The sequence below is a fragment of the Algoriphagus sp. 4150 genome (genome assembly GCF_031457395.1).
In the GTDB taxonomy this organism is placed as follows: domain Bacteria; phylum Bacteroidota; class Bacteroidia; order Cytophagales; family Cyclobacteriaceae; genus Algoriphagus.
This window is the reverse complement of sequence record NZ_JAVDWS010000001.1, coordinates 57,672-288,357: the sequence shown is the minus strand read 5'-3', so window position 1 is coordinate 288,357 and position 230,686 is coordinate 57,672. Positions and strand designations below refer to the sequence as shown.

Genomic DNA, 230,686 nt, shown 5'->3' with positions numbered 1-230,686 from the left:
AGATCGAAAGTTGAGTAGTTTCCTTCTTGTCATACCCCATTACTTTACAAAACATTTCATTGGCATATACAACTTTCCCTATGGAGTCTAACCATATTACTTCATACGGTAATTTATCAATAACCAACTCCTTAACATCTCTATATATTTCCATAGTATAAATTTTAAACTGAAACCTTTGTATTTACCATCAGTAGTTGATGTTTTATTAGAAGATAATTATTGTGCATACATTTTTCGAAATGGGTTGTCTCACATTCTTTGTCATGTGTTTATAATTGTTTTTTAGCAGTCACATAGCCTGTCCCGTCCGCCGCGGCGGATCGGGAGAATCTCGCATAACGGATAATCATCCCTCTACCGAAGCAAGTTCGGGACAAGTTGTGTGTCGTCTTCGACATGCTCGATTTCAAGTGTTGTACCAATAGTGTAAAATGAAGTCCAAAACAGATAAAACTGTTTTAAAACACTTATAAAGAGGTTTTTCATTTGAAAAACCCTAGAGCCGGGTTACAAAAAGTTAGCTTAGACTCCAAGGACATGGAGATTTATATCATCAACCTCTACCCTGTTGGAGGTTAGCACTGTACGGGGAATTCTACGTTAATTAATACTTTTTACTTTCAATAGTATAGTTGAATGGAGGGCAAAGTTCATTTGTATTATGTATGCATTTATCCCATGGAGCAATGGATGTAGTAAAGAGAAATCAAAAATGGCTTAATTAAGGAGGCTAGGGTCTGGCACCGGGCGAACCTAAAATTACATCACCGGTTTCCTTAGAAAGTTCTATAAACAACCCCATGTCGTTGGGTATATCCGGTGGCTGGGTGGCATCTGAACCGGGAATTCCCACGGTACGGATCAACTTTGCAAACCCACTGGGAGAGGCAACGGTGAGGGCACGGTTTACTTTTTTATCGGAAGCCGCTACAACATGTGGCGTATTGGGGAGGATAAAGAGATGTTCGCCTGGGGCGAGTGTAATTTTCTCTTTGTTCAAATAAACGGTAAATTCTCCTTCCAGCACATAAAGCTGTTCTGCATATTTCGTGTGCAAATGTAAAGGAGTTTCCATGTTTGACGGAAATTGCCCTTCTATCAGATCATAAGCTGAATTTGTCTGATGTTCATCTGCCAGAACACGAAGGTAAGTGCCAAATAACCAAAATGCTTGAGACATATGTTTTTTTTTGTGTGGATTAATAGCATACTGCGGGCTAATCGTTCAAGAACAAGAATTAGATTCTATTGAAGCCAACATTATGTATGTCTGATTAGGTTATTAAAAAAAGTGCCAGACAATAAGGTAATTGCAATAGCCGAAAAAGATACTTTTAACAGTCTAAAAACTAATGTTTTGTGAGATATTTACTATTTTTCATGTACCACTTTTATATCGCCTTGACTCCAATATTATAGAGTTTTTTGGAGGAATCTCCATAGAAATGGATTTTTTTATGACATGGCTATGAAACATTTGCTGTTGAAAACAAAGCAAATGCATTCAGGAAAAATCATCGCAGATTTCTATCTTTACTAATCATCCCGTACACAAGAAAAAGAAGAATCACAATGCAACTGTACGGGCAATGCTTTGCAGATTTTTTTGCTTAAATTAATCATGCATATCCTTTCAAATGATCTTGAACCATGCCTGTTTTGCTTAATCAGGAGTTGGATTACTGATAAATAGCCCACCGGAATTAGAAATTAGTCAATCTTTTCCGCAATGTAGATCAATTAGGGGTATATCAGGAATGAATGCACATAGCCACTCCCCCACCTCTTTTCAAGAAATGGGGATTAAAATCTCCAATATATTGGAGATTCCAAGTAAAATTCTCCAACATATTGGATACTTTAGAGATAAGAAATAACAGCTACCCTGAATTCAGATGCCACGCAACTGCTATTTCTATACCAAATATTAGTCAGATGCCAGATGTAATCTTAACTAGTAGACTGTATAATCTGCGTATCATTAAAGCTGAGGGGGCAATAGGTAGACCATTTGACTCTGTTGAGTTTTCTGTCTTCAAAAAACTTCCGGGAGGTTTCTTCTTTTTTGACCTTCTGGTCTTCTGATTGCTAAACTATCGTGTTATGAGTTACTGCCAGCGTATACTTTTGCATCTATGTTTGCTGCTAATACCCTATATACTGCATTCACAACAAATCCCAAGAAGTGAAGCGGATAGTCTCTTGCAGCTGCTCGCGCAAAACAAGCCTGATACCAATCGGGTAAAAGTTTTGCTACGGCTGGGCGAGTACCAGCGCTACAAACCCGGTGAGTTTAAAGCTGATCTGGACTCTGCCCGCACCTATGCCGGGCAGGCTCGGACCTTGAGCCATAAACTGGCCGATTACCGGAGGGAAGCCAAAAGTCTCAACCTGCTTGGCTTTATCAACCTGGAATTAAGAGACTTTCACTTGGCCATTGCCTTCCATCAGGCGGCCACAAACCTCTTTTACCAGCCATGATGATTCCACGCTACCCGATAATGTTTGCCTTCCTGCTGATTCTGTTGGTCTTCCTCACCGGTTTCCAGGTCAGGGCTCAAACTTTCCATCCCTGGCTATCATCGGCCGCCGCTGACAGCGTGTATACGCTGCTCCAGCAGAGTAAGCCCGACACAAACCGGGTAAACTGGCTGCTGCAACTGGGGGAAGATTTAGTAAATAAAAGTCAGTCTCATCTCATTCCGGGTGATCTGGACAGCGCCGGCCGCTATTACCGGGAAGCCCTAGCCCTGAGCCAGTCACTGCACTTCAAGCAGGGGCAGATCCGCAGCGGGTACTTATCGGGCATACTCGCTTCCCATCAGGACAACTTTGCACAGGGCGTTTCGCTGGTTAAGCAAGCCCTGGCCCTGAGCCGTGACTTGGGCAACCTGCCCCTGGAAGCGGAAGGGTGGTACTACCTGGGAGAAGCCTATGAACGTTCGCCGGAAGGCTTACCCGAAAGAATCCGGTGCTACAAACAAGCGAGGAAACAATACCGGCAACTTGGGAACCGGGAGAAAGAAGCGTATCTGCTCAAATGCATTGCCGATATGCACCTCATACAGGGGGAATACGTGCAGGGATACAGTGAACTTCTGGAGGTACTCTCCCTGTACCGCTCGATTGGCTACCGCAAGCTCCATTACACGTATGACCTGCTGGGGGTGGCAAATCATTACCTTAACAACTATCAGGAAGCGATCCGGTACGGCCTGGCCAGTGTTGAAAGTGCCCGGGCCACTAAAGATACGGCCGGCATCAGTCTCTTTTACCGGCGGCTAGGGCTGCTACACGAAGAACTCAACCAGTGGGAAAAGGGACTGCACTTTTTACGCAAGGCACTGGACAATCGCCTGCAGGAAAAAGACCAAGTAGAGGTCATGCTCATCGCCCGGCTAATGGTCTCTAACCTGCTGGAGCAGGGGAAAGCGAGGGAAGCCTTCGATTTTTTCACAAAAATTGTAAAAGAACACCCCCCTACCAACAAGGACTCAAATTTGGAGATGGCTATTGCCCTGGCCGAGTGTCACCTGGCGCTGAAGCAATACCCGCTGGCGGAAAAATACTACCTGCAGATGATGGACATTGAAAAAATGATTCGTGAAAACGATTGGCGTAAAATAGAAAATTACCGGCGGATCGGAAATTTCTACCTCATCACCCGGCAGTATGGCACAGCGCGCCACTACCTGGACGAGGCCCTCCACCTCAACACCTTGAAAGGCTCAATGCAATATGCGGTGGACATTCATTTGCTGCTGTTCAGGGTAGACTCCGCCCAGGGCCGCTACCAGGAGGCCATTGCTCACTACCAACGGTACAAATCGCTTAATGATTCAATCTTCAACGAAAAGCAAAGCAGGCAAATCGCCAATCTGCAAATCCAGTACGAAACCAGGGAAAAGGAGCAAAACATTGCCCTGCTGACCCAGCAGAATGAGATTCAGCAGGCACGGCTGAAACAAAAAGATTTTCTGCAGCAGGTAATTGTTGCCGGGGGGGTTATGCTGCTGTTCCTGCTGGGCCTGGGCTACAACCGTTACCGGTTAAAACAACAGAGCAACAGGCTATTAGAAGCTCAGAAAAATGAATTACAGACTCAGCACAGAGAACTACAAACCCAGCAAGCCACGCTTCAGCAACAACAGCAACAGATTAACCAGAAGAACCAGGCATTAGAGCAATTATTAGTAGAGAAAGAACGATTGCTCAAAGAGATCCACCACAGAGTGAAAAACAACTTGCAGATTGTCATGAGCCTACTCAATTCTCAAGTAGCATCCCTGCAAGATAAAGTGGCTTTGTCTGCCATCCAAGATAGCCAGAACCGGGTACAGGCTATGGCACTCATTCATCAGAAATTGTATCAGGCAGAAGGAATAGCCCGTATCCCGATGAAAGCCTATATTGAAGAATTGGTGGCTTACCTTCGAGACTCTTATACTCTTTCCCGGAAGGTTAATTTCAAACTGTTTATCGGACAAATAGAACTGGATGTGAATATGGCTGTCCCTTTAGGTTTGATTATCAATGAAGCCATTACCAATGCATTCAAGTATGCTTTTCCGGGAGAAAATTCCGGTTCCGTACTTATAAGTCTGTTGCAAAAATCTGATACAAGCTGTGAATTAACAATTGAAGATGACGGGGTGGGTTTTCCCAAAGCGTTTGATCCTTCACAAAGCCGTACTTTAGGTATGACACTGATTCGTGGTTTTAGTGCCCAACTGGGCGCAGAGTTAAGCTTAGAAAGTAGGCAGGGGATAAAAATATCCCTGATATTTACTGATGAGAAATTAAGTCCCATTCATAATAAAGCAGGTTATGCCCATTAATACCACAAACCAGATACTGCCAACCCAGCAAACCATCCTGATAGTGGAAGACGAGTTCGCTGTTGCCAATGATCTACAGCAGATTCTCGAAAAAGCCGGCTATCGGATAAGTGGCATTGCCTTTACGGTAGCTAAAGCCATAGAACTCAAAAATCAGCTAAAGCCGGATCTGGTGTTACTTGATATTCTACTCAAGGGCGAGAAAACAGGCATTGACCTTGCCAGGATACTGGCAGAAGAGAATATTCCGTTTATCTATGTGTCGGCTAATACAAATTCAAGTATTCTAGAAGAAGTTAAGACCACCCAACCGTATGGATTTATTGTAAAGCCTTTCCGTGAAAAAGACGTACTGATTGCCCTGGAAATTGCCCATTATCGCCATGCCCATCGTATTGAAGTACGTGTAAGGCAAGAGCAAGCGCTGCAGATTGCTTTAACTGATGCATTCTCCGGAAATGATCCTTGGGAGGATCGCTTACTGAAAGTAACCAGTCTTTTCCAAGAGCATATTCCATTTGATTATTTCATTATAGGCTTTGAAAAAAATCACTTAGTTGATGCCTACCGTTCTTGTAGTTTCTTTCGTATAGGAAAAGAGGAGTACCAGACTATCTGGATAGAAAACTTCCTTCAGATGACTGGGCTTACGTTAGAAAAGTATCAGGCAATACAGGAACAGATACCTGATATTACAGAAGCTATCTATAATGGGAAAGAGTTTGAAGAACTCTGTCGGAGGAACCCCATCAAACAATTGATCTCCAAAACTTTTAATATGCAGTCTAACTTGATTATACCCCTTAAAACAGCAACAAACGGTACTTTCTTCCTTTCCTTTTTCAGTCGCCAGCCTTCTACCTTCCTGAAAGAACACCTCTATATATTGGAACGTTTAAGGCCTTCTCTGGCCTTAACAGTAGACCGCCTGATGGCATTTGACCAGATTCAGCTGCTGAGTGAGCAATTAGATCAGGAAAATAAGTGTCTGCAGGAGGAAGTGAAAACCGGAGCCAATTTTGAAGAAATGATCGGAGAAAGTTCTGCATTGGTGAATGTGTTTAAAAGTATAAGCCAAGTAGCTCCTACAGATTATACCGTACTGATCCTGGGGGAAACAGGCACAGGAAAGGAGCTCATTGCCCGTGCTGTGCATAACAGATCTACCCGCAAAGGCAAAACGTTGATTAAAGTAAATTGCGCAGCTTTACCTCCTCAGCTTATTGAGAGCGAATTATTCGGACATGAAAAGGGTAGTTTTACCGGAGCCATTGAAAAACGTATAGGAAAGTTTGAATTAGCACATGGAGGCACTATTTTTCTGGACGAAATTGGTGAGTTGCCAATTGAACTTCAGGCTAAATTGCTCAGGGTATTACAGGAAAAAGAAATTGAGCGTCTTGGGGGTAAAGGACCGATTTCTTTGGATGTAAGGATTATTGCTGCTACCAACCGAAACTTGCAAGAAGAGATTACCGCAGGCCGTTTCCGCTCTGATTTGTACTACCGGCTTAATGTATTCCCGATTAAACTCCCTCCTTTAAGGGAACGTAATGAAGACCTGATGCCCCTAGCCATGCATTTCCTGAAAAAGATTTCAAAGAAACTGGGGAAAAGTTTAACCGGAATTTCTGAATCTACGAAACAGCAGATGCTTAACTATCACTGGCCGGGAAACATACGCGAACTGGAACACTTACTTGAGCGCGCGGCAATTATGGCTACCTCACCGGTAATTTCACTGGTAGAACCATTATTATACGAGACTTCTTATGATGCAGACCTAGCTATAAGTGAACCCCCTTCTGTACAACTAGTAAAACCCCATATGAAGGCTGAGAAAGACAATATTCTGAAAGCATTAAACATATCAAACTTCCGCATACGCGGAAAAGGCGGAGCAGCTGAATTGCTAGATGTAAAGCCAACTACGTTAGAGGCTAAAATGGCAAGGCTCGGTATTCACCGCAACCGTTAACCTTGTAACAGCGCTTGATCTGAGATCCGGGTTTCTCTTTAGCTAAAATGTGAATTTCTCAAAAACCACAAAAAACAGAATCAACAAATTATTAATTACTGCTAAAGTTCCCTAAAGACTTCAAACCAATCTTCTTCTCAATGCCCAATCTTTTCATTTTAGCAAATAGGGTTTTATCTTTCATTTCCAAAATCGCAGCTGCACCGTCCGGCCCACTTACACGCCAATTGGTGTAATTAAGCACCTCAATAATGTAATCTCTTTGTTTTACTTCAAATGTTTGAAACTCATCCGAACAAGCAGTACTTTCCTTTTCGGGTATCCAGCTACCCGGTCCCAATGTAGGGCCATTCTCAACGATCACCGCCCGTTCAATCAAATTTTCCAGTTCCCTAATATTACCTGGAAAGTTATATTTCATCAAACAGTCAATGGTTCTGGTGGATAAGCCCTTAAAGTATTTTCCGGCTTTTGCAGCATACTTTTCCAAGAAAAACTGAGCCAGTAAAGGTATATCCTCCTTTCGTGACCGCAAAGGAATGTTAAAGATTGGGAACACATTTAAACGATAATAGAGATCCTCCCTAAAAAGCCCCTGTTGCATCATTTCCTTTAAATCCCTATTTGTTGCGGCGATTATCCGAACATCAGCTTTTAATGTTTTAGTACCTCCTAATTCATCATATTCGCCCTCTTGCAATACTCTTAACAGCTTTGGCTGAAGTTCCAGTGGTAGTTCACCAATTTCATCAAGAAAAATTGTTCCACCATCTGCAAGTGTAAACTTCCCCATTTTATTGGCAACAGCTCCCGTAAAGGCTCCCTTTTTATGACCGAATAATTCGCTTTCAATGAGTTCCTTGGGCAAGGTGGCACAATTAATTTTGATAAGGGGACGGTTCTTTCTTTTACTATTACTATGAATGGCACTAGCCAACAATTCCTTTCCGGTTCCGGATTCACCCGTGATTAGAACTGTTGTATCTGTTGAGGCTACTTGATCTACTTGTGTAAGTACTTTTTGGTATGAATCACTAGTATATATGATGTTATGATAATTATTTTTTTTACTGAGCTCCTCCTGTAGATATTCATTCTCACTTTCAAGACGATCTTTTAATAATTTAATTTCTTCCAATGCGGATTTAAGCCGTATCTCTTGATTTTTTTTGTCTGTAGTATCCCGCACAACTGAACAGATATAATCTTCATTTTTATACCTTAGATGGTTAGAAATGATATCTACAGGGAACTGAGTTCCGTCCTTTCGTTCAATAGACCATTCAAAATGGTGAGAACCAGTTTTAATAACATTCTCAAAGTGAGCTTCATAAAATTCCTCCGTAACCATGGTATCCAAGTCGAACATATTCATCTGATCTAGTTCCTTCTTACTAAATCCGAGTTTATAAACCAATGATTCACTATAGTGCAACAGTTCTCCTTTGATGTTATAGACATAGATCAAATCCTGGACATTATCAATGATTTTTTTATAAAGTAATAAATCATTCTCGCTTTGCTTAATATCAGTAACATCCTGATAGATTCCTGACACTTTATACACCCTATCACCTTTTAAAATAGGTTTTGCTATTGCCCGGATATACCTTGAGGCTAATCCCTTAGTTTCAAGAATTTCATCAAATGCGGTTGCATTCTTCGTTACCTGCTCAAATAAAGATTTAAGTTTATCACTATCTTCAAACCAATCTATGACATTGGCAGGTGATAAATCATCAGTATTTTCAGTGTTAAAAATATTTAAGGCACACGTAGTAGCAAAAATACTTCCATCCTGTAAGTTTAACTCCCAACCTCCCACACTTCCTATTTCTTCTGAGTTATCAATCAGGTTCTTATAAAAACTAGATTCTGATATTTCATTACAAATCCCACATATTAACTCTTGATCATTGTATATAAAATGCTGTGCAAAAACCTGAACAGTATAAAAATTACCTCCCTTTTTCGTATGTGTTGCGGTAAAATTAACACTTCCCTTTTCACAAACTTCCCGCCAATGGTTAGCCCAACTTTCAGGAGTTACCGTAATGTTAATATCTGAGATGGTAAGCTTTGTTATTTCATTTTTACTGTATCCCAACACATCACAAAACTTATCGTTGGCATAAACAACATTACCATTGCAATCTGACCATACTACTTCATAGGGCAATTCTTCGATCAATAACCCCTTGACATTTAATTCATCTCTATTATAATTATTCATTTTTCTCATCAAAAAAACATGGATTTTATAACTAAACTCTCAATAATTGAAGTTCAAAGCCCACTGTTTAACCTAGCGTACTCACTGAAAATTTTGCGACAATTCCTTACAATGCAGGGCTTCCCTGTGAACTCAGACGGAAATTCTCAGACAATACTATTCTAAAGAGAAGTTTGATCTATATTAAGCAAACTAACTTCCTAGAAAACAAGGTTTTGGGCTTTTGTATTCTCAGAATCAATTCTGATTACTTTAAACAAAAATGCAACAAATGAAAAGAAAAAACGATGATAAATGTCGACAAAAAACGACGAAAAAGTGCATTAAAAATCTAGTACAACTTATTTATTAAGAGATTTTTTACGAACTCGACTGAGCGTGTCTTTTGAAATCCCAAGATAAGAAGCAATGATATGCTGAGGGAATCGCTGGATAAAATATGGATGGCGTTCAACGAAGTCTGCAAAGCGATTTTCCGCGGTAAGACTGATCGACGAGGTTATTCTTTTCTGTGCAGCAATACTATTTCGCTCATCAAGTTTCAATATAAACTCATTAAAAACCGGACATTCCCTACACAATTTTAATGTATTTTCCCTTGAAATAAGAAGCAGTTCACAGTCTTCCCAGGCCTCTATATTGTACATACTAGGTACAGACGTAACGAAACTTTCCCGATCACCTGCCCACCAATTTTCTATATATAAATCAACGACATGATCCACACCTTTTTCATCTATAAAATATTTACGCATAGCACCTTTCACAATAAAGGACATATCCTTAAAAATCTCTCCCTGCACCAGCAAATGTTGTCTCCTTTTTAATTTTCTGTAAGTAAAATGACTAAGGATAAATTCAAATTCACGATCTGATATTAAAGTGGAAATATATCTATTAAAATAATTATGTAGCGACTTCATGTGAATAAAATGAGCTAATTCGAGATAATAATAGTTTTTATAGACGATAAAGGAGAATTCTTACAGGTTAAAGTGGATCAGTCTAGGGGGATTCTATATCACTATGAGGCAAATAAAGGAGTGAAAATTAGAAGTCATGCAGAACTATATTTCAAGAGTTAAACCCGCAATGCCGACATACAAACATTGACAATATCCTCAAACATTTCTTTATCAGCATCAAACTTTACCGTGACCCGCAGTCCGTTCAATGAATTAAAAACAAATCTTGCCAGCGAGCGGGCAGGATATTTAGTCGTAAAAACACCTTTATCCTGACCATTTTTAATGACGCTACACAAAGCCTCCTCAGTATCACGCATAATAGAATTGGAGATGGCTGCAATTTCTGAATCAACGGGAGCTAATTCAACGGCCGAATTTACCACAAAACATCCCTTAGAACTGTTATAGCCGATCGCTTCATCTTTGACTGATTCAAAAAATAACCTGATATAGGCCTCTACATCTTCTACTACGTTATGCGAACTGATGACAGGATCAACTCTCTCTTTGCGATATTGCTGTAAAGCTTTTACAAAAAGAGAATGTTTATCACCAAAAGTGTCGTATAAACTGGAACGGCTAATACCCAAACTGTCCACCAAATCCTGCGCTGAAGTGGCATTGTAGCCTTTTTCCCAGAACAACTTCATTGCTCTGTCCAATACCTCCTGCTCATCAAATACTTTTGTCCTGGCCATAAAATAAGATCTTTGTAGAGAAGCGAACTTCCCTACAAAGATACTGAATTCAGGAACGAATGTTCCGTTTATAGACAAATTTTTTATATCCGAACAGCGTTGACAGAAGCACCACTATCAATGGCGTGTTCGACACCTGAAATAAACGAAGCATCATCTGAAGAAAGGAATGCAATAAGCTTGGCTACTTCTTCAGGCTTACCAAACCGTTTGAAGGGCATAATTTTTTCTTTCAGGAAGTTGTGAACTTCCTCGCTTCCCAATTCGCCTCTGTAAATCATATCCGTTTCCGTCATGGCAGGTGCTACTGTGTTTACCCTGATTTTTCTGCCGGCCAACTCTACTGCTGCAGATTTGCTGTAAGCAGTCAGCGCTGCTTTACTTGCGGAATAAACACTGGTTCCTGTGGCATAGCTATAAGCACTGACAGAAGTCACATGAATGATGGAGGCTCCGTCATTAAGAATCGGAATAAACTTCTCGGTTGTAAATACCGCACCTTTGAAGTTTATGTCCGAAATCGTATCGAACGTCTCTTCGGTAAGCTGACCTACAGGTTCTTGCAGAGCCACCCCTGCATTGACAATCAACAGATCGACTTTGCCGTAAATTGACCTGACCTGTGCCGCCAAATTCTCAGTATCGACAAGACTTGTAACATCTGCACGTATTCCTATTGCATCGCTGCCTAATTTTTCTACCGCTTCATCAATAGTTTTTTGATTACGGCCTGTAATCACCACTTTGGCCCCTTGTGCAATAAATTCTACGGCAGTAGCATAACCAATTCCCGAATTTCCACCTGTAATTACTGCGACTTTGTTTTTTAGTTTACTCATGTTTTACTTATTTAAAATTTATAACGGAATGAATGTTCCGCAAAGATATAATTAACGGAACGAATGTTCCAAATAAATGTTCGGATTTCTGAGGAACATTCGCACTACACTTCCTCCAATAAATTTTATGCGTACACGCATGATGCATATACCTGAATGATTATATATTCCTCAGGCCTTGAAAAAATGCCCCTAGCCCTTCGCCGCGACGGAGGGAATCGCCAAATTTGAACCTCCAGCATCAATTCGAAGTACATACATGCAGATAAGCGGATACACATATAAAATTTTGTGATTATCCGCAACGATGCAAGTAGCCATACTCCCCTTGTTTTACTGGACGGAAGACCGAAGACGGGTGCCCCGCCACGGCGGCCAGGCCAAATTAGCCGCTCCGCTAGTGTTTTCCGAATATTATGACACCTTTCTTCCGTTACTTGTAGAAAAGCGAATACACAAATAAAATTTTGAACAATCCTACATTTAAAAAACAGCTAGCCGGATGATTCAAGAACTCAAAAGACACATAGAGGAGATTATCACCTTGACAGATGATGAATTTTCATCCATTTCCTCCTATTTTTTTCTGCAAAAATTCAAAAAGGGAGAATTTCTGATTCGCCAAGGGACGAATGTACCCTACACCTATTTTGTTATTTCCGGGCTTTTAAAACTAATTAGCACGGATGAATCGGGAAAAGAGCACATTCTCTCCTTTGCTATGGAAGATTGGTGGGAAACCGACTACTTAGCATTTTACACAAAGACCAAAGCCAAGATGTCCCTTCAATGTCTGGAAGACTCCGACATACTTTGCATCAGCCTGGAAAATTACCATAACTTATGCTCAGCATATCCCCTCATGGAGCATTTTTTTCTTCAAAAAGCCACCTCAGGACATATAGCCTCGCAACAGCGGATCTTGTCTCTGCTAAGTTCAGATGCAAAAGAACGATATGAGGGATTGCTGAAGCGCTACCCTTCCTTGATACAACGGGTTCCCAAAACACTGCTGGCAGCTTATCTTGGTGTTTCCCGCGAAACACTCAGCAGACTTTCTTCTTGAGCTATTTTGCGTAAAAGTCAGAAAGTGATGTATGTCACGGGAGGCAGAGATCAAGTCGCAATAAATTTGCTGATCAAAACCAAACTAATACAATTCAGATGGAAAAGAAAGTAATTAATCCCTGGAAGTGGCAAGATGCACGAAGCTATGTTCAGGCTGTCGAAGTAAAAAATGTGGAAGGCACACTGTATGTTTCCGGCCAGACGGCCATTAATGACGAAGGAATATCCAGCACTGCTGATATGAAAACCCAGTTGGAACTGGCAATTAAAAACCTTGAACGGGTGATTAACGAGGCTGGCTATGAATGTAAAAATATCGTCCGTCTGAACATATACACGACATCGACGGAAGAGCTTTGGCCACATTTTAATATTTTACAGGAGTGGGTAGCCAAACACGACATGAAGCAAGCACTGACATTCTTGGAGGTAGTCAGCCTATTTGAAACCCTCAGCGTGGAACTGGAAGCAACTGTTGTAAAATAAGCCGTAGTAATAGCGAATTGATAAGTTCAAATTTATGTTCTCCGTCAAAAAGTCCTGCAAAAAGCAAACGACCAAGCCAGTTTAATTCTTTGTTAGTTTCAACCTTAAGAACCTTTGGTTTAAACCAAAGGTTCTCATATTATACTATAAACAACTAGTTTACAATAGAATAAATTACCTATTGGAAAGAAAAAAAGAAATCTTTTATCTCACCTCCATAAACATCCGGTACTTCCATGGCTGCGAAATGGCCTCCTTTCCCAAGCTTGGAAAAGCTTGAGATGTTTGCCATCCTATCAGCCCATTCCTTTGGAAACTGCGCTTCTTTTGGGAATAAAGAAACTCCCGTGGGTGCTTCAACCCGCGCAGATGATTTCAGACCACCCATGTAAGCGGCTCTGGCATTCTCTGCATAAGTTCTAATAGAAGAATTGATCGATTGACTTACCCAGTAAATCATGATATTCGTAATCAACTCGTCTTTGGAGAAGCAAGATTCAAGATCTCCTCCATTATCACTCCAAGCATAAAACTTCTCTATAATCCAGGAAGCCAATCCCACGGGGCTGTCGTTGAGGCCATATCCCAAAGTTTGCGGTTTGGTGGATTGGACCATATTGAATGCCCCCTCGGTGAAAAACCATTGTTGGATTTCCTGTCCAAACTGCTGTTCGGCAGGCGTCATAGTGCTCCAGTCTTCACTTCCGTTGGGATATCCCACATCGGTTAAGTGAATTGCTTTTACATGTTGGGGAAACTGAACTGCCATAGACTTGGTAATAAGCGTGCCCATATCCCCTCCCGCGGCAAAGTAAGAGGAGTAGCCTAGCGTTTCGGTCATCAATTTATTGAATATCTCTGCTGTCCGATCACTGTTGACAGCTGTCTGTTGGGAAAAGCCAAACCCGGGTATGGAAGGAATAATCAGATCAAATGAAGCTCCACTCTCTGTCGGGCCGGTAAGTGTTGGAATTATCTTTAGAAACCTGTAAAAGGAATCAGGCCAGCCATGACTCAGAATAAGAGGCAGATTGTTTTCCCCTTTGCCTTTTACATAAATAAAATGAATGGCAATTCCATCAATTTCAGTTTTGTACTGTGGGTATTTATTGATCTCTGCCTCATGAATTCTCCAGTCGTACTGTGTTTGCCAGTAAGTTATCAGCTCACGCAAATAGTCAGGGTTTGTTCCAAAATTCCACCCCGCTCCTTCCGGTTCATCAGTCCATCTGGTCTGTCCTAATCTTGAGGATAAATCCTTCAATACTTCTTGCGGTACGTCAATTTTAAATGGTTTCATAGCTGTGTTTTTTTATGGTACAGTACAAAAATAGCTAGGCCCCCTCCCCCTTCATTGTAAAAAATTTACCTCTAGACACACTGAATTATTGTCCTTTTATTTTGGAGTCAGGCAATTGCAAAATCATATCAGGAACCAAAATATTCTTTTCGTTTGACAATTGAGAGGCGACGTACTCCATAGGTCTGATTCCCGCAAAATCCGTAAAGTCCCGAATAAGGTGGGCTTGATCATGGTAACCGTAGCGCTGGACAATAGAAAACCAATCCACATGTTCTTTATGTCTTTGCAGCTCATTCACCACAAGGCGAAACCGGTTGATACGCTGCAATAGTTTAGGGGTAAAGCCGGTGTGCTTTTTAAGCATGTGAATGACGTGTTTTTGGGAATAGCCGGTTTTGAAGATTAACCAATCAATGGGTTTGTCTATATTTTCATGCATAAATTTCACCACCTCCTGCTCCATACTTTCGTGGGCAGTATAGTGAAGAAAGTAATTTTCGAGAACCTGGAATTTATCCTCTATCCGTACAGTATTGAGCACCTGCTGATAGCACTGCCTAAATGAATTTCCCAAGATGGCTTCTGCTTCTATTCCTACATGAGCTATAGCGGTAATTGGGATTTTGGTCAATGAAAAAAAGCCTCCGGGAGTAAACCGTATACTGATGATGGTAGAATCCGGATTGTTTCGGTAAAGTACAGCCTGCTTCTGTATACCCGAAATCCACGCATGCTTCATCTCTATATTGCCCGTGGATTGTTCGGAAAGAAGAACTGAATTTTTGGTGTGCTCATTCAGCTCAATGACCAGATTAATCCCGCCTTCAGGCAATTCCTTGATGTATGGAATAGGTAAGGAACCACTCACATACACCATGTGCTGTATAAAGTTAGCTAGCGGATATCCGGGTGTATAGTGCTGAATGTGCATAGTTTACTTTAAAGGCTCCCTTCCCACAAACGATTCCTTCCCCAGTAAAAAATTAATAGCTCTTGCTACATTACGGTCGATGCTGATTTCGGTTTTGAGGAATGAAATGTACCTCACTATTTCGTTTTGTAAGGAAGGTGTCAATTCCTCAAATTTTGCCTTTGCCTTCAGGTTATTTTCCAATGCATCTTTCAGCTTAGGATGAGGCGCGATAGTCCGGTCAGCAGTGTCATAGCCAATGGTTACTTCTATCGTTTCCCCAATTCGTTCGGGAGATTTTTTGAGCATAGCGGTATTGATATAAAGTCTCCAAGCCCCACTGTATTTTACCAAGGTTTGTTGGTATGGCTTCCCATTAACTGTCCCCTGGATGGGAATGGGGCCTTTATCCTTTCCATGGATTGTAAAAAGCTCAAGCAGAATCTCATCCGGCACAAAAACAAACGGATTGATTCCAATAATTTTTATGTCTGCCTTGAATTCACTCATTTTAGCTTTTGTTAGACACTTTTCTTTTTCATCCTTCTTCTCATTTTTCGAAATAAAAATACTATTACAGCTGTCAAAATCACAAACGGCCAAAGGGAGGTTAAACCGAGCAGAAAGAATAGAAAACCTTGCCACCCATCATCTATTGCACTTAGTATTCGTGCACCAAACCCTTTTCGCTGGGAGGAATCATAGACATAAGGCAGGACTTCATAGAACGATAAGTGAATAGTACTATAATTTACCTGCTTGCTGAGGTAATTGAATTGTCCCTGGAGACGTTCGATGTCGGTCCGTACTTCGTTCAGATTCTTCTCAATCTCAAGAATATCTTTAATTGCAGAAGCCTTTTCAAGAAGCTCCATATACTTCTGTTCTAGAGCTTCTTTGCTTTTAATCCTAGTTCTTAAGTCATAGTAACGCTCCGTAACATCCTCTGTATTTGAGTAGCGGTTATCCAACCTAAACACATTTGCTGCTATCGAGGAGTATAATGTATCATAACTCGTCGAGGGAACTCGAACGGTTACGTTATACCTGATTTCATGAGTTGATTTCGACTGGTTTTCATTTTCAATATAGGCATTGAACCTAGGTAAGAGATTACGGATTTTTTTGTAATCTTCTTCTATATTCTCAGATTGAAAGTCAACACCACCGGTCTTAATTACCTTTTTTGTGATTTCCTCTGCATTGGTAGCATCATCCGGCGATGGGAGGTTAGCTGAAGGAATTTCATTAAAGCTTTGAAATTCACCACTGATATCCCCTGACGCCGCGACTCTATCGTGTGAATTCCCGCATGCACACACCATACATACTATTATAACTAAAAGCAGATTCTTCATAAAAATATCTTGTCTATACCATCCAAATATAGAAGGAAGTCCTAACTATTTTCTACTTTTTCTTCAATGCCAAATTCATCTGCCGGTATAACCCAATTGTTTGTTTTAACATCCCATCCATAAGGTCAGCCATAGATATGGAGTGAGTTCACCCGATTGGTCAGATATATTTGAGCTCTGTGGCTTTATGAATAAGTGCAGCCACATTTCCCACTTTGAATTTTTGTAATAAATTTCTTCGGTGGCTTTCTACAGTAAGCGGGCTAATGAAGATCTTCTCACCTATTTCTCCCGAATTCAATCCACTGGCCAGAAGAGAAAGGATTTCTTTTTCCCTTCTGGTGACTGCCGGAATATCTCCTTTGTCATGTGAGCGCATAATCTCTTTGATACTTTTACTCAATGCGACAGTTCCTTCCATAGCAAGGGTTATGCAGGAAATAACTTCTTCCTTGGAAGCGTTTTTCAGCAAATATCCGGATGCGCCGTTGGAAAGCATTCGCTGAATAATACTGTGCTCGTTGATGTTGCTTATTCCCACTACTTTGACATCAGGATATTTCTTTTTTATCACTTGGCAAGCCTCTATCCCATTTTGCCCGTTAAGATTTATGTCCATGAGCACCACATCCACTGCATTTGTCTGAAGAAATTCAATCGCCTTTTCTGCATCAGGAAAAGTTGCCTGAAGCTGGATTTCTTCATTGTCTTTGAACATATAGATAAATCCCTGCAAAACGATAGGATGATCATCGACCAGTATAATTTTGATTATTCCTTCAGACATGGCTAACGGGTATTTGAATATTTATAGTTGTTCCTTCTTCTTTGGCAGATAGGGTTTCGAAGGTACCACGCAATAAGGCAACCCGGTTGGTCACATTCTGCATTCCTATACCCTGCGACGGAGCATCATTGAGACCGAGACCTATGCCATTGTCTTCCACGGTAATAAACAGCCAATCTTCCAGTTGACTGCATTGTAAGATGATCTCAGTAGCTTCTGAATGCTTTAAGGCATTTGTGAGTAGCTCTTGGATTATCCGGTAGCAGTTGATCAATAGGGATCGGGTATAGGTAGGACTAAGATCAAATGATTGGAATTTAATTTCGGTGATCTCATTACTCATATACTTGCACAAATCAGCCAAAGCTGGCTTCAATCCCATAAGCAACAAAGATTCCGGCATCATATCGCGGGAAATCCGTCTCAGTTCATCCACTGAATAATCCAGCTGAAAGACCACCTCTTCAATAGCTTTTTGCTCCGTCCTTCCATCAAGGTGCTGCTTGGCCAGAATTGAGGAAAGCTTTAATTTACTTCCGGCCAGCAACCCGCCTAACCCATCGTGCAGATCCTTTGCAATCCGGTTTCTCTCCTGCTCCTGCCCTTGCATGATCGCATCGTAATTTGCCAACCGTTGCTCCTGTGCAATTGATTTGATTTCTTCTTGATGAAGCTTCTCTTGCTGGGCAAGCAACTTGAGATTTTTCTTGGCAAGTTTCCATACGAAATAAGTGATTGCCAGTACGAATAGTATCCCTCCGAAAAGTAAGTAAATCAGCCACCTATTCCGGATAAGTCTTGATTCATTCAGTGTATTTACCTCCCGCAGCTTTAGGATTTCATTTTCCTTTTCTATGCTCTGATACTTTTTCTCCAAGTCAAGGATCTTTAAAGCCATGTTCCTTTCCTGAAAGGCATCCTTTCCCAATGCATAAGCCTCCATTTGGATGTAAGCTTCTTTATAATTCCCGAGAGCAGCAAGTGTGTGTGACATCTCTCTGAGATAGAGCAGTTGATTTTGGCTGTTGGGTTCAGGCTCCATCTCCAGAAGCAAATCCAGAAACTTCTTTGCACTGGGGTATTCTGCAAAATCACGATAGGTGGCGAAAATCTCAAAATAGATATCCTTAATCGCATACGTATTCTCAAATTCCCCGGCCAACCCAAGTGCTTTCTCCAAATTGGCTATCGACTCATTTTTCTCTCCGCTATGTCGATAATAGGTTCCTTTAGCTCTATAAAATGTCGAGATTAAATCCGGGTAGTTTACGTGATCTAGAAGTAGTTCAGCATCCTTCAAATAAGCATCAGCCAAATCATACTGTTTGGAAAACATAGCATTTTTCCCTCTGTTTAGCAATATCTCGAATTTGGAATCATGGGACGTTTTCTGGGTGGAAATCGTATTCATGGCCTGCTCAAAATAGCTGTCAGCCATCTCATGGCTCTGAATATTCATTAGAAGCAAACCAATATTGAGCAGATAATTTGCTACCAGTGTGCTATCTCCACTTTTCCTTGCAAATGGCAGACTTTTTTCCACCAGCAAATCCATAAACTGGCTTGAGCTGTCCTGCTGCTGAAGCAGTGACCCATAATTATTCCACGCTTTGGCTCTGAACCCATAGGAAGATGGATCATTATATCCCGATAAGTAGCTGTCTGCCAATCTGTAATAATGCTTTGCCTTCTCTATATCGTGTATGTAAATAATATTTGCCCGATGATGGGCAGCTATCCCCAAATTATAAAGGCTTGGTTCAGCCCCCATATATGATTCTGCTTGCCGGAGATAGGTATATGCTTTGACAGTATCCATATCGCTCCAGTATCTGCTAAGATTGAGCAAATAGGAAATTCGTACACTGTCACTTTTAGCGTTTTGAATTAAGTTCAGAATACTGTCGTCATAGGTCTTTACCAGCTCGGAGCTCTGGGCAGAGAGTTGAAAATGAAACATCATACCCAGTATCACCGGAAGGTAGGCTGATCTGATCCAGGGGAGTGTCGGAATCCTTATAACCTTATTTTTAAGATGTTTGCCCAATTAGTAACGTAATAGAAGTGATGCTGAGAAAGTAATGGATAGAGCGCTTTGCATAGCTTTGAGAAGAAACTTAAGAAGGATAAAACTTAATACAGTTCGAAGTACCTCCATTTCTATCCAATCAAGGTTTCCACGTATTCTTTTCAAGATAAATTTTTCTTCCCACTTGCCAATTGAAAATTACATAAAGTATATCTAACGCCAATACATGGCTCCACTCGCTGCCTGTACTGAATTCTCTCCATTCGAAATCACGGGGATTACACCTTCACTGTTTGGATAGATGGGATCTACGTTATAGACTTTTCCATCAGCAGGAATGATTTTAAGGTACCAAAGTGCTCCAAACGGTCCTGTTTTGGTATAATCCGTACCTACGAGCAAATACTTTCCGTCCGGCGAAAAAACCGGCGCCACTTCCCTATCGTTGCTTTCTGTGACCTGCACAAAATCGCTTCCATCCATATTCATTAGGTAAATGTGGTTGTTTACCCTGACTGCAATTTTTTGTCCGGCTGGATCCACCGCCGGGTCACCCCAACTTTCGTAATTCATTTCCTTCACCAGTGTTCCGCTCTTATAAGGAGGATCTACCTTGATTAATAATTTTTTGTGCGTGATCAGCAGTGAGTTGCCCGGCAACCACTTCACTTGTTCATGCAACTCAATTTTCTCCCCATTGATGTCATATAAATGAGTTACAAGTTTACCGGAAGTGTCAATTATCACTACTCCTTCTTCATAGGTAGAAGAAATTACCACCAGAGTATTATCGGGAGAAAGTTCGCCGGATTTGAATTTCGAGCCTCCATTTAGGGGGAAATAACTGAATTCTTTCATGATTTGACCATCATCCACATTGGTCATGGTAAATAAAATTTCATCTGTCCAAATATCCGGATTCATGGAGGTCAATACTATCCGCCCATCCTGCGAAAGGCTCCAGCCATTCCTTTTCGTATCATAAGGAAGAAATTCACTTCTAACACCGGTCTGCGTATTAATTGCCAGTGCGCCTTCAGTAGCCCAGTCAAAGTAAAGACCTCCGGATAATTGTCCCCCACCGGGAAGAACAGGAGCTTCATCTTCATTCGAACAGCCGGATGACAATGCTATCATTAAGATAGCCGCGGAGAGTTGGATTAGCTTTTTCATGTGTTTATAATTGTTTTTCAATGGTCATAACCTGTCCCAAATCTGCCTTAGGCAGGCTAGTTTTCTGTGGAGTTAGTCGGTTTATACAAATTTAGGAGCTGTCTTCACCACGATCAATCCACGAAAACAAGGGTTTTATACCAATTGAAAAAGAGAATTAAGCTTCACTGACCTTTAATTTGCCCTCCATTGTTCCCGCATGGAAAACATCAATATGCATGAGTATAAAAAAGCTTGTGAAAGATCATCCTAGGTGAATTTCCCTTTCCTAAAAACCAACCTGCATTACTCATTTCTCCCAATCCAACCTAGATGGGTGTTTTTAAAATTATCGTTGAATTTCAGTCCATAGCCAAAAAGTCTATCCATTGCTGAATGTCCGAATAAAATAACACCGGCTAAAGTGAGGACAGGAATCGCCAACCAAATTCCCAAGATAAAAATAAGTATTGCGACCAGTTTATGGTGAAAAAAATTATAGCTCCAAGCACCTATTTTGGGATTGAGCAAATAGCCAATCATTGATAAATCAGGCAATATAATACAGACAAGAAAAATCCACCACGCGTAGTCTAATTGACTAAACAAGAAAATCGACAGCAAAAACTGACCTAACTCTTCTAGAACTAAAAGATTTTTCATTCCTCTCTTCATAACTATTGCTTTGTTTTATTAAGACACAAAAACCTTAAAATCCAGTCGGTTGCCTCCACACCGAAGACTAAAACCACCGATTTATGCCAGCTTATTCTGCCACAAGTTACGACTCTCACTCCCAATGTATAAAAAGACTCCAATACATACCGTTACCAATCAAGGCAATTCAATCACCTCATCAGACAAAACAGCATAAACCTTGGCTCCTGAAGTTTTCTTCAAAATTTGCAGTCCGGTCAATTTCCCGTATGCAGGTAAAAGCAAGCATTGGTCATGATAATAAAAGCAAGGCAGCCTATAGCTTTGCCTGCCTTTGGTCTTGATCATTACGCCGGGATGAATGTGGCCCGAAATATTCAATTTTTCTTCCTGTATAAAACTCAAAGGAGTGTGGGTAAAAAGTAGACGGGTTCCGATTTCATATTCCTCCACCACCTCAATGGCAGTATCTTCCATGACGGAAGAGGGTAGAATATCATGATTGCCTTTGGTCAATACAAAGCGGGTATCGGGATAGCGGAGGAGAAACTCCTTCAAAGCCAGCCATTCCATGTTCAAACTGCTATGGAACAAATCTCCCAAGAAAACCACCGTGTCAGGCTGAAGGAAATCCACCAGCATTTCCAGAGATTGCAAGTCAGGAGATATTTTCGGTATAGGGATCATAATCCCCTCTTTTCTAAAATGAGAGGCTTTTCCAAGATGGAGATCTGCAATCACCAGCGTTTTATGTGTTGGCAAAAAAGCTGCTTTTTGGGGCAGCAATTGAATTAATTCATTTTTGTAATAAAAATCCATGTCTAATCAAGAAGCTATCATTTCTCCAGTGTGGTTTTAAGTTTCCCCAATCTGGTTTGCCAATCTTCATTGCTATACCTTTCCCGGAAAGATTCCGCAAAAATAGGAAAAGAAAAGGGTGTGAGCCTTTCGGGAAAAGTAAGATTAATCGCATGGCTGCTGATCCTCACAAAGGCAGAATACATACGTGCAGATTCCAACTGAAAATCCATCACCTCATCGTATGCTTGCCTCAAAAGGAGGTTCCCCGGATCGTAGTCTTCAAAAACTGAAAAGAACAAAGAGGAATTGGCTTGCAGATGCCTCGTTTTGATAGGTTTGCCAGGATATCCCTGAAAGACCAATCCTGCGATGCTGGCAATATCCCTGAATCTTCTACGTGCCATCTCCGCAGTATTGATTCCGAGTTGAATATCGGAGATCAAATTTTCGGTATCAAACAATCCACTTCCCAAGGCCTCCTCAACAGGAATAGGCGAGTCGCTTAACAACTCAAACCCATATTCATTGGTAGCAATACTGAAAGTGGCTTTTCTGATCTTACTCAGGCGAAAAGCAATCACAGCCGCCATTCCTTCATGCACAAATTTCCCTTCAAAAGGGTAAACAAACAGGTGATGCCCGTATTTGGTCTGAATACTTTCCATCAAGAGCGTGCCTTCTGCAGGAAGAGCGGAAACCTCCTTTTGTCGTTGGAACAGCGGCTTCAAAAATTTCAACTCGGGGTTGTTCCTGCCGATGGGAAGATGGGCCAGATCCATAGAATGCCTCAGCGCCACGCCCAGATCTGCGGAAAGCGGTAATCTTCCTCCCATCCAGGATGGTACGGCACCTTTTTTCCCAGAATTATTTCTTACTATCGCCTGCATCTCCCGCACCATGATGAGTTCTAGATTCCTCCCGGAAAACCAAAAGGTATCTCCGGGCTTCATCCTGGAAATAAACCATTCTTCAATAGTCCCCAGGTATTTCCCCCCCATGTACTTCACCTGCATCATCGCATCACTCACTATTGTCCCGATGTTGAGCAAATGCCGATGGGCAATTCTCCTACTAGTCACCTTAAACACACCATCCTCGGCAACTACCTTGTGAAATTCATCATAGGCGCCGAGTGAACGTCCGCCTTTGGTGATCATCAAGAGACATTCGTTGAATTCTTCTTTGCTGATAGAGGCGAAACAATGCGTACTCTTGACCTCCAAGTAAGTTTCCTCAGCTTTAAATCCTTCAGAAATAGCCAGCGTGACCAAGTATTGGACCAGTACATCAAAGGAGCGGATGTAAGGAATGCGCTGTTCCATCATCTCTTCTTTAATGGCGTATTTCAACGAGGCCCCCTCCATAATCTCAAGGGAATGTGTAGGCAAGAAATAAACCCGGCTTAAAGCGCCCGGTTGATGTCCACTTCTCCCCGCACGTTGTAGAAAGCGGGCAATCCCCTTGGGTGATCCTATTTGGACCACGGTGTCCACAGGCCGAAAGTCCACGCCCAGATCCAAGCTGCTGGTGCAGATGACCGCCTTCAGGTTTCCTTCATGCAAAGCTGCTTCTACCCACACACGAATCTCATTGCTCAGTGAACCGTGATGGAGGGCAATAGCACCCGCCCAATCCGGTTTCATATCAAGCAACTGGCGATACCACATTTCCGCCTGCGAACGGGTATTGGTGAACAATAAGGTAGATTGACTCTGTTCTATAATTGGGATAACTTTTTCCGCCATATGGACACCCAAATGACCGGCCCAGGGAAAATGCTCTAGCACATCCGGCAAGAGCGTTTCGATCTGTATTCTCTTTTTTATAGTGGACTTGATCATTTCCCCTTTATTATCGGGGCCGAGTAAAATGACTTTTGCTTCTTCCAGATTGCCTATAGTCGCAGATATTCCCCAGATCTTCAATTTTGGATTCAGTGCTTTTAGACGACTTAAGGCAAGCTCCACCAGCACTCCTCTCTTACTCCCCATCAGCTCATGCCACTCGTCCACCACTACAAATTCCAGATCCGAGAAATAATCACTGTATCCTTTGCTTGCAAGCAGAATGTGTACGCTTTCAGGAGTGGTGATCAAAGCTTGAGGAGACTTTTTCTTCTGTTCTTGACGCAGTTTGGCAGAGGTGTCACCGGTACGTAAACCTATCTTATAATCCAAAGCCAAATCATCGCTGACCAGCGTGGTCGCTTGATAAATCTCGCTTGACAATGCCCTTAAAGGCGTAATCCAAAGACAATGGAGCTTAGGTATCTCCCTGACCTTTTTGACTTTTCTCCGGATGTAATAATGATGAAGCACGCCAAACCAGATGGCCATGGTTTTACCGTATCCTGTGGGAGCATTTAATAAACCCGAACGCCCTTTTGCGATAGCGGCCCATGTTTTTTTCTGAAAAGCATGGGCTGTCCATCCCTGATCTGAAAACCACGCATCCGCAAAAATATTCATGGGTTCACGGCTTCAATTAATTGCAGCAAATCGCTTTTGGTGTTTGCTGATTTGGGAGATTTATCCTTTCTCCACCTCAGGATTCGGGGGAATCTCAGTGCCACTCCTGATTTATGACGTGGACTCGCATTGATTCCTTCAAAAGCTATCTCGAATACATATTCAGGTTTTACACTCCTTACAGGCCCAAACTTCTCAAGCGTATTTCTTTTGATCCAATTATCCAAAACATTGATTTCCTTATCCGTCAAACCACTATAAGCTTTGGCAAAAGGTACCAGCACATCCCCATCCCATACTGCGAATGTATAGTCAGTAAATAGATTTGCCCTTCGCCCATGGCCACTTTGTGCATACAGAAGTACACCATCTACTGTCATTGGGTCTGTCTTCCATTTCCACCAGTTGCCCCGCCGTCTTCCGGTTTCATATAAACTGGATTTTCTTTTCAGCATAAGCCCTTCACAATAATAATCACGGCCATGTTGACGAAACTTTGCCACTTCACTCCATTTATCAAATTCCAATGTCTCAGAGAGCAGAAGTTTTTCTTCCGGGTGGAGGGCAATAAGCTTTTTCAGAAGTCCTCTCCTCTCAGTCAGAGGTTTTTGTCGTAAGTCCTTCCCATCCCATTCCAGTAGATCAAAGCAGACCATGACCAAAGGCGCGTCCTTCAGATACTTGAGAGAAATATTTTTTCTACCTATCCTTGTTTGCATCACATGAAATGGCAGCGGTCGACCATCTTTCCAAGGTATAATTTCTCCGTCAAGCACTGTCCCATCGGGAAGGGAATTTTTAAGGGACAAAAATTCGGGAAACTTATCTGTCAATAATTCTTCTCCCCTACTCCACACAAAAATTTCCTCATTTCGCACGATAATCTGCCCACGAATTCCATCAAGCTTTTTTTCTATAAACCAATCTTGGATGCCTCCCAAAGCCTCGGGTTCTGTATCTAATTGATAGGCTAGAAAAAACGGATAGGGAAGATATATCTTGTCCAAGTGACTATCCCCTGCAAACATGGAAGTCATGGTTTCCTGATACGGATCCCATTTCCCCATGAGCTGATGTGCGATGGAGGTCTGTTCCTGATCCAGGTATTTTGCAAGGGCTTTTATAACTAATTGACGGGATACTCCCATTCTGAAATTTCCCGTGATCAGCTTGTTAAAAACAAAGCGCTCCTGCACAGAAACACTCATCCAATAGTCTACAATAAGTGCTTTCTTTTCTTCGGAGGGTAGATCCGTCAGGCGGGAAAGAAGCGCTAACGTCTCTCTCAGACTATACTGCTGCTCCTTCCGCTGAGCAGGAAGCATCAAGGCAATGGCTTCTGCCAGATCTCCCACGATATAATATGATTCTTCAAAAAGCCACATGGGCAACCCTGCAATTTCAGTGGCCCATTCTTTTAACTCCGAGGTTTTTACCGGCCTTTTGGGTTTGTTTCCGATCAAAATGGAGACAGCAAAAATCTTATCTCCCTCCTCGGCATGGGTAAAATAATCGGCCATTGCCTGGATTTTCTGATTGGTCTTCGTAGTCTGATCAATGGCCGTAAACATCTCAGTGAACTCCTTCATAACTTATTCCAGATCTGCGGTGGCGGGTTCAAATTGCGTTTTTATTTCAATTGCATTGAGTTGGTAACGGTCCGTAAGCCACTTGGCAAATGTATTCTGGTATCCATGGGTGACATAGATATTCTCAGCACCGGTAGCCAATACAGCTTCGTTGAGTTGTGTCCAGTCGCAATGATCTGATAAGACAAATCCCCGATCTACTCCGGAACGCCTTCTTGCACCCCTCAGTTGCATCCATCCACTGCACAATGCTTTTCGGGAAGGCGGGAATTTACTGAGCCAAGGCGTGGACAAGGCAGAAGGCGGCGCTACGATTATAGCTCCCATCATTGATTTTCTGTCCATCTCAGGAGTTACTCTTATTCCCGGAAAATCATGTCCTTCAGCGTTGAATGCATCATTTACATTGGCAACCGCCCCATGTAAAAAAATATCCCCTATACCTAAATCCAAGTGATGGAGAATGGACTGGGATTTACCCAAAGCATACGCTATCACAACTGTATTTATACCTTCCGATGCATTTTGCTTCCACCATTGGTTGATGTCTGCATATACTTCTTCCGCAGGTGGAAAATTATAAATAGGTAATCCAAACGTGGATTCTGTAATAAAATGGTGACATCTAACCGGCTCAAAAGGGACACTGAGTCCATCGGACATTAACTTATAATCTCCTGACACCACCCATATTTCTCCCTTGTATTCCAATCTTACTTGGGCAGAGCCTACGATGTGTCCCGCAGGATGCAAGCTTATACGTACACCGTTTTTGGTAATTGTCTGATTGTAGTGTAATCCCTGAATAGATATATCCAAACCCAATCTTAATCTCAAAATAGGCATGGTCTCCGTATGGGAGATGTAATGGCCATTACCCATCCTTGCATGGTCACTGTGACCATGAGTGATTATAGCCGACTTAACGGGTTTCCATGGATCAATGTAAACATCTGCCCTTGGGCAAAAAATGCCTTTGTCGGTAAATTCCAGCATGATACTTTTCTTACACTAGTGAAAGTCACTACTGTGAAATACAACCATTATACCGGGCTGATAGTTTTACATGGAAAACCCTCCTGATTCCAACTTACCTATTCCCCATGTGTTTAGGGCTTGACCTTTTCCCAGTATTCGTAGAGACTTGTTTTAGGATAATTAGGTGTATCAGGAAAAATACTGAAAGAAATCTCATCTTTGAAATACCAATAATTACCTCTCAGTTCTCCGGTAGTCGTCTCTATATTCAAAGATTCTATATTTACTATGGCATAAGTACCCTCCTCTTCCACATAGTTCACCGCAAAATCTCTTAATTGCTCAGGAGTATCATATTTCAAATTAAGGCTTATGTCCAGCTTTTCATTTTCAGAATCACTTCTGATATCAAATGTTTTGCAAGCATAGGAGTTCAGTTCTTCCGCCCATAAGAAACTCTTTTCTTTTGCTGCAGGATTTCCTATCCTGAAGAGTTCTTCTGACACAGCTATACTGTCCTCTTCACTGACGATGATGGTATATACATTTTTCTGATAGATGTCGATGACATGGTTTTGAGTGTCGATTTTTACATCTGTCCGCTCAGCAATGATATAGCTGTCTTCTATCCCGAAGAAAGATCCAAACAGGAAGAATACTAGTTTGATTTGTTCCATTTATTTTTCTTTGATTTGCTTATTCTTTAATGAATCCGGTTTGAACCGCTAATGAAGTGAAATTACAGTGAACTTCTATAAGATCTGATCCCATCAAAAACTCATTCCTATTAATTTTTGAAATAATACCCGTTACGACTTGGAGAGAAGTATGGGATTCCCGACCCAACTAAACAAATATAGGAGATCAATTTGCACCTTAGCCCTTTCCTGTGTTCTACTATACGTAATCCAATAACTCCAATTCCTTAAATCAACCGGAATAATTCACCCACCCAATGGAATTATCTCCACGAAAAGGGCAAGCTATTCGCATCCCCACAATTAGAAAACTGGCTTTATTAAGCCCAATCGACACTATTCCTCTTGGCATAGATCTAGGGCTATAGTAAGTCAAATAATAAATTCACTAACCAACTATTACCATGAATACCACTCACAATTCCCAAATCAGTAGCTCAACAGCAATGTCTTGCGTAGTCAAAACTGCAAGAGATGAATCAGTCGGATCGATCAAAGACATCATAATCAACACCTCGACCGGCCAGGTAGATTATGTCGTTCTGAAAGTAGACGAAGGATTTCTCAATCTAGGTTCGAAACTTCTGGCCTTACCTTTTGAGTCCTTCGAATTTCACCCTTCACAAGAGGATGTTGTAATCGTAAAGGAAGTTAAAGAAACCTTGGAAAATGCCCCCGGTTTTGACAATGATAACTGGCCATCAGGACCGCAAACGGAATTTCTTCATGGCATGAGAACCTATTACAGTGAGGAAGCCCGCAGTCTTCACGGTCGATACGATCAAGAAAACGAATCATTTTTCAGCGATGAAGACAGATTCGACGTAGGTTCTGAGCGAATAAGAGATGCCCAATTTGGCGATGGCTTCCTAGAAAAAGACCACCGTGGAAACAGACAGTCAGATCATAGAAGAGGAGGAAATCCGCTATTATAATTTCTGATTGAACTACAATGCGAAAGGCTAATCCGGATGGATTAGCCTTTTTATTTGCCATTTGGTAAATCTAACCGGATAGTAAATCCCAGCCAATCGCTCTTCGCTTGATTATTCCTGCATTCTATTTAACTCTATTCCCAACTCGTCAAAACTGATTTGATAAATATTTCCGAACCCATTTTCTGTGCTGTTATAAAGCTGCTGCAATTCCTCAAAATTCCCGATTTTAGGAGTGACAGCGGTTACTCTTTCGCTAGTGAAGTATAGATTACGCTCTTCCCAGTCCACAAAAGGGCAAAAGTCCAAGAAAGGTGAATTGACTTTTGCACCTAGATTTCTCGCCTCCATCCATTTGCCTGATGCATCCTTTTGGCTGATGTATAAGTCCCCTCGTCCCAAATCATCCGCTCTGCCATATGAGCAGAATAAAATATAGTCTTCATTAGGACTGATAAATGCATTGAACTCATAAAAAGAGGTATTGATCTCCTCGGGAAGAGGTTCAGGAGACAGGTATTTCCCATCCACCAATTCCGACATGAATATATCTTCCTTACCTATTCCATTTGGTCTTGTAGCTGTAAAAAACAAATTCCCCTTGCTACTCAACGAGGGATAGAACTCATCCCCTGAGGTATTTATAATTGAGTCTAAGGGTACAGGCTCAGCCCAACCTGCATCAGCTCTATCTGAGTACCAAATATTAAAATCACTTCTTGAGCTATCACCATAAATCGGTCTATTGGAGGCGAAATAAAGCCTGTTCCCATCAGTGCCGAAAAAAGGTTCAATATCTTGAAAAACACCTGAAATATTCAGCACTTCAGGCTTGCCCCATTCTCCTTTTCTCTTTTTGATACTGATCAGAAACCTGTAATTCTGTTTATAATCACCACGTGTAAAAACAACCTCATCTCCTGCCGGAGAAATTGCCATATCCCTTTCATAAAATGGGGTGGAAACCAGCCCTTCGGCAAAAAGATGTGGAGTACTGGAAGTAACATGCAAATCAATACCCTTGATATCAGAGTCATTCTTAGTAGAACGGCAACTTAGTTGAGAGATAAGAAAAAGCAAGGAAAGAAATTTTATACACTTCATTTAAAAGGAGTTATAGTTTCTAGGTATCTGTCATTAAAAATCCAATGCTGAAAATCTCTCCCAAAGCGTTACGAAAGGGGAAAAATATTAGCTTTCTTGCCTTTGTTCCTCACGATATATAATACAGCTTTCCTCACTTCCGAAAACCTTTCAATATCCTAAGATTCTAGCATGGCACTGCCCAGCCCCACTTTCTAGTCCAAAGGCTAATTACCGAATTTCTCCCAATATTACCATAGTTTAATATGTCTATCCGCATTTCTACCAGTAAGGAAGCAAAAGCGACATAAGATTTGGTGAACTTTAGCGATGAAGGTCACTTCGGTCTTCCTTCTACTGTCTTCCCTCCCGTAAACCAAAGAGAAATATAGCTACTGGCATCATTGCGGATAATCACATAGTTTAATTTCCCTTACCGGAAAGGCAATTAGTCTTATCCTGAACAATCTGTTCAAAGGATGTTAGCACATAGTTGTGGAATGTCGTAGTCCATTAAAATTCCGCTTCTACCATTCCATTGTTTACCATCGCACCAACAAGACTTCCTGTTGCTACGGCATTGGCTACGGAACGCATTGGGCTTGTGTTGTCTCCACAGGCAAAGACATCCGGCACGCTTGTCTTCTGAAACATATCTACTTTGAGATGGCCCTGTTCGGTGAATTCACAACCCAACATTTCCGGAATTTTGCAATGTTGTTCAAATTCAGGACGTGAATAGATTGCTTTTAAGTCAAAGGTGGATTTATCCTTGAAAACGATCTGCCGAACATTCCCTTTTTCATGATTGAGGTAAGCAATTTCTTTCTCAACTACAGCAATATTGTTTTTTGCGATTTTGTCGGCTTGTTCTTGTGTAAGGGTAGACTTTCCGTTGGTGAAAACGGTTAAAGCTTTGGTCCAATTATGAATAAGCTGGGCATAATGAAAAGCAAAATCCCCATTGGCCACTATCCCTGTAGCTACATTCCTAACTTCGTATCCATGGCAATACGGGCAATGAATGACGGTAATCCCCCAACACTCAGAAAAACCCGGTATACTGGGCATTATATCCTTAACCCCTGTAGCAAAAACGAGTTTCTTTGCTTCAAATTCTTCTCCTGCTTGAGTCGTGATCGCAAAACCACCAACCTTGCCATCCTTCAGCTTATCGGTTTTCCTGCCACTGACGGCAAGCCCTTCATGAAATTTGACCGTGCTATAACTCAAAACTTGAGCTTTGGCTTTTTCCGCTATTGCACTGGGTTTTTCTCCGTCTTGGGTAATAAAATTATGAGAATGGGGAGTTTGCCTATTGCATGGCAGACCACTGTCAAGGATTAAAACATTGCGCATGGCACGACCCAACGCCATTGCTGCAGAAAGTCCTGCATAGCTCCCGCCAATGATTATTGCATCAAACTCTTTGTTGTCTGTCATATGATTGAAATTTATAAATGATGTTAATGAAAATGGTTGTGCCAGCACTGCTAAAGCCAATCCACCTTGCTGCATGATTTCTCTTCGGGTTATCTTAGTGTACATTTCCGCCGTTTGTGGTTTTTCGGCATTTGATCAAATAGAAAGGGTAGTTTTCAGATACTTCTGTAATTTGAAACAAACCTGCCTTTCCAAATTCCTCTTGTATACTTTCCCGATCGTAAAAGAACATTTTGACCCCTCCAAACATTTCAAACCGGTCTTTGCCGATGAGTTTACCTTGACCATACGTACTAGCTCCCTTTGTGATAGCAGTAAAGACCATATATCCATTTTCTGTTAGTTGATTATAACAATCGTCAATCAGCTTAACTCTTTCGGAACTGTCCAACAAATAAATTAATCCATAGCAAAATATCCCTTCGTAATGATCAGTGTCAAAGGGCATATCGCATACAGAACCGTGATAAATGGTCATGTCTGTCCCATAGTGTTTTCTTGCCAATTCAATGGCAGTTTTTGACAGTTCTATACCGGTGACATTTATACCATTGTCCCTGAATAGTTTTGCGTTTCGGCCATAACCTATGCCGGGAATAAGCATATTTCCCACACCCTTTTCCATAAAGAAAGCATTTGTTAATTCTGCTGACTTAGCAGGTTGAAAACCCCACATTTCCTGTTTATCCTTAAAAGCTTCCTCCCAAAATTCTGACATACTGTTTATGTTTGTTACCCTCAAGATCACTCAAAGTCCTAACCTGCTTATTATCGAAAGGATATTGGATTTTCAATGTTGGAAAACTGTTTTCAAGTGTTTTTAAAATGCGTTCTGCCAGAATTTCGCTTTGTATAGAGATGGTACACACCTCTATTAAAGCACCTAACCCACTATGACTTATGGTTCTTAGCTGTATCATTCTGCTCTAGAACTTTCAGCAAAGATAGGTAAAGCTGTTATTACTGCAACTTTGTCGCATTAAATTATTGCAATAATGTCGCAATAATCTTTTTTTTGTAAGTTTGTAATGTGAAAAGAAGAAATACCATAACCCAGGAAGCCGTATTGTCTGTTTTGACAAAGACAAGGAGGGCAATGAGTCAGGATGCTATTGTAAAGCAAATGAATGTGGATGCAGACAGGGCAACTGTATACAGGATATTAAACCGCTTCTGTGAGGATGAAATCGCCCATAAGATCGTAGCGGATGATGGCAAACAGTATTTTGCAGTGTGCATGAAATGTGACGAAAAAACGATAGCGGATAATCATTTTCATTTTCGCTGTACGAAATGCGAAACCATTGAGTGTCTGCCCGTCCTCGTAGAATTCTCCCTGCCAAAGAATTATAGTGTGCAGCGAATGAATTGTGTTCTTATTGGAGTTTGTAAGGATTGCGCTTAGTTGCCCCAATTTACCAGTCAGAAATATAGATCATCGAGACCCCTGCCCCTCTTCCCAGAGTACGGCAATTCCTTTTGCACGGGACACCACCGCTGCTTTAATTAGGATTTCCTTTTCCTTAGAGCGGATTTTTTTCAAATTAAGCCTATCCCTCAAAAGAATTGGAAACTGCTGCAATTACCTACTAATGCCCGTAGCAGATTTCGAAGTGACCCCGCTACGGACCTACATAGTATGAAGGCTTATCCCTCACCTACATCAAGCCTTTGGTAATTCACCATCCAGTTGATCCCATACTTGTCTTTAAAACTCCCATAGTATGCACCCCAAAACATATCCTGCAGAGGCATTTCAATTTCCCCATCGGCTGAAAGTTCATCAAAGAGGCGTTTTGCCTCTTCCCTTGATTCGGGTTCAAGGTTGATGTGCATATTGTTTCCATAATTGACAGTCATTCCAGATGGGTTTCTTCAGATGTACTATTCCCCTGCTCGATTGGAGATATCAAAAAGTCAGCATCAGTAGTTACCTCTTTCATTTTTCTTCTTTCCCCAGGCTATCACTTGCACCCCCTTAGAATAGCAGATTCGGTGTGGCCCGCCTTTGAGAAGTCGACTAAATCTGGGATAACTCACTTCTAAAAACTTTATTTTCAATTCATGCACCGTCCATGGTAAATGATGAATCTCAAATTCATTTATTGATTTTTTGGTGTCTTGAAATAGTGCATACCTCTCGATCAGCCATTTGTCCAACTCAGTTGTCGGTACTTCTTCCCTTCCGTGTTCATATTCAATTTTCAGCTTGTCGCCAAATTCTGAATTGGAAGATTCATAGAGATTTTCACTCCTTTTGATTGTCGAAAAACGATAAGGAAGTTCAGAAACCCCTTTTGCTATTTTACAGGACAATTTTGAGCCACCTTCTATGCTTAAAAAATAGACACCTGTTTTGCCATTTGATTTCACATACGTCCGAATATTAATTTCCTGAAAGTTAGAAACAGGAGAAAAGGCCGGAAGATTTTTTGGTCTTATCTTTTCCATTGTAAAAGCAACCACGGACACCCACGGCTTCCCTTCAAAGAGATCGATTTCCAGTTCTTGTGGAACAAATTCTCTTAAGTCTTCCAAATCTACTTGCCAATGCAGAAATATAGCGTCATTCCATTCTTGGTAAAATTTCCAGTTTTCATCAGGTAATTTCCAAGGTCGATGTTCGGTCGTATTTAATATTTCTCTGATTCTCAATCCTGCAATCGGCTATAATGATTTAAATATGTATCCACATTCGGTCAAAAAACAACCCTCCAAGAATGTCATACAGATTCTATTGGGCATAACGGATACAGGAGTCGATCTTGTACCTTTTCCTATCTAAACCAAGAGGTCAAATTTCTCGAGCACAGGGTTAGTGAATCGGTCTTCATGTTATTAGCCAGCCGCTCCCATTCAACCTCAAAGTTATAGTTATTTCACATTTAGCTATTGGCAAACTCACTGTTTTTACTGTCTCAGGTGACATACCCAGCCCAACAGCGGCATCATTATTGGAAATTTATTTATAAGCAAGCGCATCAGCTTAGTGGAAAACCTCTTAATTCTTTTGCTTTAGAGGTCAGAAGACCGAAGTGGACGTTCCTGTAGTTTGCGCTATTGGCAGATGCTGTAAAAACATATAAATAACTAATAATGAATTATTTAACAATACTTCTTATTTCAGTAATCATCCTCTTGCTCCTGGTAGGAGTGCTTATGCTGAATTCCAAAATCGGCCACAACATAAGCCAAGACAACAACAAACTCATTATAAAGCATCCTTTAAAAGAAGATGTAATAGACTTGAATGCAGACATTAGCAACTGGAAGCTTCAGCGGGCCAATTATTGGAGGCTAGGAAGAATTTATGCTTTAAATCTAGAACTGAAATCGGGAAAACACAAAAAAGTGTATTCCCGATCTGTGACAGGGAAATTTGGCAAGTTGGTTGAATACCTTCAAAGAACAAAAGAGAAGGAGCAAAAGTAGATTAGTGCTAGATTAAACACCTGAATTCATTATGGGTACCTTTCGCATTTAAAGAATTATTATTCTCAAACTGTAGAACAATTGCATCAAACTAGTTGGTTTTTTTTATGGATATCCTCATGAATGCATCTATTGGAATCATGTCTGATCTTAGCCAAAAAAATCTACACCGCGGTCATCAGAACAGGATTGGATTATTTATTCCCCGATTTATATCAATCACTAATAACCCTATTCTTCATAGTAAAAGGTTAGCATCGCCTAAAAATCACAAACCACTTAGGTATCTCTCAAGAAAATTCAGATATCTGACCTCACTGCTGAGACTTAGGAATTACCATGCCAATCCATCTTTATTTGACAGCCTTACTTTAGAAACAAAATGAATAAACTTGAAGTACAATCCCTGCCGCTGAAGGAGGTAATTGCTGATATAGCCAATGGCTTAAAAACAAACTATAGACATGATTGCGGCGAGTACATAGTCGAGATACCTGCCGCTTGGGGAGAAGGGAGCATCAAAGGGATAAATTTTGATGGAGGCTTGGGCCTTTTGATATACAAATGCACATTCCATACGGATATGGAAATAAGCTTTACCGTAAACCAGACCCACCCCTTAAAATTTCTTTTTTGTCTGGAAGGAAATCTCTTACACCATTTCGAACAAGATGAGCAACAACATTCCCTTCAGCGATATCAGAACATCATAGTTGCGAGCAAGGGACATAATGGTCATGTTCTACATTTCAAGAAAGACGTTTTCACCGAAATCTACAGCCTCGAGATAGACCGATGCAAATTCAAAGCGAGAATATCCTGTGAACTGGAAAAAACCAAACCAAACCTAAGGCAGATTTTCGAAGATGAACAAGCCTCCAATTCCTTTTATTACAATGGCCTTTACAGTTTGGTTTTGGGGGAGATTTTTGATGAAATGAAATCACAAAACTATGATCATCTCGTTAAAATATTATACTTGGAAAGTCAATCCTATCGGATGTTGGTACAGCAACTTATTCAGTATGACGATGATTCTGATGACAATTCTGAAACAAAGATTCTTCGAAAATCAGAAGCACATGCGATAAAAGAAGCCGTGGAAATTATGAAGTTGGAACTTGATTCCTTAAACTCTCTGAACTCAGTTGCCCAGAGAGTAGGACTAAGTTCTAAAAAATTTCAAAGTGGGTTTAGGCATTTCTTCGGAAAAAGTGCCAATGAATATCTGCAATCATTGAGATTGAGCCTTGCCCAAGATCTGCTGATAAACACCAATGATAGTATACAAGAAATAAAAGATAAAGTAGGGTTCAGCAGTCAAAGTTACTTTACGGAGTTATTTAAAAAAATGTACCATAACACTCCCTCAAATTATAGAAAAGAGCACAGAAAGAATCGGGGAAATAACTGATTGCTTGCTCATACGAAAGCCGGTCTAAATTGAATTTTCATATCCGTAAAAGAAGCCTAAGTTCATGAATTTTGTTAGCATGCCCTGCGTCCATACAGATTGTGCAGCTGCCACGGATACTTATTTAGGGCATGCTGAAAAACGCCGGTAATAGATCAAAAGTTATCATTTTGAATGGTTAACCCATTTTTCATACGAACGGTTTTTCAGTAAGTGCAAGTTCACAATAGGACGATACCGACAAGGTTGGGAATCTAGTGAATTTTTAAAAATCACTCTGACTGCCATTTTTTTGCATGCATTCTGACACACGGATGTAGGCTAGCTTACATGCATCAATAAAATCTCTTGCCCAAAAACTGCCAACAATATCCCCATTTTCACCCACTTCATAATTAAAAAGTTTATCCTCCGGAATCGCAATCACTTCTCCCAAGCTGATTTCGTTAATCTGCAAATTCTTGTTCATACGAACACTAAAAACCTGCATCTCATTTTCCTTTTGCCCAAATCCCGGATCAAAAGGAAGTTCCAGATAACTCAAAAGTGAATAAGGTTTGTCATAAGTATGCGACTTGATCCACTCATCACATTTTTCCGAACTGCTAAACACACCTTCGATTCTAAACACAGGCAAAGTTCCTTCTAACTGCTTGGAATTGACTCCCATCAAGAGATATTCCCCAGAAAAAACTACAAACACACTGGCCATTCTATTTTCTTCTTTATTAAAGGTCATGTAAAAAACACCGTATTTTAAGCGGAGACGCATATTACGGGCTTTACAGGCAAATCTTTATCGATTTAGGGTCAATTAATAACGGAATAAAACCCGATTGTGGAAAGCACTTGACAGCAACCTAGTTAAGTGCTATTTTATAACCACAAAAATTCAGCTTACTTACTATTTACCCACTCTCTAATCCTTTATCTATGTTCCTATTTCTTGCCTTTTAATGCACGTTTCCACCACGGCAACTGCACCTCTTCATGGTAGCCATAGGAATTGTTGCCATAGCCGTAACCATAGCCGTACCCGTACCCGTACCCGTAGCCTTTGTCTATATGGACATCATTGAGGATCCCGTAGATCTTGGACACTCCCCCCTTTTCCACCAGATTGTTCAATATTCGGGTATTGCCCTTCATGGAATATCCCTGACGGAACACGAAGAAGCTGATATCGGCAAACCCGAACAGCTCTTTGGTCTCAGAAACCAGTCCCACAGGGGGACAGTCAAAGATTACCACATCGTAGGCAGCCTTAAGTTCCTTCACTATTTCACCGAACTTATCCTGCAAAAGCAGTTCTGCCGGATTGGGGGGAATAGGCCCCGAAAGAATCACGTCCATGTCCTTGTGTCCGGTGGGTTTCACCACTTCCTGCCACGGGATGTCCGTGCTGAGACAGGTACTCATCCCCCTGTCGTTTGCCAAACCGAAATCCTCCGCAATCTTCGGCTTTCTCAAATCCAATCCTATCAGGATCGTTTTCTTGCCCATCAGGGCATACACAGACGCCACGTTGATAGACACGAAGGTCTTTCCCTCTCCCGAGATCGAGGAAGTAAAGAGTATGGTCAGATTATCCCGGTGCGGACTCAGATAGGACATATCAGCCCTCAAGGATCTGAAAGACTCCGTGACTGTTGAGCGCGGGTTGTTCAACACCGGAATGGCATCATCCGAATTGTTCCTTCCGATCATTCCGATCAAAGGCACTTTGATCTGGTTTTCCAGTTCTTTCGGATCTTCGATTTTGGTGTTGAGGAAGTCCCGCACCGTAATAAAGCCTATCGGAACTATCAGTCCCAAAACCAGCCCGATCAGCAGGTTCAGCGTACGCTTGGGAGCCACAGGAATCTGTCCCGATTTGGCAAAGTCAAGGATACTGTTCTTCGGCATGTTCGCCGCTTTGGTGATCTCCGCCTCCGCCTTCTTTTCCAGAAGGTAGATGTAGATGTTCTCGTTGATGCTAAACTGGCGCTGGATACCCAGCAGGTTCCGCTCGGTCTCAGGCAGCGAGTTCACATCCGTGTCAAGCATCCTGATCTGGCTGATCAGATCCGTGATCACGTTCTGCGTGTTCCCGATAGCAGAACTTACGTTCTCCTGAAGCTGCTTCCTGATATTCTGGATCCTGGCAGCGTTTTCCCTCACCGCGGGAGCCTGCTCGGTGAAATTCGCCGACAGCCTCACCTGCTCGGCCTGAAGCTCGCTGTACACCTGGACCAGCGAATTCAGCAGCGGATCCGTAACCCCCATCACCGACGGGGTCACCATGTCACTGCCCGCATGGTCGTTCACCAGGTAACCGCGCAGCGTCTGGTAGTATTTCAGCCTTATCTCCGCCTGTCCCTTCTCCGTCTCCAGTTTCTGCATCCTATCAAAAATCACCGACCCCTCTTCCGACAGGTTGAAAATCTTGTTCTCCGTACGGTACTGCTGCAGTTTGTTCTCCGAAAATCTCAGCGAATCCGAAATCCCCGACAGCTGCTCGTTTATGAATTTTACCGTGTTCTCCGCAGCACGGTTCTTCTCGTTCAGTTCACGCTCCAGATACATCTCCATCAGCTTGTTGACGTATTCCTCGCCAAGTCTCCTGACGGGAGTCTCCAGGCTCAGCGACAGGATCGAGGACTGCTTGTTGATCGGGGCAACAATCAGCTGTTCACGGTATTTCAGCGCCAGTGAGGGAGTGTCCACCAGCGTGAACAGCACCACATCCCCGGGAAGGGAGGCTATCTGGTTGACTGTAAACGAAAAATTGTCTCCCTTAATCTCCTGGCCGAAGCTGTATACCGATTTGCCCAGAGAAACCGATTCTTCGGGAAGGATCTTGTAGTAGGGGTCATGGGGATTGTAGATCCTGAATTCATCGTCTTCAACACTCAGTTCAAACGATTCCCCGTTGATCACTTCCAGCCTGAACCTGCCGCCAACCAGCTGCGGCTGCTTCCAGTCCACCGACACCATCACCGGAAGTTTCTCATAGATCTGCGAGGTCGTGATGAAGTTCTCCCTGTAATACTGTACGTTCAGATTCAGTGCCGACACGGCCTCTTCGGCAAGCGTATAGGACTTCAGGATCCCGATCTCGTTCTCTATGTTGCTCTTCCCCTTGAGCATTCCCAGACCGCCGGACTGGAAAAGGTCCATACCAAGGGCAGGCTCCTCATCTTCCACAAGGATACTGGACTCCACCCTGAAGATACTCGTCGCATACCTGTTGAACAGAAAGGCGCCGACCACACCCACAAACATGCACGCCGCGATCAGCAGCCAGTACTGCAGGTAATTGAAAACTACTACTTTAAGATCTATTTCGTCTTCCTTCTGCACCGTGAAGGGATTCTGCCCGGAATTCGAAGGATTGGGGGTATTTGGGTACATATAATAAGCTTATTTAATTAAATTCAGGATCAGCGCCATTGCCGAAATGCCGGAAAAAATCAGGGCCAGGGACTGCGCGGTGTTCTCTCCCGTACCCGCTTCCCGCACCTTCATCGGTTCCACATACAGCTGGTCGTTGGGCTGGATAAAGTAAAACGGGGATTCCACAATCTGCCTGTCCAGCAGATCTATCCGGTGGAGTTTTGTACCCTCGGGATACTGTCTGATCAGCAGAACGTCGCTCCGCTTCGCCACCGTGGTCAGATCCCCCGCATTCGCTATCGCCTCAAAAATCGTCATCCGGTCCTGAAGTACAACGTACTTTCCCGGTCTTTTGAATTCTCCCAACGCGGAATAACGCACACCGCCCAGCTTCACCTTCACATACAGTTCGGATTTCACAAAACCCCGCAGCCTCTGCTCGATGTCAACCCTTGCCTCGTCCAGGGTCTTGTTGCGCACATACACCTCCCCCACTATCGGAAGACGCACGTTGCCCTTCTCGTCCACGGTATATCCCGTCATGTAGTAAATGTCACCCCCGCTTTGCGAGGAGACGTTTCCCATCTGCGCGTTCACCTGGGGGGGCCTGTTGTTGAAACCGAACTGCGCCATGTCATCCACCGTCTGCACGTTCACGTCGATGATGTCGTTGTACTGAAGCCTGTACTCAGGGATTTTGTACGTGATCAGTTCCCCGTCCGCTATACCCGCGTTGCCGTCCTGGTTTTGTAGATAGATGATCTTCTCATTCGAGATGCAGCTGGAAATAGTGAGTAATAAGAGGAAAAATAACAGCCTTTTCAAAGGAAACATAAGAGGATTGGTTTGCTTAGCAAATAGCATTTTATTGGTTAGGGATGGCTTGATCCACGTAGATGGAATGGATCAAGAATTTAGGTTCGAATAAAGATGGATGTCCCCCTTCTCCTAGGAGGAAAAGGGAATCTTTCCGTGCAGGATACAGACTCATAAGGAAAATATGTAATTCATATAACTTGCCTCATTTACTGAAAGAATCTTAAAACACACCATTTTATTATTGTCTTAAGTAATCCCCATCAGACTACCTTGCCCGCTTTTAACTTACCAAATGGCATAAGCAACTTTTCCGGAAATCTTGAGAGAGGGAAAAGTAGAAATTCCCTTTTCAGAGAAAAGGGAATTAATCAGTACCATAAAACAACTTATTGAGCAGACGACTACTTAATCAGTAAAGTATATCCATAAGGGCTTGCCAGCTTTTAATAAGCCAAATCTGCAGTTTACTGCCCCTTACAATCATAAAGGTTTCTCCCATATGATTTTGAACAAGAATATTTTCATTGGATCGTGGCAACCGTAATTCGGAGAGATAGGCAAACTGTTGTACAAACTGCTCATATTGTATGGAATGCCCCAAGTACTTAAAGTGCTCGAATAACAATATTCCTTCTTTATAATAATTAACCCGTAAAACAGGAGCTGAGGCAAGTTCTCCAATGAAAAGATGGGATTCATAGGCAACATGTCCTTGGGTAAAACCGGCAATGCATTCAACCCTTCCTACTGATGCAAAGAAAAATTGCCTGAATCTTGGAATCACATCCTTCGGGAATGGCTGTAGAACCCTATCTTTTCCTTCCATACCATAAAAGGTTGTGATAAAATCCTCTACCACGGTAAAGGGATTGAAAGTAACACCTTCTCCAGTATGGAAAAATTCCACCTCAATTCCCTCAATAGTTTTAACCGTCCTATCAGGCTGGATATATACATTATTTTCCATGTGGGAATATGGAGAAAAAAGAAAACCTGAGCCAGTAAACGCTTTTTATTGTAAACGAATGGGTTCAGACGAACCCATGCTTTTCAAAAACCTCTAAAATCAATCCCGGATTTAATGGCTTATACAAAAACTCCCTGACTGAATCAATCTCCAGAATCCTTTCTCTATCATCGGGATTATCTGAGCTGGTACGCACTATAATTCTATAAAAGGACCTAATATCGGCATCGAGCTGTTCGAACTCCCAGAGAAATGCCCAGCAGTCCATCACAGGCATTTCAATATCAAGCAGAATAAGACTTTGCTTTCTATCATGATCCTGTATAGGCCTCGATTTGATAAACATAAGACCTTCAAGTCCATTTTTAAACCAAAAGATTGGTTTAAAAAAATCCATTTTACGCAAATGTCTGGTTTCAACTATTTTCACCACCTCATCGTCATCTATTATCAAAATTTCGGATAGGTTAAATTCCATTTATATATTTTTTTTAACGAAAGGATCTATTATCGATACCACATTCAAGCATCGGAAGTACTTCCATTTTGATTATCAAGTTCATTGGTGGTGGTCAATAGTCCACTGTTTTTGATCCATGCTCCTGCTGCGGATTCACAACCTATTGTATTTATCAAATCGGCAACTCCATATATTTCTAGATTGAAAGTAGAGCTTTAAAAACTGCATTTTCACCAAAGGTCGCAAACAATAAAAAAATCCCCATTTGCTTTGGGGCAATACGTCTCACGATGCCTCTCACAAGTATAGAATTCGTCAAAGATGATCGCTATAGAAGATCCAAAGGTTATCATTATGAATTTTTCGCCTAAACTCCCGCATCCCTTTTGCTGCTTCTTCCAGATTGTCATACCTATCCAAGGCTACCAAAAATCTGCTTTGGCCCTCTGAAGGAGGTATCAGATAAACCTCTCCGGTATAATTTCTCCGAAAATAGTTAGCCAAAGAATAGGCTAATTGCAGATCCCCAAAACTACCCGCTACCAGATAATAAAAAGGGGAAACCTCACTTCCAACGTTTATGATCTGACCGGCTTTATGTGAATCAGCATTTGTGATTTTCACTTTATACATGTCCGGTGCTATAGGCCAGGGAGTTGGTCCAATGACAGTGATGTTAGCTCCTGAATCCACCACTACCTCTCCTTCAATATCGAACCGGGGATAGGAATATGGCTCATACCGGAAATCCCCCCTAAAAAAGGTCACCTCCATCCTGCTGTTAGTTTTATATTCATCCTCAGAACAGGAACCTCCACATTCAATTAAGGGATACGATTTACCATAAGAAATCGAATTGATTCGGTCACCTTCGACTCCTTTTTCCATCAAATAAGCAACCACTGCTCTTGAGTGTCGTTCAGAGATCCGCTGATTATAGTAAAAACTCCGTCTGGAGGCAACATGAGATTTCAAATTTATTTGCAAATCAGGATTTAAAGACAGCTGATCGGCAAGGTTGTCAAGAGCTTCACAAGTTGAGGTCAGCAAATCTCTCCCTTTATTTTGAAAATTGACAGGATCTAGAATCAAAGGGGTATTCAGTTCAAGTGGCTGCAGGCTAATCTCCACATTGGTTTTATTCCACACGGGTATAGCACATTCTTTGAGGCCAAGGTATCCTGAGGCGGATACGGTGATGTCCATCAAGGAGTCTGCCGAAGGCAAAAGCATGTCAATTTCTCCCTTTCCGTTTGTGGAAAAACCCGTGTAATCCCCTGTCTTATGGCCTTTTAAATGTATTTGTATGCGGGGGATAGGATCTCCACTCGCTCTATCCAGTACGAGTATCTTTATCCTGTCCTGCTTTTCCTTTCTCTTAATCAGCAAGATATCCCTTGTCTTTGGAATTCCTAAATCTACGATGGAGGATTCAAGTAAATATCCTAAACAATCAGACGTAGCTTCAGACTGAGTAAATGATCCTGTGGGGCCATCAGCAGGCATAGCAAAGGAACCATCCATTTCCATATAGAAGGAGTAAGATCTTTTTAAAGGATCAAATTTCCAATCAACCTCTGCGTTATGTATTGTGTCTAGTCCGGATTCTCTACCTTTCACTGCTTCACTCGAGTAGCAGTGAAAAACAGGCATTAACCCTAATAGAAAAAAACCAAGTGAAAAGGATTTCATAAAGTGGAAAACATGATCCTGAAATAGATTACTATGGAAGAACTAGACCTAAATGTCTGATACCGCTGACAAAACCTTAATTGTGCAGAAGTGGAAATTAGGTCTCAATCTTCCAACATGACTCAAATCAACCCTTCAAGGGACAAAGAAAACAGAGTAATTTCGGGCTATTGTATGCAGTTTAAAACCAGACAAAAACTTATAATTTCAATCCTCTAAATGGGATAAAGACCGCTGGAAACTTTATATAAAGTAAACTGGAAAAATATGGTAAAAAAACAGGAAGAACCCTACCTATACAAAAAATAAACCTATTGTTGCTATTTGTAAATTAAAAGAAAATTTATCGTACGACATACAGTTTATAACAACGGATATAACTAATAATTATTATTATCAGGAACTCCTTCCGTTTTCACAAAAAATTAGTCTCAAACCTAGATAAAAATTAATAATTATCTGATTATTAATTATTTAAACAGAAGTATTTAGCTTTAATCAAAATATCAACGGTTTAGTGAAGGTAATTCTAAATGCGAAAATCGTCTACGTTCCGTTGGCCCTCGGACGATGCCCTCAATAATCATTTCCTTTTTTAACCAGAACGCAACAAGAAAGCGAATGCATATTCAATTGATGAAATCGAGCATGACGAGAACGTCACACACTGGGATGATTATAACCTTGCGAGATTCCATATGACCGCTAAAAAACAATTATAAACAGATGAAATGTTGGTAATTGTAAACAAACAGTACTTGTAATTAACGTTATTCAGAATTAATAAAATTTGGATTAGCAATTCCTTAATATATTTACCGCACAGAAGGTCTTCATATAAATATGGCTTATGGCTAAGCTACTTTGGTTTATACTTTCTTTGCAAAATCTCCAAAAAAAATAAGTCAAGGCCTGTCCTGTGTACATTGGCACTTACACCTTCGGATATTCATCAAATTCAGCAAAATAAATGAAACGAATTCTAATCGTAGAAAATGAGGTAGAGTTAGCGGAAAATATGGAAGATATTCTTGAGCATTTGGGATATGAAACCGTCCATACTTTAAATAATTCAGGGGATGTCTTGGAATATTTGAAAAATGAAACCCCTGATTTAATCTTGATGGACATCATGTTGGATGGACCTGTAGACGGAATAGAATTAACTCGACAAATCAGAAAATCGATAGATATTCCCACTGTTTTTATCACTGCTTATTCCGACTTGGATTTCCTCGAACGGGTAGCGAATGTACCCAACGAAGGTTATATCCTTAAGCCTTTCTCAAAAGAGCGGCTAAGATCAAGTATTTTTTTGGCTTTCAAATCTTTCGAAGCTAAATCCAAAAACCCCAGAAAACATACCCTCCAAATCCGTGACAAAGGATACACGGTCTCTGTGCAGGAGGATGATATTTTGATTCTCAAAGCAGACGGTCTATACACTAAGGTACTTACAAAGGCCAAGCAATACATTATGCGGGATATTTTGAAAGATGTGGTAAGCCGCTTGCCGGGAGAGAGATTTGTGCGTGTACACAAATCTTACATAATAAACATTTCCCATGTCACTTCTATAAACTCAAAAGAACTTGTGATTGAAAACCATGTCATCCCCATCCGAAGAGGGTACTACCAAGAATTGAAAGGGATAATCATCGATCACAAGCAACGTTTACCTTGATGACCAACTAAATAGGATCCAGTTTACAGAAATTTAAGAATACTCTTGATTCCACTTTTTATAAGACACTCCTTTTTTAATGGGAACCAATTTTAAAGACTAAGGTTCTTTTTGCTTTTGCTTAAGCTTTAAATCCCAGTGACTTACCAGTTGCTGCAATTCTGCTTCTTTAAATATCATCCATACCTGCGTATGTCCAAAAAATTCAATAATCACTTGCGAACCTGAACTTCCATCACGGAGAAGGTATTTTTCGTCAATTTTTACCTGAAGAGGATGTAATTCCGGCCGCAATTGGCTTACCGTAGAAGTGAAACTTCTACCGTAGTCGTATTTTCTATTGAAAATTCCGGCAAGCTCTTTATTTATGTAAAATTCATAGTGGCTGACATTCACCTGATCCACTTTTGCGGCATATCTGTACACCTTCAGCTGCGAATCACCACAGTTCATTTTTACCTTGGTTCTCGGTGTCAGCTGTCCCTTCTTGGGCCATATTTTCGCCAGTACTTGTGAGGCATCCAGTTCTACCCTATTGCTTACAAAGCTATTCATCTCCTTTTTCAACACCAATTCTCTTAACATGGAAACCGGGCTAAAACGCACCATCTGTCCTACATAATAAAATGTGACAGCCTCCCCATCTATTAGTCTCAATGACCGCTTGTAACCGGTCAACATTTTTCTAAAGTAGTTAATCATAATTCTAATTATAAACTCATTAGTTATTTTACCCGGGAACGTTGCACTTTCACTTTTCTGGATTTCTTCTTACAAAAAAATAGCAATGATTTATTTATCACATACTTATGATTAAAAGATTCCGCTGAGGAACACATCTAATCCAGTATCAAAACAATCAAAATCCCAAGGAATTAACCCATGCGGAAAGATAAAATTGTAGTTTTTGGATGTGTTTGTAAATAAAGTGAGGGTCTTGACAGAAATTCATTAGCCAGCTGGCTGAAAAAGCTGACAACTAGATATTTCTATCAATTTGAAGCAGAAATTACTTATGTGGATTTTAATTCTTCCTTGATGGAAAATCAAGAAAGCACCCCAACATTCTTGCTACCCTAAACCAATTTGCGACAGTGAGAATTTCGGATTATTTGGTAAACTCTATCATTAAGGTCACTTCGGTCATCCGACCTCAGCCTGCCTCGCGATGGCGGGTCATCCCTGCTTATCTACGAGGCAGGGCGCCATTAAACCGAAGGAAACATCGCTACCGGTATCATTGCGGATAATCATATTCTCCAATTTTCAATACTCAAGGTGGCAAACTTGGACTTTACCGGAATGTTATTTCCAAACTGTGACCACTGTGAAAATCTCTGTGTTCATAGTGGTTTAAAAAAAAAGACTTTTATAAAAAAAATGCTCTATTAGAAGTTGTAATCAAAAAAATATGCGGTAAATTCAACTTATCAAACTGATTTTATACCCCCAAGTAACCTAGGTCGACACTCTTTTATTCTGAACTGATTGTTTTAACGAGTATAATTTTTTCGTAAAAACCCAAAGATTCAGCTTTAATCCGAGAATTGTAGGCCTATTTTATTATTCCATCAATCAGGTACAAACCGATCCTTGAAGAGATGAATAGCTGGGTTAGACTATTTTTTATGCCATTACATAATCAGATTAGGGCTAAAAAGTCCATAGTTCCCCCATTTACTGTATTGAAAAGCTTCCTAAACAACTGCTCGGCCACCCAATACAGGAATCTCAACGATAAGGCCAAAAAGATCATACACTCAAACCTATATTCCTAATGAAATCGAGCCTGCCTGAAGCACACAGCTATGATCCCGTACCTACGGGAACACACAACTTGTCCCGAACTTGCTTCGGGAGAGGGATGATTATTCGCCGTGCGAGATTCCATATGACCTTTGAAAATCAAATTATAAACAGATGAAAAAGAAGAAAATACTTGTTGTAGAAGACAATATGATCAACCGTCTAATGCTTCAGAGATATTTGGAAATTAACGGATATCATGTTCAGGCAGCCAGTAATGGCATAGATGCCATAGATCAAATCAAAGTCAACAATCTTCCTGATCTGATTGTAACAGATTTGGAAATGCCTTATATGAATGGCTATCAATTTCTAAAAATGCTAAGGGAAAACGAACCAACACGCCAGCTTCCTGTAATCGCAATCTCTTCCTTTGATTTAATTTCGGAGGATAAGTTGCATGGGCACTGTTTTGACCAATACCTTTATAAGCCATTTTCTCTGGAAAGTTTGCGCGACGAAATTCGGCACGTAATGGAAGACAAACTTAATAGTGTTCTAAGTGACTGAAAGCTAACTGCACTATTTCAACGGTAAGCATGCAGGTAAAGCTATGAGCCAAAACACCCCTAGCTCTTCTAGGGGATGTTAGTAGATATTATTTATAATCCCCACTTAATTACTACCTGTTACGTTATGTAGCGGCATTTGGCTCCTATAGTAATGCCAGCCTCTTATTCGGCCGTTTTCAATACAATACACATCTTATCTCCAATTGGTTTTTCTACAATGATTTAAAAGTTTTATTTCTACCAGAAGCGGTCTTTGCTTCATCTGGGAATACTATAGCTATAGCTGTACCTAGATTTTCTTTGCTTTTTAGTTCTATTTTCCCTCCCAACTTCAACACGAGTTCGTACACGATACTGAGTCCCAGACCAGTGCCTTTGACACTACTGGCATTGGATGATCTATAAAATGGGTCAAAAATAAACTTTTGTTCTGCTTTTGGCACTCCAATACCATAGTCCTGAACCTGTAGCGTAATCTTCCCTCCCTTTTGTTTTAACATAAGCTCAGGAATTTTTTCTCTTCCGACAGAATACTTGAAGGCATTCTCCACGATATTCTTGATAATATATGTAAGCCAGGTACGGTCGGATTTTATGGAAACAGGATGCGGGGGAAGATCCAGAAGAATACAGGGATTGTTTGCATCAAATGAAAAACTATCCTGTAAGGTTTCTAAAATTATTTCGATAAAATTGAGTTGACTCAAATTGACATTAAGTCTTCCATCCGAATTCTGCTCCATTAACAAAACATCAGAAACCATATGTGTAAGCCTGCTGAGCTGGGCACTGATTTTTTCGATGTGACGAAGGGACTTATTCTTGATATCCTGATCATCCAGCTGCCGAAGAATCATTTCCAGCAAATCAGTACTGCTGAAAATAGTGGCCAGGGGAGTTCTGAATTCATGTGAAGTCATGGCAATAAACCTGGATTTGAGCTGGTTGAGTTCCTTTTCTTTATCCAGTGTTTCTTTTAATTTGACCAAAATAGACTCTCTGTCTGTGACATCCCTTGATGTGGCCAAAAAAGAATACAGCTTTCCCTGTTCATTATAGAGCGGTTTCCAAATCATCTCTATCCGGATTGTCTTTCCGGACACCATGTGGTTGATAGGGATTACAAATTTCGGGTATTTCTCAAAGTCCGTTTGCGGCTCCAGACTGTAATTAACGTATTCGAAAAAATTCTTACCCAATAAAACTTTGGGCAAGAATCCGGTCACTCGCTCGACGGAAGGAGAAACATATAGTGTCTTCAACTCCAAATCGTGTAAGGAAACAATATCATCCACATTATCTGAAAGTATCTTGTAGAGATTTTCGGATTCCTGATGGAGACTTTCCGCCTTGATCCGCTGTTTGTTCTCATTGACTAAGCTTATAAGATTGGCATAGCTGGACATAAATGGCTGCAAGAAATCAATATCTTCCTGAGAGTACATTTTTTCTTTATTAGCCAGCCCTACCATGCCTATAAACCTTTCCCCTTTGTAAATAGGTATGCCCAGAAATCTCTTCAATATTGGATGTCCGGAAGGAAGATTGGCATGCGAGAGACGCCCCTCATCCAAGTGGTTTGATATCAATGATTTGCCAGACAATAACACCTTCCCGATTAAATTATCCAGCCCCCTGAATATGAACCCCTTCTCTGAATGCAGGTCTATAAAACGCTGTACATCCGGACTGCATTCAGTATTTCTTATTGCATTGGATCGAAGATAAGGCTTACCGGTATCGTCGTACAGTACCTCTCCAAGAAACCCATATTCGCTCTTTGTAAAAAAAATAAGGGTGGACAACAGCTTGGTATACGTTTCTCTTACCTCTACCTCCATGGAAAAACTAATCTGTGTCTGGTCCAATGCATGCAGTACTTCTTCAAGACGAATCCTTTCCAGTTCTGCCAACTTACGTTTATGGATATTGTACAGGATAATCGTCAGCACAAATCCCCCTTTGTAGGGAAGCTTCTGTGAGGACAGACTATACCAATTATCCCCATCTTCCTCATGGACAAGTACCTCCAAATTATCAATTTCAACCGCATTTTGAATATAACTTCTCACTGAAATGGATGGATCCGGATGGAATACATAATCATCAATATCGAAATCACTTCTGATAGAAGAACTGCTCTGGGAGATCATAGACAAAAAGAACTCATTGATATACAATACCTCCATTTTGTCAGGTGTGCACATGATTAAGGGAAACGGAAGGTTTTCGGAGATCGCTTTGAACCTTTCTTCGCTTTCTATCAACTCCAGTTCTTTTGTTTTGACTGTGGTGATATCTGAATAGCGACCATGCAAGCGAAAAGGCCTGCCCGAGGGATCATATTCCATCCATGCTTTATTTTCTACCCAAAGCGTTACCCCATGTCCATTTATTACTCTATATTCCAAATCGAGATTCCCCGAATTCCAAGATTCCCTAACACATTCTTCTACCTCTCTCCTGTCATCGGGATGAACAATTTCCAACCAATAAGAAGAATTATCAATGAATTTCTTCTGGCTTAATCCTAATCTGGAGATCTTCTCAGACATAATGCTGTAAGTCTTGGTTTTGGGATCCCTTATGTACAAAACATCCTCCACTGTATTGAAAAGCGATTTGAAGGCCGAGTGACTTTCTCTGAGTTTATCTACGCTCATCATATTCTGATGAATATCTAGAATAGTCCCAAATAATTCCCCTTCTTTTTCGACTAAGCGCTTAGCAGTGATTCGTACCCACCGCAACGCATTGGTAGAAGTAATTAGAGGTAGGTCTATTGATACCTCCTGTGTCACGGCATTGGCAAGGCCTTCGAGTTCCTTTACAAAATAATCCTTGTACGTGCGTTCAACAAACAAAAAAACAGATTGCCCAAGGGATTCTCTACTGTCATAACCGGACAATCTCTCCCATCCTCCATTCAATGAAATCAGATTAAAGCTGTAATCAAGGGTAAACACAACATCGCGAATGTTCTCAATGATCCGCTGATAATTTTTCTTACATTCCAGATAATTTCTCCGGTTTTCCACCCCATATATTACCGAACCCAAACTCCCTGCAAAATTTTTCAATAGTGCTATAGAACTAGGTGTAAATACAGGAAAGCCGCCGTCTTCAAGTCCCAATATTCCCCAGAGTTCATTGAACGAGTAAATTGGGATGAGCAGGCAAGAATTCGCTTGATTGATTTTCGGGATTTCAGGTATTATTCCGTTGTCAGAATCCACTGACGGAAAATGAATATAGCCCTCACCAAGGATCTTATCCATAGCCTCACTATTTTCCCAAACCTGAGGCTTTGATCCATTCTTATTTAAATAGCAAGACTCCCCATTCTTAGACCATTCAAATTCATAGGACATCTGTCTGCCCGAGTGAAGATTCCTGATTATAAAAGCACAATCCAACCCACATTGCTGCCCGAGCTCCCTGAGAACTCCCTGCAAAGCTTCCTGTAAGTTATTGGATTCATGAAGAAGGGTAAAAGCTCTACTGGTAGCAGAAATAACAGCATCCGAATCAACCATATAAAAACAAGATTATTAATGACTTAAAAAACAACAACCTTACAACAGCTTACGAAGAATTCACATTTTATTCCAAGGTAGTTTATTCGTGATAATTTAGTTTGCTAATTAGCTGCTTTCCTAGCGATAATACAGATTATCCTGCCGATTTGCATCGATAAAGATTCATGAGGCAGCATGCAGAGGAGCGCTCGCAGGTTAGCGGATTTTCAATTACCCAGACTAATCTGCCTCTCTAGCCTCCAAACAAAAACATCATTTATTCCCCTTTTGGTTTGCCTTAAAATTAAGTGAAGCTGAACGTAACACAATATACGTTGAGATCTATAGCAAAAGACCATTAAGGAGTGGATGCCTCGGAAGAGCCTTTTGGTAGCTAGTCACTAAAGTTTAGGCAATCACATTATACAATGACAAAAATATCAGACGATCTATTGCATAATCAACAATAAATCACGATCTTTATTGCGCCCAAAGTAATTTATTGACGATATTTTTTACGAACAGAGATTCAAAGCTTATGACAACAAATTATTTACTCCAAAAATTTGGGCCTAGCGAATTATACGTAGAGTCCAACGATCTATTCAATGAACAGAATGAATCAATTGTATCAGAAGAGATGCATTGGATAAATCTAACCTTTAAAAGGTTTCTCGATTTATTTTGTTCAATTGGTTTCATGCTGGTGATTGGCTGGTGGTTGTTTCCAATAATTGCTCTCTTGATCAAATTGGATTCCCCAGGCCCTGTATTTTTTAAGCAGGAAAGAGAAGGCATCTACAATTCCAGGTTCAATTGCTACAAATTCAGGTCCATGGTGGTCAACGATGAAGCCCATGTTAAGATGGCTACCAAAAATGACCCAAGGATAACCAGAGTTGGAAGGATTCTTAGAAAGACGAGTTTGGACGAACTACCTCAGATTCTTAATGTGATTTATGGTAATATGTCCATAGTAGGTCCCCGACCACATATTTTGGTGCAAAATGATGCTCATTCCCAAGAAATCGAGGGGTTCAAAAATAGACATCTGGTAAAGCCGGGAATCACAGGACTTGCACAAGCTAGAGGCTATAGAGGAGAAACTAATGCTTCAAATTCCATCTATTTTCGCTACAAACTGGATATGTACTATATCAAAACCTGGAACCCGAAATTGGATATTAAGATCATAGCAATGACAGCCAAATCGATTATCACAGGGCATGAAAATGCTTTTTGAGCAATAATCTATTCTATAAAACAAGAAAGGGAGGCAGAGGCTTCCCTTTCTTGTTTATAGGCAAGAAGCATCAGAAAAAGAGGCTATCGCGCTTCCCCACCTTTTTTTGACGGGGTACTTCCACTACCCCCATATCTTCCTTCTCGCTATTTCGTCTTCCGCCGACCCGTAATTGGAGTAGGATCAGAGTCCGATTTTAAGCACTACAATTACTCTCTGTCCTACTATAGAAAATGGCACCCTTTCAAGATTAGATTTTGATTCTTACATTGAAAAACAATGAAATAGAAATTGCTGAAATTAGTCCGGTAGAAACTCCACCCCAAAATCTCTTTCTCCCGATATTTTGTATAGATATTCTTTCTTTTCTAAACCGAATATTTGTCATTTAACACTATCAAATATTCGAATCAATATGGATTTTCCAATTTCCGTCAGATTGTCTTTGCCAGACAAGGATATATTTCCCATTATAACTTCCACTGCATTGTCCGATTTCATAGGCAACATTCGCATTTACCACTTCCAATTTCATTGGCTGTAAGTTTAAAGTATAATTATTATTCATATAATCATATTCCTTAATCAAATTCTCCAGTCCTTTTACTATTGGCTTGTGATTGAAATAAATGGTATTGGGACTATAGAGCTGTTTAACTAGATTTTCAGAGTTATTAGCGTTACAAAGGTCAATCCATAATTTTCTTCTGTCAGCTATCGCATTTGTATCAACTTTCACCGCTTCTGGACCACTTCTTTCAGTAAATTCAAATTCTCTGATTGCCTGTCCATTTTCTAATCTCCAAATTACAATCTGTACGTATTCTTTCAGACCCTCGGTTTCATATCTGATTAATTCATAATTAATGCGTTTGTCTTTGCTAGCCTCCACATTAAATAATGATTCAATTGAGGTAATTTTCTCCCTTTCAATTTCGTAATATTTAGCTATCTGTAATGAACTTTCAATTATGCCATCTTCAGAAACAATCTTAATGGCATTAGAAGCGTAATTCTTTTCTATAGTGTGAATGTCACTGTTGTTTATGGCATTGGCCCAATCAACAATATAATCAGGAACCTTTTTAGTCCGAACTATTTCCGTTTTAGAATTAGATACATTTTCTCCTTTATTCGGCTGTTGCTTGCATCCTATAATGAATAAGATGACAAAAGGGAGTATTACAGTTTTCAAATTCAACGGTCGGTAACTTCTTTCTCTGTCACATTGTCCTCCCCGCTTTTCAATTTGTGGGACTTCTGATCATACTGACCTTCGAGTTCGTCAATAGTGGATTTATGCCACATTTTCACTCCCGTAAAATAGGATGCCCTTCCGATCATATGCGCACCTACCGGAGCCGTGAGCAGCATAAAAACAATGATTGCGATTACCCTGGCAAGAATAGCAATGTCTGAAAAGTAAATCCCCGCAGCCAATAAAATCAAGCCTATCCCCAGCGTCGCGGCCTTGGTAGTAACAGAGATTCGAAGGTACAGGTCAGGCATTTTGACGATTCCAACGGCTGCCAACAAGATGAAAAGTGCTCCCAGTGAGCTGAGTACGATTACTATGATTTCAGTCATTTCTTTTCCGTTTTTCTAAATAATAGGCAAATGCCACCGTCCCCAGGAAAGCAATCAAAGCCATGATCATGGCTATATCGAGAAACGCAGGCTGATTGGTAGTCACACTGTATACCGCTATAATCCCTATGCCGGTGGTCAGCAGCAAGTCAAGTGCTATAACCCGGTCAGGGAGTGTCGGTCCCATCAAAAATCTGATGAAAATAATAAAGATCGATATAGCCAATACAGGCAGGATAATAAAATATAAATAGTCGTAAACGCTCATCTGGTTATCTCTAGTAATCGTTTTTCAAAACCGTTTTTGATACCCGTCACAAAACCCTCTCTGTCCTTCACATACATGGCATGTACATACAGCACTTTTCTGTCATCCGAGACATCCAGACTCAACGTGCCCGGTGTAAGAGAAATAAGATTAGCCAACAAAGTGATTTCCAGATCAGTACGGGCATCCAGTGGAATCTTCACTATCCCGGGTTTCATGTAATGCTTGGGCGTGACTACGTCATAAGCCACCTCTATATTGGCTTTGACCAGTTCATACAGAAAAAACAACACAAAACTGATCAACTTGGGAATCCTGTTGAAATACTTGTTGTCCCTCCTGTCAGTGGCTGTGATCCACAACAAGAAAAAGCTCACGGCAAAGCCGAAAACGAAATTTTCAAAAGTGAACGCACCGGTGATTGCTATCCACACCAACGAAAGAAGAAGATTGCTCAGAAATTTGGTCTTGATCATGGTGTGATTGATTTTGATCCCAACACTGCCTCTATGTAGGCTGTAGGCTCCATTAGTTCAGCAGCGATTTGCTTGCTCAGCAAAATGATATGTTCTGCCCCAAATCCAATATACAAGGATACTCCGGCCAATAAGACAATCGGAATTACCATGGCACGTTGCTTGAATGGCTTCAGTTCTCTGTAATACTTTACGTTCATCTTCTTGGGAAGATCAACAGCGTCTTTCCAGAAAACTTCTGTCCAAATTTTCCCCGCCACCCAAAGTGTCAAAAAACTCCCCAGCAGAATAAAACCTATCAGGATAATCTGCCCCTCGGCGTATCCGCTTTGAATCAGAAAGAGCTTCCCCCAAAATCCGGAAAGCGGAGGAATACCCACCAGTGAAAATAAAGGAATAGCCATCAAGAGGGAAAACACCGGATATTTTTTATACAGGCCACCGAGTTTCATGATGTTCAGCGTTCCCTTGAGTTTGAAGATTAAGCCCGATACGAGGAAAAGATTGGTCTTGACTATAATATCATGTATAAGATAGAATATTACCCCTACGATGGCAAGTTCGGTATATATCCCCAATCCTGCGATCATAAAACCAATATGGCACACGATCAAATAGGAGAAGATTTTTCGCAGATTCACCTGTAATATAGCTCCCAGCCCACCTGACAAAATGGTCAATGCCGCGATGATTACCAGCAATGTACCCAAGAACTCGTCCGGTATAAAGATCAGAGTAAAGATTCTCAGCAGAGCATAAACGCCTACTTTGGTCAATAGACCGCCGAAAATCGCTGATATCGCCGGTGGCGGGGTATGGTAGGAAGCAGGAAGCCAGAAGTAAAGTGGGAAAATAGCTGACTTGATGCCAAAACCTACCAAGAATAAAATTGCCACTACATTGACCAGCCCTCTGTTTTCTATCTGCGCCACCTGCCCGGAAAGATCCGCCATATTCAAACTACCGGCCATCCCATAGAGAATCGCAATAGCAGTAAGGAAAATCGCCGAAGCCAGCAAGTTCATTGTCACATATTTGATAGCTCCTTCGATTTGAGCCTTCTCCCCTCCTATCGTAATCAAAACAAATGAAGCAATGATGATAATCTCAAACCATACATATAGGTTAAAAATGTCTCCTGTAAGAAAAGCTCCGTTCAGCCCCATCAAGAGAAAATTAAGTATGGGAAAATATCCAAATTTCAGACGGGCATTTCGGATAGCACCCGTGGAAAAGACCGTCACAGCCATACCGGAAATGGCCGTCAACAATACCATGGTGGCACTAAAGGCATCAGCCACAAAAGTAATTCCGAAGGGCGCCTGCCATTCCCCCGCCTGCATGGTAAGTATTCCGTGCTGAAGGACTTCCCGGAGCAGCCATCCTGCGATGCCAACGGAGATAAGGCTACATATAATCGAAATTAATCGTTGCGTATTTACCCTAAACCAGAAAAACATCAGCAGGATCGCTGAGAAAAGCTGGAATATTACAGGTAAAACTATGTAAGGGTTATTCATAAACTTCGTCAGTAGTATTCAATTCATCCAAATCATCTGTCTTGGTGATTTTGTAGGCACGCTTGACCAATATGATGGCAAAGGATTGCAGTCCGAAGCTGATCACAATGGCTGTCAGTATCAATGCCTGAGGGACAGGGTCTGCATAGACTTCGGTCAGCATCTTGGAGGCGGAATCGATAATCGGTGGCTTCCCTTTGACAATCCTTCCCAATAAAAAAATAAGCATGTTGGCACCATTACCAAGTAGAATCAGCCCTATAATCAGCTTGACCATACTCCTCCTCAGCATCATGTAAATTCCCGATGCGTACAGCAAACCTATCAAAATAACGAGTAGTAATTCCATATTAAATAGTTTCCGAAATGGTGAAAATAATAGTCAGTGTCACCCCGATGACCACGAGGTAAACTCCTGTATCAAAAAATAAGGCAGTGCCTATCATTCCTATCACCGGCAGAGGCTCATCAAACCAAAGGCCGGTCATAAAGCTCTCTCCGATTAAAAGAGGGACCATTCCACTCAGCAGGGCAATGCTCAGACCTATTGGCATCAGAAACCCCGGGTGAAACTTAATCAAACTTTTGGTTGTCTCCAGACCATTGGCAAAGGAATGGATGACAAATGCAATGGAGGCAATCAGCCCGCCTACAAATCCACCTCCCGGAAGATAATGTCCTCGCAACAGGATAAATACCGAAAATAAAACCAACAGCGGTAAGAGATAAGTGGATGCGGATTTGAAAATGATCGATTTCATGTGTTTATAATTGTTTTCTATTGGCCACATGGAATCTCGCATGCAGGATAATCATTCCAGTGTGTGTCGCTTGCGTCATACTCGATTTCATACTATTCTTTTTCTATGCTTTTAAGCCTCAACTTCAACAAACTAAATACGCCTATAGCGGCAATAACCAGCACGGTGATTTCCACCATGGTATCAAACCCTCTAAAATCCACCAGAATCACATTGACTACATTTTTCCCTTTGGCCAACAGGTAGGAGCTTTCGGCGTAGAAGATGGAAGTTTCCCTATTAAGCGGTTCTGACAATACCTCAAGGGTAAGCACCGCTATCAGCGTACCGAAAAATATGGACAGCACCCCATCTCTGAGACGAATACTTTTGCTGGAGAAGGTATTGTATCTCGGTAGATTATAAATCACCAAAACAAATAAGATCACTGTCAAGGTATCTATGGAAAACTGTGTCATTGCCAGATCCGGAGCTGAATAAAACAAGAAAATCAGACAGATAGAATAGCCGATCACACCGAGCGATGCCACTGCCACGAGGCGGGATCTGGAGAAAACAGTAAAAATGATAGAGACAAACATAATGATCACCACTATAACTTCGTAAATCGTCAGTTCTGTGAGCTTGGAAGCGTCTATAACTAGGCTGACTCCCTGATAAAGCCTAAGGCCTAGTAGGATGGTTAGAAAAGCCAGAATGGTGATCACGTAATTTCTCAAGTAGCCGTTTTGAAAAAAACCGGTCCACAAACCGGCAAACTTGGTGAAAAGCCTACCTAATAAAGCGGCAATAGACTGAGGACTTAGCCATTCAAACTTCAGTGTGGTCCCAAACAGTCGCTCAGACGGTTTCAACTGCAAGTAGAGCACCACACCTAGGGTAAGCGTCAGGACGCTCAGTCCTAAAATTAGGTTGAAGCCGTGCCAAAGCTGAATATGCTGCTGGACAGCATTCCCAGACATGCTGCTATAAACGGGCTGGATTAACGTTTGATCGATCAGCCCCGGAAACAGCCCAAAAAGCAATCCCAACCCTGCAAGGATCAAAGGAGGCACCCACATCGTGGGATGAGGGAGATGGGCCTTTTCAAACCGGGCAGGAAGACTGCCTGCAAATGGCTTAAATCCGGCCAGTAATCCCGCACAAAGGAGGCAGATATTCGTCAATATGGCTGCAGTCGTAAGCACGTATGCCCAATCACCAAAATGAAGTGTGGCCTCATAAATCAAATCTTTGCCGATAAAGCCCAGAAAAGGCGGGGTCCCCGCATTGGCAAGTGCCGCCAATCCCGCAGCGATGGCTACCGGCATCATTACTTTTCGCAATCCACCCAAAGCTGTCACATCCCGCGTACCGGTCTCATGGTCCACGATGCCTGTTACCAAAAAGAGGGTGGCTTTATACAAGGCATGAACCAGTATAAATACCGACGCTGCCAAGAGCGCTTCCTCAGTGCCGAGGCCAATCAGGAAAACCAATATACCCAATGCAGCTATGGTGGAGTATGCCAAAATACCCTTCATATCGATTCGCAAAACAGAATGAAGGGCCGCATATACCATGGTCACTGCTCCCACAATAATCAAAGTCGTATTCCACCAGGGAGTACTGCCCAACAGTGGTGTAAATCTCGCCAGCAAATAAATCCCTGCCTTGACCATGGTCGCTGAATGGAGGTAGGTACTTACCGGTGTAGGTGCCTTCATCGCACCCGGAAGCCAGAAGTGAAAAGGGAATTGGGCAGATTTGGTAAATGCCCCCAAGAACAGTAAGCCAATAATCCACCCATAGCTACTATGCTCAAGGATAAGACTGCGCTGTGAAAGCAACTCCTGAAAAGAATAGGAACCACCTACCGCTCCCAATAAAATCATGCCTACCAATAGAAATAAGCCCCCCATTCCCGTAATACTTAGCGCCAATAGCGCTGATTTTCTGGATTTGGGATCTTCATTATTGAACCCGATCAGGAAGAATGAACTGATACTGGTCAGTTCCCAAAAAATAAACAGGGTAATAATATTGTCAGAAAGTACAAGCCCCAGCATTGAAGCCATAAACATGCTGAGATATCCGTAAAATCTATCGAGGTAAACATGGCCTTTGAGGTAGCTGACCGTGTAGAAAAACACCAACGCACCGATCCCAGTAATCATCAAAGCAAATAGCAGGGATAATCCATCCAAGTGGAAAGCCAGATTAATCCCTATGCTGGGAACCCATTGATAAATTAAGTCGACCGTATCCCCATTGCTGATCTGTGGGAGGTAGCCAAGAAAGTACACAAATAGAAGCAACGGCAAAAAAGGCATCAAAATGGCCCCTTTGCCTTTGACCAATTTGCTAAGAAAGGGAATCATCGCTGCTATGATAAATCCCGAAAGTATGGCTAGAATCATGTGTTTCCCAAGTGTTTTTGGCAGTTAAAATTCTAAATTACAAAAAAGAAAGTTTAAGGCTTTTGTTGGATTATTGGAGAATGGTTTAATAGTAGTAAAAGCGCTAAAATATTTATGTGATTATCTACAATGTTGCTAGTGCTTAGCCGGACCAAAGACCTCTCTATGACCTTTAGTAGAGGGTACACGTTTGGTATTCCCATTTTGGTTTCAGTATCCAAAAGTGTTTGATGATTTACGGATTTATGCCCGGAAGACGGCAAAAGTCAGCAGACAGTTCTCTAGTAAAAGATAACGGAACACGATTGGCATGAGGTGGATTGGGAGGCTTGACCTCCATTGCCTTATAATAATTAGCACCGGAAGCGATGAGGTCCGGTGCAGGAAAACGGGCAAGAAATCCAATTGTAAGACACCGGTAATCAGTCATAATGAGCAACTTGAGAGCATGGCATTACTGCGGGTAATCAGAGGTCTACTCAACTAAGGGTCATAGGAAAAAAAATAGTGAACGTTGTGCCTTTTCCGGACTTACTTTTCACGCTAATCGACCCTTTGTGATTTTCAACAATCTTCTTACAAAGAGCAAGTCCAATTCCTGTTCCTTCAAATTCTTTCGAAAGCCGCTTGAATGGTTGAAAAGCCTGCTCGGCATATTCCTGTTCAAAACCAATCCCATTATCTGTTATGGAAATAAGATAACCTACCTGTCTCGAAGAAGAACCATCCCCATCAAAGTAGGAAGATTCAAGGGTGATTTGAGGCTCTCCGTAATTAAATTTTATGGCATTGCTAATCAGATTACTAAATAATTGATAAAGCTGAATAGGGATCCCTTTGATAACAGGCAAGTCAGACAACTCAATTTTCACCTGTTTTTCAGCTATCAGCATCTCATATTCCAATAATACATTCTTTACTGTAAAATTCAGGTCAACATCAGTAAAGACTAAAGAGTCATGTGAAATTCTGGAGAAATCAAGGACATCCTTTATAAGCTGGATCATCTTCTCGGCACTGGTATCTATCTTCTCTAAATACCATTCCAGATTTTCTCTGTTGTCAATTTCCAGTCGGGCAAGATCGACAAACGCCCGTATCTTCCTTATAGGCTCTTGAAGGTCATGAGAGGCAACATAAGCAAATTCTTTTAACTGCTTATTTTGCATTTCAATACTTATGGCATCCCGTTCTTTTTGCTCTTCTGCGAGCTTACGCTCAGTAAGGTCCCTGGTTACTTTGGTGAACCCAATCACCTGATCAGCTTCGTCATGCAGGGCCGTAATTACTATATTTCCCCAAAATGCACTTCCATCCTTACGTACCCGCCAACCTTCATGTGTAGCTCTTCCATTTACCTTAGCTTCTTCGATCAGCCTCAATGGAAGCCCCTCTTCCCGGTCTTGCATAAGATAGAATACACTGAAATTTTTACCTAAAATTTCTCTTTCGGAATATCCTTTTATTTTTTCAGCGCCTTTGTTCCAATTTTGGACGTTCCCATCAGCGTCTAATAATATTATGGCGTAATCCTGTACTTCTTCAATCATCCGCTGAAAGCGGTACTCTATAGGGAAGGTGTGGGCAACGGGATTGTCTTTCATAGGGTGTAAGAATTCAGTACAAAAGGAAGAGTATTTCCTGAAACCAACTTAGTAATAGTCTCTGCCAAAATATCCAATTTATAAACTTTTATGAAAAAATGTGAAGCTCCCATTTTTTTTGAGTCTTCAATATCAGCTTGGTAAGATGAAGTAGAATAAACAATTATAGGAATTTCGAGGTATCCCGGTAGTTGTCTAATCCGGACAAGGCACTCCTTTCCTGAAAGAATAGGCATGTTCAAATCTAAAAAAATAAAATCAGGTGTATAAAGCGGATTCGAGAGCAACCTAAGGCCACTCATTCCATCAGAAGCATAGGAAAACTCAATTGGAAACGGGACTTTTTTCAACGCAATCTCAAAGAATTCCTTCTCATCCGGATCATCGTCTATTAAAAGAAAGTTAAGGCCGGCCATATCGGTTTTTTTCTATTTTAACGTGAATTCGGGATAGTTTTTCCGAGAAATTCAACAGGAAAAACGGAGGCTTTCACACATATAAAACTATTGAAATTCAATAGTTTAACACCAAAATCAACCCGTTACACTTAAGGATAAAATTATCGAATTTTTTGTTTCTATTGACGATTTTGAATCTAAAACCCAAAACACCTCCCAACCCACTCAACTGATAAATTAAGAATAAAAACTACCTCCCTGTCTAATCTTGGAATAATGAGTATTCCGGTACTCTTCTATTTCGATCCGTTTTCAAACTTCAAAAATCATTATAATCACTACATCCGGGCTCATAGTACAGCTCCCAGCTCCTCCCGCAGTCGAAGGGTCCATCAGCATAAGGCTTTTGAAGGGATCGCCCGATGGGGACAAATAATTAATTACTATCCAATCCCTCATTATTCGAATATAAGGGATTTTCTCCAATCTTGGCAGGGTGGAAAAACACTTAAACTTAAAATGGAGATCATCCCATTTGAAATTTTTAGACCGTATACTTAGTTGCGGAACTGCACATAATCCCATCTCTTTACGTAAAAACAGCTTCACTCTCTACCAATTAGATCTCTACTGCCATATCATATCGTGAATGTGCCAATGTCTTTACCTGCCTCTGCAGGATGTATGGTTGCATTCAGTCGGTGGCAAACTCAAGAATTTCGCAAAGGAGACAATTAATAGGTCAGCTATTTATTTATTTTTTTGTTTGACTGAATTTATAGTTTTCTATTTCCTCTTTCGTTTGTAATGCAGTTGGGTAAGACCTGTATCAAATGTTTTTGCTTTTACGAGATTCAGTTGTTGTTCAGGTCTTCCGTCTTTGAAAAGTCTTATTCCGTCACCCACCAATACAGGCACAATCGAAATGATAAATTCGTCAATCAGGTCACTTTCCAACAATTCATTCACTATTTCTGCACCGCCGTCACAAAAGATATTTTTCCCATTTTCACTTTTTAGTTGCTGCACCAGTTCAGTTGGGCTTCCGTTATAGAACTTTGTTTTGCCGACATCCGGTCTTTTTGTTTTGGTAATGACGTACACATTTCTTTCCCCATTATCGTAATGGGAAGTGTCAATTTCCCTAAGTACCCAATCGTAGGTTTTTCTACCAAGAATGATTGTATCAATAGTGGCAGTAAATTCAGAATACCCATAATCCTCCCCTTCTTTTTCGACTAACTTGAGAAAACCAAGGTCATCATTTGGCTTCGCAATGTAACCGTCCAAACTGGTAGCTATGAAAAGTGATAATTTTCGCATTGTCCTTTTTTTATATGTTTATCATCCCAAAATTAGCCGATGATTTACTATAGACAGCTTATAAAAGCATCAAAAGGTGACATTGTCTGTCAAGCTGAGTGGTCTGTGGGCACAGACCATGATCGCGGAGCTCTCCTGCTTTTCTTCTATTTCTCAAAGGCTACTCAAAAGACTTCACTAGTGTAAACTCAACCTTCCTGCTGAAACTAAGCCTGGAAAAAGCTACTGCTGAACACCAATTTCCTTCTGACTTCCAAGGGGATGCATTTGTTGCTTTCAGAGGTTCCTGGAACAGGAGCTCCCCGAATGGATATATGATTAGTAGAATCAGGTTTGAAAATGGGCAACCGACCGCATTCGAGGATTTCATGGCAGGGAGCTTAGTGGATTGTGATAGATCTCACTTTGGCAGACCGGTAGGTTTAACTCTCACTTTATCCGGAGACTTGTTGCTTTCCGATGACACTAACGGCGTTATTTACATCGTAAGATATCAATAGAGATTAAGCTAAGACATGTCCCAATTCTTCCAAGCATTCATTGCAGGCTCCGGCACATCTATCACATTCAACTAGGTCATGCTTTTCACATTCTGACGCACAGTTTTTGCATGCTTCTACACAAGCCAGCATCATTTTGCCGCGATCTAATCTTGCGGATTCACAAGCATCAATGCATTCTGCACAGGCTTCGATACAGAGTTGGGCAAGTTCCTCGCATTTCTCCAATCCAGCAATTTCTTTGTCTTTAATGGATGCTATTAGGTATTGGCATTCCTTAATGCACTGCCCAAGTGCCTCAGAACAATCACTTTTAAGAGGTATCAAGCTTGTCATTATAATCAGGGTTTATTTCATTTTATAAACCAAAAAACCAGCCATGTCAACAAATCCCATGAAACTGACCCTCGGTGACTGCACTAAAGTATACCATCCAACTATAAAAACCAGCTTAACAGGATGCTAAAGGCAGCAGTAGATTTTTCCACACCAAACCTTCCATATATACTCACCACAAGTACACATATTTATAGTGGGAGATATCTTCTCAACCCGTTGAATCCACGCAACAAGTTGAATTTTGAAATGGGGTGTCTCCTCTAAAACTTAGTGGAAAATCGTCCTAATTGCCCACCTTTTCTCTAAGCTGCCCCTGAGGTTTTTTCTCCATATCGACCTTGAGTTTCATTCCATTTTCATTGCGCAGATAAAGAGTGCGGGTAGGGAATGCAATGGATATTCCCATTTCACCAAACTTCTGAAAAATCTGAAAGTTGAATTCCTGCTGTATCCCCATTCCGGCTATGATTGCGGAGACATCATATCCGAAATTACTAAGCATAAAAATCAACCCGATCATCCAGATTATCCCATTGATAATCAATATAACTCCTCCCATCTGCTTCACCTTTTCTTCCACCTTCCTGCCTTCTAATGTATGACTGCAGCAACATGCGGATAACACCTGAAATTAGCACGATAGAGTAATAGGTCAGGATAACCACATACACTACCTCCATAATGGCAGTCATCCTTTCAGGCCAAACGAGAGTTTTCAGACCCGCATAAATAACGGTAAAATAGACCATAGGCACCACATAAAGCCCTATGCTCTCGACTATAAAATCATCAATTGTAGTTTTGGTTTTTGAAACCGCGTGGCTAATGCGCTTCAATAGTACATTCTTGAAGATCTTAACCAGCGCTAGCCCTAAGATAATTCCTCCAAGCATAATTAAATATTCCTGTACTGAATTTTCCCAATATTCAGAATTAAGTAATTCTTCCATAACAGTAGTTTAATACTTTGACTTTTAATAAATTATGCCACAAAAAGCGCTAATGATCTACCGGGTTCTCTGCCTAGAATGCGTGCAACTGAGTAGCCCATTTAGAATATTAAATGTGTGGCATGTTCATTCACCATGGTTTCGGCAAATTGGACCACTGACTCAGAAACCGCTTTGGGTTGTGCCAGTTCTCCCATCTTGATTTCGGCCCAGATTGGAATAAGACGCTCCTACCGCAAATGTCTTGTCCTGTTCATTATCATCATCTATCCGAGTGTCTTTATTTCCCTCTCCACATGCAGCAGACAAGAAAAAAACTATAAGCATGTAGTAATATTTACCATGTCTGCCGGGTCTTTGTTTGTGCGCGCTCATAATTTGGTTGTTTGGTTACTGTATGTTTAAAATTCAACTATACAGTCTCTATTTCGCCAAAACTATTCCGGTCAAAAAACATGGGCATACCCATGCGCAATACATACTTTAGGATAAAGGGGATATTATTGGCCGGTAATGAGTAACAAATAAGTCACACTTTCAAACTGAATAACCCCAGTCCTATCTATCCCCACAAGGTTTATACAGTGTTCAATACGATTTTTTTCCAATTTAAGAGATAATCTAAAAATAGGGTTTCCAAGTATAGTCACACTGCTTGGGGTAGACATTGGGTTGGCTATAGGGAATAAGCTTGAGACATACTTGATTTCATAGTTACAATTTATTCCCTTGGCAACTGAGTTGCTTAGATAAAATGGACTGCCGGCCATACCGCAGTATCAATTCTATATTTTTCTTTAACCACTACACCTATGAAAAACACGGAAACACAACATCTTGATGGGAAGCAAATGATTGCCGGACTCCAACCGGAAGAGCAGTTAATTCAACAGCTGCGCGGAATATACTGGGCAGAAAACAAACTGTTTGGAACCATCCCAAAATTCCAGGACAGTATTCACTCCCAAGAACTCGCAGCAACATTTGACAGGCAGCGAAAATCCACGTTTCGTCACATCACCCGTCTGGAAAAGGCCTTTGGATACCTGAACCAGAAAGCCACGGGCAAAAAATGTGATGAAATACAGAACTGGCTGGATCAGGCTGAAGATCTGCTGAATAAACAGAAACTGGATCCCGAACATAAGCAGGATCGGCTGCTACATTTGATGCAGCAAATAGATCAGTATGAAATGAAAACCTATGGAGATCTCATCTCTCTTGCAGACGCTCTGGGAAGAATACACTGCAAGGCAATTTTTGAAGATAACATGAATGAAACCGTACAAACGCCCCCATAATAAAAGTCTTACCCCAACGCGGTAAGTTCATCCGGACATTTTTGCCCCTCGAGCATCGGGCAACAAATTAAATCATCAAAAACATGACATCCATTACCAATGTGTTTTCCAAGAGTTTTCTCCATGAGTTATTTTGGTTAGAATATGTTCCGTTTACGTATCCAGCGATATCCGAAACCGGATAGTTTTATTTCCCCTGACTTCGGGTCAAATTGTTCATATTTTTCATCCCCAAATACATCCAGCATCTTATCCGACCCGGTAAATTGCAGGGACACCGTGATCTCTTTATCGGAAAAATTGTGAAGAATTAGCGCTACCCGATTTTTGTAATGAAAGCTCAAAGCAAGTACGCTTGGGTTATTTACCTTTTCGATCTCCCATTTTCCATATCCGATTTCGACCATCTCCTTTCTGAAACTGATACATCTCCCCATCCAGTTTAGCATGGATTCGGGGTTGCGGTGCTGATCCGTTACGTTTAGCTTCTTATAGCCAAAGTCTCCTTCTGATAAAACCGCCTTCACCAATTGAGCTTCGGAGGCCTCAGAAAACCCGCCATTTTTTCCGTTATCCCACTGCATGGGGGTACGCACGCTTTCCCGTCCTTTTAACGCCAGATTTTCTCCCATTCCCAGCTCCTGTCCATAGCGGATCACCGGTGTTCCCGGCAGAGATAAAAGCAGACTATACGCCATCTCCAGTTTTTTTCTATCGTTGCTGAGCATAGGAGCAAGACGCCTTCTAATACCGTGGTCAAAAATCCTCATTCTTTCCTCCGGTGCAAATACGCTGAACACTTCCTCCTTTTCCTTTTCGCTAAGCTGGCTTAAATTCAGCTCGTCATGGTTGCGGAGGAAGTTGGCCATCTGCTCCCTCTCGCCTAGTTTGGGCAGTTTCCTCAGTGCTTTCCTAATAGGGATCGCCTTTCCACGGGCCAAAGCCAGAAAAATCGAATTATTGAGAAAAAAATCAAATAGCATGTGCATTTTATCCTGATTCCCAAAAAACTTCCCATATTCCTTTGGGTCTACATCCACTTCTGCCAACAGAACCGCGTCTCGGTTATGGATTTCTGTAAACTCCCTGAAATCCCGTAGAATCTGCAAAGGATCCCCCTTAAATTTCTCACTTCCTTTTTCCCTGAACATGTGTGGAGTGGCATCTATTCTGAATCCGGATATTCCCAGCTTGAGCCAAAAATGCATCACTCGGATGATCTCGTCCCTCACGTCAGGATTTGAAATGTTGAGATCAGGCTGGTGAGGGAAAAAAGTATGGTAATACCACTTCTTCGCAGACCTGTCATATTCCCAGTTGGAATGGTCTTGTAGTTCTTCCAGCACGGCATGCTCCCCATCGTCTTCCGGTTTGTGGTCCGACCAGATGTAATAATCCCTGTATTTTGATTCCCTGCTTTTTCTGGCCTGCTGAAACCAAGGATGCTCTTTGGAGGTATGATTGACCACCAGATCTATTATAATCCTGATTCCGACTTCATCAGCAGCATCTACCAGCGCCGCAAAATGGCCGAGGTCTCCAAGTCTTTTATCAACTTCATAATAGTCACTAACATCATATCCGTCATCCTTATTGGGAGAGTCATAAAAGGGCTGAAGCCATACACAATCTACTCCCAGCCCGGCAAGGTAATGGAGTCGCTCAATCAGACCCGGAAAATCTCCTACTCCGTCTCCGTTGGAATCCCTAAAAAGCTCCACATCCAGAGAGTAAATCACCGCATTTTTATACCAGAGTTTATTCATTTTCCTTCAGATCAGGGAGGACTTCTTTTCCGAAAAAGGATATAAAATCTTCCTGCCATTTATTTACATTGTGAATAATGATTTTACTAAAACCCAGACCCGCATACTCCCTGATTGCCTCCGTAAATCTGCCTGCATCACTTCCTATCAGCACGTGCTTAGCCATATCTTCCTTTCGGACGCTTTGACCGAGTTCATCAAACTGGGCCGGTGTATTCAATTCTGCGAGCAGGCTGCTCGGAAAAATGTTGTTTCTCCATTGATCCCAAGCTCCCTCCAGCGCTTTCTCCTCATTTTCAGCGTAGGACACCTGCATTTTCAGCACAAGGGGCTTCCCTTCTCCCCCATTTTGAGTGAATGCCTTCACCAGTTTTTTCAGTTCATCCAGAGGGCGGGAAATGGTGATTAGCCCGTCAGCCCATTCCCCGAGCCAGCCCGAGGTAGCTTCAGTCAGCGCTGCACCATAGACACAGGGGGATTCATTCGGTCTGGTAAAAAGTTTGGCGTTTTCTACTTTGACCGTACCCTCAAAATTCACATAATCCCCTCTCCACAACTCGCGCATCATCGCCACTGATTCATACAAGCGCTTATTGCGTTCGGCTTTGGAAGGCCAGCGTTCTCCCGTTATGTTTTCATTAAGTGCCTGCCCGCTCCCCGCAGCCATCCAAAATCTCCCCGGAAACATTTCGAGCAGTGTTGCCACTGCCTGAGCCATGACCGCCGGGTGATACCGCTGCCCGGGGGCGTTCACAATGCCATATTCCAGCGAGGTAGCCTGCATGGCAGCTCCCAACCAACTCCACGCAAAACCGCTTTGACCCTGCCTCTCACTCCAAGGATGAAAGTGATCCGATGTAGTCACCATCCTGAATCCGGCTTCTTCTGCCATAAGCACAAGGTGTAGCAGATGTGATGGAGAAAACTGTTCTTGAGAAGCGTGAAATCCTATTTTCATGTGATTATAATTTGTTTTTCAATGGCCATAACTTGTCCCGTGACGAAGGAAACGGGATGGAATCTCGCTCGGTGAATAATCATCCCTCTCCCGAAGCAAGTTCGGGACAAGTTGTGTGTTCCCGTAGGTACGGGATCATGCCTGCCTCAGGTAGGCTCGATTTCATAAGTTAAATCTGCCTTTGCCGAGTTGTGGAATCAATCTGATAATTATTAGGTATGCACTGCGTGGCCTTATTGGTGACGCTGTCCCGAGCTAGATACACGTGTATGCAGAGACCGAAGTATCAGAGCTCCACTTAGAATAGCGTATACCCTCATCGATTTTTAACCAAAACCATGCAAGGACGGAAAAACAAATTGTACTGAGACCAGCACCTCCTTTCTGAAGGAGCAAAGATTTTCCCCTTTGATTACTGTGCTACCTGTATGTAGGCAGCAAAAAGGCTGAACAGGGGCTTTCTGCTGTCTTGCCTAAGGAATGGCTAAACATGCTAAGCCATGTACTAAAAGTTATGCAAAGCGTTGCCTTTTTTCCTCAATGCGGGGGAGGCAACTAAAAATTATAGCCTTTTACAGAATGACTGTAGTGTGACCATGATAATACCCCTGGATAGTCAAAAGGGAAGTGCTCTTTCTGCTTCTAATAGGGAATTTCGTTTTAACAGGCAGCAAATCATAGAACCTTTTTTTCGGAAAGGTAAATGAATAGCGATTACAATCTTTCCGGCACTAAAACTGCAAAATTCCAAACCCATCTCAGTTCTGTAATACTTCTTAAGGCCCTATTCAGCCTGCTTTATAGAACCGACAGAAACTCGCATTCACTTAGATCGGTGCCCAATTTTGGTCAGGACAACATTCATAGGCTGGAGCATTAAGATTGAACTGAGTATTCAGGCCTAATTCAGCGGATTGGGGCGCTATCAGCTCTTTATGCTAAGCGCGGTTGTCCATGTTTTTTAAACCAAATACTCAATGAAAATGAAAAAAAAGTGGCAGAATTGGTCAGGAAGTATTCGATTCACCCCAAGAGAAATAGAGAAGCCACGAGATGAGGAGGGTGTCAGGCAAGTAATCCTTCGGGCAAAAATGGAAGGAAAACAGATCCGTGTGGTAGGTGCTGGCCATTCATCGGTGCCCTTGGTAGTCACCGATAATATATTCATGAGTTTGGAAGAGCTTAAGGGTATGGTAGATCATAATCCATCACACAACCGTGTGGTCATGCTGCCGGGAACAGACATTAAAGAAACCGGAAAATTACTCATCAAACATAAACTAAGCATGCACAACACCGGCGATGTAGATAAGCAATTTTTAGGAGGTGCTTTTGCCACAGGAACACATGGATCGGGCAGAAAACTTCAGAACCTTGCCGGCATGATTACGGGCTGCCGGCTGGTGGACGGACATGGAAAAATACATGATATTGATGAAAATGATCCACTGAAGCTCAATGCAGCAAAGATCTCTTTAGGGGCTTTGGGAATTATCACTCAGTTCACCTTACAGACAGTGCCGGCTGATAAATTCATCAGGCAGGAATTTTGGTCTCGGACCGAGGCATGTTTGGAAAACTTGGATAAGCTGATCGAAGGTAATACGATGTTTGATTTCTACTGGTATCCCAGAAACGATCTGGTAAAGCTTAGAATCTGCAACCGAGCCGAAGATAAGGTACAAAGGCCTGCTTATGGAGTTCCTGCAAAAGAGCAGGAAGGCTGGCTGTATCAGATCCTTCCCCAAGAGCGCGACCTTAAATTTGAGGAGATGGAATACCTACTTCCTTTAGAATCAGGACCCGACTGTTTTCAGGAGATACGAAAGCGCATCAAAGAAAAACACCGGCACTATGTAGGCTGGAGAATTCTGTATAGGACCATTGCTGCCGATGAGGTATTTTTAAGTCCCTCATTTTCCCAGGATTCGGTGAGCATTTCAATACTTCAAAATAACGAGCTTGAATATCAATCCTATTTTGACGACATAGAACCAATCTTCAGAGCTTATGGCGGGCGCCCACATTGGGCAAAAAAACATTCTCTTACTGCTGAAGGACTAAGATGTTTATATCCTAAATGGGAGCAATTTATGCAGTTGCGAAGAGAACTTGACCCTGAAGGGATCTTTCTGAATGATTATTTGAAACAAATTTTAGATGTATGAAATCGAGCATGTCGAAGACGACACACAACTTGTCCCGAACTTGCTTCGGGAGAGGGATGATTATTCGCAGTGCGAGATTCCATCTGACCATTAAAAATCAAAATATAAACAGATGAAAAAGAACTGGGGCAAAAAGATATGGGGATTTCCGGGAGGTTTTATCCCTGCGGAAAGTTCGGGAAAAGAGCCGGAGATGCTCAGTAAGGATGAAATCTCCATCCTGAATACCTCCCAAAAGGATGCTGACATTTTGATCACCATTTACTACGCTGACCGGGATCCGGTATCAGGATATAAAATCACAGTCAAAGCGGAACGCGTGAGGCAGTTTCGGATAAACGACCTCATCGATCCCCATGCTATTCCTCTGGGTGTGCAGTATGGCGCCGTGTTACAGAGCAGTGCGCCTGTTATTGTACAGTGGAGCAAGCAAATCACCTCGGAAGGCAAATTGGGGCTTATGGGAGCCATGGCTTATCCGGTTGATGTGGACTTGTAGATCGAATTCATTATGCTGGGATTTATACTAGCTTTCGGCACAGCCATCTCAGAGGCTTTAAAAGATATTTTCAGCAAGGTAAACCTGCGGTATGTAGACGAATATACGGTAGCCCTTTCTATGCATTTGGTGATTTCGGTCCTTCTCACTCCCATTGTATTAGTGATGGGAGTGGAAGAAATGTCTGTTCGGTTTTTTGTCGCCCTGATCTCCTCCAGTTTTTTACAGCTTGCGGTCATTTTGCTTTATATGAAAGCCATCAAGCGGGCGGAGCTGTCTGTCACCGTGCCTCTGATCACGCTGACACCTCTATTCATGCTGTTGAGTTCTCCGATTTTGATCGGGCAGTTCCCAAACCTTCCAGGAATAGGAGGTATTTTATTTATTGTAGCGGGCACCTATCTGCTGAATATGGAAGGCAGCAAGAGGGAAATTTTTGCACCGTTCAAAAACTTGGTTTATAACCAAAGTTCGCGGTATATGCTGATTGTGGCTTTTCTATGGAGCATCACCGCCAATATTGATAAAATCGGTGTCGAAGAGACATCTCCGGTTTTTTGGGCTTTTTCTAAGGATCTTTTAATCCTGCTGTACCTCATTCCTATTGTCTTTATAAAATCCAAAGCCCCCCTTGAACAACTCAAAAGCAGGTGGCTTCAGCTATTGGGGATAGGGATCTTCCGTACCACCAGTGTTCTTACACAGATGTTTGCCATCCAGTTTATTTTAGTGGCTTATGTTATTTCCATCAAAAGATCCAGTGCCCTGTTGATCATCCTTTATTCCTTTTTCTTCCTGCATGAAAGAAAAAACTTTAAAACCAGACTTTTGGCAATTGTCATCATATCCGTTGGACTGGCTTTGATCGCTCTGTCTTAACAGGATTTTTAGAAGTCTATCCATCGCCCCGTAAAGTGAACATCAAATGATTTAAAAATCACTTTTGTCATCACACAAGAGAAAATTCCTTCACTACCCCCCTTTCGAATTGGTGTATTTTATCAATAACACCGATGTTCAATCTATCGCTGTTCCCTTCTTCAAAAGAGATTTTCAGCAACTCATCCTCTACAGAGATCAGCACCCAATGGCTTCGGTACTTGATTTTGAGGGAAACTTGCTCGAGATGCTCAAGTTTGTGGGGATTTACCCACAGCGCCTCTTCCCCTACTTCCAATCCCAGAAATCCCCTCTGGACAAGGTCAAGCGAGCCTGCCATTGCTCCCAAATGTATCCCCTCGGCGGTGGTGCCGCCTTGTATGTCTTCAAAGTCACTGACCAGGACTTTTTCAAAATTTTCCCATGATTGCAGTTTATCGTACTTCAGCATGATCCAGGAGAAAACCACTCTGCTTAAGGTAGAGCCATGTGAAGTCCTTTTTTTGTAATATTCTATGTTTTTAAGAATAGCCCCCTCTGTCATCTCATGCCCGAGTTTTTTGAAAATCGCATAGATCTCATCTCTGGAAAACAAGTAAAAAAGCATGAGTACGTCTGCTTGTTTGCTGGCTTTATAGCTATTGGGATCTTTGTTTTCATTTTCGAGGATCCTGTCAAGTCGATGGATATCCTCATACTTCTTTTGATATTCTTCCCAAGGGAATTCTTCCAGCTTTTCGTAGCCATCAAACTGGTTGATGATGCCATCTTCTATAAAAGGAACGTACATCTTGCTACTTATTTCCTTCCAAAGCCTGATTTCCTTGGCATCGATATCCAGCTCATTGAGCAGTTCCTGCCTACGCCTGCTATCGATAATTTCCAGAATTTCTATTCCTTTTTGCATCACCCATGCCGCCATTACATTCGTATATGCATTGTTGTTCAGGCCTGACTCCTCCGAATCGGGGTAAGAAGTATGATATTCGTCTGGCCCCACTACATGGACGATTTCGTACCGATCTTCTCTTTCATTATAGGTGACCATACTTGCCCAATAAGAAGCTATGTTCAGAAAAATTTCTGCTCCAAAAAAAGACATGAAATCCCGGTCACCGGTGGTTCGAAAATAATTCCAGATATTATAAGCAATAGCTGAATTCACGTGCCTCTGCAAATAGGTATTGTCTGCCAGCCAACGTCCTGAATTGGGATTTAAGTGTAGAACTTGGCTTTCAGACCTTCCGTTGCTTCCGCTTTGCCAGGGAAACATGGCACCTCTTTTCCCATCCTCCTTCGCCGCAGCCTTGGCCTCTTCCAAGCGGTAATAGCGATACATCAGTAAGCTTCGGGTGATCTCAGGAAAACGGAGATTCAGAAAAGGAAAAATAAATAACTCATCCCAAAAAATATGACCACGGTAAGCTTCACCATGAAGTCCTCTGGCAGGTACTCCCACATCTACACCGATCACATTTGGCGAGACTGTCTGCAGGATGTGGAAAATATGCAAGCGTAATAGCCTTTGGTTTTTATCGTCATTGGTTAAATGTATATCTGCCCGGTGCCAAAGACTATCCCAAGCATGACTATGACTTAATAATAAATCTTTAAATCTATCGGCACGTTTTACGCTCTTACATGCTTCCAGCTCCGGTTCACTGATGGCCACATCGCGGGAAGTATAGATAGCTACAGTTTTTTCCAGAATATACTCCTGCCCTTCTTTAACTTCAACACGAAATAGCTGACTGATATAACCTTCCTTTTGATGGATTTCAATAGCCGGCTGCATAGCTTGATCCTGATGGAAAAGAACCGTACGGGCAGCCTGCGCCATAGTGATTTTAGACTGCTTGGTCTGCACTGACAGCAGGATAGTATTATCATTGACCTTGCGGGTGTCAAGCGGGTTTAAGTGGTGGCTTTCGAGATCACTGTATCTTTCTACGTTGTCATTGATAACATCTCCGTCCAATCCTGACCGAAATTCAACCTTACCGCTCCAGTTTTCAGGCAGGAATGTCCATTCCAGACAAGCCATATGCTTTTGATGCATGCTTACTATGCGGCGGCTACGGATGGAAGTACATCTTCCCTGAGAATCTTCTACCCTGAAATTTCGCTCTAAAAGACCTTTTTTCATCTGAAGTTCCTGCCGGTAATCCAATATTTTGCACTTTTCCAGATCCAGCCATTCTCCTTCTATTTCCCTGAAAGTCAAATAAGTCCAATTCGGGAAGTTAACAAAATCCTCATTTTCTATTGTTCTTCCGGACACATCTGTTTTGGCTCTGTTAAATCCCCCCGCCAAATAGGTTCCCGGGTAGTTAACCCCATCATTATTACTCTCTTCTGCCGCACCACGAGTAGCTATATAGCCATTTCCCAAGGTGCAAATAGCTTCCCTGTGCTTTTGTTCGTCAGGTTTCCAATCTGTATATAGTATGCTGAATTTTTTCATAGTCAACTTCAAATGCTTTAGCAGTTTACCGATAATGAAAAGGCATGAATACTAAATGAAATATGTACCCATAAAGACGGTTGCCTCGCACACAGCAACTACTGCTGAACAAATTGCTAGGTGATATTTTCCCTTTTCAGCGACATTTCAAATTTTTCCAGAAAACAGAGGACTTCAGCTACATTTCTCAGACCGTATGAAGCTCGTGTCTTTTGATCGTGAGAGCCGACGATTATTCCGATGCCATGATCGGCCATTTCTTCAAAGGCATCTTCATCCGTAATATCATCCCCTATATAAACAGGGAAAAGCAGATTACTTTCCGATCCCAAGGCTTCTATGAGCCAGGTAAGTGCCTTTCCCTTGTCCCAGTCTAGCTCAGGCTTAAGCTCAAGAATCTTCTTACCGCTCCCTTTTTTAAGTTGTGGTTGCCTGTCCAATTCTTCCAGCACTGCTTTCTTCACTTCCGGGACTTTATCTTTCTCCACATTCCGGTAATGGACGGCTATAGCGTATTTTTTTCGCTCTACTTGGACACCTGCTATACCATCTAATCTTTCGTTTAGATTGCCTTCGGCTTCATCCAGGGTCGGAAGTATTTCCTGCCCCTGCTCATGCTGCATTTCCAGACCATTTGGCCCTACAATGTCAAAGCCATGGCTGCCCGCATAGATTAACTCCGAAAGTCCCACCTTCAATTCCACATTTTCCCTGTCACGTCCACTGATTATCACCACAGATATGTCTTCTGCGATCTCCTTAATTAGCTTTTTGATCTCATCGGAAAGAATCGCTTCTTCCGGATTGTCTACAATGGGAGTCAAAGTACCATCGTAATCAAGAAAGAGGATTGGCTGCCTTGAGCCAATTTCACCTACTATTTCTTTAAAATTTTCCACGGCACTGGGCAGGCCGTAAGGCTGTTTGTTGTTTTTCGGCTGTGTCATACCCTAAGTTCTGTCAGTTTTTCTACCACAATATCCGCTCCTGCATCTTTCAGTTCCTTAGATTCTCCATGTCTGGCCACTCCGACCACGAGCCCAAATCTTCCTTTTTTACCGGCTTCTACTCCGGCAATGGCATCTTCTATAATGATGGCGTTTTTAGCATCTACACCCAAAACCTCACTGGCTTTTAGAAAAATATCCGGATCCGGCTTACCATTCAGGTTCTCTTTCTCTAAAGTCTCTCCATCTACTCTGGCATCAAAAAGCTCTGTCAGTCCAGCTGATTCAATAATATGCCTGCAATTGCGGCTGGAAGAAATAATGGCCAACTTCAATTTTGCCTTCTTCCATTTTTTCAACATTTCCAAGGTATCCTCATATACATGAACTCCTTTCTTCTCAAGAATAGACCGAAACAGTTCATTCTTTCTATTGCCTAATCCATAAACCGTCTCCTCTGTGGGACTATCGTCAATTTGCCCATCGGAAATTGCTATGTTTCTGGATTTCAAAAATCTCCTGACACCCTCAAACCGGGGTATCCCGTCTATATATTGTTTGTAATCCCTGTCAATTACCAATGGCTGAAAATCCTTGCCTTGCCTGTTTTCCATGAATTCATCAAACATCTCCTTCCATGCCTGTGCATGCAGCGTGGCCGTCTTGGTGACTACCCCGTCCATATCCAATATGACTGCAGTGAAAGTTGGGTGTTTGTTTTCTGTCATTTTTTATTCGATTGGAATAAAATTTAATCATCCTATAGCTTTGGGATAGAAAAACCACATCTGTATAGAATTCATAACAATCTTTCTTCATTCGAACCGGTCAAAGCTTACCTGATCTCCGGTGGTTAATTACCGCCTATTCCGGGCTGTTTAAACTCCCACCTTTCACCTTTTCCCCATTCATCTACAGAGTTGCCATATCCCGGATACCCTCCTTCCTGTCTGAGCATCGAAGCCAGATGCATTAAATTGTAAGTCATAAAAGTTACATTCCGGTTGGTGAAATCTGAATCGTAGCCCTTTGGGGGATTAATTTCTTCCTTTTCGTATTCTGTATCGCCATAGCTAGGGCCGGGACCTGCCTCCCCTATCCATCCAGAGTCAGCTTGGGGCGGGATAGAATAGCCAATGTGCTGCAAAGAGTACAAAATCCCCATAGCACTATGTTTGAGTCCATCCTCATTTCCCGTAATCAGGCATCCGCCCACCTTTCCATAAAAGAAATTCTGCCCTTTAGAATTTCTTTTATCACTCATTCCATCCAATCTTTCGATCAATTTTTTCGACAGGGAAGATTGCTGCCCGAGCCAGATAGGGGTTGCCAGTACAAGAATATCCGAGTCAGCTATTCTTTCAAACAACTCCGGCCATTCATCAGTATCCCATCCATATTCTGTCATATCGGGAGATTCTCCCGGCGGAACTTCATGCTCTACAAATCTTATCTGATCAACTTTTACCTGCTCTCTCTCCATTATGCCTTTTGACACGTCAATCAATTTTGACGTATGGCTTGAAATGGGATTTTTTTTCAATGTGCAATTGATATAAATCGCCTTTAATCCACTAAAATCCAATTTTTTAATCATAATAAAATCATTAAAATAAGTTGATATAAGAGTCCAACAGAAGTATCATCGCTTAGTTTCTCAGTATACTTCTTTAGATCACTGGCAATACAAACAAAGTATACGCCGGTAAGTAATACTAACGGGGGCGTTGGGTCAAAGGAATAGGATAAAAAGGATCAAAATTTGTCAAAATAAAAGAACGGACTATTAACTATGACCGCTACCTATGAAATTTATCAGCCCAAAAATCCACGCCTATTTAGATTATCTCGTTGCTTCAATTTTGATATTTGCCCCTTGGATATTTGGATTCACAATGAGGGGACCTGAAACTTGGATTCCTTTCCTTGTTGGATTGACAACGTTGACTTACAGTATATTTACCCGCTTTAAGGATGAGCATTTTGGAATAATATCCTTAAGAATACATGTGGTGCTTGATATCATTTTAGGAATTTTTCTTTGTCTAAGCCCTTGGATTGCAAACTTCTCAGAGATCCCGGCGATTCCATAGGTTATAATGGGTGTAGCTATTACCATTATAGCAGTACTTACAGCTGTTCAGTCCAAATCCAGGTTAAGTAAATAAATCACTGCGGAGTAAACACTCACTCCATACAAACTTCCAATAGCGGTTTCCCTTGGGCTAAAATATACACGATCTGTTACATATTATTCACAAAGTCTTAGGAGTACCGTGGAGCAATCCCAACCGTCTCACCAAGTAACTCATCTAGAGTTCTAAATAGTCCCTGTGCTATAGTATACTATATACATTCAGGTTTAGGGTTCTTTACTATGTCACAATAGGAATGAATATTGGATTTTCTATCAGAATCTACCAAAAAATCAGTGAAGGTCAGAAAAGAAAATGAAAACCACATACCTATGAAAAATGAAAAAGACAGTGTACGCCAGCCGAAAATGAACACCGCAGATGTATTAGTGCAGAAGCTGATAGACTGGGAAGTACGATTTATATTCGGGATCATCGGAGACCGCATCAACCCTATAGTAGAGTCTTTACGCAAACGGCAAAAAGAAATACAGTTCATAACGGTACGTCACGAAGAGTCAGCTGCATTCATGGCCAGCGGCTATGCAAAATATACAGGAAAATTAGGCGTGTGCCTGGCTACTTCCGGACCGGGAGCTATTCATCTGATGACCGGATTGTATGACGCTTACAAAGATCACGTTCCTGTGCTTGCCATTACAGGAGCACCTGTGCAGGATCTGGCAGGCACGGATTACATTCAGGAGATTGATGTCAGTTCTTTGATGAAAGAGGTTACTGCTTATAACCAGGTGATCACCGGACCCAAGCAGGCTGAAAGTATTGTAGATCTGGCCATCAGGGCAGCCTTAAATCAATCAGGTGTCTCGCATCTTAACTTTGCCAAAGACACTCAGGAGATTGAAAACAAAGATGATCAGCCTTCAAAAAAAGGAAACGAAAAGCTCAAAGGCACACAGGGATTCAATCCCGGGATAGAAGTTCCGGCAGATGAGGTGCTTGAAGCGGCGGCTGAACTTATTAATTCGGAAAACAAAATCGGTATTTTGGCAGGATGCGGAGCCCTTTCTGCACGTGAGGAAGTAAGAGAGCTTGCTGAATTGCTCGGAGCGCCTGTAGCCAAAGCATTACTGGGAAAGGGAGTGATGCCGGATGATTCCCCCTATTGTACAGGAGGAATAGGACATCTGGGGACTATACCATCCAAAGACTGGATGCAGGAATGTGGTGTTCTGCTGACTTTGGGCAGTAATATGCCTTACCTGGAATATTATCCCAAGGATGCCAAAGCAATACAAATCGATCACAATCCCAAAAGAATAGGATTGAGATATTATATTTACAACTAAAGCAACTCCAATATCAAGCCAATTGCCAGATCGTGTCTATCTAGTTAGAAAGAGCTATAAAGAGCATTTAAAATAGCTATGTAGTCACGGTAACGCAACACTGTGTTACATTTATACATCAGCTCTAAAATCGCACATCCCGAACAGTCACTTCTTTACTTAGGGCTGTAATGTTACACGAGCCCCATTCTACGGGGTCTTTCATGATATTAAGTCGTTTTTGTTTCTATCGAATATTTCCAAAAGCTCCTTGACTCTATGACTATAGGTATGGCTTGACTTTGCCCTTTCAAGCGCTGCCCGACCAATTTCTCTCGTCTTTTCTTTGTCCAATGTTTGCAGAATTTCAATCAGTTGCTCCCCATTTCCCACTACTAATATCTCCTCCTCCGGTTTGAAAAAATAGGAAACTCCCATCCATGCATCAGTAATGATACATGCTCCGGCTCCGGCAGCCTCAAACACCCTAATTGCCGGTGAATAGCCATATTCTGCCATACTGCTTCTACTGATATTCAGTACTACCATTGGGGAGGAATTGAAGACATTATGCTGATTGGAGGAGACATGACCTAAATAAGTCACATTAGCAGGCATAGGTTTATCTGCCCATCCGCTTCCTCCCAACAGAAATCTAAGGCTGGGAAGAGCCTTGGCTACTTTGAAGAAAAACTCATCCACCCGCTCTTCCCTATCCGGAAGCCTGTTTCCCAAAAAGGCCAGATCAACACGGTAAGCAGGATCTGCATCTACCGGAAAATGCGTCTCCGGACTGTAGGCATTGTAAATAGGAGTGACTTTTCCGGCTCCAAATTTCGAGTACATATCCTTTACTTTTTCACCGCCTCCGTAAGTCAGAATATGGTCAAAATAAGGAATCAATGGTCTGAAATAATCCTCTTTGTCCTTCTGTACCCTTGCTAAAGTAGCCGGTGCATCCACGTCCCAGTAGAATAGCTGCTGTCTCAATTCCTTGTTAATCAAAAGAAAAGTTTCTATTTCCTCATCAAACAATCCTACGCCGGATGCTTTGATTATAATATCAGCTTCCAACGCTTCCCTCAGGCATGCAGCTAAAGCCGGTACTGTGGGCTGATAAACCACCACACGGGCATACTGAGGATCCATAATGTCCCGGTTTTGTTGTCTTTCTAATATATCAGGTTCGTAAAAAGTAATCCTGTATCCAAGCGTATGCAGTACTTCCAGGATACCACGGTAATACGTAGCGGTACTATTCCAATAGGTACTGACGAGACTGCTTCCAAAAAAGGCGATGGTTGATTCAGGTTTCATATGGTAATTGGCTTGTCTGTACGCTTAGATAGGGGCTTTAACCGGGCTTTCAACTGTGTTCCCATTGGAATGCTTATTTGATTTGATTGTTATAATTTCATTTTTTTGTAGCCATTCATCGAGATGGAAACCGTCTATGGTAGGAAAAGCGGGATCCAAATCATAGAGAGAATACCGGTAAAGCCTGCCCGCACTACAGGAGGTAGCTGTGATAAATTTCATAACCTGCTGCTTCTGGTCATGCCGCCAAGTAGAATGTCCTGCCTCACTTATCCAGATTTCGGCAGTAATATCATGGTCATCCAGAACAGACTGCACATTTTTGATGTAGTAATCCCATCCGTTAAAGTTAGAATCAAATGATCCCGAAAATCCCTGTACGAAGGTGGAGAATACCAAGCGGCTTCAAACTGGCAATAGTATCCTCGACTCTCTGATAATCATCTATATGGAACCATTGCAAGATCCCCGGAACAAGTGTGTTATCACTTTGAATAGAATCAATTATGATGTGTCATACATTCAATAGTTTAATAGATTAGACAGTAAACCCGCTGCTGCTCACTGTCTTCAAAGTTTTGGGAAGAAGAAGTACAAGCAGCGTTCCGGTGAAAAAATATCAACCCGTTGGACGGAAAGCCTATTGCAATAAAAAACAACTCATTTTTCGGTTACAAACTGTATACATTATGTTACCATTTCGTAATCCTAATTTTCAATTCCTGAGCTAAGATGATATTTATGCTAAATAAGATCAGTAGAAGCGAGATAACGCCCTATGAAGACCAGTCCGGAAGCATCATAGTAAAAACCGGCACAATAAAAGCACAACAAGGGAAGGCTAGATTAAATAATAACATGAACAAACAGGAAAAAACACTATATTTTAGATTGACAGTAGCTCAAGGCTCCTACTATGTACTCATAGGTTTTTTTATTATACTATTTCCTGTAACTATACCCCACATCACGGAATCTCTGATTCTTGAATTTAATTCACTTTTCGTCGGAAGCTTAATAGTCGGTATCGGAGGTTCACTCTATGCTGGCAAAAAATATACAAGGGTGCCTCTTTCATTTTGTATTTTGGGTTTGGTCAGTTCCGGTTCGATCCTCTTCAATCAGGTAAATGCTGCGTTTGCAAGGCAACCCTCACTTTTCCAAAGTGTGGATATAGTAGTTGAACTAGCTTTTATCGGGCTATGGGTTTATTTGGCATATTGGAAATGGGTAAACCGGCAGTTCTCAAAGCTTGACTCTGAGGGCTGACCACAATTTTTTTTGAAAAAACTTCAAATTCTAAAATAAGCCAACTTGTATGAGAAACTTTAAGCTGATAGATTATATCGTTATTCTTAGATTACAAAGCGTATACTTTCTGGCAACAGGGATTTGGCCGCTTATCTCCATGTCCACATTTTTGAAAATAACAGGACCTAAAAATGATTTATGGTTAGTAAAAGTAGTCGGTGTTTTAATTGGCGTTATTGGGATGGTTTTGTTAACAGCATCTTTCAATAAAAAAAGAAATAATCCGGTAATTCTACTAGCCATCTCATCTTCTATAGCACTGGCTAGTATAGACGTAATATTCTATTTATCCAAGACTATACCTACTATATACTTATTGGATGCAGTGATAGAGTGCGTAATCATCATCCTTTGGGCATGGAATATCAATAAGCAACAAAAATAAATGCAAGCAACAAACACCTATACAATAAGTTAGATTAGTGCTTTTTTATTTCATACCAATCTCTGAAGAATAAGACTATTGGCACAGATCCTAATCAGAGAAGATGCATAGTAGTACTGCCCTTCAAATTGATTGACTGTAGTTGTAGTGAATTTTTCTGTAAATACAATTTCACCCCTATACCAAAAAGAGCCATATGCAAACAACTCGTTTATCCCCTTTTCAGGAACAGGAGTAGCAAATCCAGTCAGACTTAAACTCAAATCAGAGTTGAATTTTCTCCCAATTTGATGTGCCATTTCCTCAGCAATCTGCATGGAAACGCCATGCAGCTCCATGCAGTTTTTATCAATGATGGAAAGCTGTTTCATTTTCTGCCTACAATTGTAGGCTGTGATTCCACCACAAAAAAACATCCCTGCGTTTTCACAACTACTAAGCATCAATTGAAGCAGTCCGGCAGTAGCGCTTTCTGCCACGGAGATCCTATAATTATGATTCAGACAATATTTACGGATAATATCAAGGGCTTCTTTGGTATCTTCTTCACAGATTAAGTTCATATAGACAACTATTATTCTAGCTTCTTTTGACGTTGGGTTTATTTTTTTTGTCAGAACGATTAGGCTCAGGCTGAATGAATTCTTCCTGCGGATTCTCGTCCGGCACATTCTTTTTCTTCTTGTTGGTTCCAAAGGGAGTAACCTCAATATTATCCTTGTCTATCTCTTTTTCAAAATCAGATTCTTTGTTCTTTGCCATAATTTGTTCATTTAGGTATTAATGATTTCTCCTCCATTAGGGTGAAGAAACTGTCCGGAAATGTAACTTGACAGATCGGAGGCTAAAAAAAGAAAACATGGAGCAACTTCAGAGGGCTCTCCTGCCCTATTGAGGGGAACATTTTGACCGAATGTAGCGACATCCTCTTTCCCAAAAGTAGCAGGGATCAGCGGAGTCCAAATTGGGCCAGGCGCCACCCCATTGACACGGATGCCTTTATGGGCCAGATTTGCAGATAAACTTCTGGTAAAACTAACTATTGCCCCTTTGGTAGCTGAGTAATCAATTAATCGGCCATTCCCCTGATAGGCAGTTACTGAAGAAGTATTGATAATCGTACAACCTTTGTCCATATGCGGCAAGGCCTCTCGGCTCAGGTAGAAATAAGGGTAAATGTTTGTCTCAAAGGTTTTGTGTAATTGCTCATCAGAAATATCAGTTAGACTTTCCTGTGGAAATTGCATTGCTGCATTGTTGATCAGAATATCTATTTTGCCAAATTCCTCAATAGTCTTGGCTACGATGGTTTTGCAGTGACTGCTATCGGACACATCACCATTTATAAGTACAGCTTTTCTACCCCGTTTTTCAATTTCTTCTTTCGTATACCCCGCATCCTGATCTTCTCCCAAATAAGCAATAACCAGATCAGCACCTTCCTCGGCAAACAAAACAGCGATAGCTCTACCTATCCCACTATCTCCCCCTGTGATTACCGCGACCTTGTCTTTGAGTATTCCGGAACCTTTGTATCCTTTTTTGATAAATTCGGGCAAGGGATACATTTTATATTCCTTGCCCGGTTGCCGCTCTTGGCTCTGGCCTTTTCGTTCAGCATCGTGTGACATAAATAAATAGTAGTGGTAATAGTTGGTTTAATTATTCAAGTTGGGCAGTACCGCATCCCTTTTGGGTTAATTTCCGATATGCTCCAAACTAATCCCTAAGAGTGAAAGAACGCTTAAATCAAAGTTACTTACTTGTGTAGTGGAGCTATTACATAATTACACACATTGCTTGCATAATTCACATCTCCAATAAGCGGCAAAAAAACTCTCAATGAAATTAATATGGCATCAGGAACCAGACGGATAATTTTGGTAAGGGAGAGCCGATATCTCTGCGAAAATAGAGAGAAGCTCTTTTTGCTCCATCCATGGAGGATTTCCAACGTATTACCGGTATTTTATCCCTGTAGATCCAGCTCTATAGGTCTGGAAGGTATAATAAATGTGAACTTTGCCCCCTCTGACGGAATCTCATTGGCAAAAATAATTCCTCCATGATTCTCAACCACCTTCTTACATATGGCCAACCCTATTCCCGATCCCTCAAAGGTTTGCTTATCGTGCAGCCTATTGAAAATTATAAAAATTGCCTCTGCATGATTGGGATCAAATCCAATCCCATTATCCTCCACACAAATCTTTAGTAAGTCCGTACTATCTATAGCCGGAAAAAGGGACTTTTCATGATCCGTCAACTCCTCAGTGTATATCTTAATAACGGTTTTTTGATCATGTCTGCCAAACTTCAATGAATTCTCGATGAGATTGGTGAAAAGCTGGCGCATCTGCGAAGGAATCACAAAAGCCTCAGGAAGCAAGGCTACATTTATCTCAGCTCCCTTCTCCTCGATTTTCAGACTCAGCTCGTCCAAAACTGTTTCCACAAGCCTGTTCAGATTGACAATTTCAAATTTCTTCGCTTCATTCGATACCCGGGAAAACTTCAGAAGATCCAATATCAGCAGCTGCATCCGATTGGCCGATCGCTTGATTCTACTTAGGTAATCTTCCCCTTTTTCAGGCATATTGAGATCAGGAAGTTCTTCCAGCAAAGAAATCAGCGTCTGTATTTTACGGATTGGTTCCTGCAGATCATGACTTGCTATATGGTTGAATGATTCCAGCTCCGCATTGCTTCTAAACAATTCCCTGTTCTTAGTTTCAAGATCACTGTTAATTGCAGCTTCAATAGATATATCCTTGAAAGTGACTACCAAAATCCTGACATTCCCGTCCTCAAATAACTGCCGGCTCAAACTTAAATATTTAATGGCTTCGTAACGGTCACGGATTCTTATAGTCACTTTCCGGCTCTCGTCCACGTTCAACTCAGGATCGGTCCATCTATAGGCCACTTCACTATCTTCCCTCAGTACATGGGAAAGAAGAATATTTTTGGAAGGAATGAATGAATCAGGAGTAAATCCGAGCAGTCTAAATAAATTGTCCGAGAACAATTGCCTATCTGAATCTATAAAATGGGTATAATAACCTATGGAGGCCACGGATTCCACATGTTTGAACAGGCGGTTGTGAAGAGAAAGATTTGCATTGAGTTCCTTAAGTGTTTCCTGAGAAGAGATTTCAGCAGTAACATCTTTAGTCACAAATACCGCAATTCTCCCCTTCTCATCATTTCGGATAAGTCCGAGCATACGCACATTCTTTATTTTCCCATCCGGCAAAAGGATTCTTGCACTTGTTTGGAGAGGATTTTTGACTAATGTGAGTGCTTTTAAATTTGATAGCACCTGCTCTCGATCCGGAAAATAAATTCTTTCCAAGTACATTTTAAATGAAGGAGTAGCTTCACCTTCAGAATATCCAAGAATGCGATATAGATTAGTTGAGAAAGCCAGCTTCTTCTCTTTAAAATTATAATATGCATGGCCCATTCCAGCCATTTTTTCAATGTACTTAAAGACATCGTTGTTTATACGGTTTTGCAAAATAGAATCATCGCATTTGGCAAACTCATCAACCACTACCCTGCTATAGATCACATGGAACATGATCAGCAGGATTAACAGAAAAATAGAAGCCCAAAAAAAGGCGTTTCGAAGGTCATTGGAATAATTGAGCTTTTCCGAGAGGGCTTCTCCTTCTTGTCTGCTCCATCTAGAAATAAAGGATGTCATTCCTAAATCGGACAAAGAAGAATATTGCATGACCCATCCTCCTTCCGGCCTAGGCTCATATTTCATGGTCAAAAGACTTTGATACTTTTCTAAATAAGCGTTTGATTTAACCTGAAGTGTATCGAAGTTGGAATTAAAAAGTAAGGTGCCCCTTTTTGAAGTGACGAGTTGGGAAAGATGAAATTGAAGGGTAGTGGCCATACCCAGATATCTCTCCATTACCTTTGGATAAGGTTCCTTTTCAGACTCATGCATCAGTGCCTCCAGCTTTTCGAATTCAGCCAGCAGGTTGGACAAATTCTGTATTAGACGATGCGAGCGGATTACCTGCTCCCGTTCTTGCTGCATGGAGCTGTACTGAAAAAAGCCCAAAACCAAGACGATCAGAATAACGACAACCGTAGTCAGAATAGAGCTATAGTGTAACTTTTTTGATCGCTTTAGCATTGAATTGGAATAGTAGAAGTGATTGGATACAACACTCTTGGATTCGTTGGATATTCGATTTGCCTTCCAATACTCTCTTACAAGAATAGTGCGATGATCGTATTGTGGCTGAATAATATAACCCATGGACTAACTCCCCAATGTAAACCGGCAGAGATGTGGATTGTTTTAAATTCGTCTGGCTATTTAGGATATCCTTCCAACAGATTGAAGGAATTGTATCCTGGTCGATTAGTAGAATATAGGGCAAAAGCCCTTCCCTGGGTTTTGGTTAATAATATGATCCGTTGACCAAAGTGCAAACCAAAATCAGTCAAGGCCGCTTCGGCCTCCCTTCATCGTCTGCCTGTGACGGGGTCTTTCGGACAGATAGTGAACCAACTAAGGCAACCGATATAATTGCTGATAACCAGAAACATTTAAAAAACAGTACTTCTTAAAAATCCTTCACCCCGAAATTATGTAACGATCAGTGTAATTCCTGTAACAGTCCCTGAACTTCTAATGGATAGCTTTATGCACAAGTACACCACTAATAAATTACCCTCTTATGAAACATATCCTTGTCGTGGACAATCAGATCTCAACTTGCGATCTATTATCCAAATTTTTAATCAAAAAAAACTATGGGGTAGCGACCATCACCAGAGGGCAAATTGCGCTGGAAATGTTACAAAAAAGAAAGTTTGATCTCATTCTGGCAGAATATAATCTTCCTGACATCAGTGGGACAAAATTCTTTGACGAAGTCAGTAAATCCAATCCAGAGGCCGAAATGATCCTCATGGGGAAAGAAGTCAATCTAAAAAATGTTGTAGCCATGATACGGAAAGGTGCAAGAAATTTCATCTCGAAGCCCCTGAATCCGGATGAACTTATTGAAGCCATACAAGAGGCCGAAAAGCATACGTTGCATCGAGTGGCAGATGAGACAGACTCACATACAGAGAGGCTACCGGCTAAGCCTTCCCCTGATATGGTAACGGGACAGAGTAAGAAAGCTCTGGCTATCGTCGAGCAGGTTAAGCGTGTAGGACCAACAAATTTTTCAGTGATTATACAAGGAGAAACGGGGACGGGAAAAGAGTCGTTGGCTCGACAGATTCATCAAATAAGCTCTCGAAAAGAAGAGCCGTTTATTGCTGTGGACTGTGGATGCCTCTCCCGAGATATAGCCGGAAGCGAACTTTTTGGGCATGAAAAAGGGGCTTTTACGGGAGCAGCATTTCAAAAGACGGGATTTTTCGAGCAGGCAAATGGAGGGACGATTTTCCTTGACGAAATTGCAAACTTGCCTATGGATATACAAATAGCCCTGCTTCGTGCATTACAGGAAAAAGTGATCCGGAAAGTAGGCGGATCCAAAGAGATTCCCATAGATGTACGGATCATTGCTGCCACAAATGAAAATCTTTTACAAAAATCCGAAACTTCAAATTTTCGGGAAGACCTGTATTTCAGGCTATGTGAGTATACACTGGAAATTCCGCCTCTGCGGGAGCGTCCGGAAGATCTCCCGCTTTTCATAGACTTCTTTCTGGAGCAGACAAGTAAGGAACTGGGGAGGCCTAAGGCAAAATTATGCAAAGAATCACGTGACTTATTGTATGAGTATCATTGGCCCGGAAATATCCGTGAACTTAGAAACGTAATCAGAAGATCCTCTTTATTTACAGATTCCCATAATTTTATACAAGCGGATTCTCTTCCTTCCCGAATTACGAATTATAAGGATTCGCTGTGCAATATTCCCGAATATTCTGACGAGCTGGAAAATGTACCAACCGTTAAAACAGGTGATTTAAAATCAACTGCGCTAAGGGCTGAATCAAAAAGAATTATGGAAGTGCTGGAAAGAGTGCGGTATAATAAAACCAAAGCTGCTGAAGTACTTAATATCCACAGGAAAACCTTGTATGTCAAGCTTAAACTTCTAAATATTCCGTGCTGATTTGGTGTCAGCAGCCTATAAAATTGGTTGATCCTATGCCTTCCTCCGACTTAATCTTTTATATGTATGCGTGTCGTGTCAATACAGAAAGCCGAATGGGCAGCTTAAAAGCTTTTAGTTCCATTTAGTTCCGGGTAAAATTAAGTGGAAGAACCTAAAAGAAGGGCGGCAATTTTGCCCTTCTTTTAGGTTCTTCCAGGCTCTTCCTGAGGCCATTCTTTTTCCCTTTCCGGAGGAAAATCTTGTTCCCGATCAGGCTGATAAGGATCATCGATTTCTCTTCGGGGGTCTTCTATCGGATTTTCATCCTCATCGGGAAGATATTCTTCTTCTTCAGGCAAATGGGGATTGGGGAGGATTTCAGGATCATTCGGATTCGGTATTATTTCTCTTGGAAGAAATACCGGATCCTGCTGAACAACACCCGAAATCCAAAGTCTGTTAATCCACAAATACAAACCAATCTTCCCCAAATTAGCATTCGTCGGAATTTTAAAATAACTTCTCTGGCTTGAAAGAAGCGGAATTTTTACCATTGGAAAGTCAACTTCCCCAGTTTGAAAATTAGTTTTCATCTGTTTATATTATGTTTTGATTTTTAATGGTCAGATAGCCTGTCCCGTCCGCCGCGGCGGATCGGGAGAATCTCGCCAGGCGAATAATCATCCCTCTCCCGAAGCAAGTTCGGGACAAGTTGCGTGTCGTCTTCGACATGCCTGCCTACCGTCAGGCAGGCTCGATTTCATGTTAGTATAATTTGTTTTTTAGCAGTCATAACTTGTCCCGAAAATCGGGATGGAATCCCTGCCTGGCGGCAGGCAGGTCGCAGGGTTTACAATCATCCCAGTGTGTGATCCAGTAGGTACGGAATCGAACCTGCCTCAGGCAGGTTCGATCTCATGAGAATAATATTTATCAAATACGTGCTAGCTACGCACACCGCAGTAAAGTCATGTACTTATTATTTTACAGATAACTAAGCATTAGTCTTCTCTATCAGAACCTTCCGTTTTCACTATCTTGTTATATACACCCAACAGAAGAAATGGGGCAGCCCATTGACCGACAAATAACGCTAAGTTATTTTGCTTGCATACTTTTAAACATAATGAAACTCCCATTGCTGAAAGTGAAGACCACAGATATATATCAGATGGGATTTTGGCTGTTTGTGATTCAATAGTTTTGGCAACTTTGCCTTCTTTTTTGTCAGTGTTCATGGTATAGTCTGTTTAATGTTTAGGTTGTCTAATTCAATTCAAATTCCATTCCCTAGAAAAGAAGAAAGCCCTAAAAAAACAAAACACCGCCTAAAGAGCCAGAGGAGAGGTAAACTCTTGTCGCCAAGCAATTTTGGATTCGAAATACACTAAAAACCGTATCATATATCCCACAGTTTGTCACATTTTGAATACGCCGGTAGATCATGGCTTTACGCAGCTTTAGATCACAAAAAAAGGTGGAACACATCCTACTTTTTTTATGATTAAGGTTTCATTCCTATTCTTGAGAGGCGTTGTCCCTAATCTCTTTTAGCAAATTTTGACTCAGTAATTAAATCAGCAGATCACTAAAAACACACTTAGTAGCGCCCAAGGATAAAGAAATCTCATGTAGAGAATGATCCCCCTTGTGCGGAAAATTTACGCAATAGGTGAGACCAAAAATCAAATGGCAAACATAACTTTTACTTAATCGGATAAAAAAAAAGGACAATTATAAGACTTTCCCAAAATTCAATAAATTTAAATCCTTCTGTATTTTGGTATTATTTCCAGCTTAAATCAGATAATTAGATCCTTAATGGATAAAAAAAAGAATTTTTCAATGTTTTAATCTCACTATTAATAGGAAAAAGCAATCGATCATGAAAAACTATAGAACTTATACCCGGATGGGAACATTTGACAGAAATTGCGATGCGGACTATTGAAATATCCTACTATATTCTGGCACATATGATGGTTTGGATAAGAGTCTTTCAGGCGCTTTTTAAAATCCACAAACGAAAAAAAGATGAAACTAGTACTGGGATATCAAATCCATATACTTGCAAGAAAAATAGTAGAAAAGGAACTTGGGAAAATAGGTATAAACTATAAATACCACAATTCTTCCCAAATAGAGCTTCTCGAAGAAATCCCATGTTCACTTTTACACAAATTAAAAAACAATCTGAAAGAATACGGGATCCATATAAAAGAAACACAGCGAGAGCAATTCATTCAGAAAATAAAAGAGGCTGTCGCTGAAATCATCTATTGTGATGAGTATTACACCTATAAAACGTCAAGTTTAATCTCAGATAAATTAAACCTAAGTTATGGTTATATTGCCAATGCTTTTTCCGAGCACACCTTAAATACATTAGAAAACTACATAATACTTCAAAAGATAGAAAGAGCCAAAGTCATGATTTTAAGTAATGAGTACACTCTTACTGAAATAGCTTATAAATTAAACTACAGCAGTGTAGGGCATTTGTCAAATCAGTTTAAAAAGACTACGGGACTGACTTCCACTTCTTTCATAAAAATAGTAAAACAAAGAAATAACTTCCTGACGAAAGCATATAACAATCCCGGTTCCTAACAACTAACTCATCATGAAAAATATCAATATCCTTTTGGCGGATGATGATGACGATGACCGCTTGTTCTTTGGTGAAGCACTGGAACAATTAGAGTTAAATATTTCCTTGAATTGGGTAGTGAACGGTGTGGATTTAATCAATTATCTGAAGCAACCGGACACTCAATTACCTGAGTTACTATTTTTGGATTTGAACATGCCTTTAAAAGGAGGGATTGAATGCCTGATTGAAATAAGGAAAACAAACTACCTAAGAAATCTCTCAGTTGCCATCTATTCCACATCAAGTGCAGAAAAAGATATTGAGGAGTGTTTGATTCACGGTGCAAACATTTACATCAAAAAGCCTTCTGATTTTAACGTTCTCAAGTCAATATTACACAAGGCAATAACTATTAATCATCAATACCACAGCTCAGGATTAAGTAAAGAAAACTTCTTAATGGTGATCTGAGAACGGGAGTAATATGCTTTTTATTGAAAAAGGCCATTAGCTTAAAGCTGTTGACAGCAGATGATCCCGACGCCTTTCGTGGAAAGATTTCCTCTGTCTAAAATCAACCATAATTTATACTGGATTGGTTTTCAGTTTATTACAATACACATCTGTTAAACGAGTTCCGAAAAAAATCCAAGAGGTGTATCTAAAGCCATGGAAACCAAAATCTCTGAAGGATAATACACAAGTAAAAAATAGCATCGGGTCTTCACCCGATGCTACCTATTAACTGCTATAAACCACGATGACCGGCTATTGAGTCAACTCGTACTTGAGGGTCTTCCCTTTCTGAATGGCTGGCAACCCTTCGGACATCCAAAGCGGCGCGGGAGTACCTTTCAGGTAATGATCAAAGAATTGGCTCAAACGAACTGAAAGGTCTTTTCTGTTTTTGCGATGCCCCAAATTATGATCCTCACCATTGTATTGTAGAAGCCAAGCCGGCTTGTTCAATCGTTTCAATGCCATAAACATCTCAATTCCCTGATACCAAGGAACAGAACCGTCTTCATCGTTGTGCATGATCAAAACCGGCGTCTTGACACGGTCCATGAAAAACAAGGGAGAGTTTTCTATATAGTAAAGAGGCTTGTCCCAGAGCGTCCCACCTATTCTGGATTGGGTTTGCTCGTACTGGAACATTCGACTCATACCTGTCCCCCACCGTATTCCCCCATAGGCCGAAGTCATGTTTACTACAGGAGCTCCGGCACCGGCTGCTTTAAACATATCCGTTTTGGTGATGAGATAAGCTACCTGATAGCCGCCCCAACTCTGTCCTTGAATAGCCATATTATCAGCATCCACAAAGCCTTTGGCCACAAGAGACTGAACTCCGGGAACAATACAGTTATAAGCACTCTGTCCCGGAAGGCCAAGTTTATATTTGATATCCGGCACAAACACCAAATAATCGTTACTCACAAAATAGGGAATGTTAATCGTCGAAGCACTCGGTGCAGGAGCTCTATACATATGTAATCCATCACTGTTGCGCTCGTAGAAATACACCATCAAAGGGTATTTTTTGGATGCGTCAAAATTCTCCGGCTTGAACAATAAACCCTGCAAGGGCTCTCCGTCATTTGTCAGGTAGTCCACCAATTCCACCGACCCCCAATTCACATTGGCTTGCTGAGGATTGAGATTTGATACTTTTTTGAGGCTTTTGAACGTCAGATCCCCCAAGTACATATCGGGATTTTCTTTATAGGTTGACCTGTTAATCAAAATCTCTGAACTCTCCTTCGCTTTCGTTAAGCCAGCGTAACGATTTGCTGACATTACCAGCTGTTTAGGTGCGGACTTTCCGTCAAAAGTGCCGGTAAAAAAACCTGCATCTTTCGTTTTTTCATTGAAAGCCGTTAGTAGTAATTGTCCTTTAGGATCAATACTTCGCTCCTCCATATCAAGATCCTGTCTTCTGAAAATTGTATTCGACTTCCTCCCTACTCCCTGAGTCAGATTCACTGCAGCAGCTGGATTGGCAGGATCTATTTTCCAAATATCAAATCTATCATACACCAGAAACGCTTCATCTCCGGCTAACCAACCTGCATTGCCATAACTTCCCGGAAGCGATGGGGAATCGTGCAATTCCACATAAAACGCCCCGGGCAGTTCTTTGGTAAGGTTGATTTTGGACTTTTGCGCTACATCATAAGCCACCCAACTGCTATCACGTCCATTGTACCAATACACAAATTTTCCTTCGGGTGAAATGGACGGATGACCGGAAGCATCTTTCTCAATCAAGGTTTTGGATCCGTCTTTGAAGTCTATCAAGTACAAATCCCTACCTGTCTGAATATCCCAGCTGTAATTGATTCGATAAGGTGCATCAGTCCATGCCAATCCAAAATCACGTTCAACTTTTGATTCCAGAATCACATTTTTCACCTCCTGATCCGCCAGCTGGGTAATCTTCTCTGTTTTCAGATCTATTGCAGCCAAGTAAGAAAATTTCTCCTCACGCCCCTTATTTTTCAGTTGCATAGGCTGAATCTCAGAATCCTTCCATCCCCAAATGTCAAGACTCACTCTGTCATCATCCAGAATAGTGGTATCATTTTCATAGCTGTAATCCAAGTAGTCCGGAGCAACCCCAAAAAACAAACGCTCTTCCTTCTCAGAAAATTTGAGATCGCCATCTTCACTGATTCTTCCATATTCCATAATCCCATCAGATTCCTTGGTGGCAATTTCGGCTAATTTGCCATTTTGGGTCTGAAGGAGAAAGAGTGAATGGTAAGGTTTTTTGGCCTTGGTAGAATCATCCGTAGTGAGGTAAGCTAGGTAGCTAGACTCAGGGGAGAATGTGACACTCGAATAAGAAGTCATTCCTTCAGAGATCAAGCTACTTTCACCGTTGGATAAATTTAGCAAGTAAATAGCAGCATTGTCCAGCGTGTCTTCCTCCGCCATCACATAATGAAGGAAATCACCATTTTTAGAAAAACCATAGGACTTCACCCGTTCAAAATCGTAGGCGGTTGAGCCATCCAATGTGCGGACAGTAAGTTTGGTTCCGTCTGTTTTCTTGGGTTTTTCTGCCTTGGCCGTAGAGTCCGCCTCAGCATCTTTTTCTACAGTATTCACTTCTTTCTTATCCTTCTCAAAATGAATAGCAATCCAACTTCCTGCTTTTTCAGGAGTCGAAAATGACTTTACATTTGGAAGTTTTTCCAGCTGATTTTCGGCCATATTATAGATAAAAAGACTATCAGTAGGCATTTCTTCCTTTTTGGTCTTCTTCAATTTCAACACATAGACAGAGTCATTCTGAGGAACTATCTTGCCTACGGCAAAGGCATCATCTGCAGAAAATCCCCAAGAGGAACCTCTTGGGATGATTTGGCGCTTAGCAGGATCTTGGAATGGGAAAATCTCAATACGCCCGTCTCCCTCTTGTGGAGAGATTTGATACCCTACCCACTTTCCGTCTTTGGTTATTTTCTCAGATGCCAATCTTTCCCACCCATCGTAGTCGGCATGGCTCAAAGGTCTCTTGTGCTGAGCAAAAAGTGTATGTGAACCTATGAGCAACACAATCAGCCAAGCTCCAAATTTTCCAATCTTCATTTCAAAATAAATTAATTTAGTAAGTCCCGTTTCATACAGCCAAAACAATTTGGCTCCAATCATTTTTAATAAAAACGGGTTGTAAAGAATTTCCCAAAAATAAAAACACCGGTGCAGCCTCCCGTAACCGCTTAAAAAAAATCATGTATTAGGATTTTCTACCGACTGGCGGGGCATACAAAAAGGGATAAAAAACGACTTGGGGATAAGGCTTCGACTTCAGGACAGGTAGGCGCCCAGTCTGACAAACTTGAACTTTGCCTGAAAATTACTTCTAACCCGCGTCCTACGCGTCACCTTCCGTGCACATCGGGGTTGAATGTGGCTTTTGGGAAAAACAAAAAAGTCTCGCCAGAAGCAAGACCCTTTTCAGAATATAAACCCAAATATAACTTTAGAGATTAAAAGTTTCAGTTGAAATTAAACTAAAATTCGGAAATACAAATGATCTCGAATTTTAATTCGACTTTTTACTCCACGAACAAAATATTCAATTGAACATTTATATCGAGTCCAAAGTAAGTGGATTTTGGCTTTAATTACAAATTGAAAAAAAAATTTTGCTATATTTTGAACAATCTGTAATTTACAGGCAGATTCATTAACAATCATCCAAAATCCCTCGATAAAAATGGACAAAATTTTAGATATCGATAACATAGACTTGAAGATCATTTCGCTTCTCAATGAAGATGCAAAGACTCCGTACACCGAAATAGCCAAAAAAGTCTTTGTTTCCTCAGGCACGGTACATGTGCGTATGAAGAAATTAGAGGATATGGGCATCGTCAAAAGCGCCACTTTAAATATTGATTTTTCCAAGCTTGGCTACGACATTTCCGCTTTTCTGGGTATTTATCTTGAGAAAAGCTCCCTTTACGACACCGTTATCGAAAAACTTAAGACGATCTCCGAAGTGGTTAGTGCCTACTATACGACAGGTAATTATTCGATCTTCGCCAAGATCATTTGTAGAGACACGAACCATCTTCGATTTGTGCTAGACAATATCCAAAAGGTGGAAGGAATAGACAGAACAGAAACATTGATAGTTTTGGAAGAATCAATCAACAGACCTATCCAGTTTTTTGACAAAGAGAAATAACACAATTAAGATTAAATCTAAATAAAAGATTTACTTAATTCCTTAAAATTCAAAAGTATTGAACCTTCAATACTTTTTTTTTGTAAAGAGGGTATAGAAAGGGCGAAAAAGGCATTTTCTATCGACGAAATGCATGCCCGATAGAATTATCCAATGGCTAAAAACATGGTATTTTCATTATATGTTGTACCTTCGCCGTTAAAATGTAATTAGTCTAAATAACTCAGCAACAATGAGCAAAGACAATCAGATTTTAGAAGAACTAACATCAAAAGAATATGAACACGGATGGTCAGTGAACTATGAAGCCGATGAGGCTCCTATAGGCTTAACTGAAGACACCATTCGATGGATATCAGCCAAGAAAGAAGAACCCCTATGGCTCCTTGATTGGAGACTGAAAGCGTTCAAAACTTGGGAAGGCATGTCTGAACCTAAATGGGCGAATGTTCATTACCCGAAAATTGACCTACAGTCTTTAAAATACTATTCCGCTCCCAAGCAAGCCGGCAAACCTAAGAATTTGGATGAAGTAGATCCTGAGCTGTTGGACATCTATAAGCGCTTGGGGATTAATCTGAATGAGCAAAAGAGACTTCAGGGAATTGCAGTGGACGCAGTCCTTGACTCAGTTTCTGTAGCAACTACCTTCAAAGGAACGCTTTCCAAACTTGGAATTGTATTCTGTTCTTTCAGCGAAGCTGTAAAAGAGCATCCTGAGTTGGTGAAGAAATACTTGGGTTCAGTAGTGCCAATGACCGACAACTACTACGCTGCACTCAATTCAGCCGTATTCTCTGACGGATCATTCTGCTATATTCCAAAAGGAGTTCGCTGCCCAATGGAGCTTTCCACCTACTTCCGGATCAACGCAGCCAATACAGGCCAGTTCGAAAGAACCCTGATTGTAGCTGAAGATGAATCATACGTATCCTACCTGGAAGGATGTACTGCCCCGCAGCGAGATGAGAATCAACTGCACGCTGCAGTGGTGGAAATCTATGCCGGAGCGCATGCAGAAGTGAAATATTCCACTGTTCAGAACTGGTTCCCTGGAACTAAAGAAGGAAAAGGCGGTATTTACAATTTCGTGACCAAGCGTGGCATCTGTGCGGGTGACTTCTCCAAGATTTCTTGGACACAAGTTGAAACCGGTTCAGCCGTGACATGGAAATATCCTTCTTGTATTCTTAAGGGAGACAATTCCATCGGAGAGTTCTATTCTGTAGCGGTAACCAACAACTACCAGCAAGCAGATACAGGGACAAAAATGATTCACATTGGTAAAAACACCAAGTCGAGAATCGTATCGAAAGGTATTTCCGCCGGAAAATCACAAAATTCCTATCGTGGTCAGGTACAGGTGATGAAGCGTGCTACCAATGCACGTAACTTCTCCCAGTGTGACTCCCTCTTGATGGGAGATCGCTGTGGAGCGCATACTTTCCCATACATTGACATCAATAACCCCACTGCCAAAGTGGAGCATGAAGCGACCACTTCCAAGATCGGTGAGGATCAGCTGTTCTATTGCAATCAGCGTGGTATTGCCACGGAAGATGCAGTTGCATTGATCGTAAATGGCTACGCCAAAGAAGTATTGAATCAACTGCCGATGGAATTTGCCGTGGAAGCACAGAAGTTGTTGGCCTTGACGCTAGAGGGATCTGTAGGGTAAGTTGAGATTTGAAATTTCCGGGATGAAATTATGGCAACCATCACTCGCTTTGAAGATTTGGACATCTGGCAAAAAGCAAGAGAATATTGCAAGATTGTTTTTGCACTAACTCAAAAAAATGGTTTTCAAAATGATTTTAGCTTGAAAAATCAAATCAATGCTTCTCAGGCTCTGTCATGGATAACATAGCAGAAGGTTTTGAACGGGAAGGCACCAAAGAATTTATACAATTCTTAAGCATCGCCAAGGCTTCTGCCTGAGAATTAAAATCTCAATTGTATAGAGCTTTTGACCGAACATACATTTCAGAAGATACACTCAATACAACAATCGAAAAAAGCCTTGAAATCAGCAGATCGATTTCAGATTTATAAAATATTTAAAAGAAAGTGGGATTAGAGGAAATAAGTTTAAAAACTGAAAATCAGGTTTCCTCAATTTCAAATATCAAATGCCAAATTTCGAATTATGCTTAGTATAAAGAATTTGCACGCCTCTATCGAAGGGACTCCTATCCTAAGAGGTATCAACCTTGAAGTGAAAGCTGGAGAAGTTCATGCGATCATGGGACCAAACGGATCGGGTAAGTCTACACTTGCCTCTGTATTGGCAGGAAGAGAAGAATATGAAGTAACTGAAGGCGAGGTTTCATTTAAAGGAAAAGATCTACTCGATCTTTCTCCGGAAGACAGAGCAAGGGAAGGTGTATTTCTAGCTTTCCAATATCCGGTAGAAATCCCGGGTGTCAGCTCTACCAACTTCCTGAGAACAGCAGTGAATCAAGTAAGAGAATACCGTGGTGAAGACCCTCTTGATGCGGTGAAATTCTTGACCTTGATGAAAGAGAAAATGAAATTGGTTGAGATGGATCAGAAGCTTTTGAGTAGATCTTTGAATGAAGGCTTCTCGGGTGGAGAGAAAAAGAGAAATGAGATCTTCCAGATGGCGATGCTTGCTCCTACCCTTTCTATCTTGGATGAGACAGATTCAGGTTTGGATATCGATGCGCTTCGTATCGTATCAAGCGGCGTAAACCAGCTGAAATCCAAAGACAATGCGACCATCGTGGTCACCCACTACCAGAGATTGCTGGATTATATAGTTCCGGATTTCGTGCATGTATTGTACAAAGGACAAATCGTGAAGTCAGGCACCAAAGAGCTTGCACTAGAGCTAGAAGAAAAAGGATACGACTGGATCAAAGACGAAGTCGACTCCAGAGCTACCGTTTGATTTTCATCCTAAAACATCCGTCATGAGTACGCTTATAAAGCAAGATATACTTGTGGAATTGTTGGGTAATACAGGCAATGGCTTCGAGCAAGTCCGCGCTGCAGGAAAGGAAGCTTTCCAAGCCCAGGGATTCCCCACCAATAAATCCGAAGAGTACAAGTTCACCGCAATCACCAAGAAAATCGAGCAAAGCATCCAAAACTTTGCCCCGGCAGGAGATTTTGCGGTGACTGCTGAGCAGGTAAAGGACAATTTATTTGAAGGTTACGCAGGTGACGTGTTGGTATTTGCCAACGGGCATTATCAGCCTGAACTTTCATCTGTCATAGATGGAGTAGAAGTAACTCCCCTTTCAGAAAAAACTGATACCGCACTTGGAAGCATTGCAAAGTCCGAAAAAGATCCTTTCTGTGCCTTGAACCAGAGTTCTTTCGAAAGCGGGATTTTCATTTCCATACCTAAAAAGTCTCAAATTCAAAAACCTATTCTTCTGTTGAATTTCTTCAAAGCCAATGCCGGCCAGGTCATTCAGCCAAGGATATGGATAGAAACGGGAGATTTTACGGAGGTGACCTTTATCAATCACAGCGTCAATCTTAGCGACACACCTTATTTCGTGAATAAAGTAGTGGAAGTAAAAGGTGGTGTGAATACTCATATTCGCTATTACAAGCTGCAGAATGAAGGCAAAAATGCCATCGAAGCCAGTACCCTAGAAACAGACATTCAGAAAGACGGAAGATTCACTTCTGTGACTATTTCTTTGTCCGGCGAAATGGTCAGAAACAACTTGAGTCTAAACATCCTTGGAAGCAATTCTGAAGGAAATATGTATGGCCTGTACCTGCTCAATGGCAAGTCGCACGTGGATAATCATACCAACGTAGATCATACTGTGCCTCATGCTGAGTCCAATGAGCTTTATAAAGGGATTCTTGCCGATAGCTCCAGAGGAGTTTTCAACGGAAAAATCTTTGTAAGGCAAGATGCACAGAAAACCAACGCCTTCCAGCAAAACAATAATATCCTTCTCTCAGAAGATGCAGTGGTGAATACTAAACCGCAGCTCGAAATCTGGGCTGATGATGTGAAATGCTCTCACGGCTGTACTACGGGCCAGTTGGATGAGGAAGCATTATTTTACCTTCAGGCAAGAGGCATTGCAAAAGATCAGGCAAAGGGATTGCTGCTTTATGCTTTTGCCGGTGAAGTGCTTGAACACATTACTGATGAAAGCTTCCGTGAATACTGCACAGAATTGGTGCAGGGGCGCTTAGGAAGCAAATTCTAATAAACATTATGGGAATTGATATCGAAAAAATCAGAAGCTTATTTCCGGTACTCCATCAGGAAGTACATGGTAAGCCGTTGGTTTATTTTGACAATGCCGCTACTACACAGAAGCCACAGGCAGTACTTGATGCGCTGACGAATTACTATCAAAAAGACAATTCGAATATTCACAGGGGTGCCCATGCTTTGGCAGATCGGGCTACCCGCTATTTCGAAGACACCCGTTCAGCCATTCAGCATTTTATCAATGCATCCGAGCCTGCTGAAATAATCTTCACCAAAGGAACCACCGAGGGAATCAATCTGGTGGCTTCCACTTTTGGGAGGAAATTTGTAGGGAAAGGTGACGAGATCATTATATCTACACTGGAGCACCACTCCAATATTGTGCCTTGGCAAATGCTCTGTGAGGAAAAAGGCGCAATTCTAAAAATAATTCCGGTTAATGATGCCGGAGAGATTCTTTTCGGGGAATTCGAGCAATTGCTGTCTCCGAAAACCAAGCTGGTCAGCATTGTCCACGCTTCCAATGCCCTTGGCACCATCAATCCCGTCAAGCAAGTAACTGAGGCAGCACATGCAGTGGGAGCAAAAGTACTGCTGGACGGTGCTCAAAGTTCAAGTCACTTGAAGATTGATGTGCAGGAGTTGGATTGTGATTTCTTCGCCTTCTCAGCACACAAGCTTTATGGCCCCACAGGTCTTGGCGTGTTGTATGGAAAAAGAGAAGTTTTTGAATCTATGCCGCCTTATCAGGGTGGTGGGGAAATGATCAAGGAAGTCACATTTGAAAAGACAACCTATAATGACATCCCTTTCAAATTCGAAGCAGGGACACCCAATATTGCTGATGTAATCGCATTCAAAACTGCTATTGAGTTTATCAACGAACTCGGGAAAGATGCGATCAAAGCACATGAGGATGAATTGCTTGCCTATGCCAATGAGCAGCTGATGCAAATCAAAGGTTTCATTCCGGTCGGTACAGCAAAGGAAAAAGTCAGTGTGATTTCGTTCAACATCAACGGGATGCATCCCTACGATGTGGGAATGATGCTCGATGCGAATGGAATTGCAGTGAGGACCGGTCATCATTGCACTCAACCCCTGATGAAAAGATTCGGCTTAGAGGGAACTGTAAGGGCTTCATTTTCGGTTTATAACACGAAATCAGAAATAGATAAATTGGTGGAAGGCGTAAGCCGAATCGCCAAAATAAAAAATAAATGAGCAGTATTCAGGAAGTTCAGGATGAGATAGTTTCGGAATTTGAAATCCTTGGGGATGATAAAGAATCGACGATTTACTACATCATGGAATTGGGAGGAAGCCTAGAGAATTTTCCTGACAATGAAAGGGTTGAAGAAAATACCATCAAGGGATGTCAATCCAAAGTGTGGTTGATAGCTGATGAAAAAGATGGTAAAGTTCATTTTCAGGCTGATTCCAATACAGATATTACCAAAGGATTAATCTCACTTTTGCTGAGAGTATTGAACTATCGAAGCCCGGAAGAGATTATTAATGCGAAGCTTGATTTCGTGGAGAGAATCGGAATGGGCTCCATCATCGGCAGCCAGCGTTCGAATGGTTTTACTTCGATGATCAAACAAATCAAACTATACGCTTTGGCTATTCACACCAAGCAAAATGCCTGATAGATATGTCAACAGAAAGTAAAACGGAAACCCCGGCAGGACAGGTAGAAAACCTCAAGGAAAAGGTAATTCAAGCCATCAAATTGGTCTATGACCCTGAGATTCCTGTGGATGTATATGATCTGGGTTTGATCTATGAGATCACCGTTTATCCTGTAAACAACGTGTATGTCCTGATGACGTTGACTTCACCCAATTGTCCGTCGGCAGAATTTATCCCCTCAGAGATTAAGGATAAAATCCAGCAAATTCAGGGAATCAACAATGTGGAAATCGAATTGACATTTGATCCGCCTTATTCTCAGGATATGATGTCCGAAGCGGCAAAACTTGAATTGGGCTTTCTCTAATTAAGAACTTTAAAAACGAGTAATACTATGTATCCAGAAGAATTGATCGCTCCGATGAGAGCGGAACTTTCCAGTGTAGGATTTGAAGAGTTCAGAACTGCTGAGCAGGTTGCAACCCATCTTGGCCCAGACCATAAAGGTACTACCCTAGTTGTAGTAAATTCAGTGTGCGGCTGTGCAGCAGGAGCTGCCCGCCCGGGAGTGACTTACGCAGTAGAAAATGCGAAAGTAAAGCCGACTACCCTTGCTACGGTATTTGCCGGCAACGATAGAGAAGCAGTGGATAAAGTAAGAGAACTTTGCCTACCCTATCCCCCATCCTCTCCGGCAATGGCATTATTCAAAGATGGTGAATTGGTTCATTTCATCGAACGTCACCACATCGAAGGAAGAAATGCAAAAATGATCGGCGACCACCTAGTGGAAGTATTCGAGCACTTCTGTGCATAAAACCAGCCCTCCGGGGCTTTTTTTATTGCAAAAAACAATCAATCAGGTGTTTGTAAAAGGATATACTTTGGTTTCTAAGCACTAAGCCTGCGCTCAAGAAAAGTAGAGAGTAAAAAAAAACACTTTTCGCAGGATTATTATCCCTTTAGAGACATTCTATCGCCAATAAACAACCTGATTTTATTATCTTACGAGCCTAATTAGAGGTTTTTTAACATAAGCAATCCAAAAAAAACACATATGTCTGAATCAGCTAAGCTTTCTTTCAAAGGACAAGAATTTGAATTCCCAGTGATCACCGGCACAGAGAATGAATCCGCGATAGATATCGCAAAACTTAGAGCTTCCTCGGGACTTATCACCCTAGACCCGGGATACAAAAACACTGGAGCAACGACGAGTGCAATCACATTTTTAGATGGAGAAGAAGGAATTCTTCGATACAGAGGTTACAGAATAGAAGATCTGGCAGAGAAATCTACTTTCCTTGAAGTTTCTTACTTATTAATCTACGGAGAACTTCCTACCCAAGAGCAATACGAGAATTTCTCCAAAGAAATCACCCATCACACCCTCGTTCATGAGGACATTAAGAAAATCCTTGAAGGCTTCCCTTCCAACGCTCACCCGATGGGAGTTCTTTCTTCATTGATCTGCTCATTGACAGCGTTTTATCCTGATTCTCTGAATCCGGTGAGAAATAAAGAAGAAGTGGACATGAGTATTGTCCGCTTAATCGCTAAGATGCCGACATTCGCAGCCTGGGCATATAAAAATGAAATGGGCCATCCGGTCAATTATCCTGACAATGCACTGGATTACTGCTCAAACTTCCTGAAAATGATGTTTGCGCTTCCTGCTGAGAAATATGATGTAGATCCGGTTGTGTCTGCAGCTTTGGACAAACTCCTGATTCTTCATGCTGACCACGAGCAAAACTGTTCTACTTCCACGGTAAGAATCGTTGGTTCGTCTCAGGCAAGTATCTACGCTTCTATTTCCGCAGGTATCAACGCACTTTGGGGCCCACTTCACGGCGGTGCCAATCAGTCTGTAATCGAAATGCTGGAAGCAATCAAAGCTGATGGCGGAGATGCAAAAAAATATTTAGACAAAGCCAAAGACAAAAACGATCCTTTCAGATTGATGGGCTTCGGACACAGAGTTTACAAAAACTTCGATCCAAGGGCAAAAATCATCAAGAAGGCCGCTGATGACGTTTTGGAGAAGTTGGGTGTCAACGATCCTGTACTCGATATCGCAAAAGAACTGGAGCAGGCTGCCCTTAACGACCAATACTTCATCGACCGTCAACTCTATCCTAACGTAGATTTCTACTCAGGGATCATCTACAGAGCTCTTGGCATCCCTACAGATATGTTTACGGTGATGTTTGCACTGGGAAGACTACCGGGCTGGATAGCACAGTGGAAAGAAATGCGTGAAAACGGCGAGCCTATCGGTCGTCCAAGACAAGTATATACCGGAGAAAATGAGCGTGACTACGTATCAATGAATAAGCGATAAGCGAAATTCAACCTCCCCATAGTACAAAAATAACCGGCTGATTTTGGCCGGTTATTTTTTTTATGATTATCCGCTTTTCTACCAGTAGCGGAAGAAAGGTGTCATAATATTCAGAAAACACTAGTGGAGCCGCCACTTCGGCCTGCCTCGCTGTGGCGGATCTCCCGTCAACTAAAACAAGGGAAATATGGCTACTGGCATCATTGCGGATAATCATATTTTTTTAAAAGCCCTAATGGATAACTACACCCGGTATGGTATTAAAGTCTTAAATTGGAAACGTAAACATCTAACTAAACTTAACATGTCGACCCAAACGCTGGAAGATGCCGTGGCATTGACCAAAAAATTCACTTCGAAACCAAGCAACGAAGAGCTACTGAAGCTCTATGGTCTCTATAAGCAAGCTACTGAAGGAGATAATGAGACAGAGCGTCCGGGCGGATTTGATTTCAAAGCAGCTGCCAAATACAACGCATGGATGAATATGAAAGGCAAATCCAAGGAAGAGGCCTCAGCAGAATACATTCAGCTTGTAGACGAGCTATCAAAGAGCTATTTGTAACAGAAATAAAGGCTGTCTCCTATTCAGCTTTCTTTGTGATGAAATCACTTCTTCTTAGTACTTGGGATAGCTTCAACCCTTCTGGCAAATCTTGAAGCAATAAAACTCCCCAGAATGAGCTGCTGAATGTGGTAAAGCATTAAAGGAAGCAAAACCAATCCCAGTATCGCGGGATCCGGAAAAACAACTTTCCCGATCACCACTCCTTGAACCAAGGACTTCTTGGAGCCACAAAACAATGCAGTCACACGATCTTCCCAGCTAAAGCCCAGCATACGACACAAGCCTTCAATAACCAACCAAATCAGAAAAAAGAGCCCCAGCATAGTAGCTCCCACTTCAAGCAATACACTCATCTTATATGGAGAAAAAATGTGCTGGGAAAAGGATTCTGCAAAAGAGGTAAAAACAATGATCATGATCACCGTTTGGTCTATGTATTTGAGTGCTGATAGATGCTTTTCGATTTTCGGATAAAGCCATTTATGAAATAGAATACCCAAGATTACAGGAAGGAGCACCTTGACAGACAGTTCACCTAAAGTAGGTATGAAATCCATTTCTATATCTGCCGAATCCGACAAAATCCCCATCCAGGCGGGCGTGATTATCACACCGAGTAGACTGGAAATACTTGCATTGAATATGGCCCCCGGAATATTACCCTGCGAAATAGACACCATTACAACCGAGGCGCTCACGGTAGACGGAAGCACTGAGAGGTAAGTGATACCCAATTGGAAATCCTTGTCTATCCAACTCATAAAAGGCACTACAGCCAACACCAGCAGAGGAAATATCACAAAAGTGGCAAGCTGGATAAGTACATGCAATTTCCAATTTTTCAATCCTGCCTTCAGCTGAACGGGGTCAAGCTTGACCCCATACAGAAAGAAAACTAATCCAATTCCTACATTTATAATGGGCTTCCATGGGACAGGGGACTCTCCGGAGCCTGCAAAAGGGAATATCCAAGCCAATAAAATCGCCGCAAACAAGCCTAACAAAAAACCATTAATACCTACTTTATTGAGCGTTTTCGCTAATTTTTGAACCATCCGAATGTTAATCCTTAATCGTTAAACGTTTAAAATTGTCACAAAGAATTGCGGTCGCAATAGCCACATTCAATGATTCCGCTTGGCCAAATCCGGGAATAGTCACTTTGTCAGTCACCAATCCACCGAGCTCTTCCGAAATGCCACTTGACTCATTTCCCATCAGAATAACACCTGCAGAGATTCTCTCCAGTTGATGAACATTCTTGCCGTTGAGAAACGCACCATATACGGGAACATTCCATTGACGAAAAACCTTATCCAGATCTGCATAGAAAAAATTGACACGGGTAAATGACCCCATGCTGGATTGAATCACTTTTGGATTGTAAAAATCTGCGGTTTGTGCCGAAAACACCAGATTTTTGATACCATACCAATCAGCAATTCTAATAATTGTCCCCAGATTCCCGGGATCGCGAACATCATCAAGCCCGATGACAAATTCATTCTTGGGAAAATCAAAAGCGCTGTTGGATTTCATATGTACCACAGCTAAGGCACTATCATTGCTCTGATATTGGCCGAGGTTTTCCAATTGGTTTTGCGTCACCGAAATCACTTGGGGGCACGAGTTATCAATCAGTATTCTATTCCTTTCAAAAAAAGATTCTGTCGCAAGAAGTAACTCCACCTTGAAATCAGAGCTAAGTACTTCTAAAACACTCTTTTCACCTTCCACAAAGAACTTTTGCTCTTGCGTTCGGAATTTCTTTTGATGTAAGGATTTAATAAACTTAACTGTATTTTTGCTAAGCATTCGGATCGACTCTGCCATTTTGAAATTCTCCAAATATATACTTTTTATCGGTGTCCTCTGGGGCATGTTTGCTTGCTCAGTGAGCAAAAACTTACCTGAAGGGAAATTTGTCCTCAGAAGCAATAAGCTGAAAGGGGTGAAAAATGCAAGTCAAGCGGAAATTCAGGGATTGTTTATACAAGAACCCAATACTACCATCCCCCTTACAAATTCCTCTCTCGGGGTGAGTATTTACAGGTTGGGTCAGTTTTTTTATGACAGTGCAAAAATAAGCAACAAACTAATTTTAACTAATTCTGAACTTCAAAAAGCAAAAGATAGTCTTAACGGAAATCCTGACGAACGAAAACTGATTAAAAAACGGGACAAGCTCCAGACAAAAACCCAATACTTAGAAAAATTGTCGGAATATGGGAATTTTCTGATGCGAACAGGAAACCCTGTGACCATCCTCGACAGTACGCTCACTGAAAGAACAACCATTGAAATACGCAACTACTTGTATAACAAAGGATTTCTGGACTCCAAAGCATCCTATGAGGTGGCAGTGAAGAAGAAAAAGGCGGAAGTAATCTACACCATCGACGAAAAGGAACCCTATCTGCTGGATTCCATTTATACCAGAACTGATAATGAAGGGATAATAAGCCTCATCGAAAAAACAAAGCCTGTATCTTTTATCAAAAAAGATGACCGCTATGATCAGAGCAATTTCACGAGAGAAAGAGATCGCTTGGAAGAACTTTTCAAAAACAATGGATATTTTCTGTTCACCAAGAGTTTTATCGATTACAACCTGTACTACGATACCACTTCGAAGAAAATCCATGTGGAGCAGCGCATCCTTAAGCCTTCATTTTCAGAAAAGCATGAGGTATATAGAATCGATTCCATCACATTCAAAATCAGTCCTCCAAGCGATACTTTCATTGATGAAAAAGAGCAGAGACACTACCGAAACATTGATTTCACCTTCTATAAAGACCGCTTCTCCGCAAAACTGCTCAGTTCTAGGATTTTGTTTGATGAAGGTCAGGAATATAGTAGGCTAAACATTGTTGAAACCCAAAAACAGCTGAGTAATCTTGATCTTTTCCGATACATCAATATTTCATTTGACACGGTAGGAACCAGCCTTACCGCAAGGATTTTGACGCAACCCAATCAGAAATATCAGCTCACCAACCAGCTGGGGCTAAGTATTACCGAGCAATTGCCGGGACCGTTTTTCAGCATTGTGTTGAGAAACAGAAATTTCTTTAGAGCCGGAGAAATATTGGAATTCAATACCAGAATAGGATACGAAGGCGTTGCTTCAGCCACCGATCAGGGGGTCTATCAAAGCAAAGAATTAGGTGCTTCCGCTTCTGTGATTTTCCCAAGATTTCTAATTCCTTTCTATGGGGAGAGTTTGCGCAAATTCGGAAGGTATAATCCCAACACACGCGCCCAGCTCGGCTACAACTATACTAACCGTCCGGAATACACCAGATCAGGATTAAACGCCCTTCTTGCTTATACATGGGTAACCAGAGGAAACAGACAGCAATTCACCGTAAATGCCGCAGATATTAATTACATACGGACACCAAAAATCTCAAATGACTTCGCTCAGGTTTTACGAGACCTGGAAAATCAGGGTAACAATTTAATTTGGTCGTTTTTACCTTCTTTTATTAGCAGCATTTCTGCACAGTCGATTATTAATTTCAACAACTACGGCAATTACAATTCAACCAACAAAGCTTCTTTACTCAAGCTCTTTGTAGAAAGTGGGGGAACCACATTGAATTTTGGAAGACCTCCAAGCAATAGTGAAACGACTGATTTTGCCAGATTTCAATGGCTTAAACTTCAGGCAGATTTCAGGAGATATTATCCACTTGACCAGAAAACAACCCTAGCTTATAGAGCCAACTTCGGAATAGCTAACCCCTACGGGGTAAGTAATGGAATTTTGCCATACGAGAAATATTTCTTTGCCGGCGGAGGTACTAGTATCAGAGCTTGGCAAGCAAGGAGGCTTGGACCGGGTAGCTATACTCCGCCTGTTGGGGACAGGGGAAGATATGATTATGCCTTTGAACAGCCCGCTGAAATGATCCTGGAAACCATGCTGGAATACCGAAGGAATTTAGTGGGGTATTTCGATATGGCAGTATTTGTAGATGTGGGAAATGCTTGGGTGATAGGAGCGGACAATTCCAGACCCGGTGCGGATTTTAGATTTGACAGATTTTATAAGGAACTTGCCGTCGGAACAGGCTTGGGCTTACGGATGGATTTTAACTTTTTGGTAGTTCGTCTGGACTTGGCCACCAAAGCTGTAGATCCATCCATGCCGGAAGGTGAGCGATGGGTGCTGGATAATGTATCATTCAACCGTCTTTTTGGACTGAAAGGCCAAACTGTTCTTAACTTTGGCATAGGTTATCCATTCTAAGGCAAAAACAACCGACAATGTCACGAAAGAGTAAAGAAGAAATAGCTGAAATCTACCGTAAAATGCAGGATTATATCTGCAAAGAGCTGGAATTGGCGGATGGTAGCGGCAAATTTATAGAAGATCAATGGCAAAGGTCTGCCGGAGGGGGCGGCAGAACCAGAATTTTCCAAAATGGAAATATTATTGAAAAAGGCGGAGTTGCATTTTCGGCTGTACATGGGCCTACCCCTGACAAAATTCTTAAGAAACTAAACTTGGATAAGGCTGATTTCTTTGCAACGGGGGTATCTATCGTACTGCATCCCAAAAGCCCTATGGTACCAATTATCCACATGAACATCCGATACTTTGAGATGGACAACGGAGAACACTGGTTCGGAGGAGGAATAGATTTGACCCCTCATTATATTGACGGGAATGATGCCAGGCACTTTCATCAGGAAGTGAAAAAAGTGTGTGATCAATACGATCCCAGCTACTACGCTAAGTTTAAAGACTGGGCAGACGAGTATTTTTATATCAGACATAGAAATGAAACCCGGGGAATTGGAGGAATTTTCTATGATAGACTACAAGCCAAAGACGACCAGGAGTTCGAAAACATTCTTCAATTCAGTTTATCTTTAGGACGCTTGTTTCCTGACGTTTACGGGTATTTTATGAAGAAAAACTCCCTAGCTCCGTATGGCGAAAAGGAGAAGTCCTGGCAAAGTCTTAGAAGAGGCCGATATGTGGAATTCAACTTGGTATGGGATGCAGGGACAAAATTCGGTTTGGATACAAATGGCCGTACGGAAAGCATTCTGATGAGCATGCCTCCGATGGCAGAGTGGGAATACATGCATGAACCGGAAGTAGGGTCCAAAGAAGAATATACCCAAGAGCACCTCAAAAAAGGGATTGACTGGTTATCTTTTGTAAAATGATCGAACAAATCAAAACTTGGGATGAGGAATTATTCCTCTGGCTAAACTCCTTCCATACTGATTTACTGGATGTGATCACTTTTCAATTGTCTCAAACCTTTGTTTGGATCCCGTTTTATATCATCTTGATTTTTTTTATATACAAAGCGGATCCCAAAGGTTGCTGGTGGGTATTTGGTGGCATAGCCTTGACCATTCTTATCTCCGATCAGGTGGCATCTGCGGTGATGAAACCTTTTTTTGAAAGACTACGCCCCTGTCATGATGAGCGATGGGATGGAATAATCCACAATTATGGTCGATGTGGCGGTCTGTTTGGATTTGCTTCCTCTCATGCTGCCAACACGTTTGGTTTGGCACTTTTCTTAAATCTCAAAATGAAAGGGCAGCTGCGGTTTCTGCCATGGCTGTTTGTGTGGGCAGCAGTGATTTCCTACACTAGAATATATCTGGGAGTCCACTACCCTATGGATATTCTGGCGGGTGCAGTTGTAGGGCTTCTTGCGGCACTTCTATCTTGGATTTTGGTGGTTTTTATAAAGAGAGAAATTCTCAAGTTACTACTGAAATAGGGCTTGGGCTAGCGAATTTCATCGCAGAAATATCCACGATAACTCTGATGCACTCAACACGGATTTAGGTGGTTTCTACATGGATGCAGGTTATTGGCATCCATCCGAGGCCCCCATATGATTCGGGTTAGGTATTTCTGGAGCAGAGAAGCCTTTTGCTTAGGAAAGGAGCTACACAAGCGCATTGGATACACCGTCTGCCTCTGACCAAAAAAGTCCTCTATCCCAAAATTAACCTAACTTTCAGAACCATGTTGGGCTAATCCTCCAACTCCTCACAGAAAAACCCTTCCAGTTCTATAAGCTCGATAATTTCATCGGCAGCAACATGGGGGGCATTCACACGAAGGATGTGGTCACAGTCCTCCAGATCAAAATTCCAATCACCATGATCCTGAACCAAACTATCGAGTACAGGAGCCAGACCGGCCACTTGATTTTCTTTTTCTACTGTAGTTTTAAAAACCCAAACCATAACATCTTACTTATTAAAAATAATTGGACAAACAAATAAAGTTACATTCCCCATACGGGCAAATGCGTCAAATCGCTACAGTCACCCCTCAAATTTCATTGAAAAGCCCCATTCTTTTGTTCCAATAGCGGATACACACTGCCATTAGGGAGGCCGTTAGAATGACAAAGCAATCACATACTTCAAGCACAAAGAAAAAAAACAAGAGTGACAACCCTATGTCAGCAGGTTGGTAGTCTTTTTCAATCTTTCCCATTTTTGCCGGAAGCGATCTTCCACTTTATCGTTAAACCTTTCTGGATACACCAAGTCGACATATTCAGCAAACATGGTAAACCAAAGGACAAAATCATGCTCATACGGCAGCGTTAAAGTCATTCCCACTTTGTCTTCCATATCGGATTGTAACACAAAGCCATAATTACATTTTTCATTTCCAAAAAGGGATCCAGGATTTTTATCCATCTGCTACCGTACCTTTTTACTTTCTCGACCAGCTTTGTCATCACTATATTTTTAGACATCACGCAAAGAATATAGACGTAGTCTTCTACCCTATTGATGACAATGGAGATTGAATTATTAGTCTTCTTTTTATTTATCTTTTACCATAGATTTTTAAAAGCGATTTTCCTGTTTCCTGCATTACTTATAACCTCTTGTAAAAAAGATATACATCAAGCGAACTATGGTTTTAATTCACTGAAAGCAATCTTTTAAAAGTGTGTTTTATGTTTTATTTATGTCATTTATACATTTTTTTATTAGCTTACTGAGTGGTGTAACAAATCACATTAATAAACCCTGCCCAAATGACCGAAGTAAACCGCTTGGTGGAAGTTCCTGACCAAAGGAACTTATCTGTTCTAAAAGACCAGGACATCCCTCACCAGGAGTGCCTTTGGGATGCATTCAGGTCTGGCTGTGAATCCAGCTTCATCCGCATATATGAAATTTATGTATCTGACTTATTTGATTATGGGTGTAAGTTTTCCGATGATGAGGAATTGGTAAAGGATGCCATTCAAGACCTATTCGTAGAAATCCGGACCAACCGTCAAAAATTAGGCAAAACAGGTTCCATAAAATTCTATTTGTTTAAAGCCTTGAGAAGAAAAGTAGTCCGTGAAAAGAACACCTTGCTTCACAAAATAATCCCATTAGATCAAATCACCCATTTTGAGTTAACTTTTTCCCACGAACAAATTTTGATCAACCAACAGATCAAAGAAGAACAGGTTAAACAACTAAACATCGCACTCAAAAAATTGACAACACGGCAAAGAGAAATGGTCTATTATTATTTTTTTGAGGATTTGAGCTATGAGCAGATCAAAGAAATTATGGGATTTTCCAGCCTAAAAGCTACCAGAACCCTATTATACCGCACCATTGATTTTCTAAAGTCTACGCTCACCAAAAAATAATTTGAAAATTTTCTGATTTTCGTGATGGTTTTTTTGAGGTTTCTTCCTGTTATATATGGAGAAATACAAAAAAATCCATGAAAGACCAGGTTGGTGAACTTTTAAAGAATAAAGAATTTGTACGTTGGGTCAAAAAGCCTGATGAACATACGGACCGTTACTGGCAAAAATGGTTGGATGCTCACCCTGACAAGCGTGAGGATTTTTTCGCCGCAAGGGAAATGGTGCTGGGCATCCAAATTACCCGTAATGAACTTCCTGACTTGGAAAAAGAGAAAATACTTTTAGAGATTTTCCGAAAAGAAAGCCAACCAACTGATAAAGAAAAAAACAAACAGGCTTACACATTATCTCCATGGGGCAATCATTTTGCTTTTGGGGCAAAGGTAGCGGCTGTCTTTTTACTTGGATTTTTTTTGTTTCTCGGATTGCCCCAACCTCCTTTTTCACCGAAAGAAAGCACTAAGGAAGAAGCACCTATTACTACCATTCAAAAACAGACCCTGAGAGGTCAAAAAAGTAAATTTAAACTTCCAGACGGCACCTTGGTTTGGCTCAATTCAGACAGCAAACTGGAATTCACTTCAAACTTTTCCGATTCACTGAGAAAAGTACATCTTATAGGCGAGGCTTATTTTGACGTAGCCAAAGACCCCGAACGCCCTTTTCAGGTAATTACCGGTAGCCTATCGACTACCGCATTAGGAACCGCTTTTAACATCAATACCTTCCACAAAGACCGGTTAAATGTGGCACTTGTTCACGGTAAAGTAAAAGTGGAAAACAAAGACACCCAGGAAAAGATCCTGCTTTCACCCGGACAAAGACTCCAATACATCAAAACTAAACAGAAAACTCTGGTAGACGAATTTGAAGGAGATTGGGTAACCGGTTGGAAAGACGGAATTCTACACTTCAAGGAAGCTCCTTATTTAGAAGTCATCGAAGAACTGGAAAGGTGGTATGGAGTGAATATCCAAACAACAGGAAGTCCGACACAATCCTGGAATCTCACCGGAAGGTACAATAATGAGAGTTTGAAAATGGTGCTCGATCGCATGTCCTACGTAGAAAGGTTTGAATATGAGATTAATGAAAAAAAAATACGAATCAAATTTTAACCCAAATAACCATGAAAATTAACAGCTCATAAAAAAACCATCCGCCACAGCGGATGGCCAAGTCAAAAGGGGTAGTATGAATGCAAGTACATTGGGGAATGGACGCATCCTCTACCCTGTTTTCTGAACTTTACTAAACTCAAAATTATGAATTTAAAATTACAAAGGACAATCTATATGTTGTCGAAGTATTTCCTATATGGATTGTTTACCCAAATGATGTTTATCTCTTTGGTAACCGCCGGAGAGGTAAATGCGCAGTTGAAGTCCATCGATGAGGTGTCCATCAACCTGGACAGCAAGGAAATGACCCTGAAACATTTCATTTCCACGGTGGAAAAACTAACTAGTTTTAACTTTTCTTATGACAAAAGGCATGTAGACCGCAATGAGGTTTACCGCTTCTCGTCTTCTCATAACACCATTGAGGCCCATTTAAGGGAAATTGTCTATCAGTCAAACCTTAGCTTCAAGCAGGTCAATCATAATATAGACATCAGCCAATCACCTTCAAAAACGCAACAACAGGTGGTGATCTCTGAAGAAGTGATCATAACAGGAAAAGTCACGGATACCGACGGTGAACCCATTCCGGGAGTTGTCGTAAGCATCCAGGGAATTTCCTCAGGCACGGTAACTGATATTGACGGTAATTATTCAATAGAAGTAGCCGAAGGAGCCACCTTGGTATTTTCATTTATCGGATATGAATCCACCACTGTGACAGTGGGCAACCAAACTGTCATTGATGTCCAATTGGATGAAAATCTTTTAGCATTGGAAGAAGTAGTGGTAATTGGTTATGGTACCCAAAAGAAGGGAGATGTTACCGGTTCAGTAGCTTCTGTAAAAGCGGAAGATTTTGTCCAGGCACCGGTTAAGGATGTGGGACAGTTGATTCAAGGTAAAGTGGCAGGATTGACCATTGGATCCACCAGTGGGGATCCTACAAGTGGGGTGCAGGTATCGCTTAGGGGCAATACAACTATTTTAGGAGCCAGTTCGTCTCCTTTGATTTTAATAGATGGGATTCCCGGTGACTTTCGGACAGTTGCTCCCGAGGATATAGAATCTATTGATGTACTTAAAGATGGTTCCGCAGCGGCGATTTATGGTGTACGCGGGAACAACGGGGTGATATTGATCACCACCAAAGGTTTTGATAAGAATCAGATCAATTCTGTCGAATACAGTGTACAAATGAGTACAGATCAGGTTTACCGACAACTGGATATGCTTACGGCAGCTGATTATAGAAAGCAAATAGCAGATGGGACACGGGATGCGAGTTGGGATAACGGTTCTGATACCGACTGGTTTAAAGAAGGAACAAGGAGCCCCTTTTCGCAAATTCATAACCTGACCTATCGTGGAGGCAAAGCGCAAACCAGTTACCTCATTAATCTCAACTATCGCGATATGGAAGGCATCATGCTTAAATCTGACAACAAAACCTTTAGTGGCCGTGTCGACATCAAGCACAAAATGCTTAATGATAAGCTGGTGTTTAATATAGGTATACTGGGAAGACAAAATTCATTCACTACCACAGGAGATAATACCAGTTTTAGTGGTTGGACTTACCGCCAAATGACTATTCAGAACCCCACTTCTCCAATCAAAACGGAGGATGGCAGATGGTTTCAGGAAGGGATCTTTGACTATGAAAACCCCTTGTCGAGATTATATGAAAGCGATGGTCGTAAGAGAAGCCAATTTACCAGGTATAATAGTACTATAGAATATATGCCTTTGGACGGACTAAGCTTAAAAGCGATGTTTGCCTATGATAAGTTCAATGATGCCCGGGGTTACTCTGAGACCAAGAACCATATCAGCAATATACGGGATGGACGTAACGGTTATGCTTCAATAGGCAACAGAGATGCTGCTAATAAATATACTGAGCTTACTGCCAATTATTCAAAAGGATTCGGTGGACATGAATTTTCCGTACTCGGAGGATATGGTTATCAAGAAAACGAGTGGTTTGATATGTCGATGAGTAACTTTGACTTTCCTACGGATCAAGTGGGTTATGCAGATATTGGAGCAGGAAAAGCCCTTGCTGATGGATTAGCCAGCCAGAGCAGCTCCAGAGGAAAAACCAACCTGATCAGTTTTTTCGGCAGAGTCAATTACACCTACAAAGATAAATATTTGCTTTTAGCCAGTGTACGCCGTGAAGCAGCAAGCCAATTGTATGGTGCCGAAAAACCATGGGGAACTTTCCCTGCTTTATCATTGGGGTGGAGAGTACATGAAGAAGGCTTTATGGATAATATCAGTGCTGTCAATAACTTGAAGCTAAGGGCAGGGTACGGGGTCACCGGAAACGCTCCGGCCGATCTTTTTTTAGGTGTTGCTACACTAGGTTTCGCAGAATATTACTTGGTCAATGGTGTCTGGGTACGTTCTTTGGTTCCAACTAGGAACCCAAATCCATATTTGAAATGGGAGGAAAAGAAGGAATTTAACGTAGGTGTTGATTTTGAATTGTTTAATAACAGAGTGTATGGCACAGTGGATTATTATGTAAGACGAATTGATGGATTATTGTACGACTACCAGGTGCCTAGTCCTCCCAATATTTATCCGTCTACAAGAGCGAATGTTGGTATGATGGAAAACAAGGGGATTGAAGTCAGCCTGTCTATAGAACCGGTAAAAACAAAAGATGTAAATTGGACTACACAGTTATTATACTCCACTAATACCAACAAACTTGTAAGCTTATCGAATGATTTGTACAAATTAGAGACGAACTATTTTCCGACAGGACATACCGGAGTCCCCATCCAAACACATACGCACCTTGTAGAAATAGGAGGTGAAATCGGTAATTTTCACGGTTACAAGGTAGCAGATATATCGGATGATGGCTATTGGATTTACAAAAACAGTGTAGGAGAAGAGGTGGCGTACGGCGATTTTAACAGAAGTTTCGATGAAAAGCAAATAATAGGAAATGGTATTCCTGATTTCCATGCCGGCTGGAACAACACCGTTCACTATAAGAATTTTGATTTTGGCGTGACCATGCGCGGTTCCTTTAAGTTTCAAATTATCAACTTTCAAAGGATGTATTATGAGAACCCGGGAGATGAGCGGTACAACCGCTTGAAGTCTGCCTATACGCCTGTATTTGGGAAGACCGTATTAAATGAAAATGTCCCGTTGGAATTTAACGATTACTATGTGGAAGATGGGGACTTCGTAAAGATCGATAATATTACTTTTGGGTATAATGTCAACCAGCTTAAATCGAAGCATATCCACTCCATGAGATTTCATGTTTCTACACTTAACACCTTCATTATCACCAAATATAAAGGTATAGACCCTGAGGTAAATTGGAACGGTTTGTCTCCAGGCATTGATGATAGGGATAAGTATCCAACTACCCGAACATTTACAATTGGAGCTAGTATAAAATTCTAAATTCAGAAAAATGAAGGCAATAAAAATATTTCTCTTATCGGCTATTCTACTGAATAGTATCGGCTGTACAGAATTGGCAGATGAAAGTTACAGCATACTGATCGCTAAAGACTTTGAGGTTACAGAAAGTGAAGTAGGTTCCATAATTGCATCCGCATATGTTCCCTGGAACGACCTTTTCGGAGGATGGGGGAGCTACTTTTGGGCACAAGATGTCAGCTCTGATGCATTGGTTATCCCAAAAAGACCATGGGGCTGGGTGGATGCAGGTGATTACAGAAGACTCCATGAGCATAAGTGGACTGCAGATGATCTGGTAATCGTTCAGTGTTGGAGGAGGGCATATAGAGGAATTACAACCACAAACAGGGTAATCTATCAAATAGAAAATGATCTTGTCCCCTTAGGAGAATTCAAAGAAAACGCATTAGCTGAACTTAAAGTACTAAGGGCTACCTATTATTATGTCCTCTTGGATATGTATGGAAACATACCCATTGTTACCAACTTCGATGTTCCAGAGGGATTTCTTCCTGAACAGAGCTCAAGAAAGGAAGTGTTTGATTTTCTTGTAAATGATATCACTGAAAATATAGACTTGTTGAACGAGGAAACTGGAAGTGCTTCATATGGTAGAATTAATAAATGGGTGGCACATACTTTATTAGCCAAACTTTATCTGAATGCGGAAGTTTATACCGGTGAAGCCATGTGGGATAAATGTATAGAGCAATGTGATATCGTCATCGAGTCCAATAAGTACGCTTTGGAAAGCAATCAAAAGAATAATTTTATTGTTTACAATGAGGGTTCAGGAGAGATCATCTGGTCATTGGTTTTTGATGAAAACTATACAGCTGGTTGGAATGTTTTTGACCATCATATGCAGACACTGCCTCAAGAGGCTCAGGCAACATACAGCCTCCGATTTTCTCCTTGGGGAGGAATATGTGCCATCCCACAGTTTATTGACACCTTTAACCCATTGGATGAGAGGTATACTGAAAACTGGCTGAAGGGACAACTGTATGATAGAAACGGCAATAAGTTAACGGTTCAAAATGGATCTTTGAAAGACAAGGATTTAGTTTTGATTAACGATTTGCCTGCTGTTGATACGTCACAAGCTGTTCATGGTTTACGTCTAAGCAAATTTGAAGTAGAACAAGGTGCAGGTGTAATACCGAACAATGACTATACATTTTTTAGATATGCCGATATTCTGATGATGAAAGCGGAAAGTTTGCTGCGTACCGGAAGTACCGGTGAAGCCGCTGCTATTGTGACACAGATAAGAGAACGTAGCTTTAGAAATAATCCCGCAGAGGCACCTGTTACCGGAGCAGAACTCATGGGAGGTAGTAGGTATGATTATGGTCGTAGGGACGTACATGTTACTACCCAAGAAGGTGGGAATGACGTCCTCTATGGTCGATTTATGGATGAGTTAGGATATGAGTTTTTTGAAGAATGCCGACGAAGACAGGATATGATCCGCTTCGGGGTGTTCACTACCAAGTCTTGGTTTTCTCATGAACCCAATGGAGATTACAGAAGCCTTTATCCCATTCCCCAAGAAGAAATCAATAAAAACAGTAATTTGAAACAAAACCCCGGTTATTAATTCAATGTTTAAAAACTTATAAATAGCCGAAATTGCTTTTTTTAATTCAAGGTTCCCGAATATTTGGGAACCTTGATTTTTTTCCAAAGAAGCGAAAAATTCATCAACTAGACAGAAAATTTAGAGATAGACAAAAGCATAAAAACACCATACATCCACTTTAAAATCAGACACTTAACCACAATAAAGCACACTTTTTTCTCTATTTTTCAACCCCAATATAATTCTATATTTTTTTAATCGAACTCAGGTTACAAGATATGCTGTCATACGTCCACACTTAGACATTGAAAGCAGCAAACAACAGGAATTAACCTTATCTTTCAATTGGTTTTTGCCGGTTATAAAAACAAATTGACAACTGAATTGACCCGATTTACTTTTCAAGACAAAAACTGCCTCAAGACAATGAAATGAATTGCGTTTCCGACTTCAACTAGACATCTCTTTTTAATGACTCGAATCCTGATTTTTGCCCTGCTATTTTGGATCAACCTACCTATCCATGCACAAGATTCAATAGTCTATAAGCCAAATCAGATTCGGGATTTTAAATTGGTGCCCTTGCCTGCCATTGCTTCAAACCCTGCAAACGGCTGGCTATTTGGCATTGCACCATCTGCTACATGGAGAATGGGAGATCCCGAAAGCACCCATCTGTCCAATCTGGTAGGAAATCTAGTGTACACGACCAAAAAACAATGGCTGATCAGCTCCCGAAGTACTATTTTCCTTGCCGATGACAGCTGGATTCTAGTTGGTGATTGGCGTTTTTTCATTACATCCCAGCCTACCTTCGGACTAGGGAGTTCTAGCCCAAACGAACCTACCGAAAACCCAAAACAAGCAGATGTCTGGTGGGGAGAACAGCAAATGGATTACAATTGGGTACGATTCTACGAGACAGTGCTGAAGCGAATCTCTACCTCTAAGTTTTATCTGGGCGTGGGATATCATCTTGATATCTATTCGAAAATTGACAACTTTATAGAGGATGGAATCCCCCAAGAGTTTACTTTCTCAAATGATTTCTACAATCATAGCAAGGGGTTTAATTTAGATAAAAACACACTTTCGGGGATTACATTGAATGCAATAATGGAAAACCGTGATTTGGCAGTATCTCCTTATGAGACCAACTTTGCTTTAGTCTCTTACAAAATCAATCCGGAATTTTTAGGCTCAAATCAATCTTCTTCCACCCTCCTACTTGACTACCGCCACTATTTTCCCTTAAGTGAGAAGCGGAAACGTCATTTATTGGCACTCTGGAGTTATGCCAATTTCCTTGTATCAGGCGATCTACCTTACATGGCCTTACCTTCAATCGGCTATGACCTCTTTGGACGTTCGGGCAGAGGGTATTCTCAAGGACGATTCAGAGGAGAAAGCATGGTGTATTCAGAAGCTGAATATCGCTTTCCTCTACAGAAAAATAAGGAAACTTTTGGCGGAACTATTTTTGTAAATGCAGCAAGTTTTGGGAGCAAATTGACTCAGGAAAATCTACTTACAAAAATAAACCCCGGCTATGGTTTAGGCTTGCGTGTGATGATCAACAAAGCAAACCGAACTACTATTACTGCTGATTATGGTTTTGGTCAAAAAGGAAACTCAGGATTTTATCTAAACATAAACGAGTCTTTCTAAGTTACTTTATTTCGCAAAAAAAAGCCCCAAAAGAAATTCATCTTTAGGGGCTTTTATAGTAAGTGACTAAAGTAAATTATTTAGCCTCGTTTTTCTTTGCTGTAACTTCAGCTCTGATTTCCTGTGCAAGATTTTTGATGGCTTGCATGCCTGTTCTTACTCTAGTGCCAGCTGCTTTGTTACCGTTTTCGTAGAATTTTGCAAAGTCTGCTTCTAAAGAATCGACCAAATCTTTAACTTCTTGGTGTCTGCTCATAATCGTTTTATTGGTTGGTTATAAATTATACTTGAATACAATAAACATCATTTATAGTGCCATTAGAAGTCTTTTGGCGATTATTTTTAATTTTTAGTGCAGAAAAATGATGTTTTCATTAAAACACTCGTTTTATTCAATTTTTAGCAACATTTCATGCCAAAAATTGAGTTTAATTTTCTGCCAAAAACGCTTCTACTCTCCCCAAATTGGCTTATAAATTGGCCAAATGAGAATCTTGCTTCATTAAATCAGCACTTTTTGGCCCTTTTCTGCAGACTCAAGTATTGCCTGGACTATACGAATGTCGCGAAGCCCCTCTTCTCCCGGCACAGCTTGGGGAATTCCTTCCTGTATACTCCGCGCATCATTATCCATTTGCCATACCTGCTCCATAGGTTGCGGAAAAGGGAAATTGATCTCCCCCAAAGGGCTCTTCCCTTTATTGCCGGAATAGGCAGAAAACGGCGCCATCTCTATCATCCCCTCTTCACAGGTGATATTGAGATAATTGATATTCTCCGCAAATGAAGTCTTGATAGTTCCGATCACACCCCCGGGAAATTCCAACTCAGCTTCCACAATCTCGCCTAATCCATCTTTGTATATCTCAGGACGCTCAGCCCAGACTTTTGCCGAATTTACAGCTACAGGTTCCATCCCCGATCCCAGTCTGGCTCCCTGAATTGAATAAACACCCATATCATAAATAACTCCTCCACCCATTTCGCGCTTCTGCTTCCAGTGATCAGTACGACTCTCTCTGTACCCTGCCGCACAGTCCACACCCAACACACTGCCAAGACTTTGTTCGCTAATAATTTTCTGAAATGCATGGGTATTTGGCTCATGCTGGCAGCGGTAACCAATTGAGAGCGAAACATTGGCCTCATTACAGGCATCAATCATTGCCTGACACTCTTCCACGGTCATGGCCATGGGTTTCTCACACCAGACATGTTTTCCTGCTTTGGCAGCACGGATCACATATTCCTTGTGCATAGACGGCGGCAATACAATGTAGATTACATCTATATCCTGATTTCCTGCTATAGCATCGAAAGTGTCGTAATTGTAAATATTTTCTTCAGGAATTTTATATTTCGCTTTCCACACCGCTGCTTTGGTGGGAGTTCCTGTCACGATTCCTGCCAAATAGCAATTCTCAGTTTTTTCCAAAGCCGGAGCCAATAAGTCCGTACTATAATAGCCCAATCCTACCAGCGCTACTCCCAGCTTATCTTTTCGGGGCTTAGAAGAGGAAAATACATTAAAAGGAGAGATCAAACTTGCACCTGCTCCAAGAGCAATAGACTTCAAAGTGTTTCTTCTTGTGATAAAATTCATAGGCATTAGGTTAAGGGTTTGATATTTAATACGCTTATCAAGATACAGTTTTCATCTTTACCCCCAAAAAATTATTAAATTCAACTATGGATTTATATTCTGGTCAACCTTGTATGCACATGAAAAAATTATTGATTCTCGTTTTCCTTCTTGTTCCGTTTTTCACTCAGGCCCAAAGTCAGGTCCAACCCTATCTTTCCCTTGAAGATGCAATTAGAATATCAGATGCTGCGCAAGTCAAATCCGAGGCTGAGGGCTGGAATATGGTAATAGTAGTACTGGATGCAGGTGGACATATGATCTCGCTACGCAAAATGGATGGTGTACAAATTGGCAGTGTTGATGTTGCCTTAGCCAAAGCGAAATCTTCGGTTTATTTCAAACGTCCCACTAAAGTTTTTGAAGATATGATGAAAGGTGAAGGCGGTGCAAGAATTGCCACCTTACCAAATGCCGTCGCAATAGAAGGAGGACTGCCTATTTTCAAAGATGGAATTATCGTAGGTGCCATTGGTATATCCGGTGCCACTTCAGCGCAAGACGGAATTGTAGCTGCTGCAGGCTTGGAAGCTTATTGATTTCAAGTTTTGTGAAGGTTTCAGTCCCCGCTTATTACATAAAGTAAATAAGTAATTACTCACTCAAATCAGAGATGATGGAATGCACGGTGGTACTGCAGCAATTCTTGCACAGCGCTACTCCATTCCTAATAGTCAGGGCCTTCCTCATTGCTTCTTTCCCTGAGTTATAAGGACCTAGGTAGTCCCGCTCATACGAGCTCGGAATATATTCACATTCACGATCGTGTATTTCGTGCAATCCGTCCTTATTCGGATTGGAAGACAGATAAAAGAATTTCATAAATAGGTCAATGAGTTAATAACCCAAAAGTACCTATCAATAACTGACGAAAACATACCCTATATAGGGTATTTTTCAAAGGAAAAGTTATAATTCAATGAGATTATCAGCAATGATGCCTGTAAATTCCCCTGATAATCCTCCTTTGAAAACCTAAAGGCATGCAATCCAGGGAGACCCGTCACAGCATGGCAGGCAGAAGGACTCAATTCATTGGTTTACCATATCTTATGGTGCTTTTGGATCCCTACCGGTAGAAAAGCGACTAAAACATTATTAGGATTTGGAAAACACTAGCGTCAAGGCCACTTCGGTCTTCTGTCACTCGTGCTGAGCGTAGTCGAAGTATCGGTCTTCCCGCCGTTATACCAAAGAAAATGAGGCTACCGGCATCATTGAGAGGCTGTCTCATAACTCATAATTGTCACATTGAGCAACCAGTCTGCCGAAGGCATGAAAGTCGAAATGGGCTTAATTAGCACATAAAAGGCTTCGACTTCGCTCAGCCTGACAAGATAACCTACTTATGAGACAGTCTCAATCCATCGAACTTGAGTTTCCACACCTATTTCAGGTTTCCCAAAAGGCAGTTGTACCATCAACCGAAATAAAGAAACAGGCATAAACATCACCCTATGTATCGACTCAGCAAATCCTTCCACTCTTCCTCCAGGGTTAATTGCGGCCTAGCCTCTCCGGCTCTTCTATACCAATAGTCCGCATTCCATTGATCACCTTCCTTTCTATGCAAGTAAGCATGGATTCTGGCTGCTTCCTTTCCTTCCAAGCTATCCACCTGATCATGTGCCTTATCCCAATCTCCGTTACCATCATACCAAAGCGCCTTTAGCATAGGGTTGTAATGGTTGACCTTATCATCTGATTTCAGAAAATCAGCAATTGTTTTATCCTCTATAGCCATTTTTTCGCTGTTTGACTCCCCAAAGAAAAGAAGCTGAGGCATAAAACTCTTACTCTTCTCTGACTATTTTATGATATCCTGAGGTCAACTTTGGGATATGTATAGTCACTTCACTGCCAGCGGACATAATTTCCAATAATGATCTCCGCAAGACAGGTCACTGAGCTTGTCGCGCCATACTGAGGTAACCATAGACTAATTTGGTGCTGTGGTGATCGAGGATAATCGTAAAATCAAATTTCAGATAGAACTTCCCCGCTTATACTCCAAATTTCACATATTTAAAACTTCAACCCCCAATACTATGACACTATACAGATTGCTGATTGTATTCTTGGTTATTACCCTGCCCATCAGATTACAGGCTCAGACACAAACTGATCAACAATTGACTGCCTATATCCTGGAACTGGTCCAATCTTTTCAAGGGGATATAGGCATATACATCGAGCATCTGGAATCCGGGAATGTGGTGGAAATCAATTCCGACTCCATATTTCCCACAGCCAGCATAGTGAAAATCCCAATTCTCTTGGGAATATTTGACAAAATAGAGAACGGAGAATTGCATTACCACCAACCCTTGATTTACCATGACTCCATCAAATACGGAGGATCGGGAATCATGCAATTCTTTAAAGATTCTACCCAAACTGACCTAAGTACGCTGCTTGCCTTAATGCTGAGCTATTCAGACAATACCACTTCACTCTGGAATCAGGCACTTGCCGGAGGTGGTGTTCAACTAAACCAAGTCATGGATCAATTAGGCTATCAAAACACCAGAGTGAATAGTCGAACTGCAGGAAGGGAAAGCATCTGGGAAAAGTACGGCTGGGGTCAGACCACCCCAAAGGAGATGGCGGGTATTTTAGTTCGCTTAAATAATGGAGAGCTATTCAGTCCCGCTGCCTCTGAACAGATGTACAGATTGCTTTCCAATACTTTTTATACGGATTATGCTATATCAGGAATTCCGGCTGGGATTAACGTGGCGAGCAAGCAGGGAATGGTGAACGCTTCCCGTTCAGAGGTTTTTTTGGTTAATTCTCCCCGGGGGGATTACGTTTGCGCTATTTTCACCAACAATAACGTTGATCAACGTTGGGATTATGACAATGAAGCCTGGGTACTTACCAGAAAGCTATCCAATCTGATTTGGAATTATTTTAACCCGCAACAACCCTATAGCCAACCTGAGGAAATTGGGAAGTATCTTGAAGGACAGCCTTATTAATAAATGATTCTAAGCAATTTCCGTGGGAGCAATCCCCTTAAGCCACATTATAATTTTCCATAAACCACAAAGATTTAAGCGTTCCACAGTTCTTCACTTTTTCCAAAATTTCAATAAATACCGGGAAATCCAATAACAGACTGAAATCAAACGATGATTTCATTGTGCAATCGTCAATAAATTCTTCAAAAACAGCATTTTAAGCTATTATAATCTGCAATTGGTCGGTAAATGAGAAGTTATATATTTGCTCAATTAACAAATCCAAAATTAACAGTAAGACATACCTTATGGAACAAGCTTTGATTTATGCCGTCCCGGCGCTGGGGCTGGTTGGCCTGATTGTAATGGCCATTAAATCTGCCTGGGTGACTAAGCAGGAAACAGGAGATAAAAACATGATGGAACTCGCCGGCTATATAGCCGATGGGGCCATGGCATTTTTAAAGGCTGAATGGAAAGTACTTTCCTATTTTGCAGTCATCGCCGTGATACTCTTAGTATGGTCAGGAATGTCCGTAGAAACTTCGAGCCCGGTTATCGCCATTTCCTTCCTTATAGGGGCAGTTTTTTCGGCATTCGCAGGATATATAGGAATGAATATCGCTACCAAAGCCAATGTCCGCACTACACAGGCAGCGAGAACAAGTTTGAAGCATGCACTTAACGTTTCTTTTACCGGAGGCTCTGTAATGGGATTGGGAGTTGCCGGTTTGGCTGTACTGGGACTGGGCTCTCTTTTCATTCTATTCTATCATATGTATGTGCAAAGTGTGACGGGAGCCGGAGTGAACGGAATCGAAATGGAAAAAGCGCTTGAGGTGCTTGCAGGTTTTTCATTGGGGGCGGAGTCCATCGCGCTTTTTGCCCGTGTGGGAGGTGGAATTTATACCAAAGCTGCAGATGTGGGAGCTGATCTGGTTGGAAAAGTAGAAGCGGGAATACCCGAAGACGATGTCAGAAATCCAGCGACAATTGCGGATAATGTGGGAGACAATGTAGGGGATGTGGCAGGAATGGGGGCCGATCTATTCGGTTCGTATGTAGCCACCATCCTAGCTACGATGGTTTTAGGACGTGAGATTGTATCTGCTGATAATTTTGGAGGGATTGCCCCTATCCTACTTCCAATGGTTTTGGCAGGATTAGGCATAGTTTTTTCCATCTTGGGAATGTTCTTCGTGACGATCAAAGATGACAAAGGAGACGTGCAGCATGCACTGAATATGGGAAACTGGTCATCCATTGTGTTCACCGGTGTTGCTTCTTTTTTTGTGGTGAAATACATGCTTCCTGAGACCCTTTCTATCCGAGGCTATGATTTCACCAATATGGATGTGTTCTATGCTATTATCCTTGGATTGATTGTAGGAACTTTGATGAGTATCATCACCGAGTACTATACAGCAATGGGCAAGCGTCCCGTGAAATCAATCATACAGCAATCGGCTACGGGTCATGCTACCAATATCATTGCGGGACTTGCCGTAGGCATGGAATCCACAGTTCTCCCGATACTTGTGCTCGCGGGTGGCATCATGGGATCCTATGCTTTTGCGGGGCTGTATGGAGTCGCTATTGCAGCTGCAGGGATGATGGCTACTACCGCCATGCAACTTGCCATTGATGCATTCGGACCCATCGCTGATAATGCAGGAGGTATTGCTGAGATGAGCCAATTGCCGGAAGAGGTTAGACACCGGACTGACATCCTGGACGCTGTAGGAAATACTACCGCCGCTTCAGGAAAAGGATTTGCCATTGCTTCGGCTGCGCTGACTTCTTTGGCCCTATTTGCTGCCTTTGTGGGAGTAGCCGGAATAGATGCCATTGATATTTTCAAAGCTCCCGTTTTAGCGGCTCTATTTGTGGGCGGTATGATTCCGTATATATTTTCTTCTCTGGCTATTGCGGCAGTAGGCAGGGCAGCCATGGATATGGTGAATGAAGTAAGGCGGCAGTTCAGGGAAATCCCCGGGATTATGGAGTACAAAGCCAAGCCGGAATATGAAAAATGCGTAGAGATCTCCACCAAAGCTTCCCTTCGTGAAATGATCTTGCCGGGTGCCATTGCACTTATTACTCCCTTGTTGGTGGGATTTGGTTTTCAGGGAGTATTCGAGCAGGTTTCATCTGCAGAAATGCTGGGAGGATTATTGGCAGGCGTAACGGTTTCCGGGGTTTTGATGGGCATGTTTCAGTCCAATGCAGGTGGAGCTTGGGATAATGCAAAGAAATCTTTTGAAAAAGGTGTAGAGATCGACGGTGAGATGTATTACAAAAAATCCGAGCCGCACAAGGCATCAGTGACCGGAGATACCGTTGGCGACCCCTTCAAGGATACTTCAGGACCTTCAATGAACATTCTTATTAAACTGATGTCTATAGTTGCCTTGATCATCGCACCACATATCAGTCAACGCTCAGAGCCCCCTGCAATCGCTGAACAAGCGGAGGTCAACAAAGAAATCACTTATAGCCCGGAGAAAGAAATCGTCGCTGAATCTACCCTCGAACTAAAGAATCTGAATTAATCCATCTATAGGATTACACTTCTGTCGAAAGACTGTCTTCTCAAGGCAGTCTTTTTTTTTGACCTCACCCTCAATCTTATAGCTATGTAATGCATGTATCCAAAATATAATACGGCAAAAACAAGCAAATGCAAATATTATTTGATCGTAGGATAAATATTGACACTTCGTTAAAAATCAAGGAGTAAAAATTGAAATAACCACCACATTATTCTTAATTTATGGGTATTGATAGAAAAATTAAGCAAATTTTAGTGAATTACTGATTTTTGTAAGGTTTCAGGTCAATTTATCTAGCATAAATTCCAACCAAATGTCTCTAAAAAACATAAGGGCTATAGTGTGAGGCAGGCATGTTATACCGCTTTTAACGGTCTATCATCTGATACACTTTAGAACGATGCAGGAATTTGCCAGATATTAATTCAAACAACAAACCAATTTATCAACCATAAACAATAAGCAGATGAAGAAAAACTACGCAATGACCTTGCTTTTTCTCCTGGGTTTTCTGGGGAGCATTCCGCTCTATGCCCAGCAAACCTTAAAGGGAAGAGTAACAGCCCAGGAAGACGGGGAGCCACTTCCGGGGGCCAGTATTGTGATCAAGGGCAGTAATACAGGAACAGTTACTGACATAGATGGCTATTATAGTATTGATGTTCCGGGTACTGGCTCTGTGTTGGTATTCTCATTTATAGGTTTCGCCCCAAAAAGCCTCCCTGTAGGTTCTTTAACTACCCTTGATGTAACGTTGGCGCCCTCCGCAGCGGATCTCGACGAATTCATTGTGACTGCATTTGGCATTTCCCAGGAAAAAAAATCCCTTGGGTACGCCGCCCAAAGCATCGATTCAGAAGCCATTACGTCGACACGGCAACCGAATATTGTCAATGCTCTTCAGGGGCAGGTAGCAGGTGTGCAGGTGACCAATTCCGGAGGGGCTCCCGGGCAATCTGCCAGAATTATTATACGCGGGGTTAATTCACTGAATCCACGAGCAGACAATCAGCCATTATTCGTGGTGGATGGGGTACCTGTTGATAATTCCACTATAGAAGCCGCGGATAACCGTACTCCCCGGGGAATGACCAATCGAATTGCAGATATCAATCCAAATGATATCGAAACAATGTCTGTGCTGAAAGGTGCTGCTGCCACCGCTCTATACGGAGTTCGTGCTGCAAACGGTGCTGTAATCATCACTACTAAAAAAGGTAAATCAGGCCAAGTTCAAGTAAATTTCACCAGCTCCTATGGCATAGACAAACTTGTCAAAATGCCTGCATTACAAGACAAGTATGGTCAGGGATTCAGCGGAGAGCGGGATGATGATAGCTTCTGGCCATCGTGGGGAGCAAATATTGCACAAGAAAATGACCCCACTTATGTATTTCAAGACAACTGGAATAATGCGTTCAATACCGGAAAAACATTTGAAAACAGTCTCAGTATCTCCGGTGGAAATGATAAAGCAACATTTTACGGATCTTTCGGAAGGCTTGATCAAGAGGGCATCATCCCATTTTCCAACTGGGAAAGAACTACTGCAAAATTTTCCGGGACGGTAACGGCTAGTGAGAAATTCAACTTCTCCGGATCCATCAACTTTAGCAATTCAGGAGGCAATCGGGTTCCCCACGATAGATTTCTTGAGCGGATGGTCTATTGGTCCGAGACAACCGATGTCACTGACTACATCAATGAAGACGGAACAATGAAAACAACCGGGGGAAACACCAATCCAATCTATGATGCCCGGTTTGCAACCTTTGAGGATGATGTGAACAGGATAATCGGCAATATTAATTTCAACTATAGTCCTACAGATTGGCTGATGTTCTCCTATCGATTGGGAACCGACTTCTATAGTGACAGTCGTACTGAGATCATCCCTGGCCCAAAGGGAATTATAGGAGAACAGGCACTTGATCCATTTGGCTTCATTGAGGAAACGAGAATCACAAGCAGGGATCTGAATTCCAACTTCTATATTACCTTGAATAAACAATGGGATGATAACTGGAGCACGCAGTTAAGGTTGGGAAATGATATTTTTCAAAGAGAGAGCAATAGAGTAACAGCTACTGGAAGAGATTTTGTTATTCCTGACTTTTACCACCTAAATTACACCTCACAGGTTTTTAACGATCAGGATAAAAGAATCAGAAGGCTAGTCGGCTTCTATGGAGACTTGATGGTTGACTACAAGAACTTCTTGTTCTTAAACATTACAAGTAGAAATGATATCTCATCCACTCTGCCAAAGAAGAACAATTCTTTCTTTTATCCCTCAGTTAATTTAAGCTATGCGTTCAGCGAGAATTTTGATATGCCAAATTGGCTTACCTTCGGGAAGCTAAGAGCATCATGGGCTCAGGTAGGCAAAGACACGGATCCCCACATCTTGGGAGAAACCTTCTATGCTCCTGATATTTTTCCTCTAGATGGACAAGTCGGCTTTTCCAGAAATTCCGTATACGGTGATCTAAATCTAAAACCCGAGCTAACTACTTCCATAGAATTCGGGACTCAACTAGCCTTCTTTAATAATAAATTGAATCTGGATGTCACCTACTACAAGTCTAATTCAAAAGACCAAATCATTCCTGTGCCAATTTCCAATGCAACGGGATTCTCATCCTATATCACCAATGCGGGTGAGATCGAAAATAAAGGATTTGAGATTGTACTCGGAGGAACTCCAATTGACAAAGGAAATTTCCGCTGGGATGTAACGGCAAACTTGACTACAAACAAAAATGAAATCAAATCAATCCGGGAAGGCATTGATCAAATCGTAGTTGGATCTCAATTTGGCTATACAGGCTCCACGGTGACAATGATTTTAAGAGAAGGTGAAGCTTATGGAAACATATTTGGAAGTCATTATGTACGTCCTGATCTAGCGGAGGGTGCAACTTCACTGGACAGGAACTTGCCACAACTAATAGGAGCAAATGGCTTTCCTGCTAGAACAGGCAATCAAATTATCTTGGGAAATGCCGTTCCAAAACTATTTGGTGGACTGAAAAACCAATTCACTTATAAGGGACTGGAATTCTCTTTCCTAATAGACTTTAGATCCGGTTTACAGCAATATAATCAGTTCGGTAATTTCCTATCAGCGTTTGGAAAGCATAAGGATTCGGAAAGAAGAAATGATGTTGTGGTATTTCCGGGTGTAGTTGCTGACGGTTCTCAAAACACCAAAGAAGTTTGGCTTGGACAAGGAATAGGCCCTGACGGAGTGGATTACGGAGCAGGCTATTGGAGAAATCACTACAGGACTGTATCAGAAAACTACGTAAATGATGCCAGCTTTATTAAGCTTAGGAATATCACGTTGGCTTACAATCTGCAGCCTCAGGTTATTGAAAAAACTCCATTTAGGACTGCACGAATCGCATTGGCTGCAAACAACATTATCCTCTCCACTCCTTGGGATGGATTTGATCCTGAATCCTTCTCAGCGGGTGCAGGTGGAAATGCTATTGGCTTCACCGGATTAGGTTTCCCCGGTGTACAAAGCTATTTCGTGACGTTAAACCTGGGATTCTAACCTCTAAAAGACTAGAAAGATGAAAGTTAAAAATAAAATAAAAGCATTTTTGGGAGCATCTCTGGTTCTTACGGCATCTGCCTGCGAATCCTATCTGGATGTGAATGAAAACCCAAACTATCCTGAGGAGGCTCCTATTGCCGGCTTGATGACAAATAGCACTTATGAGACAAGTCTCAACGTGTATCGTGAAGGAACTGCCGTCAGCTATTATGTTCAATACCTGGCTTCACCAAATCCCGCAAGTGGATCCGACATAATGGACCCGCTTAATTTCAGCACCTTATGGTCCAACCTTTACAACGTAATGACTGACTTATATAAGATGAACGAAAAAGCAGAAGAAGAGGGAGCGCTGCAGTATCTGGGAGCCGGTCAAATACTTTTAGCCTTGAATCTGGGGATGACTGTGGATTTATTTGGTGATGTACCCTATTCAGAAGGGTTCACATTCAGTACTCTCACCCCTGTTTATGACAGTGATCAAGCACTTTATGGTAATATAATGAGCCTTCTGGATGAGGGAATATCACATTTACAAGCAGAAACTACTGCTGTAATCGGCGATGATGACTTCATCTATGGCGGAGACATAGATTCGTGGTTAAAGTTTGCTTATGCCCTAAAAGCCCGCTATATGATTCATATGAAAGGCAGTGATGGGTATAATACAACGGAAGTTTTAGCAGCGGTTGACAATGGATTTACCTCGAATGACGATAATGCCCAGGTAATTTTCTTCGAACAGCGGTTTAATCCATGGGCGCAAGAGGCAATCAACAACGCAAACCTGCTGCTCACCGGTTGGATCTCGGAGCAATTCATTGAAGCTTTGGATGGCACTTCCTACCCTACAGTGGATCCGAGACTGCCGCTGATGGTAGGAGCCACAGCCAACGGTGAATTCGTAGGCACAGTGAACGGAGCAGGTCGGGGCAATGCACCTGAGCGTGGTGCAAGATCTACGCTGGTAGAAGGGCAATATTATACAGCTGAGCTCTCTCCTTTACTGATTGCGACTTATGCTGAATTAAAATTCATTGAAGCAGAAGCAGCATTCGACACAGACAAATCCCGGGCTTATGCAGCTTATCTGGCGGGTATCGAGGCTCACATGGATATGCTGGAAGTCGGGTCTGCGGACAAGGCGGCATATTTATCCCATCCAAGCGTAAGCATGGGGGCGAATGCACTTACTATAGATGATATTTTCAAAGAAAAATATGTAGCGCTATTCCTGCATCCTGAAACCTGGAATGATGCCAGAAGATTTGACTACGGCTACAAGGACATGACATTGCCTGCGAATTTAAATCCAAATCTTAACGGGGAATTTATCCGAAGGCTGGCCTATCCCGATAGCGAGATAAGTAGAAATGGAGCAAATGTACCGAGTGTAACCTTGCTGGATAGAATCTGGTGGGATAAATAATCGGCCAACCACTTACATAGTGGCTGTCTCATAACTTGTAATTGTCACATTGAGCGTCCGCCTCCCGGAGGGCAGGAAGTCGAAATGAGCTTAGCACATAAAAGGCTTCGACTTTCATACCTTCGGCAGACTGGCTGCTCAGACTGACAAGAAAACTTGATTATGAGACAGTCTCTTTTTTGCTTAATTTGAAAAACCTGTAGTTTTATATGAGAATACTTTTACTTGCGGTATTAATTATCCTTAATTCCTGTACCGTCCATCGTATCAATAAATCCCTCACCAATTCCGATGTCTTTGACCAGGGACATCTGGGATTTATGCTGGTGGATCCGGGCAAAGACAAAGTTCTGGTGGATATCAATTCAGACAAGTATTTTATCCCGGCGTCCAACACGAAGCTATTTACATTCTACACTTCCTATACCATTTTGGGAGATAGTCTGGTGAACGGTCTGAACTACCTGGAAAAAGAAGATTCCCTTATTTTCTGGGGAACAGGTGACCCAAGTCTTTTGCATCCGGATTTAAAGAACCGCAGAGCTGTAGACTTTTTGAAAAGTCAGGACAAAAAACTGTATTTGCTGGATAATTTTGATCAGGTAAGTGCTTTTGGTTCCGGCTGGTCTTGGGACTGGTACAATGCCTATTATGCTGCAGAAAGATCTTCAATGCCGATATATGGAGACATCGTACGCTTTGCAAAAAGCAAAGGAGATTCTACTTTCTCCATCTATCCTACCCGCTTCGGTACTTCCATGGAACTTGCCGAACCTATAGGCAATGTCTCCTCAAGCTTTCGAAGGGATTATAAAGAAAACAAGTTTACTTATTTTTTGACCTCCGAAGCATTGGACAAAAGCTTTGAAACGGATATACCCTTTATCACCTCTACGGATTTCACAGCCCAACTCCTTTCAGAGGAAACCGGCAAAGAAATAAACGTGATAAAGATCTCAAAGTATTTCTCTGAAGAGCCTAAAAAACTACTTACTGCGTCTGCAGACAGCATCTATTCCCAGATGATGAAAATCTCGGATAATTTCCTTGCTGAGCAGCTTCTGTTATTGGTTTCCGATCAGTTGGACAATAAACTCAACTCCACAGATGCCATTGCTTATGCCAAAGAAAACCTGTTTTCAGACTTACCCGACGAACCTATTTGGGTAGACGGTTCCGGACTTTCGTCCAAAAACATGTTTACACCCAGAACCATCATTGCTTTACTCGGCAAAATAAGAGGGGAAATCCCTTTGGAAAAGATCAAAGCCTATTTCCCGGCAGGAGGAGAATCGGGAACTATTCGAAATTGGTATCCTGCTGACGAAGGGCAACCGCCTTATATTTATGCCAAAACTGGAACGCTCTCCATGAGCAATGCGCTCAGCGGTTATCTGCTTACCAAAAGTGGTAAAATCCTCCACTTTTCCTGCCTGATGAACAATTATGTCATATCAGCGACAGAATTGAAAAATGAATTGACCAAAGTACTTTATTACATACACGACAAGTATTAACGGAATTGGAAGATTTAAAATACTTGTCCGCCGTGGCGAATTGAACTATTGGAAAATTGGGCTTAAAAATAATAAAATATGTATATCCGCTTTTCTGCCAGTAAAGAGACTAAAGCATTATAGGATTTGGAAAACACTAGCGTCGAGGCCACTTCGGTCTTCTGTCATCGGTCTTCCTGCCGTTATACCAAAGAAAATGAGGCTACTGGCATCATTGCGGATATACATATAATAAAATATCAGTGAGCTAAAAACCATAAGCCTCCTATAATTTAACTATCAACTTCTAATTTATACAACTATGAGATTTTTTACCAAACTCCCTGTTTACCTCTTACTTTTCACTGTCTACTTTCTACCCCACAATATCCACTCTCAAACATTCACCATGGAGCAGGTAGGAAAATTCAGCTTCCCCTCAGAATTAACCTCCTCGCCTAGCGGAGAGAAAATAGCCTGGGCAATGAATGAACAGGGAAAGAGAAATGTGTATTTCGCCGAAGGCCCAAATTTTGAACCTGAAAAACTGACTGACTTCACAGAAGACGATGGACAGGAAATAAGCGGCCTGTTATTCACTCCCGATGGGGAATGGCTGATTTTTGTTCGCGGAGGTGATCATGGAGGAGGCAGTGCATCTTCCACTGTGAATGCACAGAATCTGCCTGAGTTCCCAAAAGTTGAACTCTGGAAAATCCAACTCGCCTCGCGAAAAGTAGAAGCCATCACAGAGGCAGATGATCCGGTGGTAGGATTTCCCAATAAACTCTCCTATCTGAAATCAGGACAGTTATGGACAGTGAATCTAGAAGGCTCCGCTAAGCCTCTACAGCTATTTGAGGTTAAGGGAAATGTCAGTTATGCCCAATATTCCCCCGATGGAAGCAAGCTGGCATTTGTGTCCAACAGGGGATCCCATTCTTTGGTAGGAATCTATGAGAATGACTCTACTCCTATTCATTGGATTTCACCTTCTTTTCACCGGGACATTTTACCCCAATGGTCGCCTGATGGCAATCAACTGGCATTCATCAGACTTCAGGGCGGAAAAGGTGCTGCGTCAGATCTACTGAAGCCCAGACACACTCCTTGGGAAATCCGGATTGCCACGGTGGATTCCGGAGACGCCAAGAAACTTTGGAAGGCTCCGGAGACACTTAGAGGTTCTTATCCCTATCCATTTTTCTCGTTCGGCGCAGATGGCAACCTAGTCTTCCAATCTTATGAAGATGGCTGGCAGCACTTGTATTCATTGGAGGTAAATTCAGGCAAAACCACGCTACTCACTCCAGGCGATTATATGGTAGAACAGATTAAGCTTAATGCGGACAAATCTGCCCTTATTTTCTCCGGAAACACAGGTCCAGAACCCGAAGATTTAGATCGAAGACACATTGGTTCCATTGATCTTTCGAGCAAGCAACTTAGTTGGGAGACGAGTGGAACCGGAATAGAAGCTTACCCGGTCTGGATAGGAAAAGAAGGCAAAAAAGCCTATTTCAGCGCTACTGAAAAACGTGCTCATTTGATTGCATTAAATGACGGTACCTCCACCAAGTTGCTGCAGGAATCTATTGTTCCCCAGGATTTCCCTGAAGCATCGCTTGTGGTTCCTAAGCAAGTGAAATTCACTGCTCCTGATGGCACGACCGTTTACGGGCAGCTGTTCGAAAAAGAAGGGGGGGCAAACAAAAAGCCGGGAGTGATTTTCGCTCATGGCGGCCCACAGCGGCAAATGCTTTTGGGCTGGAGCTATATGGATTACTATTCCAATACCTATGCCATCAACCAATACTTGGCTGAACTTGGGTTCGTCGTGCTTTCTGTGAATTATCGACTGGGAATCGGCTACGGCTATGAGTTCCACCGTCCTACCAATGGCTACTATCAGGGTGCCTCCGAATACCAGGACATCAAATCAGGCGGAGAATTTCTTGCTGCATTGCCGCAGGTCAATAAAGACAAAATCGGAATTTATGGAGGCAGTTATGGAGGATACCTGACTGCATTGGCACTGGCAAGGGATTCTGATTTATTCAAAGTAGGTGTGGATATTCACGGTGTCCACGATTTGGATGGGCGATATGAATTGCCTGAAACCTATGAGGTAGCTCCGGATCTGGAAAAAGCTAAAAAAATAGCATGGGAATCTTCCCCGATGGCAGATTTGGAAACCTGGACCTCACCTGTACTCTTTATACATTCGGACGACGACAGAAACGTAGCCGTCAGTCAAACTGCCGATTTGATCAGAAGATTTGAGGAGCTGGGAAAACCCTATGAAGCTATTCTAATTCCGGGCGACACACATCATTGGATGAAATGGTCCAATATGATCAAAGTGGATCAGGCTACTGCTGATTTTCTCAAAAAACACTTATTGGACTAAACCACTTACCTGATGCAATTACTGGGAATACATCATATAGCCATCATTTGTAAAGACTATGCGCATTCTAAAAAATTCTATACTGAAGTACTTGGTCTAGAAATCAAACAGGAAATTTATCGTGCTGAAAGGGATTCTTACAAACTTGACCTAAGTCTAAATGGGCAGTATGTTGTGGAGCTGTTCTCTTTCCCTTCCCCTCCTGAAAGGATATCAAGACCGGAAGCAGCCGGATTGAGACACTTGGCGTTTGCCGTGAATAACCTGGAGAAATGTATATCCCATTTAGCAGGGCACAATATCTCTACTGAGCCGATCAGAGTAGATGAATTTACAGGGAAGCGCTTCACCTTCATAGCGGATCCTGATGGATTGCCGATTGAGTTTTATGAGGTTTAGAAGTAAAATTTAAGCTTCAAACCGCCAAGAGATCTTTTTGTGAATTTTAGAAATCTGTTATCATGTGTTTTAGCTGATAAATCTGACTAACAAATCAGGCCGTCCCTTCATTTGAGACGGCCTGATTCTTACTGTAATCTTTTATAGGACAATTACTTAGGGCATGCTGAAAAACGCGAGTAATAGATCAAAAGCTATCATATTGGATGATAAACCCATTTTTGATGAGAACAGTTTTTCAGCAAATGCAAGCTTATTGACGACAATAGGTCTTTATCCATGCATCAGAAAATCCCAAAATCGGGATTTTGAAGCTAGCCTCAGCCATACCATCTTCTACGTTGGCCTCATTCGAGGTATAAGCATACATCTTCACTCGGCCGCCTTGAAGCTGGCATGCCTGAGACTTTTTCAGCAAGCCCTACTTAGCACTTTCAAGCACATTACTGTTCTTCACATACTTCTCAAGCCAGGTATCCATTTCCCAAAGCATATGATTAATAGACTCTTTGGCCGAATAGCCATGGCTTTCATTTGGTAAGAAAACCAACCTAGTTGTAGCCCCATGACCTTTCAGTGCGTTGTAATAGCGCTCAGACTGAACAGGAAAAGTACCGGAATTATTGTCTGCCTGTCCGTGAATCAACAAAATCGGGGTTTTCACCTTATGGGCAAACGAGAACGGAGACATATTGAAATAAACCTCCGGAGCTTCCCAATAGGTTCTTTGTTCATATTGAAATCCAAAAGGTGTCAATGTCCTGTTATACGCACCACTTCTTGCTATTCCCGCAGCAAACAAATCGGTATGGGAAAGTAAATTGGCGGTCATAAACGCACCATAAGAATGTCCGCCCACAGCAATCCTATTGCGGTCACCTATTCCCAAATCCACTATTTCATCTATTGCAGCCTCTGCATTGGCCACTAGCTGATCGATAAAGAAATCATTCGGCTCATTGTCACCCTCGCCCACGATCGGCATTTCGGTTCTATCCATCACGGCATAGCCTCTGGTCACCCAGAATAAAGGCGATCCATAACTTACCCTGGTGAATGCATATTGAGATCCCCTCACCTGGGCTGCCACTTCTTTGGATTTGTACTCTCTGGGATAAGCCCACATGAGTACCGGCAATGGCGCATCTTTACCCGGCTCAAAACCTTCAGGAGTATATATCACAGCCGAAAGATTCAGTCCGTCATTTCTTTCATAGGTGACTAATTGTTTTTTAATATTTTTGATTGATTCATAAGGATTGTCAAAATTGGTAAGTTGCAGGGGCGCAATCCTCTTTTTGGTATTTACCAACCAATAGTTGGGCTGGATATCAGTACTCTCTTTGACTGTCACAAACTCAGAAGCGTCGTCATTCAGCACTTTGGCCACGCGCTCATAATAAGGTGCCTGGGATCTCCACAGAATATCCTCTTCCTTTGTCTTTGTGTTGAATGTAGAAAGATATGGCATATCCCCTTCAGGAGATCCGCCGGGACTTGTCATATACACCAAATTGCCTTTTCGAAGCAACACACGCTCTCCATATTCATTTTCCACCATTACAGGATCTCCCGGATCATTGTACAAATCATCCGATGATCTATCGATAATGACCTGCTTCGCTTGTGAGGGATCAGAAGGATTAATGATTGATCTGACATCTTTTCTGCTTTTTGACCAGCGCTCACTCATGATGGCAAATGAATCGTCTGACCAATCTATACCTGCAAATCGATAGGAAGAACTGGCTAATTTTTGCTTTGTTTCTGAGAAAGGTGCTGCTAAGGTGTACACTATCTCGCGCTCCTCCATTTCAACCCGTGCATCTCCCCCATCTTGGGCTTCTACCCAATAAAGTACTGCCGGCTTATCCGCTCTCCAACTGATATATCGAGGACCCGTCACAGTCGCATCAAAGCCAGTCGGTCTATTTTCATCCAAAGGAATTTCCGCCAGAGTCTTTACTTTTTCACCGTCTTTTGACCAAATCTCCACATCATATGGAAACCTGTTTGCCGGCACTAGATAAGAGAATGGCTTCCGGATCAAATCCACAAGAATATAATTTCCATCAGGTGATAGATCTATAGATTTAATCATCCCCGGTTCACCGATCTGCTTTTTGTTCCCTTCCAAATCCATTAGCATAAGCTGTGAATCCATGAAATAGGCAAAAAGCGCCTCATCATATGGGTTTTCCAGCAGATCCTGATAAGTTCTGCTTGGAGCTGCATCTCCCGTAGTCTCCTGGATAATGGGACCGGCAGGCGCAGATGGTTTGGTAGGAATAGCACCCCTGCTTGGATTCACTGCCTTTACAAGTAATTTATTGTCGGGAGTCCAAAGAACCGAATTACCATATACCTCATTGATGATTTTATCAGTCAGCTTTTTGGCAGAGTAGGTTTGCATATCCACCAGCCACAGACTAATTCCATCGGAATCAGTCTGAGTAAAAGTCATGAATTTCTCATCATGGGAAAATCTAAAACCGCCCAAATGTGCTTGTGCCGGCAAGCCAGATATCTGAATTTCCTCGCCTGAACGGGTTTTCTTGATTTTAATGTTTTCTACCCCTATTTGGCGACTGGGGCCCGAAGTAGCAGGATTTATTCTCATTCCTGCGATTTTCAATTCCGGCTGGGAAAGCACTTCAATACTTGGATTGTCTGCCCCTTCCATCATCAGCATCCAGTCGCCATTTTTGCTAAATCTCACCGAAGGAGTACTGGGCGCATTTACCAGATCAGCTATGGATTGGGGAGGTGTTTGATAGGTACTTTGCGCCTGCAATTCCGACCCGAAAATGCTGAGGGATATTGCTAACGCAAAAATTTTTGTAGCCTTTAATTTCATTTTGTTATATTTTGGTTAGGCCAATTTACCAAAATCCACCCGTCAGGATACGTAGAATGAGATAAGTGGCAAAAAGTAAGTTTGAATCTTAAGTTTTGGAATACATGCTTTCAAATCAATAGAAATAGTCTCAAAACCAGAATTTCTTATCATCCCTCCATGTTTTCCATCTTCGCATAACATACACAATCTCAACTATGGCAGAACTCAAAACCAAAGCTACCGGGGATTCAGTGGAAGACTTTCTCAATTCAATAGCTCACCCTGTCCGAAAGGAGGATGGTCTTCGGCTACTGCAATTGTTCAGGGATGAAACCGGTGAAGAGCCAATCATGTGGGGACCAAGCATAGTGGGGTTCGGGAAATACAGTTATAAATATCCTTCGGGAAAAGAAATGGAGTGGTTTCCGGTAGGTTTCTCACCGAGAAAGCAGTCTCTATCAATTTATATCATGCTGGGAGACAAGGATCTGGAGCCTTTTCTGATAAAACTCGGAAAATATAAAAAGGCAAAAAGTTGCATCTACATTGCTAAGCTGGCAGATATTGATGAAAAAATCTTTAGGGAAATGATCCGCACTTCCATAAATTTAGTACATACAAAAACCCAATAATATGCTACATGTTTTGAATGGTGATTCGCTAGCATCTTCATTTCCGGCCAGTATACCCGGAGAAATTGCAATTGTACGGGAAGCGCTCGTGGACGGCCCTGTGAACGCTCAATCCGTGGAAGAACTCTGGCTAATTCGCGAAAAATATCTCTCACATAACTATCCTGAAGCAGCTCAGGAGAACTATTTCACCAAAGTCGTTTCGGAATTCGAGAAAATAATGACTGTCTCATCCGAAACAAAGGTCTATCTCTGGTTTGAGCATGATTTGTTTTGTCAGGTGAATTTATGGTTTGTAGTGAATCTGCTCAATAAGCGTAAAGGCCCCATTTACTTGGTCACGCCCACCACAGATTTAATCGAAGGTTTTGGGGGAATGAATGTGCTGAAATTGGAGCAAGCCTACAGAGATGCAAAATTACTCACAGCAAATGAACGGCATATTTTAAATGATATGTGGGACCTATACCAAAGACAGGATATTTCAGAAGCAATTACACTTTCCAAGCAGGTCAGTCCGGAGCTTCCTTTTCTTTATCCTGCAGTAGCAGCTTGGAAAGAATCAATTCCCAATGGCAATAATCCGGGCAAGCCAAAAGCTGCTTTAAAAGAAATCGCTGCCGAACTTGGAACAGATGATTTCGGGAAAATCTTCAGGGCTTTCCATATCAAGCATGCCATATATGGTTATGGGGATTTACAGGTCAAGAGGCTTTGGGAAGAATTGGGAAGGGAAAAATTGGATAAATAAATATATGATTTTCCGTAATGATGCCAGTAGCAATATCTTATGGATTTACTGGACGGAAGACCGAAGACGGGTGACCGAAGTGGCCTCAATTTTAGTTCAACCCGAATTTTTCATTAGAAAATCTGCTATGAATCCTAATGCATAGTCCGGATTTAACCATTACCTACGTTGCTTTTGAATCCCTATTGGTAGAAAAGCGGATGGCTTCCTCATAACTCATAATTGTCACATTGAGGCCTGCCTCATGGAGAGCGGGAATCCGAAATAGGTATAATTAGCACATAAAAGACTTCGACTTCCCGTCATGGCGAGGCAAGCTGCTCAGCCTGACAAGAAAGGTTGATTATGAGACAGTCTCTTTTTTTATTCTAATATTCTAATTCCTTTAGCATTTTCTCAGATGAATCAATTACTCTTTTATACTTTTTCAATACCCAGCGGCTTAGAAAGAACATTAGCCCTAAGCAAATAGGAATGTAAATGATCCAAAACAAGGGATTTGAAATCTTCGCTACGGAACCACGCAGTTCTGCCAACGGCGGCAAAATCGTAATCATCAATATTCCTCCAAAAATCATCGAATGACGCTGTACCTTTTCAAATCTAATTTTATTCTTGGTAAACTTATCCAAAATAGCAGCCGGAGATTCTGAATCAATGCGCAGGGTTCTCATACCCTTTATCACAGATAAGCTAGCTACAGGAAGTGCCAGTAAGATGAAAACACTAATCAATGCAAATAGCTGATTATACCAGAGTTCAAAATCCGAAAAATGGGATAAAACATACATGGCATAGCCCACACAGAAGAGTGCCCCGATGATCTCAGGAATTCTGACATAATCTAATTTATTTCTAAATTTTTGCCGTGTAATATCTATAAGAAGCTCTTTTTGAATTTTATCCTGTTTTTCCATGCGCAGACTGACATCAGCCCATAGGGTTTTCATTTCATCTAGTTCCATATTCCATTGGTTTAGGATTCATTTCCGATTTAAGTTTTTGCCTGATTCTAGACATTCTTGTTCCCACATTGCTCACTGAGATCCCGGATATCTCGGCGATTTCCTCGTAGGTTTTTTCTTCCAAAAAGAGAAATACTATACCCCGATCCAGCAGATTCAACTTTCTGATCTGTGCATAAAGCATTTGAATTTTCTCCTCTTTCTCTGCGTCATGAAGCTCTGAAAACTGAATAGTCACCTGGTCAAAAGGAAGGGTATTTAATTGCTTTTTTGACTTATTCAAATGAGTGATAGCCGTATTCATCCCAACTCTATAAAGCCAGGTACTGGGCTTAGAAGCTTTTTTGAAATGATCAAAAGACTTCCACGTCTGGTATACAATCTCTTGATACAAATCATCCTGTTCGGCTTTCTCCTTCGCATAGATCGTCGCGATCTTAAAGATCAACCCCTGGTTTGCGTGGATAAGATTGACGAATGCCTCCTCTTTACTCATTTGATTTAATTTATTCCATTAGTCTGCTTTCTCTGAAAAAAATCACAGAATTGCTGAAAAATATTTAGCAAAAATAAAATAGTAGATGTAAAACTGTTCGTGACACGAACAGCGGCGAAAATAGTAATAAAGTCCAGCTTCTGGAGAAGCAGGACAACTGCTATCGCGAAAATCTAAAATAACCTCTGAGCTCTCTGCGTAGCACTCTGCGAACTCTGCGGTAAAAAAACCGAATTCCATCGCAAATCCTTATTTTCGTGTTATGCAGTGGTTCACTCCTTTTACAATTTCGGAATCCCCCTTCCCTATTTCCCATCAAAGCAAAATCCTAAGCTTGGGTTCATGCTTTGCCCAGACTATAGGGCAAAAGATGTTAGCTCACAAATTTGACTGCTTAGTAAACCCCTTTGGGACGATCTTTCATCCCATGATTTTGGGTGATCTGCTGGATCATGCGATGTTTCAGGATAAGATAGAGGAAAATGGATTGATAGAACGGGACGGAACATATTTCTATCTGGGGGCGCATTCTGACCTAAACGGAAATTCTCCGGAGGAATTGACAAATAACTACGCTTTTCACCTTGCTGAAACCAAAAAGTACCTAGAAACGGGCACGCATTTGATACTGACCTTAGGCACAGCATGGATTTACAAAACCAAGGACTTCGGCAGAGTGGCAAATTGCCACAAACTTTCCCAAAAACTGTTTAAGAAAAAACTTGTACAGCTGGAGGAAATGGTCTCCCATCTAAGTCATGTTTTTGGGAATATTTCCAGAGCTTATCCCGATTTGAAAATCATTTTGACCGTCTCACCGGTTCGTCATATCAAGGACGGGATCTCCGAAAACCAACTCAGCAAAAGCATTCTCCGTGTGCTTTGTCATGAATTAAATAATAAATTCGGAAACACAACCTATTTTCCTGCTTATGAAATACTTATAGATGAATTACGTGACTATCGATTTTATAAGGAAGACCTGATTCACCCGAGTGTGGAAGCAGAAAACTACATCTGGGAGAAATGGAAAAGCTCAAATTTCACTGAGGAAACAAGATATAAAGCCGATCAGATTCTGAAGATCAATCAAGAGCTTGCCCATCGACCACTCAATCCCAAAAGTGAGGGACACAGAAAATTTCTTCAGAGTCTTCTGTCCAAGCTGGAACGATTGAATGCCGAATTTGATTTTTCAAAAGAAGTAGCGGCAGTTAAAACCCAACTGGAAGCGTAGATTATTACAAAGTACAAAATACAATTTATGAGCTGAAACGTAGAGTCAAACTCATTTTACAATTCGTTAAATCTCCTAATCTAGCTACCTTCAATCTTAAAACTTTCCCATTTCCCAACCTTTAAACATACAACCCTTCGACTCCGCTCAGGGTGACAAAACAGACTTTCCCCATAAACAATGCCGAAATACATCAATAAACTTTCTGAAAGTCAATCTCCCTACCTTCTCCAACACGCCCACAACCCCGTGGACTGGTTTCCCTGGGGACCCGAAGCGCTGGAAAAGGCAACAAGCGAAAATAAGCCTATTTTGGTTTCAATTGGTTACTCGGCATGCCATTGGTGCCATGTGATGGAACGGGAAAGTTTCGAAGATGAAACTACTGCCGAGCTGATGAATGCTCATTTTGTATGCATCAAAATCGACCGGGAGGAACGGCCTGATATTGACAACATTTACATGGACGCAGTTCAAGCAATGGGACTACAAGGTGGATGGCCTCTAAATGTCTTTCTGATGCCAAATCAAAAGCCATTCTATGGAGGCACCTATTTCCCAAATCACCAATGGAAAGGACTTTTGTCAAACATTGCCGAAGCTTTTGAGAAGCATGAAGACCAACTGGCTGAGAGTGCGGAGGGATTTGGAAGCAGCCTGAACAGAAAGGAAACCGAGAAATACGGGATTTCAGCGGGTGATCAGGAACTCGATCCGGATGAACTTGCCGAAATAGCAGCCAAAATCACCGCTCAGCTTGATCGGGAATGGGGCGGAATGAATCGGGTACCGAAGTTCCCTATGCCCGCGATTTGGAGTTTTTTGTTGGATTATGGATTGCTTCGCAGGGACCGAAAACTCTTGGATGACGTTCTTTTTACCCTTCGCAAAATTGGCATGGGAGGAATCTATGATCAGTTGCGGGGCGGTTTTGCACGCTATTCAGTGGATGGAGAATGGTTTGCTCCACATTTCGAAAAAATGCTTTATGACAATGGGCAACTGCTTGAGCTGTATTCCAAAACTTTTCAAGTGAGCGGAGATCCATTTTTCAAAGAGAAAATAATGGAAACAGTTGCTTGGCTCGAAGCAGAAATGCTAAACGGAGAGGGAGGATTTCATTCCGCACAGGATGCTGATTCGGAAGGCGTGGAAGGCAAATTCTATGTGTGGACATATAAAGAACTGATAGAGTTAATTCCTGATGAACTACCTTGGTTCAGTAAGCTTTACAATTTGAAGGTGGATGGAAACTGGGAAGACGGTGTCAATATTTTATTTCAAACTTCAAGTGAAAAAGAAATCTCTGAAGAATTTGGGATGAGTGAGGATGAGTTGAAGCATAAATTAAGAGGGGTAAAAAGTCAGCTTCTGGAAGTAAGAAACCAACGGATTTCCCCCGGAAAAGACGATAAAATTCTAAGCGGCTGGAATGGTCTCATGAGTGCGGGATTGATTCAAGCGTATTATGCTACCGGCGACGAAAACATGCTTGATCTAGCGGTCAAAAACCTAAAATTTCTTCAGGACAAATTACTGGTAGATGGTGTACTCCACCGTGCTTACAAAAATGGACAGGCTTATACACCAGGCTTCTTGGAAGATTACGCAGCTGTGATCAAAGCATCGTTAATGGCCTTTGAAGCCACAGGAGATGCACAATGGTTGGATTTTGCAAGACCCCTGACTGATTTTTGCATTACAGAGTTTTATGATGATACAGATGGATTTTTCTATTTCAACAATCCAAATGCAGAAAAATTAATCGCAGATAAAAAGGAGCTTTTTGACAATGTGATTCCTGCTTCCAATTCTATGATGGCGAGAAACCTTCATCGGCTTTCGCTTTTCACTTACGAGGAAAAATACACCGAAATAGCATCCAAAATGCTTGGAGGAATGAAAGAATTAATCCTAAGAGATCCCGGATTCCTAAGCAATTGGGCTTCCTTGTTTCTAGAAAAACTTGTCCCAACCGCGGAAATAGCAATAATCGGAGCAGGGGCAACAATGAAAGCCAGAGAATTTCAGCAGAATTACACGCCCAATATGATCTTGGCCTTTTCAGAAAATCCGACAGATAATGCCGCAATTCTTGCGGATAAGACACCCGATCCGACCGGAAATGCCTTAATTTATGTCTGCTTCGACCATGCCTGCCGCAAACCAGTAAGTGCACATGAAGAAGCCATTTCTCAACTCCCATATTTAGCCTAAGACTATTGGAAAGCCTGTTTGGAGATCAAGATTTATATCCTGCCGATAGCGGAAATAATTTCGCAGATATCATTCTGCCGGTTCCGATTCCGAGGATGTTCACCTACAGCATCCCCCATTCCATGCAGCGGGAGATTAATCTCGGTGCGCGGGTGATTGTGCAGTTTGGGAAGAAAAAAGTCCTCACCGGTATCATCGGAAAAGTCCATAACAAGCCACCGCAAGCCTATCAGGCAAAGCCGATTTTGGAGGTTTTGGATGATCAACCGAGCGTCAACCCACTTCAAATCCGGTTTTGGGTATGGATGGCAGAATATTACTTCTGCCATATCGGAGAAGTAATGCATGCAGCGCTTCCTTCAGGCTTGAGATTGAGCAGCGAGAGCAAAGTGCAGCTCAATCCAAATTTCGATAGAGAAGAAAGCAACTATCCCTTGGATGATCGGGAGATCATGATCTTGGATGCTCTGGAAGATAAACCTGAACTTTCCTATGATGACTGTGAAAAGGTACTTTCTATCAAAAGCATCCACCCTATTCTCAAAAGTTTGGTCAAAAAAGAGGCGATCTTGATTTTTGAAAAAGTACAGGAGAAATACACACCCAAAGTAGAAAACAGAATTAGACTCACTCCTGAGATAGCAGAAAGCAAAAATGGGTTACAGACTATTTTTGAAGCTCTGGAGGGCAAGCCTAAACAAGAATCCATTTTACTTAAATATTTACGGGACGTTCCCTTTCTCCAAAAGCCAAAATCCAACGAGACCGGTCTTGACAAAGCAACTTTGCTGGAAGAGGGAGATTCTGAGAGTTCGCTGAAAACCCTGATTAAAAACGGGATTTTCGAATCCTTCAAAGTCGTAGTCAACAGGCTTGCTGAAGAAGAACCCGAATCAGAGCCGTCAGTTCTTTCCACTAGTCAGCAATCGGCCTTCGAAGAAATAAAGCACCAATTCGAAAGCAAGCAATCTGTATTGCTACATGGTGTGACCGGCAGCGGAAAGACCGAAATTTACATACAAATGATTCGGGAAGTGCTTGACAGCGGCTCACAGGTTTTACTTCTTTTGCCTGAAATCGCCCTCACCACCCAGATCGTCACCCGGCTGAAGAAAGTGTTTGGCAGTAAAATGGGCGTGTACCATTCTAAATATTCTGACAATGAGCGCGTGGAAGTCTGGAATGGAATCTTAAGTGGAAGGTTTTCCTTTGTGGTAGGTGTGAGATCCTCTATTTTCCTGCCCTTTGATAGTCTGGGGCTGATCATTGTAGATGAAGAGCATGAATCCAGCTACAAGCAATTTGATCCGGCACCGAGATTTCAGGCAAGGGATGCTGCAATTATGCTTGCTTATTTTCATCAGGCCAGAACGCTTCTGGGCTCCGCTACACCTTCTTTTGAATCCTATTTCAATGCCAGCCAAGGCAAATATGGTTATGTGGAATTGACCCACAGATTCGGTGATGCCAGTATGCCTAATTTTTTCCTGGCAGACATGGCAGCCGATAAGCGGAAAAATTTACTCAAACTTGATACTACCCGAATTCTAAGAGAGAAGATTCAGGATGCGTTGTCAAAGCAAGAGCAAGTGCTGATTTTCCAAAATCGCAGAGGTTATTCCCCTTATATCCAATGTGGGGATTGCGGCTGGACAGGCCAGTGCGTGCAATGCGATGTCAGCCTCACTTACCATCAGTTTTCTGAAGAACTCCGCTGTCATTACTGCGGATACAAGGAGAAAGTCCCCAGCTCCTGCCCTGCCTGTGGAAGCACGCAACTGACCACGATGGGAATGGGAACGGAGCGGATCGAGGAATCACTTAGTTTGCTTTTTCCTGAAGCCAGAATCGGTAGAATGGATCTGGACACGACCAGAAACAAACATGGCTATCAGCGCTTACTGGATGAGTTTGGCTCCGGAAATCTCGACATTCTTGTCGGTACGCAGATGATCACCAAAGGGCTGGATTTTGGCAGAGTGACGGTCGTTGGAATTTGGGATGGAGACAGGATTCTGAATTTCCCTGATTTCCGTGCGGGTGAAAGAGCTTATCAGCAGATCACCCAAGTAGCGGGGCGTGCAGGAAGAAGGGAAGCACAGGGTCAGGTGATCGTACAAACCAGAGATCCGGAAACCCAGATTTATGCTCAGGTGATCAAGGGTGATTACTTTGAGTTTTTCAACCATGAAATACATGACAGGAAGAAGTTCTACTATCCGCCTTTTGTGAAACTGGTAAAAATCACCACACGTCATGCTGATTATAAAACAGCGGAAAAAGCCGCACTAAATCTCCATCATGGTATGGCAGAGATTCCTATTAAGAAAATAGTGCTTGGTCCCGAAAAAGGTATTATCGCAAGAATCAAGAATCAATATCAATTTGAGAGTTTGATCAAACTTGACCGGTCAGGAAATACCCCTGTAGTCTTTAAAGAACATCTATGGAAAATCACCGAGGAACTGAAATCCCGACCTGAGTTTCGCTCGGTGAGGTTTGTGGTCGATGTGGATCCATCATAGATTAAGGATTGGAAAATTGCAAGATTGGAAAATTGAGACACCAACCTTATCTATTGTCATTCAATAAGTTAAAACATATCTTGTGCGGAGCCTAAAAGGCGATGAAGTAATCTCCGTGTCGGCACGTCATTGCGAGGAGGAACGACGAAGCAATCTCTGTGTTGGACCCGTCATTGCGAGGAAGAATGACGAAGCAATCTCATTATTTTAATTGGGATTGCTTCGTGCCTCGCAATGACGAAGCAACAAAACACTGTATTACAATAGGATTGCTTCTCCGCCTGTAGCGGATCGCAATGACGTAACTAAAAACAATCTCGTTGTAACCGTCATTGCGAGGAGGTACGACGAAGCAATCTCCGTGTTGGAACCGTCATTGCGAGGAGGAACGACGAAGCAATCTCTGTGTTGGAATTGAGATTGCTTCGTACCTCGCAATGACGGAATCACAAAACACTGCGTTACAACCAGATTGCCGCGCTCCTGCGTCGCTCGCAATGACGGATCCACAAAACGCTGCATTGCAACCGAAAACTAAACACAATCTCACTGCCACCACACTTTAATTGTACTAATCTTCCAGCATAACAAAAGTATTAGGCTTGAAAATTAAAGTATAATCTTATTGTTTGTGTTTCAATAAGTTAAAAACTTAGCTTAAATTCATGCGTATAATATAGAAATCATGCGCATTGATTATGAAAAAGCGACTTAACATTACTATAGAGGAAAATCTGCTGGACAAGATTAAAACTTACGCGGATCAAAATGACACAAGTATTTCAAGCTTGGTAGAAGAGCATTTTGAAACTTTGGTGAAGCCAAAACCCAAATTGAAAAATGGGATGAGCTTAGTCGAATACATGAAATCATTGCCGAAATTTGATATTCCAGACAATTACGATTACAAAGAAGAATATTATAAAGCCAAAGCCAAAAAAATGGGCTATGAGGATCTTTTTTGACGTTAATGTTCTTCTCGATATTACTATTAAAAGGACATCCGATCCGGAGAAATTTTCAGTAATACTAAATCACTTATCAACTGGCAAGATTCAAGGTTTCATTACAACTGGAGTTGTGCAGACATGTGCTTATTTTTTGCTTAAGCTCTTGGATTATGAAAAAACAGAAGAAATTTTAACTAACCTTATCCCTAATTTTGACTTTTTAGAGGGCAAAAAAAGTCATGTTGAGAATGCTTTACGGATGAAACTCACAGATATTGAGGATGTTATTTTTTATCAAATAGCACTTGATCACCATATGGATGCTATTGTAACCTCAGACCGCGATTTCCTCAAACTCTCAAAACCTTATTTACAAGTGATTACACCAGAGGAACTGATTGAAAGTCTTTCAAAATAAACAATCACTATACTCTCTTCAAACAGCCTTTTTCAAAGGATACTCTTTAATCAGCCATTCAGCAGGTATCTTGAGGAGATGGCTAAATTTCCTGATCATCGCCAAGGGAAGATAAATTTGGCTAAAGCCCGATTGAGATTATAATTCCGTGAGGAATGGGCTGAAGCCACATTCCTATTTATGGCAGAGGAAACAATATCTACTTGGATTAAAGCAATATCCAATTCCTGTCCCATCAATTCCCTCCTGCTTCAGCTGGAGGTTTAGCAATCAGCAAATGCTTTCCGGCTTTAGCCAAATTACTGTCGAGCCCACTATTTTTCTTTGCGCCGCTACGCCTTTGCGGGAGACTTTTTTTACTACACCGCCGGTTCCTGCTGACTCAGGCAGTGAAAACTACCCAAACCCCAGATAATGTCGGTCGAGTCAACCCCTACCACTTTTCGATCGGGAAAGCAATCCGAAATAATATCCAGCGCTTGCTGATCCTTATTATCCCTGAAAGTCGGAACGACAACAGCATGATTGGCAATGTAGAAATTAGCATAAGAAGCCGGTAACCGCTGATCATCCCAAATAACAGGATCCGGCATAGGCAGCTCGACCACATTCAATTGCTTGCCATTCTCCAACCGCATTTTTTGCAAACGCTCCAAATTCTCCTGAAGTAGCTGGTGATTTTCATCCGATTTATTTTCCTCCACCACGGTCACAACGGTATCCTCATTGACAAAGCGCGTGATGTCGTCGATATGTCCATCGGTGTCATCACCCACTATCCCATCTCCTACCCAGAGGATGTGATTTACTCCGTAATAATCCTGCAGGTATCGCTCGATCTGGGCTTGATTGAGATGTGGGTTCCTATTTTCATTCAAAAGACAAGCTTCTGAGGTCAGCAGTGTTCCCTTTCCGTTGAATTCCACCGAGCCGCCTTCCATAACGATACCGGGTTTGAAGCATGGAATCCCCAGCTCTTCGGCGATTTTAATTGGAATTTGATTGTCCAGATTGTGTGGTGGATATTTCTCTCCCCAAGCATTGTAATTCCATTTCACCAGCACTTTCTTCACCTCCGCCTCCGGATTGATCAGAAATGCAGGACCATGATCTCTACACCAGGCATCGTTTGTAGGGAAAAAGTGAAAACGGATATTTGTCAGATTTACTCCTGCCTCTTTTAGATGAGACAAAGCAAAATCCTTCATGGCTTGGTCTGCCACGTTGATATTGACGATTTCACCCAATGCTACATACTTGATAAACTCGGAATAAGGAGCAAAAATGGTATTGAGTTTTCCCGGCCAAGATTCCTCCTTGTGCGGCCAACTCAACCAAGTGGAAGTATGCGGTGCAAATTCTGCAGGAAAATAATATCCCAACTCAGCGGGAGTTTTGGCTCCCGAATTGGCAAGTGCAAAGGTATCTGTCATTCTGTCTATTCTTCGTCCAGGAATCGTTTGGTAATCGGCTGATAGGAATCTATGCGACGGTCTCTCAAGAATGGCCAGTGGGTACGATACTGATCAGATTTGGCAAAATCAAGTTCCTCCACATGGATTTGCTCCTCCTCATGACTTGCTTTGAAGACAACTCTGCCAAAAGGATTGGCGACAAAGGAACCTCCCCAGAATTTCATATCGCCTTCGTTACCGCAACGGTTTACTGATACCACAGGAATACCATTCGCTACCGCATGGGATCGCTGGATGGTTTGCCAAGCTCCATACTGCTCATCGTTGACATCAGGTGCCTGATCCTTGTGCCAGCCTATAGCTGTAGGGTACACCAAGAAATCAGCTCCTTTCAGCGCAGTAATTCTTGCTGCTTCCGGATACCACTGATCCCAGCAGATCAACACCCCGATTTTGCCGAATTTGGTGGGAAAAACTTTATAGCCCAGATCTCCTGGAGTAAAGTAAAACTTCTCAAAATATCCCGGATCATCCGGAATATGCATTTTTCTGTATTTGCCCAAATAAGCTCCATCTGCGTCCAAAACTGCTGTGGTATTATGATATAATCCCTCTGCTCTTTTCTCAAAAAGAGAAGCGACGATCACCACGCCAAGTTCTTTGGCAAGGTCGCCAAGCGTTTCTGTAGATGGGCCGGGAATAGATTCGGCAAGTTTGAAGTTCTCATAGTCTTCTACATCACAAAAATACAGTGAGCGGAAAAGCTCCTGAAGCACCACGACTTGGGCTCCTTTTGCAGCAGCTTCACGCACACCCGCGATGGTTTTGGTCATATTTTCGGACACATCCGGAGAGCAGCTCAACTGGACTAAGCCCACTTTTACAGTTTTATTTGCCAAAATAGTTCGGTTTTAATGGATAGGTTACAAAGATACTTTTGGCTGAAGCCAAACACAAATAGATACCTTGAATTTCACACAGAGGTAATTTCAAAGGCAGGGATTAGAGTAACTGAAAGCAGATGGAAATGATTCAGATGAGTAAAGTGGTAGTCATTTCGATCCACTACGGGCGGATCACAATGACGGTAAGGTACGTCAGCATTCTCCTGACTATAAATTATACCTATATTTGACTGATATGGACTTCTTCCGTTTTTCAGACGTTCCTTCACTGTTGACCCGCTTGGCAGAAGGTCCTATGGCCATCAGTCTATTTGTTTTTTGGCTGCTGAATTTATTGATTTTGGGAATGGCTTTGGGCTTAGGCCGACTAATACTCATACAATACCGACAACCGATTAGACCAAGCCGCCCAAAAGATTGGAGCATCAGTATGCTTACTGTCTGTACCAATGCCCTGATCACCCAGCTGGGCTTGTATCTATACTCTTTGGGCTACCTCCAAGTGAACTTTGAGTGGCACCCCTTAAAGCTGATTGTGGGATTGTTCGGGCTATTCTTTGCCATGGATCTACTCATGTTTATCTTTCACTATCTCATCCACCGGACCAAACTACACAGGACGATCCACGCCCTTCATCATCAGGCCATACATCCCAAGCCTATTGATTTGTTTGTTTTACACCCTATCGAGACTGTTGGGTTCGGGATATTGTTCATTGGTGTATTGTGCTGCATAAGCTTCCAAGTTTATGCCATCATCATTTATCTTGTACTGAATGTATTGTTTGGAATTGTCGGACATCTGGGTTTTGAGCCGTTGAAGAAATGGCCTGAAAACAAATACAGCGTACTCAATTACTTGGGTATTTCAAGCTTCCACCACCTGCATCATGAAAACGTCAACTGCAACTTTGGTTTTTACACCAACCTATGGGACAGTCTGTTTGGCACCTACCATCAAACCAGAGGCTAGATGAAGACATGATGCGACATGTGAGATTCTAAGGCACGAAGTATAAAGTATCGAGAGTGGGTGGAGAAGAGAGTGTCCATTTTCAACTGCCTCACCGCCTCAGACGGATCGCACTAACAACAGTAATATTTGCCAGGGTTTGTGTCATCACAAACCACCAATTTTTCGTGGATATTTTTCGAGAAAACTTATTTTCTATTGTTTCACTTTAGGGAAACTTTTGTAACTTTATCCTGTGGACAAAAACCGGAAGCATAGAAAAATAACATTTTACAAGAACTACTTTCAAGACTTCTTCAACAAGCAAACAAAAAAAGTAAAAGCAAAAATTGTTTGGACATTTGAATTGGTGGAAGACTTGCAGAGGGTTCCGGAAACTTATCTAAAGCACATTACAAACACCGATGGATTGTATGAAATCAGGGTACAATTTGGCAACGATATTTTTAGAATTTTCTGTTTTTTAGACCAAGGACAATTAGTTGTCTTAGCAAATGGATTTCAAAAGAAATCTCAAAAAACACCAAAGAAAGAAATAGAGATGGCACTTAAAATAAAAGCAGAATATGAAAGCGAAAAATGAAAATTTAATGTCTTTAGAAGAGTTTAAAGAAAAAAACTACGGTAGACGTGGGACAAAAGAACGTGACGAGCTCGAAGCAGGTTTTGAAGCATTCAAAATCGGAGCACTCATCCACGACACCCGCGTAGAAATGGGAATGACACAAGAGCAATTAGCAGAAAAAGTTGGGACTACAAAATCCTATATTTCAAAAATTGAGAACAACATAAAAGAAGCCCGTATCTCAACACTTCAAAAAATCATTGAACTTGGTTTTGGTGGACGACTGGAATTAAACATAAAATTTAACTGAAAGAAAAAAAAGCATATAATCGAAATGGCCGTGAGCCATATCCCTATCCAGTTTCATGGATAAGAATACACCTCTACACCTCATCTAACAGCCCTTCCCTCATTTGCACGATCATTCAATTCAAAGTCGAGGTTGGTATCCACACAAACTACTACTACCCTTATTCCGTGAGTGGAGACTCTCACGATGGCGGAGGAAATCGAAGGATCAGGCAATAAATCCTGACAAAAGGCGTCGGGTTTAATGGGTTTCCGTCATTGCTTCTCCGCCTGTGGCGGAGAAGCAATCCGGTTAAAGTAATGAGATTGCTTCGTTCCCGATGAATCGGGACAGGCTGTACCTCCTACCGATGACGGGAATGTTCATCGTGGTTTTGGTCTTGCCCCCTTTTCGTGAGTGACTCTCAGGTGGGCGGAGGAAATCGGAGGACTCGGCAAAAACATGAAATGCCATTGAATCGTATAAATATAACTTGGCTTCTTTATTAAGAAATCGAATTGCTCAAGTAGCTGAGATCTGGATTTCCGGAAAAAATAAAAAAGGACCTATCCCTTCTGAAACTTATCCGCACTTGAAAATAAATCAACCAAGTTTCAGCTTTACTCTTTTGGTCACTTCCAAAATTACACTTCGCTAAACCACTAACTTATGGAAACCACGGCATTCTTCATTTTTCTCTTTTTCCATCTTGGCTTTCTGATACTGGGTTTTGGATCAGTCCTAGTTACCGATTTATACGGTTTGCTCTGGGTTCGTGACCATGTACGCTTTACCCAGCTAATCAGTGTAAGTGGGGTCACCCAAAAATTCATTTGGGCTGGATGGATAGGTATGGTGGCAGCAGGCATCCCGCTGGCTATCCTAAAAGGAGAAGTTGACAATCTGATGATTATAAAGCTCTTTTTTGTAGCCATCATAGGAATAAACGGCTTACTATTACATTATCTTCAAAAAAAAGTAGCTATATATAAGAAAGGGGACCACGTACCAAATCTTTTTATGTTCCGGCTAATATTTTCACTCTTTGTCTCCCAGCTCAGTTGGTGGAGTGCGCTTCTTATTGGATTTCTGCATAGGCACGTATCCACGGTCATTAATTGGCCTGAGATCCCGTGGTTGGTATCCGGATTAATCCTTGCGACCCTCCTGGTCATCTGGGGAGCAGGCGAATTATTGTTTAAGGCAAAGGAAAGTGTGAATTCAAATTAGAGATTATGATTATCCGCAATGATGCCAGTAGCTATATTTCCCTTGCTTTATTGGCTGGAAGACCCCTGCCCGACGGCAGGCGGGGATGACGGATGACCGAAGTAGCCTCATCGCTAAAGTTCACCAAATCTTATGTCGCTTTTGCTTCCTTACTGGTAGAAAAGTAGATATACATATTAAAGATTTACCCACTGATGTTGCATATCCCTCTCCGAAAACTATTTAGCTAATTAACCGGATTTAAGTTCCCACCCTATTGGATCAAGGATTATAAATATGTCAAAAGGCCTCAAAAGGCTGCTTCATCGACTCAATTGTTAAAGCCTTGCATTGCCGTCAAAGTGGCAGCCCATATAATTACACATGAGATAAATATGCCTACAGCATTTGCGAAGAATGCCTTCTTCCGCTCCAATCCAAATAGATATCCGGCAATAGATCCTACGTATACACCAGTTCCCGGAAAAGGCAACGCCACAAAAATCATTAGTCCCCAAAAGCCGTATTTCTTAACATTTTTTCCTGCTCCCGCCTTTGCGCGGCGACCTATAAAAATCGCAGCCTTCTTGTAATAATACCACTTCAACAAGTACCGGTTGATCACATCAAAAAAGAAATTCATCAGCGGATAGACCAATACATTGGACAAAAAACAACAAAGAAACGTCAGGTAAATATTCACGCCCTTGAATAGGGCGTAGGGAATTCCAACTTTAGCCTCCCCAAAAGGGGAAATGCTCCAAAGCATTGCGGTAAGTAAATCTAATAACATTCATTAGTAATTGAATGCCGCAAAAGTAATCAGTTTCGGACTGTAAATAATGCAAAATTTGTTACTAATTAGTTAAACTGACCTATAAAAATAAACTGCTCAGTAAAAAAGCCTATCCCCAAATTCCTCCGAAAGTAGAATATCGGTTGACTACATTAGGGTTAAAGACTTTATCTATAGTGGACCAGCTGGCCCAGTTTGGTTTGAAAAATTTAGTTTGACACGCCTTGCTCTTCCATTAATCCCAAATGGGCAATAGAAGCGCATCACTCATCATTGCGGTAAATCGATGTTTCGACATCTCTTAAAGGACCCCACAAAACTTGCCAGAATCAAAGCATTGATAGCCGGAGCGTCCCAACCTTCTCCAAGCAAAGATTTTGTACCTATCAAAACCTCTATTTCACCAGCTTGGGATATTCTGTCAATGTATCGGTGTTTTTTAAAGCTTTTACCAAATATTCAACTTATAAATTGGAATTTAGCTTCACAATAAGCTAAATTCATACGATAACTATTGATCTATGAAAACCTCTGTTTTGGTAACCCTTTTTATTTTCACCCTTTCATTTTCCTTTGCGCAGTCTAAGGATGAATTGGAAATCAAGCAATTGGAAAAACATTGGACTGAATTGCTTGACAAGGGTGACACTACGTCGCTATTGGGGATTTGGTCTAAAGAATACGTGGTAAATAATCCAAATGGAAGAATTGTAACTGCGAAGGAAATCATTGCTCTTATGAAAAGCGGGCATGTATTTCCGAAAGTGGAAAGAATTGTAGAAAAGATAACATTCAACCAGAACATCGCTATAGTAATGGGCAAAGAGCTACAACAGCCGGCGGATAAGCCAAAAGATCTAGAAAGTTGGATACCAAGGAGATTCACCAATGTTTGGATTAAAAATGAAAATTCTTGGCAGTTGGCTTCACGTCAGTCTTCCGAAGTATGCGCAGAGTAGAACAAAAGCAAAAATTATCTGCCGACTAAGCAGATAACCGGAAGCTGAATAAAACCATCAATTCATCAGAAATCTCACACATTTCATTTTAAAGGGCTGGCACCACGCACGCAGCAAAATCAAGTTTGGGTATTATTCTTTATTCCGCGTTGAACTGATTTTTTATTTCTGTTAAGTTAACTGGCAGTACTTTTTCTACGGAAATACTTAAATACCTCCATTACCAGTATTATCGGTATAGCTAACACTAAAATGTACAACCATTCACTAAATGTGATCGGTTCAATTCGCAGTATGTTTTGCATAAATGGAATTTGCATGCTGAGGATATGGATACCTTGGGCTACCATAACTCCGAATACAAGGATGAAATTTCTTTTTAAAGGCACTTTAAATGCTGAAACGCTCTCGGACCGGCAATTAAACGCATGGAAATTCTGCATAAACACCATAAGTAGCAGAATAAGGTCACGTGAGTGGACGGGATCCATTTGGGTGAACCTGTTTAAATAGAACCACAGCCCAAACACTATCACTCCCATGGTCGCCCCGGACACAATGGTTTGGTTAATCATCAGCGGATTGAATATTTTTTCGGATGGTTTGCGTGGAGATCTTTTCATAGCACCCGGTTCGCCCCCCTCGAAAGCAAGAGCAACATCCTGTATGCCATTGGTAACCAAATTCAACCACAACAATTGTACGGCGAGTAAAGGAAGTGGCAATCCTGCAAAGATGGATGCCAGAAATAGGATGATTTCAGCCGCGCCTGTGGAAATCAACAAGTAAATCACTTTACGCACATTATCGAATGCAAATCGACCTTCTTCCACACCCGCCACAATTGATGAAAAGTTATCGTCCACCACAATCATGGAACCAACCTCTTTAGCCACATCGGTACCGGAGCCCATTGCCACTCCAATATTGGCACGTTTTAATGCGGGGGCATCGTTTACCCCATCCCCAGTAACAGCTACAAATTCTCCCCCGCGAATTAGCACATCCACTATTTCCAATTTTTGGGTAGGTGATACTCTGGCAAATACAGTAGTTGAAACCACTAATTTCTCAAAAGCAGCGCTATCCTGTGCTCCGGATTCGGCAAGCATTTGTCCGGTCACCAAAGGGGTATTTTTATCAGCTATGCCCAACTCGCGTGCTATGGTACCGGCTGTTTCCGGATGGTCGCCGGTTATCATAATCACTTTTATGCCCGCTCCCCTACACTGCTCCACCGCTAGTTTAGCTTCTGGTCTTAAGGGGTCAATAAAGCCCACAAGTCCGTGAAATGTGAGTGCGGGAATATCTTCATTCCCGTAAATTTCTTTTTTTTGATATGCTTTAAACTCTCCACTGGCAAACGCCAACACCCGATAGCCACCTCTGGCCAGATTGTCTGCATCCGTGAGGATTTTATCCTTATCTAGTTCTTTAAACTCGCCATTGACAGACATTGCTGTGCAAAAATCGAGAATGGTTTCAACTGCACCCTTTGCTCCAATAAAAACGGAGTTTTTCACATTGTAAAATGAGGCGGAGAATTTTCGCTCCGACTCGTACGGAATTCTTCCCAGCGGTTTTTCCTCTGTAAGCCACTTTTCGGAGTTTACACCAAGCTTGTAACTCATGCCCAGAAGAGCAACATCCATCGCATCTCCATGACAGGACCAATTATTATCCTCTTTGGTTAGTGACGCCTCGTTGGCAAAGACAGCTATACGGGTAATTTCTCCGAACTCCTCCTTCGTCGAGACCTCACATGTTTTTCCTTGCGAATCAACTACTCTGCCTTCGCCATTATAGCCTTGCCCTTCAATAGCGTAGCGGCTACTGTTGGGAAGTAGTATGATTTTCGCCGTTTGCTCATTTACGGTAAGGGTGCCCGTTTTGTCACTGGCAATTACGGTGCAACTGCCCAAGCTCTCAACCGATGTCAGTTTGCGGACAATCACATTTCGCTTTGCCATTCGTTTGGTAGCGATGGAGAGTGCCACAGTCAATGCTACAGGCAAGCCTTCGGGGATGGCTGAAACAGCAAGGGCCACTACAAAGAAGAAAATTGCTGTGAAATCCATTCCCTGCATTCGGAGGACAATTCCCAAAAAGACACTAAGGACAACAATAAAAACACTGATTTGCCTGATGAATTTCTCCATGCGTTGCACCAAGGGAGGTTTTGCAGAAGCTGACCCGGATACATCCTCTGATATTTTACCAACTTGTGTATAGATTCCTGTACAAACTACCGCACCTATTCCGCGGCCTTTCATCACGGTAGCGCCGGCGAAAGCCATATTGGTTCTTTCTGCGACGCCAATATTCTCCTCCAATACAGCAAGTTGTTTTTTTGCCACGATGGATTCTCCTGTAAGGAAACTTTCATCAATTTCCAATCCCGACACTTCCAGAAGCCGCATATCTGCAGGAACTTTCACCCCGGATTCCAGAAATACGATATCACCAGGAACAAGTTCTTCGGAAGGCACTTCTGATTCTTTGCCACTCCTTCTTACCCTGGCTTTAATTTTCATTAATTTCTGTAAGCTGTTCGCACTCTTCTCGGCATTGAATTCCTGGTAGGTTCCCAATGCACTGTTAATGAAAATGACCAGAAAAATAAAAATGGCATCTTTACCCTCTCCAATAGCTACCGAAGCGACAGCTGCAGCGACAAGAATAAAGATCAATGGATTCAACAGCTGGTGCAAAATTATCTTGATGAGCGTAATTTTTTTACTCTCCGGCAATTTGTTCTCTCCGTAAAACGCTATCCTTTTCTTTACTTCTTCCTGATGCAACCCCTTCTCAGATGTATTCAACCCGCTGAAAACATCTTCTTCTCCAAATGCCTGCCACTGCTCTTGCGCCAGTATATTTTGATTTTTCATGTGATTATAAATTATTTTTTTTCTTTTAGAGAAATAGTCGGGTGAGTTTAGATGGGTTATTAAATAACCTTCTGTTTTATCCCGTGGGTACGGGATCATGCCTGCCTCAGGTAGATTCGATTTCAATCATTAACTAATTGTAGTGACTATGCGATCAGATCGATCAAGCAGCCAAAAACTTCCCGCTCTTCCCATTACATTTCATTCCGGAGTCCTTATGCTTAAGGTAGCCCTTTTCCGGGGCTATCAGGAAAAAACAGCTAAAAAAAGGACAAGCCAATCAACAGCCCACTAGCAGCCCGACCGATTATTCCTTGACAGGTTGTCCTTCAGCAGAACTTACCTCCGCTGCACTGGGATATTCAATTTAATCAGAAATTGACTTTGCTCTAGAAGGTCGTTTTTAAATAAAAAAAGGGAAGCATCTGCCTCCCTTTCTTATAATGATAACTCTCAATAAACTAACTAACACTACATAACCACCCTCTATTAACCAATGTTTAGTAAAAGCTTCTGTTCAAAACTTCCCAATACTGTTTCTTTTGCAAGAAACGCCAAGGCATACTCCCGTGCGTTCATCTTGATCCGCCCAGCATCTACAGTTGCCAGACAGGCTACAATACCATCGTACAGCGCGTCTACCGAACCTGGCTCTATCAACACGCCCATCTTATATTTATGGACCACATCATACAAACTCGTGCCTTCTACAGCCGTAATCAATGCCAGTCCCCCCGCCGCCAATATTCCGGTCAATTTGGAAGGCATAACCAAATCAGAGGCCTCTTTCTTTTGTAATACTAAATGAACATCGGCCACCGCAAGTAATCTGGAAAGATCCCCGTAGGGCTGCAGTGGAAAAAATCGGAGATTATCCAATCCCATCTCAGTAGCGGCTTCTTCCAATCGGTTCTTGGCTCCCCCATTTCCCACAATGACAAATTGAATATCGGATTGACCTTTGAATCTTAAAGCCACATCCAATATATATTCCAAGCCTTGCTTTTCCCCCAAATTCCCTGAATAGAGTATCACCTTATCTGTATAATTCAATCCGAACTGGCTTCTAAGAGATTCCTTTTTAGAAAGTGGGGTGATAAATCCGGAATCAACCCAGTTTGGAAACAACCATTGTTTGTCTTTTGAAATACCCTTGGAGGCAATTTTCCTTTCCATTCCCAAGCTGATGGTACTTATATAATCACTTTGTTTGAGTAAAAATTTCTCAAAAGCAAACATCAGCTTAATCATTGCTTTACTCCTGATAAGTTCCAAATCATTCACTACGTCTACCTGCAAGTCCTGAACGTGACTTATCAGTTTACTATTCCTGATCCACTTATACAATAAGGGATAAACTGTCAGGTGAAAAGGGGGATTGATGCACAGGACATAGTCGTATTTCTTTTTGAATAAGAGCTTAAACCAAACCGGCAGAATAGTCCCCAAGAAAGATACCTCATGGAGGATTTTCCTTAAGGCGTTTGGATCCTGCGGGATATACAAGGGACAACGCTCCACAGTGACACCATCGATTAATTCAGTTTTCCAGAAATATTTAGGATAACCTGCAGCCAGCTCCCATTGGGGATAGTATGGATGTGCGGTTACCATGGTGACCTGATGGCCCTGGCTTGCCAAGAAAGAACACATTTCTCCTGTGTACTTCCCTATGCCTGTGAGATCGGGAGAATAGTTGATTCCAAAAACTAATATTCGCATTTGTTGGATTAGCCGCAGAGGTCACTGAGAGGGGGCACAGAGATACACTGAGGGAGATTGGGGTTAGTGGTTAAAAGGTGAATGGTTAAGAGGTTAAAGGGAGCAATGAATTAAAATTAACGATTAATCGCGCGCATTAGCACTTCATACATAAGCCATTGTCCATGGGAATTCAAATATTGTCCAGATACGCAAGTTTGGGAAATCCGAAGTCTAGTTCCCTAATTAGATTTATATCTCGATCTTGACAAAAAGCAATTATTTCCTTTCCCTGTTCATTATACTCTCTTGCAATAATTTCCAAATCGCTTTATTTGCTGAGGCTGGGCGATATACTCATATTCACTGCTTTCTTTAAATAAAACTGTGGCGCCTAGTCCAAGGAAAAGCGTCAAGCATAATTCAATAGCTAGTACCAGAACAAAGAATACAATTAGAAACTTTTTCATTTATATAACAGTAATGGAGGAAGAGTGGCAAAGTCTGTAAGCATTAAAGCCGCCTAGATTCATAGAGGATTTTGAGAGTTAAGAGGTGAAAGGTTAAGGATTAGCGAGTAACATTCAAATTTTAAATGATCTGTGTATCTCTGTGGTAAATCTCCATGCAACTCTATGTCCCAAAATCACTTGAACAAGTAGATCAAATTTACCTGCGCACTAGTAGAGAACTTACTATTCATCTTAGGAAAATCATACTGCGGACCAGAACCCTGAAACCAATAGTAATTGTTTGTATGCGTGAAAAGCATTCTGCCACTCAGCAGTACGTTATTCCATTTATGATCCACTACAGGACCTGCGCTAAAATCCACCCAAGGCCTGTATCCCTTACTAGTTAATTCTGCCACATCATAAAAATCTGCATGCTGCGCAAGTCGCTCCACATAAAGTCCTAGCTTGTTTAAATCCTGAATTATAGAAATTTCCACCATTTGAACATTTGCACCCATTCCAGATCCTACCCCCATCGCCTGATCCCAATTGGTAAAGCCTCCAATAGTTCCATTGGAATGCCAGGGTGTTCTACCACTTTGTCTTACTATTCTATTAATAGACGGGGCTTGCTGAGTCATTTCTGCGCGAACTTGGATCACTCTAGAATCTGGCAAACTAAAGACCTTATTTATACCTAAGAGGTATGCTCTAGCGTGTTCAGGACTAATAATCAGATCCCGCATATTTAAGGCATGATCTCTTCTTCCAAATTCCCCATAGAACTCTATTCCTACTTTCGGGATTACCTGTCTGAAAAATACGGTAATCTGCTGATCCCTGCCTCTATCCGATTCCCCAATCAAATCAGACCCAACCGACTCTTTGGTTACTCCCCAAAATACAGGAAATACATCAATAAAACTCTTGGTATCCACTGAATCCTTAAAAGTTTGCACCGTACGGGTTGCACCTATATGAAAGCCTTTAATCCATTTCGGTTGAATTGAAAAAGTTAATGCATTTAAATAACGATCCCTATTTCTATATAGACCTACATCATCATTCAAATCATCCTGTTGAAGAGGTGCATACTTCTTTGATTTTGGAAAACCGGAAATTAACTGAAGCTCAAAACTTCCAAAGAACGTCTTTGCAGGTCGATGAGTACCCAAAGTGGCATGTAAAAATCCCGGCGCATTATTGGAAAAAGTCAGCGCGTTCCACTGACCTGGCCCCCACCACAAATTTCGGGAAGAAATCCCTGCCTCAAAAGCGCCAACCTTAGCTACAATTTTTGACTGTCCTAATCCCATTCTTGAATAGATTCCATCTCCGTAACGTTCTGGTTGATCCGCTCTCCTAACACCTTCATAGAATATTCTATTAATAAGAGGATCTTGAAATCCTATATAACCTTCAAATGTAGAATTTTGCGCAATACTAATTTCAGGTTGTAAATCAATTTCAAAGAATTTATGACTTATATATACTCCGCCAGAAGCATAAACTTGTCCCCCTTTCCCCGGAATCATCCCATGTGGACTATACCAGTAAGGTCTTACGGTATTATAAGTGGCACTTAGTCTAAAAGGAACCTGCCCGAATTCAATTTTACTATCGGTTTCGGATTTACCATATTTCAAACTATTTCGCTGTAAAAAAGAGGATTGTAAACTAGAATCAGATAGAGATTGGACTAACTGTCTCCTTCTTTGACTTTCTTCAAAAACAGGATAGCCTGCAGGTAAGCTCTGCGCCAACAAGTCACATGCACCGGTAAGAGTAATCAAGAGAACAAAAAAAATAAATCGATTAGCTAAGTTCATCATCGAAACTTAAATATAATCTCACTTCCATCTTAATCCAAGATTTTCTGCCGGATTACCTCTAATAATGGAGTTGTGGGGCACAGACTTGGTCACTACAGAACTAGCTGCCAGTACTGTATCAATTCCTACCGTTACATTAGGTCCAACAAATACAGAAGCTCCAACCCAAGCACCATCCATTAAAGTAATTGGTCCATTTCTGTAAGGCATAGAAGGATCCCGGTAATCGTGATTGCCACCACAGAGAAAAGCCCGTTGACTTATACAGACATTATTTCCTATAATTAGCGGTTCGAAGTTAAGCAAAAAAGCTCCCTCCCCTATCCATACATGATTTCCAATTGATAGCTTCCAGGGAAAATGAATATTTACACGAGGTTTGATTACTAATCCAATACCAACTTTAGCACCAAACAAGCGTAAAAGTCTTGCTTTAAATGAAGAAGGATAGGGGAAAGGAGAAAGAAAAAAAAACATTTTCACAAAATACCACAGAACTTCTGTCGCCCTACCTGCACCACGATCCAATCCTTTTGAGGCATCAAATAAACTTAGATTAACTTTTGATATCATTACTACTAAGTTTACCCAGAAATTGAACAGCAGCGGACTTTACTGTAAAATACTTTAGAAAAGTATTTTTTGCAGATTTTGCCATAAACTCTCGATCTTCCGGAGGTAAGCTAAACCATTGTTGTAATAATCCTTTCGTACCTTCTAGCGTATCATCTTTCACTAATCCACCTCTACCTTCCTCTATTTCCTTCCAAATATTAATTTTATCAGTGATTAGGACAGGAGTTCCACAAGCTAAAGCTTCTACTACTGCGATACCAAAATTTTCTTGGTGACTGGGCAAAATAAATGCCCCGCTTAAATACAGAGCCCCCCACTTAGCATTGCCTTGCAGCATACCCGTAAAAATCACATCATTTCTATTGGCGACAGATCCCATAAGCCCTTGAGCATACCGGTTGGATGTAGGACCCGCAATTACAAGTTTAGGAATATCCCTGTACTTTCCTCCTTCTACAAGATCAACATAGCTTTTAATCAAGTAATCAACTCCCTTTTTTGAATGAATTCTACTCAAAAAAAGAATAAATGGTTGATCTTTAGTTAATCCTGATTTCATCAAAAACTCCTCCTCCATTTCAGGAATAAAAAGAGGAGGAGTTTGAATCCCATAGCCAACATTAATTTCATTTAAAGGCAGATAATCGTTAAAAGACTCTTTCGCTAATTCCTTTTCCATTTCACAGGTAAATAGAACACCATCTACTCCATTGATCACTTTCTTTTCAAAAAGATGCCAAAAGATAGTATTCCGCATAGCCTTAAGCCTTCTTTCCGGTGCTAACTGAAAATAAGGATCCAGCATGCCATGTGGCATTACATACAATTTAGGAAAAACCAGGTTACTTCTTTTAAAGTTATTCCAAGCTCGAAATGTGCCATAGCTGGTATAAAGCCATAATCCGTGAATGATAACCAGATCAAATCTATTGAAATTACTATTCAACCAATTATTCAATGATACATTATACTTGTAAGGGCCGACACCATTACCAATTTTATGTATCAAAAAACCATCTGACATGCCATAGTCTAAATCTTTATTATCCAAGCATACTACTTCATTCTCTATTCCCAACTCTTTCATAGCAGGAATGCTATTTCTTATACCTTGACATGGACCACCATAACTAGGATGCATTGTCACTATAACTCTTAATACTTTCATAAACATCAAGTATACTTATCACCAAAAACAGCCTTATTAACACTATCTGGCATTATATTAATAAGATGTTGAAAAACAAAGTATGAAACAGCGTTGAAAACAGATTTATGCTTCATTCTAAAATGAAAATTAATTGAAGGCGGGCTACCTAGTGGAGAGTATAACTTTTCAAATCTTTTAAGCAAGGTAGTATTATTCATTCTCTCTCTACAAATTGAGTTCGTTTCTCCTCGTGCTATAGCAACTCTTGTAGTAACAACAGGAATATTCAACTTTTTAGCAGTTAACCCATAATCTACATCCCCCAAGTCGTGATGATACTTTGTATCAAAATTACCGACACATTGATACACGTATTTAGGAATTAGGACAAAATTACCGTTCAAATAAGTTATTTCATTTGCTTTACCAGTGGGTTGAATTAACTTCTTATAAGCATCATACCCCCCATAAAGAGTAATTCCTTCCTGACTCACTACTATACCTGAAACTATAGCTTTATCTTGGAATAATTTTGAAGTAGAAAACAATTCCTTGAAAGAATTATTAAATAAATATACATCATTATTTAACCATATGTAAAAATCATAATCAAATTTAGCTGCGTTGCGCCATGCTAGAGCCATGCCTCTTGTCCAAAACAAATTACCATCTCCCTGAATAATTACTACATTAGGATAGAAGTGAGAAACTCTTTCAGCTGTTCCATCCGTAGACCCATCATCAACTAAGTAAACATCAAATTTATCATCAACTATACTAAACAGCAAACTCAAACATTTAAGAGTAATGTCAGATTTATTGTAACATGTTAGTAAGATAGCAGTTTTTCCCATCGTGGTGAATAAAGTGGTAATAATAATTTACAGCTTAAGGCAAATAATCAGGATCTTCGATACGTTTAATAATAGTTGCAGGGTTGCCGGCGGCAATGTGCATAGCAGGAATAGATTTTGTAACTACAGATCCAGCACCTATAACAGAGCCTCCGCCAATAGTAACACCTTTCATAACTATAGATCTTGCACCGATAAATACATCATCTTCAATTATAATAGGCTTAGAAACTATATACGATGAATCATGTCTCTTCGAAGGCAGGATAGAGTGCGAATCGCTATCAGTAATTAAAACTCCACTTCCAATAAGAACATTATTTCCTATTTTGATATTACTGCCAGATATAGTAGCGCCCGAAATACCTACATTGTCACCTATTGTTATACATGAATTTGGAAGCAAAGCTTTTATGATTACTTTTTGAAAAACACCAATGGAGTTCTTCCTTGAAATACTGCATAATATTAAATCCTTGCCAATTACAATTGAAGAACTTCTGTGCTTTTGAATTAATGGAAAACCATAAAAACGCCAAGACATCCTCCAATCTCCAAATACAATAAGACAAAAAGGTATATCCCAAATAAACCTTGGAGAATACAGTATAGTTAAAATTTCCTTTTTAAAACTACGAATCAGAGTCTTTATGCTCATAGGAACTAAGTTTAGATATAAATTCGGCAGGAGAATTAGCCAAAAAAGCAAAATCCATTAAAATACTAAGAGGCATATCCCACCACCTGCTAGCAGATATTGATTGTATTAGTTCCTCTGAAAATCGGTATTTAATAATTTTGGCTGGAACCCCGCCGACTATAGAAAATTCGGGAACATCTTTAGTAACCACAGCACCAGCAGCTATAACAGCACCATTTCCAATTTTAATTCCACCTTTAATTATAGCCCTAGCACCTATCCATACGTCAGCCCCAATATTAACGGAGCTTTTATCTTCAAAATTTACTACAGAGCCTAAAAAAACCGACCCTGATGCATTTTTCGAATAAAACCCAGGATATGTAGAAATAAACGAAAGCGGGTGTTCTCCCATACCACATATAACTTCTGGACCTATGCTACAAAAAGAGCCAATAGTTGTTCTCTCAAATGTACATCCTTTACCTATATATGTAAAACGACCTATAGAACATTGGCTAATGGAGCAATTAGAAAGTACTCGAGAATCCCTGTTAAGAGTACAATCTAAGGAAACATTTGAACTCCAAGATATCTTAGAGCTAGGATTCTTAAATCTATGATATATATTCTTAATAAATCTTTTCATCTAATCTACATTTATGATGTATAGTAAACCTATCAATAATTTAACCGGAATTCGAATTGCAATTCAGTTGAAAAACTAAATATGAAAAACTATATATATTGAAAAATACTTAATCAACAGTTAACACATAAACTAGCATTCAATTATCTAAAAAATAATTAATATCACTAGAAAAATGGATTGTATTAACAACAGTATACATAATAAAAATAACAAGAATAATAAAACGGCTTATATTCTGAAATTTAGGACTAATTAAGTTACAAAATGCTAATGGAATTAAATATATAGATAAAATGATGAAATAATATGAAATACGGACAATATCGATGGATAGTTGGAGTCCGTAGAACAAAACCAAACCTACTAAATACAACTGGAATATATAGTGGATATTGAAATTGATGAGGTAATTTCTTTTAATCAATAAAATGACCAAAAGTACTGTATGGATAATAAACATAACACCGAATTTCATTCCTTCTGAATCGTAGCCCACGCGATTTGATGCTAAATAAAATTGAAATTCTGCAGGTAGATAGTTCTGAAATAATCCTATACTTCCAAATAGGATACTTGGAAAAACAAAGAGTATCAAAGCTACTAGCGCTAAGATGAACTCTGTAGAAGCATTAAATTTTACAAACCTAACAATTGCAACAACTGGAAGAATCACAATACAACTAGGATGAGCTAAAAAAGCTAAAACAAAAAACAAAGTAAACCTTAGAGTCTCCTTAAAATAAATCATTGAATACAAAAAAATCGACACTGAAAGCATTTGTCTAAAAATATTAAACGTTTGATTGAAAAAAAAGGGACTACCTAAGAACACCATTATAATCAATAATTGCAATCTATTCTCTTGCCTTATTGTAAATAATAAAAGAAACAGATAGGTAAAGAAACTATAAAAAAGGAAAACGTAGTTGTGAGGTAGAGATAAACTTGATGTAATAAATACAAGATTGTCAAATAGCCAATCTCTTCCGTATTCTTCTGTTGTGATCCGTAATGCATAAGAGGGAGTATCCGTTCCAATTTCTTGCCTCCCACCTACAAGAAAAGATATGTATAGCAACCAAGATATCTTCAGAAAGTGTTGAATCTTTTTATTTGGTAAATACCTATAACTACCAAAAGCTAACAATGACAAAATAATAAGAAATATAATTTTAATCATAAAACTAATCCAACTATTTACAACTTATAATAAACTTACACATATCAACACATAAAATAATTCAAATACTTATGAAAATAAAACTACTTGTAATATAGATCAAATCAACAAACTCTACTGATCATGTAGCAATATAAAATGATTTTAAGCAAATAATAGTTAACATTAATAGCTTAACTCAAGACACACAAATCAAATCACCATCCTCTATAACAAAACTCACAAAACATCATAACATATATAAATCAACTATTACATACCAAATCCATTATACAAACTTACTTAAAATAATTGAATATCTCACTTCTGAGTAATTTCAACAACTTCTTTAAACCTAAATGCCGAATATCATAAAGTATGAAAGTGATAGGGTTAACTTGAGGTGATCTTGCGGCTTGTGTGGTATCATAAAGAAAAATATCGTTACCCTTCTGATTTAATAATACATTTAATTCAAAAGGTCTAAGATCTAATGCGAATGATTGCTTTACTATAAAAGGTCTAGCTACGGAAGTAAGTAAATACTTTTTCCCACCAAAACTCTCTTTCGAACCATACAGATCTATACATATTTCATTCTCACTAACACCAATGATATGGCTTAAGTCCATAATTCTTTCAAAAAAGACATCATACTTAATACCTAAAGCCAAATCAGGTAGTGCAGAGTAGGGAAGGGAAAAGAGCATTAAAGGCACCTGAGATTTTGAGTTATTCTTAAAAACATGAGTTCCAGCATCTCCGAAATTGGTGGACAATGATTTATATGGATAAACAAAATACTTATTCTTTTCGACTAAATAAGCAATAAAAAATTTCAACCAAGATTTTGATGACCAGCTACGAACAAAAAGCGGGATGGTTGCTAAGCTAAAATCAAAGCTTTTGTTTTCTAAGTACCACTCATAAAAATCAATCCACATCCGCCTAGACCAACATTGACCCCACGACTGAGCAAACTGCATAAAAAAAACATCATGATTATCCTCCTGAGGATAAAATGGGCGAGAAACGTTTACATTCCACAAATGCTTATATAATGAAATTCCAGCAATGCTAGAATCCTCATCATATCTATTTAACATGGCCTTAGAATACTCAAAAAAATATGGAGAAACATATATATCATCTTCCAATAAAATTATGGAATCAAATCGAGATGTAAGATTGCCACAACTCAAAATGTGATCTTTTAGTCCCAAATTTTTTTCATGTTGGACAACTTCCTTTTCACCATATCTCCATATAAAACTATAAGCAATGTCTAAAACTTCTTGATGAGCTTGACTATCCTGATAATCTATACTAATTAACAAAGGAATATTAACATCCCTATAGACTCCTAAATTCAAACAATTCAATAATCTCTTAAGGGAATTAGGGCGATTGTATCCGACAACAACTATGGCGGTAGAAATTGCTAAATTTTCCATACTTTTTCCCACATGTCGGAAATACGTGTTGACAGATGAGCTTTCTCCCTCAACAATTCAGCTGATATTTCACGGTTAGAATCGTAATCAAGTATTTTTTGCAAATCAACAGCTAACTGATCTACATCATCTAGCTTAAGAATCATTCCAGATTGGTTATAATCCTTAAATAACATCTCATACTTATGGTTCCAACTTGTAGCCATACAAGGAATACCTTGACTTAATGCGCTAGCTACACCATGAAATCTAGAAGATATGACAGCATAAGATATACCAATAACGCCTTTGACTTCAAGAGCATTTAAATTAGTTAATATTTCTAGATGGCCCCCAAGTTCCTTATTTATATTCTTACATAAGTTGAAATCACCACTACTCTCATGATTTAATAAAAATACTTCCAAACCACTTGATTCTATAACTCGAACTAATGACTTGACAAAGAATAAATATTGCGAAGAATTATTACCAGCATGGGTAATCATTTTTTTATTAGGAATGATACAAACTTTCCCCTTCACATGGGAAAATCTATCAATATTTGCTCCACTCACAGGCAAGGTAAAATCAGGAAAACATATTACTTTTGATTCATTTGCACCAGCTGCTAACAAATAATTATAAGAGATCAATTCTCTTGCAACTATCAGATCAGCATATTTACTTATAATTTTTACTGATCTTTTACCATTTTCTGTATTAAAAGGACCAAAAGCCTGAGATAAAAAAATGAGCTTTGTTTTATTCTTTTTAAGCTTTGAGTAATAATTTTCCATCACATCAAGTGATTTTGTGCTGTAATTCCATTGGTCTGAAAATTGAAAACCTCCTCCATCAAGGACGATATCTATATCTTTATTAGCATACTTAGGAGTGAAATAAGAATGAGGTAATCCAAGTCGTCTCAAAATACCCAATGGATAACGATTTAATTTATTATTTATAGGAAATCGGGTTTTAAATTGTAAGTCAGTCAATATGGGAATAGGATTATCCACACTATTAGGGTTATAGAAAACTACTGAATTCGAAAACCTCCTTTCAATTTCTTGTAGAATTGCATATAGCATCAACTCTGCACCTTTATTTGCAGTATTGGTTCCATCAATTTGAATTTTCATTGATTGTATTTTCTTAAATCGTTTAAACTTCTTTTTTCAGAATAAGCTACCAACCCTTCAGGATCAGGGTATCCCACCGCCATGCACATTATTGGCCTTTGGTGTTTCTCTAAATTCAATACCTTTTCCATTTTCCTTTCCAATTGCTCTATATCCGGCCAATTAACAGAACAGGAACTCAATCCCATTGTCTCTAGCGCAAGCATAAAGCACATATTAGCTAAAGAGCCATCTATGTAAATTACATGTCGGTCACCTTCATAAGAATATGCATCAAGGTTTCCTATTACCACAATCATTACAGGAATGTTATGATCATATCCTTTTAACCCCATTGGGATTGCTCTGACTGCTTTAAGTAATTCTGGATCATCGATAATCCTATATTCATATGGCTGCCTATTACAAGCGCTTGGAGCTTGATTAGCTGCTAATATAGCCTTATCAAGCAATTCATGCGGAACCTTCTTATTCAAAAACCATCTTACAGACCTCCTATATCTTGCTAATTTATAAAAAGCTTCATAGGAAATTTCGGGTTTATTTTCTTGCAATCTTTTGTAAGGAATCGAAGTCGGGGTAAATATCTTACTTTGATTAGAAATATTGTTAAATCTCGTACGCTCTACGTTTAATATTGGATGAGAACCTGTTGAATTAAAAAACTCGCATAACACGTCATGAGCCCATTTAATTTGAGAATTTTCAGTGCAGCTAGAAGGCTGATAAGTTTTCTCAAAAATATCCATAGTTTGCTTAATAAAGTTAAGCGCAAAAACATCCTTCCGGGGTCGCATCAATAAACCTTTTTCAATACGATGAATATTTCTAATAAGAGTATAAATATTTGCATTATCTCTCTTCGTCTCTCTAAAATGTTTGACTTTACCGGCTAAAACAGCATGTTGCTCCCTTTTAAACGTGGAGGAGAACAGCAAGTAGTAAATACTACTATGCAAAGGCGTTGCTATAAAATATGCAGGTAATGAATCAGTATAAAATAGTTTAATCTTTCGCAAAATAACTCTTAGCATGATTGAAATTAGAATCTTGATGAAATTTTATTTTTAACATTTACAGACAATTGTTTAAGCATATTTTTATCCCCCACCGACAAACTAAAATAATAAATACTTAAGCAATATGTAATACTAGAAACTAAACCAATTATTATAAAACCGAGAAAATCATTATTCAAATGTTTACTTAAAAAATAAACTAGTGCAACAGGAGGAATCATACTAATAAATGAACTTAAAATCACTTCTTTAAAATATTTTATTACAGGATAGCTAGTTAGATGTTGAAAATAAAAAATTCTAAAAACTGTCGAAACACTTTCTAATACAAAGGAAATCAAAATTACAGAGTATGGGGGAAAACCTTCTTTTAAGAAAATAAAGCCTATTGGGAGTGTGAATAATTGAATTCCACCAGCTACCAATTGATAAACTTTAATCTTACCAATAGCTTGAACAGCCGTCATTAATCCCATATTAATTTGATTCATCATGGTCAATAAAATAATAGACCTACAAAATTCCACTGTATAATCAGGGACCTCATCTAACCACAAATCCAAAATTAAGGGCATCTCAGAAAAAACAGGAAGCGCAAATAATGTAAATAAAAAAAAAGAAAATTGATTGGCAGTAATAGCGAGTCTGATCATTTTTTCCCTATTGTTTGCTCCTTCACTTTTAATTATTTGAGGGCGCATGGCACTCATCAGTGTTTGGGAAAAAAACATCAATTGGCTATTTATCTGATTAGCAATTCCGTAAGCCGCATTAATAATAGTAGAATAAAATAAGTTCAACAATACAGCAACTCCCTGATTACGAGCAACTGAACACATAGCGCCAAATAAACTCCATCCCGCAAATGATGTTAAGTCTTTAATTTGATTTAAATCATAATAGTTAAATAAGTTAACATTTGCTTCATCATATTTTCTTTTTGTATAAACTCCCTTAATTATCCGGATTATTATAGCAGAAACCATAGTAAGCAAACCAAAATAAAACAATCTATCATCACTAATAAGAGACAAACTCAATGCTATAGCCACTTTGAATAATGAATCTATTATATTAACTAGAGCTAAAAAACCCATATTTTCATTCGCAATAATAACGGCATCATAAGGAACAGATATAATTGTAACAAATGTTGATGCAACAACAAAATGGAGTATATATATAGCTATTGAGATCTTATCTTGGCTAATTTGTAATTCATTCCTAATCAAGTAAAACCCAACTAATTCAATGAATGCAACTATTAGTATACCAAGAAAAAAATGGACTAATAGGCTGTTAGCAAAGACTTTTCTAATCTTCTCAATATTTTCCCTCCCCATATTAAATGAAAGAAATCTTTGAGTTGAAGTTGTCATAGCGGCATTTAAAAAAGCTAACATAGCTATCATACCTCCGATAACATTATATAAACCATAATCTTCTGCTCCTAATGCACTTAATATTAAACGTGTAGAATAAAGTGCAATCAAGGACGTTACTATAGCTCTTGCGTAAGTAATCCCAGTATTAAACAATACTCTATTAGCGGCTTTCAATTAATAAGCTAATAAAGGTATAAGACATCATTAAAATATTTTTAAATTTTAAATCATAATAAGTAATTAGAAATCATCTGCAAACTAACAGAATTTTAAGTATATATAAAGGCATAAGTGACAACAAAAACATCACCATACCTTTATAATACTATCACTTTTAGGCAGTTATTACTCCGACTGCCTAAAAACCTCGTGCCCACCTTGTACCAAATGCATATCCTTTTGCATTAACTTGATATCAGAAGACATCATATCCCCTACCAATCCTGCCAAATCGTATTCCGGTTCCCAGCCCAGTTGGGTTTTGGACTTGGTAGGATCGCCTAGGAGTAAATCGACTTCTGTTGGGCGGAAGTATGTTGGATCCACGCGGATGATTTCTTTGTTTAAAAGATTACCAATTAAAGGTTTAATTGCTTCCCCGGTAGCTTCGAAGTATTTCTGCTCATCAACTGAATCCAAAATACCCACTTCGTTGACTCCCGCGCCTTTCCAGCGGATATTGAAGCCTACATGAGCAAAGGACATTTGGACAAAATCCCTCACCTTGGTAGTCACACCGGTAGCGATTACAAAATCTTCAGCTTTCTCCTGCTGAAGGATCAAATACATGGCTTTTACGTAGTCCTTTGCATGACCCCAATCCCTCAATGCTTCCAAATTGCCCAAGTACAGGCAATCCTGCATGCCCAAGGCAATGGCAGCAGTAGCCATGGTGATCTTGCGAGTGACAAAAGTCTCGCCTCTTCTTGGAGACTCGTGGTTAAACAAGATCCCATTGCAGGCATACATTCCATAGGCTTCACGGTAATTTTTGGTGATCCAGAAACCGTAAATCTTTGCCGCTCCATACGGAGAACGTGGATAAAAAGGAGAGCTCTCGTCATAAAACCCTGCAGCATTTTTGTTTTCCGGCATTCCTCCGTACAGCTCTGAAGTAGAGGCTTGATAAATTCTGGTCTTCTTTTCCATTCCCAGAATTCGCACTGCCTCCAGAATCCTTAAGGTTCCTATGCCATCTACATTGGCTACATACTCAGGAGAATCAAAGGACACTTTCACATGGGACATCGCCCCCAGATTGTAAATCTCATCCGGCTGCACTTCTTGGATAATACGGATCACATTCATTGAATCCGTCAAATCGCCGTAGTGCATTTTGAAGTTCACAGATTTCTCGTGCTGGTCCTGATAAAGATGATCTACACGCTGGGTATTGAATGAAGAAGCTCTACGCTTGATCCCATGGACCATGTAGCCTTTTTCCAATAAAAGTTCGGCTAAGTAAGAGCCGTCTTGGCCGGTGATACCGGTAATGAGTGCGGTTTTCATAAGGTATAAGTTTGGTCACATTGCATCACTGAGCTGGCACAGAGATCCAATGTGAATTATTGTTTTGAATTGCTTGAAGGGATTAAGGTTTAAAAGGTTAAGGGTTAAACTATTAAACTTTAAACGATTAAGCCTAGCTGGTACACGTCATTGCGAGCGAGGTACGAGCGCGGCAATCGAGTTGTTAAAGATTAAGGGTTTAAGGTTTAAAGGGTTAAACTATTAAACTTTAAACGGTTAAGCCTAGCTGGTACACGTCATTGCGAGCGAGGTACGAGCGCGGCAATCGAGTTGTTAAAGATTAAGGGTTTAAGGTTTAAAGATTAAAGGGTTAAACTATTAAACTTTAAACGGTTAAGCCCTAACCCATTTACAATTTAACCTGCTTAAACGTCTCCTGATTCTCCAAGAACCACTCATAGGTTCTCGTGATTCCTTCTTCCAAGCCTACTTTTGCTTTCCATCCCGCTTGTTCCATTTTGGATACATCCATCAATTTTCTGGGCGTTCCGTCAGGTTTGCTAGAATCCCATTTGATCTCTCCGGTATGTCCTACCGTTTTTTGGATCAGTTCAGCCAGTTCTTTGATAGTGAGATCTGTTCCTGTACCCACATTGTACAAGTTGTCCTGAAATTTATTTTCCAGAGAATAAACCACGGCGTCCGCCAAATCTTCCACAAAGAGAAATTCCCGCTTAGGAGTACCGGATCCCCACAGTTCCACTGCTGTATTCCCATTCTCCTTTGCCTCGTGAAATTTTCTCATCATTGCGGGCAGCACATGAGAGGTATTCAAATCGAAATTATCGTGCGTACCGTACAAGTTGGTCGGCATAAGCGAAATGTAATCTTTCCCAAATTGTTTTCTGATAGCTTCACAGGCTTTCACACCGGTGATCTTGGCTATGGCATACCATTCATTGGTAGGCTCTAGAGGTCCTGTAAGCAAGTACTCTTCCTTCAATGGCTGAGGAGCCAATTTTGGATAGATACAGGAAGATCCCAAGAAGATAAATTTCTGTACATCAGTGCTCAAGGAAGAGTCTATGAGATTATTCTGAATCTGCATATTCTCCATCAAAAACTGATAGGGATAATTGTTGTTGGCCAAAATCCCCCCTACTCTGGCAGCCGCATCGATCACCACATCTGGCTTCTCTTGATCAAAAAATGCTTCCACAGCTTCCTTATTTCTAAGGTCGAGTTCTTTGGAGGTTTTACCTACTAGTTTATTGTAGCCTTTGGCTTCTAAGGCTCTCCAAATGGCGGAGCCTACCATACCACGGTGGCCGGCGATGTAAATTTTGATAGTTTTTGTCACTTTATTTAGTTGATCTTTTTTAGTAAAAGGTTGAGAGGGGCTTAGATGTTAAGGGTTAAAGGTTTAAGGATTAAGGTTTAAGGATTAAACTTTAAACGATTAAGCCTTAATCAAATATGGGGTCAAGAGGTTTAAAGGTTAAGTTTAGAATCATCTCTAAATTTTGACTTTAAATCACTGGTTGACCCAATTTGATATTTATAAAGCGAATTAAGTTTCTGGATGATTGCATCATCTTTCATCCTAAAAGAACTGTACAACTCTTCATTAATATACTCCATATCAAATGCATAAGTGAGGTGGTCGATTGTCTCCAAAGCACTTGAAAAAGAAATATTTGTAAAATGTGCCTGATCTTTTAGGCTAGCTCTGCCAGATCCTTCGGCTAGGTTGGTAGCAATGCTGGATGATGATCTCCTAATTTGACTAGTTAGTTCAAATTTTTCATCAGAAGAGAAAGACTTTGTAAGCTTTTTTATTTCGACACGGAATTTACGCGCTAACTGATACACTTCGAGCTTTTCAAAAGAATTAGGTATAGTAGGTTGTCGGACTCATGTGCAGTTTTTTAATCTATACTATTGACAATTAATCATTTAAACCTTAATGATATAATTACAAACCCTTTAAACTTTTAATCATTTAATCTTTAATCCGAATAAACTACCCCACCAACTCCGGTTTCTCCTTCTCCAGTCGCTCAAACACTTTCTTCACATCCTGGGCATTTTCTTTTTTCAGCACTAGGATAGCGTCAGCAGTTTGGATAAGAAGTGTGTTTTTCAAACCTAAGAATTCTGTGTGAAGGCTGGTTCCTATGACCATATTACCTTTGGAATCCACCGCATGCCCCTGCTTTTTGAAATGCTCGTAGATAGATTCGAAAGATCCCATATCGGACCATGCAAATTCTGAAGGAACCACTCTGATCTTCCTTGTCTTTTCCATTACTGCATAATCCACCGATATAGACGGGATTTGCATGGATAGCTCAAAATCCAGTTTACCGGCTTTAGCTGATTCAAAAGCAGTTTTGGATTTAGCATACACTTCCGGCTCAAAAGCTTTCAATTCTTCCAGATATACTCCACTCTTAAAGCAGAACATTCCTGAATTCCAAAAGAAATTACCGCTTTTCAAAAATGCTTCTGCAGTTTCCAAATTCGGCTTTTCACGGAATCCTTTTACTTCTTCACCATTAGCCTCTATATAGCCAAAACCTGTTTCCGGCTTGGTAGGTTTTAGTCCAAATGTGACGATACAGCCTTCCTTCGCAAGTTGGATAGCTCTACCCACAGCCAGCTGATAGGCTTGCCCTGACTCTATCAGATGATCTGAAGGAGTAACAAACAAGATATCATCCGGCTGGGCTGCAAAGGCGGCGAAAGCTATCGCAGCTGCCGTATTACGTGGACAGGCCTCAATAATCTCTACATAATCGGCAATACCCGCAGCTATAAGATCTTTTCTTGAAAGTTCGAAGTTGTCACAATTACCCACTACCATCGCCTGATCGCAAAATTCCGAATTTCTCCTTACTGTATTTTGGAATAAGGTTTCTCCTTCAAAAATAGGAAGGTACTGCTTAGGTTGGGATTTGCGGGAAAGAGGCCAAAGCCTCGAGCCCACACCACCTGATAGGATTACGTTTATTGTTTGCAAGAGTACGAGAAAGTTAAAAGTTGAAGGTTTATGGTTAAAAGGTTAAGGTATACGTCATTGCGAGCGAGGTACGAGCGCGGCAATCCGGTTGTTTAAGATTAAAGGTTAAGGGTTTAAAGGATTAAGCTTAAACTATTAAACTTTAAACGATTAAGCCTTAATCAAAAAACACGTCATTGCGGGCTCGTGTGCCACCCGCAATGACGAATCACCGATCAACTCCCAATACCGTAAGTCTGGTAACCTAGGGTGCTCAGATATTTCTTGTCATAGATATTTCTACCGTCAAAGATCACCTTGTTCTTCAGCAGTTTGCCCATCACATCCCAGCTTGGAATACGGAATTCTGACCATTCCGTCACCAGCAGCAGTGCATCCGCATCCACCAGAGCTTCATATGCATCCTTGCAGTAAGTCACTTTGTCGAATATATAATGCGCTTTGGCCTCATCCATCGCGATGGGATCGTATGCTTTCACCGTGGCTCCGGCAGCACGCAACTCATCGATGATCACCGCGGCAGGTGCCTCACGCATATCGTCGGTGTTTGGTTTGAAACTCAATCCCCACATCGCAAATGTTTTTCCCGTCAAATCCTCTCCGAAATGTGCTTTTACCTTATTGGCCAGGACATGCTTCTGGTCGTCGTTCACATCCTCCACTGCCTGCAAGACCCTTAGGTCATAGCCGTACTGCTTGGCAGTCTTGACAATTGCCTTTACATCCTTGGGAAAGCAGGAACCTCCGTAACCCACTCCCGGGTAGATAAACTTGTTGCCAATTCTTGGATCCGAACCTATTCCCTTTCTGACCATGTTGGCATCCGCACCCACCAGTTCACACAGGTTGGCTATGTCGTTCATAAAAGATATCTTGGTCGCCAGCATCGCATTTGCCGCATATTTGGTCATCTCTGCCGACGGAATATCCATGTAGATAATACGCTCTCCGCTAAGCTGAAACGGTTTGTATAGACGCTTCATGATTTCTTCCGCACGCTCATCATCCACTCCGATCACAATTCTGTCCGGCTTCAGGAAATCCTCTACCGCGGCACCTTCCTTCAGAAACTCAGGATTCGAGGCTACCGCAAAAGGCAATTCAGAACCCCGTCTGTCCAATGCTCCCTTGATGGACGCACGGACTTTTTCTCCCGTGGTCACCGGAACGGTGCTCTTGGTGGCCACTACGATGTAGTCGGTCATCTTGGCTCCGATCTCATCCGCAACAGCAAGCACGTATTTCAAATCAGCAGAACCGTCCTCACCCGGAGGGGTTCCCACGGCAATAAAGGCCACCGAAGCTCCCTGAATGGCCTCACCCAGGTCAGTGCTGAACTTCAGTCTTCCACTTTTATAATTTCTTACGACAACCTCTTCCAAACCAGGCTCGTAGATAGGCATAATGCCCTGCTTCAAGTTGTCAATTTTCTTCTGATCGATGTCTACACAGGTAACTTCAATTCCTACATCGGCAAAACATGCTCCTGATACCAGTCCCACATAGCCGGTACCTACTACTGCGATTTTCATGAATGTTTATTTTGTAGTGTTAGTAATTTATAAAAGAATATGATTTCTGTATTATGTGATTTTTCCTTACGGATTACTTTACCCGCTTGGAGCTTGCCGTAAATAGCTGACGACTTCAAAATTCCAGTTTGGCCTTGCTTCAATGGCGGTGTAAACACTTAAAGTGTAAGTCCAGACTTTGCACAGCTTCGCCCTTTCAGTCCCATTCCGTTCTCAAAAAAGCAAGGTAATAATCTCCCATTGAAATAGATATTTCTCTCTATCCATTAAGGAAATCCGACTTGCTTGTTTAGAGTGGAATAGTCTTAGCGTATGCTAGCTGGTTAGGTGAAAACTCGAAACGAATTAAAACCGATTTTTTGGGTATTGGGACTAAAAAGTGTCCAATTATTGTTTTATTTAGGGGCTTTCCTATCCGTTTCAATTTGTAAAGATAAACAAGTGAGTAATTTTTGTACTCATTTTTTGTCCTATTTTTCTATATAAATTTCATCTGTTTATAATTTGATTTTTAAAGGACAGATAGCCTGTCCCGAACTTGATTCGGGAGAATCTCGCCAGGCGAATAATCATCCCTCTCCCGAAGCAAGTTCGGGACAAGTTGTGTGTCGTCTTCGACATGCTCGATTTCATGTATTGATAATTTGTTTTTCAATGGTCATAACTTGTCCCGAAAACCAGAATAACCTGTATATCATTGAATTATAACCATACTGGCGCCCAATATTCCGGTCACTCTTGATTTTATACTATTGAAAATGCTTTTGGTCACTAGATACATTACTTGCCAATAAAATCTGTTGCTGGACCATTTCTACCTTCTTAGGGTCAAAAACCAACCAGAGTTGGGTATGTCCAAATACTTCGCCAAGAATCCACTGCCCCGAATTATGAAATCCCTTGAATATACTAGTGCCTTCAAAGGTAGGAGAATCAGGATTTTGTACAAATCCCAGCATCAGACTATCAAATGACTTACCATAATCGTAGGTGCGTTGGAAAACAGCCATGATTTTGCCATCTGCATAAAATTCATACCTGCTGTATCTCAGTTTATCTTGGGTAGTAACCGCTCTTACCACTTTGAACTGACAGTCATTGATAGTAAAATCAGCAACAATCACAGGTTTCAATTTGCCCCCAATAATCAGCTTACTGTCAGCAATATCCTTTAATGGTTCGTGTAAAATCACATTATGGCATTTAGGGTCTTGAGACTTGAATTGTAGTTCTTTGAGCATGGTAATTGGATCAAAAGGGACGGGTTTCCCGTAGAATTTGTACTTCACGGCAATACCCGAAATCCTAAGAGATTTGGTGTGGTAACCTGTTGCCAGTTTACTCAGATAGTTCAAAACATCCATGGGCAATTCTTACCTGGTCAATGGTGAAAAATAATAGGTTGAGGCAAAGGGTTTCTCTGCTTTGATTTAATATCCTTATTATTAATAGTTTGATACATTTTCACTGATTTCTAAATACTTTACTAGGTCTAATGGTAGTCCACAATGATGCCAACGAGAGTTATTCCTTCCCATAAATGGTGTCGGTAGCTCTATTGGAGAGTTTGTCCCAACCTGCTTGGATACGACCATTGGAGTATTAACTTTCATGCGTTTATATTTTGATTTTTAATGGTCACCCCGAATTTGGCACATGCTTGATTGTGGATATACATTTACTTATGTAATGAAATTAGTTATTAAAGTGGATGATTTTGTCACAAAAATGCATTATTAGACATTTTTTGTACTGATTTGTAAATAAAGTGGGAGCAAGCAAAAGGGGGGCTGTACTGGGGAACAGATCAGGGGTAAGGATTAAAGATAATCCGAAAAATCGCCCCATGGGACAAGGGACTGTTTGCGGTAAGGATGGATTAGGATTATACTCGATTTCATCAGAACATTTCAGAATGTGAGATATATGTAATATGCTGTCAGTATTGTATAACAAATCCTACTTTAGTTTTAGGAACTTTGGATCCATCCAATTTTGATCTTTCCCATATTAGCCTAAGAATGAGGTTTGCAAGATCAAGTACTCCTATCCCGGCCAAATAGAAAAGTTCTAATTCCATTCTTCACTACACAACAGTAGTAAATTCCACTTCATGAGAGTTTCAGTACAACGAAAAAGTGTAAACTTCCTGCCTGACTCCAGCCGGGTAGTCGCACGTTATTTTATAAACGGAGATCTGCGGACCCGTAATTTACTAAGCCGCATATTCTTATTGACGGAAACTCAGGTGAATCAAGCCTTGGAACAGACCCTGAGGGAATTTGCCAGCCGACACCGGAATATTTCGCGTCTCTTTTATAAGCATTGCGAAAATATCAGAGGGATTATTGAAAGCATGGGAATCACATATAATTCCCTGTCCAATGAGCAAAGAATGCTTATCGGTTCCTATTGTACGATGGAGTTTTCGTTGGAGTCAGCTGCATTTTTCAACCCTTCTATAATTGCGGATTTTGATCAATCCTATCTAGAACAGGGGGAAACACGGGTTATCATTTCCTTTAGAGCAACCGGTGAAGGGCATATTTCTTCCTTAGTATTCAGAAGAGCTATCCTGGATGCGAATAACAACCTGCATCTATATAAAATCGGAGACTATATCGACAAGGCAGAGATCTCTCACAAACAGCTCTACAATAAGAAGAGGTTTATTAAGAGGCTCAAGGAAATGCATATTGAAGAAGAATACACCAAGAGTATTATGGACAGTCTTCCCGATCGGTTCGAGTACTATGTGCTGAAAAATGCGATCAGCAATTTACTTCAAGACCAAGAACTCTCAGCTAGTCAGCGTGTAGCTTTCGAGGAAATTACCTGGCTGGTGGATTCATTTTACGACATTCAGTTTCACAAGGATTCTGACCTCACTGAACGTGTGATATTCCCGATCTCCGAATCTGAAAGCAACGGAATCGAAGATGCGCGCTTTGTAAGATTTGTTGAAGACGATGGATCAACCAAAGTATATGCTACATACACCGCATATAATGGACATACCATTTTACCCAAACTGATCTCAACGGATGATTTCTACACATTTCGTATCATGCCCCTGCATGGCAATGGTGCCCAGGGGAAAAACCTGGCACTTTTTCCCAAGAAGATAAACGGAAAATATGCCATGCTTTCCAGAGTTGACGGGGTAAATAACTACCTGATGTATTCGGATCGAACTACCCTCTGGAATAATCCCCAACTTATACAGGAACCTAAATTCACTTGGGAATTTACCCAAATCGGCAATTGTGGATCACCGCTTTGGACCGAAAAAGGATGGCTGATCATCACGCACGGAGTAGGACCTATGAGACGCTATTGTATTGGAGCTTCTCTTTTTGATCTGGATGATCCTTCTAAAGAAATCGGTAGGTTAGAAGAACCCTTACTGATGCCACTGGAAGAGGAGCGAAATGGCTATGTCCCCAATGTAGTCTATTCCTGTGGATCTATAATCCATAATAATAGCCTTATCCTCCCCTATGCTGTTTCGGATTATTCCTCTACCTATGCCGTAGTAGCCATGGAAGAGCTTTTTGCCGCATTGATAAACTGATTTTCTATCCTGCTTCCACTACTCTTTCATAAGCATCTTCGTAGGATTGTATCATACGGTCCCTGCTGAAATTCTTCACTGCATGAGTTCTGCACATTTCAGGGCTAAGCCGGTCAAGCCGATTCACTGCTTCCACCGCTTCTGGCACAGAGTGTACCAAATAGCCGGAAACACCGTCAGCTATTAACTCGGGCATACTGCCCCGTGAAAATGCAATAACCGGGGTGCCACACATCATCGCCTCCAGAACACTTAATCCGAAGGGCTCTTCAAACGAGATAGGATGAAGTAATGCCTTGGCGGCTCCCAAGACCAAATCCCTGTCTTCCTTGCCCAGATTACCCAAATATTGGATTGAAACTCCATTTATATGTGGTTCAATCTGTGTTTTAAAATAATGCTCATCCTGAATGAGACCGGCAATTTTTAGAGGCATATTGGCTTTTTCAGCTATGGCAATCGCTTTATCCAAGCCTTTCTCCGGATGTATTCTACCGAAATACAGTAAATATTCTTCCTTGGTGTCTTGGAAGGTAAATAGTGACGGATCTACGCCATGATAAATGGTGTCCAAATAGGTTAATTCACTACTTCTATCGGCATTTGAAATTGAAATATAGGCTGATGAAGCATTGTATTTTTTGTATACCGGGATGATTTTAGGAGAAGAAAAGCCGTGAATGGTCGTAATCATTGGTGTTTTGATCAGCTTGGAATAGGTAAGCGGGAGAAAATCAAAATGATTATGGATGATGTCAAAATCATCCGCCTGCTCCATCAAATTACTGATGTGCAAGCACTCCATAACTTTAGGATCGCAGGAGCGATCCATTTCGTAAGGCAATTCACAGGCTGCTTCCAACTTTGCAGCGGTAATTGAGTCTCCACTTGCAAAAAGACTTACTTCGTGCTCCTTTTTCACCAAGGCTTCAGTAATGGTGGATGCCACTTGTTCCCAAGGCCCGTAGCTTTCAGGGGGCGTTCTCCAAGCTATAGGAGATAAAACAGCAATTCTCACAGCTCTTGGAATGAAGGCTCTTTCTCCCAGGTTTTTACCGGATCAGCCTGATAAAATTCCTCATAGGCTTGGAGTACCGTCAAATGGGATATAAGGTAGGCCAGCGAACTTTCAGCTCCCTGGTTACGATTGATTCCATAGTTTTCAAAACCGTCACAACAGCCCTTGGTCTCATAATCGTAAAGACTCATACGCAAATCATTTTCGCCCAAAAACCACATAAAGGAATCGAAGAGTTTGTTGAGATATTCCTTTTTGCCTGTAAGTAAAAAGGCCTGATGGAACATCAACACCATTGCCATGGCATCGATAGGCTGTTGGGCAAAAAAGGAACGTTCTCCATCTTTGGCAAACCATTTATCATTTCCTATCACCGAAAGTGTGCCGTCTTTTAAGGTATGTTCTTCGAGGAACTCCATGGTTGCCATAGCAACTTTAATAACCTCCGGATCCGGGATAATTTGTGCGGAATGCAACAGTGCCAGAGGCAATATTCCGTTGTCATACGCGAGCAATAACTCAAACCACTTCCAATTCTCAGAATGGTGTAAATTATACTGCTCAATTAGCTTATCTGTCAAGTTCTTCAATACGCCCATCATGGGTTCGTCTGAAGAATTGGTTTTTAAGTAATAACATATCCCAATAATTGTATTGGCAATACTTCGTATGGATTTCAGTTTGTCAAAATTGGGCAGCGCATCAAAAAACACAAGTTTGCCCGTTTGATAGTAAGCATCGTTTGGAGCATTGCCTATCAAATATCCCAAGGCCCAGATCGTTCTTCCAAAAGAATCTTCAGACCCCACTTCGTCCAAAAAATTGCGGTTGAAACTCAGGAAATTCCTAAAGCTCCCGTCTTTGTTTTGCATGTAGTGGATGTAACTCAGATAGATGGGCATAAAATCCAGTGCCATTTCATCTTTTTTCTGCTTATAGGTCATCAAAACCATCAGCAGCGCACGTGCATTATCATCCAGACAATAACCCTCCTTCAGATTGGGAATTCCAAATTTTGCATGTTGGATAATTCCGGTATCGTCAGTAAGCCGTTTGATGTGTGCCAGAGAAAATGGGGGCAACAGCAGCAGATCTATCACGGTTTCCTTTTTGTCAACCGGCTGCTTTGGAAAGGAAAGCAAGCTGTTGCAAAGGTGTAAGTACTTTTTGCCGATCTTTGGCCAGGTAACGTTTTTTCCATACTCATAGGCATTGGACTGAATCTGCTGTAACGTTTCGGGATGATCAAATAAATGATTCAATGTCGAGGCCAGCCCCCCTATATCACCAAAATCAAAAAGTCTTCCCCTATCTTCCGTAAGTAATTCTGCAGCATGCCAATAAGGAGTGGAAACCACAGCACATCCTGCGCCCATGGCATAAGAAAGAGTTCCGCTGGTAATTTGGGCTTCGTTGAGATAAGGGGTGATGTAAATATCACAGGCACTCAAATACTTAAATAGCTCAACCTCACCGATAAACTCATTAAGCATCAGCACATGAGACTGAAGGTTGAGGTTTTTGATAAGTAACTGCAAGTAGGTGCGGTACTCCTCGCCAGCATGTCTCAGTACATTAGGATGGGTTTTGCCCAACACGATGTAAAGTGCATCAGGATGACTTTTAATAACTTCCGGCAAGGCCTGAATGACAGTTTCAATCCCTTTGTTTCGTCCGATAAAACCAAATGTGAGAATTACGTTTTTCTTGGTCAGTTTAAAGTCCTTTTTTGACTCAGTTCTGTCAAAATGGATATCCGGAACCCCATGCTCTATCAAAACAATTTTCTCCTGTGCCACATCATAAATTGTCGTCAAAAAAAGTATGGCTTTATGGCTCATTACTACCACTTTATCAGCCATTTTACAGATTTCCTTAAGGATTGCCTTCTCGTTATAAGAAGGTGTCTCCAGAATTGTATGAAGCGTTACGATACAAGGTATATCCAGGCGATGCAAAAACGGTAAGACATAAACTCCACTCAATCCTCCAAAAATCCCAAACTCATGCTCTATAATACAAACATCTGAACCGCTTAGATTGATAAAATTTGCTGCCTCCAGGTAATCGCTCTGCTGCTCCTGTCTGATCTGAAGTTTCACCTCAGGTGGATAGGAGTATTTTTGATCGCTGTCATTCATAGCAACAACCACAACCTCGTTGTTTTGAACTCCCAATTTATCCGCACCCAACATAGATTTGGTCAGATTTTGGGTAAATGTGCCTATTCCGCACTCCCGGGGAGGATAAGTACCTATGTATGCTAGTTTCATTTTAACTTGTTAAAGCACTAGTCCGAAATTCCAAAGTGGATTTTCAGCAGACTATGCTGTGTTTGAGCTTGATATAAAATCAATTTTCACCGTGTTTGATGGTGGAGTCAAAAAATTGTCATTTACTCCCTATATCAATCAACTGATGAATTGACAAGCAACAAAGGTATAAAAGTCACTTAGGTGTTCCGTTACATAAAACGGCAAGAGACTTACATAAATCCCACATTTACCAAAAAGTAAAAATCCAACTCACAATCCTGTAAAGAGCTTATTTACAGGATTATAAGTTGGATTTTTTGAACTAAATTCTCAGATTAAAACTTAAATGTCACCCCTACATTCAAAGCAGAGACTCCATAACCCAGCTCGGCAAATGCACCGAAATTGTCGGTAAAGAAGTAGCGTGCTCCCACAAAGCCTGTCAATCCAAGACCACTTCCATAGCTATTTGAAATCGGGGTTCCACTCCCATCGAAGGAATAGTTCACAAAATTGTAGGCCAACATCAGCCCTCCATAAAGATCTAATTCCGGAACAGAGGGAAATCCATTGTAATGGTAAGCTCCACGTACACCTACCACCATGTAGTTCCACTTGGAAGTATAGCCCATTCCGCTGTACTTATAGCCTGTATTACCCACATAGCCTCCCAGACTGATCACTCCTGGACCACCCACATCCCAAAAACCGTGGTCCACAGCAATACTTATCGTCGGTCGGGCATTGCCAAGGCCATTTAAACTGGTACCTACTCCTATGCCGAGATTCGCCATGGTAGTTCCTTCTTGAAAAGGTTGTTGCGCATAAGCAACAGTCGCCGCAAAAACGGCCAGAATTACAAAAATTGTCTTTTTCATAGTGTAGATTTTTGTTAGGTATTTAAGATTTCATAATTAATTAAATTTCGTTGCAATTTAATAGCTTTTCCAATTTGTCTCGGCGGATTTGAAAAAATCCTGCTACAATTTCAAGGTTGAAAACAGCGCATCGGTAAACTTACCGCTCGCATCTCCCGGATTCGGCTTGGAGGCATTGGTATAAAGGAATGAAAACCGAGATCCGGTCGGTTTGAGATCACTGCCTAACCTTCCGGTTTTGCTTTCAATTATATGATTTTTCTAATCAATTAAGTCATGCTTTTCATAGAAATCCCCGCAAATTTCAAAAAGTGCATTGTTTGGTAAAATCATTTCCTTCAGTGAGTACTCTTCAGCAATCTCTATTTGGCCATTTTTATCTATTTTGAGAATGAACGAAATCTGGAATTCGATCTCCACTCCCTGCATGACCAAGGAAACACACACATCCTTGATAGCCACTTCCAGTCCAAGCCTGACTAGGGCTACCGGCAGCATAAACCTTTGAAAAGTTTTCTGCCTACAAAATCTTCACTTTTTGCTGTGTTGATCCTGAGAATCCCCTTTAAATTCTCATTATCGGATTCCAACCCCATTTCGACCTTTTTTCCTACCTTTGCACTCCGCTGGAGCGGACTAAGCTTTCCTAAAGAAATCAAACAAATCCATTGCCCGATGGCTACAAAAAAAATTCAATCTGCCCTTATCTCTGTCTATTATAAAGACAATCTCGAACCTATTATCGCTCTGTTGAAAAAACACGGGGTGAAGATCTATTCTACCGGGGGAACCCAGAATTTTATTGAGGAACAGGGAGCGCAAGTAATTCCTGTAGAAGAGCTGACCAGCTACCCTTCCATCTTCGGAGGCAGAGTGAAGACTCTTCACCCAAAGATTTTCGGCGGTATTCTTTATAGAAGAGACCATGAGGGAGATGTGGCCCAGGCTGGAGAGTATGATATTCCTGCGATTGATTTGGTGATCGTAGACCTGTATCCATTTGAAGAAACCGTGGCTTCCGGAGCTTCTGAAGCTGATATTATTGAGAAAATCGATATAGGAGGAATTTCGTTGATCCGTGCAGCGGCTAAGAACTTCAAAGATGTGACCATCATCGCCTCCAAAGATCAGTACATAGAACTGGAGCAAAAACTGTCCGAGCAGGATGGAGCTACCACACTTGCTGACCGTCGTTACTTTGCTGCTCAGGCATTCCAAGTGTCGTCCAATTACGACACGCATATCTTCAACTACTTCAATAGAGAAGAAAATATTCCGGCGCTGAAAGTTTCTGAAACCAAAGCTAAGGCACTTCGCTATGGAGAAAACCCGCACCAAAACGCCCATTTCTACGGAAATATGGATGATCTTTTTGATCAGTTGAACGGAAAAGAACTTTCCTACAACAACTTGGTAGATGTGGATGCCGCCGTGAATTTGATCGCAGAATTCAAAGGGGAAACAGCTTTTGCAATTCTAAAACATACCAATGCCTGCGGAGTAGCTCTGGCTTCTACAGTAAAAGAAGCTTATCAAAAAGCCTTCGACGCTGATACAACTTCTGCTTTCGGTGGGGTGCTGGTAACCAACCAAACTGTGGATAAGGATGCGGCTGAAGAAATGCATTCCTTATTTTTCGAGGTGCTGATTGCTCCTGATTTCACGGGAGAAGCTTTGGAAGTATTGAAAGGCAAGAAAAACAGAATTCTGCTTAAGCAAAAAATGGATCTTCCCGGCACCAAAATGATCAAGACCTTGCTGAACGGTGTGATCGAACAGGACAAAGATTTGGCCACTGAAACAAAAGCAGACTTTACTGTTGCCACTAAAAAGGCCCCAACTGAAGCTGAAAAGGATGCGCTGGTCTTCGCAGCAAAAATCTGTAAACACACCAAGTCAAACACCATCATCCTCTCTAACGAGAACCAGTTATTCTCTAGCGGTGTAGGTCAAACTTCCCGAGTGGATGCATTACTACAGGCAATCGAAAAGGCAAAGGCTTTTGGCTTTAACTTGAAAGGAGCTGTAATGGCATCAGACGCATTCTTCCCATTCCCTGACTGTGTGGAGATCGCCCACAAGGCTGGAATCACTGCTGTAGTACAGCCGGGAGGATCTATCAAAGATCAGTTGAGCGTGGATTATTGTGACGAAAACGGCATCGCCATGGTGATGACGGGTGTAAGACACTTTAAACATTAAGGAAGTAGCAAGAAGCTAGACATAAGTATCAAGATTCAGGACCTTCGGAATTTAAACCTTCGAAGGTCTTTTTTATTACATGTACAGCTACCATGCAGTAGAGATTTTCTTCACGAGCTATGCAAAATCATCTGAGTACATAAATGCTTTTGTATTTTACTCTCCGAAAGAGTTCGTTTCTTGAATAGCGTCTTACTAGGAACTTTAAAATATCGCAGCTTGTAATCCCTGTGTATCAGTACTGGAAATTACTTGTGAATATTTTATATGTATATCCGCTTTTCTGCCAGTAAAACAATAAAAGCATCATAGGATTCGGAAAACACTAGCGCTAAGGTCTCTTCCTTCTTCGGTCTCCTATCTTCCTTCCGGTAAAGCAATGAAAATATAGCTACTGGCATCATTGCGGATAATCATAATATTTTAATAACTTTTTAGAATTCGTAACATAAATTCGCTTAAATAACTGCGAATGCCTGAAACACAAAACATAGAATACAAAGCCAACTGGCGGGATGAATACCTTAAATGGATATGCGGTTTTGCCAATGCCAGTGGTGGAACTATTTTTATAGGAAAAGATGACAATGGAAATGTAGTAGGCCTTGAAAAGGCAAACAAGTTATTGGAAGACATCCCGAATAAAGTACGGGATGTTTTGGGCGTTTTGGCGGATGTGAACTTACACGAAACCAAGAATGGGAATTTCATCGAAATCGTTGTTGAAGCCTATCCCTATCCTGTAAATTACAAAGGACAATATCATTTCCGAAGTGGCAGTACTAAACAGGAATTGAAAGGTACAGCATTGGACAAATTTATGCTCCAAAAGAAAGGCAAAAAATGGGATGGTGTGCCTATCCCCAATGTTTCTGTAAAAGATTTGAAACAAGAAACGTTTGACTTTTCAAGAAAAGAGGCATCAGAAGCCAACGTCTTGCCCAAGATAGCCTTAAAGACAGCAACGAACAACTCGTTGAAAACCTACAACTCAAAGAAAACATATACCTAAAGCGGGCAGCACTTTTGGTATTTCATCCCAATCCAGAAAAATTTGTAACGGGTGCTTATATCAAAATCGGGTATTTTGAATCAGACAGTGATTTGCGGTTTCAAGATGAGGTACACGGCAATCTCTTTGAACAAATAGAAAAGACTATGGAAATACTATTTTCAAAGTATTTCAAGGCTTACATCAGTTATGACGGCATCCACCGTATCGAAACTTTTGAATACCCCCGGGAGGCCGTTAGAGAAGCTTTGTTAAATGCAATAGCTCATAAAGATTATTCAGGTGGTGTTCCCATCCAAATCAGCGTTTACAAAGACAAACTAATGATTTGGAATGAAGGTCAATTACCGGAAGATTGGACTATTGAAACCCTTTTGGAAAAACACTCATCCAAACCCTACAACCCGGATATTGCCACAGCCCTATTCCGAAGCGGCTACATTGAATCTTGGGGACGTGGAATTTCAAAAATGACCGAACAATGTTTGGAAATGGACTTGCCGGAACCATCTTTTTATTACAGGAGTTCGGGATTTTGGGTGGAGTTTAAGAAGGATATCTATAATCAACAATATTTGGAGGCATTAGACTTAAACGAACGACAATTAAATGCTCTTTTACTTTTTAAAGTAAAAGGAGAAATTGTTAATTCTGAATATGTGGCTCAATATAATATAACTGATAAAACGGCAAGAAGAGATTTATTAGATTTGGTTGAAAAAAAGCTACTTATTAAAAAGGGTGAGAAAAAATCAACGATGTATGTTTTCCCCCGATAAATGTCCGATAAACCCATAATATGTCCGATAAATGTCCGATAAATCAAAGCATATAAAAATTTTAATCGAAATGGTGAAGTTAGAGCGGAAACAAACGTATCCACCCGAGCAAATCCATATTTTATTGATCTAGATCCCATGGTAGGTTTGCATCGAAAACCAATATCTGTATCCGTATGATTGCACCTACCGGAATTATCGGTTCTTGCCTAAAAATCTGCCCATGACAGTCGTTGTGCCAGGACCCGGCTCTTTGCCGCGGCGGAGGGAATTGCCAAATTTGAACCTCTAGCGTAATTTTTGCAATTATTGAGATCAGCTGGACTTATAAACTAAATGAAATAAATGCTGAAATATTCATCGATCCAATTCGTAATTGAAAATTCCTGAAAAGTCAGTGCATTTTAAATAAATACATCTTTTCCATTCCCTTTCATTTCCCCATCCGAATCCCCTATTTTGCAGCCTGAATCAATTTCGGGCTTTTTCCGTTCTTGCTTCTTGATACTTGAATCTTGATTCTATAAATGAAATCGCATAATCTTAAACTTTACAATACGCTTTCCCGCAGGAAAGAAGAGTTTCAACCCATAAATCCGCCTTTCGTAGGCATGTATGTCTGTGGACCGACAGTCTATGGAGATGCCCATCTGGGCCATGCACGCCCAGCCATCACTTTTGACACGGTAAACCGTTACCTGACGCACTTGGGTTTCAGGGTTCGCTATGTAAGAAATATCACCGATGTGGGACACCTGCAGGGAGATGCCGATGAAGGAGAAGATAAAATCGCAAAAAAAGCCAAGCTAGAGCAGCTGGAACCTATGGAAGTTGCCCAGCAATATACGGACAGCTACCATAGAGATATGGCACTCTTGAATACCTGGAAACCGAGCATAGAACCACGTGCCACCGGCCATATTCCTGAGCAGATTGCCTTGGTGGAAGCCATTCTGAAAGAGGGATTGGCCTATGAAATCAATGGTTCGGTCTATTTTGATGTGTTGAAATACAACGAAACCAGCCAGTATGGCAAGCTTTCGGGCCGTGATCTGGAAAATCTAATGAGCGGAAGCCGCACATTGGATGGACAGGATGAAAAGCGAAATCCGGTAGATTTTGCGCTTTGGAAAAATGCTTCACCGGAGCATTTGATGAAATGGGATTCCCCTTGGGGAGTTGGGTTTCCGGGTTGGCATTTGGAATGTACAGCTATGAGTTCCAAGTACCTCGGCAAGCAATTTGACATACACGGCGGTGGAATGGATCTACTTTTCCCCCATCACGAATGTGAAATCGCACAGGGAAACGCCTGCAATCATCAGGACCCTGCCAAGTACTGGATGCACAATAATATGATCACCATCAACGGACAGAAGATGGGTAAGTCGCTGGGTAACTTCATCAACTTGCAGGAGCTTTTCACGGGAGACCATAAACTTCTGGATCAGGCCTATAGTCCGATGACGATCCGTTACTTCATCCTAACGGCACATTACCGCTCTACGCTGGACTTCTCCAATGAAGCGCTTCAAGCGGCACAGAAAGGGTATAAAAAACTGATCAATGGGCTGAGAATTTCCAAGTTGCTGAAGTTCGAGGCAGGCGAGGCAGCTCAAGACGAAGAGCAAATCAAGCAAGTGGAGCAAATCATCGCCAATGCTTATCGGGCAATGGACGATGACTTCAACACTGCTCAAGCTATAGGGCATGTGTTTAACTTGCTGAAGAAAATCAACTCCATGTACACGGGCCAATTAAACCCTGCTGTTTTCGGTGAGACCGTTTTCAATAAATTAATCGAGGCCTTCGGCACTTTCGTTTCTGATATCTTGGGATTGATAGAAGAAAAGTCAGATACTCAAAACGAGATGCTGGATTTACTACTGCAATTGTATGCTGAGGCAAAAACAGCCCGGGACTATGCCAAAGTGGATGACATCAGAGCGGGGTTGAAGGCAATGGGATTTGTAGTGAAAGACATGAAAGATAAAATTGACTGGGCATATGAAGAATAGAATATGGCTTATTGCGCTGTTGGCATTGGTTTGGGCGTGTGGAGGTTCAGAAAACTCTACCGATACACAGGTTGAAAAGAAACCTGTAAAGCCCTACCCTACTTTCAACCCCGATTCAGCTTATGCTTTTGTGCAGAAGCAGGTAGATTTTGGTCCCCGAGTACCGGAAACGGAAGCACATAAAGCAACCAAAAACTGGCTTTTGGCTAAGTTTGAAGGGTACGGATTTGCAGTGGAAACACAGGATTTCGAAGCTAAAACCTATGATGGCCTTACTTGGAATTTGAGTAATATTATTGCTTCCTACAATCCTCAAGCCACCAAAAGAATACTGCTGGCAGCTCACTGGGATACCCGAAGAATTGCTGACAAAGACACTGAACGAATAGATGAGCCTATCGATGGGGCCAATGACGGTGCCAGCGGGGTTGGTGTGTTGCTGGAAATCGCCCGTGTAATCGGTTCTCAGGAGCTAAAACCTGATGTAGGGATTGACATCATTCTATTTGACGGTGAAGATGATGGAGAACCTGAAACAGCCACTTCCCGTGACAACAGTCAAATCTGGTGGTGCCTGGGTTCTCAGCATTGGTCCAAAAACAAGCATAAGCCAAACTATTCTGCCTATTATGGCATATTGGTAGATCTGGTCGGAGCCAAAGGAGCACGATTCTACAGAGAGGGATATTCCCGTCAATATGCCTCGGGGATTCTCAAAAAAGTCTGGGATAATGCCGCCCAAATCGGTCAGGGAGACTTCTTCATCTATAAAGATGCTCCTGAGATTATGGATGATCATGCCTTTGTAAATGAATATGCAAAGATCCCGATGATAGATATCATTGAGTTTTCTCCTGATTTTGGTTTTTCCCAGTATCATCACAAGCACAGTGACAATATGGACATTATTGACCGCAGAACCTTACAGGCTGTGGGAGAAACTGTTCTATTTACTGTTTACCAAGAGTAAAAAGCTTATCTTTCCAGCTTAGAATCGTCCAAAACGGACTGATTTGAAGTGGATTGTTAAATGATTTTGCCCCATGAAAAAAGGTCATCAGGTTACGATGAAAGAAATCGCCAAGAAGTTGGGCGTTTCTGTATCGACCATATCCCGAGCACTGAAAGATTCTCCTGAACTGCATCCCGACACTAAGAAGCGGATAGTGGAAATGGCAAAAGAGATGAATTACCAGCCTAACCTCCTGGCTCAAAGTCTTAGAATAAGCCGTACAAATACGCTGGGAGTAATCGTCCCTGAAATCACTTCGCATTTCTTTGCTTCCTGTATTTCCGGAATCCAAGATCATGCAAACAAGCGTGGATACAATGTGATGATTTGCCAATCCAACGAAACGCTGGAACTGGAAAAAGCCAATATCAGAACGTTGGTCGCCTCCCAAGTGGACGGCCTGCTTATCTCTTTGAGCCGTGAGACAAACCGGTACGATCATCTGCTGGATCTATATAACAGAGAAATTCCATTTTTGCTTTTTGACAGAGTAAATGAAGACATACCTGTCTCCAGAGTCACATTCAATGATGAAGGTGGAGCCTATCAGGTCACCAAGCATTTATTGGAAACAGGCTGCAAGCGCGTCATGTATGTATCAGGCCCTGAAGACCTGTACATCAGCAAGAAACGTAAAGAAGGCTATCTCCACGCGCTAAATGAGTTTGGGATTACCCCGGATCCAGCCTTGGTGAAAATCTCTGACCTCACAGAGGAAGGTAACGTGAAAATAGCACATGAAATAGCAGCAATGAGCGATCGCCCTGACGGAGTATTCTGCATGATAGACCCGATAGCACTTGACTTGATGTCTGTATGGAAACCAATGGGAATCAAGATTCCTTCAGACATGGCTCTTGCGGGATTTACAAATAATCCCACATCCGCGGTGGTAGAGCCACCACTGACAACTGTGGCTCAACCAGGCTATGAAATGGGAAAATTGGCTGTGACTCATCTGCTTGATCAACTGGAAGGACAAGCCTCGGATGATCCTATTACTATTGTATTGGAGACGACACTTGTCCCACGACAATCAACAAAAGCCCTTATTTAAGTAGATGAAATCGAGCCTGCCTGCGGTAGGCAGGCCTGCCTGAGGCTGTCTCATAACTCATAATTGTCACATTGAGCGAAGTCGAAATGGGCTTAATTACCACATAAAAGGCTTCGACTTCGCTCAGCCTGACAAGAAAACATGATTATGAGACAGCCTCACACGCTGGGATGATTATTTGCCACGACCTACCTGCCCTGACTCATCAGGGTGACCTTTAAAAAATAAATAAACACATGAAAGATAAAATTGCCCAAACCTTCCGTAAGCTTTTTGCCCGTGAACCTATTGTGGCCTTCGCTCCCGGAAGAATAAATTTAATCGGTGAGCACACAGACTATCAGGAAGGTTTAGTTTTTCCTGCCGCGGTAAAACAGGGAATATGGGTAGCAATTCAAAAAAACGAACTTCCTTCCTGTAGGCTCTATTCAGAGGATTTTAAGGAAGAGTTTGTTTTTGACATCAACTCATTTTCTCCCAAGAAAGGACACTGGGCAAACTACACTATGGGTGTGGTATCTCAGCTTCAACAAGCCGGTTATAAACTGGAGGGATTTGATCTGGTATTTGGAGGAAACATCCCTGCTTCAGGACTATCTTCTTCTGCTGCACTTTCTGTGGCAATCGGCACTGCACTCACCGAATTATTCAAACTTACCATCACCAAAAAATCAATTGTTCTCTATGCACAAAAGGCAGAACATCTGTTTGCCGGAGTAAAATGTGGCATCATGGATCCCTATGCTTCCGCTTTTGGGGTAAAAGACCGTGCGTTGCTGCTGGATTGCCGTAGCAATACACACTTTGAGGTTGAGGTTGATTTTGGTGATCACTCGCTCATACTTATTAATTCCAAAGTAAAACATAACCTTGCTGACTCAGCCTATAATAAGAGACGGGAAGCTTGCGAAGCAAGTGTGAAGATTCTTCAGGCTACTTATCCTGATGCCACCACACTCAGAGATATCCCTGTAAAAGACCTTGATAAGGTAGAGCAGATCTTATCTGCTGAACTTTACCCAAAGGCAAAACATGTCATTACTGAGATAGACCGGGTGAATTTGGCTTCAAATGCACTTCATGCAGGAGACTTAGCCGCTTTTGGAAATTTAATGAAAGCATCTCATCGAAGCCTGAGTATAGATTTCGAAGTAAGCTGCCCTGAGCTTGATTTTCTTGCCGAGCAATCATGGAAACTACCTGGAGTCATTGGATCCAGAATGATGGGCGGGGGATTTGGAGGTTGTACGATCAATTTGGTTTCCAATGAGCAGCTGGAAAATTTCCAATCAGTGATGTATTCTTCTTATAAGCAAGCCTTTAAAATAGAAGCCGATTTCATCCCCGTGGCGCTTTCCGAAGGTGCAGGAATACTGGAATAATTCCCTAATTGCAGTCTCTATTGTTTCAAAAAGACATTTTATACAATTTTTATCAAAAAAATCCCCAATTTGTGGGCGAAACTTTTATCCGAGTTTATTAACAATTTTCCCGAAAAATTTAAAACCTATGAATTTCCTAAAAAACCTAAGAAACCTACTGCTGCTTGGACTGATGGCGAGTGTGGTTTTCTGGAGCTGTAATTCCCGCTCCGGAAAACCAAAAGTGCTTGTATTCAGTAAAACAGCAGGATTTTATCATGAATCCATTCCGAAAGGAATAGAAGCAATAAAAAAACTGGGATCAGAAAATGACTTTGAGGTGGACACCACCACTCAAAGCACCAGTTTCAACGAAAAAAACTTATCCCAGTACGCAGCGGTCATTTTCCTCAGCACTACAGGAGATGTGCTGGATCATGTACAGGAAGCAGAATTTGAGCGCTACATCCAAGCTGGAGGCGGCTTTGTAGGAATCCACGCAGCGGCAGATACTGAATATCATTGGGGTTGGTACAATCGCTTAGTTGGCGGATATTTCAGCGATCATCCGGGCATCCAGGATCCTCATCCGAATGTGCAGGCTGGTAAAATAACTGTAGTGGATGCCAACAATAAAGCTACATCCTTCCTCCCGAGTTCCTGGGAAAGAACAGACGAGTGGTATTCCTATCAGAAAATGAATCCTAAGGTAAACGTTCTCTTGAATTTGGATGAGGACTCTTACCAAGGGGGATTGGATATGGGCGAGCACCCAATCGCTTGGTATCATGACTATGATGGAGGCCGTGCTTTCTACACAGGCGGTGGTCATACCAACGAATCATTTACAGAAGAACTTTTTTTGAAACACCTCTTGGCGGGAATCGAATACGCAATAGGCGGAAATAAAAAATTGGATTTCTCTAAAGCCAAGAGTAAAAAAGTACCTGAAGAAAACAGATTTGAGAAGACGATGTTGACCGTAGGCGAATTCACGGAACCAACGGAGTTGACTGTTTTGCCCAATTTGGATGTTCTCGTAGCACAGAGAAGAGGAGAAATCCTGCGCTACAATAGCCAAACAAAAGAGATCTCCGAAGTAGCTAAGCTGGATGTGTATTGGAAAACATCCGTCCAAGGGGTAAATGCTGAAGAAGGTGTCTTAGGCCTTCAAAAAGACCCTAATTACGCTACAAACAACTGGGTGTATGTATTTTACTCACCTACAGCTAAGGAAGTCAACCGCCTCTCCAGATTCAAATATAAAGAGGGAGTCTGGGACATGGGTTCTGAGCAGATCATTTTGGAACTCTACTCCCAAAGAGAAATATGCTGCCACACCGGAGGATCAATCGCCTTCGGAGCGGACGGAAATTTATTTCTGTCTACAGGAGATAATTCCACTCCATTCAATCAGCCTAATACAAAATACGTCACCAGCGGCTATGCGCCATTGGATGCAAGGGAGGGAAACAAGCAGTTTGATGCCAGAAGAAGCTCAGGCGATGCAAATGACCTACGGGGCAAAATTCTCAGAATCAAGGTAAAAGAAGACGGAACGTATGAAATTCCTGCGGGGAACTTATACGCTGCAGGAACAGAAGGCACCAAACCTGAAATATATACACAAGGACTTAGAAACCCCTATAGAATATCCGTAGATCAGAAAACCGGTTTCTTGTATTGGGGCGAAGTAGGACCTGATGCCAATGGTGATAGCACCGAGACCCGGGGGCCAAAGGGATACGATGAAATAAATCAGGCACGTGAAGCAGGCAACTTTGGCTGGCCTTATGTGATTGCCGATAACTATCCTTACCGTGAGTACGATTATTCCAATGGTACATCGGGAGAACTTTATGACATTAACGGTCCTAAAAACACCTCCCCGTACAACACAGGAATTGAGGTATTGCCCCCTACTCAACCGGCATTCATCTGGTATCCTTACGGAGAATCTGAAGAATTCCCTACTTTGGGCACCGGTGGGAGAAATGCGATGGTTGGTCCCATCTATTATTCTGATATGTACACGGGTGACAGTAAATTGCCTGACTATTTTGACGGAAAATTGATCATCTATGACTGGGTAAGAGGCTGGATCAAACTTGTCACCATGACTGAATCCGGTGATTATGACAAGATGGATCCATTTATGCCAAATACCAAGTTCAATGCACTCATCGATATGGAGATGGGCCCTGACGGACATATATATGGGTTGGAGTATGGAAATGGCTGGTTCTCCAAAAATGCAGATTCCGGTCTATTCCGTATAGATTACAATGGTGGAAACAGAGCGCCGGTTGTTAGCAAAATAAAGGTAGACAAGACCTCAGGTTCTAATCCGTTGACAGCCACATTCACTGCTGAAGCATCAGATCCTGAAGGTGATCCTATATCCTATACTTGGGATCTGGGTAACGGAGAATCCAAAACTACCGAGGAGCCTACGCTTACGCACACATTTACTACCGTGGGAGAATATGCTGTCACCGTGACTGCAACTGATCCTGCCGGGCTTAAAGGCAAAGGAATACCTGTTACCGTCTACTCCGGTAATATCGCCCCTGAAGTCAGCATTGCAATAGAAGGTAATAAAGCATTCTATTTCCCGGGCAAGCAAGTCGCTTATCAAGTCACTGTGACCGATGAGGATCATCCCGATGCTGCAAATGATGCAGGCAACCTATTCGTGAGTGCGGATTACTTGGAAGGATTCGATCAGGCAGAAGCTAATCAAGGGCATAAAATCATGACAGATGCCATGGTGGGTAAATCGCTGGTCTCTTCTTTGACCTGTAAGACTTGTCACAAAGAAGCTGAAGCTTCCATAGGCCCCGATTATACGAGTGTAGCTAAAAAATACACTGAAAAGGATATAGATTACCTCAAAAACAAAATCAGAAATGGTGGAGGTGGAGTTTGGGGAGAAACAGTTATGCCTGCCAACCCCGATTTGCCGGAATCTGAATTGAATGCGTTGATCAGTTACATTCTTTCCCTTGATCAGGTCACGCAAGAAACCTTGCCTGGCTCAGGTTCGGTAAATTCAACCTTAGGCAAGACCGCCACGCCAACAGGAGTGCTGGTGATCAGTGCTTCCTACACGGATAAGGGCGGAGATGGCATCAAGCCACTAACAGGCTCTTCTTCCTACATACTTTCCAGCAATACTATTGATCCTGGGACTGCTGTAGAACTTACAGGAGGATATAGCAAAATGACTTACGGCGGTATGAACTTATTAACAGTTCCTTCGGACCCTGCTTCATTTGCAATCTCTAGGGTAGATCTAACAAATATTGCTTCAGTGACATTGAATACCGCTGCTATTGCCAAGCTAACAGATGGTTTTCTATTTGAACTAAGACTGGACAGTCCTGAAGGACAAGTAGTGGGAAGCAAGGAATACAATCAAAGCCCTATGACCGGACCGGCCGGCGCCCCTGCGTTTGACCCGGTAACCATCCCTGTGACAGGGCAAGCAGATGGCAAGGTTCATAAGTTGTATATCACTACCAAAACACTTACCGGTGGAGAAGCAGGCATGTTTATCCTTGCCGGATTGACGTTTAACGCTAAGTAATACCTACTTGATAAATCAGAAAATCCAACCCCGATACCGGGGTTGGATTTTTTTATTCTCAGGAAGTTTGACTTCTTTTCTTATACATGGGAAAATTATGATTACATGCCGACGGAAGGTTTTTGCAAGGTTTACTGAAGTGAAATTTGTCTACACCGCTAAGAAAGGTGGAAGCCGGCAGAAAAATCAATCAGTTGATCCTCTGCAGAATCCCCAAAAAATCAGATCTACGATCAACGTTCCATTATTTTTTCTTTAAATGATCAAACCGGAAGTATGTTCTGTAGCAATCAAATTAAAGTTTTCGTAGTACATTTGTATTCAAAACTATTTTACACATGAGAAATTTTCCGCGGGTACTTTTACTAGGTATTATAGGAACCATATTACTTGGCTCATGCCAAGGAGACAAAGAACCACAACTTAAAAACACCTCCCCTATCATTGGTTATTGGAAGGAAATTATAGATGTGGAAGAAGGTGTACAGATCTACAACACCTATGCATTTTTGGAAGATGGCAGCTACAATAGATCAATAGCCTATATCAACTCAAATACAAATTCTTTATTGGGTTACTCCGGCAAATCAGACGGAACATTTACGTTGGTGAATGATCAGCTATCAACTCAAACTACGGTAGTTTATAACGTACCTGAGTCAGCTGAAGCTCCTTATGTCTCTCACGATCAACTGGTACAGGTTTCTGAAAACTACGCCAGTTCAGTAACTGTTGCTTTCAGTGAAAATCAGAATGAAATGACATGGATTCACCCTCCGTGTGGAGAACCTCAAAATTGCATCGAATCACAGGTGTTTGATAGATATGTCCCTCTTTAACTAAATCTGATTCACTGGATACCTATTGATTCTAAAGAGTAACTCCGATTTGCCGGTTTGAACATTATGGCCGGCAAATCGGAGTTTTTCATTATATATACCCAGCTTATCCATACTCAGACATTACACGGAGCATTTTCCGGCTGCCAGATTACCACTTGATTCTTAAGGTCATCAAATGTATATTCCCCTTCTATCGGATTCCCTGAGCAATCACGCAATACCAAAGCCCAAAGACTAGCCGGATTACAGCTACCCCAGAAAAAAACTCTTTCCCCTTTATAGTTGGCCTGCTTGATGTAAGAATATTCCGCGTCGCTGTGATTTGCTGATTCTTCAGCCCATTGTCTTAGCCAAGCTATATTTTCTATGGGATCTCTGACTCCACAAGCTATAGAGGGATCATGGTTAACATCACAGGCAAAGCTGAATGACAAACAGAACAAAAGAAGGTAGAATGACTTTCTCATAAAACAAGTCCGGTTAGCTAATGAACAATATGGTCAATAACAATACGGGAACTAGTCTCTATCCGCTACAGCAGAGCTAAACTGAGCAATATTCAGATTAGCTCAAAGCAACAAACTGACTTTATGAAGATTATTTGAGAGGGGAAAAAGGCAGTGTCCTAAAAAAAACGGCATCCACCCTTTCTACTATCTTACCATCTTCCTCTGATGCATTACGGGCCTTTATCCAGGCAGGATCCTTGACAAAGTTCTGAAAATCCCTTTCGAAAGAGGCTTGATCCTTATCGCCCAAAAGATAAATCAGCTTAGGCTGGCTTCCATCCTTCTCAACAGTTACCCAGTAGGGGTAATTTCGTAATCCCTGTTTTTCGAAAAGATCCTGTGTATGATCTTTGAAGCGTGTGATTAGATTATCCAATCTGCCATCTACACAAGTATAGGTTCTCAATTGAAATATCCCGCTTTTCTGAGGTTTCGGTGTATCATTGAGCCCTTTTGCCAACTTCATAAAAGTCTGATCCACACTTTTCACCAAGCCGCCATTCACTTCGGATTCCTTCTTTGCTTTCGTCCATTCGGGGTCATTGACAAATTTATCCCACATACGATCACGTGCTTTCTCGTTAGGATAGCCCAGTATATAGGTCAGAGAATTGTCTGTATTGTCGGCAGGAATGAAATAGGCAATATTTTCCATCCCGTTTTTTTCGAAAAGCGCCAGCGTATGATTTTCAAATCGCTTGATCAAATCCGGTAGCTTACCTTCATTGGCATAGTACTTCCGTATTTCAAAATAGGTAGAATTGCTTCCATTCAGTTGTTGCGAAAAACCTGCGAAGGCAAAGAGTGAGGCAAACATAGTCAGCATTAATTTTTTCATGGTTATTGGGTTTGATAGGTGTAGGTATTGACTATTTTCAATGAAGCCGTTACTTCCAATTCCTCTGCTTGCACGGCTGTAAGCTATGTTTCCAATACCCTGCAGAAAGAAGCGGTAAGACCTTCTTCTAACTTGAGGTGTATAGTATTTAAAAGCAGATTTTCATAGTTAGGTAACATATTAGCGAAAAGCACACCAATTCTATTCTTTTTTTAGTCACAGCTAGCCTTTCTTTGTCCATGCCTTCCAAAGCGCAGGACTAAGCACCAGTGCCACAATCAAAAGACCGAAAGTCTCGCGTGCTTCTTCCATCTGCGGTGTCTTCATTGTAAGATCGCGCTGCTCCAGCTCCTGCGAGACCCAACCGCCGATTTCTCCAGGATAAAAGTACACAGCTCCTAAAAGGCAGGCCACCACCACTACCGTAAGTGGAATTTTCGGAAAAATCCCGCGGGTTCCCATGATACAAAACAACATGGCCACGCCATAAATACTTACCCAGACCTCAGGATCAGGATCGTTGAATTGCCAATAAGCAAAAAGCGCAAAGATGAAAATCCATAGTCCGAAAAAGATTCTGTTAAATTTCATACTATTTCAGGGTTTGATCAAAACTACGGTAAAACAACCGATTATATTTTATTTGACAGAATAACATATGCACTAAAATACTTCTATTAAATTTGGCGGCAATATCCCTACCCTCTTATTTACATGATCACACTCACTCAAAGTAAATCAACAGCCGATTTACAGGGAATCATCGATCTTCAAAAAGCTAACTTGAGCACGCAGATTTCTGTTGATGAAAAAGAATCACAAGGTTTTGTATTCGTCAGGCATTCATTGGAAGATCTCGGAAAACTGAATGCTATCGAAGCACACGTCATTGCACTCGATGGAAATCATATTGCAGCATATATATTGGCGATGACCAAGGCTTCCAAAGCAGATATCCCACAACTTGTGCCCATGTTTCGCCAATTCGACAAGATCGAATATATGGGCAAAAAAGTAAGTGGGTACAACTACATCGCGGTAGGTCAGGTCTGTGTCGGAAAAACCTATCGGGGCGAGGGACTTTTTGATAAGTGCTATGCGAAATACAAGGAAGCATTTGAAGGAAAATATGATTTCGCAATCACAGAGATTTCCACTTCGAATCTCCGGTCGATCCGAGCTCACCGTCGCATAGGCTTTGATGTGATCCACACTTTTCATGATGGTGTGGAAGAGTGGAATATTGTGATCTGGGATTGGAGGAAGCAGAGCTAAACCCGCATCATGCATTAGCATTTCTATTGCGACCAATAATTGCTTCAAAATCAGTCACTGCGTTGCAGTTTTCGACTTCACCATAGCGGTGCTATGCCTCAGTCTCCAAACAGCCTGATTTTATTGCAATTAATGGTCTCTTAACGAAACCTAATACAAAATCCGGGTTAAAAAACATAAAGGGAAACCCTCTTGCGAACGTTTCCCTTTCTCTTACTGATGACCTTGGTCAGCAATAAGAGCCAAGCTACTGTTTAAAGACTTTTCATCCAGTTACCCGGACTCTTAATAATGGTTTTCAAAATCCGTTCTTCTCCACCCTGGGGTTTTGAAGATTTCAATCAACACTTCTGTGGTATTCCATTTCAGTCAAACTCCCGAAGAACCTTGACCATTCGTATTTCAATTACGGGCTTTTTAACCTTATCCGGGATCGTACTCCCGGCCTTTTTATCTCTCACTTGGTCTATTAAATATCTCCCTTATTTCAACCAATCGCAATATTTCTGGCCTCTATTTCCCCACCATCTTTCCACCAAATTTTATTCTAAATCAACAGACTTATCAACCTTAAATTCATGGTTATCAACTTTTTAATAACAAATTGAGGCAAATCTATAAAAACTAAAAAGCACTCCGTTTTACCCAACTCTGATCCGCATCAAATAGGCATCTGCCGTCATATACAAATAGGTCTCCTCACTATCAAACGTACAATTTGACGTTCCCTGACCGGTACGTATTGTCCCAAGATGCTTGCCTTCGGAGCTGATCACCCAAATCCCCCCGGGGCCTGACGCAAACAGCGTTCCCGAACTGTGGACAGTCAAGCCATCAGGCAAGCCAGGGTTCTCTTTACCTACTTGTACAGTAGCGTCCAATAAAATCCTACCTCCCACCACATCTCCTTTCTCATCCAAATCAAAGGCATAATACCTGGCCTTTTTAGCATCAGACTGAGCTATATAAAGCGTTTTTTGATCCGGGCTTAATCCTATTCCATTTGGCCGGCTCAGACTATCCACCAACAGATTCAAGCTTCCATCCACATCCAACCGATATACGCCTTGAAAATCCAACTCTTTTGGATTCCAATCATCCAAACCATAGGGAGGATCCGTGAAAAACAACTGACCTGATTTATTATAAACCAGATCATTTGGACTGTTAAATCTTTTGCCCTTATAATCTGACACCAATACGGTAAAATCAGACTGAGGAGCAGAGAGCGGAGAATTCATTTTTGCGATTCTTCTTTCACCATGCTGACAAAGAATCAAATTCCCATCTCCGTCCAATGCCAAGCCGTTTGCCCCGGGCTCTTTCTTATTTGTTTCAGTTCCCAAATACCCCGAAGGCTCCAGGAATAAACTCAAACTATCCTTCTCGGTCCATTTCCATACTTTATTGGTAGGCACATCCGAGAACAGTACTGCATTCTGGTCAGCAAGCCAAAGTGGCCCCTCCGACCATTCAAACCCCGAAGCCAAAATCTCTATTTCCGTCCCTTCAGGAATTAATGCGTTCAGCTCAGAATGCAATAGTTCTACAGAACCTGTAGTCTTGTAAGGTGTCAATACCTCAACATCTGCCGATCCCTTGGGGCTGGTACAAGCTAAAGCGATTGCCAAGCAAATCAAGCTTATTGAATTTTTCATGTGTTTATATTTTGATTTTTAATGGTCAGATAGCCTGTCCCGATCCGCCGCGGCGGATCGGGAGAATCTCGCATGGCTGATAATCATCCCCCAGTGTGTGGTCCCGTAGGTACGGGATCATGCTCGATTTCATTATTTTGCTTTATAATAGGATTCAAACATCAATAAGATTAGAGGATAACATTAAAACAGGACACAGGAGGATACTCAGACTCTAGGATTTATATATATTCAATTATTCAAAGGTTTACAGTAAATAGATTGGGTATGGAAAGGCGGGGATTATTCCCCGTCTTTCTTCTTTTAATCCCCATGCGCTCTCTCAGAAGGCAGCAAACCGAAAATAGGGTTTGGTCTATGTGCAGAATCCATCAATCCTTCCAGTTCTTTAACTTTAGCCGGGTGTAGCGCAGCAATATTATTCTCCTCTCCTATATCAACACTAAGATCGTAAAGCTCAAGCACAGGCTCGTCATTGCCAAAAACCCCGAGCTTTACAGCCTTCCATTTCCCCTGTCTGACAGCCTGCTTTCCTCCCTGCTCATGAAATTCCCAGTACAAAAACCCATGCTCTTTCTGATCTTTTTGCTGTAGCAGCGCCGGCAAAAACGAAATACCATCGATATTCTCCGGAATATCAGCACCGGCTATATCGGCAAAAGTTGGCAATAAATCCCAAAAAGCTGAGATATGGTCACTTTGTGAACCTGCTTGGATCTTGCCCGGCCACCAGGCAATCATAGGAGTACGTACACCGCCCTCATACAAATCCCGTTTATAGCCTCTATACGGTCCGTTGCTGTCAAAAAAATCAGGGTCAGCCCCACCTTCTTGATGAGCTCCATTATCCGACGCAAAGATGATCATCGTGTTTTCAGCCAAGCCCAATTCTTCCAGTTTTGATACGACCTCACCCACATACACATCGATCCTCTCTACCATTGCGGCAAAAGAGGCATGGGGATAAGGCTGGGATTGGTAAGCAGATATCTTAATATCAGGCCCATATTCAGTACCTATTCCTTCCGGGTGCGGTATTTCATCTCCGAATTTGGCTCTATATTTTTGAAAAATCTCATCGTCGGGAGCCGCCAGTTCCGCATGCGGCATTATTATAGGCATAAATAAGAAGAAGGGATCGTCTTTATTTTTTTCAATAAATGAAATCGTCTCTTGCTGTATCAGATCCGGTGCATAAACTCTCTTTTCCATCCAGTCATTTCCTTCCAAAATCACCTTTTCGCCATTGTCCCAAAGGTATACAGGGTAGTAACGATGCGCATAGCTTTGGCTATAATAACCATAAAACCGCTCAAACCCCTGCTCCTCTGGATCTCCTGTATTTCCGACAAACCCAAGTCCCCATTTCCCAAAAGCACCGGTCTTGTAGCCTGCACGCTGCATCACCTTGGCAACTGAAGGAAGGGAATCAGGCATAGGATACTGTCCTTCAGGCCCTACTTGCAGGTTGCCCCGAATCGGCGTACGTCCGGTATGCAACCCGGTCAAAAAAGATGATCTTGAAGGCGCACATACCGTACTTCCTGAATAATGATCCGTAAAAAACATACCTTCTTTCGCCAGTCGGTCGATATTGGGGGTCTCTATGTAGTCCTGTCCCAAAAAACCCAGATCTCCATACCCGAGATCATCTGCCAGGATAAATATGATATTTGTCTTTTTTTCTGCTTCTACCGTCTTTTTCTCCTTGGAATCACAACCGGTTAACAGGGTGGAAGAAAAAAGAAAAAGTAAAAAAAGTGGTATGCCGCAGTGTTTTAACATACCCCAAGATAATAAGATTTATTTCTAGCTAAACCATTGAATAATAAGATTTCCGCCCCCGCTCATGAACCAATTTATTACGGATCATCAAAATCCTGTAAGCCTCCAGCGGTTCTGCCGCACCTCCGGCGCGTACTCTGGCTTCGCACACCAAAGGCCTTACGTCCGTCAAATATGCCATTTGTAGAATTTCCTGAGCTTGCGAACCTTCTCCGTTTTTTTGGCATTCGTGGAGTTTTTTTCTATCCACAAGCAGCGCTTTGGTATAAGCAATTGTAATTGTCTCCAATGCCTGAATTAAATCCACCAGGGGATCCTGAGTATTGTAACTGGCATCGATCATCCAGGAAATACTATCCCAGTCCTGAGCACCATCTTGGTCCCCACTGATCAATTCGCAAAAAATCAAAAACAACTGATAGGGCTTAATACTACCGGGATTCATATCATCATCACCGTATTTACTGTCATTGAAGTGGAAGCCGGCGAGAAGATTTTGATACATCAGCGTAGCTACGATCTGTTCAATATTCGTTTTGGGAAGATGATACCCCAGATCCACAAGCACCTTGGCCCGTGATCCCAACCTCTTGGCCAGCATGGAGGAAGTCCCCCAGTCCGGTACCACGGTATGATAACAATTGGGTGCGTAAGGTTTGTACTCCAGCATCAAGTCCCAGTCCGAAGGCATGTACTCGTAGATTTCACGGAGCGACTCTTCTGTCCAGCCCAGTGTACTTCTGAATTTGGCTTGGCCGGGAAAATTACTTCCGTCTGCCATCCAAACTGTCAACGCCTTACTTCCAAGCTTTTTCCCAATGTTGACCACATCTTCATTATGGGCAATGGCCTCTTCTCTAATGGACTTATTAGGATTGCCCAAGGACCCCAATTTGGCGTATTCTTTTTGGTTTTGATCTTGTGAACCGGTACTGTTCATTGTGTCAAATTTCAGATTTAACTCATTTGCCAAATCCTTTACCTCTCTATAATCCTCCGGCATATCCCATGGAATATAGACCGACACAGAGTTTGTCTTGCAGGTCAATTGCTGCAATAGTCCTATATCTTCTAATTTTTCGCCCAGATTTCTAGGCTCTCCTCCTGTTCTGAATTTTTTGTTGCCCGACCTGCCATTACCCAATGCCGCGCTGGGAATTGCAATCTGAAACTCCTGAATCTTACGGATCACTTGTTCCAAATCAATATGTTGATTCGAAAATCGCTCCCTCAAAAGGTCTAAGGAGCGGGTATGAAAGTCTGTGGAAGAAAATGATGCTAGTTGATCTTCTGTAATTCTCATTCTTATTCTGTTAATGTCGCGCTTGTTGCGCTATTACGCTTTTTGTTTATAAAGGGGACAGCCCGACAGATTTGATAGAATATAACCACCTGATGACGGTAGGTCAAAAATCAAGGATTCTCTACTCTAAATCCTCCTCAAATGCTATAACATATATCCGCCAGACATCACTTGCTGCTTCATACTGAATACACTTCAATTTAACCGCGAAATGCAAAACATTACAAATCAGCACTTTTCATTAAATATATGTAATCTATGAACCAAGGACAATACAATCCCAATAACTCTTTTGTGAAAATGCAAATTCATATCGGCTCAGTACAATCCTCTCATAGAAATGAGTGCCCGCGGATACTTCAATCAAAAGGGTAACCAAAAAATAACATCCATTTCAATATTCCTTACAAAGCATTCTTTTATTTAAGATCCGAAACGGAAAATCATTTTGAATGAAGGAGTATCCCATTCGATAGTCCCTTGGTCTTTATGGATTCCGGCTTTTACTTTTTAGATTAGAGCATTAATAAAATGGGTGATTAATCTCCTCAAAAACATTCCTGTCCAAATCTTCCGGAAGTAATCTTCTCCACGAAACTACTTTTCACACCTCAACCAAAGTAAATTTCGAATCATGAAAATAATACTTATATTAAATACATATAAATCACATACACCAAATATTACAATCATTATCAATCCGATAAATCAATAAAAACTTTAGGTATTCAAGACAGCACAGGATACCTGAGGTAATCTTTTCACCCATATTCACTGTCAGAACAATCTGCTAAACGCAATGAGCATAACAACACAAAACTTTAAGCATGTAAGTTACCTCTGGGATGATGCTGTAGCATCCAAACTCGAGGGCAAAGAAGTTGATCTTCTTATTTACCGTTCTAATATACTTGGAGCCGATCTTAGAATAACCAATTACGGAGGAGGGAACACCAGCTGCAAAACCTATGAATCCGATCCGCTTACCAATGAGCAAGTAGAAGTAATGTGGGTAAAAGGTTCTGGCGGAGATATCGGCACCTTGACAAAAGCAGGACTTGCCGGATTATATGTGGATAAGCTCCGGGCTTTGAAAGGCATCTACAGAGGGTTGGAATTTGAAGATGAAATGGTGGAACTTTTCAATCACTGCATCTATGACCTAAAGTCCAAAGCCCCATCTATTGATACCCCTTTACACTCTTTTCTTCCATTCGCACACATAGACCACCTTCATCCTGATGCCGCGATCGCTATTGCCGCAGCAAAAGACGGAGAGCAGATCACTCAGGATCTTTGGAATGGTCAGATCGCTTGGGTGCCTTGGCAAAAGCCGGGGTTTGATCTGGGACTACAACTGAAGCAGGCACTTGATGACAATCCCGGCATCCGTGGTATAATGCTCGGTGGTCACGGCCTGTTCACTTGGGGTGACACAGCCTACGAATGCTATATCAATAGCTTGGAAGTGATAGAAACCGCTTCAGAATATCTGGCTCAGAATTACGGCAAAAAAAGACCCATTTTCGGTGGAGAAAAAATACAGTCTCTTGCCCCGGAACAGAGAAAAAGCCAAGCAGCTAAACTAGCCCCACTACTAAGAGGACTTGCTTCTTCCGAAAACCTGATGGTAGGCACCTTCACTGATGCTCCGGAAGTACTTCAATTTATCAACAGCAACGATCTTGGCAAATTGGCTCCTATGGGAACCAGCTGTCCTGATCACTTTTTGAGGACAAAAATCTCTCCTTTAGTGTTGGATATTGCAGCAGACACGGAGCTGTCCGATCCTTCTGCTTTAAAAGAAAAACTGGAAGCAGCTTTCCAAAGCTATAGAGAAATGTATGCTGATTATTACGAGAAGCATAAGCATGCCAATAGCCCGGCTATGCGTGACCCAAATCCGGTAATCATCATCTGGCCGGGTGTGGGAATGTTCAGCTACGCCAAAAACAAGCAAACCAGCCGGGTAGCAAGTGAATTTTATATCAATGCCATCAACGTAATGCGTGGTGCAGAAGCAGTTTCCGAATACGTTTCTCTACCTCTTCAGGAAGCATTCAATATTGAATATTGGCTGCTGGAAGAAGCTAAACTTCAGAGAATGCCAAAAGAGCAACCGCTTTCAAGAAAAGTAGCATTAGTGACCGGAAGTGCAGGCGGCATAGGCTTGGCTATCGCGGAGAAATACATTCAGGAAGGTGCCTGTGTAGTAGTGACAGACATCGATGGAGACAGACTGCAACAGACCGGTGATGCGCTTCTGAAGAAATACGGCAAAGATGCATTCTTGGCAGTGAAACTGGATGTGACTGATGGCAAAAGTCTGGAAGCCGCCATTGAAGCTACCTGCCTACAATTTGGTGGAGTGGATATTATGGTAAATAATGCAGGAATCTCTATCAGTAAGACCTTCGAAGACCATACCGATCAAGATTGGGATAGACTGAATGACATCTTGGTAATGGGTCAATACCATATTTCCAAAGCCGGTGTCAAAATCATGAAGCTCCAGGGTCACGGTGGAGATATTGTAAACATTGCAAGTAAAAACGGCTTGGTAGCAGGTCCAAAAAACGTGGCTTACGGAACCGCCAAGGCAGCTCAACTCCATATGTCAAGATTAATGGCTGCCGAACTGGCTGAGGACAAAATCAAAGTCAATGTCGTGAATCCTGATGCGGTGATCGAAAATTCAAACATCTGGGAAGGTGGATGGGGTGAAAACCGCGCCAAAGCTTACGGTATTGAAGTAAAAGACTTGCCTCAGTTCTATGCCAACCGTACCCTATTGAAAGAAAGTGTCAAAACCAGTGATATCGCAAACGCAGCATTCGTTTTCGTAAGTGGTCAACTGGGTAAAACAACAGGAAATATGCTGAATGTGGATGGCGGACTAGCCGCTGCATTCCCAAGATAGAACACGGATAAATTACCCTTAGTCCCCAATAATAACCCAAAATGCTATGTTAGTTGACAAATCGGAAAAGATTCATACGGATTCAAGAACCCCTAAATATATGCAGGTAGTCAATCTTATTCTGGATGACCTAGACAGTGGTAAGCTCAAAATCGGAGATAGAATTCCTTCGATCAATGAAACGAGTTTCGACTTTCTGCTATCGAGGGACACCGTAGAAAAAGCCTACAATGAACTTCGCGATCGGGGCATCATTACATCTGTAAGAGGCAAAGGTTTCTATGTAACTTCTACGAATATGGCTAACAAACTAAAGGTTTTATTGATATTCAATAAGCTGAGCTCATACAAAAAGATTATCTACTATTCTATTGTAGAGACATTGGGAAATAATGCAACTGTAGATCTTCAGATCCACCACTACAACCGCACGATTTTCGAAAATCTATTGGAGCGAAACTTGGGGAACTATAATTACTACGTTTTGGCGCCACATTTCTTTGATGAAAACAATCATCCGGAAACGTGCTATGACCTGATCCAGCAAATTCCTAAAGATAAACTCCTGATCATGGATCGTGACGTGAAAAACCATGAAAACGAATTCCCGGGAGTTTATCAGGATTTTGCCAGAGATATTCTTGAGGCATTGGAATCAGGTATTACACATCTGAGAAAATATTCAAGGCTGATTTTGGTCTTCCCAAAAGGAGACATGTATCCTGTTGAGATTATAGATGGCTTCAAGCGCTTTTGCTTTTTCCACAATTTCAACAACCTGATCCTCGATGGAATTGATGATGAGCCCCTCTATGAAGGAGATTCATTTATCGTGATGGCGGAAACAGACCTTGCCAATATCGTGAAAAAGTCCCGAGAGCAGGGATTCGATCTAGGGAAAGATATAGGGATCATTTCTTACAATGAAACTCCACTGAAGGAGATCTTGGCAGAAGGAATCACTACCATCTCCACTGACTTCGTCGAAATGGGCACTACCATCGCAAACCAAATCTTGGGAGAAGAGGACAAGATCCCTCTTAAAAATCCTTTTAAAATGATCATCCGAAAATCGCTTTGAAAGCGTAGCTATGAGTAAAATTCCAGTAACGGCGGTTTTTGATATCGGCAAGACAAACAAGAAATTCTTCCTATTTGATGAAAATCTAACTGAAGTTCACAGTTCTTACATCCGTCTGGATCCCATTCCTGACGAAGACAATTTCCCAAGTGAACCTCTGGCTCCGCTGGAGGAATGGATGCTGAAGACCTTCAGGGAGGCGTTGAAATCTCCGGACTATCAGATCAAACGCCTCAACTTCTCCTGTCACGGGGCTTCTTTTGTGCATACAGATGAGCACGGCGTTCCCGCCACTCCTCTTTATGATTACCTGAAGCCTTTTCCCGAGGAGCTTTTAAGTAGGTTTTATGAGGGAAATGGTGGAAAAATGACCTTCTGCAGAGCTACTTCATCTCCCCCACTCGCGATGCTCAATTCTGGTTTGCAGCTGTACTTCATCAAATACACCAAGCGGGATTTCTTCAGCAAGATCTCCCATTCACTCCATTTCCCCCAGTACCTCAGCTACTTATTTACAGGAGAAATGGTCTCTGACTATACCAGTATAGGATGTCACACCGGTCTGTGGGATTATGAGGCTGCTGATTATCATCAGTGGGTAGATAGAGAGGGAATTCGAAGATTACTTCCTCCTATTGTGCCCGGCAATACGCTTTTGAAGACGAAACCTGAACTTGGAAATATCCCCTGTGGAATCGGAGTTCATGACTCATCTTCTGCGCTTCTCCCTTACATCAAGCAGGAAACAACCCCTTTTGCTCTACTTTCTACCGGAACATGGGCGATTTGCATCAATCCTTTTAACAAGACTAAGCTCACCAAGAAAGAGCTTAAAAGAGACTGCCTACAGTTTCTCAGTATCAAGGGCGATCCGATCAAAATCTCACGGCTCTTCATAGGAGAAGAGCACAAGTACCAAGTAGAAAAGCTGTATGAGCACTTCCAGATGCCACTTGGCACCTACAAGAAATTAAAATTCAATGCTACTCTATTTGAAAAAGTAAAAGATCACGAGGGAAAGCGCATTCATTTTCATTACCTCAAACCGGAAGATTATGGATTGGGTCAAGCCAAGGAAAATGACTGGTCGTCCTTCCAAGAATTTAATGAGGCATATTACACCTTTATCCATGAGCTCACGGATCTGCAGACTGCCGCCATCAAGCTTGTCGTGGACAATGCGCCGGTAAGCAGGCTTTTCATAGACGGCGGCTTTAATGCCAACGATATTTTTGTGGAAATGCTCCGCAAAAAGCTCCCCGAATTAGCGATTATTCCAAGTGATTTCCCGAATGGATCAGCATTGGGAGCTGCCATGTTGGTATCCATGGAATAGATGGCTTAATTTACATCTTCAATGAAATCGAGTATAATACAGGCTATAAATAAATCGATGACGATTCTCCCCGCGAGACAGGTAGTGACCAATAAAAATCAATTATAAACACATGCAAAAAAACGCCCTGCATATTGGCCTGTTTATCCCGTGCTACATCGATCAGTTCTATCCCAATGTGGCCATCGCCACGCTAGAACTGCTGGAGAAACTAGGCTGTAAGGTCACCTATCCTATAGGCCAAACCTGCTGTGGGCAGCCCATGGCAAATTCAGGATTCGAGTCTGATACTGCCGGAACTACCTCCAAATTCATCCGTGATTTTGCTGTGTTCGACTACATCGTGGCTCCTTCAGGCAGCTGTGTGCTGCATGTCAAAGATCATTCTCCGAAGATAGCTAAGCTTCAAAAAAACCAGGAATACGTACAATCGCATATCTACGAACTCAGTGAATTCATCACCGACGTGCTGAAAGTAGATTCAATCAAAGGGAGTTTTCCTCACAAAATCGGCTTTCATGCTTCCTGTCACGGACTTCGGGGTCTGAGACTTGCCAGTGATTCGGAAAGAAACGAGCCGGTTTTCAACAAAACACTACAGTTAATGAAAGACTTGCAGGGAATGGAAATAGTGGAGTTGACCAGAAAAGACGAGTGCTGCGGATTCGGCGGAACGTTCGCTGTAAGCGAAGAAGCCATCTCCGTGCAGATGGGAAAAGACCGGCTGGCAGATCATACAGACAAAGGTGTAGAAATCATCGTAGGCGGAGATATGTCCTGCATTATGCACTTGCAGGGAATCGCTACCAGGGACAAAGCAAACGTTCAGCTGATGCATTTTGCGGAAATCCTAAACCAAGTCATCTCATGAGTCATCCTGCGAACGCAACGGTATTCCTAAAAGATAAAGCCCGTGCCAAATGGCATGATGATACGCTCTGGATTGTGCGCCAAAAGCGCGACTTAACCATCCATCAGATCCCTGAATGGGAAAAGCTGCGTGAACTTGCATCCCAAATCAAAGATCACACACTTTCCAAGCTTGACTTCTATCTCGAAGAACTGGAAAAAAATGCTACGGCAAATGGTATCAAAGTCCACTGGGCTGAAGATGCACAGGAGCACAATGAGATCATTGGAAAAATTCTGGATGAAAAGAACTGCAAGGCCATCGTCAAAAGTAAATCCATCCTGACGGAAGAATGTCATTTGAATCCATTCTTGGAAGATAAAGGCATAGAGGTCGTAGACACCGATTTGGGAGAGCGGATTATCCAGTTTCTCAAGCAGCCACCAAGTCATATCGTGATGCCGGCTATTCACTTGAAAAAGTCCGATATCTCTGAGATTTTCCACGAAAAACTTAAAACCGAAAAAGGAAACGTAGATCCCGTTTACCTTACACATGCAGCACGTCTGCACCTCCGGGAAAAATTTCTCCAAGCCAAGGTAGCTATCACCGGGGTCAATTTTGCCGTGGCAGAGACGGGAGAATTCGTCGTATGCACCAATGAGGGCAATGCCGACATGGGCGTACATCTGGCAGACACACATATTGCCTGCATGGGAATAGAGAAACTTATCCCAAGACGAAAAGATCTCGGAGTATTCCTTCGCCTTCTGGCCAGATCTGCTACCGGACAGTCTATTACGAATTACAACTCACATTTCCGAAGCCCTTCTCCCGGAAAAGAATTGCATCTTATCCTGGTTAACAACGGCAGAACAAAGCAGCTTGCCCGGGAGAAATTCAGAAACTCACTGAAATGCATCCGTTGCGGAGCATGCATGAACACCTGCCCTATCTATCGCCGAAGCGGTGGATTCAGTTATGGAAGTACTGTTCCCGGACCTATTGGATCTATACTTTCTCCCGGAATGGATCTGAAAAGATACAGCACACTGCCTTTTGCCTCCACACTATGCGGCAGCTGCTCAGATGTATGCCCTGTCAAAATCAACATTCACGAGCAACTTTACGAATGGAGGCAGGAAATCACAAAAGCACAGGGTTCATCCCTCAAGGGCTTATCCATGAAATTGGCAAATGGAATTTTCAAAAGCCCTCTGGCATATAAGATCTCAGGGCAACTGATGAGGGCTTCTTTAAAGACACTACCTGACAGCGTAATTTACAATCCATTAAATGCATGGGGAAAAGGTCGAAACCTACCTGATTTACCCACCGAGTCATTTAAAGTTTGGTACACAAAGAATAGAAGATGAACAGCAAGACATCCATATTGGCTGCAATCAAAGGATTGGACATGGAAGAAAAACCTCTTCCGGACATTCCTGATTTCGACGTCGCTGCTGACTTAGTAGAGGCTTACACCCATTCTTTGAATGCCAACAAAGGCACTGTAGTGAATAAGGAGGAACTTGAGCAGATGATAGCAGAAACAGCCTTCCCCAAAATCTACAGCTCCGTTCCTTCATTTGCACACTTTACAAACTGTGAATTACCCCTGCATCCTGCAGATTTTGCGGATTTGGATCTGGCCGTCATTGAAGGCCAATTTGCCTCGGCAGAGAATGCTGCTATTTGGCTGGACGAAAGCAATCTGGATCTGAGAGCTATTCCCTTTATCACAGCACATTTGGTCATAGTGATCAAAAAGGAGAATATCGTAGGGAATATGCATGAAGCTTATCAACGCATCGGAACTACAAACTCCGGTTTCGGAGTATTTATCGCGGGCCCTTCCAAAACTGCAGATATTGAACAATCCCTAGTAGTAGGTGCTCATGGAGCCATGAGTTTAAGAGTCGTTATCCTTTAGTCCAGGTTCTTGGTCAGGATAAAGTAATTCTTTCCGTTACTACAGGCATAGTTTAGATCAAAGTTTATTTTGTCTGCTATTCTTTTGCAAAGGGGTAAGCCTATACCTGTCCCTTTTTCCTTTTTGGTGCCGTAAGAAGTTCTAGCCCGGAAGACAAACAAGTTATTCTGCTCTAGCGGAGAGATAATAGCACCTTGATTTCCCACCGACCAGCTCAACTTGTCCTCTTCGATCTTGAGACTTAGCTCGATAGTAGAATTCAGTGCCGAAAACTTGATCGCATTATCAAGCAGATTTTTCAAAATAATCCTAATCTCGTTGATTTCAATAGAAATATTCCGATCCTCCCCCTCTATTGAAACCTCAATCACCTGGTTTTTTTCAACAGCCTGAACCTCCATCATCTCTTTCATTTCCAGTGTAAGATCCGTTAAACTGCTATGGTGAAGTTGACCGGGTTCATCCTCCAGTTCAGTCATTACCCAGCTCAGGGTATTGTTAAGCACTTTATTCAGATGGAAACTCTGTCCCTTTAAATTCCTGAGAATTTGTTCCATATCTACCTGCTCAAAAACATCCTTATCAACTAATCCCAAGGTAGTGTTCAGCATACCGATGGGAGTTTTCAAGTCATGGGAAAGCAAGGCTATCAGCTTTGTTTTCTGATCGTTTAGCATCTTTACTTCATCGAGCGTCTGCTCTTGTCTCAGCTTAATCTCATTAAGTAGTTGGGTTTGGTTTCGGTAACTTTTGGTAAAAAAATGAAGTATCGTAAATACAAAAGCACTTATCCAGAGTATAGTAACGGCATGATCAATAAACTGATTTTGGACTCCTTCATAAAAATGTTCGATCACTATATACCCTTCCAATTCAGCAAAAAACAAGAGAAAAAACATAGCTAGAGAGCCTACAAACCACATCACTTTAGGCCAACCTCTGATCAGCAAGGATGATACAACCACCATCAAGAAAAAAGCATAGATTGTAGGGCCATCATTTCCGTCATTGTAGAGAAAATTAAAGCAGATTACTATATGAGCAAAAATCAGCAGGATATTTAAGATCAGTTGAGCCTTACCATATTTGGAGACTAAAAAATACGCAGCCAAAAAAGGTAAAGAAACACCTAGTTTGACCCAAGCAATCACCGGCGACATTCCAAGAAATACATCAGAAATACCCAGCAACAACAATAACACGAACGCTAAAAACGCAAACATCATTGCTATTCTTCTTTGGATATATTCCAAATTGGTGACATTCTCCTCAGAAATCAACAAACCTTTGGCAAGCCTCATAAAAAAACTCTAAACTAAATTGATCCGAAAATTAGAATCTCAGTCCACTCCAAAGACTGAACACGTCTATTTTATGGTGAAAATTTAAAGCTAAGGGCTATTCCCCTAGTTTTACCCATCGAATGAAGCGCTATCTAATATCCTTTGAATCCAAAAACATGCCCAGGTAACGAAACTCAATCGTAATTATTGTTTTTCGCAAAAAATAATCACACTATCCATAGTTGATACCGAAATCTCCATTCCACATTTCATGAATAGAAGATTTAAAATTATACTACGGTAAATTATACTCTGACTAGCTTGACCGGATATGTCTTTCCTGCATTCCACTGACATACATAGATATTTTCATCCTGATCAATACATACGTCATGGCAATGCTTAAAAATCGCTTCCGACTGCACCATCAACTCCAATTTCCCATTTCTATATTCCGGTGCTGTACCACCCGGGTTGGAAACCACCCTATTGTCTTTGTCCAGAATAGTTACAAATCCCGAATCAGCTGTTTGCTCCAGATACCTAAGTCTCGACCAGCACACACCTGCGTAGAGATTTTCACCATGAATCACCGGCCTACATACAAACGCTCCCGGTAAAAAAATAGTCTCTATATACTCTCCATCCATGGTAAATTTCTTGAAAGAATTATGGCCCCTGGAAGTACAAAGTAAAGTCGGAGCTTTGCCTCCTCGTTGGTCCACAGCGATACCATGTGCAGTACTGAACTCTGAATCACCTGATCCACTGCCACCGAATTTTTGGATAAATTCACCGTTTTTGTCGTAGCGGAGAAAAAACTGTGACCCATATCCGTCTGCTACATACAAATCCCCATTGGGAGCTACTGCGGTTTCGGTAGGAACAAAGGGCATTTGCTCAGTATAAATCCCTTCATTGACAGGAGCTGCTATTTCCGCCACGATCGTACCATCTAAGGTGGTTTTCACCACTCTACCGGCATTATCCGAGATCCAGAGATATTCTGCATCACCTTCATCTATCAGAGTCAATCCATGCGCTCGGTCCATCCCAAGAGTCCAAGACTGAAGAAATTTACCGGATTGATCATAGATTATAATATTATTTTTGGGCTCATCTGTCACCATAATCATTCTTCCCTTGCGATCCATGACCATCTCGTGACAGTTATTGACCGGTACTTTGGCAGGATCAAGCATTCCCCATTTAGCATCTATCTGATATTGAAAATCTCCGTGTCCAATTAGTTTACTACGGCTTTGGGAAAAAGATGAAGAAGGGGATATAGACATAGCGAGCCCCATTAGAGCGGTATTCTGGATAAACTTTCTACGATCAGAATTCATATATAAAGAACTAAGCTTGAATTTAAGTATAACAATCGAAAACTGAAGAATAATCCATATTTTAGATCGATCAAGCAAAAAAGCAGGGAACTGAATACTTGACTATAGAGGACCAAAACTCAAGGTCAGTGGCTCAGATTCCATTAAGTGTAGCTTTTATCCAGAAGGAATTATTGAGGTGAAAAGTAGGTATGATGTAGCAATAATAGGCAGTGGGCCTTCAGGTGCTATGGCAGCGTATAATCTTGCAAAAAAAGGAATATCTGCCGTATTAATTGAAAAGGAATCCTTACCCAGGTATAAAACCTGTGGAGGAGGATTGGTCTATAGGGGAAGGCAGAAGTTACCCTTTGATATTTCCACAGTTGTAGAACGTGAGTTTTATCAGATAAAACTCTACTTCGAAGGTGAGAAGAAAGTGCTTACTACTGAGCGTGATGTTCCTGTCATTAGCATGGTGATGCGTGATAAATTTGACAGTTTCCTTATAGAAAAAGCCAAAGAACTGGGAGTAGATATAAAAGAGGAACATAAGCTTACAGGCATCACTTTCGGAGATATCCCCACCCTTCATACCAGTCAAGGTGATATCCGCGCAAAATTGATCATTGCTGCGGATGGAGCACTAAGTCCCACGGCGAAATTGGCCGGATGGAAGGAAACCCGAAAGCTTATTCCCGCTTTGGAGTATGAAGTGGAGGTAAGTCCTGAAGATTTTGACCGATTATCCAAAGAAGTGAGATTTGATATGGATAGCGTTCCACACGGATATGCATGGAGTTTTCCCAAGAAGAACCACCTGTCATTAGGCGTCACTTCTACCCGAAGGAAAAAAATTGATCTAAAGGTGTATTACAAAAAGTACTTGGAGAAACTGGGGATAAAAGAAATTATCAGTGAAAAAGCCCATGGCTATCAGATTCCAGTCTCCCCACGTACCGACGGTTTTTATAGAAATAATGTTTTTCTGATCGGAGATGCGGCAGGATTTGCAGATGCAGTAACTGCAGAAGGGATTTCCAATGCATTGTACAGTGGAGAATTGGTAGTGGAAGCTATCTTCGAAGCCGGCTTGAATCCGGAAAAAGCCGGGGCTATCTACCAGCAAAAACTAGAAGAAAGTTTGTTGCCGGAAATCAATACCTCGCATACGGCAGCTAAATGGTTTTACAACTACAGGATTATACGAAACCTGATGCTCAAAAAACATGGCGATTATGCCATCTCATTTATGACCGATCTATATGTAGGAAGTAGAAGCTATCCGAAGGACTTAATGGGATCCATCAAAAACAAACTAACTAAAATTTCAACGCCCAGAATGTGAGCATAGTCTCATAAACACTATCCTGCAAAAAATCGGATATACATATTTACCAAAATTGATTTAGCTTGCCCTCTTTATAAACTCCAAAAAACAATTTACTGACACATGAAAAACAACAAAATCTTTTTAGCAGCATTTGCCTTGATTCTCTTTTTCTCAGTTTCCACAGCTTCTTTTGCACAACTTCAGGCACCTGCCCCCAGTCCATCTGCCTATATTTCGCAAAATGTAGGTTTCACCAAAATCAGCATTGACTATTCATCTCCGGCAGTAAAAGGAAGAAAGGTATTCGGAGAACTGGAGAAATACGGCACCACTTGGAGAGCCGGTGCCAATGGCCCGACGATCATTGAATTCAGTACCGAGGTGAGCATTGCCGGAAAAACTATTGGGGCAGGCAAATATTCTCTTTTCATCACTCCTCAGGAATCCGGAGACTGGACTATCCACCTGAACGGCAAAGCAAACGCAATCTATGCTTATATGAAAGATGGCAAAGTCGACGAAGAAGCCCTCGCAAAAGATGATGCTGTAGCGATCAAAGTAGCTCCAATCGCCGCACCTGAGACCTTCGAAAGACTTGCTTACTTCATCTCAGCGGAGAACAATAAAGTAGCTTCAGTTACTTTTATGTGGGCAGATGTCATGCTTTCATTTGAAGTAGATACTCAGGTATCTCAAAAATTAGAACAGTTCAAAGGTATATTTTAGAAAAATATCTGACGTGAAATTCCCAAAGCCCGGAGTTAATTCGGGCTTTTTTCGTTCATCTGGCCACATAAATTTCTATTGGGTAAAGTATATTCAGAATATCAGGGTAAACATTCTACACGCTCAGCCCATGATGAGAAAAGCATATTGTCAGTAGAAAAGTATTTTCAAAAAAAAAGGAAATAAAAAAATGACTAAAGAAACAGTAAGTCCAGATGAAGATTGTGAAATCCCAAAAATTTTAAATCCATATAATCCGAACCTGGAATATTGCTTTATTTTGTAACACATAAACTAATGTTCTGATCCATGTACAGATTTTTCTTTGGAATGAATAATAAGGAGCAGAATTCATGGTATTCCTTTTATCTACCAATTTTCAGTGCTGATTCTTCTGCTGTTTACCTGCAACACGATTTCTACGCCAACGGTATTGGAGGTTTTGGAATGGGAAATGGGGCAGTTTTCGTAAAAGAGAATGGAGAATGGAAGTACCAAGATTTTATCCCAGGCTGGATACGATGAATGGGAATATAATAGGTATATCCGCTTTTCTGCCATTAAGGATCCAAAACCAATATAGGCTTTGGTCAAAAATAGCATTGAAGGTCATTTCGGTCACCCGTCTTCGGTCATCTGACCGGATGAGCTAAGGGTCTAAGGCAAATGGCATCATTGCGGATAATCAGAGTATCTTTCCACCGCGCCGTTGCGCCGTTGCGAGCCTATTTCTTTGCGCCTTCTGCGCCTTCGCGGGAGACAATACTATCACTTACTACTCACTCTTCAGCGTTTTCACGGGATTTGCGCGGACGCTTTTATAGGTTTGGAAGAAAATCGTGGCCAATGCCAACCCAAAGCACGCCAAAGTTGCCAGCGCAACCACCCAAATCTCGATTCCTATTCTGTAGGTGAATTCCTCCAACCACCTCTTCATAAACACCAGGGCTATTGGCACAGCAATCAGCATAGCAACCAGTATTAATTTGAAATATGAAGCTGAAAGCATCAGGAAAATCTCCGGCATAGTCGCTCCGAAAACCTTACGAATTCCGATTTCTTTGTTTCTCAACTCAGTAGTATAAGCCGTCAATCCAAATAAACCCAAACAGGCAATGATAATTGAAATTCCTGTCAACACCAGGAGCAGGTTTGCCATCTTCATTTCAGACTGATAGACTCTCCCGAAATCCTCATCCAAGAAACTGTAATTCATAGGAACGCGAGGTTCATATTGCTTCCATGCTAACTGCAACTCATCTACTCCAGCCTGGATATTTCCACCCTGAATCTTCACAGAAATATAGTCTCTAAGGAAGTAATCATGCATATATTCAATCACGAGCGGTTTGATTTCATTCCGGAAAGATTCAAAATTAAAATTTTCTATTACCCCGATGACTTCAAGTGTAGCCTCATCATTTTCTCCCTCATTTTTTATTACCAACTGGCCTATTGGATCATTCAAAATCCCCAGTTGCTTTGCAGCCATTTCATTGATAATGATCTTGTTTTGGTCCGCGCCGGACGTTTCTGCAAAGTTTCGTCCCTCCAGAAGTTTGAATTGATAGGTTTCCAAATAAGACCCATCAGCTTCATACCAATTCATTCCCTGATCCAGATCATCATTTGGAAGCTTGAAGGAGCGCATGTGAAATTGGCCGGACATAGGGATCCCTGTGGAAAAGCTCAGTGACTGCACATTCGAACTGGATGCAAAATGCCCTTTGAAATCCTCTCGCTGGGAATTTTGAATTTCTCCGTCGTTATGGATAATCACCAACTGATCCCGATCAAATCCCGGATCAGAATTTTGGATAAAACTCATCTGACGTTGAACGAGTAGCGTGCAGATGATCAAAGTCAGCGAAGTAACGAATTGAAAAACAACCAGTCCATTCCGGAAACTATGAGAGTTTTTCCCAACCGATAATTGCCGCTTGATGATTAGCAGCGGCTTGAAAGAGGAAAGGTAAAACGCAGGATAAAAGCCCGAAAGCAACGTCAGAATGACAACCAAGGCAGGGCACATCCAAAGGATCATGCCGTTTGCCATGAGATCAAATTTCAGGTTTTTCCCCGTAATCTGATTAAAAGGCTCATTTGCAAGCGCCACGATTACCAATGAAATAGCCACACTAATCAGCACCAATAAGAGTGCTTCTGTCAGAAACTGATAGATGAGTTGGGATTTCTGTGATCCCATTATTTTACGCACCCCTACTTCCATAGAACGAAGCCCCGCTTTGGCAGTAGCCAAGTTCATAAAATTAATGCAAGCCAAAAGCAGTACAAATGCTGCGACCAATGAAAAAATATAAATGTAACTCTGATAACCGTTTGCCTCATGCTCACGGAGTAAATGTGAGTTCAGATGAATATCCTGAACGGGCATTACTTTCAGATTATAATTCGAATTATCATCTTCACCCGTCAGCATAGGAACAGCGAAGTCCGCTACTATACGGTCCAGCTTTTCACCAACGACTTGCTGCTTTTCCTTTGGAAACTTCGCGTAGGTGTACAGAATAGACCAAGACCATTGGTCCATGTCAAATATCTCGGCGTTCATACCCGGATCATATACGAGCATATCAAAATGAAAATGAGACTGGGATGGAATATCCTCCACCACTGCCGAGATCTCTCTCAGATCTGGATTATTGCTCCCCAAAAGAATGGATTTCCCCACCATCTCCTCAGGAGAGACAACACCAAAGTATTTATGTCCCAAGCTCTCCGTGATTACAACATTCTTAGAATCCGCCAATGCCTTCTCTTTATTTCCAGCCAACAGATTCAGATCAAAAACTTCAAAAAAGTTAGGCTCTGCATAATAGATTTTTTCCTCCCTGAAAACCTGATCTTTATTTTGTCCTGAGCCAGGCTGTATGGTAAAATCATTCCACTTCAAAACTCTCGTAACAGCCTCTACTTCAGGGATATCAGCAAGAATTCTGGGACCAAGTGGAGGAGGCGCTGTAGCATAGCTAGCCGTGCGGTAATCTCCCCAATGGGATGAAATCCGAAAAACCGATTGAGAGTCGGGATAAAAGCGATCGTAGTTCACCTCATCCTGAATGAAGAGCATGATCATCAAAAACCCGGAAATCCCCATCGTCAGTCCCAATACATTGAGTATGGTATAAAGTCTATTTTTCTTCAGGACTCTCCAGGCGATTTTCAGATAGTTTTTCCACATGGCAGATAATTCTAGGTTGTTCTTAATTCCAATACTTCAATATTCATTATTCGGAGTTCTACATTCGTCATTCTCTACTCGTCATTGCCAGTGAGGTACGAACGAAGCAATCTCTTCTGTAGGAAAAACAGCTTGCCGCCCACCTTCGTCGTTCACTATGACGACCTATACAATTCCACTTCTATGCCAGTCAAAATCCCTTAAATCTGCACATGCAGGTCGAAAAATCAATAATCTAAAGAAAACCACCGAACGTTTTTGTCCGCTTACGGTCAATGCCTCCTTAAGGGTAAAGTAAATACTTCAGTCTCATTTTCTTATACTCAGATAGCTCCGGTTCCCAACCAGCTCTGATGGTTTCCATAGGCACATCATCAATTATCTGTTGCCTGAAATCTCCACGTCCAATCTGAATTTCGATGTTGTTCATCTGATTGCTCAACTTAGAATCAAAAAACTTCTCTTTTTCCGGACTGGCTTTGTAAAGTTCTCTTATCCATTCAAAATTGATTTGACCACTCTTCCTTAAAAGTTCTGTATCATACTGACGCAAGTCGATTCCATAGCACACTTCATCCATAAAAATGGGAGTCTCAGCCATCCCTTTTATACCTATGGGCGTAAAACTGAAGTCGTAAATATCTTTATAAGCCGGGCTGCCCAATACTGTAAAGGGGAAATAAGTTCCCCTCCCATGGTTCACGTAAACGCCCTCAAACATACAGAGGCTAGGATATAGCAAAACTGACTGTTCAGTGTTCAAATTCGGAGAAGGACTTACAGGCAGAACATAACGCATATCGTGTTCATAGTTGGCTACCGGTATCACTTTGATATCCGCTTTCACATTATTAGCCAACCAGCCTTCTCCATTGGCCATCAAAGCAAATTCACCCACAGTGAGTCCGTGGGACATCGGAATCGGGAACATACCAATACCTGATTTATACTCCATATCAAGTACAGGACCATCTATTAAATATCCATTGGGATTTGGTCTGTCCAAGATCAATAAGCGTTTGTTATGTGCTTCACAAGCTTCCATTAAACGGGCCAAGGCATTTATATTAGTGTAAAATCTAACACCCACATCCTGTAGATCATAGATCAAAATATCCACATCCTGCAAATCTTGCTTGCTGGGTTTATTCTTTTTTCCATATAAAGATATGATGGGAATTCCCGTCCGCTCGTCTATGGAATTAACCACTTTGGCACCGGCGCTGGCATCACCTCTAAAGCCGTGCTCCGGTCCAAAAACCTTTACAAGGTTAATCCCCAACTTTTGTAGACTATCCACCAAATGGGTTTTGCCAATGACTGATGTCTGATTTGCCAATACCGCGACCCTTTTCCCTTCCAATAATGGCAGATATAGGTCGGTTTGCTCAGCGCCCGTTTTTATTTCTTGGCCAGGTTCTTCGATTTGAATTGCATGAAGTTTTGTTGTGTAAAAACACAGCAACATACCTAGTGCATAACGTAAAATGGGTTTCATATTCTTTGTGAAATGGGTTATGCTTATCCCAAAAGTAATGATGGTATTGCTTTTAGGAAATCCGGTCAAGATTTAAAATCATCCCGCAAAAGCCAAATGATTCTACTGCTTTCTTTATGACTTTTGTGGTAAAGAACAAAAACTTCAAGGTCTCCTAAGCCGCCGTTTGTGTCGTCACAAACGGCTTAAGTTTTAATCCCGAACACGGCAAGTAGACTGCAAATATGTATGTATGCTTCCATTTCCAGGGGGTAAGGCTATGTGGCTATTGTGTTTCTATATGGTTAAAAACCAAAACCTTCAAGACTTACTATAAATTTCACTATTAAGCAGTATCGATAATGTTAAGGTGATTTTCTCTCTTACTTTTTGAAGGCAAAAAGTAACAAAAACCTTCGTCGCAGCAAAGCTTCTCCCCGCAGACCAGCCGTCTGGCCCGCTGCTGCGACCTCCTCCCCGCATTCACACTAAACCAAGGTGGTAAAATCTGAACTGTTTTGTGTAGGTAGTAGAGAAGGGAGGTCAGGTAAGCACCACTTCGCCGTTTGGTCATCACAAATCCGCGCCGCCATCTGTGTCATCACAGACGGCTTCAACCCGTTTGTAGCGACACGAATGGCTTAAGCTAATTCAAAACTAACAGACAGCAGATAATACTTTTCAAAAAATCCCTTTACGTACTTCTTTGCTTTCTTTATGACTTTGTGGTAAAAAACAGAATCTTCGAGGTCTCCTAAGCCGCCGTTCGTATCATCACCGATGGCTTAAGCTAATCCGAAACAGCAGACGAAAAAACTGCAATTAGGACTCCACTTCCGTGAAAAAACTATGTGGCTATTGTCTTTCTATGTGGTTAGAAATCCCTTTACGTACTTCTTTGCTTAAAGGTTGAAAAGCTGATTGAAAAAATCCAAGTACTGCCGGGCAACTTTATCCATTCGGAAATTTTGGGAAACAAAGCTTGATGCCTTTTCTCCCAGTTGAATTCTCAGCTTAGGATTATCAAAAAGTACTGTGATTTTTTGGCAAAACGCATCCACAGATCGATTCGGAATCAAAAAGCCTGTTTCACCATCAATAAGGCATTCTCTAATCCCTCCTATCTCAGATGCTATAGTAGGAACTCTAAAATGGGCCGCTTCGAGAACAACTCCCGGCAAGCCTTCTGTATCCGAAGTAAGCACAAGGATATCAGCAGCAGCCAGGTAAGATGATACGTCTTGTTGGTAACCATGGAAAAAGATGTTTGGTGTCGGATGCCGGATGTCAGATGCTAGCTCCGGTGTAGGCGATATGTATTGGCTACTCCCTACTGACAAGGTCTCATTTGAAGTTTCTTGATTCTTAGCTCTAGGCTCTTGATTCTTGATACCTGTTGCTTGATACTCCAAATCACCTCTCAGTGGCCCGTCCCCTACTACCAATGCTTTGAGATTGGGGTGAGTTAGGGAGAGCTGATGGACAATGCTGATAAATTTATCAGGTCGTTTCTGAGCAGTAAGATTTCCCAGAAAAAGCAGTACTTCATCTTTATCACCCAGCCCCAATTCCTTTCTTGCCTCCTTCCTACTGAGTGCTTTTTCAAATTTCTTCGGATCAACTACCCGATGAATAACCGTAGCAGGCTTTTTGAACTTATAATGACGGATCATAGAATCCAGAGATGCCCGGCTGACTCCTATTGTGCCATCCAATTGGGGAATCACTAGTTTTTTATAGTACCAATGGGTGAATTTCCCGGGGTTCCAAAATTCTGCGGTATCAATCACCCGGCTGATCCACTTTACTTTTTTTGGAAAAAAGCGCTTGATCGCTGCTCCATATTTAAGCGTACGGGAGCCATTGAGCAGGACAATATCCGGTTGGATTCGTTTGATTTCGACTATAAGTCTATAGAGAAGAGGAGGTTGGAGTGTCGGTATTTTTTCAAAAATATGCCCTTGATCAAACCCTAAGACCTTATCTTGATTTCTGATCTTTACCGAAGAAGCATTTTCATCCGGCTTATACAGATAGAATCTATAGGTCTGAATTTCCCCCATTTGATCTAATGCATCGGTCAATTCCACTATAAAAACCTGGGCACCGCGTCGGATGGGAGAAGTATCAAGAAATAGAATCTTCATCTGAGGATCACCATTCTACTTCTTGTGCTTTTGATATACCTTATGCAAAACTGCCTCATATTCCTTAGCGATCTTTTCTATATCAAACCGCTCCATAGCTACTTCTCTGGCTTTAGCCCCAAGCTTGGCCATTTCCTCAGGATGTTCTATGGCGTGGATCATTTTTTCCGCTAAGGATTGGATGTTTTTCACGGGAAAAACCAAAGCCGATTCCTGATCTTTGACCGCTTCCAAATTCATGGGAATATCCGATGCTATTATTGGAATACCGGCCATCATCGCTTCTACCAACGCGCCTGAAAAGCCTTCGTAATGTGAGGGGAAAACGAACACCCCATAATCTTTAAGTCTAACTTGAGGATCAATGACAACTCCCTTTAAAGCAACATTATCCTGCAACTTCAACTTAACAATTCTTTCTTTCAATATATTTTCAAGAGGTCCTTCCCCAAATATATCCATCGAGATAAACGGGAACTTTTGCTTTACCAAAGCAACTGCCTCCAATATGTCTAAAAATCCCTTTCTCTCTAACAACCTGCCGTAGGTTACAAATTTCAAAGAGTTCACAGGTCTTCTTTTCATTTCATCTGTTATGGATCTTCCCCTATAAACGACTGAAACTTTGGAGGAAGAAATCCCCAAGGTTTTATTATGGGAATTCACCAAACATGTCGCATTTGAAATCCAATGGACCGGGATGTTCGACGTCCATCTATCAAGCATCCAAAATACGCGGAACTTCCAGAAACCATTTCCCTTATTTTCTTGGATCCGAAAAGAATTATAGCTGTCGTTCACTAATGTTCCTACGAGAGGTATATCATTAATCTTTGAAATTGCCCTAGTCAATAAATTAGCTCTCATCAATGAAGAAACCATGATATCCGGTTGATCCTTTCTTACTAATTCATTTAGTTTCCTGAGTGCATTAAAAAAATCATACTTACCTCTCAAATCCAAAAACTCCAAGGATATTCCGGCAGACAGATATTCTTCCCTAAGATCGTGGCCAGCATATAAATAAACCACCTTGCAGTCACTCTCCTCGGAAAAAAGCGGCAATAGCTGCAACATGCTTTTTTCTGTTCCTGCATTGGCTAAGGTGTCTTGAATAAAGAGGATTTTCACTTGTAAAAACCTTTATTTCCAAAACATTGATGAATGCTTATGGCCTGTTGTAGCGGAAAAAGCTCAAAAATAATGGCTAGAAGAGAAGTTTTTATGTTTAAAGGCGACTTTTTCAGCATCAATCTAGCTTCCTTTTTCATTCCTGAATAATAGCAAATCCACATCGTTTTATGATACCAAAATTTCTTAAAACGTATATCTGAGTTTATGATTTCTTCATACTTCTTAATCATTATAAGGTATGAATTTGCCTGGTTTGTTTTATCCTTTCTTACAGATTCGGAAGAATTTAAAGTATAGTTAATAAAATGGCCTGGGATTGGAAAACCTTTAAAATTTTGAGATATTCGCAACAGAAAATCTCTATCGACGGAAGCCTTTAAACTCTCATCAAATAGCCCAGTTTTGGATAATACATGACTCCGAATTGCCAATCCAAAATTAGTTCCTATTCGCAATTCATTAAAAAACTCTAATCCCGGTTGTGTAAAGGTTGGGTGCCAATGGCGTTTGCCTTGAAACTCACCATTATTAAAGAGATTTATCCCTGTCCAAAAAAAGTCAAAATCTCCATTCTTCTGAGCACTTTTATATAATTCATCTAAATAAAATTTCTCAAAAGTATCATCGCTATCCAAAAACACAATTATTTTTCCTTGGGAATTATTAATTCCAACATTACGTGCTACTGCATTTCCTGAATTATTTGAAAGCTTAATAGATTTAATAGAATCTCCATATTCATTTAAAACAGTCGTCGTCTCATCTTTAGAGTTATCATCAATAACAAGTAACTCAAAATCCCGATAATTTTGATTCAAAACGCTGTCCACTGCATTTTTTATACAATATGCCCTGTTATAGGTTGGGATAATAACTGAGAATTCAGGTATTTTCAATTCGCCAAATTTTAGTAGTTGTAATTTTCATGTTATATGGAGATACTCCTGAAAAAGTACAACTAGGATATTTCTCCATTGCCAAATGTATATTTGAATAATCGCTTCTCTCAGCGTTATCCAATATCAGAAAGCTTCCTGTAGAAAGTAATGGAAATGAGTACCTAAATGTGATTTCTCTATCAATACCATCTAGCAATATCAAATTGACTTTTGGATCCTTAAAATAGAGGTATTCATCTTGATACACAGCAGAATAAGGCAATATTTTCACATTTATAAAGCCTTTTTGTCCTAATTGTTGAAGAACTAATTCTCTCCAACTATTATCATGTTCAAAAGAAGTTACAAATTGACAATGTTTTGCAAAAAAAACAGTAGAAGAACCTGATCCAAACTCTAGTATATTCCAATCTTCTTGTACATTCTTCTTTAACCAACTTATTGCTCCATAAGTGAGCCATGGATATTTTCTCGTAAAAGGAAAATTGATTAAAGAACAAATCCAATGCACAAAGTACTTTCTTAAAAATGGATCTTCTCTTAAAAAAGAATTCACCTTTCCTAGATTTTTATATATATTTCTAATTCGCATACTTTTTTATTGGCAAAAAAAATCATAAGCTATCCATAAACTTTCCCCACAACGAAAGGAAAATAGCTTATAATATATCGCAAATACACCTTTAAATTTAACGGAGCTATCTTTATGCTAGGCAAAAACCATTTTCTGCTATTTGAATACATTTTCAGTTTTAAACAACTAACTACCAAGATCTGAAATAAACTCCGTTTATTCTTTTTGAACTGGCTAAAAAAAATCTGGTGTTTATTTAGTAAATATTCTATTGAATCTATTTTATTTGACAAAATACTGTTTCCGCCTTTTTCATTCTGAAGATATACTAAATTAACATTATCAGTATAAGTAAATTCTAAATCAAAGAATTGCATTCTAATAAGCATGTCTGTATTTTCAGAGAATTTCAACTTCTCATCATACCCTCCTAATTCCCAAAAAACATTTTTCTCAACCAAAAAGCTCCCAGGAATAGGTAATCCCCAATCCATTCCAGATTTTCTTAATCTTTTGGATGGTATTTCGACTTTCGTTGTACCCAAATGGAGTTTCCTGACTTCAATTCCACAAAATACA

General features: G+C 41.3%; 201 protein-coding genes and 1 pseudogene (2 of these 202 only partly in view). 85 read left to right on the top strand and 117 right to left on the bottom strand.

The annotated features are described in order from the left end of the window. Together J2X69_RS01240 and J2X69_RS01235 are read right to left on the bottom strand one after the other, a co-directional pair. Window positions 1-154 carry the 5' end (the start) of a sigma 54-interacting transcriptional regulator gene (locus J2X69_RS01240; protein WP_310097179.1) on the bottom strand. 1,976 nt of this gene lie to the left of the window's left edge, so only the first 154 of its 2,130 coding nucleotides appear in the window; the start codon lies at window positions 152-154; its stop codon lies off the left edge, out of view. A gap of 579 nt (window positions 155-733) precedes the next feature. Next, complete coding sequence (locus J2X69_RS01235) at window positions 734-1,183, bottom strand: cupin domain-containing protein (RefSeq protein ID WP_310097176.1); 450 nt, start codon at window positions 1,181-1,183, stop codon at window positions 734-736. A gap of 581 nt (window positions 1,184-1,764) precedes the next feature. Here J2X69_RS01235 and J2X69_RS01230 point away from each other — a divergent pair. Genes J2X69_RS01230 through J2X69_RS01215 form a run of 4 tightly spaced genes read left to right on the top strand, consistent with a single transcriptional unit; the run spans window position 1,765 to window position 6,819 of the window. Further along, window positions 1,765-2,088 carry a hypothetical protein gene (locus J2X69_RS01230; protein WP_310097173.1) on the top strand — a complete coding sequence of 108 codons (324 nt, stop codon included), beginning with the start codon at window positions 1,765-1,767 and terminating at the stop codon, window positions 2,086-2,088. 18 nt (window positions 2,089-2,106) lie between these two features. Next, window positions 2,107-2,484: a hypothetical protein gene (locus J2X69_RS01225; RefSeq protein ID WP_310097170.1), complete on the top strand. Its 378-nt coding sequence runs from the start codon at window positions 2,107-2,109 to the stop codon at window positions 2,482-2,484. Continuing rightward, entirely contained in the window at window positions 2,481-4,841 is a 2,361-nt protein-coding gene (locus J2X69_RS01220; RefSeq protein ID WP_310097166.1) for a histidine kinase dimerization/phosphoacceptor domain -containing protein, read from the top strand. The genes J2X69_RS01225 and J2X69_RS01220 overlap by 4 nt, the downstream gene beginning before the upstream one ends. Beyond that, window positions 4,831-6,819 carry a sigma 54-interacting transcriptional regulator gene (locus J2X69_RS01215; protein WP_310097163.1) on the top strand — a complete coding sequence of 663 codons (1,989 nt, stop codon included), beginning with the start codon at window positions 4,831-4,833 and terminating at the stop codon, window positions 6,817-6,819. The genes J2X69_RS01220 and J2X69_RS01215 overlap by 11 nt, the downstream gene beginning before the upstream one ends. 91 nt (window positions 6,820-6,910) lie before the next feature. On the opposite strand, the gene J2X69_RS01210 is transcribed toward J2X69_RS01215, so the two are convergent. From J2X69_RS01210 to J2X69_RS01195, 4 genes are all read right to left on the bottom strand, one after another. Beyond that, window positions 6,911-9,061 (bottom strand): sigma 54-interacting transcriptional regulator, encoded by a 2,151-nt coding sequence (locus tag J2X69_RS01210; RefSeq protein ID WP_310097158.1) that lies wholly within the window; start codon window positions 9,059-9,061, stop codon window positions 6,911-6,913. Between the two features lie 332 nt (window positions 9,062-9,393). Then, window positions 9,394-9,975 (bottom strand): Crp/Fnr family transcriptional regulator, encoded by a 582-nt coding sequence (locus J2X69_RS01205; RefSeq protein WP_310097154.1) that lies wholly within the window; start codon window positions 9,973-9,975, stop codon window positions 9,394-9,396. 158 nt (window positions 9,976-10,133) lie between these two features. Beyond that, window positions 10,134-10,718, bottom strand: coding sequence for a TetR/AcrR family transcriptional regulator (locus tag J2X69_RS01200; RefSeq protein ID WP_310097151.1), 585 nt, complete (start codon window positions 10,716-10,718; stop codon window positions 10,134-10,136). A gap of 83 nt (window positions 10,719-10,801) precedes the next feature. Then, the gene (locus J2X69_RS01195; RefSeq protein ID WP_310097148.1) at window positions 10,802-11,557 is read right to left on the bottom strand and encodes an SDR family oxidoreductase; all 756 of its coding nucleotides are present in this window, start codon (window positions 11,555-11,557) and stop codon (window positions 10,802-10,804) included. Window positions 11,558-12,059: 502 nt separating this feature from the next. Between J2X69_RS01195 and J2X69_RS01190 the strand changes: the two genes are divergently transcribed. Continuing rightward, the gene (locus J2X69_RS01190) at window positions 12,060-12,623 is read left to right on the top strand and encodes a Crp/Fnr family transcriptional regulator (RefSeq protein WP_310097145.1); all 564 of its coding nucleotides are present in this window, start codon (window positions 12,060-12,062) and stop codon (window positions 12,621-12,623) included. Window positions 12,624-12,721: 98 nt separating this feature from the next. Further along, on the top strand, window positions 12,722-13,111 hold the full coding sequence (locus J2X69_RS01185; protein WP_310097142.1) for a RidA family protein: 390 nt from the start codon (window positions 12,722-12,724) through the stop codon (window positions 13,109-13,111). Between the two features lie 178 nt (window positions 13,112-13,289). On the opposite strand, the gene J2X69_RS01180 is transcribed toward J2X69_RS01185, so the two are convergent. From J2X69_RS01180 to J2X69_RS01120, 13 genes are all read right to left on the bottom strand, one after another. Further along, window positions 13,290-14,411 carry an epoxide hydrolase gene (locus J2X69_RS01180; protein WP_310097139.1) on the bottom strand — a complete coding sequence of 374 codons (1,122 nt, stop codon included), beginning with the start codon at window positions 14,409-14,411 and terminating at the stop codon, window positions 13,290-13,292. Between the two features lie 85 nt (window positions 14,412-14,496). Next, window positions 14,497-15,345 carry a helix-turn-helix domain-containing protein gene (locus J2X69_RS01175; protein WP_310097136.1) on the bottom strand — a complete coding sequence of 283 codons (849 nt, stop codon included), beginning with the start codon at window positions 15,343-15,345 and terminating at the stop codon, window positions 14,497-14,499. 3 nt (window positions 15,346-15,348) lie between these two features. Then, window positions 15,349-15,834: a YdeI/OmpD-associated family protein gene (locus J2X69_RS01170; RefSeq protein WP_310097133.1), complete on the bottom strand. Its 486-nt coding sequence runs from the start codon at window positions 15,832-15,834 to the stop codon at window positions 15,349-15,351. An 11-nt stretch (window positions 15,835-15,845) separates the two neighbouring features. Further along, window positions 15,846-16,682, bottom strand: a complete 837-nt coding sequence (locus J2X69_RS01165; RefSeq protein WP_310097130.1) for a DUF4349 domain-containing protein — start codon at window positions 16,680-16,682, stop codon at window positions 15,846-15,848. 160 nt (window positions 16,683-16,842) lie between these two features. Next, a complete protein-coding gene (locus tag J2X69_RS01160) occupies window positions 16,843-17,469 on the bottom strand; it encodes a response regulator transcription factor (RefSeq protein ID WP_310097128.1) in 627 nt (208 codons plus the stop codon). Beyond that, window positions 17,462-19,516 carry a sensor histidine kinase gene (locus J2X69_RS01155; RefSeq protein WP_310097124.1) on the bottom strand — a complete coding sequence of 685 codons (2,055 nt, stop codon included), beginning with the start codon at window positions 19,514-19,516 and terminating at the stop codon, window positions 17,462-17,464. The genes J2X69_RS01160 and J2X69_RS01155 overlap by 8 nt, the downstream gene beginning before the upstream one ends. A gap of 195 nt (window positions 19,517-19,711) precedes the next feature. Next, window positions 19,712-20,671 carry a hypothetical protein gene (locus J2X69_RS01150; protein WP_310097121.1) on the bottom strand — a complete coding sequence of 320 codons (960 nt, stop codon included), beginning with the start codon at window positions 20,669-20,671 and terminating at the stop codon, window positions 19,712-19,714. A gap of 285 nt (window positions 20,672-20,956) precedes the next feature. After that, window positions 20,957-21,325, bottom strand: a complete 369-nt coding sequence (locus J2X69_RS01145) for a DUF4260 domain-containing protein (protein ID WP_310097119.1) — start codon at window positions 21,323-21,325, stop codon at window positions 20,957-20,959. A gap of 159 nt (window positions 21,326-21,484) precedes the next feature. Beyond that, on the bottom strand, window positions 21,485-22,126 hold the full coding sequence (pdeM, locus tag J2X69_RS01140; protein ID WP_310097116.1) for a ligase-associated DNA damage response endonuclease PdeM: 642 nt from the start codon (window positions 22,124-22,126) through the stop codon (window positions 21,485-21,487). 17 nt (window positions 22,127-22,143) lie between these two features. Beyond that, window positions 22,144-24,576 carry a ligase-associated DNA damage response DEXH box helicase gene (locus tag J2X69_RS01135; RefSeq protein WP_310097113.1) on the bottom strand — a complete coding sequence of 811 codons (2,433 nt, stop codon included), beginning with the start codon at window positions 24,574-24,576 and terminating at the stop codon, window positions 22,144-22,146. After that, complete coding sequence (locus J2X69_RS01130; protein WP_310097110.1) at window positions 24,573-26,165, bottom strand: ATP-dependent DNA ligase; 1,593 nt, start codon at window positions 26,163-26,165, stop codon at window positions 24,573-24,575. The genes J2X69_RS01135 and J2X69_RS01130 overlap by 4 nt, the downstream gene beginning before the upstream one ends. Window positions 26,166-26,168: 3 nt before the next feature. Then, window positions 26,169-27,161, bottom strand: a complete 993-nt coding sequence (locus J2X69_RS01125) for a ligase-associated DNA damage response exonuclease (protein ID WP_310097106.1) — start codon at window positions 27,159-27,161, stop codon at window positions 26,169-26,171. 113 nt (window positions 27,162-27,274) lie between these two features. Beyond that, a complete protein-coding gene (locus J2X69_RS01120) occupies window positions 27,275-27,820 on the bottom strand; it encodes a hypothetical protein (RefSeq protein ID WP_310097103.1) in 546 nt (181 codons plus the stop codon). Window positions 27,821-28,245: 425 nt separating this feature from the next. Here J2X69_RS01120 and J2X69_RS01115 point away from each other — a divergent pair, with 425 nt between their 5' ends. After that, window positions 28,246-28,776: a PRC-barrel domain-containing protein gene (locus tag J2X69_RS01115; RefSeq protein ID WP_310097100.1), complete on the top strand. Its 531-nt coding sequence runs from the start codon at window positions 28,246-28,248 to the stop codon at window positions 28,774-28,776. Between the two features lie 111 nt (window positions 28,777-28,887). On the opposite strand, the gene J2X69_RS01110 is transcribed toward J2X69_RS01115, so the two are convergent. The 3 genes from J2X69_RS01110 to J2X69_RS01100 form a co-directional block, all read right to left on the bottom strand. Beyond that, entirely contained in the window at window positions 28,888-29,880 is a 993-nt protein-coding gene (locus J2X69_RS01110; RefSeq protein ID WP_310097097.1) for a sialidase family protein, read from the bottom strand. A 492-nt stretch (window positions 29,881-30,372) separates the two neighbouring features. Further along, window positions 30,373-31,407, bottom strand: coding sequence for an NAD(P)/FAD-dependent oxidoreductase (locus tag J2X69_RS01105; protein WP_310097094.1), 1,035 nt, complete (start codon window positions 31,405-31,407; stop codon window positions 30,373-30,375). Next, entirely contained in the window at window positions 31,397-32,020 is a 624-nt protein-coding gene (locus J2X69_RS01100; RefSeq protein WP_310097090.1) for a class I SAM-dependent methyltransferase, read from the bottom strand. The genes J2X69_RS01105 and J2X69_RS01100 overlap by 11 nt, the downstream gene beginning before the upstream one ends. A gap of 312 nt (window positions 32,021-32,332) precedes the next feature. Between J2X69_RS01100 and J2X69_RS01095 the strand changes: the two genes are divergently transcribed. Next, on the top strand, window positions 32,333-32,707 hold the full coding sequence (locus J2X69_RS01095; protein WP_310097087.1) for a transcriptional repressor: 375 nt from the start codon (window positions 32,333-32,335) through the stop codon (window positions 32,705-32,707). A 242-nt stretch (window positions 32,708-32,949) separates the two neighbouring features. Here J2X69_RS01095 and J2X69_RS01090 read toward each other — a convergent pair whose 3' ends face one another. Together J2X69_RS01090 and J2X69_RS01085 are read right to left on the bottom strand one after the other, a co-directional pair. Further along, window positions 32,950-33,162 carry a VOC family protein gene (locus J2X69_RS01090; RefSeq protein ID WP_310097084.1) on the bottom strand — a complete coding sequence of 71 codons (213 nt, stop codon included), beginning with the start codon at window positions 33,160-33,162 and terminating at the stop codon, window positions 32,950-32,952. 63 nt (window positions 33,163-33,225) lie between these two features. After that, window positions 33,226-33,957 carry a DUF2071 domain-containing protein gene (locus tag J2X69_RS01085; RefSeq protein ID WP_310097081.1) on the bottom strand — a complete coding sequence of 244 codons (732 nt, stop codon included), beginning with the start codon at window positions 33,955-33,957 and terminating at the stop codon, window positions 33,226-33,228. Window positions 33,958-34,398: 441 nt separating this feature from the next. Between J2X69_RS01085 and J2X69_RS01080 the strand changes: the two genes are divergently transcribed. Beyond that, window positions 34,399-34,734 carry a hypothetical protein gene (locus tag J2X69_RS01080; protein ID WP_310097078.1) on the top strand — a complete coding sequence of 112 codons (336 nt, stop codon included), beginning with the start codon at window positions 34,399-34,401 and terminating at the stop codon, window positions 34,732-34,734. A gap of 382 nt (window positions 34,735-35,116) precedes the next feature. Further along, entirely contained in the window at window positions 35,117-36,148 is a 1,032-nt protein-coding gene (locus J2X69_RS01075) for an AraC family transcriptional regulator (protein ID WP_310097075.1), read from the top strand. A gap of 265 nt (window positions 36,149-36,413) precedes the next feature. Here the strand turns inward: J2X69_RS01075 and J2X69_RS01070 are convergent, their stop codons facing one another. The 6 genes from J2X69_RS01070 to J2X69_RS01045 all read right to left on the bottom strand — a co-directional run bounded on the left by J2X69_RS01070 (window position 36,414) and on the right by J2X69_RS01045 (window position 43,461). Beyond that, window positions 36,414-36,887, bottom strand: a complete 474-nt coding sequence (locus J2X69_RS01070; RefSeq protein ID WP_310097072.1) for a hypothetical protein — start codon at window positions 36,885-36,887, stop codon at window positions 36,414-36,416. Between the two features lie 200 nt (window positions 36,888-37,087). Next, window positions 37,088-39,541 carry a polysaccharide biosynthesis tyrosine autokinase gene (locus J2X69_RS01065; RefSeq protein ID WP_310097069.1) on the bottom strand — a complete coding sequence of 818 codons (2,454 nt, stop codon included), beginning with the start codon at window positions 39,539-39,541 and terminating at the stop codon, window positions 37,088-37,090. Between the two features lie 9 nt (window positions 39,542-39,550). Next, complete coding sequence (locus J2X69_RS01060) at window positions 39,551-40,357, bottom strand: polysaccharide biosynthesis/export family protein (RefSeq protein ID WP_310097066.1); 807 nt, start codon at window positions 40,355-40,357, stop codon at window positions 39,551-39,553. A gap of 394 nt (window positions 40,358-40,751) precedes the next feature. Beyond that, entirely contained in the window at window positions 40,752-41,309 is a 558-nt protein-coding gene (locus tag J2X69_RS01055; protein WP_310097063.1) for a hypothetical protein, read from the bottom strand. A 64-nt stretch (window positions 41,310-41,373) separates the two neighbouring features. Beyond that, window positions 41,374-41,787 (bottom strand): response regulator, encoded by a 414-nt coding sequence (locus tag J2X69_RS01050; protein WP_310097060.1) that lies wholly within the window; start codon window positions 41,785-41,787, stop codon window positions 41,374-41,376. 297 nt (window positions 41,788-42,084) lie between these two features. Continuing rightward, window positions 42,085-43,461: an OmpA family protein gene (locus J2X69_RS01045; protein WP_310097057.1), complete on the bottom strand. Its 1,377-nt coding sequence runs from the start codon at window positions 43,459-43,461 to the stop codon at window positions 42,085-42,087. Window positions 43,462-44,431: 970 nt separating this feature from the next. On the opposite strand from J2X69_RS01045, the gene J2X69_RS01040 reads away from it, so the two are divergent. Then, on the top strand, window positions 44,432-45,145 hold the full coding sequence (locus J2X69_RS01040) for a response regulator (RefSeq protein ID WP_310097054.1): 714 nt from the start codon (window positions 44,432-44,434) through the stop codon (window positions 45,143-45,145). Window positions 45,146-45,244: 99 nt separating this feature from the next. On the opposite strand, the gene J2X69_RS01035 is transcribed toward J2X69_RS01040, so the two are convergent. Next, complete coding sequence (locus tag J2X69_RS01035) at window positions 45,245-45,847, bottom strand: hypothetical protein (RefSeq protein ID WP_310097051.1); 603 nt, start codon at window positions 45,845-45,847, stop codon at window positions 45,245-45,247. A 1,218-nt stretch (window positions 45,848-47,065) separates the two neighbouring features. Here J2X69_RS01035 and J2X69_RS01030 point away from each other — a divergent pair. Beyond that, a complete protein-coding gene (locus tag J2X69_RS01030; RefSeq protein WP_310097048.1) occupies window positions 47,066-47,461 on the top strand; it encodes a response regulator in 396 nt (131 codons plus the stop codon). A gap of 214 nt (window positions 47,462-47,675) precedes the next feature. Here J2X69_RS01030 and J2X69_RS01025 read toward each other — a convergent pair whose 3' ends face one another. Further along, a complete protein-coding gene (locus J2X69_RS01025; RefSeq protein WP_310097046.1) occupies window positions 47,676-50,999 on the bottom strand; it encodes a PAS domain S-box protein in 3,324 nt (1,107 codons plus the stop codon). Between the two features lie 520 nt (window positions 51,000-51,519). Here J2X69_RS01025 and J2X69_RS01020 point away from each other — a divergent pair. Beyond that, window positions 51,520-52,224, top strand: a complete 705-nt coding sequence (locus J2X69_RS01020) for a sugar transferase (protein WP_310097043.1) — start codon at window positions 51,520-51,522, stop codon at window positions 52,222-52,224. Window positions 52,225-52,621: 397 nt separating this feature from the next. Here the strand turns inward: J2X69_RS01020 and J2X69_RS01015 are convergent, their stop codons facing one another. The 16 genes from J2X69_RS01015 to J2X69_RS00945 form a co-directional block, all read right to left on the bottom strand. Further along, window positions 52,622-53,419, bottom strand: a complete 798-nt coding sequence (locus J2X69_RS01015; protein ID WP_310097041.1) for a hypothetical protein — start codon at window positions 53,417-53,419, stop codon at window positions 52,622-52,624. 2 nt (window positions 53,420-53,421) lie between these two features. Beyond that, window positions 53,422-53,811 (bottom strand): monovalent cation/H(+) antiporter subunit G, encoded by a 390-nt coding sequence (mnhG, locus tag J2X69_RS01010; protein ID WP_310097038.1) that lies wholly within the window; start codon window positions 53,809-53,811, stop codon window positions 53,422-53,424. Continuing rightward, complete coding sequence (locus J2X69_RS01005; protein ID WP_310097036.1) at window positions 53,804-54,079, bottom strand: cation:proton antiporter; 276 nt, start codon at window positions 54,077-54,079, stop codon at window positions 53,804-53,806. Before J2X69_RS01005 ends, mnhG begins: the two co-directional genes overlap by 8 nt. Further along, window positions 54,076-54,555, bottom strand: a complete 480-nt coding sequence (locus tag J2X69_RS01000) for a Na+/H+ antiporter subunit E (RefSeq protein ID WP_310097033.1) — start codon at window positions 54,553-54,555, stop codon at window positions 54,076-54,078. The genes J2X69_RS01005 and J2X69_RS01000 overlap by 4 nt, the downstream gene beginning before the upstream one ends. Then, window positions 54,552-56,075, bottom strand: a complete 1,524-nt coding sequence (locus tag J2X69_RS00995; RefSeq protein WP_310097029.1) for a proton-conducting transporter membrane subunit — start codon at window positions 56,073-56,075, stop codon at window positions 54,552-54,554. The genes J2X69_RS01000 and J2X69_RS00995 overlap by 4 nt, the downstream gene beginning before the upstream one ends. Next, window positions 56,068-56,424, bottom strand: a complete 357-nt coding sequence (locus J2X69_RS00990) for a Na+/H+ antiporter subunit C (RefSeq protein ID WP_310097026.1) — start codon at window positions 56,422-56,424, stop codon at window positions 56,068-56,070. Before J2X69_RS00990 ends, J2X69_RS00995 begins: the two co-directional genes overlap by 8 nt. Window position 56,425: 1 nt before the next feature. After that, complete coding sequence (locus tag J2X69_RS00985) at window positions 56,426-56,836, bottom strand: Na+/H+ antiporter subunit B (protein ID WP_310097024.1); 411 nt, start codon at window positions 56,834-56,836, stop codon at window positions 56,426-56,428. A gap of 92 nt (window positions 56,837-56,928) precedes the next feature. Continuing rightward, window positions 56,929-59,235, bottom strand: a complete 2,307-nt coding sequence (locus J2X69_RS00980) for a putative monovalent cation/H+ antiporter subunit A (RefSeq protein WP_310097020.1) — start codon at window positions 59,233-59,235, stop codon at window positions 56,929-56,931. Between the two features lie 479 nt (window positions 59,236-59,714). Further along, on the bottom strand, window positions 59,715-60,839 hold the full coding sequence (locus J2X69_RS00975; RefSeq protein WP_310097017.1) for an ATP-binding protein: 1,125 nt from the start codon (window positions 60,837-60,839) through the stop codon (window positions 59,715-59,717). Next, the gene (locus J2X69_RS00970) at window positions 60,836-61,255 is read right to left on the bottom strand and encodes a response regulator (RefSeq protein ID WP_310097014.1); all 420 of its coding nucleotides are present in this window, start codon (window positions 61,253-61,255) and stop codon (window positions 60,836-60,838) included. Before J2X69_RS00970 ends, J2X69_RS00975 begins: the two co-directional genes overlap by 4 nt. A gap of 768 nt (window positions 61,256-62,023) precedes the next feature. Beyond that, on the bottom strand, window positions 62,024-62,560 hold the full coding sequence (locus J2X69_RS00965) for a dihydrofolate reductase family protein (RefSeq protein WP_310097012.1): 537 nt from the start codon (window positions 62,558-62,560) through the stop codon (window positions 62,024-62,026). A gap of 503 nt (window positions 62,561-63,063) precedes the next feature. Then, complete coding sequence (locus J2X69_RS00960) at window positions 63,064-63,396, bottom strand: hypothetical protein (RefSeq protein ID WP_310097009.1); 333 nt, start codon at window positions 63,394-63,396, stop codon at window positions 63,064-63,066. Between the two features lie 286 nt (window positions 63,397-63,682). Further along, window positions 63,683-63,901: a hypothetical protein gene (locus J2X69_RS00955; protein WP_310097005.1), complete on the bottom strand. Its 219-nt coding sequence runs from the start codon at window positions 63,899-63,901 to the stop codon at window positions 63,683-63,685. Next, window positions 63,894-64,349, bottom strand: a complete 456-nt coding sequence (locus tag J2X69_RS00950) for a hypothetical protein (protein ID WP_310097002.1) — start codon at window positions 64,347-64,349, stop codon at window positions 63,894-63,896. Before J2X69_RS00950 ends, J2X69_RS00955 begins: the two co-directional genes overlap by 8 nt. Window positions 64,350-64,450: 101 nt before the next feature. Next, a complete protein-coding gene (locus J2X69_RS24805) occupies window positions 64,451-64,546 on the bottom strand; it encodes a hypothetical protein (protein WP_409014368.1) in 96 nt (31 codons plus the stop codon). Then, entirely contained in the window at window positions 64,512-64,724 is a 213-nt protein-coding gene (locus tag J2X69_RS00945) for a hypothetical protein (RefSeq protein ID WP_310096997.1), read from the bottom strand. The genes J2X69_RS24805 and J2X69_RS00945 overlap by 35 nt, the downstream gene beginning before the upstream one ends. Before the next feature lie 437 nt (window positions 64,725-65,161). Between J2X69_RS00945 and J2X69_RS00940 the strand changes: the two genes are divergently transcribed. After that, window positions 65,162-65,650 (top strand): DUF892 family protein, encoded by a 489-nt coding sequence (locus tag J2X69_RS00940; RefSeq protein ID WP_310096993.1) that lies wholly within the window; start codon window positions 65,162-65,164, stop codon window positions 65,648-65,650. Window positions 65,651-65,787: 137 nt separating this feature from the next. On the opposite strand, the gene J2X69_RS00935 is transcribed toward J2X69_RS00940, so the two are convergent. Further along, window positions 65,788-67,416: an alpha-amylase family protein gene (locus J2X69_RS00935; RefSeq protein WP_310096990.1), complete on the bottom strand. Its 1,629-nt coding sequence runs from the start codon at window positions 67,414-67,416 to the stop codon at window positions 65,788-65,790. Further along, window positions 67,409-68,374: a TIGR03885 family FMN-dependent LLM class oxidoreductase gene (locus J2X69_RS00930; RefSeq protein ID WP_310096987.1), complete on the bottom strand. Its 966-nt coding sequence runs from the start codon at window positions 68,372-68,374 to the stop codon at window positions 67,409-67,411. Before J2X69_RS00930 ends, J2X69_RS00935 begins: the two co-directional genes overlap by 8 nt. Before the next feature lie 977 nt (window positions 68,375-69,351). Here J2X69_RS00930 and J2X69_RS00925 point away from each other — a divergent pair. The 3 genes from J2X69_RS00925 to J2X69_RS00915 all read left to right on the top strand — a co-directional run bounded on the left by J2X69_RS00925 (window position 69,352) and on the right by J2X69_RS00915 (window position 71,920). Next, entirely contained in the window at window positions 69,352-70,542 is a 1,191-nt protein-coding gene (locus J2X69_RS00925; protein ID WP_310096983.1) for a D-arabinono-1,4-lactone oxidase, read from the top strand. Window positions 70,543-70,654: 112 nt separating this feature from the next. Next, the gene (locus J2X69_RS00920; RefSeq protein ID WP_310096980.1) at window positions 70,655-71,041 is read left to right on the top strand and encodes a sensory rhodopsin transducer; all 387 of its coding nucleotides are present in this window, start codon (window positions 70,655-70,657) and stop codon (window positions 71,039-71,041) included. A 12-nt stretch (window positions 71,042-71,053) separates the two neighbouring features. Then, complete coding sequence (locus tag J2X69_RS00915) at window positions 71,054-71,920, top strand: EamA family transporter (protein WP_310096976.1); 867 nt, start codon at window positions 71,054-71,056, stop codon at window positions 71,918-71,920. Window positions 71,921-71,990: 70 nt separating this feature from the next. On the opposite strand, the gene J2X69_RS00910 is transcribed toward J2X69_RS00915, so the two are convergent. The 4 genes from J2X69_RS00910 to J2X69_RS00895 all read right to left on the bottom strand — a co-directional run bounded on the left by J2X69_RS00910 (window position 71,991) and on the right by J2X69_RS00895 (window position 76,928). After that, window positions 71,991-74,384 (bottom strand): glycosyl hydrolase family 65 protein, encoded by a 2,394-nt coding sequence (locus tag J2X69_RS00910; RefSeq protein ID WP_310096973.1) that lies wholly within the window; start codon window positions 74,382-74,384, stop codon window positions 71,991-71,993. A 116-nt stretch (window positions 74,385-74,500) separates the two neighbouring features. Then, entirely contained in the window at window positions 74,501-75,331 is an 831-nt protein-coding gene (gene otsB, locus J2X69_RS00905) for a trehalose-phosphatase (protein WP_310096970.1), read from the bottom strand. Continuing rightward, a complete protein-coding gene (locus J2X69_RS00900; protein WP_310096965.1) occupies window positions 75,328-76,059 on the bottom strand; it encodes a beta-phosphoglucomutase family hydrolase in 732 nt (243 codons plus the stop codon). The genes otsB and J2X69_RS00900 overlap by 4 nt, the downstream gene beginning before the upstream one ends. Before the next feature lie 125 nt (window positions 76,060-76,184). Further along, a complete protein-coding gene (locus J2X69_RS00895; RefSeq protein WP_310096962.1) occupies window positions 76,185-76,928 on the bottom strand; it encodes a flavodoxin family protein in 744 nt (247 codons plus the stop codon). A 208-nt stretch (window positions 76,929-77,136) separates the two neighbouring features. Between J2X69_RS00895 and J2X69_RS00890 the strand changes: the two genes are divergently transcribed. Both J2X69_RS00890 and J2X69_RS00885 read left to right on the top strand, forming a co-directional pair. Next, window positions 77,137-77,424, top strand: a complete 288-nt coding sequence (locus tag J2X69_RS00890; RefSeq protein ID WP_310096957.1) for a hypothetical protein — start codon at window positions 77,137-77,139, stop codon at window positions 77,422-77,424. 374 nt (window positions 77,425-77,798) lie between these two features. Further along, window positions 77,799-78,776, top strand: coding sequence for a thiamine pyrophosphate-binding protein (locus J2X69_RS00885; RefSeq protein WP_310096955.1), 978 nt, complete (start codon window positions 77,799-77,801; stop codon window positions 78,774-78,776). Between the two features lie 201 nt (window positions 78,777-78,977). Here J2X69_RS00885 and J2X69_RS00880 read toward each other — a convergent pair whose 3' ends face one another. Beyond that, window positions 78,978-80,072, bottom strand: a complete 1,095-nt coding sequence (locus J2X69_RS00880; protein WP_310096952.1) for a glycosyltransferase — start codon at window positions 80,070-80,072, stop codon at window positions 78,978-78,980. A gap of 24 nt (window positions 80,073-80,096) precedes the next feature. Beyond that, a complete protein-coding gene (locus J2X69_RS00875) occupies window positions 80,097-80,471 on the bottom strand; it encodes a hypothetical protein (protein ID WP_310096949.1) in 375 nt (124 codons plus the stop codon). A gap of 342 nt (window positions 80,472-80,813) precedes the next feature. Here J2X69_RS00875 and J2X69_RS00870 point away from each other — a divergent pair, with 342 nt between their 5' ends. Both J2X69_RS00870 and J2X69_RS00865 read left to right on the top strand, forming a co-directional pair. Next, on the top strand, window positions 80,814-81,341 hold the full coding sequence (locus J2X69_RS00870) for a hypothetical protein (RefSeq protein ID WP_310096946.1): 528 nt from the start codon (window positions 80,814-80,816) through the stop codon (window positions 81,339-81,341). 49 nt (window positions 81,342-81,390) lie between these two features. Beyond that, window positions 81,391-81,768 carry a hypothetical protein gene (locus tag J2X69_RS00865; RefSeq protein ID WP_310096943.1) on the top strand — a complete coding sequence of 126 codons (378 nt, stop codon included), beginning with the start codon at window positions 81,391-81,393 and terminating at the stop codon, window positions 81,766-81,768. A 50-nt stretch (window positions 81,769-81,818) separates the two neighbouring features. Here J2X69_RS00865 and J2X69_RS00860 read toward each other — a convergent pair whose 3' ends face one another. From J2X69_RS00860 to J2X69_RS00845, 4 genes are all read right to left on the bottom strand, one after another. Further along, window positions 81,819-82,331: a CinA family protein gene (locus tag J2X69_RS00860; protein WP_310096941.1), complete on the bottom strand. Its 513-nt coding sequence runs from the start codon at window positions 82,329-82,331 to the stop codon at window positions 81,819-81,821. A gap of 16 nt (window positions 82,332-82,347) precedes the next feature. Next, a complete protein-coding gene (locus J2X69_RS00855) occupies window positions 82,348-82,530 on the bottom strand; it encodes a hypothetical protein (protein WP_310096938.1) in 183 nt (60 codons plus the stop codon). Window positions 82,531-82,541: 11 nt separating this feature from the next. Next, a complete protein-coding gene (locus J2X69_RS00850) occupies window positions 82,542-83,399 on the bottom strand; it encodes an SDR family oxidoreductase (protein WP_310096935.1) in 858 nt (285 codons plus the stop codon). Between the two features lie 338 nt (window positions 83,400-83,737). Continuing rightward, on the bottom strand, window positions 83,738-86,050 hold the full coding sequence (locus J2X69_RS00845) for an ATP-binding protein (RefSeq protein WP_310096933.1): 2,313 nt from the start codon (window positions 86,048-86,050) through the stop codon (window positions 83,738-83,740). Window positions 86,051-86,474: 424 nt separating this feature from the next. Here J2X69_RS00845 and J2X69_RS00840 point away from each other — a divergent pair, with 424 nt between their 5' ends. Then, window positions 86,475-87,875, top strand: a complete 1,401-nt coding sequence (locus tag J2X69_RS00840) for a sigma-54 dependent transcriptional regulator (protein ID WP_310096930.1) — start codon at window positions 86,475-86,477, stop codon at window positions 87,873-87,875. 185 nt (window positions 87,876-88,060) lie between these two features. Here J2X69_RS00840 and J2X69_RS00835 read toward each other — a convergent pair whose 3' ends face one another. Continuing rightward, complete coding sequence (locus J2X69_RS00835; RefSeq protein ID WP_310096927.1) at window positions 88,061-88,450, bottom strand: hypothetical protein; 390 nt, start codon at window positions 88,448-88,450, stop codon at window positions 88,061-88,063. Window positions 88,451-88,858: 408 nt separating this feature from the next. Further along, the gene (locus J2X69_RS00830) at window positions 88,859-89,095 is read right to left on the bottom strand and encodes a hypothetical protein (protein ID WP_310096924.1); all 237 of its coding nucleotides are present in this window, start codon (window positions 89,093-89,095) and stop codon (window positions 88,859-88,861) included. 796 nt (window positions 89,096-89,891) lie between these two features. Between J2X69_RS00830 and J2X69_RS00825 the strand changes: the two genes are divergently transcribed. Together J2X69_RS00825 and J2X69_RS00820 are read left to right on the top strand one after the other, a co-directional pair. Then, entirely contained in the window at window positions 89,892-90,467 is a 576-nt protein-coding gene (locus tag J2X69_RS00825; RefSeq protein WP_310096921.1) for an AraC family transcriptional regulator, read from the top strand. A 13-nt stretch (window positions 90,468-90,480) separates the two neighbouring features. Next, window positions 90,481-90,921 carry a response regulator gene (locus J2X69_RS00820; protein ID WP_310096918.1) on the top strand — a complete coding sequence of 147 codons (441 nt, stop codon included), beginning with the start codon at window positions 90,481-90,483 and terminating at the stop codon, window positions 90,919-90,921. A gap of 297 nt (window positions 90,922-91,218) precedes the next feature. Here J2X69_RS00820 and J2X69_RS00815 read toward each other — a convergent pair whose 3' ends face one another. After that, entirely contained in the window at window positions 91,219-94,047 is a 2,829-nt protein-coding gene (locus J2X69_RS00815; RefSeq protein ID WP_310096915.1) for a prolyl oligopeptidase family serine peptidase, read from the bottom strand. A gap of 631 nt (window positions 94,048-94,678) precedes the next feature. Here J2X69_RS00815 and J2X69_RS00810 point away from each other — a divergent pair. From J2X69_RS00810 to J2X69_RS00765, 11 genes and pseudogenes are all read left to right on the top strand, one after another. Then, entirely contained in the window at window positions 94,679-95,152 is a 474-nt protein-coding gene (locus J2X69_RS00810; protein WP_057935770.1) for an Lrp/AsnC ligand binding domain-containing protein, read from the top strand. A gap of 232 nt (window positions 95,153-95,384) precedes the next feature. After that, window positions 95,385-96,830 carry a Fe-S cluster assembly protein SufB gene (gene sufB / locus J2X69_RS00805; RefSeq protein ID WP_310096904.1) on the top strand — a complete coding sequence of 482 codons (1,446 nt, stop codon included), beginning with the start codon at window positions 95,385-95,387 and terminating at the stop codon, window positions 96,828-96,830. Window positions 96,831-96,860: 30 nt separating this feature from the next. After that, window positions 96,861-97,027: pseudogene (locus tag J2X69_RS00800) on the top strand (four helix bundle protein); the annotation flags it as partial. Then, complete coding sequence (locus J2X69_RS24800; protein WP_409014381.1) at window positions 97,007-97,090, top strand: four helix bundle protein; 84 nt, start codon at window positions 97,007-97,009, stop codon at window positions 97,088-97,090. The pseudogene J2X69_RS00800 and the gene J2X69_RS24800, both read left to right, overlap by 21 nt. A gap of 208 nt (window positions 97,091-97,298) precedes the next feature. Further along, a complete protein-coding gene (sufC, locus tag J2X69_RS00795) occupies window positions 97,299-98,063 on the top strand; it encodes a Fe-S cluster assembly ATPase SufC (RefSeq protein ID WP_310096901.1) in 765 nt (254 codons plus the stop codon). Between the two features lie 22 nt (window positions 98,064-98,085). After that, a complete protein-coding gene (gene sufD / locus J2X69_RS00790; protein WP_310096898.1) occupies window positions 98,086-99,354 on the top strand; it encodes a Fe-S cluster assembly protein SufD in 1,269 nt (422 codons plus the stop codon). Window positions 99,355-99,362: 8 nt separating this feature from the next. Beyond that, a complete protein-coding gene (locus J2X69_RS00785; RefSeq protein WP_310096895.1) occupies window positions 99,363-100,586 on the top strand; it encodes a cysteine desulfurase in 1,224 nt (407 codons plus the stop codon). Continuing rightward, a complete protein-coding gene (locus J2X69_RS00780; protein WP_310096892.1) occupies window positions 100,583-101,014 on the top strand; it encodes a SufE family protein in 432 nt (143 codons plus the stop codon). The genes J2X69_RS00785 and J2X69_RS00780 overlap by 4 nt, the downstream gene beginning before the upstream one ends. 5 nt (window positions 101,015-101,019) lie before the next feature. Then, complete coding sequence (locus J2X69_RS00775) at window positions 101,020-101,364, top strand: iron-sulfur cluster assembly protein (protein WP_310096889.1); 345 nt, start codon at window positions 101,020-101,022, stop codon at window positions 101,362-101,364. Window positions 101,365-101,391: 27 nt separating this feature from the next. Then, window positions 101,392-101,814, top strand: coding sequence for a BrxA/BrxB family bacilliredoxin (locus tag J2X69_RS00770; RefSeq protein WP_310096885.1), 423 nt, complete (start codon window positions 101,392-101,394; stop codon window positions 101,812-101,814). 240 nt (window positions 101,815-102,054) lie between these two features. Further along, window positions 102,055-103,341, top strand: a complete 1,287-nt coding sequence (locus J2X69_RS00765) for a citrate synthase (protein ID WP_310096881.1) — start codon at window positions 102,055-102,057, stop codon at window positions 103,339-103,341. A 7-nt stretch (window positions 103,342-103,348) separates the two neighbouring features. On the opposite strand, the gene J2X69_RS00760 is transcribed toward J2X69_RS00765, so the two are convergent. Continuing rightward, a complete protein-coding gene (locus J2X69_RS00760) occupies window positions 103,349-103,558 on the bottom strand; it encodes a hypothetical protein (RefSeq protein WP_310096878.1) in 210 nt (69 codons plus the stop codon). 87 nt (window positions 103,559-103,645) lie between these two features. On the opposite strand from J2X69_RS00760, the gene J2X69_RS00755 reads away from it, so the two are divergent. Continuing rightward, a complete protein-coding gene (locus J2X69_RS00755) occupies window positions 103,646-103,906 on the top strand; it encodes an acyl-CoA-binding protein (protein ID WP_310096875.1) in 261 nt (86 codons plus the stop codon). 44 nt (window positions 103,907-103,950) lie between these two features. Here the strand turns inward: J2X69_RS00755 and J2X69_RS00750 are convergent, their stop codons facing one another. Continuing rightward, the gene (locus J2X69_RS00750; RefSeq protein ID WP_310096872.1) at window positions 103,951-104,964 is read right to left on the bottom strand and encodes a bile acid:sodium symporter family protein; all 1,014 of its coding nucleotides are present in this window, start codon (window positions 104,962-104,964) and stop codon (window positions 103,951-103,953) included. A gap of 7 nt (window positions 104,965-104,971) precedes the next feature. Continuing rightward, window positions 104,972-105,724 (bottom strand): RNA methyltransferase, encoded by a 753-nt coding sequence (locus J2X69_RS00745; protein ID WP_310098431.1) that lies wholly within the window; start codon window positions 105,722-105,724, stop codon window positions 104,972-104,974. A gap of 19 nt (window positions 105,725-105,743) precedes the next feature. Between J2X69_RS00745 and J2X69_RS00740 the strand changes: the two genes are divergently transcribed. Genes J2X69_RS00740 through J2X69_RS00730 form a run of 3 tightly spaced genes read left to right on the top strand, consistent with a single transcriptional unit; the run spans window position 105,744 to window position 109,668 of the window. Further along, window positions 105,744-108,167: a BamA/TamA family outer membrane protein gene (locus J2X69_RS00740; protein ID WP_310096869.1), complete on the top strand. Its 2,424-nt coding sequence runs from the start codon at window positions 105,744-105,746 to the stop codon at window positions 108,165-108,167. 17 nt (window positions 108,168-108,184) lie between these two features. After that, on the top strand, window positions 108,185-109,096 hold the full coding sequence (gene hemF, locus J2X69_RS00735; protein ID WP_310096866.1) for an oxygen-dependent coproporphyrinogen oxidase: 912 nt from the start codon (window positions 108,185-108,187) through the stop codon (window positions 109,094-109,096). Further along, the gene (locus J2X69_RS00730) at window positions 109,093-109,668 is read left to right on the top strand and encodes a phosphatase PAP2 family protein (RefSeq protein ID WP_310096863.1); all 576 of its coding nucleotides are present in this window, start codon (window positions 109,093-109,095) and stop codon (window positions 109,666-109,668) included. The genes hemF and J2X69_RS00730 overlap by 4 nt, the downstream gene beginning before the upstream one ends. Window positions 109,669-109,927: 259 nt before the next feature. Here the strand turns inward: J2X69_RS00730 and J2X69_RS00725 are convergent, their stop codons facing one another. Both J2X69_RS00725 and J2X69_RS00720 read right to left on the bottom strand, forming a co-directional pair. Continuing rightward, window positions 109,928-110,143, bottom strand: a complete 216-nt coding sequence (locus tag J2X69_RS00725) for a hypothetical protein (protein WP_310096860.1) — start codon at window positions 110,141-110,143, stop codon at window positions 109,928-109,930. Window positions 110,144-110,359: 216 nt separating this feature from the next. Continuing rightward, a complete protein-coding gene (locus J2X69_RS00720) occupies window positions 110,360-110,608 on the bottom strand; it encodes a hypothetical protein (protein ID WP_310096857.1) in 249 nt (82 codons plus the stop codon). A gap of 347 nt (window positions 110,609-110,955) precedes the next feature. On the opposite strand from J2X69_RS00720, the gene J2X69_RS00715 reads away from it, so the two are divergent. The 5 genes from J2X69_RS00715 to J2X69_RS00695 all read left to right on the top strand — a co-directional run bounded on the left by J2X69_RS00715 (window position 110,956) and on the right by J2X69_RS00695 (window position 119,406). Then, window positions 110,956-111,570: a sigma-70 family RNA polymerase sigma factor gene (locus tag J2X69_RS00715; protein WP_310096854.1), complete on the top strand. Its 615-nt coding sequence runs from the start codon at window positions 110,956-110,958 to the stop codon at window positions 111,568-111,570. Window positions 111,571-111,647: 77 nt separating this feature from the next. Further along, window positions 111,648-112,691 carry a FecR domain-containing protein gene (locus J2X69_RS00710; protein ID WP_310096852.1) on the top strand — a complete coding sequence of 348 codons (1,044 nt, stop codon included), beginning with the start codon at window positions 111,648-111,650 and terminating at the stop codon, window positions 112,689-112,691. Window positions 112,692-112,838: 147 nt separating this feature from the next. Next, window positions 112,839-116,132 (top strand): SusC/RagA family TonB-linked outer membrane protein, encoded by a 3,294-nt coding sequence (locus tag J2X69_RS00705; RefSeq protein WP_310096848.1) that lies wholly within the window; start codon window positions 112,839-112,841, stop codon window positions 116,130-116,132. Window positions 116,133-116,142: 10 nt separating this feature from the next. Continuing rightward, window positions 116,143-117,756, top strand: coding sequence for a RagB/SusD family nutrient uptake outer membrane protein (locus J2X69_RS00700; protein ID WP_310096844.1), 1,614 nt, complete (start codon window positions 116,143-116,145; stop codon window positions 117,754-117,756). A 453-nt stretch (window positions 117,757-118,209) separates the two neighbouring features. Continuing rightward, entirely contained in the window at window positions 118,210-119,406 is a 1,197-nt protein-coding gene (locus tag J2X69_RS00695) for a BamA/TamA family outer membrane protein (RefSeq protein WP_310096841.1), read from the top strand. 76 nt (window positions 119,407-119,482) lie between these two features. Here the strand turns inward: J2X69_RS00695 and J2X69_RS00690 are convergent, their stop codons facing one another. Both J2X69_RS00690 and J2X69_RS00685 read right to left on the bottom strand, forming a co-directional pair. Beyond that, window positions 119,483-119,662, bottom strand: coding sequence for a histone H1 (locus tag J2X69_RS00690; RefSeq protein WP_192350681.1), 180 nt, complete (start codon window positions 119,660-119,662; stop codon window positions 119,483-119,485). 246 nt (window positions 119,663-119,908) lie between these two features. Beyond that, window positions 119,909-121,009 (bottom strand): Gfo/Idh/MocA family oxidoreductase, encoded by a 1,101-nt coding sequence (locus J2X69_RS00685; RefSeq protein ID WP_310096837.1) that lies wholly within the window; start codon window positions 121,007-121,009, stop codon window positions 119,909-119,911. A gap of 119 nt (window positions 121,010-121,128) precedes the next feature. Here J2X69_RS00685 and J2X69_RS00680 point away from each other — a divergent pair, with 119 nt between their 5' ends. Beyond that, window positions 121,129-121,587: a heme-binding protein gene (locus J2X69_RS00680; protein ID WP_310096834.1), complete on the top strand. Its 459-nt coding sequence runs from the start codon at window positions 121,129-121,131 to the stop codon at window positions 121,585-121,587. 55 nt (window positions 121,588-121,642) lie between these two features. Here the strand turns inward: J2X69_RS00680 and J2X69_RS00675 are convergent, their stop codons facing one another. After that, on the bottom strand, window positions 121,643-121,870 hold the full coding sequence (locus J2X69_RS00675) for a hypothetical protein (RefSeq protein WP_310096831.1): 228 nt from the start codon (window positions 121,868-121,870) through the stop codon (window positions 121,643-121,645). A gap of 628 nt (window positions 121,871-122,498) precedes the next feature. After that, entirely contained in the window at window positions 122,499-122,792 is a 294-nt protein-coding gene (locus J2X69_RS00670; RefSeq protein ID WP_310096827.1) for a hypothetical protein, read from the bottom strand. Window positions 122,793-123,096: 304 nt separating this feature from the next. Here J2X69_RS00670 and J2X69_RS00665 point away from each other — a divergent pair, with 304 nt between their 5' ends. The 7 genes from J2X69_RS00665 (at window position 123,097) to J2X69_RS00635 (ending at window position 135,862) form a co-directional block, all read left to right on the top strand. Next, window positions 123,097-124,029 (top strand): serine hydrolase, encoded by a 933-nt coding sequence (locus J2X69_RS00665; protein WP_310096825.1) that lies wholly within the window; start codon window positions 123,097-123,099, stop codon window positions 124,027-124,029. Between the two features lie 290 nt (window positions 124,030-124,319). Next, window positions 124,320-126,563, top strand: a complete 2,244-nt coding sequence (locus J2X69_RS00660) for a sodium-translocating pyrophosphatase (protein WP_310096823.1) — start codon at window positions 124,320-124,322, stop codon at window positions 126,561-126,563. A 466-nt stretch (window positions 126,564-127,029) separates the two neighbouring features. Beyond that, window positions 127,030-130,125, top strand: coding sequence for a SusC/RagA family TonB-linked outer membrane protein (locus J2X69_RS00655; protein ID WP_310096820.1), 3,096 nt, complete (start codon window positions 127,030-127,032; stop codon window positions 130,123-130,125). A gap of 19 nt (window positions 130,126-130,144) precedes the next feature. Continuing rightward, a complete protein-coding gene (locus J2X69_RS00650) occupies window positions 130,145-131,557 on the top strand; it encodes a SusD/RagB family nutrient-binding outer membrane lipoprotein (protein WP_310096816.1) in 1,413 nt (470 codons plus the stop codon). Between the two features lie 209 nt (window positions 131,558-131,766). After that, on the top strand, window positions 131,767-133,074 hold the full coding sequence (locus J2X69_RS00645; protein ID WP_310096812.1) for a D-alanyl-D-alanine carboxypeptidase: 1,308 nt from the start codon (window positions 131,767-131,769) through the stop codon (window positions 133,072-133,074). A 301-nt stretch (window positions 133,075-133,375) separates the two neighbouring features. After that, window positions 133,376-135,463, top strand: coding sequence for a prolyl oligopeptidase family serine peptidase (locus tag J2X69_RS00640; RefSeq protein WP_310096809.1), 2,088 nt, complete (start codon window positions 133,376-133,378; stop codon window positions 135,461-135,463). A gap of 12 nt (window positions 135,464-135,475) precedes the next feature. Beyond that, window positions 135,476-135,862, top strand: coding sequence for a VOC family protein (locus J2X69_RS00635; protein ID WP_409014366.1), 387 nt, complete (start codon window positions 135,476-135,478; stop codon window positions 135,860-135,862). 253 nt (window positions 135,863-136,115) lie between these two features. Here the strand turns inward: J2X69_RS00635 and J2X69_RS00630 are convergent, their stop codons facing one another. Together J2X69_RS00630 and J2X69_RS00625 are read right to left on the bottom strand one after the other, a co-directional pair. Next, complete coding sequence (locus J2X69_RS00630; protein ID WP_310096806.1) at window positions 136,116-136,280, bottom strand: hypothetical protein; 165 nt, start codon at window positions 136,278-136,280, stop codon at window positions 136,116-136,118. Window positions 136,281-136,283: 3 nt separating this feature from the next. Beyond that, window positions 136,284-138,719, bottom strand: a complete 2,436-nt coding sequence (locus tag J2X69_RS00625) for a prolyl oligopeptidase family serine peptidase (protein WP_310096804.1) — start codon at window positions 138,717-138,719, stop codon at window positions 136,284-136,286. A 197-nt stretch (window positions 138,720-138,916) separates the two neighbouring features. Here J2X69_RS00625 and J2X69_RS00620 point away from each other — a divergent pair, with 197 nt between their 5' ends. After that, window positions 138,917-139,333: a DUF1801 domain-containing protein gene (locus J2X69_RS00620; RefSeq protein ID WP_310096802.1), complete on the top strand. Its 417-nt coding sequence runs from the start codon at window positions 138,917-138,919 to the stop codon at window positions 139,331-139,333. Between the two features lies 1 nt (window position 139,334). Beyond that, on the top strand, window positions 139,335-140,084 hold the full coding sequence (locus tag J2X69_RS00615; RefSeq protein ID WP_310096799.1) for a DUF1835 domain-containing protein: 750 nt from the start codon (window positions 139,335-139,337) through the stop codon (window positions 140,082-140,084). Between the two features lie 368 nt (window positions 140,085-140,452). On the opposite strand, the gene J2X69_RS00610 is transcribed toward J2X69_RS00615, so the two are convergent. Both J2X69_RS00610 and J2X69_RS00605 read right to left on the bottom strand, forming a co-directional pair. After that, window positions 140,453-141,049 (bottom strand): hypothetical protein, encoded by a 597-nt coding sequence (locus tag J2X69_RS00610; protein WP_310096796.1) that lies wholly within the window; start codon window positions 141,047-141,049, stop codon window positions 140,453-140,455. After that, on the bottom strand, window positions 141,036-141,545 hold the full coding sequence (locus J2X69_RS00605) for a sigma-70 family RNA polymerase sigma factor (RefSeq protein WP_310096793.1): 510 nt from the start codon (window positions 141,543-141,545) through the stop codon (window positions 141,036-141,038). The genes J2X69_RS00610 and J2X69_RS00605 overlap by 14 nt, the downstream gene beginning before the upstream one ends. A gap of 262 nt (window positions 141,546-141,807) precedes the next feature. Here J2X69_RS00605 and J2X69_RS00600 point away from each other — a divergent pair, with 262 nt between their 5' ends. The 5 genes from J2X69_RS00600 to J2X69_RS00580 all read left to right on the top strand — a co-directional run bounded on the left by J2X69_RS00600 (window position 141,808) and on the right by J2X69_RS00580 (window position 148,892). After that, window positions 141,808-142,782, top strand: a complete 975-nt coding sequence (locus J2X69_RS00600; RefSeq protein ID WP_310096789.1) for a GSCFA domain-containing protein — start codon at window positions 141,808-141,810, stop codon at window positions 142,780-142,782. Window positions 142,783-142,962: 180 nt separating this feature from the next. Beyond that, window positions 142,963-144,999 carry a thioredoxin domain-containing protein gene (locus tag J2X69_RS00595; RefSeq protein WP_310096787.1) on the top strand — a complete coding sequence of 679 codons (2,037 nt, stop codon included), beginning with the start codon at window positions 142,963-142,965 and terminating at the stop codon, window positions 144,997-144,999. A gap of 5 nt (window positions 145,000-145,004) precedes the next feature. Beyond that, window positions 145,005-147,524 carry a primosomal protein N' gene (priA, locus tag J2X69_RS00590; RefSeq protein ID WP_310096785.1) on the top strand — a complete coding sequence of 840 codons (2,520 nt, stop codon included), beginning with the start codon at window positions 145,005-145,007 and terminating at the stop codon, window positions 147,522-147,524. 698 nt (window positions 147,525-148,222) lie between these two features. After that, window positions 148,223-148,489: a DUF6364 family protein gene (locus J2X69_RS00585; protein ID WP_310096783.1), complete on the top strand. Its 267-nt coding sequence runs from the start codon at window positions 148,223-148,225 to the stop codon at window positions 148,487-148,489. Next, a complete protein-coding gene (locus tag J2X69_RS00580; RefSeq protein ID WP_310096781.1) occupies window positions 148,473-148,892 on the top strand; it encodes a PIN domain-containing protein in 420 nt (139 codons plus the stop codon). Before J2X69_RS00585 ends, J2X69_RS00580 begins: the two co-directional genes overlap by 17 nt. Before the next feature lie 359 nt (window positions 148,893-149,251). Here J2X69_RS00580 and J2X69_RS00575 read toward each other — a convergent pair whose 3' ends face one another. Both J2X69_RS00575 and J2X69_RS00570 read right to left on the bottom strand, forming a co-directional pair. After that, on the bottom strand, window positions 149,252-150,325 hold the full coding sequence (locus J2X69_RS00575; protein ID WP_310096779.1) for an agmatine deiminase family protein: 1,074 nt from the start codon (window positions 150,323-150,325) through the stop codon (window positions 149,252-149,254). A gap of 5 nt (window positions 150,326-150,330) precedes the next feature. Beyond that, a complete protein-coding gene (locus tag J2X69_RS00570) occupies window positions 150,331-151,206 on the bottom strand; it encodes a carbon-nitrogen hydrolase (protein ID WP_310096778.1) in 876 nt (291 codons plus the stop codon). Window positions 151,207-151,447: 241 nt separating this feature from the next. Here J2X69_RS00570 and J2X69_RS00565 point away from each other — a divergent pair, with 241 nt between their 5' ends. The 4 genes from J2X69_RS00565 to J2X69_RS00550 all read left to right on the top strand — a co-directional run bounded on the left by J2X69_RS00565 (window position 151,448) and on the right by J2X69_RS00550 (window position 154,269). After that, window positions 151,448-152,185 carry a sterol desaturase family protein gene (locus J2X69_RS00565; protein WP_310096776.1) on the top strand — a complete coding sequence of 246 codons (738 nt, stop codon included), beginning with the start codon at window positions 151,448-151,450 and terminating at the stop codon, window positions 152,183-152,185. Between the two features lie 235 nt (window positions 152,186-152,420). Then, on the top strand, window positions 152,421-152,768 hold the full coding sequence (locus J2X69_RS00560; RefSeq protein ID WP_310096774.1) for a type II toxin-antitoxin system RelE/ParE family toxin: 348 nt from the start codon (window positions 152,421-152,423) through the stop codon (window positions 152,766-152,768). Beyond that, complete coding sequence (locus J2X69_RS00555; protein ID WP_310096772.1) at window positions 152,752-153,060, top strand: helix-turn-helix transcriptional regulator; 309 nt, start codon at window positions 152,752-152,754, stop codon at window positions 153,058-153,060. The genes J2X69_RS00560 and J2X69_RS00555 overlap by 17 nt, the downstream gene beginning before the upstream one ends. A 648-nt stretch (window positions 153,061-153,708) precedes the next feature. Then, window positions 153,709-154,269 carry a hypothetical protein gene (locus J2X69_RS00550; protein ID WP_310096770.1) on the top strand — a complete coding sequence of 187 codons (561 nt, stop codon included), beginning with the start codon at window positions 153,709-153,711 and terminating at the stop codon, window positions 154,267-154,269. Between the two features lie 310 nt (window positions 154,270-154,579). On the opposite strand, the gene J2X69_RS00545 is transcribed toward J2X69_RS00550, so the two are convergent. Beyond that, window positions 154,580-155,041 (bottom strand): small multi-drug export protein, encoded by a 462-nt coding sequence (locus tag J2X69_RS00545; protein WP_310096768.1) that lies wholly within the window; start codon window positions 155,039-155,041, stop codon window positions 154,580-154,582. Window positions 155,042-155,118: 77 nt separating this feature from the next. On the opposite strand from J2X69_RS00545, the gene J2X69_RS24795 reads away from it, so the two are divergent. Together J2X69_RS24795 and J2X69_RS00540 are read left to right on the top strand one after the other, a co-directional pair. After that, complete coding sequence (locus J2X69_RS24795) at window positions 155,119-155,262, top strand: winged helix-turn-helix transcriptional regulator (RefSeq protein WP_409014379.1); 144 nt, start codon at window positions 155,119-155,121, stop codon at window positions 155,260-155,262. Between the two features lie 303 nt (window positions 155,263-155,565). Next, on the top strand, window positions 155,566-156,003 hold the full coding sequence (locus J2X69_RS00540) for a nuclear transport factor 2 family protein (protein WP_310096765.1): 438 nt from the start codon (window positions 155,566-155,568) through the stop codon (window positions 156,001-156,003). 176 nt (window positions 156,004-156,179) lie between these two features. Here the strand turns inward: J2X69_RS00540 and J2X69_RS00535 are convergent, their stop codons facing one another. The 19 genes from J2X69_RS00535 to J2X69_RS00450 all read right to left on the bottom strand — a co-directional run bounded on the left by J2X69_RS00535 (window position 156,180) and on the right by J2X69_RS00450 (window position 180,283). Next, the gene (locus J2X69_RS00535) at window positions 156,180-158,894 is read right to left on the bottom strand and encodes an HAD-IC family P-type ATPase (RefSeq protein WP_310096762.1); all 2,715 of its coding nucleotides are present in this window, start codon (window positions 158,892-158,894) and stop codon (window positions 156,180-156,182) included. 489 nt (window positions 158,895-159,383) lie between these two features. Then, entirely contained in the window at window positions 159,384-160,616 is a 1,233-nt protein-coding gene (locus J2X69_RS00530; RefSeq protein WP_310096759.1) for a WcaI family glycosyltransferase, read from the bottom strand. Between the two features lie 625 nt (window positions 160,617-161,241). After that, window positions 161,242-162,882, bottom strand: coding sequence for a capsule assembly Wzi family protein (locus tag J2X69_RS00525; protein ID WP_310096757.1), 1,641 nt, complete (start codon window positions 162,880-162,882; stop codon window positions 161,242-161,244). A gap of 18 nt (window positions 162,883-162,900) precedes the next feature. Beyond that, window positions 162,901-163,455, bottom strand: a complete 555-nt coding sequence (locus J2X69_RS00520; protein WP_310096755.1) for a WcaF family extracellular polysaccharide biosynthesis acetyltransferase — start codon at window positions 163,453-163,455, stop codon at window positions 162,901-162,903. Then, the gene (locus tag J2X69_RS00515) at window positions 163,439-164,626 is read right to left on the bottom strand and encodes a glycosyltransferase (protein ID WP_310096753.1); all 1,188 of its coding nucleotides are present in this window, start codon (window positions 164,624-164,626) and stop codon (window positions 163,439-163,441) included. The genes J2X69_RS00520 and J2X69_RS00515 overlap by 17 nt, the downstream gene beginning before the upstream one ends. 5 nt (window positions 164,627-164,631) lie before the next feature. Next, window positions 164,632-165,462: a glycosyltransferase family 2 protein gene (locus J2X69_RS00510; protein ID WP_310096751.1), complete on the bottom strand. Its 831-nt coding sequence runs from the start codon at window positions 165,460-165,462 to the stop codon at window positions 164,632-164,634. A gap of 34 nt (window positions 165,463-165,496) precedes the next feature. After that, window positions 165,497-166,120, bottom strand: a complete 624-nt coding sequence (locus J2X69_RS00505) for an acyltransferase (protein ID WP_310096750.1) — start codon at window positions 166,118-166,120, stop codon at window positions 165,497-165,499. Beyond that, on the bottom strand, window positions 166,095-166,751 hold the full coding sequence (locus J2X69_RS24790) for a CatB-related O-acetyltransferase (protein WP_409014363.1): 657 nt from the start codon (window positions 166,749-166,751) through the stop codon (window positions 166,095-166,097). The genes J2X69_RS00505 and J2X69_RS24790 overlap by 26 nt, the downstream gene beginning before the upstream one ends. Before the next feature lie 139 nt (window positions 166,752-166,890). Beyond that, entirely contained in the window at window positions 166,891-167,934 is a 1,044-nt protein-coding gene (locus tag J2X69_RS24785) for an EpsG family protein (protein WP_409014362.1), read from the bottom strand. 278 nt (window positions 167,935-168,212) lie between these two features. Then, window positions 168,213-169,367, bottom strand: coding sequence for a hypothetical protein (locus J2X69_RS00495; RefSeq protein WP_310096749.1), 1,155 nt, complete (start codon window positions 169,365-169,367; stop codon window positions 168,213-168,215). Continuing rightward, on the bottom strand, window positions 169,355-170,491 hold the full coding sequence (locus J2X69_RS00490; RefSeq protein ID WP_310096747.1) for a polysaccharide pyruvyl transferase family protein: 1,137 nt from the start codon (window positions 170,489-170,491) through the stop codon (window positions 169,355-169,357). Before J2X69_RS00490 ends, J2X69_RS00495 begins: the two co-directional genes overlap by 13 nt. Beyond that, window positions 170,488-171,525, bottom strand: a complete 1,038-nt coding sequence (locus tag J2X69_RS00485) for a nitroreductase family protein (protein ID WP_310096746.1) — start codon at window positions 171,523-171,525, stop codon at window positions 170,488-170,490. Before J2X69_RS00485 ends, J2X69_RS00490 begins: the two co-directional genes overlap by 4 nt. A gap of 8 nt (window positions 171,526-171,533) precedes the next feature. Further along, entirely contained in the window at window positions 171,534-173,069 is a 1,536-nt protein-coding gene (locus tag J2X69_RS00480) for a hypothetical protein (protein WP_310096743.1), read from the bottom strand. Between the two features lie 171 nt (window positions 173,070-173,240). Continuing rightward, window positions 173,241-174,404 (bottom strand): GDP-mannose 4,6-dehydratase, encoded by a 1,164-nt coding sequence (gene gmd / locus J2X69_RS00475; protein WP_310096741.1) that lies wholly within the window; start codon window positions 174,402-174,404, stop codon window positions 173,241-173,243. A 370-nt stretch (window positions 174,405-174,774) separates the two neighbouring features. Further along, window positions 174,775-175,725, bottom strand: a complete 951-nt coding sequence (locus J2X69_RS00470) for a GDP-L-fucose synthase (protein WP_310096739.1) — start codon at window positions 175,723-175,725, stop codon at window positions 174,775-174,777. 131 nt (window positions 175,726-175,856) lie between these two features. Then, window positions 175,857-176,237, bottom strand: a complete 381-nt coding sequence (locus tag J2X69_RS00465; RefSeq protein ID WP_310096737.1) for a four helix bundle protein — start codon at window positions 176,235-176,237, stop codon at window positions 175,857-175,859. Between the two features lie 151 nt (window positions 176,238-176,388). Next, window positions 176,389-177,387 (bottom strand): sugar phosphate nucleotidyltransferase, encoded by a 999-nt coding sequence (locus J2X69_RS00460; RefSeq protein WP_310096735.1) that lies wholly within the window; start codon window positions 177,385-177,387, stop codon window positions 176,389-176,391. A gap of 215 nt (window positions 177,388-177,602) precedes the next feature. Further along, a complete protein-coding gene (locus tag J2X69_RS00455) occupies window positions 177,603-178,919 on the bottom strand; it encodes a UDP-glucose/GDP-mannose dehydrogenase family protein (RefSeq protein WP_310096733.1) in 1,317 nt (438 codons plus the stop codon). A gap of 749 nt (window positions 178,920-179,668) precedes the next feature. After that, window positions 179,669-180,283: a hypothetical protein gene (locus J2X69_RS00450; protein ID WP_310096732.1), complete on the bottom strand. Its 615-nt coding sequence runs from the start codon at window positions 180,281-180,283 to the stop codon at window positions 179,669-179,671. 749 nt (window positions 180,284-181,032) lie between these two features. Here J2X69_RS00450 and J2X69_RS00445 point away from each other — a divergent pair. After that, on the top strand, window positions 181,033-182,493 hold the full coding sequence (locus J2X69_RS00445; RefSeq protein ID WP_310096730.1) for a glycoside hydrolase family 130 protein: 1,461 nt from the start codon (window positions 181,033-181,035) through the stop codon (window positions 182,491-182,493). Window positions 182,494-182,497: 4 nt separating this feature from the next. On the opposite strand, the gene J2X69_RS00440 is transcribed toward J2X69_RS00445, so the two are convergent. The 4 genes from J2X69_RS00440 to J2X69_RS00425 form a co-directional block, all read right to left on the bottom strand. Next, window positions 182,498-183,511: a glycosyltransferase family 4 protein gene (locus J2X69_RS00440; RefSeq protein WP_310096728.1), complete on the bottom strand. Its 1,014-nt coding sequence runs from the start codon at window positions 183,509-183,511 to the stop codon at window positions 182,498-182,500. Continuing rightward, the gene (locus J2X69_RS00435; protein ID WP_310096726.1) at window positions 183,508-185,784 is read right to left on the bottom strand and encodes a glycosyltransferase family 4 protein; all 2,277 of its coding nucleotides are present in this window, start codon (window positions 185,782-185,784) and stop codon (window positions 183,508-183,510) included. The genes J2X69_RS00440 and J2X69_RS00435 overlap by 4 nt, the downstream gene beginning before the upstream one ends. Window positions 185,785-186,101: 317 nt before the next feature. Beyond that, window positions 186,102-186,644, bottom strand: a complete 543-nt coding sequence (locus J2X69_RS00430) for a hypothetical protein (RefSeq protein WP_310096724.1) — start codon at window positions 186,642-186,644, stop codon at window positions 186,102-186,104. Between the two features lie 261 nt (window positions 186,645-186,905). After that, the gene (locus J2X69_RS00425; protein ID WP_310096722.1) at window positions 186,906-187,142 is read right to left on the bottom strand and encodes a hypothetical protein; all 237 of its coding nucleotides are present in this window, start codon (window positions 187,140-187,142) and stop codon (window positions 186,906-186,908) included. A 177-nt stretch (window positions 187,143-187,319) separates the two neighbouring features. Between J2X69_RS00425 and purH the strand changes: the two genes are divergently transcribed. The 9 genes from purH to J2X69_RS00380 all read left to right on the top strand — a co-directional run bounded on the left by purH (window position 187,320) and on the right by J2X69_RS00380 (window position 200,513). After that, on the top strand, window positions 187,320-188,846 hold the full coding sequence (gene purH / locus J2X69_RS00420; protein ID WP_310096721.1) for a bifunctional phosphoribosylaminoimidazolecarboxamide formyltransferase/IMP cyclohydrolase: 1,527 nt from the start codon (window positions 187,320-187,322) through the stop codon (window positions 188,844-188,846). Window positions 188,847-189,318: 472 nt separating this feature from the next. Next, window positions 189,319-189,858, top strand: coding sequence for an ATP-binding protein (locus tag J2X69_RS00415; protein ID WP_310096719.1), 540 nt, complete (start codon window positions 189,319-189,321; stop codon window positions 189,856-189,858). A 14-nt stretch (window positions 189,859-189,872) separates the two neighbouring features. Continuing rightward, complete coding sequence (locus J2X69_RS00410; RefSeq protein WP_310096717.1) at window positions 189,873-190,637, top strand: ATP-binding protein; 765 nt, start codon at window positions 189,873-189,875, stop codon at window positions 190,635-190,637. Between the two features lie 527 nt (window positions 190,638-191,164). After that, on the top strand, window positions 191,165-192,655 hold the full coding sequence (gene cysS, locus J2X69_RS00405; protein WP_310096715.1) for a cysteine--tRNA ligase: 1,491 nt from the start codon (window positions 191,165-191,167) through the stop codon (window positions 192,653-192,655). Then, window positions 192,645-193,625, top strand: coding sequence for a M28 family peptidase (locus J2X69_RS00400; protein WP_310096713.1), 981 nt, complete (start codon window positions 192,645-192,647; stop codon window positions 193,623-193,625). Before cysS ends, J2X69_RS00400 begins: the two co-directional genes overlap by 11 nt. A gap of 73 nt (window positions 193,626-193,698) precedes the next feature. After that, window positions 193,699-194,724: a LacI family DNA-binding transcriptional regulator gene (locus J2X69_RS00395; RefSeq protein ID WP_310096710.1), complete on the top strand. Its 1,026-nt coding sequence runs from the start codon at window positions 193,699-193,701 to the stop codon at window positions 194,722-194,724. 236 nt (window positions 194,725-194,960) lie between these two features. Beyond that, window positions 194,961-196,106, top strand: coding sequence for a galactokinase (gene galK, locus J2X69_RS00390; protein ID WP_310096708.1), 1,146 nt, complete (start codon window positions 194,961-194,963; stop codon window positions 196,104-196,106). Between the two features lie 127 nt (window positions 196,107-196,233). Then, window positions 196,234-199,674 (top strand): ThuA domain-containing protein, encoded by a 3,441-nt coding sequence (locus J2X69_RS00385; RefSeq protein ID WP_310096706.1) that lies wholly within the window; start codon window positions 196,234-196,236, stop codon window positions 199,672-199,674. Window positions 199,675-200,012: 338 nt separating this feature from the next. Next, entirely contained in the window at window positions 200,013-200,513 is a 501-nt protein-coding gene (locus J2X69_RS00380; RefSeq protein WP_310096704.1) for a hypothetical protein, read from the top strand. Window positions 200,514-200,629: 116 nt separating this feature from the next. On the opposite strand, the gene J2X69_RS00375 is transcribed toward J2X69_RS00380, so the two are convergent. The 3 genes from J2X69_RS00375 to J2X69_RS00365 all read right to left on the bottom strand — a co-directional run bounded on the left by J2X69_RS00375 (window position 200,630) and on the right by J2X69_RS00365 (window position 202,454). Continuing rightward, on the bottom strand, window positions 200,630-200,983 hold the full coding sequence (locus J2X69_RS00375) for a hypothetical protein (protein ID WP_310096702.1): 354 nt from the start codon (window positions 200,981-200,983) through the stop codon (window positions 200,630-200,632). Between the two features lie 130 nt (window positions 200,984-201,113). Next, the gene (locus J2X69_RS00370; protein ID WP_310096700.1) at window positions 201,114-201,863 is read right to left on the bottom strand and encodes an NIPSNAP family protein; all 750 of its coding nucleotides are present in this window, start codon (window positions 201,861-201,863) and stop codon (window positions 201,114-201,116) included. A gap of 222 nt (window positions 201,864-202,085) precedes the next feature. After that, window positions 202,086-202,454 (bottom strand): transmembrane 220 family protein, encoded by a 369-nt coding sequence (locus tag J2X69_RS00365; protein ID WP_310096697.1) that lies wholly within the window; start codon window positions 202,452-202,454, stop codon window positions 202,086-202,088. A 123-nt stretch (window positions 202,455-202,577) separates the two neighbouring features. Between J2X69_RS00365 and J2X69_RS00360 the strand changes: the two genes are divergently transcribed. Further along, window positions 202,578-203,138, top strand: a complete 561-nt coding sequence (locus tag J2X69_RS00360; protein ID WP_310096696.1) for a GNAT family N-acetyltransferase — start codon at window positions 202,578-202,580, stop codon at window positions 203,136-203,138. A 641-nt stretch (window positions 203,139-203,779) separates the two neighbouring features. On the opposite strand, the gene J2X69_RS00355 is transcribed toward J2X69_RS00360, so the two are convergent. From J2X69_RS00355 to J2X69_RS00345, 3 genes are all read right to left on the bottom strand, one after another. Beyond that, a complete protein-coding gene (locus J2X69_RS00355; protein ID WP_310096695.1) occupies window positions 203,780-204,796 on the bottom strand; it encodes an SMP-30/gluconolactonase/LRE family protein in 1,017 nt (338 codons plus the stop codon). A gap of 303 nt (window positions 204,797-205,099) precedes the next feature. After that, the gene (locus J2X69_RS00350; protein WP_310096694.1) at window positions 205,100-206,581 is read right to left on the bottom strand and encodes an arylsulfatase; all 1,482 of its coding nucleotides are present in this window, start codon (window positions 206,579-206,581) and stop codon (window positions 205,100-205,102) included. Window positions 206,582-206,609: 28 nt separating this feature from the next. Then, window positions 206,610-207,884 carry a TIM barrel protein gene (locus J2X69_RS00345; RefSeq protein WP_310096693.1) on the bottom strand — a complete coding sequence of 425 codons (1,275 nt, stop codon included), beginning with the start codon at window positions 207,882-207,884 and terminating at the stop codon, window positions 206,610-206,612. A 799-nt stretch (window positions 207,885-208,683) separates the two neighbouring features. On the opposite strand from J2X69_RS00345, the gene J2X69_RS00340 reads away from it, so the two are divergent. The 6 genes from J2X69_RS00340 (at window position 208,684) to J2X69_RS00315 (ending at window position 216,004) form a co-directional block, all read left to right on the top strand. Next, the gene (locus tag J2X69_RS00340; RefSeq protein ID WP_310096691.1) at window positions 208,684-210,804 is read left to right on the top strand and encodes a bifunctional aldolase/short-chain dehydrogenase; all 2,121 of its coding nucleotides are present in this window, start codon (window positions 208,684-208,686) and stop codon (window positions 210,802-210,804) included. A 46-nt stretch (window positions 210,805-210,850) separates the two neighbouring features. Continuing rightward, window positions 210,851-211,885, top strand: coding sequence for a GntR family transcriptional regulator (locus J2X69_RS00335; protein WP_310096689.1), 1,035 nt, complete (start codon window positions 210,851-210,853; stop codon window positions 211,883-211,885). 10 nt (window positions 211,886-211,895) lie between these two features. Then, on the top strand, window positions 211,896-213,221 hold the full coding sequence (locus J2X69_RS00330) for an FGGY family carbohydrate kinase (RefSeq protein ID WP_310096687.1): 1,326 nt from the start codon (window positions 211,896-211,898) through the stop codon (window positions 213,219-213,221). A 112-nt stretch (window positions 213,222-213,333) separates the two neighbouring features. Continuing rightward, on the top strand, window positions 213,334-214,092 hold the full coding sequence (locus tag J2X69_RS00325; RefSeq protein WP_310096685.1) for a (Fe-S)-binding protein: 759 nt from the start codon (window positions 213,334-213,336) through the stop codon (window positions 214,090-214,092). Then, window positions 214,089-215,447, top strand: coding sequence for a lactate utilization protein B (locus J2X69_RS00320; RefSeq protein WP_310096683.1), 1,359 nt, complete (start codon window positions 214,089-214,091; stop codon window positions 215,445-215,447). Before J2X69_RS00325 ends, J2X69_RS00320 begins: the two co-directional genes overlap by 4 nt. Then, on the top strand, window positions 215,444-216,004 hold the full coding sequence (locus J2X69_RS00315) for an LUD domain-containing protein (RefSeq protein ID WP_310096682.1): 561 nt from the start codon (window positions 215,444-215,446) through the stop codon (window positions 216,002-216,004). The genes J2X69_RS00320 and J2X69_RS00315 overlap by 4 nt, the downstream gene beginning before the upstream one ends. Here the strand turns inward: J2X69_RS00315 and J2X69_RS00310 are convergent. Beyond that, window positions 216,001-217,305 carry a HAMP domain-containing sensor histidine kinase gene (locus J2X69_RS00310; RefSeq protein WP_310096680.1) on the bottom strand — a complete coding sequence of 435 codons (1,305 nt, stop codon included), beginning with the start codon at window positions 217,303-217,305 and terminating at the stop codon, window positions 216,001-216,003. The two genes, J2X69_RS00315 and J2X69_RS00310, sit on opposite strands and share 4 nt — an antisense overlap. A gap of 287 nt (window positions 217,306-217,592) precedes the next feature. Beyond that, window positions 217,593-218,636 carry a 6-bladed beta-propeller gene (locus tag J2X69_RS00305; RefSeq protein WP_310096679.1) on the bottom strand — a complete coding sequence of 348 codons (1,044 nt, stop codon included), beginning with the start codon at window positions 218,634-218,636 and terminating at the stop codon, window positions 217,593-217,595. A 178-nt stretch (window positions 218,637-218,814) separates the two neighbouring features. Between J2X69_RS00305 and J2X69_RS00300 the strand changes: the two genes are divergently transcribed. The 3 genes from J2X69_RS00300 to J2X69_RS00290 all read left to right on the top strand — a co-directional run bounded on the left by J2X69_RS00300 (window position 218,815) and on the right by J2X69_RS00290 (window position 221,199). Continuing rightward, window positions 218,815-219,963 (top strand): NAD(P)/FAD-dependent oxidoreductase, encoded by a 1,149-nt coding sequence (locus J2X69_RS00300; RefSeq protein ID WP_310096677.1) that lies wholly within the window; start codon window positions 218,815-218,817, stop codon window positions 219,961-219,963. Between the two features lie 105 nt (window positions 219,964-220,068). After that, complete coding sequence (locus tag J2X69_RS00295; RefSeq protein WP_310096675.1) at window positions 220,069-220,674, top strand: DUF2911 domain-containing protein; 606 nt, start codon at window positions 220,069-220,071, stop codon at window positions 220,672-220,674. A 309-nt stretch (window positions 220,675-220,983) separates the two neighbouring features. After that, complete coding sequence (locus tag J2X69_RS00290; protein ID WP_310096674.1) at window positions 220,984-221,199, top strand: hypothetical protein; 216 nt, start codon at window positions 220,984-220,986, stop codon at window positions 221,197-221,199. 250 nt (window positions 221,200-221,449) lie between these two features. Here J2X69_RS00290 and J2X69_RS00285 read toward each other — a convergent pair whose 3' ends face one another. The 7 genes from J2X69_RS00285 to J2X69_RS00255 form a co-directional block, all read right to left on the bottom strand. Then, window positions 221,450-223,876, bottom strand: a complete 2,427-nt coding sequence (locus J2X69_RS00285; protein ID WP_310096673.1) for an ABC transporter permease — start codon at window positions 223,874-223,876, stop codon at window positions 221,450-221,452. A 283-nt stretch (window positions 223,877-224,159) separates the two neighbouring features. Beyond that, window positions 224,160-225,374, bottom strand: coding sequence for a DUF1343 domain-containing protein (locus J2X69_RS00280; protein ID WP_310096672.1), 1,215 nt, complete (start codon window positions 225,372-225,374; stop codon window positions 224,160-224,162). A gap of 881 nt (window positions 225,375-226,255) precedes the next feature. Further along, complete coding sequence (locus J2X69_RS00275; RefSeq protein WP_310096671.1) at window positions 226,256-227,500, bottom strand: glycosyltransferase family 4 protein; 1,245 nt, start codon at window positions 227,498-227,500, stop codon at window positions 226,256-226,258. Between the two features lie 15 nt (window positions 227,501-227,515). Continuing rightward, the gene (locus tag J2X69_RS00270) at window positions 227,516-228,631 is read right to left on the bottom strand and encodes a glycosyltransferase family 4 protein (RefSeq protein ID WP_310096670.1); all 1,116 of its coding nucleotides are present in this window, start codon (window positions 228,629-228,631) and stop codon (window positions 227,516-227,518) included. Next, on the bottom strand, window positions 228,628-229,530 hold the full coding sequence (locus J2X69_RS00265; RefSeq protein WP_310096669.1) for a glycosyltransferase family A protein: 903 nt from the start codon (window positions 229,528-229,530) through the stop codon (window positions 228,628-228,630). Before J2X69_RS00265 ends, J2X69_RS00270 begins: the two co-directional genes overlap by 4 nt. Then, window positions 229,517-230,125 (bottom strand): hypothetical protein, encoded by a 609-nt coding sequence (locus J2X69_RS00260; protein ID WP_310096668.1) that lies wholly within the window; start codon window positions 230,123-230,125, stop codon window positions 229,517-229,519. The genes J2X69_RS00265 and J2X69_RS00260 overlap by 14 nt, the downstream gene beginning before the upstream one ends. A gap of 29 nt (window positions 230,126-230,154) precedes the next feature. Next, window positions 230,155-230,686, bottom strand: the 3' portion of a protein-coding gene (locus J2X69_RS00255) for a glycosyltransferase family 2 protein (protein ID WP_310096667.1). 338 nt of this gene lie beyond the right edge of the window; 532 of the gene's 870 nt are visible here — the last part of the coding sequence; the start codon falls outside the window, past its right edge; the stop codon is at window positions 230,155-230,157.

Excerpts from the sequence above, each read along its gene's own strand:
- J2X69_RS00435 (WP_310096726.1), bottom strand. The coding sequence starts at position 185,784 with ATGAAACTAGCATACATAGGTACTTATCCTCCCCGGGAGTGCGGAATA.
- J2X69_RS00285 (WP_310096673.1), bottom strand. The coding sequence starts at position 223,876 with ATGTGGAAAAACTATCTGAAAATCGCCTGGAGAGTCCTGAAGAAAAAT.
- J2X69_RS00605 (WP_310096793.1), bottom strand. The coding sequence starts at position 141,545 with ATGAGTAAAGAGGAGGCATTCGTCAATCTTATCCACGCAAACCAGGGG.
- J2X69_RS00360 (WP_310096696.1), top strand. The coding sequence starts at position 202,578 with ATGATCACACTCACTCAAAGTAAATCAACAGCCGATTTACAGGGAATC.
- J2X69_RS00990 (WP_310097026.1), bottom strand. The coding sequence starts at position 56,424 with ATGGAATTACTACTCGTTATTTTGATAGGTTTGCTGTACGCATCGGGA.
- J2X69_RS00755 (WP_310096875.1), top strand. The coding sequence starts at position 103,646 with ATGTCGACCCAAACGCTGGAAGATGCCGTGGCATTGACCAAAAAATTC.
- J2X69_RS01225 (WP_310097170.1), top strand. The coding sequence starts at position 2,107 with ATGAGTTACTGCCAGCGTATACTTTTGCATCTATGTTTGCTGCTAATA.
- J2X69_RS01220 (WP_310097166.1), top strand. The coding sequence starts at position 2,481 with ATGATGATTCCACGCTACCCGATAATGTTTGCCTTCCTGCTGATTCTG.
- J2X69_RS01090 (WP_310097084.1), bottom strand. The coding sequence starts at position 33,162 with ATGACTGTCAATTATGGAAACAATATGCACATCAACCTTGAACCCGAA.
- J2X69_RS00935 (WP_310096990.1), bottom strand. The coding sequence starts at position 67,416 with ATGAATAAACTCTGGTATAAAAATGCGGTGATTTACTCTCTGGATGTG.
- J2X69_RS00515 (WP_310096753.1), bottom strand. The coding sequence starts at position 164,626 with ATGAAAGTATTAAGAGTTATAGTGACAATGCATCCTAGTTATGGTGGT.
- J2X69_RS00945 (WP_310096997.1), bottom strand. The coding sequence starts at position 64,724 with ATGAGCGCGCACAAACAAAGACCCGGCAGACATGGTAAATATTACTAC.
- J2X69_RS01105 (WP_310097094.1), bottom strand. The coding sequence starts at position 31,407 with ATGTACACTAAGATAACCCGAAGAGAAATCATGCAGCAAGGTGGATTG.
- J2X69_RS01135 (WP_310097113.1), bottom strand. The coding sequence starts at position 24,576 with ATGAATATTTTTGCGGATGCGTGGTTTTCAGATCAGGGATGGACAGCC.
- J2X69_RS00550 (WP_310096770.1), top strand. The coding sequence starts at position 153,709 with ATGGAAACCACGGCATTCTTCATTTTTCTCTTTTTCCATCTTGGCTTT.
- J2X69_RS01075 (WP_310097075.1), top strand. The coding sequence starts at position 35,117 with ATGAATAAACTTGAAGTACAATCCCTGCCGCTGAAGGAGGTAATTGCT.
- mnhG (WP_310097038.1), bottom strand. The coding sequence starts at position 53,811 with ATGACTGAAATCATAGTAATCGTACTCAGCTCACTGGGAGCACTTTTC.
- J2X69_RS00510 (WP_310096751.1), bottom strand. The coding sequence starts at position 165,462 with ATGGGAAAAACTGCTATCTTACTAACATGTTACAATAAATCTGACATT.
- J2X69_RS00495 (WP_310096749.1), bottom strand. The coding sequence starts at position 169,367 with ATGGAAAATTTAGCAATTTCTACCGCCATAGTTGTTGTCGGATACAAT.
- J2X69_RS00700 (WP_310096844.1), top strand. The coding sequence starts at position 116,143 with ATGAAGGCAATAAAAATATTTCTCTTATCGGCTATTCTACTGAATAGT.
- cysS (WP_310096715.1), top strand. The coding sequence starts at position 191,165 with ATGAAATCGCATAATCTTAAACTTTACAATACGCTTTCCCGCAGGAAA.
- hemF (WP_310096866.1), top strand. The coding sequence starts at position 108,185 with ATGTCACGAAAGAGTAAAGAAGAAATAGCTGAAATCTACCGTAAAATG.
- J2X69_RS00580 (WP_310096781.1), top strand. The coding sequence starts at position 148,473 with ATGAGGATCTTTTTTGACGTTAATGTTCTTCTCGATATTACTATTAAA.
- J2X69_RS00730 (WP_310096863.1), top strand. The coding sequence starts at position 109,093 with ATGATCGAACAAATCAAAACTTGGGATGAGGAATTATTCCTCTGGCTA.
- J2X69_RS00425 (WP_310096722.1), bottom strand. The coding sequence starts at position 187,142 with ATGCTGCCGGTAGCCCTAGTCAGGCTTGGACTGGAAGTGGCTATCAAG.
- J2X69_RS01065 (WP_310097069.1), bottom strand. The coding sequence starts at position 39,541 with ATGTACCCAAATACCCCCAATCCTTCGAATTCCGGGCAGAATCCCTTC.
- J2X69_RS00840 (WP_310096930.1), top strand. The coding sequence starts at position 86,475 with ATGAAACATATCCTTGTCGTGGACAATCAGATCTCAACTTGCGATCTA.
- J2X69_RS00400 (WP_310096713.1), top strand. The coding sequence starts at position 192,645 with ATGAAGAATAGAATATGGCTTATTGCGCTGTTGGCATTGGTTTGGGCG.
- sufC (WP_310096901.1), top strand. The coding sequence starts at position 97,299 with ATGCTTAGTATAAAGAATTTGCACGCCTCTATCGAAGGGACTCCTATC.
- J2X69_RS00310 (WP_310096680.1), bottom strand. The coding sequence starts at position 217,305 with ATGAGGCTTGCCAAAGGTTTGTTGATTTCTGAGGAGAATGTCACCAAT.
- J2X69_RS00940 (WP_310096993.1), top strand. The coding sequence starts at position 65,162 with ATGAAAAACACGGAAACACAACATCTTGATGGGAAGCAAATGATTGCC.
- J2X69_RS00680 (WP_310096834.1), top strand. The coding sequence starts at position 121,129 with ATGAAAAAATTATTGATTCTCGTTTTCCTTCTTGTTCCGTTTTTCACT.
- J2X69_RS01195 (WP_310097148.1), bottom strand. The coding sequence starts at position 11,557 with ATGAGTAAACTAAAAAACAAAGTCGCAGTAATTACAGGTGGAAATTCG.
- J2X69_RS00870 (WP_310096946.1), top strand. The coding sequence starts at position 80,814 with ATGCTAAATAAGATCAGTAGAAGCGAGATAACGCCCTATGAAGACCAG.
- J2X69_RS00595 (WP_310096787.1), top strand. The coding sequence starts at position 142,963 with ATGCCGAAATACATCAATAAACTTTCTGAAAGTCAATCTCCCTACCTT.
- J2X69_RS01210 (WP_310097158.1), bottom strand. The coding sequence starts at position 9,061 with ATGAGAAAAATGAATAATTATAATAGAGATGAATTAAATGTCAAGGGG.
- J2X69_RS01050 (WP_310097060.1), bottom strand. The coding sequence starts at position 41,787 with ATGGAATTTAACCTATCCGAAATTTTGATAATAGATGACGATGAGGTG.
- J2X69_RS01230 (WP_310097173.1), top strand. The coding sequence starts at position 1,765 with ATGCACATAGCCACTCCCCCACCTCTTTTCAAGAAATGGGGATTAAAA.
- J2X69_RS00545 (WP_310096768.1), bottom strand. The coding sequence starts at position 155,041 with ATGTTATTAGATTTACTTACCGCAATGCTTTGGAGCATTTCCCCTTTT.
- J2X69_RS00770 (WP_310096885.1), top strand. The coding sequence starts at position 101,392 with ATGTATCCAGAAGAATTGATCGCTCCGATGAGAGCGGAACTTTCCAGT.
- J2X69_RS00865 (WP_310096943.1), top strand. The coding sequence starts at position 81,391 with ATGAGAAACTTTAAGCTGATAGATTATATCGTTATTCTTAGATTACAA.
- J2X69_RS00655 (WP_310096820.1), top strand. The coding sequence starts at position 127,030 with ATGAAGAAAAACTACGCAATGACCTTGCTTTTTCTCCTGGGTTTTCTG.
- J2X69_RS00320 (WP_310096683.1), top strand. The coding sequence starts at position 214,089 with ATGAGTCATCCTGCGAACGCAACGGTATTCCTAAAAGATAAAGCCCGT.
- sufD (WP_310096898.1), top strand. The coding sequence starts at position 98,086 with ATGAGTACGCTTATAAAGCAAGATATACTTGTGGAATTGTTGGGTAAT.
- J2X69_RS00750 (WP_310096872.1), bottom strand. The coding sequence starts at position 104,964 with ATGGTTCAAAAATTAGCGAAAACGCTCAATAAAGTAGGTATTAATGGT.
- J2X69_RS00690 (WP_192350681.1), bottom strand. The coding sequence starts at position 119,662 with ATGAGCAGACACCAAGAAGTTAAAGATTTGGTCGATTCTTTAGAAGCA.
- J2X69_RS00335 (WP_310096689.1), top strand. The coding sequence starts at position 210,851 with ATGTTAGTTGACAAATCGGAAAAGATTCATACGGATTCAAGAACCCCT.
- galK (WP_310096708.1), top strand. The coding sequence starts at position 194,961 with ATGAAAGATAAAATTGCCCAAACCTTCCGTAAGCTTTTTGCCCGTGAA.
- J2X69_RS24800 (WP_409014381.1), top strand. The coding sequence starts at position 97,007 with ATGGATAACATAGCAGAAGGTTTTGAACGGGAAGGCACCAAAGAATTT.
- J2X69_RS01030 (WP_310097048.1), top strand. The coding sequence starts at position 47,066 with ATGAAAAAGAAGAAAATACTTGTTGTAGAAGACAATATGATCAACCGT.
- J2X69_RS00665 (WP_310096825.1), top strand. The coding sequence starts at position 123,097 with ATGACACTATACAGATTGCTGATTGTATTCTTGGTTATTACCCTGCCC.
- J2X69_RS01200 (WP_310097151.1), bottom strand. The coding sequence starts at position 10,718 with ATGGCCAGGACAAAAGTATTTGATGAGCAGGAGGTATTGGACAGAGCA.
- J2X69_RS00910 (WP_310096973.1), bottom strand. The coding sequence starts at position 74,384 with ATGAAAAAATTCAGCATACTATATACAGATTGGAAACCTGACGAACAA.
- J2X69_RS00675 (WP_310096831.1), bottom strand. The coding sequence starts at position 121,870 with ATGAAATTCTTTTATCTGTCTTCCAATCCGAATAAGGACGGATTGCAC.
- purH (WP_310096721.1), top strand. The coding sequence starts at position 187,320 with ATGGCTACAAAAAAAATTCAATCTGCCCTTATCTCTGTCTATTATAAA.
- J2X69_RS01110 (WP_310097097.1), bottom strand. The coding sequence starts at position 29,880 with ATGAAGTGTATAAAATTTCTTTCCTTGCTTTTTCTTATCTCTCAACTA.
- J2X69_RS00615 (WP_310096799.1), top strand. The coding sequence starts at position 139,335 with ATGCTACATGTTTTGAATGGTGATTCGCTAGCATCTTCATTTCCGGCC.
- J2X69_RS00725 (WP_310096860.1), bottom strand. The coding sequence starts at position 110,143 with ATGGTTTGGGTTTTTAAAACTACAGTAGAAAAAGAAAATCAAGTGGCC.
- J2X69_RS01055 (WP_310097063.1), bottom strand. The coding sequence starts at position 41,309 with ATGGAAAATAATGTATATATCCAGCCTGATAGGACGGTTAAAACTATT.
- J2X69_RS00370 (WP_310096700.1), bottom strand. The coding sequence starts at position 201,863 with ATGAAAAAATTAATGCTGACTATGTTTGCCTCACTCTTTGCCTTCGCA.
- J2X69_RS00815 (WP_310096915.1), bottom strand. The coding sequence starts at position 94,047 with ATGAAGATTGGAAAATTTGGAGCTTGGCTGATTGTGTTGCTCATAGGT.
- J2X69_RS01000 (WP_310097033.1), bottom strand. The coding sequence starts at position 54,555 with ATGATCAAGACCAAATTTCTGAGCAATCTTCTTCTTTCGTTGGTGTGG.
- J2X69_RS00830 (WP_310096924.1), bottom strand. The coding sequence starts at position 89,095 with ATGAACACTGACAAAAAAGAAGGCAAAGTTGCCAAAACTATTGAATCA.
- J2X69_RS00540 (WP_310096765.1), top strand. The coding sequence starts at position 155,566 with ATGAAAACCTCTGTTTTGGTAACCCTTTTTATTTTCACCCTTTCATTT.
- J2X69_RS00610 (WP_310096796.1), bottom strand. The coding sequence starts at position 141,049 with ATGGAACTAGATGAAATGAAAACCCTATGGGCTGATGTCAGTCTGCGC.
- J2X69_RS00260 (WP_310096668.1), bottom strand. The coding sequence starts at position 230,125 with ATGCGAATTAGAAATATATATAAAAATCTAGGAAAGGTGAATTCTTTT.
- J2X69_RS00885 (WP_310096955.1), top strand. The coding sequence starts at position 77,799 with ATGAAAAATGAAAAAGACAGTGTACGCCAGCCGAAAATGAACACCGCA.
- J2X69_RS00930 (WP_310096987.1), bottom strand. The coding sequence starts at position 68,374 with ATGAAAATAGGATTTCACGCTTCTCAAGAACAGTTTTCTCCATCACAT.
- J2X69_RS01130 (WP_310097110.1), bottom strand. The coding sequence starts at position 26,165 with ATGAAGGAGTTCACTGAGATGTTTACGGCCATTGATCAGACTACGAAG.
- J2X69_RS01100 (WP_310097090.1), bottom strand. The coding sequence starts at position 32,020 with ATGTCAGAATTTTGGGAGGAAGCTTTTAAGGATAAACAGGAAATGTGG.
- J2X69_RS00915 (WP_310096976.1), top strand. The coding sequence starts at position 71,054 with ATGCTGGGATTTATACTAGCTTTCGGCACAGCCATCTCAGAGGCTTTA.
- J2X69_RS01025 (WP_310097046.1), bottom strand. The coding sequence starts at position 50,999 with ATGGTTGATTCGGATGCTGTTATTTCTGCTACCAGTAGAGCTTTTACC.
- J2X69_RS00485 (WP_310096746.1), bottom strand. The coding sequence starts at position 171,525 with ATGCTAAGAGTTATTTTGCGAAAGATTAAACTATTTTATACTGATTCA.
- J2X69_RS00535 (WP_310096762.1), bottom strand. The coding sequence starts at position 158,894 with ATGAAAAATCAAAATATACTGGCGCAAGAGCAGTGGCAGGCATTTGGA.
- J2X69_RS01170 (WP_310097133.1), bottom strand. The coding sequence starts at position 15,834 with ATGAGTGAATTCAAGGCAGACATAAAAATTATTGGAATCAATCCGTTT.
- J2X69_RS00525 (WP_310096757.1), bottom strand. The coding sequence starts at position 162,882 with ATGATGAACTTAGCTAATCGATTTATTTTTTTTGTTCTCTTGATTACT.
- gmd (WP_310096741.1), bottom strand. The coding sequence starts at position 174,404 with ATGAAAACCGCACTCATTACCGGTATCACCGGCCAAGACGGCTCTTAC.
- J2X69_RS00720 (WP_310096857.1), bottom strand. The coding sequence starts at position 110,608 with ATGGATAAAAATCCTGGATCCCTTTTTGGAAATGAAAAATGTAATTAT.
- J2X69_RS00325 (WP_310096685.1), top strand. The coding sequence starts at position 213,334 with ATGCAAAAAAACGCCCTGCATATTGGCCTGTTTATCCCGTGCTACATC.
- J2X69_RS01070 (WP_310097072.1), bottom strand. The coding sequence starts at position 36,887 with ATGACCTTTAATAAAGAAGAAAATAGAATGGCCAGTGTGTTTGTAGTT.
- J2X69_RS00645 (WP_310096812.1), top strand. The coding sequence starts at position 131,767 with ATGAGAATACTTTTACTTGCGGTATTAATTATCCTTAATTCCTGTACC.
- J2X69_RS00890 (WP_310096957.1), top strand. The coding sequence starts at position 77,137 with ATGAAATTTATCAGCCCAAAAATCCACGCCTATTTAGATTATCTCGTT.
- J2X69_RS00780 (WP_310096892.1), top strand. The coding sequence starts at position 100,583 with ATGAGCAGTATTCAGGAAGTTCAGGATGAGATAGTTTCGGAATTTGAA.
- J2X69_RS00280 (WP_310096672.1), bottom strand. The coding sequence starts at position 225,374 with ATGAAACCCATTTTACGTTATGCACTAGGTATGTTGCTGTGTTTTTAC.
- J2X69_RS00635 (WP_409014366.1), top strand. The coding sequence starts at position 135,476 with ATGCAATTACTGGGAATACATCATATAGCCATCATTTGTAAAGACTAT.
- J2X69_RS00995 (WP_310097029.1), bottom strand. The coding sequence starts at position 56,075 with ATGAATAACCCTTACATAGTTTTACCTGTAATATTCCAGCTTTTCTCA.
- J2X69_RS00855 (WP_310096938.1), bottom strand. The coding sequence starts at position 82,530 with ATGGCAAAGAACAAAGAATCTGATTTTGAAAAAGAGATAGACAAGGAT.
- pdeM (WP_310097116.1), bottom strand. The coding sequence starts at position 22,126 with ATGGATTTTTATTACAAAAATGAATTAATTCAATTGCTGCCCCAAAAA.
- J2X69_RS00825 (WP_310096921.1), top strand. The coding sequence starts at position 89,892 with ATGAAACTAGTACTGGGATATCAAATCCATATACTTGCAAGAAAAATA.
- J2X69_RS01005 (WP_310097036.1), bottom strand. The coding sequence starts at position 54,079 with ATGAGCGTTTACGACTATTTATATTTTATTATCCTGCCTGTATTGGCT.
- J2X69_RS00330 (WP_310096687.1), top strand. The coding sequence starts at position 211,896 with ATGAGTAAAATTCCAGTAACGGCGGTTTTTGATATCGGCAAGACAAAC.
- J2X69_RS01175 (WP_310097136.1), bottom strand. The coding sequence starts at position 15,345 with ATGCACATTCAGCACTATACACCCGGATATCCGCTAGCTAACTTTATA.
- J2X69_RS00895 (WP_310096962.1), bottom strand. The coding sequence starts at position 76,928 with ATGATTAAAAAATTGGATTTTAGTGGATTAAAGGCGATTTATATCAAT.
- J2X69_RS00985 (WP_310097024.1), bottom strand. The coding sequence starts at position 56,836 with ATGAAATCGATCATTTTCAAATCCGCATCCACTTATCTCTTACCGCTG.
- J2X69_RS00395 (WP_310096710.1), top strand. The coding sequence starts at position 193,699 with ATGAAAAAAGGTCATCAGGTTACGATGAAAGAAATCGCCAAGAAGTTG.
- J2X69_RS00745 (WP_310098431.1), bottom strand. The coding sequence starts at position 105,724 with ATGCTTAGCAAAAATACAGTTAAGTTTATTAAATCCTTACATCAAAAG.
- J2X69_RS24785 (WP_409014362.1), bottom strand. The coding sequence starts at position 167,934 with ATGATTAAAATTATATTTCTTATTATTTTGTCATTGTTAGCTTTTGGT.
- J2X69_RS00585 (WP_310096783.1), top strand. The coding sequence starts at position 148,223 with ATGAAAAAGCGACTTAACATTACTATAGAGGAAAATCTGCTGGACAAG.
- J2X69_RS01190 (WP_310097145.1), top strand. The coding sequence starts at position 12,060 with ATGATTCAAGAACTCAAAAGACACATAGAGGAGATTATCACCTTGACA.
- J2X69_RS00275 (WP_310096671.1), bottom strand. The coding sequence starts at position 227,500 with ATGAAGATTCTATTTCTTGATACTTCTCCCATCCGACGCGGTGCCCAG.
- J2X69_RS00340 (WP_310096691.1), top strand. The coding sequence starts at position 208,684 with ATGAGCATAACAACACAAAACTTTAAGCATGTAAGTTACCTCTGGGAT.
- J2X69_RS00450 (WP_310096732.1), bottom strand. The coding sequence starts at position 180,283 with ATGGATGTTTTGAACTATCTGAGTAAACTGGCAACAGGTTACCACACC.
- J2X69_RS01150 (WP_310097121.1), bottom strand. The coding sequence starts at position 20,671 with ATGAAAAAGCTAATCCAACTCTCCGCGGCTATCTTAATGATAGCATTG.
- J2X69_RS01035 (WP_310097051.1), bottom strand. The coding sequence starts at position 45,847 with ATGATTAACTACTTTAGAAAAATGTTGACCGGTTACAAGCGGTCATTG.
- J2X69_RS01040 (WP_310097054.1), top strand. The coding sequence starts at position 44,432 with ATGAAACGAATTCTAATCGTAGAAAATGAGGTAGAGTTAGCGGAAAAT.
- J2X69_RS00860 (WP_310096941.1), bottom strand. The coding sequence starts at position 82,331 with ATGAACTTAATCTGTGAAGAAGATACCAAAGAAGCCCTTGATATTATC.
- J2X69_RS00565 (WP_310096776.1), top strand. The coding sequence starts at position 151,448 with ATGGACTTCTTCCGTTTTTCAGACGTTCCTTCACTGTTGACCCGCTTG.
- J2X69_RS00650 (WP_310096816.1), top strand. The coding sequence starts at position 130,145 with ATGAAAGTTAAAAATAAAATAAAAGCATTTTTGGGAGCATCTCTGGTT.
- J2X69_RS01235 (WP_310097176.1), bottom strand. The coding sequence starts at position 1,183 with ATGTCTCAAGCATTTTGGTTATTTGGCACTTACCTTCGTGTTCTGGCA.
- J2X69_RS00880 (WP_310096952.1), bottom strand. The coding sequence starts at position 80,072 with ATGAAACCTGAATCAACCATCGCCTTTTTTGGAAGCAGTCTCGTCAGT.
- J2X69_RS00775 (WP_310096889.1), top strand. The coding sequence starts at position 101,020 with ATGTCAACAGAAAGTAAAACGGAAACCCCGGCAGGACAGGTAGAAAAC.
- J2X69_RS00660 (WP_310096823.1), top strand. The coding sequence starts at position 124,320 with ATGGAACAAGCTTTGATTTATGCCGTCCCGGCGCTGGGGCTGGTTGGC.
- J2X69_RS00960 (WP_310097009.1), bottom strand. The coding sequence starts at position 63,396 with ATGACAAGCTTGATACCTCTTAAAAGTGATTGTTCTGAGGCACTTGGG.
- J2X69_RS00970 (WP_310097014.1), bottom strand. The coding sequence starts at position 61,255 with ATGGCCGGCCTTAACTTTCTTTTAATAGACGATGATCCGGATGAGAAG.
- J2X69_RS00345 (WP_310096693.1), bottom strand. The coding sequence starts at position 207,884 with ATGAGAATTACAGAAGATCAACTAGCATCATTTTCTTCCACAGACTTT.
- J2X69_RS00355 (WP_310096695.1), bottom strand. The coding sequence starts at position 204,796 with ATGAAAAATTCAATAAGCTTGATTTGCTTGGCAATCGCTTTAGCTTGT.
- J2X69_RS00850 (WP_310096935.1), bottom strand. The coding sequence starts at position 83,399 with ATGTCACACGATGCTGAACGAAAAGGCCAGAGCCAAGAGCGGCAACCG.
- J2X69_RS00290 (WP_310096674.1), top strand. The coding sequence starts at position 220,984 with ATGTACAGATTTTTCTTTGGAATGAATAATAAGGAGCAGAATTCATGG.
- J2X69_RS00315 (WP_310096682.1), top strand. The coding sequence starts at position 215,444 with ATGAACAGCAAGACATCCATATTGGCTGCAATCAAAGGATTGGACATG.
- J2X69_RS01080 (WP_310097078.1), top strand. The coding sequence starts at position 34,399 with ATGAATTATTTAACAATACTTCTTATTTCAGTAATCATCCTCTTGCTC.
- J2X69_RS00600 (WP_310096789.1), top strand. The coding sequence starts at position 141,808 with ATGCAGTGGTTCACTCCTTTTACAATTTCGGAATCCCCCTTCCCTATT.
- J2X69_RS00785 (WP_310096895.1), top strand. The coding sequence starts at position 99,363 with ATGGGAATTGATATCGAAAAAATCAGAAGCTTATTTCCGGTACTCCAT.
- J2X69_RS00625 (WP_310096804.1), bottom strand. The coding sequence starts at position 138,719 with ATGAAATTAAAGGCTACAAAAATTTTTGCGTTAGCAATATCCCTCAGC.
- sufB (WP_310096904.1), top strand. The coding sequence starts at position 95,385 with ATGAGCAAAGACAATCAGATTTTAGAAGAACTAACATCAAAAGAATAT.
- J2X69_RS00845 (WP_310096933.1), bottom strand. The coding sequence starts at position 86,050 with ATGGGTTATATTATTCAGCCACAATACGATCATCGCACTATTCTTGTA.
- J2X69_RS00670 (WP_310096827.1), bottom strand. The coding sequence starts at position 122,792 with ATGGCTATAGAGGATAAAACAATTGCTGATTTTCTGAAATCAGATGAT.
- J2X69_RS00575 (WP_310096779.1), bottom strand. The coding sequence starts at position 150,325 with ATGACAGATACCTTTGCACTTGCCAATTCGGGAGCCAAAACTCCCGCT.
- J2X69_RS01205 (WP_310097154.1), bottom strand. The coding sequence starts at position 9,975 with ATGAAGTCGCTACATAATTATTTTAATAGATATATTTCCACTTTAATA.
- J2X69_RS01120 (WP_310097103.1), bottom strand. The coding sequence starts at position 27,820 with ATGGAACAAATCAAACTAGTATTCTTCCTGTTTGGATCTTTCTTCGGG.
- J2X69_RS00350 (WP_310096694.1), bottom strand. The coding sequence starts at position 206,581 with ATGTTAAAACACTGCGGCATACCACTTTTTTTACTTTTTCTTTTTTCT.
- J2X69_RS00520 (WP_310096755.1), bottom strand. The coding sequence starts at position 163,455 with ATGATATCAAAAGTTAATCTAAGTTTATTTGATGCCTCAAAAGGATTG.
- J2X69_RS00685 (WP_310096837.1), bottom strand. The coding sequence starts at position 121,009 with ATGAATTTTATCACAAGAAGAAACACTTTGAAGTCTATTGCTCTTGGA.
- J2X69_RS00980 (WP_310097020.1), bottom strand. The coding sequence starts at position 59,235 with ATGATTCTAGCCATACTTTCGGGATTTATCATAGCAGCGATGATTCCC.
- J2X69_RS01125 (WP_310097106.1), bottom strand. The coding sequence starts at position 27,161 with ATGCTGGAATTTACCGACAAAGGCATTTTTTGCCCAAGGGCAGATGTT.
- J2X69_RS00695 (WP_310096841.1), top strand. The coding sequence starts at position 118,210 with ATGACTCGAATCCTGATTTTTGCCCTGCTATTTTGGATCAACCTACCT.
- J2X69_RS00820 (WP_310096918.1), top strand. The coding sequence starts at position 90,481 with ATGAAAAATATCAATATCCTTTTGGCGGATGATGATGACGATGACCGC.
- J2X69_RS00385 (WP_310096706.1), top strand. The coding sequence starts at position 196,234 with ATGAATTTCCTAAAAAACCTAAGAAACCTACTGCTGCTTGGACTGATG.
- J2X69_RS00920 (WP_310096980.1), top strand. The coding sequence starts at position 70,655 with ATGAAAAAGAACTGGGGCAAAAAGATATGGGGATTTCCGGGAGGTTTT.
- J2X69_RS01060 (WP_310097066.1), bottom strand. The coding sequence starts at position 40,357 with ATGTTTCCTTTGAAAAGGCTGTTATTTTTCCTCTTATTACTCACTATT.
- J2X69_RS00295 (WP_310096675.1), top strand. The coding sequence starts at position 220,069 with ATGAAAAACAACAAAATCTTTTTAGCAGCATTTGCCTTGATTCTCTTT.
- J2X69_RS00380 (WP_310096704.1), top strand. The coding sequence starts at position 200,013 with ATGAGAAATTTTCCGCGGGTACTTTTACTAGGTATTATAGGAACCATA.
- otsB (WP_310096970.1), bottom strand. The coding sequence starts at position 75,331 with ATGACACAGCCGAAAAACAACAAACAGCCTTACGGCCTGCCCAGTGCC.
- J2X69_RS00835 (WP_310096927.1), bottom strand. The coding sequence starts at position 88,450 with ATGAAAACTAATTTTCAAACTGGGGAAGTTGACTTTCCAATGGTAAAA.
- J2X69_RS00950 (WP_310097002.1), bottom strand. The coding sequence starts at position 64,349 with ATGGAAGAATTACTTAATTCTGAATATTGGGAAAATTCAGTACAGGAA.
- J2X69_RS01215 (WP_310097163.1), top strand. The coding sequence starts at position 4,831 with ATGCCCATTAATACCACAAACCAGATACTGCCAACCCAGCAAACCATC.
- J2X69_RS01045 (WP_310097057.1), bottom strand. The coding sequence starts at position 43,461 with ATGAAATCCTTTTCACTTGGTTTTTTTCTATTAGGGTTAATGCCTGTT.
- J2X69_RS01160 (WP_310097128.1), bottom strand. The coding sequence starts at position 17,469 with ATGTCTGAAGGAATAATCAAAATTATACTGGTCGATGATCATCCTATC.
- J2X69_RS00415 (WP_310096719.1), top strand. The coding sequence starts at position 189,319 with ATGCCTGAAACACAAAACATAGAATACAAAGCCAACTGGCGGGATGAA.
- J2X69_RS00365 (WP_310096697.1), bottom strand. The coding sequence starts at position 202,454 with ATGAAATTTAACAGAATCTTTTTCGGACTATGGATTTTCATCTTTGCG.
- J2X69_RS00375 (WP_310096702.1), bottom strand. The coding sequence starts at position 200,983 with ATGAGAAAGTCATTCTACCTTCTTTTGTTCTGTTTGTCATTCAGCTTT.
- J2X69_RS00640 (WP_310096809.1), top strand. The coding sequence starts at position 133,376 with ATGAGATTTTTTACCAAACTCCCTGTTTACCTCTTACTTTTCACTGTC.
- J2X69_RS24805 (WP_409014368.1), bottom strand. The coding sequence starts at position 64,546 with ATGGGAGAACTGGCACAACCCAAAGCGGTTTCTGAGTCAGTGGTCCAA.
- J2X69_RS00530 (WP_310096759.1), bottom strand. The coding sequence starts at position 160,616 with ATGCGAATATTAGTTTTTGGAATCAACTATTCTCCCGATCTCACAGGC.
- J2X69_RS00620 (WP_310096802.1), top strand. The coding sequence starts at position 138,917 with ATGGCAGAACTCAAAACCAAAGCTACCGGGGATTCAGTGGAAGACTTT.
- J2X69_RS00445 (WP_310096730.1), top strand. The coding sequence starts at position 181,033 with ATGAGAGTTTCAGTACAACGAAAAAGTGTAAACTTCCTGCCTGACTCC.
- J2X69_RS00455 (WP_310096733.1), bottom strand. The coding sequence starts at position 178,919 with ATGAAAATCGCAGTAGTAGGTACCGGCTATGTGGGACTGGTATCAGGA.
- J2X69_RS00965 (WP_310097012.1), bottom strand. The coding sequence starts at position 62,560 with ATGCGAAAATTATCACTTTTCATAGCTACCAGTTTGGACGGTTACATT.
- J2X69_RS00765 (WP_310096881.1), top strand. The coding sequence starts at position 102,055 with ATGTCTGAATCAGCTAAGCTTTCTTTCAAAGGACAAGAATTTGAATTC.
- J2X69_RS24790 (WP_409014363.1), bottom strand. The coding sequence starts at position 166,751 with ATGAAAAGATTTATTAAGAATATATATCATAGATTTAAGAATCCTAGC.
- J2X69_RS00810 (WP_057935770.1), top strand. The coding sequence starts at position 94,679 with ATGGACAAAATTTTAGATATCGATAACATAGACTTGAAGATCATTTCG.
- J2X69_RS01180 (WP_310097139.1), bottom strand. The coding sequence starts at position 14,411 with ATGAAACCATTTAAAATTGACGTACCGCAAGAAGTATTGAAGGATTTA.
- J2X69_RS01185 (WP_310097142.1), top strand. The coding sequence starts at position 12,722 with ATGGAAAAGAAAGTAATTAATCCCTGGAAGTGGCAAGATGCACGAAGC.
- J2X69_RS00975 (WP_310097017.1), bottom strand. The coding sequence starts at position 60,839 with ATGAAAGACAATCCCGTTGCCCACACCTTCCCTATAGAGTACCGCTTT.
- J2X69_RS01020 (WP_310097043.1), top strand. The coding sequence starts at position 51,520 with ATGACAACAAATTATTTACTCCAAAAATTTGGGCCTAGCGAATTATAC.
- J2X69_RS00925 (WP_310096983.1), top strand. The coding sequence starts at position 69,352 with ATGAAAATGAAAAAAAAGTGGCAGAATTGGTCAGGAAGTATTCGATTC.
- J2X69_RS01145 (WP_310097119.1), bottom strand. The coding sequence starts at position 21,325 with ATGAAGAGAGGAATGAAAAATCTTTTAGTTCTAGAAGAGTTAGGTCAG.
- J2X69_RS00555 (WP_310096772.1), top strand. The coding sequence starts at position 152,752 with ATGAAAGCGAAAAATGAAAATTTAATGTCTTTAGAAGAGTTTAAAGAA.
- J2X69_RS00760 (WP_310096878.1), bottom strand. The coding sequence starts at position 103,558 with ATGATTATCCGCAATGATGCCAGTAGCCATATTTCCCTTGTTTTAGTT.
- J2X69_RS00705 (WP_310096848.1), top strand. The coding sequence starts at position 112,839 with ATGAATTTAAAATTACAAAGGACAATCTATATGTTGTCGAAGTATTTC.
- J2X69_RS00505 (WP_310096750.1), bottom strand. The coding sequence starts at position 166,120 with ATGAGCATAAAGACTCTGATTCGTAGTTTTAAAAAGGAAATTTTAACT.
- J2X69_RS00955 (WP_310097005.1), bottom strand. The coding sequence starts at position 63,901 with ATGCTTAGTAATTTCGGATATGATGTCTCCGCAATCATAGCCGGAATG.
- J2X69_RS01115 (WP_310097100.1), top strand. The coding sequence starts at position 28,246 with ATGAATACCACTCACAATTCCCAAATCAGTAGCTCAACAGCAATGTCT.
- J2X69_RS00900 (WP_310096965.1), bottom strand. The coding sequence starts at position 76,059 with ATGACAGAAAACAAACACCCAACTTTCACTGCAGTCATATTGGATATG.
- J2X69_RS00430 (WP_310096724.1), bottom strand. The coding sequence starts at position 186,644 with ATGAAAAAGACAATTTTTGTAATTCTGGCCGTTTTTGCGGCGACTGTT.
- J2X69_RS00490 (WP_310096747.1), bottom strand. The coding sequence starts at position 170,491 with ATGAAAATTCAAATTGATGGAACCAATACTGCAAATAAAGGTGCAGAG.
- J2X69_RS00715 (WP_310096854.1), top strand. The coding sequence starts at position 110,956 with ATGACCGAAGTAAACCGCTTGGTGGAAGTTCCTGACCAAAGGAACTTA.
- J2X69_RS00710 (WP_310096852.1), top strand. The coding sequence starts at position 111,648 with ATGAAAGACCAGGTTGGTGAACTTTTAAAGAATAAAGAATTTGTACGT.
- J2X69_RS01165 (WP_310097130.1), bottom strand. The coding sequence starts at position 16,682 with ATGAAGAATCTGCTTTTAGTTATAATAGTATGTATGGTGTGTGCATGC.
- J2X69_RS00305 (WP_310096679.1), bottom strand. The coding sequence starts at position 218,636 with ATGAATTCTGATCGTAGAAAGTTTATCCAGAATACCGCTCTAATGGGG.